This is a genomic window from Xylanibacter rodentium (genome assembly GCF_013166575.1).
GTDB lineage: Bacteria > Bacteroidota > Bacteroidia > Bacteroidales > Bacteroidaceae > Prevotella > Prevotella rodentium.
In genome coordinates, this window is the sequence record NZ_JABKKE010000007.1 from 1 (window position 1) to 167,329 (window position 167,329).

Consider the following 167,329-nt stretch of genomic DNA (forward strand, 5'->3'; position numbering starts at 1 on the left):
CTTTTGCCCTTTCAGGGCGAATATATGCAATTGAATATGAATCCCGGGGTGCCGCTACGCTCTGCCCCGGGCTATGTGCTTGTTGCCCCTGCTGGGCGCGTTCTTCCAGAGCAAGTTCTTCCAAGGTGCGTTCATCCAATGTTCGGACGATTATGTAGTTTAATTCTGTTGACTAACTTATTGAACCTTAGAATGAATTTCATGTTTTAAGAGAAATTGCTTACAATTTGAAAACCACGTTCCGGAAGTGCACCTTTGCATCATCCCGACTGATTCTCCGGAAAGCGGAAACTGTTCTCCGAAACGGAAATTTCGGAATGAAAAACGCGCTTTGAATTCTCCGTTTTGCCGGTTTAACATATGTTAATGGGTACATCGGGACTGCCAATTCTCCGATTTTCCAAGAAGCATGTCGTCTTTTTTCTGCCGACAGCGCCATACCTCATTCTTTTCCGAAGCACAGCACAGATGCATAGCGAAACGCCCTGTTCACGCAATATTCACGGATAATGCGACGTATGCCCGTCATGCGTCTGCCGCAACCTCACACGTAGACAATGTCAATATTATTGGTATAATCTCAAAGACGGAGAATTCGGAGAATTGAAAAACAAGATATATACCATATACGATTCGCATATGGTATATTCCAATCTGTTATATATAATATATATATATATTATATATAACAGATTGGAATATAAAATATTTGATTACAATATATAAGCAACAGCTGTACATCCTGTTTTCGGAGATTCTCCGTTTTCATTTCTCCGGAAACAGGCACTTTTGTAATAAAAAAGCATAACCCATATCCGTCACACTCCATATATTAAACGCATCACGGAGCATACTCTACTTTATTCTGTAAATATATTACGCAGTGTGCAAAACGGAGAAATCGGAGAATTGGCAGTCCCGATGTATGCATTAACATATGTTAAACCAACAAAACGGAGAATTCAGACAGACCTTTTCGTCCCCCCCCCAACATCCTTCAGATAGTCCGTTGCATTGGCTTTCTTGTCCGTTTTTTCCCTCCAATGCCGGCATGGCACGTCGTTCAGAAGTGCCCAAAACATCATCCGCCAATGACATATAACACCCAAAAGCGGCACTTTCATATACCCAAAGTGCCACTTTCACATCCCCAAAGTGGCACTTTCACACACCAAAAGCGGCACTTTCGCATACCAAAAGCGGCACTTTCGCATACCAAAACAATCGATGGAACATTATAATACGGGCACACAGAGCGGGAAAGATGATGGTAAAGTATAAATTCCAAATGATATTACGGCTATATTCGATTAATTTTGAATACCGGTTTAGCTCCATGAACATTGGATGAATTAAAATGGATTTCTACCTTACAGTCATCGACTTCCACAATAAATGACAAAGAATCAGACAATACAAAGACTGTTTTAAAGACATATCAATACTAATAAATATAATGACCAAAATCATATACAAACTCCTTTTTCAGCAAACATCAACTGTTTTTGCAGCCATCAATGCACATAAATCACGTTAAATTAGTAATTTTGCAGACAGATTTGCACAACAGTATTCATACAACATAATACATAATATGAGCAGAAAAAGAAAACCATTACCCATATTAGAAAACGTCACTATCACAGATATTGCCGCCGAAGGCAAGTCGCTGGCAAGAGTAAACGACATGGTGGTGTTCGTACCGTTCACCGTTCCAGGTGATGTGGTAGACTTACAAATCAGGAAGAAAAAACACAGCTATTGCGAAGCCGAAGTGATACGCTTTGTAGAGTACAGCAAGATACGCACCGCACCAATGTGCCAACACTTCGGCACATGCGGCGGATGCAAGTGGCAGAATCTGCCATACGAGGAACAGCTCAAAGCCAAGCAGAAACAAGTATATGACCAACTGAGACGCATAGGCAAAGTCGAGCTTCCTGAATTCCGCCCCATTGCCGGTTCTGTAAAGACAAAGGAATATCGGAACAAACTTGAATTCGGATGTTCCAACAAACGTTGGATGACCAAAGAAGAGATTGCAACACTTCCACCACAGGAAAAACAATCAGATGAAAACGGTGAAACAAAGAACGACACCTCACGCAACGCTATCGGATTTCACATAACGGGAGCCTTCGACAAGATACTGCCTATAGAAAAATGCCACCTGATGGACGACATGCACAACCGTATACGAAACGAAATACGCGACTATGCCACAAACAGCGGCATGACATTCTTCGACCTGAGAGCCCAAAAAGGACTGCTACGCGACATCATCATACGCAATTCAAACACAGGAGAATGGATGGTAATAGTGCAGTTTCATTACGATGAAGAGGGTGATGAAGAACGTGCCAAGGCTTTGTTGCAACATATTGCCGACAAGTTCCCGCAAATCAGTTCGCTCATGTACCTCAACAATCAAAAATGCAACGACACCATTGGCGACCAGGAAATAATCACTTTCCGGGGCAACGACTATATCTATGAGACAATGGAAGATCTGAAATTCAAGGTTGGCCCGAAAAGTTTCTACCAGACCAACACCGAACAAGCATACCACCTCTATTCAATAGCACGCGAGTTTGCCGGACTGACCGGCAACGAACTCGTATACGACCTATATACCGGTACAGGAACAATAGCCAACTTTGTCGCACGTCAAGCACGTCAAGTAATAGGTATAGAATACGTGCCAGAGGCCATCGAAGATGCCAAGATAAATTCTGAAATCAACAGTATTGACAACACGCTGTTCTACGCCGGTGACATGAAAGACATTCTAAACGACGGGTTCATTGCCGAGCACGGACACCCTGACGTGATCATCACCGACCCGCCACGTGCCGGAATGCATGCCGACGTGGTACAGACCATACTGCGAGCCGCACCCAAACGCATAGTCTATGTGAGCTGCAACCCCGCCACACAGGCACGTGATCTGGCTGATCTCGATGCTTATTATAAGGTTGTAAAGGTGCAACCCGTTGACATGTTCCCACATACCCCCCATGTCGAAAACGTTGTTTTGCTCGAAACAAGAGCCTGACTATATATTTGCAGACAATGAAAAGAATATCCACAGCAACTGCATTCGCCGTACTAATCACTCTCTGTACCGACGCACAGGAAACCAAATCCAATAGCATAATGGGCAAACCGAAAATAAGCGGATACTTAATCGGACAGTATCAGACAAGTACACAAGACAACAACAACAGCAATTCATTTAATATCCGCTATGCACGACTGTCGGTCGGAGGACATATTCTCGACGATTTCGAATATAAGTTACAGGGACAGATCAACGGCAACACATCCACGCTGGGCAGCAGTCCACGACTTGTTGACGCATCTGTAGAATGGCAGAAATACGGATTTTTGAAAGTAAAGGCCGGACAGTTCAAACTGCCTTTCACATTTGAGAATCCGATGCACCCCATAGACATGGGATTCATGGGTTACGGACAAGCGGTGTCCAAATTATCCGGAATATCCGACCGCATGGGACAGCACTCGAGCAATGGACGCGACATTGGAATACAGATACAGGGCGATATATTGACAAACACTTCCGGACGCAATCTGCTTCACTATCAGGTGGGAATATTCAACGGACAGGGCATCAACGTAAAGGACGCGGACAATCGCAAAAACATTGTCGGCGGAATGTGGTTCATGCCCACAAAAGGATTGCGTGTAGGTGTATTCGGATGGGCAGGCTCATATGCCCGCAACGGTATATGGACCGATCGTAATGGAAACGAGCAATCAGGCACGAACAGCCTGAGTCAATATCGTTATGCAATAAGTGCAGAATATAGAAACACAGACTGGCAAGTGCGCTCGGAATATGTTCACAGCACCGGCTACGGATTCAGTACGACATATCAGAATTCTGACAATCAGAAAGATGCAAGGGTAAATTGGACACAAGGCAACAAAGCTGACGGTTTTTATGCTCTCTGCATTGCACCTGTAATAAAACAGAAATTGCGTGCCAAAGCCCGCTACGACCTCTATCGCCCTTCTGCCGAATGGAACAACAGCCGCACGCAATATGAAATAGGTATCAACTATATTCTACACAAAAACATAGAGCTACAGGGTGAATACGCTTTTATCAACGACCGCAGCCTCGCCTGTCACAACTACAGTATGGTGGATGTTGAACTATGCGTGAGATTCTGACATAAAACAAAAACATATATTATTACGACTGCATATTCATATTAGAAACCCTATTGAGTTTGCCGCACAAACCATGGGGCTGTGTCAAAATATAAGTTAGTCAACAAAATTAAACTACATTATCGTCCGGATATAGGATGAACGCGCTCTGGATGGATGCGCCCCAACGGGGCAACGAGCACATAGCCCGGGGCAGAGCGTAGCGGCGCCCCGGGAACAACACGATTGTACACACTCGCCCTGCAAGGGCAAAAGCATTAATTATCAAGTATTTACAGTTTATATATTGTATATTTTTTATGCTTTTGCCCTTGCAGGGCGCGGAGTGTCGATGTTTGATTCCCAGGGTGCCGCTACGCTCTGCCCCGAGCTATGTGCTCGTTGCCTTTTCAAGGCGCATCCATCCTATATCCGAGTGATTATGTCGTTTAATTCTGTTGACCAACTTAGATATCGCAAAAGGTAGGGACATATTCTTGTATTTGTCCGTTAGTAACATGTTGATATCCTGCATATACTTAGCGGACAAATACAAGAATATGTCCCTACAAGCAAAATGGACCGGATTTTGGCACAGCCCCATGTCTTGTGCTACATCATTATACAAACCGTATAACGATGTTATTCTATTTCACAACAAACTTCTTTCCGTTTACAATGTATATACCCTTAGGCAATCCAGATATTCCATCGGCAGCCTTACGCACCAACCGACCGTCAACAGAATATACGTCAACTTTGCCAAAGTTTCCTCTGTCTACTACTGTCATATCAACAGATGTAACCACATCTTTGGGTATACTGCCGTAGAAATAAAGACGAAAATCATCAAATATACACCAATATTGCGACGGCATTGACACCGAACTGATACCCACCTTCAACGAATTTCCATCCTTGGCAACTGTCGTTGCCACACTGTTGTCATACAGTCCTTTGGCAAAATATATGCTTGCAGAGTTCATGTCGTTGGGGATATACTTGTTTCCGCCAACAGTAGATTCGCTTCCACCGAGTTTTTTCGTCTGTGCCTCAGAGGCTATATTGGCCACTTTCTCCTTTATACTGCCAGCATACAGATAAGCCGTAACCTTGTTTATACCTTTGCTATAATCGGTGTATACAGTAGATGCGCTGCCCGGGCGCTGAAAAGCCTTGGCACAGAATCGGTATGTCCCTGCAGGCATGTTGTCAAGCATCTGATTCATATCAAATGTTGTCTCGTAAAACTCACCGCACGAATGGTTGACTGTCGGTTTTACCGACCATCCGTCAGCCGACTCCATATTTGGATTCACTATCATATAAGTAATATCGAAAGGCTCTTCAGGGCTAAGCGGTGTGGCGTTACGAAGGAAACTGCCAATGGCCTCCCTCACCTCACTTTCGAGCGGTTCCAATTCCTTAATATCAGTTGCTCCGGCTATCGCTGATTCAATGCGCGCTATTGTCGCATTGGCGCTATCATCTGTACCGTCGACATCTTCCGCATGGGGCACGGCCATCAACTTCTTGAGACAATCAAGTGCATCCATGACCACGGCTTTCATTCCGTCAATGGCTGCCGTCTCTACCATGCCGGCCTCATCGCTGCCAAGTATGAGCCAACGCTGCCTCACAGAACTATTGGCTATGTTGAACGTGGCCGAACTCGTGATACCGTCCTTTCCGGCCTGCAAACATCTCGGCTTCCAGTTGCCTGCTGGGCTTATTATCCAAAAGCCGCGCTGCTCCATAGCCTTGCCACCCATCACAACTTCTGTACGGCCACGCATCAACTGAAAGTTTTCCTTATCGGCCGGCACGACGTCCTTAACCGTCTTTATACCATTGGTGCCGGTGGTCAAATATGATATATAACCGCCTGTGGCTACATTCCGTAACTGATAGTACTGATTCTCAGGAGTAAATGTTACGGTCCACGCCGCACTGTCATTGGATATGGCTGTGGCGGCATTCATCTCACGCCACACAAGATTGCCCTCGGCCGTGGTTACCAAATAAGAACTGTAAAGTCCGTGCTCTTCCGACTCATTCTTTATATAATACTTTTTTCCTTCCTCATGCTCAAAAGCATAGTAAGGCTGTGCGAAACTTGTGCCGGTATGCTGCAAACCATCTTCTCCCAATGCCTGACAAACAAGACCATTGCCAATGTAAAGCAATTCGGTATGGTTATCCTCGTGGGCACCATTAATGCCATATGGCCACATATGCTGATAGTCGCCATTGAGTTGCGCCGTAGGACTATTATCCCAAAACCTCAACAATTGTGTCACTCTATCTCCAAGCCATTGCCCCGTACCATATCCGTCACCATTGACAGAAGCCCTCAGATTATGACGGCTCCACTCCGTATCTGCCCACGGTATCACACCCACTCCATGCAACAGTTCGTGAAGTATTGTTCCGGTGGCCTGATACGACGCATTAGAACCCACACGAATCCATCCGCCGTAAGAGCAGTCGGCCGTAGGTACACCGCTCTCGTAACCTACGCTGGTTGTGAAATTCTTTATCTCTGTAAGATTGTTCCAATATCCTACGGCATCCTCCACTGCGTTTGTGATGCGTGCAACCGTGGCAGCATCGCCCCCTTCACGTATATTATATCTTATGTCTCCCTTAGGAATTGTGTAAAATCTCACAACATCGCCATATCCCACCTTTTGGTCTTTTGTCACGGCATATGCACGCATGTAGTATAATGTAGCAGGCTTTAAGTTATCAAGACGGTAGATACGCCCGTTGTTATCCATATAACGGGTGGTTTTGAAATCGTCGATCGTGGGTTCCGGGGTCTCCGCCCAACAGAAGCCGCGCTCTGCAATTTGCCCCGTACTGCTAACACTCATTCGTCCGAAAGCCATTGTGGCTCCACGAGCATAACGCTTGTCGTTAGTCACCTTTGGAACATCATCCGTCACTTCACTATACTCACGAGCCTCGATTCCTACTGTCCAAAGTCCGGACACGAGCCCCATTATAAGAAAATACTTCCTCTTCATTAGGTAAATCAATTTAAAATTATCACTATGCCTGCAAAGATACATCTTTTTCGTGAAACAGGCATCACTTGATGCAACATAATTTCATGGAATAAAAAACGGTTAGATGACAAGTGTAACGTACAATACAAACGTACTATAATATATGAACCGAATAATAACAATAACGCTAACTTTATCATAATGGAACATTTAAACAGATTAAGAAAAGTCGCTCTGACCATGCTTTATGTCATGACCGGACTTGCGACAATGGCACAGACAGCCAGTCTGAAACTTCACTACACATTCGACAACGTCTCCGGAAAACAGGTACCCGATGTCTCCGGCAACTCGACTGCGGCCGAACTTAAGAACGAAGCAAAGGTATTCAAGATGGGCAAATACCATGCACTTGACCTTGGCAACAATACCGGCTATCTTGATATGGGTAAATCGGCCGGCGAAATAGTCAGTGCGTTGACCGATTTCAGTGTTTCGGCCTATTACTATGTTGACCCCAAGGCCTCATTGGACGGTGCCGGACGTTTCCTTTGGGCATTCTCGGCACTGCAAGCCAACACACAGACTGACGGACCGTACATGGCCTATCGCCTCAACGCGCAGCGATTTGCCACATCGACAGGCGGTTGGGGCAGTGAAGTAGGCATGGAGAAAGGGACCCAGGCCGACAAAGGCAAATGGTCTCACGTACTCTACCGACAAACGGGACAAACGGGAGAACTGTACATAAACGGGAAACTTGTACAACGCATCACAACGATGCCCGTACTCAACAATACGTTCACCTCAGCTCCGGCATACTGCTGGATAGGCCGTGCACCGTTCAGTGCCGACAATTATCTTACCGGAACTCTCGTCACCGACTTCCGAGTTTACGATGCTGCTGTGACAGACGACGAAGTGACCCAACTGGCCTCACTCACAGCCGACTTGGAACACGAATACAAATATGGCGAACCCGGAGATTTCACACTGCTTAAGAAACTCACCCAAGAGTGTGAGAACTTCATTACCGGGGCTGGCGGAAACTATCTGCAAAATGCCATCGACGAACTGCAGGACGAGATTACAATATGCAAGGCACTGATAGCTTCTGCCATCGTATCGCAAACAGTCATCGACGAACATATGGAAATATTGCAAGCTGCACTCGACAATGCAAAAAACACAGAAGGTATTGTGTTGGGCAACGCTACATCGTTTGTGCCGGAAGGCCATGGTTTCGTCCATCCCGGAGGACTGCACACACAGGCCGATTTCGAGCGTGTGAAGAAAATGTTGGCTGATGGCGATCCTACCATAACGGCAGCAATGAAACTGCTACGAACCAACGAGTACTCACAGGCCGGTGTGGCCACATGGCCCGTGGAGACCATCATACGTGGCGGTGGCAGTGGACAGAACTACATCAACGCCTGCCGTGGCGCGGCCATGGCCTATCAGAACGCGCTACGATGGAAGATAGACGGAACGAAAGACAACGCCGACGGTGCCGTACGGATTCTCATGGCATGGGCAAGAGGAAACAAATATGTCAGCGGAGACACCAACATGTCGCTGGCAGCCGGACTGACCGGATATCAGTTTGCCCAGGCTGCCGAGCTTATGCGTGACTACGAAGGATGGAACCGTGATGAGTTTGAGGAATTCAAACGCTACATGCTCAAGACATGGTATCCCGTAGCTTGCGATTTCCTCAGACGTCGCCACGACACATGGGCCAACAGGGCAAACGCGAACAAGGGCGAACGCCCCGGACACTATTGGTCAAACTGGGGTCTGTGCAATGCGCTCTGTCTGATGAACATCGGTATTCTTTGCGATGACGTACATATATACAATCAGGGAATATCCTTCTATAAATACGACCATGTGGGAACATTCGTTTCCGACAGGACAAATCAAGGCGTGATACTGAATGACGGATGCAATGAATTCATAGGAAATCTTGTACCCGTGGTACATGCCGATGAACGCGGACCGTTGGGATATCTCGGACAGATGCAGGAATCGGGACGCGACCAGGGACATGCCTTAATGGCGGCCGGACTTGCCGTTGACATCTGTCAAGTAGCATACAATCAGGGAGACGATCTTTATGCATATATGGACGACCGCATTGCCGCAGGTCTGGAATATACCGCAGCACTCAACTACTGCGGAGTGGCCGGCAACAGTCTGCCCTGGACCAACTACAACTATACAGACTGCCGCGGGTGGATGGGAGCCGGATGGCAGATGGAAGGCCCGAACGAAGGCGGTTTAGGAGGTTGGCGCCCATATTGGGACCGCGTGGTCGGATATTACGAAGGCGTGCGTGGTGTAAAGATGCAATACTCAGGCAAAGCTGCCGAAATTGTAAGGGGCGAGGCCGGAACGGATGCCGGCGGTGGCAACTACGGACAGACATCCGGAGGATTCGACCATTTAGGCTTCACCACACTGATGGATTATCGTCCTGCTATCACATCTGACATGGCTCCGGTTGTATTATCCGGCAAGATGGTATACAACGGAGAGACACTTGAACAGACCAATCTCGGTGGACTGAAATACAACTACGTGGCAGGCAAGACAAAAGCCATACCTGCAGGCGGAACAGTAACATTGATACCTATATTGCCGGAAGGCGTTACAGACAACGGCTCATGGAAATGGGACACAGGCGAAACTACAAAGGAAATTACCATCCAAACCGACCACAGCCACATATACCGTGTACACTACACAGCAGACAACGGCGCTGAATCTACCCAGTCATTCTCCATTGCCGTAGCCGGTGATAGCAATCCGGACGTTCTCTATCCCGAAATCACCGTTGACGGAACTATCTACCAAGATACTGTAATGACCGTTCTATACGGCTCAAGCGTGATTCTATATGCCGGAAACACAACCGGATGGACCGATGATTACCTGTGGAGCAACGGAAAGAAAGGCAACCTTATCGTGATACCCAACATCACATCAGACCGCACGTACACCGTACAGTATACCAATCAGGGCGGAAGCGTGACACTGAAGAACTTCACCATCAAAATCATAAGCGGCGTACAGAGTATCGTAGTTGACGGAAAAACATATAAGAACCAAAACAAAGTGATGGTAAATCAAGGCCAGAACGTGCAACTGTCCATCATTATGCCGGAAATACTGAGTGACGGAGAATGGAAGTGGAGTGACGGTTCTACCGGACCGGCTATAACCCTTGACAACATACAGACATCAGGCACTTATAGCGTGGTATATACCATGAAGACGGGAGAAACCCTGAATTTCGACTACGAAATATTAGTAACAGAAAAAGAGGACCGTATGTTGGAAGTGGCGGATTACTATATAATAGACCGTGCCAGCAACAGATATCTGACAAACGTCGGTGGTTTAGGCACATCACCTGTATTGGCAGAAAAAGATGAGACAGCACCACTGAAACAGATATGGAACATAACCCGCTCCACAACCGCCCGGTATGACATCCTATCAAGACTCGACGGCTCTGGAATAGACAAAAGCGGAGTACTAAGAAACAGAACTTTCAAAGTATACCGACTGCAGGGAGCCGCAGGAACAATGTTCTTTGCCATACACAACTCAGCTACAAGCGGAAATATCTACTGGACAATAGATGACAACGGAAATATTGTGTATGAAGGTGCACCGTCACTTTACGGTTATCCGTTTGAACTGGTAAAAACCACCTACTATGCCGACGGTATAGACGGAGTGAAGGAAGACGGCAAGACATCGGTTGCCGAAGTGACATACTATGACACCAACGGCACACGCATCGCACAGCCACGCAGTGGCATCAGCATCCGCAAACAACGTATGACCGACGGCACTGTCATTACGGAAAAAATCATAACCAAATAGAAAAAATCCTGCGATACAACAAAAACGAAGAATACGACATAAAAGCCGGGGTGCTTCATGATATATGATGAACACCTCGGCTTTTATTTTATGGTGTATGTCTTTACATGCAAATCATAAGAATAAACAGTACGGCATACTTACAGTCTGCAACACTTATTCCGGCAAATGAAACTGATAAGAACGGTCGAAGACCTCTTTTACAGTATTTATTTCCAAGAACGTAGTACTGCCTCCTGCGGCAAAACTACCACTCAGATACGCTATCTTGTCTTCCATTTTAATATATCCTTTCTGACGGAGCATACGCAACGCTGCCATAAACTGTTCCTGACGCCCTACCTGATCATGCTGTGCCACCGAAATGACGCCATAGCTCAAAGCCAACCAACGTTGCACTTTCTCCTTATAACATACTGCCAATACCGGATTCGGACCACGGAAAGCAGCCAGATGACGAGCAGTACGACCTGTCTTGCTGTCAGTAATGATGCCTTTCACACCCAAACGCTCGGTCGCCTCTATGGCATTGTGGGCAAGAAACTCTGTTACATCACAGTTTTCAGACATGGAAATGACCAGGTCATTGTCCTTGGCACGGTCTTTTTCAGCCTGCTCGGCAATCTGGGCCATCGTTTTGACAGCCTCCACCGGATAACGGCCACTGGCCGTCTCACCGCTAAGCATGAGAGCGTCTGTACTATAATATATGGCATTGGCAATGTCAGTGACCTCAGCACGTGTAGGCCGCGGATTACTTATCATCGTGTGAAGCATTTGTGTGGCAACAATAACCGGTTTCTTGGCACGCACACACTTGCGTATGATGTTTCGCTGTATGCCGGGAATACACTCTATCGGTACTTCGATTCCAAGATCGCCACGAGCTATCATTATGCCATAAGAAGCCTCGATTATCTCGTCAATGTTGTCAACTCCCTCCTGATTTTCTATCTTTGATATAATCTTGATGTCACTGCCACGTTCGTCCAGAATATCCTGCACGGCCTTGACGTCTGCGGCACTTCGCACAAAAGAATGGGCAATAAAATCAATATCTTCATCCACGGCAAGATGTATATTGCGCATATCCTTCTCTGTAAGTGACGGTAGCTCGATATGTACCCCTGGCACATTTACACTTTTGTGAGAACCGAGCACACCATCATTCTGCACCTGTGCTATCACTGCAGGACCGTTGACGCCAATAACCTTCATATCCAGCGCACCGTCATCAAAAAGAATATGATTACCCACATGTATATCGTCGGCGAAGTTGACATAGGACAGATTCACTATATCGTGCTCAGTATCCATCTCGGGGCGTCCGAATATCTTCACGACATCGCCGGTCTTGTAGACTATAGGCTCAGCACATCCGGTGGTACGTATCTCCGGGCCTTTGGTATCTATCATGATCCCGATGTGATGAGAGACTGCACGTGTGTTTCTTATAATCTCACGCAGTCCGTCTGCAGAAGCATGCGCAGTGTTCATACGCACCACGTTCATTCCGGCATTAAAAAGTTGTTTGATAAAGTCAACGTCACATCGCCTGTCACTTATGGAGGCCACAATCTTAGTCTGTTTCATTGTATGTTCCCTTGAATTATTATAATAGAAAAGAAGTGTACGGACCGGCATGCAAAATATCGTCCTGAAAAGCATCAAACCGCCCGCAGTCACTTTCGGATGCAAATGTACAATAAAATAGTGAGATTATACACCGACATGATAAAGAAAATGGTTTTTCTTCAAAGGAAAGTTACGAAAAATACGTGTAACAATAATAAAAGAGTGACAATTATTCCAAATTAAATCAACTCCACCCCACCGTCAGCAAAGTCAACGACGCTTTTTTCTAAAGATTTATATTGGAATATCCTCTCATCATCCATCTGTTCCCATATATTGACACATAAAATATGATTGTCACAGTTGCATGCCATTTTTATTTGATAATATATTAATGTACGGAAAGTCAATACGGCTGTATGTTAGCTTTACACTGGCAAATAATACGGGTTTTTATAAAAAAACTCTCAAATAATTTTCATTTAACGCTGAAAATCAGTATATTTGCACTCCGAATTATTAAACAAGAACAAAAATTGTAACAATATATATACACGAAAGAGATGACAAAAGCAGATATTATCAATAAGATCGTAGAGGATACCGGTCTGGCAAAAAAGGATGTAACAGCCACAGTCGAAGCTTTCATGGAAGAGATTAGAAAAAGTCTTGCCACAAACAAAGAAGATGTATTCTTGCGTGGCTTCGGAAGTTTCATAGTAAAGCATCGTGCACAAAAAACCGCACGCAACATTTCAAAAAACACCACAATCGTTATTGATGCTCACGACTATCCCGGATTCAAGCCTGCAAAAAGTTTCATCGCAAAAATGAAATGATTAACATAATATAATAATAACAATCTAATTTAAAATCTTAAGTATGCCAAACGGAAAGAAAAAGAAGGGCCATAAGATGGCTACTCACAAGCGTAAGAAGAGATTGAGAAAGAACAGACATAAGAGCAAGTAAGAAATTACACAGCTCATAAAGATCTGTCTATTCAGAAAAGAAATGAGAGGAGTGTGTCAGATAAGTCCACATGGACTTTGGCACACCCTTTCTATTTAACTGAAAGTACTAATTAAAACGAGAAAACAACAGAACTGTAAGAAATGACAAGCGAAGTTATTATTGATGTCCGGCCGAAAGAGATTTCGATAGCCCTGCTTGAGGATAAAAGCCTTGTTGAATATCAGAGCGAGCAACGCTCCGCATCGTTTTCAGTAGGCAACATCTACATAGCAAAGGTAAGAAAACTCATGCCCGGACTGAATGCATGTTTCGTTGATGTCGGATTCGAGAAAGATGCTTTCTTGCATTATCTGGACTTAGGTTCTCAATTTAACTCTTACGAAAAATATCTCAAACAGGTACAAAGCGACAAAAAGAAACTTTATCCTATATCGAAGGCATCACGTCTGCCAGACTTGAAAAAAGACGGAAGCGTACAAACAACGCTCAAAGTCGGACAAGAAGTGATGGTGCAGATAGTAAAAGAACCGATATCGACAAAGGGACCACGTCTGACATGCGAACTCAGTTTTGCCGGCCGATATCTGGTACTGATACCATTCAATGATAAAGTATCTGTCTCTTCAAAAGTAAAAAAGAGCGAGGAAAGGGCAAGGCTGAAGCAACTCATACAAAGCATCAAACCCAAGAACTTCGGAGTGATTGTGCGCACATCCGCAGAAGGAAAGCGCGTGGCAGAACTGGACACCGAACTGAAAGTATTGCTGAAGCGATGGGAGGACGCCATCACAAAGGTGCAGAAGACCACAGAAAGACCACAAATAATCTTCGAGGAAACGGGCAGGGCTGTAGCATTGCTGCGCGATCTTTTCAACCCAACCTACGACGGTATCTACGTGAACAACGAAGAGATTTTCGAACAGGTGAAGGACTATGTAAAACTTATCGCCCCAGAAAAGGCGGACATAGTGAAGCGATATACGGGACAGGTGCCCATATTCGACAACTTCAATGTCACGAAACAGATAAAGTCAGGCTTCGGAAAAACGGTAAACTACAAGCGTGGTGCTTACCTCATCATCGAACACACCGAAGCTCTTCACGTGGTTGATGTGAACAGCGGAAACCGTACCCGCTCTGAAAACGGACAAGAGGCCAACGCCTTGGAAGTGAATCTTGGAGCAGCCGATGAATTGGCACGTCAGCTCCGACTGCGTGATATGGGAGGAATCATCGTAGTAGATTTCATTGACATGAATTTGGCTGAAGACCGTCAACTGCTTTACGAGCGCATGTGCAAGAACATGCAAAAAGACAGAGCAAGACATAACATCCTACCACTGAGCAAGTTCGGGCTGATGCAGATTACACGCCAACGAGTTCGGCCGGCAATGGATGTGAACGTGGAAGAGACCTGCCCGACATGCTTCGGACGTGGAAAGATAAAGTCAAGCATTCTGTTTACAGATCAACTTGAGAGTAAAATTGACCGCCTGGTAAACAAAATCGGCATCAAGAAATTCTATCTGCATGTCCATCCATATGTGGCTGCATACATCAATCAAGGAATTGTCTCCCTGAAACGAAAGTGGCAGATAAAATATGGATGGGGCGTTAATGTGGTTTCCTCGCAAAAAATGGCTTTCCTGCAATATGAAATATACGACAAGGATGGTCTATTCATAGACATGAAAGAGGAAATTGAAACGAAATAAAAGAATGCGGGAATATTGAAAAATATTTCCGCATTCTTTTGTATATATAAAATATTTTTGTTTATTTTGCACATATATTATATATAATACAGAACTTGATGAGCGTCTGCGAAATAATATTTTGGACATGCATGATTGTCGTATTCTATACTTATATAGGATACGGCATATTATTATATGTTGCAGTATTGATTAAGAGAATTGCCGTTGGCAGGCGCCGTTTGGCGCCTGCCAACGGTAGCATGCTACCGGAGGTGACAATGGTGATATGCGCTTACAATGAACAGGATATGGTGGACATGAAAATGAACAACATCATGCTACTGAAATATCCCAAAGACAAACTGCATGTAATGTGGGTGACAGACGGCAGCAACGACGCCACAACGGACAAACTTTCACGCTATCCGGAAACTACTGTCATCCATCGTTCCGAACGACGCGGCAAAGCGGCAGCCATAAACAGGGCCATGCACAGTGTTACAACAGAAATAGTCATTATGACAGATGCCAACACCATGGTCAACGAAAATGCCGTAACAGAAATTGCAAGGCAGTTCGAAGACCCGAATGTGGGCTGCGTTGCCGGTGAAAAGCGCGTAATGGCACGTAACGAAGGACAAGCTGTCGCTGAAAGCGAAGGCTTGTATTGGAAATACGAAAGCACTCTGAAGCGTCTGGACGACGAGTTGTATTCGACAATGGGAGCAGCAGGAGAGCTTTGCGCTGTACGCCGCAGCCTGTATCATGATATCGCAGAAAACACATTGCTCGACGATTTTATCATATCCATGGATATTGTAAGCCGTGGATATCGTATTGCATATGCCAGCGAGGCATACGCCATGGAATATGGCTCGGCAGATATCCGTGAGGAATCCAAACGCAAACGAAGGATAGCAGCCGGCGGTCTGCAGAGCATTTGGATGTTGAGGAAACTTATGAACCCGCTGAAATATCCCATCGTATCTTTCCAATTCATATCCCATCGTGTATTACGATGGAGTCTGGCACCAATAGCCCTTATGGCGTTAATACCACTAAACGTAGCACTTGTAATGTCAAAGACCGGATGTATATATACAATAATCTGGATATTGCAGATACTATTCTATGGATCAGCTGTAGCCGGATATATCCTTGAACAACTCAACCATAAGAACAAACTCCTCTATGTGCCTTATTATTTTCTATTTATGAATCTCAACGTATTCCGTGGTGTGGGTTATCTATACAGCCACAGGAAATCGGGCGTATGGGAAAAGGTCAGACGTGGATAACAGGCAAAAAACAAAATATTCATAATACCCAAAGAAAATGAAACTGAAAGGCAAATCCAACAGTTTTTTGTCCAGTCAATTAAAACACAGGTACTCAAAAAAATGATTACAAAACATTAAACACACAATATCAACATGGGAAAATTAGCAGTATATAAATATATATCGATGATGTTCATCATCATACAATTCGTTCTTTCCATATTCACACTTGTAGGATTATGGGGCGGTTCCGTTCCACCGGCAGGAAATACAGCCATGGCTATGTTGGTATACATTCTGCCTATGCTCATCATAGCCAATACTGTGATGCTTGCATATTGGCTGGTTCGACGTCATTGGATAATATCGATATTCCCGCTACTTACAATACTATTCTGTATACCGTATATAGGCACAATATATCAACCGGGAAACCAGCCGGCGGACGACGAAACCGGACATGGCATAAAGATTGCCACATACAACGTTGCCTCTTTCGGCCGTGAGACATCAGGATTCATGGCCCAAGACATCCTGTCGGAAATGAAGAAACACCATGTGGACGTGCTCTGCATGCAGGAATATTCGGACATCAGCGGAGATAAGCTCAATTCAAACAGCTACAAGGATTATTTCCCGTATATGGCCACCGGAAACAGGGATATGGTGATATACAGCAAGTATCCCATAGGCAAAAAAAAGAATATACCGTTCGACGAGACAAACAACAGCGCCATGTGGGCCGATATCGACGTCAATGGCAAAACAATAAGGATATTCAATGTGCATTTGGAGACGACAGGGTTCAACAGGACAATGCACCGTGTGGCCAAGTTGGAGAGAAACGGAATACGTGTAGAGAACAACAACATCATCAGTGCCATATACGACAACTATACACTGGGCATGATTATACGCTCCGGGCAGGCGACAACAGTGACAAACGAACGGCAACAGTCACCCGTGCCATCCATTGTCTGCGGTGACTTTAACGATGTTCCATACTCCTACGTATACAATACCATGCTCAGCGGAATGGTGGACGGATTCAAAGAGTGCGGCAACGGTTGGATGCAGACATACAGAGGCAAGAAAGCTGTGCGCATAGACTATATATTCCATGACAAGGCTTTCAAAGGCATAAGTTACTATACAAAAGAACTTACCTATTCCGACCACAAGCCAGTATTTATGCAGATAGAGATATGATGACAAAACTCCGGTGGCGTACTAATAAACAATAAATAAAATAAAAACGGCTGCGGATGTGTTGCACATAACGGCACAAAACATTATCTTTGCAGATGATGAAAAGAATGTTTTCCATAATATGTATATTCAGTGTCTGCGTGCACATATGCGCACAGACATACAACGAAATGCCAACAGACATCATCACCGATACATCAGCCAGTGTATATGAACCAATGGAAAACATTCTGCAAACCGCACCGTCTGACATATCGCCCGACGATTCGCTACATCTGCCGTCACTCAACCGATACGGACAGATGCGCCTATGCTCCTACCCTACAGACATGTTCGGACTGTACGACTGGGAATTGCACAAAGGCCTGAACGTAAATCTCGGATTATCCGTATTCGCAACCTTTGGCAAGCATGCACCAAAAGGTGCCGGATTCGGCCAGAATATATCAGCTATGTATGCCACACCACTGACATCCAAACTGTCGCTTGCAATAGGCGGATACTTCAGCAATATATATTGGACCAGCAATTCATACCGCGATGCAGGACTGAACGCAATACTCGGATATAGGTTCAATGAGCATTGGGAGGCTTATCTATACGGTCAGAAATCAATGACAGACAACCGTATTCCAATGCCTTTGCGCGACATGAACAACATGGGCGACCGCATAGGTGCTGCCGTCCGCTACAATGTAAATCCGAGTTTCAGCATACAGATGTCCGTATCAAGAAGCGAAAACAACAAGCCGTATTTTGCCGACTTCATGCGCGATGTCTTCTTCAGGTGATTCCTCAATCGCGCCCGCAACAACAGTGACATATCATTGGATCACCTTGAAACGTATTCTGAACGATCGTTTTTCCTCGTCCCAGTTTGTTCCGAGCATTTCAAAACGCCCTATCTGTGCCGTTGAACGTACATGCCTGCCTATGCATGGGCACACGTCATAATCGCCTATGCGCACCAGACGGATTGTCTCCGAGGCGTCCTCCGGCAGTTTGTCAAGCGACACACCTTCAAAACATCCACCTTTGCCAGTAGTGTCTTCCGTGAGTTCCGAACGCTTCACAAACTCGAATGTCACCGGCATATCCTCAGCTATAAGCTCGTTCATCCTGTCGGCTATGGCCTTCTCCTCCTTACGGTCGGGCTTATGGTCAAGTGTATAGCTTATCTTGCTTTTCTTTCTCTCTATATGGGCGTTGCGCGAACGTTCACATCCGAACATCCGTATCATTGTCTGATTAAGAAGATGCTCCGCCGTATGACTTGGCGGAAACTCTTCCTTATTATGTCCATTCAATACAGGCTCCTGCTCCATGATATTGTTTTCTATTGATTTTCTGCACCATAAACTGTTTTACACATTCACAATGCGGACTTACATACTTATAAAATAATCTTCCACACCACACCGCCATTAGCCGGAATGCTAACGGATACGGCCGAATCGGATACAATATTGAATACGTCTTTATCTCCTGAAAGCAACTCGACACCCTCATGCACGCTTTCTCCGATGCCAAGGAACTCACAGGCGTGACGGGGAATCACGATACCACAATCAGCGACATTGCCTGAAAAGTTTGCGGCAATGACGAGAAGTTCGTTTCCACTCTTTCGCAGGAACGTGTATACGTTGTCACCGATAGCCTCGTTCCTGTACATCAAGTCGTAGAACAAGCCGTCGGTCACGGCACTCTCCGTAAGTGCTATATTGAGAATTTTTGAATAAACCTGCTCCAACGCCTTTTCTTCCTTTGTCAGTTTGCGGCGATTGAAATACCCGTGGTTTATAGCCAATACAGTCCAATAGTCAAATATGGTTGTTCGCCCGTCACGTCCGCTGAAACCTTCTTCGTCCATACCATGCTCACCGAACTCCTGTCCGGCATAGACCATCACCGGATTCTGTCTCATCAATGCACTGACCATCAAGCCCGGTATACCCTTGCGCCCGTCACCGGCAAAGAAGTCGCTGCCGATGCGCTGTTCATCATGATTCTCAAGAAAATACAGCATATTGCCGCCGATATCATCCGTTGCCTGCCACTGCGACGTGATATCGCCGGCACGACGGCGCCCGCAGATAACGTCACGCACACAATCATACATGCCTACTTTATCATACAGCCAGTCAAAACCGGCATTGATATAGCTGCGATATTGTTCCGGATTGTAGACCTCACCGATGAACTTGATATCCGGATAACGATACTTTACCTTGTCGGTAGCCCATGCCCAAAATGCCACCGGCACCATCTCGGCCATGTCACAACGGAAACCGTCGACCCCCTTTGCCGCCCAAAAGAGAAGGATATCCGTCATCTTGTTCCATGTGTCGGGTATAGGACAGAAGTGTTCCGAGCGCCCGCCGGCATCACAATAGTCTACGCCATAGTTCAGCTTCACCGTCTCGTACCAGTCGTTGCGGCCGGGCCTGTTTCCGAAACAATCGTTTCCTGTGGCACGCGCCGGCACCTCACTATATGCCTCTGCCTCGCCACAATGCAAATCGATGTCTGCCTCAAAAGGCTGTCCCCAGCAATAATAGAAGTTGTTTTCCGTTGAAAAATGCATGTTCCGGTCGTCATCCTCGCCAAGATCACGCACTCCTTCCGGCTTACAGACAGACCGGTATTGACGTGCGACATGGTTGGGAACAAAGTCGATGATAACTTTCATACCGGCTTTATGCGTACGCTTAACGAGAGCCTCAAACTCCGACATCCTCTTGTCTACGTCTACAGCGATATCGGGGTCTATGTCATAATAGTCTGTAATGGCATACGGCGAACCCGCCTTCCCCTTCACCACGGCCGGATGCTGCCGGGGAATGCCATGTACGGAATAGTCTGTCACAGTGGCATGACGTATCACACCCGTATACCATACATGCGTAATGCCGAGAGACTTGATACGTCTGAGCGTGGCGGCATCGAAATCGTTCATCTTGCCGCAACCGTTTTCAGCCAATGTACCACCCTTGCGGCAATCCTCTACACGATTGCCGAAAAGGCGGGTAAATATCTGATAAATAATTACTTTTGCCATAAATAATAAAACGTATATGTTGTCAAATGCCTGCTTCTCAAGCATTATAGGGACGAACCCTTGTCTCCCCGCACCGCCTTATGCCATAGTCTTGAACAGACACAAACGGATGGAAACAAGAATTTGCCCCTACAAACCCATGTTGTGCATCATAATGCGCACACATACTTATAATCAGATACCGTGAGCCGCCACGTTCTTGTCGATGCGGCCTATAGTACCCTGCAGCACCTTACCGGGGCCGCACTCGGTGAAATCGTCGGCTCCGTCGGCTATCATGTTCTGTACGCTCGTTGTCCAACGCACGCTGCTCGTAAGCTGCGCAATAAGATTTGCCTTGATATCGGCAGGCTCTGTATGCGGTTTGCCGTCAACATTCTGATATACAGGACACTTCGGAGCCGAGAACTCTGTCTTCTCGATGGCAGCCTGCAACTCGTCCTTGGCCGGCTGCATCAGCGGAGAATGGAACGCACCGCCCACTTTCAGCGGCAACGCACGCTTGGCACCGGCAGCCTTCAGCTTATCACAAGCCTCGTTGACGGCCTCGATATTTCCGGATATCACGAGCTGTCCCGGGCAATTGTAGTTGGCCGGCACTACCACATGCCCGTCCTTGTTCACCCCGGCACATATCTCCTCGACTTTCTCGTCGGCCAGTCCGACGATGGCAGCCATCGTAGAAGGCTCCATGTCGCAGGCTTTCTGCATGGCCATAGCACGTGCATAAACCAGCTTGAGGCCGTCCTCAAAGCTCAACGCGCCCGCAGCGACAAGAGCGGAGAACTCGCCGAGAGAATGGCCGGCCACCATCGCCGGCTCAAAAGCGTCGCCCATGCAGAGAGCCGAAACAACACTATGCAGGAAAACGGCAGGCTGGGTCACCTTGGTCTGCTTCAGTTCGTCGTCCGTACCGCCGAACATTATGTCAGTAATTCTATAACCAAGAATATCATTTGCTTTCTCAAAAAGCTCTTTTGCCAACGCGTTGTTGTCATACAGGTCTTTTCCCATACCTACAAACTGTGCTCCCTGACCGGGAAAAACGAATGCTTTCATATCTTCTTAAAAAGTTTATAATAAATATATTACGGATGCAAAGGTAACACTTTTTCACTATACCGGCAAGAAAAGCGGTGACAAAAAGCCCTCATCGCCCCTCATAGCAAACCGTATACATCACTCCGCAAGTCAGTCTATATGGCTGGCAAGCATCTTGAAACGGCCTTCCGGCACTATATCGACACGACCCGTCACAGCCGGCAGCAACACCGTTTCACCCTGATGCACATCCACCGTGTTGCCGGCGTCATCGGTGATTGAGGCCCTGCCCTCCATGGCAATAAGCACCACGAAACTGTCAAGTGCCGACAAATCGATAGTATAAGACTCTGTCAGAACATAAAGTGATGTGGTGAAATAAGGACACGAAACGAGTCTGACCTCATGGTTCTCACGTTCTTCATACCGCGTACGATAATCCGGCAGCACGTCATAAGATATGGCATCCTTGGCCAGTTCGGTATGCAGCTGACGAGTGTTTCCGTTTGCATCGCGGCGGTTGAAGTCGTATATACGATAAGTAATGTCCGACGTCTGCTGTATCTCGGCAATGAAAGAACCGGCACCTATGGAATGGATACGGCCGGCAGGAAGGAAGAACACGTCGCCCGGTTTCACACTATAGTCGGACAGAAGGTCGGTGATGGTGTCGTTTTCGACACTCGCCACATATTCGTCGGCAGTGACTTTACGGCTGAAGCCCGAACGGAGATGAGCGCCTTCGTCAGCCGACACGACGTACCACATTTCCGTCTTGCCTTTGGAATTGTGACGCTTCCCGGCAAGGACGTCGTCAGGGTGCACCTGAATAGACAAGTCCTGGCGTGCGTCAATGAACTTGACGAGCAACGGGAACTCAAGTCCGAAACGCTCATAATTGGCCTTGCCGAGCAGACCGGCCCCATCGCGCTCTATAAGTTGTGGCAACGTCATACCGGCAAATTCGCCATTGGCCACAACCGACTCGTTGCTACTGACACCTGAAAGCTCCCAACTCTCACCTACAAGTGCCTGTTGGCTTTCAATCTCTTTATAAGGAATAATCTTTTCACCTCCCCAAATTGTTGATTTCAATATGGGATTAAACTTTAATGGGTACATAATACTGTTATTACACCAAGCTCCTTCCGCTCCCTAAAAACAGGAGAGCCGCCGCAAGAATACTCAGAAAAAACAATGCCTGGCGGTAGGCATATATATTGAATATTATCCTCTTTCCCGTATTGGCTTAAGTCCATGCCGATGCCGGCACCGGTCAAAATACCGTTACATGACTACATTTTCAACGGAACAAGCACACTGAATGTCGAACCTTCGCCAAGCACCGACTCCACCTCCACATCGCCACCGTTCTTTATGGCAAAGTCTTTGCACAACATCAAGCCCAGTCCGCTACCTTCTTCACTGCTTGTGCCATAAGTGGTCTCTCCGCTATGAAAGAGCCGCTCTATACGGTCGGCACTGATACCGACACCGTGGTCACGAACGCCTATCTTCGCAAAGTCACCACAACGCTGCACGGTAATGTCTATCGTACTGTTCTCATTACTGAACTTTATAGCATTGCTGATAAAGTTACGTATCACTGTTTTCAGCATGTCATTGTCGGCATGCACCGTAAGCCGCTCCGTGCCGAGGTTGCAATTCAACCGTATATGCTTCGTCTCGGCTATCATTACAAAGATGTCCACCACTCCTGGAATGACATCGCTCAACTCGAAATCCTGATATACGACATTGAGACGCCCTGTCTGGCTCTTTGTCCATTTCAACAGATTGTCCAACAGATTGTAAGTTTCCTCCGACTCCTTGTTGGCTTTCTCTATCAGACTGAATATCTCCGCACCGATTACATCAGGCGACACGGCATTGACCACAAGATTAAGCACCATACGTATGCTTGCCATCGGAGAACGCAAATCATGGGCTACGACAGAATACATCTTGTCACGATTGCTGATGACGCGTGTCAGCTCTTCATTCTGACGTATTATTATGCGACGTGCACAGACAAGAGAAAGCTGCTGCATAACACGCATTATCAACTCATTCCTGTTGAATGGTTTGGTAATGAAGTCGCTCGCACCGACCTGGAATCCACGTACAAGATGTGAAGGTGTATTGAATGCAGTAATGAAAATAATCGGAATATCTGATGTTTCGGAATCTTTTTTCAATATCGTTGCCGTATCAAATCCGTCAAGTTCAGGCATCATCACGTCAAGAAGAATCAGATCGGGCCGCTCCGATTTTGTCTTCTCAATACACTCATAACCGTTGCTTGCCGTGCATATCTGAAACTTCTCGCTGGCCAACAATGTCTTGAGCAGCAAAACATTACTCACTACATCGTCAACAACAAGTATTTTGTAATCACTCCTATTAATCTTCGATTCTAATATGTCACCGCATTCCATAGCATGATGTTTTATGTTATACTGCAAATATACATAATATATCTGAAAATTGCAATTTTTATACAACATTTTTAATTTAACAAAGCAATAAAGACACCAAAGGCAAAACCAGACTATCAGCAAGCCTTCTATTAGGTAAAGAATACCGGTATCACATTTATTGCATCGGTCATTACTCTTGATAAAATACCGGAATGTATGGATTATTCTGAAAAAAACGCATTTTATTTTTCACGAAATAGAAAAGCCAAAAGGGCCCAACGACCCTTTTGACACACGTCTTTGGCATGATTTACTCGTCATAAGGGCCTCCCGGCACTCCCGTTTGGGCCGTTTCGCATTGCAATATGCCAATAACAAGTAACAATATCAAAAGCAGCGTACCGTCAACCTCATAGCCATATATTGCATCTGGCCTTACAGCTGACGGTACGCTACTTCCGATATTGTTACTTACGCTTATATGTCTGATATATACCCTTAATGCTATTCTATTTATACTCCGACCAGCTCTTTATGGCAATGTCTTCTATGGACATGTTGCAGAAAGCACTGATGAAAGCACTGGCCAGACGGCTGTTTGTGATGAGCGGCACATTCAGGTCTATCGCTGCACGGCGTATCTTGTAACCGTTGCTCAACTCGCCTGCCGACAGGTTCTTCGGGATGTTGACCACCATGTCTATCTCATGATTGTGGAGCATGTCAAGAGCCTGCGGCTGATTGTCTTCCGACGGCCAATATACAGTCGTGTTCCCGACACCGTTTTCCGTGAGGAATTTCGATGTGCCTCCGGTGGCATACAATTTATAACCATGTTGCACAAGAGTGCGTGCGGCATCCAACATCTCAGCCTTCTGCTTGGCCGAACCGGTGGAAAGCAGGATGTTCCTTTCCGGTATACGGTAGCCGACAGAGAGCATACTCTTGAGCAATGCACAGCTGGTGTCCTCGCCGATACATCCTACCTCGCCGGTAGAGGCCATGTCGACACCAAGCACAGGGTCGGCTTTTTGAAGACGATTGAACGAGAACTGGCTGGCCTTGATGCCTACGTAATCAAGGTCGAATAGACTCTTGTGAGGCTTCTCTACAGGCAGGCCAAGCATAACTTTGGTAGCAATCTCTATAAGATTTATCTTCAGCACCTTGCTGACAAACGGGAACGAACGTGAAGCACGCAGATTGCACTCTATCACCAGAATGTCATTGTCACGGGCCATGAACTGAATGTTGAAAGGTCCGCTGATGTGCAACTCCTTCGCTATCTGACGGCTCACGCGCTTTATGCGGCGCACGGTCTCGACATAGAGTTTCTGCGGCGGGAACTGTATAGTGGCGTCTCCGGAGTGCACACCTGCGAACTCGATATGCTCCGATATGGCGTATGCTATGATTTCACCGTTCTTTGCCACCGCATCCATCTCTATCTCCTTTGCATGCTCTATGAAACGGCTTACGACAACAGGATGGTCCTCCGACACGTTGGCGGCCAACTTGAGGAAACGCTCAAGCTCTTCGGCATTTGAACATACGTTCATGGCCGCACCGGAAAGCACGTACGACGGACGGACAAGCACGGGAAAACCGACACGGTCGATAAACTTGTTTATGTCGTCCATCGAAGTCAGTGCGCTCCACTCGGGCTGGTTGATGCCGTTGCGGGTGAGCATTGACGAGAACTTGGCACGGTCTTCGGCATTGTCAATGTCTTTTGCCGATGTTCCAAGTATCGGCACACGCTGCGCGTCAAGACGCATGGCAAGGTTGTTGGGTATCTGACCGCCGGTAGATACGATGACACCATGAGGATTCTCAATGTCGATGATGTCCATTACGCGTTCGAATGTCAGTTCGTCGAAGTAAAGACGGTCGCACATATCGTAATCGGTAGAGACGGTCTCGGGATTGTAGTTGATCATCACCGAGCGGTATCCTTCCTTGCGTATTGTCTGCAAAGCCTGAACACCGCACCAGTCGAATTCAACGGACGAGCCGATACGATAGGCCCCCGAACCGAGCACAATGATGGAACGCTTGTCGCCAAGGAACTTGATATCGTGGGCAACAGCCGAATATGTGAGATACAGATAGTTGGTCTGGGCGGGATATTCGGCAGCCAGCGTGTCTATCTGCTTCACATACGGCAGTATTCCATAGCTCTTGCGCAGATTGCGGACAACAAGTCCGGCCTTGGCCATACTGTGCAGTTCGGTCTCGAGACCTACGGCACGGGCTATCTGGAAATCGGTAAAACCGTATATTTTTGCCTCGCGCAGCAATTCTTTATCGAGATTATTGACACTCTTGAGAGCCTTCATGCGCTCATCAATATCGATAATATGCTTCAGTTTCTGTAGGAACCATTTGTCGATCTTGGTCAGGTCGTGTATCTGATCGATGGTATATCCCTTGTGCATGGCCTTCGATATTATGAAGACACGTTTGTCGGTAGGCTCGCGCAAAGCGGCATCGATATCGTCAATCTCAAGTTCCTTGTTCTCTACAAAACCATGCATGCCCTGCCCTATCATTCGCAGGCCTTTCTGGATGGCCTCTTCAAAGTTACGCCCTATGGCCATCACCTCGCCGACAGACTTCATCGAAGAACCGAGTTCCTTGTCTACGCCACGGAACTTGCTGAGGTCCCAACGCGGAATCTTGCAGACTACATAGTCGAGCGCCGGCTCAAAGAATGCGCTTGTTGTCTTGGTGACGGAGTTCTTCAACTCGAAAAGTCCGTAGCCCATACCAAGTTTTGCTGCCACAAAGGCAAGCGGATAACCGGTTGCCTTGGATGCAAGAGCCGACGAACGGCTCAGACGGGCATTCACTTCAATGACACGATAGTCCTCGCTCTTGGGGTCGAAAGCATATTGAACATTACACTCACCGACAATACCTATATGACGTATAATCTTGATTGACAGTGCACGGAGCTTGTGGTACTCACTGTTGGTAAGTGTCTGCGACGGAGCGATAACGATGCTTTCGCCCGTATGGATGCCGAGCGGGTCGAAGTTTTCCATGTTACACACCGTGATACAGTTGTCGTAACGGTCGCGCACCACCTCATATTCTATCTCTTTCCATCCCTTCAGACTCTTCTCTACAAGCACCTGCGGAGAGAATGAGAATGCTTTTTCGGCCAATTTGTCCAGCTCTTCCTCATTGTCACAGAAGCCGCTGCCGAGACCGCCAAGTGCATAGGCGGCACGCAGAATCACCGGATACCCCAGTTGGGCAGCCGCCTTGCGGGCCTGCTCTATAGTCTCGCAGGCTTCGCTCTTGATTGTTTTCACGTCGATTTCGTTGAGTTTTTCAACGAACAGTTCGCGATCTTCCGTGTCCATGATGGCCTGTACGGGAGTACCGAGCACCTTGACGCTGTATTTTTCCAACACACCGCTCTTATAAAGCTCCACTCCGCAATTAAGCGCCGTCTGACCGCCAAAAGCCAAAAGAATGCCATCAGGACGCTCTTTCTCAATGACACGCTCAACGAAATATGGCTGAACGGGCAGGAAATAAATCTGATCGGCAACCCCTTCGGATGTCTGCACAGTGGCAATATTCGGATTGATGAGCACTGTATAAACGCCTTCCTCGCGTAAAGCCTTCAATGCCTGCGAACCCGAATAGTCGAACTCACCGGCCTCACCTATCTTCAATGCGCCCGAACCGAGCAACAATACTTTCTTTATATTCTCGTCTTTCATCTTTTACTTCAGTTTATCAACAAAACGGTCAAACATAAACTCGGTATCAACAGGACCGGAACAAGCCTCGGGATGGAACTGACTCGTAAACCAAGGATTCTCCACATGGCATACACCTTCGTTGGAACCGTCGTTCATATTGACAAACAGTTCACGCCAATCCTTGCCAAGCGTCTTCGCATCCACGGCATACCCATGATTCTGGCTTGTCACATAGCACTTGTTCGTTCCTACTTCACGCACAGGCTGATTGTGGGAACGATGGCCATACTTCAATTTATATATCGTGGCACCTCCGGCTTTTGCAAGAAGTTGATTGCCCATACATATTCCACATATCGGCTTGCGGGACAAACTCATCTGCTTACGGATTATCTGCACGGCGTCCTCACACATATCGGGATCGCCGGGACCGTTGCCAAGGAAGAGTCCGTCGAAATCCATTGATGTGTAGTCGTAGTTCCAAGGAACACGAACAACCTCTACACCACGATTTGTCAGACAACGTATGATATTGTTCTTTACACCGCAATCCACAAGCACGACCTTCTTGCCGGCTCCCTCGTTATAACGTATTATCTCCTTACAGCTTACAAGGTCTACAAAATTAACTCCCTCATAATCGGCTTGCGGAATATTGTCAGGCTCATCGTCAAAAAGAATCTTGCCCATCATTACTCCGTGCTCACGCAGCACCTTGGTAAGTTGGCGGGTATCTATACCCGTTATACCGGGTACATGTTCCCTCTTCAGCCAGTCTGCCAAACTCTCGACGGCATTCCAATGACTGTATTCTTCACTATAATCGGCCACAATAATGGCTGAGGCATAGATTTTGTCACTCTCCATGAATGTAGCAATACCATCGGGTTCAACCGTGAAAGGAGGAACACCATAGTTGCCGACCAATGGATAAGTAAGTGTCATCAACTGTCCGGCATACGACGGGTCTGTCAGACTTTCAGGATATCCCATCATAGCCGTATTGAAGACAACTTCTCCTGCCACCGGTTGGTCGTATCCAAACGACTTACCATGAAATTTCGTTCCGTCTTCGAGGACTAATGTTACGTTCTTCATTTAATTTATATCAAGAGTTTAAAATTTCTGTTCATACTGATATACATTCTCTACAAAATTGATAAAAGCCTGGTTTACGAGCTTCATACCTCCCGGTGTGGGGAAATCTCCCGTAAAATACCAGTCCCCCTTATGATCAGGAATGGCCTTGTGCAAACCCTCTATACTCTGAAACACCAATTCAATCGGAGTGGCGACTCCTGCAGGGCGCAACATTTCCACCATCTTTGCATTCAACTCGTCTACAGTAAACGGCTTGTAGATATCTTTCACACAGCATCGCATCTCACTCTTAGGCTTGGCTATTTCTTTCCTGCAATTTCTGTATGTCTCGTCTATAACACTATGCATACCGCGCTCCTTAAGCAGTTCTATACATGCACGGAAAGCAATGAATTCCTCCAGACGCGACATGTCTATCCCATAATAATCTGGATAACGTATCTGAGGAGAGGAGCTGACAATGACTATCTTCTTGGGATGAAGACGGTCCAATATCTTGATTATACTCTCACGCAAAGTCGTACCACGCACTATACTGTCGTCGATTACCACGAGATTGTCCACTCCGGCCCTCAACACCTCGTATGTTATGTCATATACATGGGATGCAAGATCGTTACGTGATTTCCCTTCCGTAATGAACGTACGCAACTTGATATCCTTCCATGCCACCTTCTCCGAACGGACATACTGGCTCATTATTCTTACCAATTCATCGTGTGTCGGAGTGTGTTCGAGATTCTCTATAGCCTTTATTTTCGACTCGTTTATGTAGTTCTTGAAACTTCCAAGCATACCATAATAGGCTACTTCCGCCGTATTGGGAATGAAAGAGAACACCGTATGCTCCACATCATTGTCAACGGCCTTGAGTATCGGATTCATGAGCTGTTCTCCAAGTTTACGGCGTTCCTTATATATATCACGGTCAGAACCTCGACTGAAATAGATGCGTTCAAACGAACATGCATTGTCTCCGCGCTGCTCCAGAATCCGTTTTATACGGCACTCACCGTTCTTGTTTACGATAATGGCCTCCCCTGGATTAAGTTCCTTTATGTCTCCACATCCCAAATCAAACGTTGTCTGCAACACAGGACGCTCGCTTGCCACTGCCACCACTTCTTCATCGCGATAATAGAAAGCCGGACGTATTCCCCACGGGTCACGCATTGAGAACATCTCTCCACTGCCGGTGAGTCCGCAGACTACATATCCACCGTCAAAATCAGGCATCGCTGTCTTCAATACATTTCCCAGTTTGACATTATTATCTATATAATCGGTGATATCAACTCCATGCAATCCTAACTTTTGGGCATCCACGAAGTTTCGTTCCACCTCACGGTCAAGACGGTGCCCGAGCCACTCCAACATGATGTAGCTATCGGAAAAAACACGCGGACACTGTCCTTGGGCTGTTATCTTGTCGAATATTTCATCAATATTGGTCATATTGAAGTTTCCGCACAGACAGAGGTTCTTTGCCTTCCAATTGTTACGACGCAGAAACGGATGCACATATTTAAGTCCACTCTTTCCTGTGGTGGAATAGCGCAGATGCCCCATATAGAGTTCACCGGCAAACGGAATCTTTCTTTTTGCAAAATCGGCATCATCCATCTGGGCAGGCGAAAAATCACGAAAACCTTTATGGACACTTGCGAATATCTCAGTTATGGCATTTGCTCCTTCCGCTTTCTCCCTGAACATATATTCGTTTCCGGGCAATGTATCCAACTTTACGCAAGCCATCCCCGATCCTTCCTGACCACGATTGTGCTGCTTTTCCATCATGAGATAGAGCTTGTTCAGCCCATACATCCATGTACCATATTTATTCTGGTAATAGTCAAGCGGCTTCAGAAGCCTTATCATAGCCACTCCACATTCGTGCTTTAACTGCTCCATTCTATTATCCCCAATCTTTTGTTTATGTTATGTGACCGTATTCTATAGTATAAGTGCAATCAGACCGACAATGTTTACCTTACTCCACTGTCACCGATTTTGCCAGATTGCGCGGCTGATCCACATTCTTTCCCTTACATACAGCTATGTGATAGGCCAAAAGCTGCAACGGAATTGTGGCAAGAAGTGGCTCCAGACATTCTATAGTCGTTGGAAGTTCTATAACCTCGTCAGCTATTCTGCTTATATTGTCATCACCTTCAGTGACTATCGCAATGACTTTTCCTTTACGTGCCTTCACCTCCTGGATATTGCTAAGCACTTTCTCGTACATAGCATTATGTGTTGCTATCACCACTACAGGCATGTCTGAATCAATCAGGGCTATCGGGCCATGCTTCATTTCCGCAGCAGGATAACCTTCTGCATGTATATAGCTTATTTCCTTAAGTTTCAATGCACCCTCAAGAGCTACCGGATAGCTGTATCCGCGACCGAGATAAAGGAAGTTATGGGCATAAGTGAATATCCGGCTAAGTTCTGATATACGGTCATTGAGTTCCAAGACTTTCTTCATTTTTTCCGGTATTTCGTGCAGCTCCTTAACTATTTCCAAATAGTCGGAACTGCTTATTGTACCCTTTTCCTTGGCAAGTGCCAACGCCAACATTGTCAACACTGTAACTTGTCCTGTAAAGGCTTTGGTAGAAGCCACACCGATCTCCGGTCCAACATGAATATACGACCCCGTGTTTGTAGCACGGGGAATACTCGACCCTATAGCGTTGCAGATGCCGTAAATAAACGCTCCATTATCCTTTGCCAGTTTCACTGCAGCCAATGTATCGGCAGTTTCACCGCTCTGAGAGATTGCTATCACTACATCATCGGATGTTATGACAGGATTGCGATAACGGAATTCCGATGCGTATTCCACTTCCACCGGTATGCGGCAGAAGTTTTCTATCATCTGCTTGCCTATCTGTCCCGCATGCCACGATGTCCCGCATGCTACGATAATGAAACGTTTGGCATTTATAAGCTGCTTCTTATAATCAATGATAGCACTCAGCACTACATTATCCGTATCTACGTTGACACGTCCACGCATGCAGTTGGTAAGACAATCCGGCTGCTCAAATATCTCTTTCAACATGAAATGCGGATATCCGCCTTTATCCAGTTGTCCAAGATTTATATCCACAGTCTGAATTTCCGGGTTAAGTCTTCTATTGAGAATGTTTACCACCTTCAATTCTTCGCCCTTATGCAATACGGCTATATTGCCATCCTCAAGGTATACGACTTTATCTGTATACTCCACAATAGGACTGGCATCCGAACCTATAAAGAATTCGTCATCGCCAATACCCACCACTAAAGGGCTCTGATTACGTGCGACAATAATCTGATGCGGGGTGCGCTTGTCAAGCAAAGCTATCGCATACGCCCCTATCACTTCATGCAGGGCAACCTGCACAGCTGTGAGCAAGTCCAGATTCTTGTGCTCTTTTATATATTCAATCAACTGTACAAGCACCTCCGTATCTGTCTCCGAACGGAACTTAACGCCGTTTGCCATCAGTTTTTTCTTTATATCGGAATAATTCTCTATTATACCGTTATGTATGATAGCCAGATTTCCGGATTCGGAATAATGCGGATGAGCATTAAGAGCCGACGGCTCACCATGTGTTGCCCAACGGGTATGTGCTATACCTACCGTTCCTGAAACATTCTTGTCACTACAATACTCTACAAGATTGTCGACTTTGCCTTTGGACTTATATACATTCAAAGCAGTGTCTGAATTTACCAATGCCACTCCGGCACTGTCATATCCGCGATACTCCAATCTGCGCAGTCCCTTTATCAATATCGGGAAAGCGTCCTTGTTACCTATATATCCTACTATTCCGCACATATTACTATATTATAAAGAAAGAATGGAAACATGCGATTTCCATTCTTCGATTATTTAATTAATTAAGGATGTTATACAACAACGATGTTATTGAAATTAATATTGACGTCGCGGAGAACCACAACGTTGTCATGCTGCCCACGCTCGAATTTTGTGCCTTCACTTTATTAGGCTCAACACAAATTATATCGTTTTGCTGCAAATAATAATAAGGAGAGTTGAGCAGATTGGCATCATTGAGATTCAAGACATGGATGCTCTTCTGCCCGTCACTGTCCTCACGTATCAGTTTAACATTGTCACGAACGCCATATATCGTAAGATCCCCTGCCAAGGCCAATGCCTCAAAGATGTTTATCTTCTCATTATTGACTGTATACAAGCCCGGACTGTTCACCTCACCTATCACCGAAATCTTGTAGTTCACCATTCGTACTGTGACAATAGCTTTTCCTGCATTGGCAGCCAAATAAGGCCTTATGGCATCTTCTATAAATTTTTCCGCTTCAGACTTTGTCTTTCCACCGAGTTTTATACGCCCTATACGCGGAAAATCCACGCATCCGTCATTGTCAACAAGATAGTTCTGAAGTGTCATCTGAGACGAAAGAGATGTTGTTTTCCCCTGAGACATTGAATTGGGAACAACCAGATTAAAGGGAATGGCAGCATCCTGTTCTTCCGTACTGACAGTGATAGTAAGAATATCCTTGGGCATTATACGCGCATCATAAAGTTCTTTACTATCAAGTTTAACCGTCGCACTGTTTTGAATATAAGGAATGTTCTTTGTACTTGAGCAACTGCCCAAAAGCACAACGACAGCCATCATAACAATAGGTAAAATGAGTCTTCTTGTAATGGTCATTTCGTTAAATAGTTTAAACAGTTTGCAAATTTACACCTATTTTTCCAATTAGACAAGGAAAACAGTAGAAATAAAAACGAAAAAGTGTAGTACGATAATCAAAACCATACCACACTTTATATTTAAGACATTTCCTAATTCAGGAAATATCAATAGAACTTGAAATAGTTGCGTGCATTGTTGTAAGAAATATCCTCTACCATACGGCTCAGAATCTCATGGTCGTTTGGCAGCAATCCTTTCTCTACATCATTGCCGAGAATGTTGCAGAGCAAGCGACGGAAATACTCATGACGAGGATAACTCAGGAACGAACGTGAATCGGTGAGCATACCTACAAAACGGCTCAACAGTCCAAGCACGGAAAGGGCGTTCATCTGACGTGTCATACCGTCGAGCTGATCATTGAACCACCAACCTGAACCAAACTGAATCTTGCCCGGACAGCCTCCCTGGAAGTTACCGAGCATGGTGGCGATAACCTCATTGGCACACGGATTCAATGTATACAAAATAGTACGTGTGAGTTTGCCCTCCATGTTAAGTTCGTTAAGGAATTTGCTCATAGCTTTGGCTGTGGTAAACTCGCCGATAGAGTCAAAACCGGTATCCGGACCAAGCTGATTGTACATAGCGGTATTGTTGTCGCGGATAGCACCATAGTGGAACTGCTGTGTCCAGTCGGCTTCAGCATCCATTACAGCCATCTCTTTAAGGAAACAATGCTTATACTGACGTGTCTCGTACACAGTAAGTTCCTTTCCGCTCATGGCCTTGGCAAAAATATCTTCAATCTGTGCCTCTGTATAAGGTTCGTCATAGAATTCCTCAATGCCATGGTCAGACAAACGACAACCGTTCTCGGTAAAGAAATCATGACGTTTCTTCAGAGCATCAAGCATGTCCTTGAACGTGGTTATGGTCACTCCGGCCACTTCACCAAGCTGGTTCACATAGGCAGGAAACTCCGGCTTCTCAATATTCATGGCCTTGTCAGGGCGCCATGCCGGTATCATCTTAATCTCAAATCCGTCTTCACGTGTCTGCTTGTGATAGCGCAGGTCGTCCACTGGATCGTCTGTAGTGCAGACACACTCTACATTGTAATGACGCATAAGGCCGCGGGCTGAGAATTCCGGCTGTTTCAGTTTTTCGTTACACTCGTCAAAAATCTCACGTGCTGTCTTCGGGCTGAGCTGTTTCTCGATACCGAAAGCCGTCTTCAATTCGAGGTGGGTCCAGTGATAAAGAGGATTGCGGAATGTGTATGGAACAGTCTCTGCCCATTTTTCAAACTTCTCCCAATCGCTTGTATCTTTGCCTGTGCAGAAACGCTCATCCACACCGTTGGTACGCATGGCACGCCACTTATAATGGTCACCACCGAGCCAAAGCTCTGTGATGCTCTTGAACTTATGGTCGTTTGCTACCATCTCGGGAATCAGATGACAGTGATAATCAATAATTGGCATTTTGGCCGCATGGTTGTGGAACAGTTCCTGTGCTACCTCGGTATCAAGCAGGAAGTTCGCATCATTAAATTGTTTCATAATTAGTTTAAGCTATGATTATATAATATTATGTAATAGACAAATCTCCGAGCGCAAAAATAACAAATAAATTCCGTATTTTCAAAAACTTTACGTATTTTTGCACCAAAATTTACGTAAACGATGACGTACGATAATAATGTCCTGCTCATATATACCGGTGGCACAATAGGTATGAACCGTAATCCGCACACAGGTGCACTCGAACCTTTCAACTTCGAGCACCTGTTAAACAATGTGCCCGAACTTGCACAATTCTCCACACACATCGCCACATATCAGTTTGATCCTCCAATAGACAGCAGCGATATGTCGCCCGCTCTTTGGACGGATTTGGCACACATCATAGCCGACAATTACGACAATTATGACGGCTTCGTCATACTCCATGGCACCGATACTATGGCATATACGGCATCGGCATTGAGCTACATGCTCGAGAACCTCACAAAACCAGTCATTCTCACCGGTAGCCAGTTACCAATAGGACAGTTGCGCACCGACGGCAAAGAGAATCTCATAACAAGCATAGAGATTGCCTCAGCCAAACATTCCAACGGAAAAGCCATGGTACCCGAAGTTGGTATATATTTCAATGGCCATCTTCTACGCGGCAACAGGACAACCAAACAGAGTGCTGACGAGTTTGACGCTTTCGAAAGTTTCAACTATCCCCACCTTGTAGAAGCCGGTGTCAATATCAGCTATCACGAAAGCCGCATGCTGTCCCCCGACTTCTCACGCCCCATGATTCCGCACTTCCGTCTCGACAACAACGTTATCGTATTCACCATTTTTCCTGGAATACGCGAAGACCTTGTACGACATATAATAGCCACCCCAAACCTCAGAGCCATAGTCATGCGTACCTACGGAAGTGGCAATGCCCCCCAAAAGCCATGGCTTATCAATGCCTTGAAAGAAGCAGCGTGCCATGGAAAGATAATAATAAACATAAGCCAATGCATGGCAGGAAAAGTTGAAATGGACCGATACGACACCGGCTACCAGTTGAAATCTGCCGGAGTACTGAGCGGCTACGACAGTACTGTTGAAAGCGCCGTCACCAAACTGATGTATCTTCAGGCACGATATACCGATCAGGATACCGTGCGTGAGTATATGAAAAAGAGTATACGTGGAGAAATTTCAATATGATTAACATTATACGGTTCTGACAATCAACAGAATATAAAATATTCAAACAAAGCGGAATACCCCTGTCCTACCGACACGTTATTCCGCTTTTATCATTATCTTTGTCCCGTCAATAAATATTTTATTCACCATTAAATATATGTTAGTTATGAAAGATTTAAAAGGAACAAAGACAGAGAAAAACCTCCTTGAGGCATTTGCAGGCGAGTCAATGGCACGCAACAAGTATACATACTTTGCATCAAAGGCAAAGAAAGACGGCTATGTTCAGATAGCGGCGCTGTTTGAAGAGACAGCTGCCAACGAAAAAGAACATGCCGAACTGTGGTACAAGTTTTTACACGGAGGCGAAATCAACGATACGGAATGGAACCTTCAGGACGCCGCCAACGGTGAAAGCTATGAGTGGCAAGACATGTACAAACGCATGGCAGAGGAAGCACGTGAGGAAGGATTTACCGAAATAGCAAAAAAATTCGAACTCGTAGCCGAAGTGGAAAAAGCCCACGAAGAACGTTATCTCAGACTGCTGAAGAATGTCAAGGATGAAAAAGTATTCTCAAAGGACGGTGAAGTTATATGGCAGTGTTCAAACTGCGGACATCTTGTCATTGGTAAGAAAGCTCCGAAAGAATGTCCCGTATGCGACCATGCACAGTCCTATTTTCAGGTAAAACCGGAGAACTATTGACAATAACATGTCTTTAATACTATAAAACTCAATGAATAGCGGTCTTTTCTTCTCTTCGTAGAAACGGCCGCTATCATTTTTAGGGATGGGTACACAATTCCCTCCCTACCCCTTGATAAAAGCATGACATATGTTTATTATATATCGTTTGGTGGCATGAAATGAACCTTTCAGCAGTATGACATAAAAATATGGTGTGGCATGAAAGTACTTCCAAATAATTCCCCAGCTTCCTGACAGTTCAAAATTGCATTCTTTTTTTCTGAACAGATAGTCTTTGATACCTCGTCCCACAAAATCTTTTAGCAGCCTGCCCTTATCTTTCCTGATAGTGGATTTTGATATCAATCCGCGTTTGACATAGCTGTCCAGTACATCATAATAATTGACAACATGTGGAGTAAAAAAGTGGTATGGTGTTCGCTTGTTGCTTTCCACTTCAATACAACGGTATGACGTAATGTTGACAAGTGTGGTAACCCGTGATGTCTCAGTGAGATACAGAAGCCACATCATCTGGAGTATCATGAACCGTGATCTGTCTTGAAAACTATATAGTGAAGGCAACTGTCGGTGGAAACATCCGAAGTTGGATATCCATGTCATTTTGTTATTCAGTGTACGAACCAACTGGTTTACGTCTGAAACACAAATTTCCGTCATTCCTCTTTTCATATTTTTGATATCTTGGAAAAAGAAAAGACTATGTCCCTCGTCGTGTTCTATACTTCTGATTTTCTCCTTCATCATCCTTAGATCGGCATCAGAAAATGAAGTGTAGTCGTTTAGGAGTTTGAGATAAGTGCCGTGTCCGAGAGACAGAACTTTAAGGAAATTCAAATCTCTGATATTTTCACTATTGCAACTATATATTATACTCTTATCCGGATATTTGGCACAAAGTTCACGTACTATTGACGATGTTGAATCGGTGGAGGCATTGTCAGATACCACCAACTCAACATCGTCATCAAATGAAGGCAATACCAACAACCGCTCCATATTTTCACGCAATATGTTGTCGCGGTTGTATGTCGGTATGCATATTGATATTACAGGATTATTATTCTTCATCGTTCGCCCACCGGATGGTATATGCACTGCTTCTGCAATTCTTCGCCCATAAACGGTGCCATCTTCTCCAATGGAGCTGACGACATCTTTCCGTTTTTGTCCATAAAACTGGCAGATTTAGGGAAGAGCGTCTGCTCGGGATGCATGTGTATCTCACAAATCATGCTCCCGGAACTTTCAAGAACATCACGGATTGTCCGGTCAAGCGTTTCCCCCTCTTCTCTGATATCGATATATTCGATGCCGTATGCCGCCGCTATCTTCCCGAGATTCGGGCATATCACACCGCTGGCGGGATTGGAGCCGGTGAAATGACCTTTGAAAAAACTTTTTTGAGTCGTCTTGATGGCAAGATAACCCTCGTTCTCCAGAACGAATATCTTCAGCGGCATAGCGTATGTAACCAAAGTCTGAAGCTCCTGAATGTTCATCTGCAACGAACCGTCTCCCGTCACAAGTATGGTCCGGCCGTGACCACTATTTGCCGTGACCGCTCCGATTGCAGCCGGAAGGTCATAGCCCATGGCTGCACACCCCTGATTGGCAAACACACGCACACCACGATTCACTTGCATAGCCTGATAAGTGGATGTATAGGCGGTGCCGTTACCTGTTACAACTACATCTCCGTCCCTCAACTGACGGAACAGCCTGTCGGCAAAAACATATGAAGAGATATATCCCGGTTGCGAGGGATTGTCGTCAAATACAGTGGGAAGTTTCTTCTCTATTGTGCGCCCCCATTCTTTCCAATGACAGAAGTCTGGCAAGCAGATCCGACGTGTAGCAGCATCAAGTTTGTCGATAAACTCTGACAGATTGGCATGTATAGACATGTCGATGGACAGCGTGGGCTTCTGCATCTCAGCGAGGTCAGCGTCCACCATGACCTTATATGCCCGTGGAGCCAACAGATCGTATGCATAGCTGATTTGGCGTATACTAAGACGTGTGCCGAGGATTATGAGCAAATCGGAATTCTGTACCATGATGTTGCCGATACGGTCGCCACAGATACCTGGTTTTCCGTAGCAGAGCGGATGGTCATGCCATATTATGTCCGAACCGCTGATGGCCGTGACGACGGGTATGCCGAGTCGTTCGGCCAAAGTGACGAATAAGTCCTCGCGTTTGGCCAGGCGCACTCCGTTGCCCACATATATTACCGGGCTCTTGGCTGTTTTTATTCTGTCTATTAGTTGGTCTATCTGTCTGTCCACAAGGTCGTGGCAGACAGGATCCTCCAACTCGGACAAGTCAAATTCGCGCAGTATTGTCTCATCGACCATAGCTCCCTGAACATCCAAAGGAACATCAATCCACACCGGACCGGGCCGTCCGTCCGTCGCGATTGCAACAGCCTTGTCTATTTCACGCTTGATGTCATATGGGTCCGTAACGGTCACGGCATATTTGGTTATGGAGCTTACCATACTCACAATGTCCGCCTCCTGATCTCCAAGTTGTCGAAGAGGCAGATGAGGATAGCTTCCCTTCATGGTGGAAGTCTTGATTTGCCCTGATATATATAGTCCGGGGATGGAGTCGAGCCATTGCCCTAACACACCCGTTATGGCATTTGTACCGCCAGGACCTGTTGTGACATTTGTCACGCACAGACGTCCGCATGTCCTGTAATAACCCTCAGCCGCTATGGCCGAAGCCTGCTCGTGATGGTTGCAGATATATGTCAGGCCTTTGGTATGGCCGATAGAGTCGTTAAGATGCATGGCTCCGCCGCCAGTGACGAGAAAACAATGGCTGATGCCATGCTTTTCAACAAGATGCTGAAAAATGAAATCAGAGACTTTAATCATAATCAGATATATAATAGTTGGTATTTATATAAATTAGTCTTTTGTTTCCTTTACATCAAAGTTTATCCGTTCCTTTTCTATCACAAGCGGACGGTGTCGTACTTGTGTTATTATCTGCCCTATATATTCACCGATAACACCCAAGAACAGAGCCTGTACTCCAGAAAAGAAGAAAAAACCAATGATAAGCGGAGCAGTGCCAAGTTGGAAATCATCCCAATACATAATCTTATATATAAAATATCCTATGGCCACAAGCATGCTGACGATACAAAAGAATATGCCTATAAAACTGGCAATACGCAATGGGACTTTAGAATGGTTTACAAAACCCAGCATAGCCATGTCATATAGTGAATAAAAACTTTGATGTGTCTTACCATGCAGACGTTTGGGCTGGCTGTAATACACTATACCAAGATCCCCTCCGTATTCGGCAACCAGACCACGCATATATGGATAAGGATCATCGATTTGACGCATCATATCAACAAAAGATCTGTCGTACAGACCAAAACCGGTAAAGTTTTCTATTTGGCGTGTCTCACTTATTGCCTTTATTATCTTATAGAACAGACATCTGACACCGAACATAATTGACGATTCCTGCGATTGGCTTTTTACTCCGATAGTAACGTTATGACCGTTTTCCCACTGTTCAATAAATTTCGGTATCAGCTCCGGCGGATCCTGCAAATCTGCAACCATGAGCATTACTGCATCTCCATTGGCTTGACATACGCCATAAAAAGGTGAACGGATATGGCCGAAATTCATTGCATTGACAATAATTTTAACATTAGGGTCTTTTACTGCCAGTTTTTTGAGTACGGAAACAGTCTTGTCAGTAGATGCATTGTCTATGAATATATGCTCATACTCATATTTTCCTACCATCAAATCAAACTGCTGTTTCACTTGTCGATACAATTCCGCTACATTCTCTTCTTCGTTGTAGCACGGGGTTACTATACTTATTTTTTTCATTTCTTCTTATATACAAAACGTTTTAGCATAAAGAAAGAACATATGGCAACAATAGGTGTCGCTGATATACCGGCCCAGTATTCGTCCAATCCGGATAAAAGCATCAGCTTCACAACGCCGGTGTTTATCACATATATAAATAAATAGCAAAGTGTGAAACGGAATATCAGACTGTTGTCATTGTTCTCAAATACAAATTTGCCTGTAGTCTTGAAATTAAACAGAACTCCCAAAACATTGCTTATCAGTGTGGCTATAAAATAAGGTAAACCGATGAATATCATCAGACAATATACCCCTACTCCAAAAACGGTATTCAGAATGCCGATAAGGATGAAACGCAGGAACTTACTGTTTATGCAATGCAGGGGATTACCCGACAGTGGCAGAGATGTGCCGCCGCATTCTTCGGCATGCCTGTATTGCAATTTACCCGCCTTTTCCAATTTCTTTTTCTCCTTTTCAATGATACTCTCCACTACTTTATCAAAAGGAGTGTATACATAATGTCGGGTAGCATTCTCTGTTTTTGACACATCCGGTTGCAGTGATACAATATTGACGGGGACTATTTTCCCATAGCATATCTTGCTTGAAGTATTTGTCAGTTCCTTCATGCGTTCGACAAAATCTTTGAGAATTCTCGTATCCCTTGAAGCTATATTGTATATTCCATGCAAGAAGCCGTCTTTTCTCATAGCATACTCGCACAACTTCATAATCTGCGTGGCAGCATCTTTGTAATAAAGGAAATTCCAATGCTGCGTACAAGAACTTAACTCGATTTCCTGACCGGTCAGCATCTTGTTGATGCAACTCATTACCAAAGTCCACTCATGGTCTTCTTCTCCGAATATGCTGAAAATACGCAAATGTACATATTTCATTCCCGTAGATTCACTGAATTCAACCCCTTTCTCATTTATTGCAAGTTTGGCTCTGCCGTATTCGGAAAAAGGCCTGCATGGAGTTTCTTCTGTAATGGTTGTCATCACAGTACCGTATTCTGCTTGTGAACCTGCTTCAACAAAAACTTTGCACCCCATCTTATGGGCCGAATGCATGGCGTCAACGGTATATTCGATATTATTTTCTTGTATATCAACCGTATTTCTGCAATCATGTCCAGTTCCAGCCCATGCCAAATTGATGAAAATGTCAGCATGTTTGACTTTTTCGTGAAGTCGGGCATATTCTCTCATGTCGGCCGCCATCACTTCTATACCGGACGGCAGTCTGTCTTTTGCTTTAGAACTATCCCTACATACCGCGATTACAGTATGTCCATTGTTCTGCAACGTCCGACAAATTTCCATGCCAATAAAACTTGTCGCACCCGTGATGAGATATGTGCTCATTCTATGTCGGTTTTTATATTATGCTTATAATCGGAAGGAACCAATATTTCATAGTATCCGTTACTCCACACCCTTTTGTACTTATATTTTTTGATGAATCGTTTTATTGTCTTTGTCTGTGCCGAACTTATATAATTGGTATCGATGCTCTCATCATAATAGTTCCGTTGTATTGACGTCCATTCATTTGAAGAGAAGAAATGTTGCAATACGATAACCGGAAGACGCTCTGATTCTTTCTCAGCCTGAACAAACGCCTTCACATATCTTTCTCCGAAAAATACACAGGGCCATGAAATGCCGGCAAACGGTCTGGTCTCAGTCAGATAATATAAAAGCGGCGAGAAGTCATAGACGAGCATTGTGTCACCAGGCTTGACATATCTGTCCAACTCCCTAAGCAAAGGATTTATTATTCCTGCTTTTTTCTCCATTGTATATATGCCTCTTGCCAATCTACTCTCTATAGGATATATTTTCTCGGTCCTGTCGCCAGGGTCGTAATAGGCTTTATGGTCTATCTTGATGAAAACTATAGCAAGTAATATGACTGTACAACACCAGAAAGATTTGTTCAACTGACATATCGGAAACGAGATATTCTTTACAGAGGATTCTTTTCCTGTGCTTTCTTCTTCGTTTTTCAGAGTAAATGATATCGAAAAACGCTTCTTGCTTAACATCCGGCAGAATTCATAAAGACCGCTAAGCCCCACCGGTAGGGCAAGCCATGTGGAAGCCCACATCGTCCTGAAACCTCCGTCACTGCCCAATGGTCCGATTAAAGACAGAAGAACTGCGGTCAATGCGACATTCCGCCGTTCCGGACAAGCCGCCATATAATAGCATGCACCGGCTATTGATATGCCGTTTATCGTAGCCATTATCGTGTCGCCCAACATGCTGCTGTCCATATATATGGGTCTGTACAATATCTCGAAGCCAAGGAAAAGCAGAGCGCATCTCAACAATATCCATCTTGTCTGAAATGCACTGCAGAATACGACAGCACCGAGAATGAGTATGCCCAGATAAACAATACACATTCTATAATTGGACAGGTATGACATCAGAAGACTATCTGTCGAATGAGTGCTTTTCCCTTGAAGAGTATTGGCTATGGAACTGACAAACTCTGTAACAAGTGTGTCGGCACCGATATGCACCAGCAGCAGCCAAACAGCCACCATCCCTGATGCAAAAGACATTAATATGACCATCGCCTGTGCTGTGCTTTTCTTCCAATGAATACCGGCAAAATCATAGTTCCATAAAAAAGGGATTAATGCAAATGAAACAAACGTAACATTCGGCAATCTCACGAATACATTCATTCCTGCCAACAGACCTCCTAAGACAATCAGTCCCCATTTCACTTTTCGGACACCTTCATTTATACAAACAAGAGATATTACACCGAAAAAGATTGTCATGTTGTTGTATCCAAACGGCTTGGGGTCGCCTGCCAAAAATACAGCCTGAATCAGCAGACCAATCAATACAACCTTTGTAGAGAAATACCTTGACAGATATTTATAAGAGATTATCTCCGTCAATGATACCATGAAAATGCCCCACATCCTCATCATAAGTATTCCACCAGCCGGATAGATACTGTTCAACAGCCATCCTATATAACAAGTAAGCGGATACCCGCTTCCGCATTTGGCGGCAAGCGGATCCGAGCCGAATAACTGATACGCCGACATAAGATGTCCTTCGTCTGTAAGATCAAATCCTTGTATTGCACATAGACATTGATACAATACTGACAATCCTATTATTATGACAGGCAGGTATTTGGCATCTGTTTTATAATTCATCTGCTTTGTTTTATCTGACAACATACTTTCCGATCTCCTCCACACACAGCTCGTATACATCCTCATCCCGATATCTGCGATACCAGTCGGTGGTAAGCCGTATACAACCATCAATGTCCATGCGAGGTTCCCATCCGAGGCGGAATTTCGCCTTAGATATATCAAGCATCAGCAAGTTGGCCTCATGCAGCGCATTGGGATCAGACAGATCGCACAGCTCACCACGGCCATAACACTGCACGAGCTTCTCAGCTACCTCCCATACCGGGGTGATGCTTTCCGAGCGAGGCCCGAAGTTCCACCCCTCGCAGAAAGCAGTGGGCTGATGCCACATCTTCATGGCCAGCAACATATATCCCCCGAGCGGTTCGAGCACATGCTGCCACGGACGCACAGCCTTCGGAGAACGGATGCCTATGGCACGGCCCTCCTCAATGGCACGGATACAGTCCGGAATGATACGGTCTGTGGCCCAGTCGCCACCTCCTACAACGTTTCCCGCACGCACGCTTGCTATCGACTTTCCGTGACTGTCATACTGAGCGGGATTGAAAAAACTGCGCCGCCACGACGATATGGCTATTTCAGCCGCCCCTTTCGACGAAGAATACGGGTCGTAACCTCCCATAGGCTCATTCTCACGGTATCCCCAAATCTGTTCGCGGTTCTCGTAACACTTGTCTGTGGTAATCATCACGCCCACTTTCACACTGTCCGTTACCCGCATGGCTTCCATCACGTTGATGGTGCCCATCACGTTGGTTTCATATGTCTCCACCGGAATGTCATAGCTAAGCCGTACCAACGGCTGTGCCGCGAGATGGAATACAATCTCCGGCCGGTACTCGGCAAAGATATCTTTCATCCGCCCGCCGTCACGTATGTCGGCCCGCAGGTCCGCTTCAATCTTGTTACCTATGCCCGAGAGCACATAGTTGTCACGTTCCGAAAACGGGTCAAGACTCACGCCCGTCACCCGCGCTCCCAATTCGTGGAGCCAGATGCTCAGCCATGAGCCTTTGAAACCGGTATGTCCTGTGACGAGGACACGCTTGCCGGCGAAGAACCCTTCAAATATGTCAGTCAATATATTATCGTCTTATTATATAATGTTATACAGTATCATGTGTGACATGCCTGCCCCTTATTTTCTCGTCTCACAGAATTCTCGGATAGATGCAGTCATCCAGTCAATCATCTCGCTGCTCATGCCGGGATAAACACCTATCCAAAAACCGTTATTCATGATGAAGTCGGTATTGGTAAGTTCTCCCACAACGCGATAGCCCTCGCCTGTGCGTCGCATTTCATCGAATGCGGGATGCTTTATTAGATTGCCCGCAAAGAGGTTACGCGTCTGTATCTTTCTGTTTTCGAGAAATCCGGTCAGCTCGTTGCGCGTAAATCCGACACCGTCCCTGACTGCTATGAGGAACCCGAACCATGACGGATTGGAGTTCTCTTCAGCCACTGGAAGTATCAGTTCCGGAATATCCTTCAAGCCTTCATAAAGTTTTTTGTAGTTGGCCCGACGTGCGGCCACGATGCCATCCGCTTTTTCAAGCTGGGCACATCCTATGGCAGCCTGCATGTCAGTGACCTTAAGATTGAAACCGAAATGGCTGTATACATACTTATGGTCATAGCCGTACGGCAGTTCGCCGAATTGTCCGGTAAACCTGACCTTGCACGTGTTGTCCACGCCGCCCACACACCAACAGTCACGTCCCCAGTCTCGGAACGAGCGTGTAATTTTGTTTAGCAACGGATCGTCGGTGTATACAGCCCCGCCCTCGCCCATCGTTATGTGATGTGGGGGGTAGAACGATGATGTGCCGATATCTCCCCAAGTTCCCGTCTTCCGGGTAACGCCGTCGATTGTGTATTCGGAGCCGAGCGCGTCACAGTTGTCCTCGATGAGCCAAAGTCCATGACGGTCGCAGAACCTTTTCACTGCCTTGATATTGAACGGATTGCCAAGCGAGTGAGCCATCATAACAGCCCTTGTCTTCTCCGACAAAGCCTCTTCAAGAAGGGTCACATCAACATTGAATCCCGGCAGGCATACGTCCACGAATACCGGCACCGCTCCGAACTGTATTATCGGATTGACCGTCGTTGGGAATCCTGCGGCCACCGTGATAACCTCGTCGCCACGACGTATGCGGCGATCGCCCAGCTTAGGCGACGTCAAGGTATAGAATGCCAGCAGATTCGCGCTCGAGCCGCTGTTGGTCAGGACACAGTATTTTACGCCCAGCCACTCTGCCAGCCGTGTCTCGAACTTGTGGGCCCACGGCCCCGCTGTCAGCCAGAAGTCAAGTGACGAGTCGACAAGATTGACTATCTCCTTCTCGTCAAAATAGCGTCCGCCATAGTTGACAAACGACTTACCGGGACAGAATTCCTTCTTCCCGCCGTGTGCCACCTGATAATATCTTCGTGTCAGTTCAAGTATCTGTTCTTTAAGTTCTTCCTTACTTTCCATGTATTTTTTATTGTCTAAAAACCATTTTTCAACCCAATTACCATATCATCCACGGAGCTTTTCCAGCATCCCACATTTCGTTCAGCTCCACATTGTCCCGCATGATGTCCATACACTTCCAGAAACCTCTATACTTATAGGCCTGCACTTTACCGTCCTTTACGAGAGTCTCCAACGGACCCCGTTCGAAAACGACAGTGTCGTCATCCTCGGGAATATAGTCGAACACCTCCGGATTGCAGACGAAATATCCAATGTTAATCCAGTTACCGTCACCGTCAGGCTTCTCTAAAAACGACAATACTTCTCCTGTGGCGTGGTCAATCCGGACCGAGCCGAATTTGCCCTGAGGTTTGTACACTGTCATTGATATGACTTTACCACTGGCCTTATGGGCGGCTATAGTGTCCGCAATGTCCAAATCCGTAACCCCGTCACCATATGTCAGCAGAAAAGGTTCGCCACCGACATATTTCTGCACACGCTTAAGCCGGCTGCCCGTCATCGTATTCAAACCGGTGTCCACCAACGTTACTTTCCATGGCTCGGAGTGATTGTCCAAAATTCGGGTCTCACCATTGGATATGTCCACCGATATGTCACAGTTGTGAAAACGGTAATTGATGAAATATTCTTTTATTATAGACTGCTTGTAGCCGCAGCATATTATAAAATCATTGATACCATAATGTGAGTATGTTTTCATGATGTGCCACAATATAGGCTTTCCACCAATCTCAACCATCGGCTTCGGTATACTGACCGTCGCCTCACTTAATCTTGACCCTAAGCCTCCTGCGAAAATTACAGCTTTCATTTCTTTTCTATTTCAAAACTATTCATATTCACTTCAAATACAGCCAATAAACAAATCATCGGATTTGCAAATATGCAGTACGATGACATTTATTCTCCACAAAGGGTTTTCTCTTGGCAAGCGAAGTCTTATTGGGCACAAATGTACAAAAAATAAAAATAACAGCAAAGTTTTGTTCCATATAAAAGTAAATTAAATGAAATATTGTCATAAATAAAGACGGTGAAGTCTGCATGCCACATAAGAAATTACATTTCTATAACGTCACCAGCCGGACAATCATCTTTATGGATGTCGGGACTTGAACGTAATATGAAGTTTTGCAATACCCCATCATTATATCTAAATAAAAATATAACAAAAACCTTGCTTCATTTAGCTAAAAAATTTCAATATATGGAATATCAGACACACTCTGCACATATGCCATATTACTCACGGCCGCAGGACAACGGTCATGAACCAATCACGCAGGATGCCCTTATAGCGGTTTTGCGAATCACTGACCATTATCAACAGACGGCTGCCATCTGAGAGCGTCGGACCGAGACACATTCCTTCGTAGTTGGCAAGGTTCTGACAGATAAGATTCAACTTTGTATCAAACTCCGCAACAAGTTCCTTGTCAAGCATCTCCCCCGGCAACGATGCCATCGGATTGACCACATACAGACGGCAGAATACTCCGGCATAAGGAATAATAGCAGAAGAAGAATAAAATTCGCGCTCGAGCACAAGCAGACGGCCGTCGTCAAGTGCACACAACTCGCTCACCCCCATAGCATAATGTTGGGAAGGCTTGCGGGCACGGGGCTTGTCCATTTCGTAAATATACTGTTGGGATGGTTGCATATCGTCACCGAAACTTTGCAGACGCAGCCGGTTACACACTCGGTTTGACGGAGATGCAGGTCGCCCGTCAGCAGGCAGAGTGCTCTCGGTGGTAGTCCAAAACCGATGGGTCACGGCATTATACGTAAGCGACTCCAAGCCATATTCCGCTGTGGCTAACGCAAATTCCTCCGGCATATTCAGTTTTCTCCCTGTGCGGCTTCCGTCAGGAGCATATTCATATATCTCGTTATCCTTTTCACCGCTTATGAAAAGCGTACCCGCCACGGGAAACCATGCTATAGCCTCCATATCGCGGTTGGGCAGACCGGCCGACCGATAACCTTCGTTCACAACATTCAGTATCTTTCCCGACAAAGAATCGACATCTATGCGGAATACGTAAAAACCGTCTTCCTCGGCTTTGTCGCTCACAAGGGCATAGCGGTTGGAGCCAAGATATGTTATGCCGCTGTAGTTACCGGGCGGCACCGACTTATGAAAACGCTGCTGTCGATTTGCTCTGAAATATAACCCTCCGGAATTGAAAGAAGAATCACCGGGGATGAAACCGAAGTTGCAAGAAGAATCTGCATTGAATGACAATGAAAAACGACACTGGCACCAACGTACTGCCATGTGCAGTATAGGTGGTGCCAGTGTTTGCATGTGCTGTCGATGTCCATACGGCCATCAGCAACACACTGAGAATATTTCTGTTCATATCATTACATACAAGGGGCATTCAACTTTTCCAAAACAACTTCTTGTATTGAAATTATAATCTTCCCCAATCATAAAAAACTACTTCCTGAACGGCTTTATCACAAACATGAAGTCGCGGTTTCCGTAGTGCACGCGATATTTTTCGAGCGGCCATGCTCCCCAGCTGTTCACACAGGCAAGTCCCTGCTGTTTCTGCTGTATGTGAATTTGGGTAAGATCGCGCTCTACAAGATCGCCACTGTGGCGTCCGTGCTTCTTGTCCTTATTCATTCCGTCGTCGAGATCGGCCACGAGATAGTGGAGCGCGCTGCACTCCATCGGTGCCGTAGAGTAGAACGTAAGTCCCCTGCCCGACTTGCCGTCGTAGACGGTAAAGCGGCGCACATCTGTGTGGTTGCCGCTCTCCTGCGGACGTATATACGGGAAATACTCATCCTTTGCATTGCTCTTGTATATACCGACAAACTCGCTGCTGTTACGGTCGGCATAGTTTTCTATAGGTCCGCGACCGTAATATTCTATGTCAGCATACTTCTTCGGCATCTGAAGCTGCATGCCGTATCGGAACATGTCGGGTACCTTTGCCTCGCTGTCGGCCGTGAGACGCTGCTTTACGATAACCTCACCGGTGGGCAGAAGGATGTAAGTCATTCCAAGAAGCCCTTTCACATCGGGCATGTCAAACAAAGCGATGACCATGGCACAACTGTCACTAACATTATATTCCACGCCCTTGAGCTTCATCTGAGGGTCTTTCCATACGGCAAACTTTCGCTGAAGCTGTGCACCATAGTCGTTGTCGGTGGGGGCACGCCAGAACTCTGGCGTAATTGACTCACGGTCAAGAAGCATCGGTTCACCGTCGACATCGAGATAGTCTATCCATCCCGACCAACGTCCAACGGTCATGGTCGTACCGCCGGCAGTGACAGCAATATGCGATGTTGTCTCTTTCACTCCAAACAACGGGGTTGCCTCTTTAGCTTTCTTGACATTCTTCTTCACAACTTTGGTGTCGTTTCCTCCTTCATTCAAATACTTTGCAATGTCAATGACGGGATACTTGTAAGGCTGCACCACAAACTGCTGACGTGCCACAACCTGGCCTTTTTCCATCAACGGTGCGGCCTCACGTAGGCTGAAATTGAATTCCACGGCAATCTCCTTGTCGGGATACTGCTGCACCATCTTGGCCACATAGTCGCGCAATCCGGCATTATCAATGGTTTTCCGGGCCTGCGGCTGTATATTCCTTATATCTATGGAGAGAGGCCTGGCGTGCGTATTGGCATCCAATACAGCCACCTTGACAACAAGATTCAGATCATCGAGTGACTTGAAGAAGTTTTCGTTATAAATTTCGAAGCGTCCTTCCTTGATGCCCTTGTCCTCCACCCAGACGTTCTGATAGTAGTATTGCACCTCGTAAGCATGCGGATTGAGACGGCGGTCAGGGGCAATGATACCATTGCAGTTAAAGTTGTAGTCGCTGGCAGGATAGCGTCCATAGTCGCCTCCGTAAGTGAATATCTCCTTGCCTGTGACGCGGCTCTTGTCGCGCAGTCCCTGATCGACGAAATCCCAGATGTATCCGCCCTGATATTTGGGGTATTTGCGCACAAGGTCCCAATACTCCTTGAAACTTCCCATAGAGTTGCCCATGGCATGGGCATACTCACACTGGATGAGAGGACGCGGATTGTCGCCCTTGGCATAGTCCTCGCACGGTTTGTAGTCATAGTACATCGGACAGAAAATGTCGGTCTTACCGTTCTGTCCAGCCTGTTCGTACTGAACGGGGCGGGTTGTGTCGATAGCCTTGACACGGTCGTATGCCAGTTCGAAATTCTCGCCGTAGCCGGCCTCGTTGCCAAGGCTCCACACAATGATTGAAGGATGGTTGTGCAACGTAATCACGTTGGCCTCATTGCGCTCGATGTGCGCCAGCTGGAAATCCTTGCGCTTGGCCAGTGTCTCCTTGCCGTAACCCATGCCGTGACTCTCGATGTTGGCCTCGGCCGTGACATAGAGTCCGTATTCGTCGCACAGCTCGTACCAACGCGGGTCGTCGGGATAGTGGCATGTGCGCACGGCATTGATGTTCAGCCGCTTCATTATCTTTATGTCCTCTATCATACGCTCCACACTAACCACATATCCGCCATCTGGATCAAGCTCATGACGGTCGGCTCCCTTGATCAGCACAGGCTGTCCGTTGACAAGCAACTGCCCGCCAGCTATCTCGACATTGCGGAATCCGACCCTCTGCTTCACAACCTCTACAGTCTCGTCACCTTTCTTGAGCGTCACGTACAGTGTATACAGCTCAGATGTCTCCGCTGTCCACGCCTTGACATTCTCCATTACAGCCTTACCCTGCCACGACGGCAGGCCGGTCTTGCGCTCTGTCGGCACCGGTGTACGGCCACCATTGCCTTCAACAGCCACTTCCACACTGACACCCTTGCCGTCCACATCTATATCGACACCGAGCACACCGGTCCTGAAACCGCTTTCTTTGGTCAGATCCGACGTGATGCGTATATCCTTGATATGACTTTTCGGACGTGAATAGAGATATACCTCACGTGCAATACCCGTAAAACGCCAGAAATCCTGGTCCTCGAGATACGAACCGTCGCACCACCGCATCACCTGCATGGCAATGACATTGCTGCCCGGCTTGATATATTTGGTAATGTTGAACTCAGCCGCTATCTTTGAGTCTTCACTGTAACCTACGTATTTTCCATTGACCCACAAGGTGAGGTTGCTCGTTGCCGAACCTACGTGGAAGTAAACATCTGTGCCCTTCCAGTCTGCCGGCAGGGTGAATATACGGCGATAAGAGCCGGTATAGTTGTCTGTCTCACCGATGTAAGGGGGATTGCTCTTGAATGTAGTAGCCCAGGCATAGCCGGTATTCTTATATATACGGTCGCCATATCCGTTGATTTCGAACAGACCAGGAACCGGAAAATCCGTCCATGACGAATCGTCGTAATCGGTCTTGAAGAAATCTTTCGGACGGTCAGGATAGTTCTTTACAAAGTTGAACTTCCACATTCCCTCCATAGACAGATAACGGGACGAAGCCGCCTTGTCGCCTTTTTCTGCCAGTGCACGACTCTCGTATGCAAAATAGTTGGCACGGCGTGGCTCACGGTTCTGCTGATTAACCTCCGGATTCTTCCACACCGGTTCGACCGCACTGACAACACTCGCCGCAGCAACAGCCAAAAATAACATCACTTGCTTTAACATTCTCTTTAAGGTTTTTTATAGTTAAAATAATATTAATTAAATCTTTCATAATACACGAATCACATACAACGCCCCTCCGGTCATTCATAATCGTCGATGACGGAGTTGGTGAAATCAAGCATAGGCTTGCCGGCCTTGAACATCAGTTCTGCTTCGTCAAGCCAAACGTCACCGCAAAAGAAACTTTCTTCCACATGATGCCAACAGCAGTAATCCTTCATGCGAATGTAGTCTATATACTCATAATCACGCGGAAATCCGGATGGACATGTCTTCAGCCTTTCCAATCCGAACCCCTGGCTGTCATTCCATCCGGAAGTGGGAGCTGCTCCGTAATAGCGCAGAAAATCATCATTCTCCACACACCGCAGCCACTCGTCGATATTGCCCATTATCTCATTACGGCAGGCCGTAAGGATGTTGGTGGGAAGCCAATAGTTGCCACAGGCCACAAGACAGTGGTCCGGTTCAAGATGTATGTAGTATCCGCCATGCAGCGACTTCTTGCCGTGGGCGGCGATATATGCTCCAAAATGATTCTTGTAAGGCGACTTGTCGTTGGAAAAGCGCGTGTCGCGGTTGAAACGGTATGTACAGTCTTTCACCGTCAGATGTGCCACCGAGGGGTCAAACGTAGCAATACGGGCGATGGCACCAGCCACTCCTTGCTCGAAACTTTCTCTAACATCCTTATACTCCGATTTATTGGCAAGAAACCACTCTCGGTTATTATTAGACATCAGATCACGCAAAAACTTTAATATTCTGTCTGCATCCATATACTTATATACGTTTATACGATGCAAAAATACTTAAAAGTTACGCATTATCAAATGTTTTTCTCATTTATTTGAACAGGCAAGCAAATATAACCGGATGTTTTTTGTGCTTTGCCGTCTCTGTTTGCTTTCATACATGAGTCAGTCAGCAAAATCAATACTTATAAATCTGTTTTTTTACTTTAAATGTCTTGCGGAATCATTTAAATTGATTTCGTTAACCAACTTACGTAGGGACATAGCCTTGTTCTGTCCACAATATCATGATGAATATCAACATTCAAAGAACATGCAAAACAAGATTATGTCCCTACAAACACGTAAATCACTCTACTTTCCCGCCGTTACGCAAAGCGTCTGCCACACCGTCGGGAATATCAATCCGATGGAACTGCATGTCAAACTCGGCAGACTTGGGACCGCTGAACGACTTCCAGTTGATTTTTATCTTCTTTTCAGAACCGTCATTATCTGGCAACTGATTCAGATTGAACGCCACAAGGGCATCGCCCATATATCCCAGCAAATCACCCCGCGCATCATGGCGCAATTCAAACTCATAAGGATTGTCCGGATTGACACCCTGTAGGAGATTTATATGATGTACCCGGCCATATGCTCCCCATATCGTACGAATACGGAGAGTGAGATAACCGTCTTCTGCAACAGTTACCCAGTCCTTTACTATCTCAATGGCATCGTTGCCATATTTTTCCGTATTGTCATCGCCGGCAGTAGGAACGGGCTGTTTGGTTCGTATGCTGTCCATCCAGTTAACAAACACGTTTTTGATATTGTAACGCGCATCTTCCGACACTTCGTCATAATTTACAAGAGCCCTAACCTCTTTGTTACCGAAAGGAGAAGCCTTCAGATTGGTGGAACGCAGGGTCGTAACATTGTCCAACTGCATCTCAAAACCATCACCGGCAACAGGCCTGACCGTCACCAAAGCTGTGGGATGGAATACTCTTACATCATCGTCGTCATCGTTACACGACTGTAACATGCAACCTGCCGCTATCAGCCCGCAGGCTACAATAATGGTTTTCAACTCTTTCATTGTTCTCTGCTTTTTAAGTTATTATCCGAATACTTAATTACAAAGTTATGGAAATCTTGCATCAAAAACATCATTTTCATATTTTTTTTGATGTAAGATTAACATTAAACAAGAACCCATTCGACATCTTACAGGTATTTTCACCGTCATTTAACACCGTTTTATTCTTTTTTCCCACATATTTATTGTACTTTTGTCACGATATGAACAGAAAAGAAAGATATGGCATAGTGTTGGAACACTTCCGCAAAGAGATGCCGGAAGTGAATACCGAACTGGAATTCGGCAGCATTTTTCAGTTGCTCGTTGCCGTAGTTCTGAGTGCCCAATGCACTGACAAAAGAATAAACCAGGTAACGCCGGAACTGTTCCGACGCTACCCTACCGCCACCGAAATGGCAAAGGCCGAGCAGGAAGACGTATTGGAATATATCAAGAGTGTGTCGTATCCGAACGCCAAATCAAAGCACCTCGTGGAAATGGCACGTGCATTGACAAAGAGACACGGTGGAGAAGTGCCGTCGGATATGAACGACCTGCTTGACCTTCCAGGAGTGGGACGCAAGACGGCAAACGTGATACAGTCGGTGGCTTTTGGCAAGTCTGCAATGGCTGTCGACACCCATGTATTCAGAGTAAGCCACCGTCTGGGCCTCGTTTCCGCAAAAGACGACACACCATATAAAGTGGAACAGACACTGATAAAGAATATTCCGGCAGAAGATATCCCCAAAGCACACCATTGGCTGCTACTGCACGGCCGATATGTATGCACGTCGCGCAAACCGCATTGCGACAGATGTGATTTGGAAAATGTATGCCCGAAAATGATTGAGAACTCCAAACTCTGAAAAAATAAAATATCCGTTTGCAAACGTCATTGATATGCTCTGTTGCAAACGGATATTTTCAAACCGTCATTTCCTATTTCCTCTATGATTTGCCAAAGGCTTCTTGTGAGCGTCGTGGCTCTGGCGCTCCTTGCCTGCCGCCACTCTGCCCCTGTTAAGCATGCGGCGATGAAACTTTTCCTCTGCCTTTATCACATCAAACAACTTGCTTGCCGGGATTATCGAAAGAAACTTCTCATGATACGTCTGCTGTATCTTCTTCAGTTCCAAATCCATCTTGTCACACTTTCTTATCACTTCGCGGCATCCTGCATCATCTGCCGGCTTGCGCTTGGACAGTTTGCGCATGTTGTCGAAAATATTCCGTTTCTTCCTGTTCATCTCATCATATACGGGAAAAAACTTTGATGCTTCTTTTGGAGTAAGACAAGCCTCTTTCGTAATAAACTGCTCTATCTCGGCACGAAACTTCTCCGGTGAAAATCCGTTTTTATTCTTTTCCTGTGCACCCGATGCCAAGACACACAGTAAAAGCAATAACGATGCAAAAAACCTATACATCTTCATACTTAACTTTTTTATTCTCCGGACAGATAGGCATATATATCCGTATTGTCCATCATTACATAATCTGCAAACTCTTCCTCGTAAGTGTATGAACCGGAACCGGTAGAACCTGACGCCACAACATCGTCAGCATTCTCTTCTGACCTTAATCCCGACTCATTGATATAAACCACCGTGCCAAATACAGCAAGCAAGATACACGCAGCCGCATACATAATACCCCTGAATCTTGAAACGAAAGAACGACGCATCGGTATCTCCACGGCCTCACGCTCAGACAACTGTTCCATTATCCGAGACGGGAAACTGTCAAAATAACCATCCGGCACACGGAACGGATTGGCATCGCCCATCTTGTTTCTGATATACCTTTCTTCATTCTTCATAATCATTCTTTATTTATTTGACGCCATGATACATAAAAGGTTTAATCGTTGGATCTGAAATATTCGGATATTTTCTTTACCGCAATATGATAAGATGCTTTCAGAGCCCCTTCGGATGTGTTGAGCACTTTGCTCATCTCGCTATATTTCATATCGTCGAAATACTTCATGTTAAACACCATACGCTGCACTTCAGGCAGTTTTGATATAGCCTGCTGAAGCATTGCGGCCGCCTTGTCTCCGTCAAAATACCTGTCGGCCATCAGCATGTTCGACACAGAAGATTCGTCGGCATCTGCTGTTACAGCAGCCATGCTTTTCTGATGGCGCATGAAATCAAGACTTTCATTGACGGCTATGCGATAAAGCCAGGTAGACAGCTTGGAATCATTACGAAACGTGTCCAACCGGCTCCAAGCCTTTATGAAGACATTCTGCATCACATCATTGGAATCCTCATGGGTAAGCACAATACGTCGGACAAGCCAATACAGCTGCTCACTATACTGGCGCACCACCATTTCGAAAGCCTTACGCTGAGTCTTCGGCTCTGACAACAGTGCTATAACCTTGTGCTCGTCATAATTGTTCACCTTTAATTTGATGGTTTATTTCATAAAAGGTTTAATCGCCGCCCCTATTACATCATCATATCCATAAATATCCGGATAGGTTGAAAGGACACCTTTCTCGTTGGGATAAATAGTATAATAAGTTATGAGAAGAGGTACACGCGGCTGAACTTTAAGCCCGCTGACAAGTTTTGTTTTGTTATCCGGATTCTTGATATATTTAATTCCACGTTCTGTCTCCGGCTTTATATCCATAGATATACGCAATTTGTCAAGCAACCATTCGTCGGGTTCGTCCAAAAGAAAAGCGGCAAGGTCAAAAGGCTTCTGCACCCTTACGCATCCATGGGACACGCTGCGTACCGCACGCGAGAATACCGAACGGCTTGACGTGTCGTGCAGAAAGACGGAGAACTGATTTGGAAAACGAAAAACAATACGCCCCATAGAATTGCCTTCGCCTCCTTCCTGAGCAACACGATATCGGCCGCTTTTCAGCATTTCGACAGTAACTTCTTCCGGGTCGAGCAGATCGCCCGACTCACGCTCGATTATATTATAACGATTACGTTCAAAATAATCGGCATCACCGGCATGATGTGCTACTTCATTCTTTATGATACTGACAGGAATATTCCATATCGGATTGACCTCCATACGCTCTATTTCGCTCGACAGCAAAGGGGTCTTGGTCTTACGTGCTCCGCAACCAACCATCATGTCAAGAGATTCACTGCCACCAAAAGCATACAAATGGAATGCGGGGATGTTCACCACTATATATTTGCCCGTGGTATCCAATCCATTCACTTCACGCCAACGCAGACGCTCCATATTGCAAACAATCTTCATGCGTTCTGCCTCGGTTGCCGTCTTTAGTTTTCGTTTCAATACATAATATAATGTGTCTTCAGGCTGTGACCGTTGCAAGAACTCTCCCACACTATCATTGTAAATATGGCGAAGAGCTGCTGCAAAATATTCCTTTCCTGGACGTAGGATGTCTATATCAAACAGTCGTTTATAAACGACCGGACGCCCCGCGGGGGTATCTGCTATGGTATCAAGCCGGTTGAAAATGTACATGGGATTGACAAAACCGAAGTAATGACCGGTCGAATAGCGCATGAAAGCCACGGTGAGACAATACTCCAGACGGGCCATTACCTTGTTTATATTATTGTCAGTTCCATTAAAATCAAGATTGCGGATTAGTTTCAAGTCACGCTCCATGTCGTCAACAAAAAACATCCCGCGACTGAAACCAATATCATCGACCGTACGAAGAAAGGCAAGAAGAGTGTCTGCACGTTCGTCTACGCCATAACGGTCAATCCAAAGAAATACTCCACCATTCTGATAATAACTCCGTATATACTTGTCTTCAGCGCGCCCGCTGTCATTCGAAACGCACATTGCGACGATATTCTCGCGTATGCGGCGTGAACTTAAATCAAAAGCAGGCGTTTTCAAATCAGAAAACGCCTCCATTGTTATGTCTCTATTAGGATTTTGTTTACCTTGCCTGCAACCGGAAAACAGAAACAGCAGGCACACTAACATCAGTGGATAGATACCTTTCTCACCACCTTGCCTATTTTCAGTATGTAACAACCTTTTGGTATATTAAGTTCGACACGCTGTGCAGGACTCTCAATCTTTACTGTGGCCACCGGTTTGCCGGTAAGGGAAACGACCTCAAGAACAAGTCCCGAAGCACCCGTTACATGCAATGTAGACCGGTTGACTGTGATGTTTATATTGTTGCGTTCATCTACCTGCTCGGCAGCATTTGGCTCCTGTTCGGCGGTGCTTGCAACAGCAGGAACTGTAAACGCACTTACAAAAACGAATGCTAATATCAGTAGATTTCTTATCATGCTATTCTTGTTTTATATTTTTGCAAATATACGATTTTATAACGATACTGCAAAATTTTTATTGTAGAAAATACAATATCACAGTAAATTAAACGTTGAATACTGCCATTTCTTCCGCCAAAAACGTATTGGAGAACTCACAGCGAGCCTCTTCCAGCAATATTTTCTCGTCTTCGTAACGTGCCGAAAAATGACCTATAATGAGCTTTTTCACACCGGCATCGCGAGCTACCCTGGCTGCCTCGGTCGCCGTAGAATGGAAATATTTTACCGCCCGGGCCTGATTGTCATCACCATATGTACTCTCATGATATAGCATTGTGACGCCTCTTAACAACCTATGCAAGCCGGGCATATAGCGCGTATCACTGCAATAGGCATAGCTCCGCACTGGATCGGCCGGCAACGTAAGCCGTGAATTTGGTATAACATCTCCGTCAGGCGTGGTCCAATCCATGCCGCTCTTGATATTGTTTATCTGACTCACCGGAATATCATACACATCCAGCATATCCCGGCGTATGTGCGGCAATGTGGGTTTCTCCCTGAACAGGAACCCGCAACACGGCACCCTGTGCAGCAACGGAATGGTGGATACTGTGAGACTGCGGTCTTCATATATCACCTCGCTACGCGAAGTGTCTACAGGATGGAACATTACATCATACCCAAGATTCTGACAGAACAAATCAATCTGCGAACGGAATACCGGCTCCATCTCTGCAGTGGCGTAAATATGGAGCGGGGCTACGCGCCCGAGCATGCCGAACGTAGACAGCATGCCGAGCAGTCCGAAGCAATGGTCACCGTGCAGATGCGATATGAACACATGGTTTATCTTCGTGAATCTCAGCCGTGAACGGCGCAACTGCATCTGTGTGCCTTCACCACAATCCACCATAAACATCTTCTCACGTATCTCGACAATCTGAGACGATGCATAATGGCGCAATGTCGGCAAAGCACTGCCACATCCCAATATATGTACTCTGAAAGGTTCCACTTAAATCATATTAGATATAAAAACAGCTAAACACAACATTCGAAATACTATACATCATTTCAGTCTACCGTACTCGAAAAGATCTTCCTCATTCTTATATACCAAAGAGTCGGCATCCAACTTTACGATATCGTATACATTGATTTCCTCCTCGTCACCACCGCCCTCACGTACTGACTGTATCTCGATACGACCATTGACGATGCGCCATGTCTTATAGACAATGGTGCTTTGATCGATACTCTCCGCTATACCGCCGTCTTTAAGACTAATTCCTACAAAAGAACTGCCGTCGAGCGGATTGGGCATTACCCAATTACCCAACAGCGTTGTCTCGTTGATGACAAGCTGCGCAACAGTTTTATCATCGTTTAGCAACACCGCCATACGATCACCGCAGGCATACCCGCCCAGCACCTTTCCGTTTTCCTTTGCGTCGGTGATACTCAGAGAAAGGGTATCACCACTGTCTGTTATCATCTGAAGAGTGTTCATTGCCGACCCCTCGCCGCATATTCCGAAAACAGTCTTTTCGGCATTGACATACACTGTCGACGAATCCTCGCCGGCACTGTCAGGAGTTTGTCTGTTCTCACCGCCACATCCTGACAACAACATGACAGCAGCAATAAATGCCATTAATCCGGACTTCTTCATTATCAAATATTCTTTGGTGTTTGTTTTTTCTCAATTTCTTTCGCCTCGTTCCACAGAGCGTCCATTTCTCCGAGCGTCATATCTTTAAGCGGCTTGCCTATTTTTATACTGTGCTCCTCTATATAGTTGAACCGCCGTATAAACTTGGCATTGGTTTTCTCCAAGGCCGTATCAGGATTTATGTGATACAGACGTCCGGCATTGACCACACTGAAAATAAAATCTCCGAACTCCTCCATTGAACATTCTTTGTCTCCACGGACCAGTTCCGTCTCCAGCTCATCCAATTCCTCACGCACCTTGGCCCAAACATCATGCCTGTCTTCCCAATCAAAGCCTACGTTGCGGGCCTTGTCCTGAACACGATAGGCCTTTATCAGAGACGGAAGAGATTCGGGCACTCCCGAAAGCACACTCTTGTTACCGTCCTTTTCCTTCAACTTTATCTGTTCCCAGTTTTCTATCACCTTTTGAGCGGTATCAGCCTTCTGCATGTCGCCGCCATCACCGTTTTCACCATACGGCAAAGGTTTTGGAGCCGCCTGCCCCACCTGCGACGGATGATATACATGCGGATGACGGAATATCAGCTTGTCAGTCAGCTTGCCGCATACGTCAGCAATGTCGAACTTTCCGTTCTCCTCACCTATCTTTGCATAAAAACAAATATGCAGCAACACATCTCCAAGTTCCTTGCATATGTTTGACTCATCACTCTTCATCAGGGCGTCGCATAACTCATACACCTCTTCTATAGTGTTAGGTCTCAGACTTTCATTGGTCTGTTTCCTGTCCCACGGACATTTCTCTCTAAGCGTATCAAGCACGTCGAGGAAACGCCCGAATGCTTCCATTTTTTCTTCTCTTGTATGCATGAATATATTCTTTATCCATTGCAAAAATAAGCAACTTTGTCCATCCGGCCAAATTTATTGGAGTCATTTTACACTGAAACAGAAATGATACAGGCAAAACCATCATCGCAATTTACAGCCGTCCCGGATGCGGTTCAGCCATTCCACAGTATATCCACCACAACATCATAAATACGCCAGTTTACGGGAACGCCATTCCACGGAGACGGAACATCCTGACATCCTCCTCGTCAAGACCAATCCTGTCAATGGCTTCCGGCCGATTGTGATCGTTAAGATAATGCCTTTTCTGCGACACGTAACAATTGTCTGCCACTGACAGACTGTCGTTGCGGCAAACAGTGCTTATACCGCCCATAGACAACATGGTGTGAAACACCACAGAATTGCTCGCCACATTCCGCCTGCAGTTTGCTGCAAGTGCATTTACCGCCTTCGGATAGACCCGGCGATAAGATTCCGATGTCCATATCAAAAACGGTACGTGCATATCGTAGTACGAAGGAACCGGAGATGCATGCAGAAAAAGGTTACGACTATCATCAAAAATATTCTCGCCATGATCGGAAGTATACAGCATTGCAGATATAACACCGCTTCCGCCAATCATAGCCATGATGTCCGAAAGGAGCTTGTCCGTGCAGCGTATAGTGTTGTCATAGGCGTTCAACAGTTCCTGTCTGTTTGCCGCTACAGCCTCGGTAGCGCCGTCCGGACGGAAAACCGCCGAACCACTCGGATAGCGCTCGCGATAGTTGAAGTGCGAACCATATGTGTGGAGCACGACAAACAGTTTTCTGTAGCCTTTTTCCAACACATCCGCCATAAGTTCGACAAGCCGGCTGTCGGAAGGATTGCTTTCGGCCTTTGGTCCGTCTTTTATAAACTTCCACTCATCGGCCTCCATACCGAAGATGTCGATAAAAGAATGATTTGGACGCTGATTCGACAAAAAAACAGTATGAAATCCGGCTTCACGGAAAGCCGTGATGATGCTTTTTTCACGATATATCCGGTCATAATCCTCTGCCGAAGCGGCAGAAAGGAGCATTGGGACACTTTTGTGTGTTGTGTTGGACTGTGTTATAACATCAGTAAACACCGTAAGTCCCGATGCAGCAGAAAGCAGCGGAGTTGTATCACGGTCATAACCATAAATTCCGAAATTCATGGCACGGGCAGTCTCCCCCACCACAAGTACATATATCTCTGCACTGCCAGGATCGTGTACAGACCGTGCCCCGAAAGAGAATCCGGCTGATGTCTTCTCATAATCAGACGTGGCTTTGGCCCGATCCACAGCCAGCACAAGGTTGTAACACACATTCACGGGATACATGTCATTCTCCATTCTGTAATCCTTGTCGACAGAATATGCCACTGCAAGACACACAGCCCCTGCCATCACAGCCACAGCAGCAGCCTTACGTTGACGTCTGATGAAAGCAGTGTCAAGTTCCTCTTTCCTTATGATCGAACATATACCCAGCACAAGTACCGGAATGTAGATGGCAACCACCGTGACAATGGCCGGAACAAGATTGTCCAACAACTCAATAGCCTCATCGGCATTGGTTGTCACAAGATTCAGAAACATATCCACCGATATCACCGAGCGTCCGAATAGATAAAGCAGAACAATCTGGAACGCGGCAAAGAACATGAGAGGAAACATCACCCATGCCATTATCCCCGGACGCCGGCCGAACGTCATAGCCAACCATACTGCCGACACAGGAAAAACCACATTGGCAACTTTTCCCGGCAGTGACATCATCTCTGTAAAGTCAAGGGCCATGTTAGGTATTGTCAGCACGATGACGGTGAGGATGAAAAGACACCTGGGTGATACGCACCAATTGTATATTTTACTAAAAAGCTTCATTTATGTTGAATATAAATCCTGACTGTCCACCCTTGCCCAAACCGTAATCGAGCCTTACATTCACATCCTTCTTGAACTCCCAACGGTAGCCTATACCGAAATTGGGAAGTATCCTGTCTGCACGCAGAGAACCGAACTTTCCGAAAATAGTACCGGCCCCTGCCCATACGGCAATGCCGTTACGCTTCCAGACATGCTGCCTCAGTTCTGCCTGCATCTCTAACTTATGCTTGTCACGGTAACGCCCTTCATAGTATCCACGCATGGAATAGGAATTTCCAAGACGTGCCATCATACTCCATGGCGGATTGCCGAAATTCATCTCTCCGCGAACATCGGTGGCAAGAACAGCGCCGTGCCAAAGCCTGCCGTATACGTCCAAACGGACATTGGTGCTGCTGAAAACATGGCAGTTGCCAAGAACCCGCGGTCTGAAAATCTGTGACAGGTTCATATACATGCCTTTCTTAGGATTGGTCAGCACATCACGCAAATCATATACAAACGACACTCCAATACCTACATTCCATGTGGTTCGGTCCATACCTTCAAACATTTCGGGCCTCTCTATGTCCGCTCCACGCACATAGTCTAAAGCAATAGACGGGCCGAGATACATATTTCCGGCTATGCGGAACATGAAACCGGCTTGTGTCTGAGCCTGCCACCGCTCCATTTTGCTCTCGTTGGCATCGTTATTGCCCTTTTCGTAGCCAATGCCCCAATACTTGCATGGAAAGGAATAGAAATAGGCGGTGTATTCCAGACGGTATCTGTCTTTAGGGAAAATATGCGTGCCGCGGACTCCAAGCATATAGAATCCCACGGTAGACACATCGCCGAACAGACTCACATTGGACGGAGGCAAGAGCGTATCCCGGCGGTCGGCACGGTAAAGTCCGGCAGCGACAAGCCCTAAACCGAACTTTGTGTCGGTGCTGTAATGCGGGCCTCCGATGATACTGAAGTCAAACTTCTTGTACTCCTTGGGTTTGTTGGCCTCATTGAAATAGTCAAGCAGACGGTTTATCAGTCCGCGCTTATTCCACGTACTGTCATTCTGTGCCTTACTCTGTGCCACAACTTTACCATCTGCATAAGCTATATCTTCGGCAACAACTGTAGCTAAAGGCAGAATTGCCAGCAATATGGGCAGAATTTTTCTTATCATCAGTACACCAATTTCACATTATCCACCCACAGCGTGTTACCAGGCGTACCTATATACGCACCTCCATGACTCGACGCAAACTGTAACGCCATGTGTGTGGGACACTCGTCGGCCTTGGCCCATCCCGTCTCAACCACGGATACGCTTTTACCCTTGCTGTTGCGGGCGTAGTCACCGTTGCGCAGTCCCATCAGCTCGGCGTCGTAGCCAATCATCTTGGTTATGTCACCGTAGTGTATCTTGTAGGTGGCGCCGTTCACCCATCCGTCTGTCGTCTTGCCGTATTTCACAACCATAGTACCCACGCGCTTGGCCGTGATATTTCCATTGGCATCCTCCGACCGCTTCTGCAGTACAAACACAGCTACAGCATAGTCTTGCCCCAGCACTGTGCTCTTGCTGCTGAAACCAGTCTGCTTGATGCGGTTCCTATCGCCAGGCACCAGCACTTTATAATCAAACTTCAAGGCCTTTGGGCGACCGGTGAATGGTATGCCCCAGTTAAGATTCTTCGGGCCTTCCTTCGTCCCGGTGACAGGCTCGGCCATGTCGCCCAGATATAGTGAACCGGCGGCCAGCACCTTTATATTCATCAAGCCGAGCACCCTCACACTCTCTATGTGTGTGGTCAACTTGGCGCAATATCCGTTGTCGCGCTTGGCGCGTATCACCGAGCAATTGGTCTTAACCACACCCATCACTTTAGCCATTACGTTCGACGTGCCCCATGGTGAGCCTCCCAAATTGGTGTATGCCTTGTTGCCTTCAATAGTCTTGTCGGGACCTACTTCATAAAGTGTTTTGGTTTTGCCTCCGATTATAGCCGACTCGTGTATATTGCGTATCACCCAATGGTCCATATCGCCATATTTCAGCAACTCTTCCTTAACACCTTGCTGCGCGATTGACGGTATTACCGAAATGAATACTCCGGCAAGCAACATAACTGTAAGAGTTAATATTCTTTTCATGCTACCTGACTTTGAGAATAATTTCAGGCAAAGATACAGCAATTAAAATGAATCAGAAAACTATTTGCAACAAATCGGTTTTCAATCTCTTAAAATTTGTATCTATTAACAATAATACAATGGGAAGCACCATGAATAGCAAATATTTGAACTGGCAACAGCACCGTTATACGACTTGAAACTAAAGTCAATAACATTACTCGGTAAAGTCAATAAGATTAGTGAGTAAAGTTATTGACTTTACCGAGTAATATTATTAACCTTATTTTCAAATGCGGCCAAAGTCATAATTGCAAACGGGAAAAAAGTCATGCAGCGGCGTAGACAAACGGAAGGAGGCGCAACGAGAGTCTTTATTGTATCACGACAAAAAGCCCGCTATACAGTAATATAACAATGTGCAATGCCGCCTTGTATAGCAAACATTATAACGATGTATATAGCGTTGAAACTTGTAAAACAGCGCACTAAAAGCTATCTTTGCACCGTTGAAAGACAACAAACTTAATTAATAATCATTTTAAAAGAACCATAAAAACCATGGCAATAGAAATCAGATTGAAGAAGTACAAGAACAAAACAAAGAGTTCATATGGCAAATGGTATGCCCAAACAGTGACACTGGGCACGGTAGGAACGAAAGAGATAGCGCAACATATATGCCAAAACTCGTCGTTCACCGAGGGCGACGTGCTTGGTGTTCTCCAGCAGTTGACCGGAGAGATGCAGCGCGCATTGCAAAGCGGTATGGCAGTAAGAATGGACGGCATAGGCCGATTCCGTATCGTGGCCGAAAGCGTTGGGGTGAGAAACCAGTCCGACTTCAACATTCAAAAACACATCAAGGGCGTAAGAATAAAGTTTTTGGCCGAGGGACACAGAGACGCCATAACATGGAAAGTTATACGCCCGATGACCGTAAACTCGAACGTATCAAAAAAAATTTGGACTATTCCAATTAAGAATTGATAATTGAGAATTTATAATTGATAATTATGATTAGCACTGTGTGGCGATACGGTAGTAATCATAATTATCAATTATAAATTCTCAATTATCAATTTGAAAGAACTACTCGAACACCTCCTCTATATCTATCATCTCATCGCTAACCTCTGTCATTCCGCCGTCGTCAGCACTTTCATCGTAAGACTCACAAGGATCGTAATCACTCGGCAAGTCAAAGACTGCATTTTCGTTATACCCCAAACGCTTGTCGGCAAAAACACTGCGCATATAATAGGCGAATATAGGCAAGGCCATAGTGGCACCCTGCCCCATCGTCATAGTGTCGAAGTGAATGTCGCGGTCGTCTCCTCCCACCCATACGCCACTGACGAGTGTCGGGGTCACACCCATAAACCATGCATCACTGTTCTTATTTGTTGTACCGGTCTTGCCACCGATATCCCCCTTCAGATTATATTTGAAGCGCAGACGTCCGGCCGTACCGCCGTTTACAACACCTTTCAGCATGTAAAGCATCTTGTGGGCACTCTCCTCGCTAATGACCTCGTTCATACGCGGCTGAAATTGTGTTATCAGATTACCCTCATTGTCCTCTATACGAGTGACGAAAAGCGGGGCGCTGCGTATGCCGTGATTCACAAAAGCCGTGTATGCGCTCACCATCTCTGCCACTGAAATGTCGCAAGGTCCGAGACACAATGACATGGAAGGATGGATTTCGGGATTACGTATGCCATATTCGTGCAACAGATCGACAAATGCCTCAGGTTGCAGTTTGTCCATAAGATATGCCGATATCCAGTTGTTGGACTGGGCCAGTCCCCACTTCAGCGTCACCAGTTCCCCATAGCGGCTGTGACCGGAGTTGCGCGGAGTCCACGGTTTGCCTGCGACAATGTATGTCTGCTGTACGTTGGGGACTTTGTCGCACGGCGAGAATCCGTTTTCCATGGCAAGCGAATACAGGAAAGGCTTGATTGTAGAACCCACCTGACGGCGGCCTTCCATGCACATGTCATAATTGAAATGTATGAAATCAAGACCACCGACATATGCCTTTACCGCTCCATTCTGCGGACTCATACTCATGAACCCGCACCGCAAAAACGACTTGTAATAACGTATGGAGTCCATCGGTGTCATCACAGTGTCTATCTCCCCATGATATGTAAATACCGACATTTCGGTTGGTGTACGGAATGCCTTCTTTATCTCTTCCTCAGAGGCTCCGGCTGACTTCATGGCACGATAACGCTCGCTCTGATTCACCGAACGTGCAAGTATCCTACGCACCTGTTCGGCCGTAAGGGCACCGGTGAATGGAGCGTTTGGCTTCTTTCGGTTTTCACGGTTGAAAGCCGGCTGAAGAAACTTCACCACATGATCGTAAACAGCCTTCTCGGCATATTCCTGCATACGCGAGTCGATGGTCGTATAGAATTTCAGTCCGTCGGTATAGACATTGTACGGCTCTCCGTTCTTCTTGAAATTCTTGTTGCACCAGCCATAAAGCGGGTCTGTCTCCCAATTGATGGAGTCCTGATGATACTTCACATAGTTCCACGACGGATAGTCGCTACGCTCTGGCTTCTTGGCCATTACATAACGACGCAGAAAATCGCGGAAATACGTAGCGATACCATCCTTATGGTCTGAGACGTGAAAATTGAGATTGAGCGGCTCGGCCGAATATTTTTCATACTGTGCATCCGTGATATAACCGGCCTTCTGCATCTGCATCAGCACAACGTTACGACGGTCGCGGCTTCGCTCCGGATGTCGCACTGGATTGTAATATGAAGGATTCTTACAAAGTCCGATAAGCGTAGCCGCCTCGTTGACAGTAAGATCGCGGGGCTCCTTGCCGAAATAAGTATTGGCAGCGGTTTTTATTCCCACGGCATTATGCAGGAAATCAAAATAATTGAGGTAGAGAGCTATAATCTCATCCTTGGTGTATGTACGCTCCAGATTTACGGCGATAACCCACTCTATCGGTTTCTGCATCAGCCTTTCGGTTACACTATGCGCCTTGACGGAATACAACTGCTTGGCCAGCTGCTGCGTTATGGTAGAGCCGCCTCCGGCGCTGACCTGTCCGAAGATGCCACGCTTCACGACAGCGCGGCCAAGAGCAAAGAAGTCAATGCCCGAATGCTCATAAAAGCGTACGTCTTCGGTGGCCACAAGCGCTTCAACAATATGCGGGGAAAACTGTGAATAGTCTACACATACTCGATTCTCCTTATTATAATTCCACGTGCCCATCACTTTACCATCGGCCGAAATCACCTGTGTAGCAAAGCGATTGATAGGATTCTGCAAGTCCTCAATAGGTGGCATATATCCTATCCATCCTTTCGATATTGCATAAAAGGCACCGGCGGCGCCAAGTACGACAACAGCAAGCAGAGACCACAGAAAATGAACAAAAATCTTTCTCATTTCTCAGAATATTCGTCTATCTTTCTTTTTATATCCGTGCAAAAATATATATTTTCGTTCATATATGGAAAAATAAAACAGATTTTCTACCGATTAACCATCTTTAAATCGGAAATAATGTGTAACTTAGCGCTCAAAATCAAAAACAACTTTACAGAAGGAATGGAAAAGCATGATTTTGTGACTATTGCCAACATCAGCAAGGAAAAAATCCTTTATATGATAAAGATGGCACAAGAGTTTGAGAAACATCCCAACAGGGAAATCCTGAAAGGCAAGGTTGTTGCCACACTGTTCTTCGAGCCTTCCACACGCACACGACTGAGTTTTGAGACAGCAGCCAACCGTCTCGGCGCACGCGTCATCGGATTTGCCGACCCGAAGATAACAAGCGGGACGAAAGGCGAGACCCTGAAAGATACCATACTTATGGTGGCCAACTACGCTGACGTAATCGTAATGCGCCATTATATAGAAGGAGCCGCACAGTATGCAAGCGAGGTGTCACCGGTGTCCATCGTCAACGCCGGCGACGGAGCCCACCAGCACCCGTCACAGTGTATGCTCGACCTTTATTCAATATACAAGACACAAGGCACACTCGAAAACCTGAACATATATCTCGTCGGCGACTTGAAATACGGACGAACCGTCCACTCGCTCATAATGGCCATGCGCCACTTCAACCCGACGTTCCATTTCGTAGCACCGACGGAACTTGCCATGCCCAACGAATACAAGATATACTGTCAGGAACATGGCATCAAATACGAGGAACACACAGACTTCAACGAAAAACTCATCTCCGACGCCGACATCCTATATATGACCCGAGTTCAGAAAGAACGTTTCTCGGACCTGATGGAATATGAACGGGTAAAGAACGTGTATATATTGCACAACGACATGCTGGCCGGAGCCAAACCAAACCTTAAAATACTTCATCCGCTGCCACGCGTAAACGAGATAGCATATGATGTGGACGACAATCCACATGCATACTACATACAACAGGCCGGCAACGGACTATTTGCACGTCAGGCCATATTCTGCGACGTACTCGGACTGACACTCGATGACGTAATAAACGATAAAACAATAATCAATCCTTGATTAATTCCTGGGACTGAAGTTAAACATAACGATATGAACAAGAATGAAATGCTTGTGGCCGCAATACAGAACGGCACGGTGATAGACCATATTCCGACGGAAAAGACATATCAGGTGGTCAGCCTGCTCAAACTCGAGGAGTTGACCACACAAGTGACGATAGGCTACAACTACCACTCAAAGAAACTCACCCGAAAGGGAATTATCAAAGTGGAAGACAAGTTCTTCACCGACGAAGAGATATCGCGCCTGTCAGTGGTAGCACCAAACATAGTACTCAACATTATACGCGACTATGAAGTGGTGGAAAAGAAAACGGTGACCACACCGGACGAACTGACCGGAATTGTAAAGTGCAACAACCCCAAGTGCATCACCAACAACGAACCGATGAGAACACTTTTCCATGTCACAGACAAGGAGCACGGCACCCTGAAATGCCATTACTGTGAGAAAGAGCAGGATATAGACAAGGTGGAATTGATATAAATTCCACCTTGTTCCGTTATTCCACCTTGTTTTTATTGCATAGCTAAGAAATAATAACTAATTTTGCAACGGCTGTTTTTATACAGGATAATAATCATCAAATATATAACATTCTGAAACAATGAAAAGAGATCAAGAGATTTTTGACCTTATCGAGAAAGAGCATCAGCGTCAGCTTAAAGGCATTGAACTCATCGCATCAGAAAACTTTGTAAGTGACGAGGTTATGGAAGCCATGGGTTCCTATCTTACCAACAAGTATGCCGAAGGATATCCCGGAAAACGCTACTATGGCGGTTGCGGTGTGGTGGACCAGGTAGAACAGCTCGCCATCGACCGCGTATGCAAACTCTTCGGTGCGGAGTACGCCAACGTGCAGCCCCACTCCGGAGCACAGGCCAACGCCGCCGTACTGCTTGCCGTACTAAATCCCGGTGATACGTTCCTCGGCCTCAACCTTGCCCACGGCGGACATCTTTCACACGGTTCGGCTGTCAACACATCGGGCATTCTGTACAAGGCCGTCGGTTACGACCTCAACCCCGAGACCGGACGCGTGGACTACGACCAGATGGAAAAGCTCGCACTGGAGAACAAGCCGAAACTCATCATTGGCGGAGGTTCGGCATACAGCCGTGAATGGGACTACAAACGCATGCGCGAGATTGCAGACAAGGTCGGAGCTCTACTGATGATAGACATGGCACACCCCGCAGGACTCATAGCTGCCGGACTGCTTGACAACCCCGTGAAATATGCCCACATAGTCACCTCCACAACCCACAAGACCCTGCGCGGCCCGCGTGGCGGTATAATCCTAATGGGCAAGGACTTCGAGAACCCATGGGGCCTCACCACACCAAAAGGACAGGTGAAGATGATGAGCCAGCTGCTCAACTCAGCCGTATTCCCCGGACAGCAAGGCGGCCCGCTCGAACACGTCATCGCAGCCAAAGCCGTAGCTTTCGGAGAAGCGCTGCAACCGGAGTTCAAAGAATGGGCAGCACAGGTACAGAAAAACGCCAAAGTACTGGCCGATGAATTGACCAGGCGTGGCTTCACCATCGTCAGCGGTGGCACCGACAACCACTCCATGCTCGTAGACCTGCGCTCCAAATATCCCGAGCTTACAGGCAAGGTGGCCGAGAACGCCCTCGTAGCTGCCGACATCACCGTAAACAAGAACATGGTGCCATTCGACAGCCGCAGCGCATTCCAGACCAGCGGCATACGCCTCGGCACTCCGGCTATAACCACACGTGGTGCAAAGGAAGACTTGATGGTGCTCATCGCCGAACTCATCGAGGAAGTACTCAACGACCCGGAAAACGAAGAGGTGATAGCAAACGTACGTGCACGTGTCAATGAAACAATGAAGAACTATCCGCTGTTTGCATATTGATAAATACCCAAACAAGGATATCCGACACTAACGACCAAAAAGGGGCTCTGAGATACAATTGAATCTCAGAGCCCCTTTTTGGTCGTTAGTGATTTCTCCTCCAAAAGAATCACAGCATGACAACACGGAATGCATATGGCGGCAGAGTGACCGTCAGCTTGCCATCGGCACTTTTCGTGTACGTGCCACGTTCCACTGAAACACGGGTCTGCCCCGGCTTGCCGCTATATCCTTCGTAACGAACGACATTCGCTATCGGCAGACTTTTCGCATCTACTGTAACGGTCAGCTCGACAGGCAGCACATTGGCTATCTTGAGAAAAGCCTGGCCCGTCCTGCTGTCGCGCACTACACTTGTCGCCACACGATGCCCGGCCACACTGTCGATAGCCATTGTCGAAACGACATACTGATTGCCTGAATATGTAGAGAATAGTCGCTGCGTTTCGTAACTCGGTGTTCTGTCAACGCCCTTGTTGTCGAAATATATCATGTCCGGACTCCAGTTGCTGTGTCCGTTCTTTGAAAGCAACGGAGCATAAGACGTCATGGCTACCACATCGGCATTACGCTCTATATTGCACAAATGCACGGCCTCGGCCAGCGCACAGTCGATATTGCCCTTGCCTTGACGTGCGGCATACTCACCGAGATATACCTTCGGGCCCTTGCGGTCGTAGTTGTCGTAATAAGTCTGATTGTTCAGGAACCATCCCACACTTTCATAATAATGTTCGTCAACCATGTCAAAGACCTCTTTGTTGTCTTTGGCAAACTTCCATCCTTCAACATAATCGGACGAAGGATAATGGAACGGGCCCACTGTGCCACAGACGACAATATCGGGATAGCGCTCTTTGATAGCCTTGCATATCATGAGACAGCGCTCTTCAAACGTTGTCGAAATGATATCCTCGTTGCCAATACCGATATACTTCAGGTTGAACGGAGCCGGATGGCCTGCCTCGGCACGCATCTTTGCCCATTTGCTCGTAGCCGGATCGCCATTTGCCCACTCTATCAGATCGAGCATCTCCTGTATGTAAGCCTGCATTTCATCCATAGGAATTCCACCCTGCTGACCGCCATATCCATCCTCGTCCGGACCGGAATTCTGGCATGGCACACCGGCCGCCAATACGGGCAACGGTTCGGCATTCATATCTTCGCAGAACTGGAAATACTCATAGAATCCAAGTCCGCGTGTCTGATGATAGTTCCAAATGTTGCGGTCGGGCACACGGTCTTCAAGCGGTCCCACGGTGTGATGCCAATGGTAGATATTTCCCAAACCGTCGCCATGGCTCATACATCCTCCGGGAAAACGCACAAACTTCGGGTGCAAATCGGCAATGACTTGTGCCAGATCTTTGCGCAAACCGTTTTTATGTCCGTTGAACGTATCCTGAGGAAACAGGCTTATCATGTCCACAGCCGCCTCATTACCTTTCTCAGGCACAATCATCAGTTCTGCCTTTTCGGCCGATTCGGATGCTTCGAGCACTGCGTCATACCTATGCCACTCTTCACCGGCACCCTTTGTATCTATGCGTGCCGACGCTATCACACGCCCGCCGTCTACAAGTGCCACGGTAAATCGTTTGGCCTGTCCGCCGATATTACGCACACGGAAACTGAAATCATACTTTGCCCCACGTTCTATACGCATACCGTCCCATCCCGAATTATACAGCGTATCGGCTGTAAGAACGGCATAATGGGGATTGTTCTTGCTCAACGGGCCGTCTGTCATAATCCTTATATCACCTCCCGACGAGCGCCACGCCGTAGCGGCTCCCCACTCACGACGATCGGCCGAAGTGTATTCGAAGTCACGATTCTGCACCATTTCAGCATACAGTCCGCCGTCGGCAGCATAGCTTATATCCTCAAAGAAAACACCAACGAGCTTGTCGCTGATGGCTTTCTGACGTTTACCGTCTATAGTCATAGCGGCCTTCACACCCTTTCCGCCCAAAGCCTCGAACAGCCGTCCGTCGTCAGCAAGTTTTTCACCATAGCGTGCGCTCTCCGTGGCAAGTTTGGCAAAATAGTTTACCAACGTATCAGTCCGGTCTTGCCCAACATTCCACATATATCCAGTAAAAGTGTTGTCTCCAATCTTTACCGTGTCCGGCATGACATATGCATCGGCATATTCAGCCGGAGTAGCAGCCACATCAGGTGTGAAATGGCGGAACGCTGCGTCGGTCGATGTCTTGCGCACACCGCCGTCCTTGGTCTTGAAAAGCACGGTATAGCGCCCACCGCCGTCATGACGTATCACCGGAGCGAGACACCCCTTGACAGACATTCGCGGATAGTCCTGCGGGCGCCATGTGACAAGGTCTGCCGACCAAGCCACGGCAAAGCACGGTGAATAGTCGTTCACCTGAAACACAACGGCATAGCCACCACTCTCCAAACGGGTAATAAACGGTGAATACATCCGTTTTTCCGCCCCCCAACGCGAATAATCGGAAGAGAAAAGCTGTCCGATGTGTCTGAATGTGCTGTCGTTGACGGCATACGCCGCATGAAATCCATGCTTTTCACCCGGACTGTACAGGAACAGCCGTGACTCACTGGCTGCCGGTTCAGCTTCTTTACGGTCGGCCTTGCCAGCCGCCACCACCGTCGCCTGACCCATCATGAGCAGTGAAAGCAAGGATAGAGTAAGATGATTCTTCATAATCTGAAAGTTCTATATGTTTTTTTCTTTTATGGTTAGTTCTTAAATTCCAAATATCCCTCACGTATATTTACGTTTTATGCCGCGAAGATACTTATTTATGTCCATAACTACAAATTTATTTCCCTTGACAGAATCTTAAAGATGGTTAAAAGCGTCTTTCGTTTCAATAATTGAAAAAAAATAAGTACCTTGCAACGTTTTTCAGAGCAAGACAGACTATTATACAAGATAACATCAAGATTATGACTGATTTACATATAAAAACAGATAGAATATTGAAAGCAACCGTGACTACGCTTTTCACTACTGCGACTATGCTACTCTTGAATCCTCCAACAATTGAAGCCCAACAATTAAAGGCCTCACTATCGCACTATTCCACTGACGACGGTCTGGCAAGCAATGCTGTTTCGTGCATAAGGCAAGACGACTATGGATATGTATGGATAGCCACATGGAACGGGTTGTCACGTTTTGACGGTTTTTCGTTCTACAACTATGATACGGGTAGCGCAAGCGGTATCTCTATGTTGCATAACCGTATCATAGACATTGCGACAGACCAGCAACAGAACATATGGATGAGAATGTACGACGGACGCATCTTCGTGCTCAACCGTATCACCGATACGATAGAGAATCCGTTACGGAAAATTTCCGGATACCGGAATTTCAAGACGTCGCAGCCCCTAACCATCACATCTGCCGGCGATGTGATGGCCGTAATAGACGGTGTAGGCATATACTGTATGAGACTCGACCGCAACGGTATGAAAACCAAACTGATAGACACCGGCAAACTCACCGTGACATCAATAGCTGAAGGTTATCGCGACGATATATGGGTGGGCACGGACAATGGCATACACCGTCTCAATATGAACAACGATAACATTGAACGTAATGGTTTTTTCCCCGATGAGCACATCAAATGCATGTACTCCAACGGATACAACATTTACGCCGGAACACAATCAGGACACATCCTGTCTTTCGCATACGGACAGGAGCCGAAAACAATAAAAGAGATGGGACAGACCATATCATCGATATTCGTAGACAGCCACGGACTTATGTGGTTCACCACTGACAAGCAGGGAGTATCGCGGATGAACATGGAAACAGGCGACGTGAAAGACTTCACCCAAAAAGTGGCTGTACCCGAATACGACGTGCGCGGGGCAAAGATATCGGAGGTGAACCATACCGTATGGATAAACATGAACCACGGAGGCTTCGGATACTACAACCGCGAGACCGACAATGTAGAGTATTTCCACAATGACCCGACCAATTCATGGAACCTTTCAAACACGGTGGCGACCTATCTGGCACTGCCCGAGGGTGTGGTATGGGAATCAACAATACGCAAAGGACTCGAAAAACTGGAACTGCTCAAACAGACCATACATCGCAGACAACTGTTTTCTGACAACAACGAAGTGAACCTCAACGAGATACGCGCCATTCATTACGACGTACGGAGCCGACAGCTGCTCATGGGCAACAAATACAGCAACCTGATATTCATGACACCCGACGACAGCGTGACTTCCATAATCAGCGATGACGGTAGCGGACACATGCTGGGACGCATCTACGGTATCAATCGTGACAGAGACGGCAACTACTGGATTTGCTCGAAAGGCACTGGAGTAATCAGAATAGCACCCGACAAAGACAACAGTACCGGCAGGTTCACATTCTTCACCAACGACAGAGAAAATCCCGCAAGTCTCAGTTCCAACAACGCCTATCGCTCTGTAGAGGACAAGAACGGGAATATCTGGGTGGCCACATACGGAGGAGGAGTAAACATAATTACCAAAGACGGCAACGGGCGATATGTCGCACTCAACAACCGCAATGTAATGAGGCACTATCCGCGCAACTCATATCATAAAGTGAGAACAATGGCCATCGACAAGGAAGGCAACGTATGGGCCGGAACCACAGACGGGCTTCTTATAATGTCATACTCTGACAACAAGATCAGAATGCTGCGCGTGTCGGAGACAACAAACGGTGAACGCGACCTGAAGAGCAAAGACATCGTAACACTGGCATGCGATGCCGACGGCTCGATGTGGATAGGCACCAACGGCGGCGGCCTGAGCCACACTGTAGGAAAAGACGAAAACGGCAATTGGCTATTTGAGACATTCGACATCAAGAGCGGACTGCCGTCGGAGGAAATCAAAAGCATCACTTTTGATGAAAAAGGCAATGTATGGCTGGCTACCGATCACATGATATGCTCGTTTGACGTGAAAAAGCGCATATTCAGCACATTCTCCATGCTTGACGGTGTGGACGACACCATATTCTCGGAAGGTGCGGCAATAACAATGCCTGACGGCAACATCATCTTCGGCACACTAAACGGATACTACATTGTAGACCGCAAAAAACTGAGCACCCAGACCGGCTCTATGCTAAAACTGAAAATCACAGACTTCTATATGGACGGCATACTGATGAGCCCGAGGCTCAACGGTGATTTCAACGCGTATGTACCCGACTGCAAAGAAGTAAACCTACCCGATGCGGACAGGAATATTTCATTCCGCTTTGCCGCACTAAACTATCAGTTGCAACATCGTGTGCACTACCAATACATGATGGAAGGCATAGACAGCGAATGGAAGAATGCCGACAAGTCGCGCACGGCAACGTACGCCGGACTGAAGCCCGGCAAGCATCGTTTCATGGTGAAGGCTTTCCTTCTCGAATCGCCCGACAACTATGACATACGCACTATCGACGTGATTGTGCCACGAGATTTCATGTTTTCCTCTGATGCAGTCTGGATATATATGGTGATTATATCCGCACTAATCTTAACAGGAATGTATTTGTATCAGGAAAGACTGAAAAAAAGCAGTGAAAAACTTGGCAAGTTGAAATAATCACATTAACTTTGCAAACAGAAAGGTATATTAGCCGCATCGGTTAGATTGGGATACTCATCAAATAAACTGAAAACCGAGAATACTTCTCTTATCAATGGCGGGCCACAATCTTCCATCGGGAAGACAGCAGACAATGCCGGTGGATTACAAAGATGGAGAGCTCTCAAATCTTATCTTAATAGGAGTTTTCATCACATCACCGGTGCGGCTCTTTTTTTGTATCATCACAATTACCGGATAAAACAAACGACAAACATCATGTTTTCAGGAATAATTGAAGAATTTGCCACTGTCGTGGCTATAAGAAAAGACCGTGGGAACATTGATTTCTCACTGAAATGTTCATTCGCCGACGAACTCAAAACAGATCAAAGCGTGGCCCACAACGGAGTATGCCTGACGGTGGTGAGCATAGCCAACGGCACATACACTGTCACGGCAATGAAGGAGACGCTCGAGCGTAGCAATCTCAGTTTGCTGAAAGTGGGCGACAAGGTAAACATAGAGCGTTCGATGCAGATGAACGGACGCCTTGACGGTCATATCGTTCAAGGGCATGTAGACTTAACGGCACGTTGTACAGCCATGGAAGATGCCGATGGAAGCACATACTTCACATTCACATACGAAACCGACAAGGAGATGGCACGACACGGCTACTTTACTGTAGACAAAGGCAGCGTAACTGTCAACGGTGTGTCTCTCACTGTATGCAACCCCACAGCCGACACTTTCCGGGTGGCCATAATACCGTACACGCTTGAACACACCAACTTCTGCGATATCCGTGTCGGCTCGGTGGTCAACATCGAATTCGATATCCTTGGAAAATACATCGCAAGACTGAGCCAATTGTAAACAAACATTAAAAGCGCCAAATCTCATCGAGGATTTGGCGTTATTATTCTACTAACTTCCGACATATATACATTATTTTTTCATAAAGAATATATTCTTCTTAATTTTGCAGCGTAAAAAACAAACGGAAGAATATGAACAAAGGTATTATGCTCATCGGAACCATTCTGCTGACCGCTGTATCTGCCAGCGCAGACAATCCGAAGAAATGGACGTTGGAGGAATGTATAAACTATGCTATGACCAACAACATAACTCTGAAAAAGACACGGTTGGAAAAGCAATCGGCAACCGAAGACCTGAAACAATCGAAAGCCGCATTACTGCCTTCGTTTAATTTATCAACCAATCAGTCGATCGGTTACCGACCGTGGGTAAACGATGGCGTAAGTACGGTAAACAACGGCACCGTATCCACAAGCATAAACAAGACATCTTATAACGGAAGCTACGGGTTGAATACAAGTTGGACCGTATGGAACGGTAACCGTAACCTCAACACCGTCAAACAGAACAGACTGGCAGAACAGCAGGCAGAACTGAACTCTGACATTACTGCCAACAGCATACAGGAACAGATAATCCAATTGTACGTACAGATTCTGTATCTGAAAGAAGCTATCAATGTCTGCCGCAACAACTACGAGACGGCACTCAAGAACGAAGAGCGCGGCAAGGAAATGGTTGAAGCCGGAAATATGTCGAAAGCCGACTTGGCACAACTGACGGCACAGACCGCTACAGACAAATATAACATTACAGAAGCGGAAAGCAATCTGGCCGGATACAGGCTGCAACTTAAACAGTTGCTTGAGATAACCGGCGAGGAGGATTTTGACATATACATACCTGAAATATCCGACAACAAGGCCATGAAAGAGATTCCACCGCTCGAGACTGTATATGAAACGGCCCTGACCACACGCCCCGAAATAGAGAACGGCAGACTGGCAATAGAAAACAGCAAGTTAGGCATATCTATAGCAAAATCCGGCAAGATGCCGACGATAAGCCTTACCGGAGGAGTTGGCACAAACACGACATCAATGAATTCAAGAACATGGGGCACACAGATTAAAACAAACATGGACGCATCCGTTGGAGCGACATTGAGCATACCCCTCTTCGACAACCGCTCAACGCGTACCGCCGTAAACAAGGCCAAACTGCAACAGGAAGAGAGTCTGCTCGACCTTCAGGACCGACAAAAACAACTGTACAGCACAATCGAGGGGTATTGGCTCGACGCCTATACCAACCAACAGAAGTTCAAAGCCGCACAAGCCAGTGTGGAAAGCGAACAAGCCGGATATGATCTTGTGAGCGAGCAATTTCGCCTCGGCATGAAAAACATCATAGAGCTGATGACAGGCAAGAACAATCTGCTCAACGCACAGCAGAACCGACTTCAAAGCAAGTACATGACAATACTCAACATACAGATACTGAACTTTTACAAAGGAGAGCCGGCAAAACTATAACCAAACAATAACATCATTCACAACAATATGAAAAGAATAAGCAAAATATGGATAGGCGTAATTGCCGTGGCAATAATCGCCGTTGCAGTATGGATGCTGTCGGGAATAAAAAAAGAGCGGCAGATTTCGTTCGAGACAGACAAAGTGAAAAAAACCGATATACAAAACAGCATCACCGCCACGGGAACCATCGAACCCGTAACATCGGTCACGGTAGGCACACAGGTATCGGGAATTGTCAGCAAACTGTTCGTTGACTACAACAGTGTGGTGAAAAAAGGACAGATAATAGCCGAACTTGACAAGACGAACCTGACAAGCGAACTAAACACCGCCAAAGCCAACCTGTCAAGCGCGCAAAGCACATTGGCATACGAAACAGCCAACTACAAACGTTACAAGACATTGTTTGACAAGGGGCTGGTGAGTGCCGACGACTATGAGAACGCCGAACTGAGTTATCTGAAAGCCAAAGAGGCCGTAGCCACATCAAGAGAAACGGTACGGAAAGCACAGACCAATCTAGGCTATGCCACAATAACATCGCCAATAGACGGTGTTGTATTGTCGAAATCGGTAGAAGAAGGCCAGACTGTGGCTGCCAGTTTCAGCACTCCCGAACTGTTCAACATAGCCCAAGACCTGACAGACATGCGAGTGGTAGCTGACGTAGATGAAGCGGACATAGGCGACGTGCACGAAGGAGAGCGCGTCACGTTCACTGTGGATGCTTATCCTAACGACACATTCGAAGGAGAGGTTACCCAAGTGCGTCAGGAAGCCACAACAACAAACAATGTCGTAACATATGAAGTTGTAATAAGCGCCCCGAATGCCGACCTGAAACTGAAGCCAGGACTCACAGCCAATGTAACCATATACACATCCGGGAAACAGGGTGTATTGGTTGTCCCCAGCAAAGCACTGAGACTGATGCCAACGGCAGAAACTGTCGGCAACAAATACAAGATTGCCGACAACAACGGAAAGAACAAAGTATGGACATTCGACGGGAAGACCCTTACAGCACATAACGTACAGACCGGAATGACCGACGGGGTGAACACCGAAATAGCCGGCGACATAACCGAAGGAACAGTCATCGTTACCGAGATTAACGAAATCGGTACTGGGGACGCACAGGAGCAAAGCCGTGAACAATCACCATTCGCACCGGGTCCGAGGAAAAATGAAAAGAAAAAATAACCATGCCGAAAGACAATAAAATAGTAATTGAACTGCAGGACGTAAAGCGCAAGTTCGTTGTAGGCAACGAACTTGTACAGGCACTGCGCGGGGTTTCGTTCAAGATATATGAAGGTGAGTTTGTCACGATAATGGGCAAGTCCGGCTCCGGCAAATCGACACTGCTCAACCAACTGGGATGCCTTGACACACCGTCAAGCGGTGAGTATTTTCTTGACGGCGTTGCAGTGAGTTCCATGTCAAAGTCGCAAAGAGCAGTGCTGCGCAACCGCAAGATAGGCTTCATCTTCCAAAACTACAACCTGCTGGCCAAGACTACAAGTGTGGAGAACGTGGAACTGCCACTGATGTACAACAGTGATGTCAGTGCCGAGGAACGCCGACGACGCGCCGTAGAAGCTCTTAAAGCAGTAGGATTGGGCGACCGCCTGTACCACAAGTCGAACCAAATGTCGGGAGGACAGATGCAGCGTGTGGCCATAGCCCGTGCGCTGGTCAACAATCCCGCAGTTATCCTGGCCGACGAGGCTACCGGCAATCTTGACACAAGAACCTCGTTCGAGATACTCGTGCTTTTCCAGAAACTGCACGCCGAAGGACGCACCATCATATTCGTGACACACAATCCCGACATTGCCAACTACTCTAGCCGCAACATTATGTTGCGCGACGGACGGGTAATAAGCGACAAACATAACGAAAGCATAATGTCGGCTGCCGACGGACTCGCGGCATTGCCGCCAAGCACAGACGAATAGCATTATGAACTATACAAATCTATTTAAAATAGCACTCCGGGCCATAGCAGCCAACAAGACACGCTCGTTCCTTACAGCATTGGGAATCATCATCGGTATTGCATCGGTGATAACCATGCTCGCCGTGGGGCAAGGCACCAAACAAAGCATACAAGCCAACATAGCCGAGATGGGATCAAACATGATAATGATACATCCTGGAGCCGACCGCCGTGGCGGTGTTCGTCAAGAAGCATCATCGATGGAGACCCTGAAGATGACCGACTACAAAACCATCAAGGAACAATGCCGGTACATAAAAGGCATAAGCCCTGTGGTAACGAGCAGCGGACAGTTCATCTACGGCAACGAGAACACCCCTTCCTCACTATACGGAGTAAATGAGGACTATCTCGAAATACGCCAGTTGAGCGTGGCCGAAGGCGAGATGTTCACTCCCGCCGACATCAAATCAAGCGCAAAGGTATGCGTACTCGGTCAGACTGTTGTGGACAATCTCTTCCCTGAAGGAAACGACCCTATAGGCAAAGTCGTACGTTTCAACTCCATTCCGTTCCGCGTTGTCGGTGTGTTGAAGAAAAAAGGATACAACTCCATGGGTATGGATCAGGACGATCTGGTGCTTGCTCCATACACATCGGTGATGAAACGAATACTCGCACAGACATATCTCGGAAGCATACAATGTTCAGCCATAACCGAAAGTGTAACGGAAAAGGCCACAGAAGAGATTACGGCAATACTGCGCCACAACCATAAGCTTAAAGACGCCACGGAAGACAGAGAAGCCGACGAGGATGATTTCAACATACGCTCCCAGGAAGAACTGGCTTCCATGATGACCTCTACATCCGATATGCTCACCATCCTGCTCGGGTGTGTGGCAGGCATCTCGCTCATAGTAGGAGGCATAGGCATAATGAACATAATGTATGTCAGCGTGACAGAACGCACCCGCGAAATAGGACTGCGCATGAGCGTGGGCGCCAGAGGGACAGACATACTGAACCAGTTTCTCATCGAAGCCATACTGCTCAGCGTGACAGGAGGTCTGATCGGTGTGATGCTGGGCGTCGGAGCGTCATTCTCCATAAAGACATTTGCCCACTGGCCAATAGCAATACAGGCATGGACCATCGTCATGAGTTTTGCTGTGTGTACATTCACCGGGGTTTTCTTCGGTTGGTATCCCGCCCAAAAAGCCGCCCGACTCGACCCTATTGAAGCAATAAGATATGAATAGCAACAACAGACTCATATATTCCATCCACGCAGCGATATGGACCATCATATTCATGTCACCGCTGATGTTCATGAACCACGGTAACGGAGTTAGCCTAAAGGAATTTGCTTGTGTAAGCATTGGCTCGTTGACATCTGTGATTGTATTCTATGCAAATTACCTTTGGCTCACTCCAAAGTTCTTTGTAAACCACGAACGTAGATACTATTGGATTGTGAATTTAACAATGATTGTTGTCATGGCCGTAATGCAGCACTGGTGGATGCACTTCACTGTACAACATTTTGACCGACCGGAACACGAAAGACCATATGAGAGCCAAATCATGTCCGTATTCTTCATCCTGAGAAACATCTTCAACCTCACCGTCACGGCAGCCATTGCCACAACTATACAAATAGCAATGCGGTGGCAGGCTGCAGAGACAGCACGACATGAAGCAGAAGCAGCACGAAAAGAAGCTGAGTTGAAAAACCTGAGATCACAGCTAAATCCACATTTCCTCCTCAATACACTGAACAACATCTACGCACTCATCGCATTCAACGCTCCCAAAGCCCAAGAAGTAACACACGAACTGAGCAAACTGTTGAGATACGTGCTATATGACAATCAAGAGACATACGTCAATCTGGAAAAAGAGATAAACTTCATCACGCACTACATCAACCTGATGAAAATAAGACAGACAATGAATGTAGACATACAGTTTGAAACAGACATTTCCAAACCTTGCAACATACAAATAGCCCCACTCCTATTCATCTCACTGATTGAAAATGCCTTCAAACATGGAGTCAGCACTACCCAACCGAGCTTCATACACATAAAAATATCGGCCGACAGCAAGGAAATAACCTGCCTGATAGTAAACAGCAACCATCCTAAAAACGAAACCGACCGTAGCGGACACGGCATAGGACTGCAACAAATGGAAAAACGACTGGAACTGCTGTATCACGGACGATATGAATGGAAAAAGGGAACTAATAAAGACAACACGATATACTTATCATCAATCAAGATATATGACACTGAAATGCGCAATCATTGACGACGAGCCATTGGCCGCCGAACTACTGGCAAGCTACGTGAGAAAAATCCCTTTTCTAAATCTTACCGGCACTTATAACAGTGCCTTAAACGGCATGAAAAACCTTCGTGCAACCCCTGTCGACCTGCTGTTTCTTGACATACAGATGCCTGAACTGAGTGGCATGGAATTTGCAAAAATACTTCCCAAACAGACCAGAATAATATTCACTACAGCTTTCAGCCAATATGCAATCGACGGATATAAAGTCAACGCCATCGACTACCTAATGAAGCCCATCAGCTACGAAGAGTTTGTGAAAGCCTCAGCCAAAGCACTCGAATGGTTCGAATTCATGCGGAAACAGGCTGTGTGTAAGAAAGACAAGTTCATATTTGTGAAAAGCGACTATAAACTGCAGAAAGTCAATCTTGACGACATCCTTTATATAGAAGGACTTAAAGATTATATACGCATATATCTTGAAAACGGAGAAAAAATAATGTCGCTTATGAACATGAAAAAACTTGAACAGCATCTTCCCTCTCCCGAATTCATGCGTACCCACCGCTCGTATATCGTTAATATGACGAAAATAAAAGTGATAGACCGTATGCGTATTGTTTTCGGAAACACATACATACCTATTTCTGACAGTTACAAGGATGAGGTTCTGACATATTTCGACAATCACCTCCTTACTTGAAAAAGTTCATTATTCAAGGCAACAGCTGGGACGGAACGGATATAAATTCCGTTGCCCCATGTTTTAAAAGGAAATCCCGATCACGAAATCCCCACAAGACACTCACGCACGGCAAACCGCTGTTACGTGCCGTTGCCACGTCGACGTCACTGTCACCAACGTAGACGGCACCTTCTTTTCCGACACCGAGCAAACGTAATGCCTCAAGCACGGTATCGGGTGCAGGCTTTTTCCTTATATTCTCACGTTCTCCTATAGCCACATCAACATAGGCGCCAAAAAAGTGACGGCACAATTCCTGCGTGGCGGCATAAAACTTGTTGCTCACCACAGCTATATTTTTGTTGCGGCGTTTCAGTTCAACGAGCATATCTATGACACCGTCATAAGGCACTGTATTGTCAAGCGAATGCTCCATATAGTAGTGACGGAAAGCCTCGAACACATCTTCAAACAGCGGATTGCCGGCTCCTCCTGGCACGGCACGTTCCATAAGCACACGCACACCGTTGCCCACAAACCAACGGATATCTTCTACAGGATGTTCCGGCATATCATAAGTACGCAGTGCATGGTTTACACTTGCCGCCAAATCGTCGAGGGTGGAAAGCAACGTTCCGTCAAGGTCAAATATGTATGTATTGTATTCTCTCATCGTCTGCTCCTCGTTATCATCTGTCTCAACTTCTGATTGAACCGTTCTGCTTTCATCAGCTCTTCTATGGTAATGTGCATTCTATATTTCCATCGATGTGAGTTGTCGGCCGGCACATTTATCCTCTCCTCACGCACGGCATCCGAACGCAACTCTCCGTCCATAGCCATCCAGTCCTGGAACGACAACAGACAAAGCATTGACGGGCAATAAAGATGTCTGGCCACTATTTCTTCGGCAAGATGCGCCGGCAGATGCTCAGGTGCACGGCCCTCCTTCTGCATCATCGTGACATAATAGCGTTGCGTACGCTCAGGGCTTTCCTCCCACCACATACGCAGCGACGGCATGTCATGCGTGGAAAACGTAGCAACACTTCTGTATGGATTGGCCGCAAGATGCGCAAACTCCAACCCACTTTGCTTGGGCATTGTCTGAATCTCCAATGTCTGTATACGCAAAGCGTCAAGCACAGAACCCACACAGTCGGGCAACATGCCCAAATCCTCGGCACACACCATCATACGCGTATTGCCCAAAGCCACGGGCAGACGTGTCATTGCCTGTTCTCTCCAATAATCATTATGCCGGTTGTAATAATAGTTGTTGTAAAGCCGCATAAATGCCTCCTTCTCTTCAACAGACAATGCATCGAATACAGGTTCGTTGTAGACTCCTATACGCGGATGGTACATCTCCGGCTGACGTGGGTCCTCCACAAAGAGAACATTGCTTATCAGCCGATACAGTCCGTCGCGTATCCATATACTGTTTTCGTCATGCATCCCTACGAAGTGTCTCTCAACCTTGCGTTGTGTGTCGTAATCTCCCTTCAGGCTATACAGACCGTAGGGGCCGGATATGAGAAATGCATCACGCACATAGCCGGCATGCACGCCGAAGATACGGTCGATAATGCTGTCGTTGATAAAAGGTCGTGTGAACAAGTCCTTGCGGAACGGTAATCCGAAATATTCTATTTCGCCCGAAGTAAGAGGCAAGGCCGGGGAGAAATGCCCCAACAGCCCGTGGACAGAGTCAAGAGGAATCTCCCATATACGAAAGAAGCCAAGCACATGGTCTATACGGAACGCGTCAAAATAATGCTCCATATGTGCAAAACGACTACGCCACCAACTGCAACCGTCGGCTATCATTGCGGGCCAGTTGTATGTTGGAAATTCCCAGTTCTGTCCGTTTTGAGTAAAAGCATCAGGAGGGGCACCTGTCTGAGAATCCAAATTGAAATACTGGGGTTGCATCCAAACATCGACACTGTCGCGACACACACCAATGGGAATATCACCCTTTATCACCACCCCCTTCGAACGTGCATAGTCTCCGGCTTCAAGCAACTGCCGGTGCAATAAATACTGAACGAAATATACATATTGCACATCCTCCTGATTGGCATCGCAATAACGGCGTACAGCCTCCTGGTTGTAAACGGAATGTTCGGGCCATTCCTCAAAATGTGCTGTGCCGCAACGATCGCGCATCGAACAAAAAGCAGCATAAGGCATGAGCCAGCCGGCGTTTTTTTCAACAAAAGTGCGATATTCTTCCGTGCCGGACATCTGCCACCCGCATTCAGCATAAAGTTCGTGCAGATAAGCTGTCTTCACTCTGTCCACAGCCTCATAGTCACTGTACGGAAGTGCATTGAGTTCCTGACGCTGACGGTGGTAAGCTGTCATACGCGACTTGTCGCTCAACACACCTGCAGCTTCAAGGTCTACATAATGCGGATGAAGGGCATATACCGACACTGCATTATATGGATATGAGTCGCTCCAACCGCGTGTTTTCGTCGTGTCGTTTATCGGAAGAATCTGAATCATCTTCATACCGGTCTCAACAACCCAATCGACCATTCGCTTCAAATCACCAAAATCGCCGACACCGTATGAAAATGAACTGCGCAATGAGAATACAGGTATCACCACACCGGCAATCTTCCATACATCTTCACTGACTCTGAGAAAACCGCCGTCAAGTGCAAGCACCTCACCATCGGATATTTCTTTGTCCCCGGTAGTGCGGTTGTCTCCTTCTTCCCATGCCACAAAAGCACTCGTTTCAGCATCGACGACAACATATTTGTATTCGATAGGAAAGAACATGCCCATCACGTTTACCGACAATACCCATTCAGCCTGACCGGCATATTGCATCTTCATATACCGGGACGTGTTCCAACCTCCCAATGCCGGATGACTACCGCATACGGCAAGTTCCTGACCCGGTTTGAGCTGCGGAGCCGACACCCTGAACAATAACGTACGACGATACAGAGATGTTGGCAAAGGCCGCACTTCCTCCCCTCTACTGCCGTACATTGTCACGGCATAGGCACTGGTATACATGTGATATTGAAACGGTATGTCACGCCAACTGTCGGGCATCGTATAATCTTTGGTGGGGTCGAAAGGATATATCCTCGGCACCATATTCCATTCGCGTCTTATTATATCCCCGGCTGCATTTTCCACCTGATAACAGTATCTGAAAGCCGACATCGGATGATGTCGCGAACCAAGTGCAACAGTCTCCAATGTCCATAAACGACCGTCATTGGTATTCATCGGAAGGTTATGACGTCTTACACTGCCGTCGTACCCAAGATATTCTATCTGAACATGGAGACTCTCGCCCCACATCGTACCGTATGTCAAGCTAAACTTCAGTTTCATTCCTTTAAAATTTAAAGATGTCAAATGCCGGCCCAATCCCGCTGCCACCGGTACTTTATATGTAAACAGTGACAACAGTAAAAGCCTTTCAAACAGGCACAAAGGTAATAAAAATCGGACAAAACATTTCGCCAATTTTGGAAAATGGTGTATCTTTGCCGATATTTTTTATATTCATAACATGAAACCTATAGAATCAAAGTATTATTTATACGTATCAGGCGTATGTCTGCTGCTTATTGCCGGCATATTTTATTATTACTTCTTCTCGTCTTTCTCCACCTCCGAAACCATGCAATATGTGTACATCGACGATGACGACACCGTCGACTCTGTATACGCCAAGCTCAATCCCATTGCCGCCGACCATTCCATCAAGGGATTCCGAACATTGGTGAGATACAGCGGATACGACAAGAACATACGCTCCGGACGCTATGCCATAGCACCGGGTGAGAAGGTTTTCACCACTTTCAGGCATATAAAAAACGGCATGCAGACATCATTGAACCTCACCATACCAGAATCAAGAACAATGAACCGTCTGGCCGGAACACTGTCCAAAAGGCTGATGCTCGACAGTGTTACCATTGCACGTGCACTCACCGACTCTGCGTTTTGTGCCAAATACGGATATGATACGGCCACAATAGCATCTGCGTTCATACCAAACACATACGATATATACTGGAATGTGAGCATGGACAAACTGATGGCGCGAATACAACAGGAACACAAAAAGTTTTGGAATACAGAGCGTATGGCAAAGGCAAAAGCCATCGGCATGACTCCGCTGCAAATAAGCACGCTGGCAAGCATTATAGATGAAGAGACGGCCAACACGGCCGAGAAACCCATGATAGCGGGTATGTACATCAACAGACTGAAAACCGACATGCCGCTACAGGCCGACCCTACCATCAAATTTGCATGGCAGGACTTCACTCTGCGCAGAATATATCACAAACTGCTCGAAATCGACAGTCCATACAATACATATAAAAATACGGGGCTGCCTCCTGGTCCGATCAAAATAGCATCTATTGCAGGAATAGACGCAGTGCTCAACTACACCGACCATGACTATCTGTACATGTGTGCAAAAGAAGATTTCTCAGGCACGCACAATTTCGCACGAACATACGGGGAACACTTGAAAAATGCAGCAAAGTATGTAAAGGCTCTAAACGAGCGTAATATAAAATAACATGACGGATAGCATTCCTTTCATCTCATTAAAAGATTTTTATGCCGGTATATTTAATTGACAGCAAAAAACCGCTCACTTCTCAGTGAACGGTTTTTTTATCAATAGGTATTAGCCTCCTTTAAGGTAAAAAGATTGTATTCAGGATAACGCAGGCAAAGTTATCGTTTTTTTTAATTATTCACAAATTCATTTATATGTTATAAAACATATTTATAAAATTCCCCGCCTATATCACCAATAAAAAAGAATTTTAGAACAACGAGAACATGGTATTTAAATGTTTCGGGGTCTGCTGCTAAAATAGCATCAGACCCCGAAGCATTATCTCTGACTTTATTGTCTTATTCCGTCAACGTATTCTGTCGGCAGCACGTACAAGGGCCTCGTCAGCCATAATGGCACGACGGGCCATGACATAAAATATCAACGCCACACAAGGAAAAGCAGCATAGACAGTAGGCTGGAAATCGACAGTGCCTTCACCCACCCCGAACATACGACTGTAAACGGCATATAAAACGTACCATCCAATGAGCAACAATACGTTAAACATGCAAAAACGCGCCTGCACCCTGCGGTTAACGTAAACAAATATTGAATAAATACCGAGGGCAGCAGACGGAACAAGTACTGCAAACATTGGCCATGTGTCGTAACTATGTGCGGCACTATCGTCCGCAAGGAACAGATTGTACTCACGTATTACAGTCAGTCCGTCAGCACAGAACACTCCTATAGGCAAGCATAGACATACCACGGTGAACACTACGGCCAAAGCCATATAAACAGTTTGAATGCGCTGTATCATACACTTACGACACGTTTTTTAGACAAGTCTGTCATCATTGCCCTGATGATTCTCCCGCACAGGGTCACGCCAATAGATCTTATCTTCAACAAACTCTTGGGTTGCCAACAATGTCGGTTTAGGCAACTTCTCATAATAGCGTGAAATCTCTATCTGCTCACGGTTCTCGAATACCTCCTCAAGGCTGTCGTTGTAAGAAGCGAACTCTGCCAATTTCTTGCTGAGATCTTCCTTAATCTGAACTGAAATCTGATTTGAACGTTTCGCAATGATAGCCACACTCTCATATAGCGAATTGGTATCCTTGCAAAGATCCATGATGTTGCGTGTAACGGTATTCACCGGTGCCTTTGATTTCTTGTAATCCATACTATTCTATAAAGTTTTAAATTTCGTTTAAATGCCTGTATATATTCAATCAATTCTTGGTAAAAGCCTTGCACTTGGCTATATACTTTTCCGCTGTTTCCCTTTCCTTACTGTCAGGGTATTCATTAAGGAATCCATAACATTCGTCTTCCGCATCACGGTAACGGTCAAGCCGCTTCTCTTCCACACTTTGCTCGGCCAACTTGAACTTGCTCTTCATTATGAGCGCGGCAAAACTCTCACGCATATTACTGTAAGGATATGCGTTGAGTGCGTTCTGTGAAGTGACGATACATGCCTCATAATTGGAACCTCCGCCCAAGCAGTTAAGAAAATATCCGCCAAGATTGTAGTACAGTTTTGCTGAAAGATACTCTTTCATAACAAGTTTGTCCTGCAACTCAAACAGACGATGTTGTGCGGTAGAACGCAACTTGGAATCGGGATAAAAGTCAAGAAACTGCTGATATGCGTTGATGGCTCCCACTGTGGGCGACTGGTCGAGCCGCGGTTCCGGCGTACTTTCATATAGCGACTGACCGATATAGAAAGAAGCCTGCTCGGCATACAATCCTTTGGGATAAGACGAATAATACTTTCTGAACGTAGCCGACGCACTCTCATAGTCGCGGTCGCAATATTCTGCCATGGCCAACATGTACAGACACTCCTGAGCGTTGTCCGTCCCTTTCTGTATGGTCACGAGCTCCTGTAACAATGATATGGCTTGCGTGAATTTGCCTTCGGCGAAACATTGCTTTGCAAATTCATATTTGTAGTCGTAATCGCCCGACTTATAAACACGGTTAAACTCAGTGGCACAACTGCTCATCAAAGCCAATGCGCACACCAATATGAATAAGTTTTTCTTCATCTGTCGATTTTTGAGGATGCAAAAATAGCTATTTTTCCCCTAATGGCAAAGCATTTAAACTGAATTTTAGCAAAATAAACCTTATTATAACGTTTATTACAACGAAAATAAGTAATTTTGCACAATATGAGTCAATTTAAACTTACTTCCAAATATAAACCTACAGGCGACCAGCCGGAGGCCATACAAAGCCTCACTGAAGGACTGCAAAGAGGCGACAGATCGCAGGTGTTGCTGGGTGTGACCGGATCCGGCAAGACATTCACTGTAGCAAACGTCATTGCCAATGCCGGACGCCCCACCTTGATTCTGAGCCACAACAAAACGCTGGCAGCACAATTGTACGAAGAAATGCGAGGTTTCTTCCCTGATAACGCCGTAGAATATTATGTAAGTTATTATGATTATTACCAACCGGAAGCATATCTTCCGACAACCGACACCTATATCGAAAAAGACCTTGCCATCAACGAAGAAATAGACCGGCTCCGACTGCGGACCGTATCCTCACTGTTGTCAGGTCGTAAGGACGTGATTGTAGTATCATCGGTAAGTTGCATATACGGTATGGGCAGTCCTGTCGCACTGTCGGAAAACGTGATAGAACTGCACCGCGGACAAAAGATAGAGCGCAATGCGCTGTTAAGGAAATTGGTACAAGCACTCTATGTGCGCAATGATATAGAACTGCAACGAGGCTGCTTCCGCGTGAAAGGTGATACGGTTGACATTGCTATGGCATATAGTGAGGTGATACTTCGTGTGACATTCTGGGACGACGAGATAGACGGAATAGAAGAACTCGACTCCGTTACTATGGACCGTCTGGCCTCGTTCGGCGAGTATAAACTTTATCCGGCCAATCTTTTCATGACGACTCAAGAACAGACCGACATCGCCATACGGCAGATACAGGACGATCTTGTCAAACAGGTGGAGTTCTTTACAAACGTAGGAGACGGCATAAAGGCACAGCGAATAAAAGAGCGTGTGGAATACGACATGGAAATGATAAAGGAACTCGGACACTGCTCGGGAATAGAGAATTATTCACGGTATTTCGACGGCCGGCAACCCGGCGAGCGCCCGTATTGCCTGCTCGACTTCTTCCCAAATGACTATCTGATGGTTATCGATGAAAGCCACGTGAGCGTGCCGCAGATAAATGCCATGTACGGCGGCGATCGCGCCAGAAAAACCAACCTTGTAGAATACGGCTTCAGACTGCCTGCCGCCTTCGACAACCGTCCGCTTACATTCGACGAATTCTACGGCATGATAAATCAGATAATCTACGTATCGGCCACACCCGCCGACTATGAGCTAAGCGAATCGGAAGGAGTAGTCGTGGAACAGATTATACGTCCTACCGGACTTCTCGATCCCGAAATAGAAGTACGCCCGAGCGAGAATCAGATAGACGACCTTACCGAAGAGATACACAAGCGCATGGAACATGAAGAACGTGTACTGATAACGACACTGACCAAACGCATGGCCGAGGAACTTACGGAATATCTGCTCAATCATGACATACGGACAGCATATATACACAGCGACGTGGCTACACTCGACCGAATCAAGATACTCGACGACCTGAGGCATGGCGTATACGACGTTCTCGTGGGAGTAAACCTGCTTCGTGAAGGTCTTGATCTGCCGGAAGTGTCGCTCGTTGCCATACTTGACGCCGACAAAGAGGGATTTCTGCGTAGCCACCGCAGTCTCACTCAGACAGCCGGACGTGCGGCACGCAACGTCAACGGAAAAGTAATAATGTATGCCGACAACATCACGGCAAGCATGCAACTCACCATCGACGAGACAATGCGCCGCAGGATGAAACAGATGCACTACAACGAAGAACATGGCATCACTCCCACACAGATACGCAAGACATTGCATCAAAGTGTGCTGCGGGCCGAGGCCGGTGCCGTTGACAAAACCGAAACAACACCAAGCCTGCGCACGGCATATATCGGTCCGGAAGAAGGAGCCTTCGCCGCTGATCCTATAGTAGAGCGCATGACACGCCCACAGCTGGAGAAGAGTATCGCCAACACCACCAGACTGATGAAAGAGGCTGCAAAACGTCTCGACTTCATCCAGGCCGCACAGTACAGAGACGAAATCATAAGGATGCAGAAAGAACTCGAATTGAAATAGGCACAACGCGCACCGCTATCGGCCCGAATGGATTGTTATTGACTTTACTCGGTAATCTTATTGACTTTACCCAGTAATCCTATTGACTTCACTCAGTAATCCTATTGACTTCACTTTGCCGCCACGTAGGCTCCTGCATCAGACCACAGCTCTCCGACAAACGCAGACAGCCGTGAAAGCATTGCAACAACCGCGCCTTGACATATACAGACACCGGCTGCCGAAATGACGCGAAACGCAGGCCTACAGCCTACAGGAACGATGCGGAATAGTTACAAATCCCCAAAAAGTGTGTTAATCTGTTTAATATACATACGTAATAATAAGATATTTTGTAACTTTGCATAATTAAATCAAAAAAGAACGAACGACGATGAAAAAGATTTTGTTTGCAATACTCATGTGCCTGCCCATGACCATGACGGCACAAAACACGTGGGAAATACAAAAGAACGAGAATGGCGTGGCCGCAAACCCCGACGCAAAATATCTGACCGGTGCCGTACCTGTAGCAGACGGCAAAGTTGTGTTTGAGACAACAATAGAAGCGCCAGGAAAAAGTGCGGAACAGATTTACCAGACACTACGCAAGTGTCTCAACGACATGACAAAAGAAGAGAATCAGTTTGAGCAGAGCCGCATTGTCCTGACAGACAGTGTCAGCCACCAGATAGTAGCCTCATACCAGGAATGGCTTGTATTCAAAAGCACGGCACTGGTATTGGACCGTACCCGCCTTTTCTATCATATCATTGCCGACTGTAAGGACGGCAAGGCCGACATCAAGATGACAAAGATTTACTATCTGTATGAGGAAGAGCGCGACCCGCAGACATTGAAAGCCGAGGAGTGGATAACAGACGAATACGGACTGAAGAAAAACAAACGGAAGCTGTCGAGAGTAACAGGTAAGTTCCGCCGCAAGACCATAGACAGAAAAGACTATCTGTTCGACAAGTTTGCCAAATTGCTGAAATAAACACATTCCTCCCATGAATCAATACGAAAAGACCCCATTGGAGGAACGAATGGCCGGACGACGCGAGCATCAGGAAGAACTCCACACAAAAAGAGAAACAATATTATTGAGAATACGAAACGTGCTCAACCTTATATTCATGGTAGGAGCAATTGTGGGAGTTATATATTATGTATCTGCCGACAAACAGACCGGAATATACATAATCCTTGGTGCCATGGTGTTCAAGATCATGGAATCGGCAATCAGAATATTAAGGATTTAAATGAGAAAAAAACTATACGCCCTCCTACTGAGCCTCACCGTCACCACGGCTGAGGCTCAGATATTTGACCAGACAAACAGCGAAGGGCCTACACAGATAGACAACAACCAAAACAGGAATTTCAACAAACACAACAACGACACCACAAGCAACAAGGAAATTCCTACCGGACTGTACGTATGGACCATAGACCGTAAATTCGGTGACGTAACTCCCGCCATACCCGACACAGTTCCGCATCTGTACCCCAACACCACACTCAACACCGGACTGTACGGACAATACAACACCACCGGCAACAACTATACGGCAAGGGAAAACCGCATTGTCATAGACAGGCCGCTCACGGATCAGTTCATATTCACACAGCCATACAGCCACATAATACGGCAACCCGACCAACTGCACTTCACAAACACGTTGTCGCCATTTACCAACATTTCGTATGATAATTGCGGAGACAAGACCAATGGTGAAGATCATATCAACGCCAAATTTGCCGTAAATGCCGGCAAACGCCTCGGCTTTGGTTTCATTCTCGACTATTCTTACGCACGCGGATATTACTCCGACCAAAGTGCATCGCACTTCGGAGCCACCGTTTACGCATCATATCTTGGAGACAAGTATAACATGCACGCCATGTTGTCGTCATATCACCAGAAAGTATCAGAAAACGGAGGCATCACCGACGACAATTACATCACCCACCCCGAAAGTTTCGACGACTCGTATGGAGAGAACGAAATACCCACCATTCTAAGCCACAACTGGAACAGAAACAACAATATACACCTGTTTCTTACCCATAGATACAATCTCGGATTCTACCGCATGGAAAAGATGACCGAAGAAGAGATTAAGGCAAGGAAATTTGCCGCTGAGTCCAAGAAAGAAAACAGCAACAGAAAAGATAAAGACAAGACATCGTCAAGCATAAAAGGACGGCCAGAAAAAGAAAGTACATCCGAAAACAGCACTTCTTCCGGACGACCCGAAGGGGCCGTGATAGCCGGTGACGAACCTACGGAAGAAAACAAGTTCGAAACAGACACAACAAGAATAACTGTAGAATCGAAAGAAAAGATGGACAGTCTGCTGGCAGAAAAAGCACGTCAGGATTCCATCGCTGCCACGATGAAGAGGGTGTTTGTTCCCGTAACGAGCTTCATCCACACACTCGACTTGAACAACCATAAACGTATCTATCAGGCATACGAGACACCACAAAACTACTATGCCGACACCCTTTACAACTATGGCGACCGAAAAGCCTACGGTGGCGACTCTATCTATGACGTCACAACGATGACGTCCATAAAAAATACACTGGCCATAGCAATGCTTGAAGGCTTCAACAAATATGCCAAAGCCGGACTCAAAGTTTTTGCAAGTCACGAACTGAGACGGTTCGAAATGCCGTCGGTGACAGGCATGCCTCATGCTATAGGCGCATATACCGAGACATGGAACGAACATACACTGAGCGTTGGAGGACAGATTACGAAATCGCAAGGCAAGACACTGCACTATAATCTTATGGCTGAAACATGGCTTGCAGGTGAAGATATGGGACAGTTGAAGGCTGACTTCAACACAGACCTCAACTTTCCGCTCTTCGGTGATACCGTGACATTGGCCGCACGGGCATACTTCTATCGCCTCAACCCCACATTCTATCAGCGTCGTTACCATTCCAAACACATCTGGTGGGACCGAGACAATCTGAGTAAAGAGACGAGAACCCGCTTGGAAGGCAGTTTCACTTACCGCAAGACCAAAACGACACTGCGCGTTGCCGTAGAAGAGATACAGAACTATACATACTTCGGCATGAGCTATGATGCCACCACAACGGCCCGCACCAACCTATCGGCAAGTATCAGACAGGCCGGCGGCAACATCAATCTTATGACAGCACAACTGATGCAGAATTTCCGTCTTGGTCCGCTCAATTGGGAGAATGTGGTGACTTATCAGAATTCAAGCAACAGTGACGTGTTGCCGGTACCGTCACTCAACCTGTTCACCAACCTGTATTTGAAATTCAAGATAGCCAAAGTACTCAGCGTAGAATTTGGTGGTGATGCATATTTCTTCACAAAATATTACGCGCCCGATTTCTGTCCTCAGCTCAACCGGTTCGCCATTCAGGAGAACAGTGCAAGCAAGGTGAAACTCGGCGGCTATCCCTTTGTAGATATATATGCCAACATGCACCTCAAGCACGCACGCTTCTTCCTCATGTTCAGCCACGTAAACGCCGGAAACGGAACCAATATGTATTTCCTTGCTCCGCATTATCCGCAGAACACAAGAGTGATGAGACTGGGAGTTTCGTGGAACTTCTTTAATTGACATAAAGACCATTGGTTACTTTGAAATAAAGCATATTATATACATATTTCTTTTTTTACATAAAGAGCTCCTGAATCTTATAATAGTTTTTTTGCTATGAAGAATAATTTTTCACCAACACCAGGACGCATTATTACTATTTTGCTTTTTCTGCCGTTTATGTGTATGGCACAAAGTCAGGATAGTATCCAGACGGAATGGCTACATGAAATGACGGTAAAAGGAAGTCTGTATACAACACGTCCAGATGTTTTTATTTATAATGTCAGTGCGGATTCTTCTTTAGCAGGTAAAAACGGGTTTGAGACGCTGCATAATTTTCCCCTTCTGCATGTGGAGCGTAATGGCACGGTTCGTTCCATTGGCGGCCAGCCGATAGAATACCTTGTGAATGGCACTCATGACCTTTCATTGGCGGGTAACATACAGGATGCTCTGGAAACTTTGGATTCCAAACATCTAAAGCGCATTGAGGCACGTATCATACGAAATGTGAACGGACAGGAAGTATTGCAAATTAACATCGTTACCAAAGGACGTTTATTAGGCTATCGCGGAATTGCCAACACCGCCTTGTACGATGACAAATGGCGTAACGGGGCATATCTGTTCACCAAACGAAACCGTTTAGGCATTTCTTTTTCTTACTACAACACTTGGCTATGGGGCCATGACAATAAACGGAATTTAGAGGAATGGAGATACGAAAATAAATACCTTTACCATACAGAGCGCGAGACAAAAGAATCCGGATACAAGGCCGACTTGAATAATTTTGAGATGAATTTATCTTACGAAATCACTCCTCTTAAACTATTTTCCATTTATGCCCGAGCCTTATTAAAAACTGATCCGCATACAAAAAGTATAACAAACTGCAAAGTGGAAGATTACGCCGCAGTTCAGACCTATCGCTACAAACACGAACAGTATTATAAGGCTGATCGCGATGCGGAATATACGGTGGATGTTAATTATGAACATATGTTCGGAGAAAATGCAGAACGCGGAAAGTTTTTCGCTGAATACGAATTTTATTATCGTCCGGTAAAAACACATACGGATGGAAATTACTCACTTCTGGAATATACAGAACCAACTTATGTGAAAGATTTCTTCAATAATAAAGAGAGAACATCCCGTGATGAGAAATGGCATACTTTAAACATGCTCTACCGGCGTAAAATCAGTTCCCATCAATTATTTATTGAAGAAACCATGCGCTATCGTGACGAAGGAAGCAGAATCCTGCAAGAGCAGTTCTACAGTTTTAATCCAGATATGGAATCTTATCTCAAAACTGACAGAGAGGAATACAAGCATTGGCAATTCGCGAATTCATTTAAAATAGGATATGGTTACATTCACAGAAAGATAAGCGTGAATGCTGGTGCAACTCATATTTTTATGCGGGATTCATCACGGAAGCCATTAAAACAGAACTCGTTTGCCAAAAATCAACAAATGCTTACACCATACACGGATTTTGCTTATGCCATGAACGGCAAGACGAGTTTCCGTTTAGCCTATGCGATGGGTAGGCAAGTTCCGGACATTGAGGCACTGAATCCATACGTCTATACAGATGTACCGGGACGGAAGTCTTATGGCAATCCCGACCTTAAACCTCAGACCACGCAGTCGCTTTCTCTTTCTTCCAATCTACGAATAGGGAAATTCAATCTGTATGCTTCTTCCACGCACTCGTTTGCGAAAGATTTAATCTTGCGACATTCATTCCTGAAGGATGATATACTTCATATAACGATGAACAATATCGGAAAGCGCTACGAAAACAAGACTCAGGCAACGGTATCTTCAAAAATCTTACCTACCACATGGATGCAGATGGACGCAAAGTTCTATTATACCAGCTATGCCGAGAATGACTATTATAAGCACAATCGAGGCTGTTCGTTTTCTGTCAATGCTTCTTTTGAGCAGGAATTGCCTCACAACTTCGATATTTCTGTTAGTGGTGGATATAACACGCCTTATATCTACATGCAAGGAAAAGGTGAAGAGAACTTCTATTATAATATAGGTATATACAAGAGTTTTCCCAAGAGGCGCCTGACAGTCAGTGCAGAGGCAAACAGTTTTTTACCAGTCTATTACAACAATGTCCGCGAGAGTAACAGCACCGGCTATTATAGTGTGACACGCAACCGTAGCTATCATGCCTCGTTCATGCTGAGCTTACGCTGGAGATTCGGAAAACTAAAAACAGAAGAGCGCAAAGTCGATGAACATTATGAACATGAAGATATAAAAAGAAGCTATGACGAATAAATATATAGATCACATCATTGCTTGTGAAGCAAATAGACTGAGAAAAAAGCATCGGATTATGCATTTACGTCAAATGATGAAGTTTCCTCTTCGAATATCCTGTCAAAAATCTTTTTCATTTCCACAGGACGCTCAATACAATCACGCAATTCACGCAGCTTACGCTCATTGTCTGAGCCAGGAATCCACAAGCGAATATATCCGTGAACAGAATACTTGTTGGTGATATGCTCACGAAAACGCTGCCACTGGGCCTCGCGGTCGAGTTCAGGATAATTGGCCAGACCAAACTGCACCGTACGCCGGAATACCGTATCCGGAGTCATATCCCGGTCTGCCTCTGCCACAATCTTCCCGTAGATACTCCGCGGAGCATGCGAAGCCGATGCCCTGTGGTCCTCTATCGCCTCTTTCATTATCTTGATCTGCTCCGGCGAGAACCATTTGCGCAGACGCATGTCACCGGCAAGAATCCGCCCGCCTGTGATATGATGCACAGCCCGTGGCCCCGACATGCCTATATCATGATAAGCGGCTATGACATACACCATATTAATATCCGCTCCAGTAGCGCGCACAAGGTCGAGCGAACGCCTTATCACACTCGTCACATGAGCCATGTTGTGCGCCTTGTCAAACATGGAATACCGGGGAAGTATCGTAGTCTCAATATACTCTACCAAATCAAGGCTTGCCGTATTGCTTATCATTAACGAATAAATAGATTAATATTTTTGCAAATATACGCAATTATGTTTATTTTTGCAAATAGTTAAATCAAAAAGAATGAAAGAGACCGACATACGACAAAATTCCTTTCGTGCATGGCTGCTTGCCGCACGTCCGAAGACACTTACCGGCGCCGCCGTTCCCGTAATGATAGGAATGGCCTTGGCCTACACCGACTCCCAAAGCTATCCCGAGGGAACATTCAGTTGGACAGCCGCCGCATTGTGCTTTCTTTTTGCATTCATAATGCAGATAGACGCCAATTTCATCAACGACTTCTTCGACTGCCTCAAAGGTGCCGACAATGCCGAGACACGCCTCGGTCCGCTGCGTGCATGCTCACAAGGCTGGGTAAGCCTCGATGCCATGAAGCGGGCCATAGCCCTAACAACATGCACTGCCTGCGCTGTCGGTCTGCCGCTGATATACTACGGAGGTCTTGAAATGATACTTGTGGGCGCGGTGTGCGTGCTGTTCTGCTTTCTCTACACCACCCACCTGTCACTGATAGGCCTGGGCGACGTACTCGTAATCGTGTTCTTCGGGATTGTCCCCGTGTGCGTGTCTTACTATGTACAGCTACACACATGCAACTGGCAGGTGTTCATAGCCTCATCGGCATGCGGCTTTGTCATCGACAGCCTGCTCATTGTCAACAATTTCCGCGACCGCGACAACGACCGCAAAAGCGGCAAGAACACCATCGTAGTGCGCTTCGGAGCACGTGCCAGCAGTTATGCCTATATGTATATAGGATTTACGGCATGCCTGATGGGAACTGTGTTTTGGGTCAACGGTCATGCTGCCGCCTTCCTGCTGCCGCTGATATATTTGGCAATGCATATCTTCACATACTTCAAGATGATACGTATCGACCATGGCAAAGCCCTGAACGAATGCCTTGGCGAGACCGCACGCAACATTCTAGTCTACGGAGTTGCAGTATCTGCGGGACTGCTCGTCTGACCGCAGCCTGACCGTCCGTATCCTTATACCCTAAAATACTTATAATACAGGAATGCGAGCACTGCCACCATAGCTATAGTAACCACAGTGCGAAGCAGGCAGCCCGCCATCCGCTTGACAACGACAAAACCGATGATTATCATCAGCAGAAGAGCTATATACTGTACAAAATTACTATCCATAAAACGTAAGTCTGAATATATACCGTATCTGATATGCGGAAAACAACTTGATTCCGCATAAAGAGAAAAATCCCGTCACTTGAACATCATCCTGAAAGCCGTAGGCACGGGCGTCTCGAACTCCATGCGCTCACCTGTCACAGGATGCGTGAAACAGAGCATGTAGGCATGCAGGCAAAGCCGATGCAACGGGTCGTCGCCATTGCCATACTTCACGTCGCCACACACTGGGTGCCCCATGTCGGCCGAGTGCACACGTATCTGATTCTTTCGTCCCGTCTCAAGTTTGAACTCAACGAGCGAATGTGCCGTCGTACGTGCCAGCACATGATAATGGGTCACGGCATACTTGCCGCCATTATCCACCGGAGAGGAATATGTGATATAAGCCTTGTTGTCCTTAAGCCAGTTGGCCACCGTTCCTCCGTCACCGGACATCTCGCCGCTAACTACAGCCACATAACGGCGGTCGTAGACTATATCATGCCAGTTGTGCTCCAATATCTGTTCCGTCTCGATGTCCTTGGCATACACCATCAGTCCGCTCGTGTCCCGGTCGAGCCTGTGCACCACGTGCGCCCTGCAGCGCTGCCGCGACTTATGGAAATAGTCGTCCAGCACCGACTTCACATTGAGCGACGAATGCCCTGCCGCCATCGACAGAATGCCGGTGTTCTTCTCCACCACGATTATCCATCTGTCTTCATACACGATATTGACATACCGGCTTCTGAACCCCTGCTGATTGCGTTTGCTCTTGCTCACAGCCACCTTCATGCCCGGTTGCAGCATGTAGTCAAACTGCGTCACACACTTTCCGTTCACCTTTATGCCGTGCCCCTGCAATGTGGCCTTTATCTTCGTTCGGCTCTCTTTCACGTTGGCAAGCAAAAACTCAAGCAGTCCGACGCTCTCTGTCACCGTCAGATGTTCATAGTCTCCCTCACGGTTGTAACCTGTATTATATTTCATCATTATATTATATATAATTGCGGTGCAAAGGTACAAATAAAAACAATAATCACGGTCTGCCGCCAAAAGATATTTCAAACCAAAGCCGTAATGAAGCTATTCGACTTTGGTACAACGGCCTTGGACTAACAGTACAGCAGCCTTGAACCAACAGTACAGAGGCCTTGAACCGACCCGACAGTTCGCATACCTACATACGGGCAACATCACTTTATTTAACCATTTGACTATAATTTTAATACAATTGCAACATTTATACAAAAATTTTTAGTTAAATTTGCAGCAAAATAGTAAGGGCAGCAAGCTGTTCTTCGGTTTAAATCATTAATTTCAAACTATTTATTTATGTACAAGAGATTGTATTTCCTATTCGCTGCAATGCTGATGATGGTTTCGTCAGCCGTGGCACAGGTAACTACATCCGGAATGTCAGGCAAAATCACGGCCAACGGAGAAGACGTCATCGGCGCCACCATCGAGGCCGTACACACCGCATCCGGAACACGTTACGTGGGAGTTACTAACACCAAAGGTATGTACAACATACTCGGTATGCGCTCAGGCGGCCCCTACGAAGTCAAAATCAGCTATCTCGGCTATGAGACAAAAATCGTCAAAGGCGTCACGCTGCAGTTGGGCGAGACCTACAACCTCAGCACTTCTATGAATGAAGACGCCAAGGTTCTCGGTGAAGTCGTTGTGACGGGAAAGGGCACCAAGCTCAACATCGAGAAGACCGGAGCCTCCACCAACATCACCAACCAGCAGATAATGAATCTGCCCACGGTGACAAGAAGCATCACCGACGTGACACGCCTCTCACCTTATGGCGGCAACGGCATGAGCTTTGCCGGAGCCGACGGCCGCACGGCCAACTTCACAGTCGACGGAGCCAACTTCAACAACAACTTCGGTCTGTCGTCAAAACTTCCCGGTGGAGGAAATCCAATCTCGCTCGACGCCATCGAGGAACTGCAAGTGGTGATATCTCCGTTTGACGTGCGCCAGACCAACTTTATCGGTGGCGGTGTCAATGCAATCACCAAATCGGGAACAAACACATTCAAAGGTACAGCCTACGTATACCACCGCAACGAGAACATGCGCGGCGACGCCATCGAAGGCGAGCAGATACCGGGCGCCCGCGAGAAGGATCGCACCACTACATACGGATTCACCCTCGGCGGCCCCATCATCAAGAACAAGCTCTTCTTCTTCGCCAATGCCGAATACTCCAAGACCCCGTCCGTGGCAGTACGCTGGAGAGCATCCGAGAACGGTGTGGGCAATGCCGACAGCTACCTGTCATACACCACGGTGGCCGACATGGAGCGTGTGCAGGCCCACGCACTCGAGAAGTACGGATACAACACCGGCTCATACAACAGTTTTCCCGCCGATGAGGACAACACCAAGATTCTGGCACGCATAGACTGGAACATCACCAACGACCATCGTCTGGCACTGCGCTACAACTACACCAAAAACACGGCATGGAACGGCCCCAACGCCTCGTCGATGGACGGAGGCACACGTTCGGCCTACGCGCGTACATCGCTGTACTCCATGGTGTTTGCCAACTCGATGTACTCTATGGAAAACAGGGTCCACTCGTTTTCTTTCGACCTAAACAGCCGTTTGAGCGACAATCTCTCAAACCAGTTGCTCGCCACATTCTCCAAACTTGACGACGTGCGCGGCACCAACTCTTCCGAATTCCCCTTCATCGACATACACGACGGAACCAATACCACCACACAGTATATGTCGCTGGGATACGAGCTCTTCACATACAACAACGCCGTACACAACACCATCTTCAACATCAAGGATGACGTGACATACTACTTGGGACAGCATAAGATAACGGCCGGATTGAGCTATGAGTATCAGATGGCCGACAACCAATACATGCGCAACGGTACGGGATACTACCGATACAAGAGCGTAGACGACTTCATCAACGGTGCCGTGCCCGAAGTCGTATGCCTCACATACGGATATGACGGCGAGACATCGCCTGCCGCACGCGTAAAGTTCAACCAGGCAAGCCTATATGCCCAGGACGAATGGAACCCTACCGACAAGCTGAAACTGACTGCCGGCATACGCTTCGACGGTCTCTTCTTCAACAACGGCGACCTGATGACCAACAAAGCCATCTACGACCTTGACTACAACGGACGCCACATCGACACGGGCAAATGGCCGTCGTCAAACATCATGGTGTCTCCGCGAGTAGGATTCACCTACGACGTGTTCGGTGACAAGAGCCTGAAAGTACGCGGAGGTACCGGACTGTTTGCCGGCCGTCTGCCACTGGTATTCTTCACCAACATGCCCACAAACGGCGGTATGGTACAGTATCAGGCACAGCTCGGCCCGTCGACCAACTACAAGCGTCTGCCACAGGCCGTCAAAGACCACTTCGCCACGACTGACGCAAACGGCAACAGAGTGGAAGGGACAATGACCGACATACTGAAGCAATTTGCAGGCGGACTCACCGTCGATGCCAACGGCCGCGCATCCATCGGAGCTCTCAAGGACAAGCTCATCGGCATGGGATTCCCCAACACCATCTCTCCCGAAGACGGAGCGGTGCCTTCAGCCATCTCGGCCGTAGACCCCGACTTCAAGATGCCACAGGTATGGAAGACGTCAATCGCCGTTGACTATGAGGTGCCGGTGTCGTTCCCGTTCACGGTGACGGCCGAAGGTATATTCAACAAGACCATCAACGGCGTTACAATATCCGACTGGAGCATGATGCCCGTAGAAGGTTTTGCACGACCCAACGGTGCTGACAACCGTCCGCTCTTCCCCGAGACATTCCGCACAGGCACAAAGGCATTCGTGCTTGAGAACACGAGCAAGGGCTACGGATGGTCGGCCAATGTTACAATAAACATGCGCCCCATCGAGACACTCAGCCTTATGGCCGCCTACACACACACCGTTTCAAAGGAACTTACCGGCATGCCCGGCTCCAACGCCGAATCGGCATTCACGTATGTCCCCACCGTCAACGGTCCTAACAACATCAACCTGCACAACTCGCAGTATGTCACTCCCGACCGCTTTGTCGTGTCGGCCACTCACAGCGACAAGCACGGCAACCATGTCGGCATCATCTACGAGACGTGGCGCGGCGGATACAACTATTCGTACATGACAGCCAACGACATGAACGGCGATGGATACAACTACGACGCCCTGTATATCCCCACCGACAAGCAGGTGGCCGACGGGCTGTTCCGCTTCAAGACCGAAGACGACCAAAAGCAGTTCATGGACTATGTACACGGCGACAGCTATCTGAAAAACCATCAGGGCGAATATGCCGAGGCTTACAGCGTATACTCTCCGTGGGTGCACCGTATCGACCTGAGCTACAAGCACGACTTCAAGGTCGCATTCGGCAAGACCACACATAAGCTTCAGTTGAGCTGCGACATCAAGAACGTGCTCAACCTTTTCAACTCAAGCTGGGGCGTAAGCAAAATCATGAACTCGAAACTGAACGAGGGACGCATACTCAAATATGAGGGCACCGACGCAGAGGGGTACGCCACATTCTCAACTCCTGCAGCCGTCAGCGGCAGCACAAAGACATGGACTCCTTATCACGCCATCGGTCAGTGCTGGTATGCTTCAGTGGGTGTCAAGTATATATTCAACTAATAAAGAAAGGAATAAAATATGAAACTGAAATATTTATTCACAGCCATCGTCTCGGCACTTCTTCTTACAGGATGCTCCGAAGACAACGAGCCGGCCGGACAGCTGGGCAACATCGGCCTGTCTACCACCTATGCCGTAATCCCGGACGAAGGTGGAGAGGCGACGGTAAACATCACAGCCAACGACAATTGGGAAATCACCAATGTCGCCATTGACGAGGAAACAGGCAAGCAAGTGATTGCCAAGGACGGTGAACCGGTAAGAGACAAGAACGGCAAAGCCACGGAAACATGGTTTACACTGTCCCAACTCTCAGGCACAGCCAACACAAGAGAGAATCCGACAACGGAACTTAAGATAAAGGCTGACCGCATCGACGGAGGACGCGAAATGGAGCTGCAAATCAAGATAGGCAGCAACATGCAGTTCCTCAAGGTGCGCCAAGGTGCCATGGAGGCCGTTTCGGCAAGCTGCGCCGAGGTGATAGCAGGCGCCGACGGCAAGACTTACCGGGTGAAAGGTATATGTACGTCAATAGCCAACACGACTTACGGCAACTGGTATCTCAACGACGGAACGGGAGAAGTATATATATATGGTACTCTCGATGCCAACGGTGGCAAACAGAACTTTCTCAGCCTCAACATCGAGGTGGGCGACGAAGTGGAACTTGAAGGTCCGAAGACCACATACAGCGGAAATGTAGTCGAGTTGGTCGACGTCACCGTAATCAAGATTACCAAGTCGCTTATCAAGGTTGTTTCACCGGAAGCCACTATATCAAAGGATGGCGGCGAGCTTGAAGTGAAAGTGGCATACAAGGGCAAAGGCGCATACGCCGACATTCCTGCCGACGCCCAGGAATGGATTCGCTACAAGACCACGGAATTCATTGCAGGCGTTCCTTCGAAGATTGAGCAGAATCCTGCCGACACCGCAGTGTTCAAGTTTGACATCATGGCCAATGTGGCCGGTGCCCGCGAAGGCAAGATAGCATTCAACTCAGGCAACGGTTCCGGCACGTCCAATGTGGAATACACATTCACACAGGAAGGAGCCATTGAGGAAGTGACAATAGCCGATTTCCTTTCACGCGAGGAAGGTTCCGCACAGTATAAGATTTCGGGTATTGTAACCAAGATCGTCAACACCACCTATGGCAACATATACATCAAGGATGCCACAGGCGAAGCCTATATATACGGACTGCTCACTTCCAAAGGACAGTCGAAGCAGTTTGAAACTATGGGCATTGAGGAGGGCGACGTGGTTACCGTTGTCGGCACAAGAAGTTCGTACAAAGGCAATCCGCAGATGCCCAACGCCGTATACCAAAGCCATATCGACGTTACACCGATAAGCACTGCCAAGTTCCGCAATGTTGAGGACAGCAAGGACAAGTACTACATGCTCACCGGTAAGGTTGAGAAAGTCACCGAAGCCGGTGCCAAGGACGACATCGAGACATACGGCAACTTCAACCTCACCGACGAAAGCGGTTCGGTATACGTTTACGGTGTTACCACCGGATGGAACGGAGAGCGCAAGAAGTTCGGCACGCTCGGTGTTGGCTATGGTGACGAAATCACCATCCTCGCATACAAGGACACTTACAAAGGTCTCGTTGAGGCTGTAGGCATCTATGTGTCACACAAGAAAGCGGAATAACCCCCGTCACGCCTTACTGGCGTAAAAACAACACTCAAAACCGGCGGCATGTCTTTGAAGGCATTGCCGCCGATTTCTTTATATTTGCCATATCCGTTTTCATCAAACCATATATTTACAGGCTTTTAGACACTATTTCGTATGGCTTTGATACAAATCCGAAAGCCTATGCAACAAACATCAAAGATTCTACGGGCTATTTATCGTAATTTTGTGCAATGATTGAGCATACATCTCCTCAGGCGATGAACCATAACAAAGAATTGGACCTTGGAATGAATTTAATGTTATATAATAATTGAGAATTATGAAGATACGACTGTTTAAAATGTTTATGATGTTTGCCGTCTTTACGCTGGCAACGGTAACGGCATCGGCACAGGAACGCCGACCGATAGACGAAAAGCACCCCATGTGGCTGATACATGTGGACATCTGGAATCAAGCCGATCCTCAAAAGATTATCGACCTCATTCCTGATGACATCAAGCCTTTCGTGTGTCTCAACCTGTCGCTATCGTGCAGCTACGATAAGGAGAAAGACGTATATATGCGCCCGCAGAACGGTGTGCGCACGTTCAAGTCGTGGGCCACGGTGTGTCAGGCCAACAATATGTGGTTTACCTGCCAGCCCGCCAGTGGCGGGCACACCCATATAAAGGACGACGACTTGGAGACATTCGAGTATTTTCACAAACGTTACCCCAATTTCCTCGGATGGAATTTTGCCGAACAGTTCTGGGGATTCGACGAACCGAACGACAAGAGTTCAAGCACGCAGCTCGACCGTCTGGCGCTGTTTGCCAAGCTGATACCCATGGCCCACAGATACGGTGGTTTTCTTACCATCAGTTTCTGCGGCAACATATGGTCGCACGGCCTCAACCCCGTAGGAATGATGAAGCGCAACGCAGATCTGCTTCAGGCATGCCGTGATTATCCCGAGGCCATTCTGTGGCTCTATAAGTACACAACATCGTCATGTTTCTATAACAACGAGAGTGTCACTTTCTCTCCGTTCATCTCCGGACTGGCCAAGAACTACGGTGTGCGCTACGACAACTGCGGATGGAACGGAGCACTCGATGCTATCCTCGGCGAGAACCACGGCCGCAAATATCCCAATGCAGCCGGAATAGGCACTGTTATGGAGCAGACCTGTGTCAATGGCGGAGCCGTATGGGACGGCCCCGAGCTTATATGGACCGAAGACTTCCAGAACCTTGCCACATCCAACGTCAACGGATACACACGCCGCAACTGGGGCCGTTTCCCCGGTTTCGACAAGGTGTGGATAGACATGTTCCGCAAGATTACCGACGGCACCATGTACATCCCCACGCGCAAGGAAGTGGTGGACCGCACCAAGATTATAGTTGTAAACGACATGACAAGCGGCAGCGATGAGGACAAATATGCCTCGTGGGGCAGCCTTTATGACGGGCTGTACAAGCAGGACGACCCGTTCAACACCGGCAACGGACAGTGGATGAACAACTACTGGTATCTGAAGAAGACAGGCCGCTACGGTACGATACCAGTGGCCGTCGAGCTGTACGACGACCTTGCCAAGACTATTCCCGTAGTAGTGAAGAAGTCGGAACACAACAAACGCTGGCCCAACGAGAGCAAAAAGGTGGAGGAGTACAACAAGATGTATCCCGAGACAAGCACCGGCGATCTCTTCGTATCGCGCCACAAGAACCAGATTGTAGCCTACACACCCTATACATATCTCAACGAGAAGACCACGGCACAGGGCTCTATGGCACTGCAATACAACACATGCGAAAGCATGGAACTCACTTTCGGACAGCTGTGCAGCGGTATCATACGCGAATATGCCGGCCATATCGACTGTTATCTCAACAACTTCCGCTCCGACGCACCTGCCAAAGTGACCGACATTATCGTGATAAAGGGCGCTACAGCACGCCCGTCGCACGAGCTAAAACGCCGCGCATCGGCCATAGCAAGCAGCAGTGAGACATGGGACGAAACCACCGGCACCTACACTCTTGAGGTGAGCCACAATGGCCCCGTGGACGTGAAGATAACATGTGCAGGTGCTGCCACCGACCGCGCTACCGACATCCTGCCGGCCGAGGCACTCACCGCAGACCTGCCGAAACAGCCGGGTGACTATACCGGCGAACTGATTATCGAGGCCGAGGACATGGACTACAAGTCGATAAAGGACTGCGTGGTACTTCCCTACTACAATCGTCCAAATGTAAGAGGATTTGCCGGGAACGGCTTCATAGAGATGGGAACCAACACTGCCGGCAGCCTACGCCACGCCACCAACAAGCTGAAAGCCGGCACTTATGACATCACCGTGCGCTACAGTTCTGCATCGGCTGCCGGCACACTGAATGCCATGGTCAACGGAAAGACATATACGCTGCAGTGTGAGCAAACAGAGACCAACGAGTGGAAGAAGGTGACATTCACCGCTGACATTAAGACGGGCAACAACACTCTCACACTGACCAACAACAAGGGTATCGACATGATGATAGACCAGGTGACATACGCCCCACAGGGCACACCTGCCGAGGAATTCCTCGTAACCATACGCGACGCAGAGCACGGTAAGGTGACAGCCAGCACAGTAACAGCTGCCGAAGGCACCGTGGTGACACTCAACGTAGATGCCGAAACCGGCTACGCTCTTGCCGGATGGGAAATAGTACACGGCAACGTGACCATCGGCGATGACCTCACCTTCGTCATGCCCGACGACAACGTTACGTTGCGCCCGTTCTTCAAAGACGTCACATCTATGTACAAACTCTCATTCGACAAGGTAGGCACTGGAGCATTGCCCGAGGGATGGCGTACAGTGCAGGGAGGCGACGAGGTACACGAATATCCCAACACCTACGGTCAGGGAGCACGCACATTCTCAGGCTTCAACGGCTATCAGGGGCGCGCACTCTACTGGCGCGAGAAAAATGCCGAATACGGACGTCAGGAAGCCTACCGCCTCGCACTTGAGCCTGGAAACTACCAGCTGAAATACGCTGTGGCCGCATGGAAAGGCCAGCCCAACTACCGTGTTTCCATCCTCGACGAGAGAGGCAACGCCATCGTAACATCACCGGTACACACAGCCTCGCCCAACGCCAACGGCAGTAGTACAGCCGATGTGAGCAAAACCGTGCTCCGCGAGCTTGACGTGAAGATAGCCGTGGCCGGCAACTACATCATCAGTTTCACCGATGCAGGCAACGGTTTCGACGAGTTCCTCCTTCTTGACTGCCAGCTTATCAATGCCGACATCAATGCCATCGAGAGTATAGTGACCGCCGAAGGTGACGAGATAACAGGCATATACAGCATTGACGGAGTCAAGCGCACTGAGATGCAGAAGGGCCTCAATATCATACAGTTCCGCGGCGGAAAGACAAAGAAGGTGATATGCAGATAAGCCAACGTTTTCTCGCCATGGCAGAGTGAAACTTGTTTCAACTCTGCCATGGCGAGAAAACGCGGGATGGAATCCAATAAAAAAATCTGAATCTATATAAAAACCAAAACAAACGACAAATGAAGAAAATCGGTTTCCTTTTATGGGCAGCACTGACAGCAGTTGCAGGCAACGCCCAAAATCCCTATCTGCCGCTTTGGGAGCATCTGCCAGACGGCGAACCGCGAGTATTTGAAGATCCCGACCAGCCCGGCAAATACCGCGCTTACATCATCGGCTCGCACGACATAACCTACTCGGCATATTGCGGCAACGATATCCGTATGTGGTCGGCACCTGTTGAAGACCTCAGCAAGTGGCGCGACGAAGGCCCCATCTTCTCGTGGTTTGTCGACGGACAGTGGGACACGATGTACGCCCCCGACCTCGTTGAGGTGAAAGACCGCAAGACAGGAAAGAAGACCTACTATCTCTACCCGCACTCGCGCGGATGGCGCCGCGTGGCAATGGTGTGCAAAGGCGACCGTCCCGACGGTCCGTTCACACCCGTAAACCTCACTCCAGACGGCCGCCAGTGCCTTCCAGGCTCGCTCATTGACTTCGACCCGTCGGTATTCGTAGAGAACATCACCGACAAGAAGGACAAGGACTACGACCGCGGATTCCGTGCTTATGTGTTCTACGGCTTCCGTCACAGCACCGCCTACGAACTTGACCAGGACAACATGTACGCCGTTCGTCCGGGTACCGAAGTACACGACTATTTCATCCCTGCCAGCGAACGTTACGGAGAAGTGCGCGACCCCAAGGGAACGACATATCCTGCACTGTATAAGGACCAGAATCCCGGCGACTTCAATTTCTTCGAGGCATCGTCCATCCGTCAGGTAGGCAACAAATATGTGATGGTATTCTCGGGCTACAGCGGTCCCGACTACGGTCTCGGCTCAACCAACTCGGCCCTACGCTACGCCTTCGGTGACTCTCCGCTCGGCCCGTGGCGCTCCGGCGGTGTATTGGTAGATTCGCGCGGTGTAGTGCCCAACGAGGACGGCACTCACCTCACCACCACCAACGCAGCCCACAACACCCACGGCTCGCTGCAGGAAATCAACGGCCAGTGGTACGTGTTCTATCACCGTCCGCCCCGCGGCTTCGGCAACGCCCGTCAGGCTATGGTTGCCCCGGTAAAGATAACATGGGACAAGAAGAAGGTAGCCGACGGCGGTATAGTGCGCATCACTGCTTACGACCCGTATGTGAAGAACAACGAGTGGACGGCCAAGGCTTCCGACGGCACCGAGTACACCGGTGCTGAGGTTACCAGTGAGGGTTTCCAGATATTCGGTCTGCCGCCATACAGTTACTACTCTGCCGGTCTGGCATGCTACATGACGGGCAACGAATGGCTTCAGGACAACCACGACGTATGGAACAACGGCATGGATCTTGCCGGCATCAAGAACCGCGGTGTTATCGGATTCAAATACTTCGGTTTCGGCGGACTTGACAAAGACACCAAGGGTGTAAAAGCCTTCACCGGCACAAAGAAGAACGACGGCACAACGCTTTGCCTCGACCTTACTCCCGGCGGCAACGGCGCGTTCAAGATTCATGTGATGCTTGACGGCCCATATGCCAACAGCACATGGAACGGACGTGAAATTGCTGTTGTAGAGGTTCCGGCCAACGCACGCCGCGAGCGCGTCACAATCAATGTGGCAACGCCCGACGTTGAAGGACTGAAGGGCAAACACGCCATCTATCTCGTGGCCGAAGGGCCTGAGGTTAAAGAACCGCATCAGGCTCCCACCCACCAGCAACGTGGCCCACGCCAGCCGCAGCGTCCCGTGGGGCTGTTCGACCTACACGGCATCGGTTTTGCCAAGGACGACGCCCCGTTCACACGCCCCGTCGTTCCCACAGTCGCCATCACTGTCGACGGCCAAAAGCTGAACATTCCCGACACGCCCATCCGCACAACCAATGCCAACGGACTGACCGACGCCATCCGCTATCAGGTTTACGGTCCGCTCAAGCAGGGTTCAAAGATTAGCGTAACGGCTTCCGACCCGTCAGTAAAGAGCGATGTAAGCTCCATCGTAGAGGGCCGCTGCACAGTGAAATGTACATACAACGGTAAGGAGAAGATTTTCCTTATCAACTAAAATCCGGCAACCCATCGGATATATCAACATGACAACATCCCGTCACAGCGGTTTCCCATTCGAAACAAGCCGTGACGGGATGTTTTTTATATCAGTAGTTGACATATTTCAATCACTCCTCCATCCCGTGTTGTTCCAAAAAGAAACGTTTTTGCTGTTCTATCACTCGGGCCAATTCTTCTTCCGTCGGCATATATGCCATATATTTGGCAGCAAAAAGCTGCTCGTTTCCATGCAGTACCGAGTATTTCGCAATCGTATCATCTGTATCGGTACAGAGCAGTACGCCAATGGTCGGGTTGTCTTCTTCCTCTTTCATCAAATCGTCATACATGCGTACATACATATCCAATTGTCCAATGTCCTGATGGGTCAGCTTATGGGTCTTAAGTTCAAAGATGACGAATCGTTTCATCTTAAAATTATAGAACACCAAATCAATATAGAAATCCGTTGTATCGGTAACTATATGCTGTTGCCTTTCCACAAAAGCAAATCCGCGTCCAAGCTCCATAATGAATTTTTCAAGATTATCAATCAAAGCCTGCTCCAACTCAGATTCGGAAAACTTCGTATCCTGTTGGAATCCCATAAACTCAGCAACCATTGGATTCTTTATATATTCCAAAGGGTCGATGTGTTCGGGCTGAGGCATGGGCAAGGTACGGTTTCCCAATTGTTTTGCAAGTCGTCGTTCGTAATATTGGGTTGAAATATTTCTTTCAAGCTCCTTGAAACTCCACATATTTTCCGCTGCGGCTTTCATATACCATTCCCTCGCCTGAATATTACTGACCGATAAAAGACGACGTATATGCGACCACGAAAGATTTTGCACATGCGTGTGCAAAATTTCCAGATTATTGAATTCTAAATAGAATTTACGGTAATATGCAAGATTCCGTTTCCCATATCCCGAACCGTATTCTACAGAGAGTCTATAGGCAAGAGCCGGAATGAGTTTTGACCCGTAGGCGGCTCTGCTTTCTCCCTGCTGCTCTTCTTCTACGATTCGGCGACCAACATTCCAATAAGTCATAATGGCGGCTTGTCCTGCTGCTGCGTATGCTTGTCTCCGACCTTGTTCTATGATGTTCCGAATGTCATCAAAGAGTTTATCGGTTGTTATATTAAGATGTTGTAGTTTATTCTTTTCCATAACCTAAAACTTTGAAAGCATTTACAAGTTCCGTTTTGTTGTAATCCCATCTTTTCTTCAGCGCATCAAATAATTGCAAAAGTACAAAAAAATCCGTGATATATCATTTAACTGTCATGGATTTTATTTTGATTTATAGTTGCATACCTCTGTTTTGTCTTTGTCTTGGTTTTGGTATTCAGTGACATTTCAACCTCTTTTCTCGGTTATTCCAAAGATTTATAGTAATTTTGCCGTTGGATTCCATCCCGCGTTTTCTCGCCATGGCAGAGCAGAAACAAGTTTCGCTCTGCCCATTTGGTTTAACGAAAACGTTCGTAGCGTTACCCATATTCTATACCTAAGAACCATCAACCGTAAACAAAACGATTATGCAAGCAAAAACAATATTAAGAATACTGATGCTGCTGATATGCGTAGGCAGCATGGCTGGCTGCGACGACGACGAGGCACTGAGCCCGATAACGCTCGAATATGAAAATCATAACGTGATATTCGACAACGACGGGCGCACGTACCGGCTCACACCGTTCAGCAACGAGACTACACCTCTCTATATAAAGGGTGGCGACGGGCAATATAAGGTGACCAACAGCAACGAGAACGTGGTACACATAAACTTTGACGGCAGAAAAATCAGTCTGCAGGCAAAGGATTTGGGCGACGCGCTGGTAAGGATAGACGACGCATCGGGCAACTCGTACGCACTGTCGGTTGTGGTAAGGTACAACGAATGGACATACACAATAGCAGACAGAACGACTATAATAAAAGGCAACGAACTGACCGTCGGCGACAAGGCGGAACTGGAGAAAAAGATTGCAGCCGGCAACAACGAAAAGGGATATCTGTTTACATACAAGAACGCCACGAACAGCACCGGCTCAGTACGAATATACGACGAGGACGGCAGAGAACGGGAATACGATTTCAGCAGTGAGCAAGTAAGCCTGCCCGAGGATGGCGCCATCGAAATATCAAACGGATACAAGCTGCGCGAATATTATAAGGTGGCGATAATGCGGGAAAGCATCAACGAGACGATATATGTGACAAAAGATTTCTTCCCTTTGATAGATACACGGTACAATAATTATGCCAGGCCGATGTACTGCTTCGTGAAAGATCTTACAGAGCAATATAAAGCCGATTATCCGAAGGCGGAATCCATATATCTGGTATATGAAACAGTGGCAAAAGCCAACATGACACGAACAACTGGCAGCAGTACGCAAAACGACAACTGATGGAACTTGACATCGACAACAAGGAATGGCAGGACGCCCTGCAAATAATCAACCACACCCGCCACTCGCTCTTCCTTACGGGAAAGGCCGGCACGGGCAAGTCGACATTCCTGCGATACGTATCGGCCAACACAAAGAAGAAGCATGTGGTGCTGGCCCCCACCGGTATAGCCGCCATAAACGCCGGCGGAAGCACACTGCACAGTTTCTTCCGTCTGCCGTTTCACCCGCTGCTGCCCACTGACAGCAAATACACCCCGCGCAATATCCGCAGCACACTGAAATACAGCGGTGAACACTGCAAACTGCTGCGCGAGATAGAGCTGATAATCATAGACGAGATAAGCATGGTAAGGGCCGACATCATCGACTTCATCGACAAGGTGCTGCGCATATACTGCCGCAACATGCGCGAACCTTTCGGAGGAAAACAGATGCTGTTTGTCGGGGACATCTTCCAGCTTGAGCCGGTAGTGAAAGAAGACGACCGCCGTCTGCTCCAGCCATTCTACACGTCGGCCTATTTCTTCGCGGCGCAAGTATTCCGACAGACACAGCCGGTATGTATAGAATTGCGCAAAGTGTACCGACAGACCGACAGTGCATTCATAGGCATGCTCGACCGCATACGCGACAACTCCGCCACTCAGACCGACCTACGGGCACTGAACTCGCGTCTCGGTGCCACTCTCACAACAAACGACAACGACCTCATAATAACTCTCGCATCGCGCCGCAGCACAGTAGACTATATCAACAAACGAGGTCTGGACGGACTGCCGGGCAATGCCGTCACCTTCACGGGAGAGATAAAAGGCGAGTTTCCGGCATCGTCGCTCCCCACCCCCATCGAGCTCCATTTGAAGCCCGGAGCCCAAGTGATATTCATAAAGAACGACAAGGACAAGCGATGGGTCAACGGCACCCTCGGAGTGGTGAGCGGCATTGATGAGGACGAAGGCCTTGTCAGCGTGGTGACGGAAGACGGCAACGAGTACGACGTGGAACGCGGAATATGGGAGAACATGCGCTACACGTTCAACGAAAAGGAACAGAAGGTGGAAGAAGAACAACTCGGAGTATACATACAGTTTCCAATACAGTTGGCATGGGCCATCACCGTGCACAAAAGCCAGGGACTGACATTCCGCAAAGTGAACATCGACTTCACCGGAGGTGCCTTTGCCGGAGGCCAGACATACGTGGCTCTGAGCCGCTGCACATCACTCGAAGGCATCAGTCTGAAAAACACAATCCGCCCGTCGGACATCTTCGTCAAGACCGACGTTGTGAATTTTGCACGCCGGTACAACAACCGCGGAGCCATAGACCGTGCTCTCAGCGGAAGCAAGGCCGACCGCGAATACCACGATGCCGTCTCGGCTTTCGACCGTCAGGACTTCGATTCTTTCATCGACAGTTTCTTCAAGGCCATACACAGCCGATACGACATCGAGACCCCATCGGCCAAACGCCTGATACGTCGCAAGCTGGGAATAATAAACACGCTGAAAGCCGAAAAAGACCGGCTGGAGGAAGAGTTACGAGCCAAAGATGCTTTCCTGAAAGAATTGGCTGCCGAATACACCCTGCTGGGCAAGGAATGCGAACAGGAAAACATGCACGAAGCCGCAATACGCAACTACGACAAAGCCGTGAGGCTGTACCCCGATGCATATGATGCGATAAGACGCATGGAAAAACTGAAAAAAAGAAAAGACTGAAGAATTGCATATGTACAGATTATTCTGAAAAAAACGCATTTTGTTTTCCTCAAAATAGAAAGACAAAAAGGTCCTCTCCGCCTTATTGACACATGTTTTTTACCCCGCCGATCTGCCGCGAGGGCCTCCCGGCACTCCCGTAAAGGCCGTTTCGCACTGCAACGAGGCCCGTTTCGCATTGCAATAAGGGCCTTATTGCAACCCAATATGCCCCTCTCTGCTTTCTTGACAAAACCGCTTCTTCATAAAGCGCTGATTATCAGCGCTTCCCTTTTGGGACAAAAATCGCGATTTTCGGGCCATCGGTCGAAAATCACGATTTGGATATCGCTTAACATACGTTAAAGTAAATATTTTTAAAAGCAAATTCCCCGCGACTTTCCTGACCGATAATGACACATCGTACAACTGCATAACAGCAGCTGACACCCATTCATGATACAATGCCACAAATATAGTATTGCATCCGCGAAATCCCCGCAACAATTCATTATCACGATTTTATTCGTTTATTAGAATGATTTTGAGTAACTTTGCAGCCGCAATAATTATATATAAGGTATAAAGGAATGATAACAGTAACGAATCTTGCTATCCAATTCGGAAAGAAAGTCCTGTACAAGGACGTGAACCTGAAATTCACAGGCGGTAACATCTACGGAATTATCGGTGCCAACGGTGCCGGCAAATCGACACTGCTCCGCGCCATCAGCGGTAGTCTTGAGCCAAACAAAGGTTCGGTGGAAATGGGTCCGGGCGAACGCCTTTCGGTATTGGAGCAGGACCACTTTAAATACGACGAATACAGCGTGCGCGACACCGTGCTCATGGGCCATCAGCCGCTTTGGGAGAATATGAAAGAGCGTGAGGCCCTGTATATGAAGCCTGACTTCAACGAAGAAGACGGCATACGCGTGGCCGAGCTTGAGGACAAGTTCGCGCAGATGGACGGATGGAACGCAGAGAGCGACGCTGACCAGATGCTTACCAATCTCGGCATCAAGGACGACATGCACGACAAGATGATGAACGAGCTGTCGAACAACGAGAAGGTGCGCGTGATGCTGGCCAAAGCACTGTTCGGACATCCCGACAACCTGCTGCTCGACGAGCCCACCAACGACCTCGACCTCGACACTGTGATGTGGCTTGAGGAGTATCTGAGCAATCTGGAACAGACAGTACTCGTAGTGAGTCACGACCGTCACTTCCTCGATGCCGTGAGCACACAGACTGTGGACATCGATTTCGGCAAGGTGACGGTGTTCTCAGGCAACTACTCTTTCTGGTACGAGAGCTCGCAGCTCGCACTGCGTCAGGCACAGAACCAGCGCCAGCGTGCCGAGGAAAAGCGCAAGGAACTGGAGGAGTTTATCCGCCGCTTCTCTGCCAACGTGGCCAAGAGCAAGCAGACCACAAGCCGCAAGAAGATGCTTGAAAAACTTAACGTTGAGGAGATTCGTCCGTCATCGCGCAAGTATCCCGGCATCATCTTCCAGATGGAACGCGAACCAGGAACACAGATTCTCGAAGTTGAAGACCTGAAAGCTGTAGACAAAGACGGAACGGTACTGTTCGACCACGTGAACTTCACTATCGAGAAAGGTCAGAAAACGGTATTCCTGAGCCACAATCCCAAGGCTATGACAGCGCTCTTTGAAATTATCAACGGTAACCGCAAGGCCGACGCCGGAGAATATAAATGGGGTGTGACTATAACTACAGCATATCTGCCTCTTGACAACACCGATTTCTTCAACAGCGACTTGAATCTGGTGGATTGGCTGAGCCAGTTCGGCAAAGGTAACGAGGTGCAGATGAAAAGCTTCCTCGGACGCATGCTCTTCAAGGACGAAGACGTGCAGAAGAAAGTGAACGTACTGAGCGGAGGGGAAAAAATGCGATGCATGATAGCGCGGATGCAGATGAAAAACGCCAACTGTCTCATCCTCGACACCCCGACCAATCACCTCGACCTCGAAAGTATCCAGGCCTTCAACAACAATCTGGTAGGTTTCAAAGGCAACATCCTCTTCGCCAGCCACGACCATGAGTTCATACAGACCGTAGCCGACCGCATAATAGAACTGACCCCCAACGGCACCATCGACAAGCTGATGGAGTACGACCAGTATATCTACGACGAGGCGATAAAGGAACAGAAGGCGAAGATGTACTCGAAACAATGACTCAGTTTAGAGTTCAGAGAAAAGAGTGAAGAGGTATGATTACTCCATGTGACGAATCCTGAAAGTAATCATACCTCTTCGCTCAACACCATGAACTCTTCACTAATTCATTCATTGGCACATTTTTTGCTACATATCTATTCGTAACCCATAAACAACGGAATAATGGAAGAGAAGATAAACATCACTGACGAAGAGGCACTACAAAAAGAAGAGCCCGATACAGAAAACCCCGAAGAGAACACGGCAACCGAAAATACAACAGAGGAAAGTACGGAAAAAGAGCAGGAAGAAGAGAAAGACCCGCTGACTGTGGCCAACGAGCAAATCGACGAACTGAAAGACAAATATCTGCGCACCGTAGCCGAATTTGACAACTATCGCAAACGCACACTTAAAGAGAAGGCAGAACTGATACTCAACGGAGGAGAGAAGACCATCACTGCCATACTGCCGGTGCTCGACGACATGGAACGTGCCATAGCCAACGGTGAAAAGACAGAGGACCCACAGGTGCTGCGTGAAGGCATCCAACTGATATTCGCCAAATTCCAAAAAACACTCGAAGGACTTGGAGTGAGCAAGATAGAAACAGCCGAGGCCGACTTCAACACCGACGTACACGAGGCCATTGCTATGGTTCCCGGCATGGGCGACGACAAAAAAGGCAAAGTGCTCGACTGCGTACAGACAGGGTATAAGCTGAACGACAAAGTAATCCGTCACGCCAAAGTGGCAGTAGGACAATAACAAAATGGCAAAGAGAGACTACTATGAAGTGTTGGGTGTAGACAAAAACGCTTCAGAAGACGAAATAAAGAAGGCATACCGCAAAATCGCCATCAAGTATCACCCCGACCGCAATCCGGGCAACAGGGAAGCCGAAGAGAAGTTTAAGGAAGCAGCCGAGGCTTACGACGTATTGCATGACGCCCAAAAGCGCCAACAATATGATCAGTTCGGATTCAACGGCCCAGCAGGTGCCGGAGGATTCGGAGGTGGTTTTGGCGGCAGCATGAACATGGACGACATTTTCTCCATGTTCGGTGACATCTTCGGCGGACGTGCCGGTGGCTTCGGAGGTTTCGGAGGAGGCCAGCGCCGGCCGCAGCAACACCGAGGCAGCGACCTGAGATTGAAAGTGAAACTGTCGATGAGCGAAATCGCACACGGCGTGACCAAAAAGTTCAAGGTGCGCAAGGACATCACATGCTCGCACTGTCATGGCAGCGGTGCTGAGGCCGGAAGCGGCACGGAGACATGTCCCACATGCCACGGTTCTGGCGTAATAACACACACTACACAAAGCATTTTCGGCATGATGCAGACACAGGGCGTATGTCCCACGTGTGGCGGTGAAGGCTCTGTCATCAAGAACAAGTGTCATGTATGCGGCGGCACGGGTGTGCAGAAAGGCGAAGAAGTGGTTGAGATAAAAATCCCGGCCGGTGTAGCCGAAGGCATGATCGTAAATGTACCGGGCAAAGGCAACGCCGGACAACGCAACGGCATTAACGGTGACATACAGGTGTTTATTGCCGAGGAGGAGAATGACACCTTTGTACGCGATGGCAATGACATCATTTACAATCTGCTGCTCGACTTCCCGACGGCAGCCCTTGGCGGAGAAGTGGAGATTCCGACAATAGAAGGGACAAAGCTGAAAGCCAAGATTGACAGTGGCACACAGCCCGGAAAGACACTGCGTCTGCGCGGTAAGGGACTGCCCGCCGTGCAAGGTTACGGACACGGCACCGGAGACTTGGTAGTGAACATAAGCGTATACGTGCCGAAAACACTGAGCCGTGAAGAGAAAGAAGCATTGGCGAAGTTCCGCGACAGCGACAATTTCAAAGGCGACTCTTCTACAAAACGTTCGATATTCGAGCGGTTCAAGAATTATTTCAACTGAGAAACAAAGGACTGTTTTTTTAATAAGCAAATGACATAGGGCAAACGCAAAGACCCACAGGCGGAAAAGTACAACAACACTTTTACAGCCGTGTGTCTTTGCGTTTATCCATTAAGTAGCATATCTGTTATACAAAAAATGACATACAAGGATACAACGGAATATCTGTTCAACCAAATGCCGATGTTCGAAAGACAGGGAGCATCCGGATATAAAGAAGGACTGAGCAACACTCTCGCTTTGGACGAACATTTCGGCCATCCGCACCAAAACTACCTTACCATTCATATTGCCGGCACCAACGGAAAAGGTTCGTGCGCCCATACGATTGCCGCCATTCTGCAGACATGCGGATATAAAGTAGGACTGTATACATCACCACATCTTGTCGATTTTCGCGAACGGATACGTGTCGACGGCCATGAAATCAGCGAAAAGTATGTTGTTGATTTCGTCGAACGCGAACGCAGATTCTTCGAACCGCTGCATCCGTCATTCTTTGAGGTGACCACTGCCATGGCCTTCAAATATTTCAGCGACATGAAGGTTGATGTGGCCGTAATCGAAGTTGGGCTTGGCGGACGACTTGACTGTACGAACATTATCACCCCCACCCTGTCTGTCATAACGAACATCAGTCTCGACCACACGCAATTCCTCGGCGACACACCGGCAAAAATAGCGGCAGAAAAAGCCGGTATAATAAAGAAAGGTGTACCGACATTAATAGGAGAAGCCACAGACGAAACACGTCCGGTATTTATCCGCAAGGCAGGAGAAATCGGAGCACCTATTGTTTTTGCCGAAGAATATCCGGAGATAAAATCATACAAGTATGCCATAAACGGAGGCATAACATACGAGACAGAACATTGGGGAGAAATCTACGGCGAATTGGGCGGCTCATATCAAGCAAAGAACACCAATACAATAATGCATGCCGTAAGAATACTCATGAAACAAGGTGTCATCAATGGCAACCACGACACTGTATCAAAAGCCATCCACACAGCCTTTGCCGAAGTGACCAGGCTTACTGGATTTGCCGGACGATGGCAGAAAGTGAAAGACAACCCTCTCGTGATATGCGATGCCGGGCATAACGCAGGCGGATGGGAATGGCTTGCCAAACAGCTCGCAGAAATACGATGTCACAAAAAACATATCGTATTCGGCATGGTAAACGACAAAGATATAGACAGTGTTCTAAGCCTTTTACCCAAAGACGCTGTCTACCATTTCACAAGACCGGAAAGCAAACGGGCCATGTCCGAATCAAGACTAACGGAAATGGCCGTCACACACGGACTAAGAGGTACATACCATCATTCCGTAAAAGAAGCATACGAAAGTGCTCTTCAAAACACTTCTGAAGACGATTTTATTTTCGTAGGGGGGAGCTGTTACGTCGTTGCGGACTTCCTAAAAGAATGCGTTTAGGGGTTTTTAACTAAAACGAAGGTGTTTTTTTTCACGTTTCGTTCGCTATTTTCGTTTTTTTTAGGTTACTTTGCAACTACGTAATCAATAACTAAAAACAACGGATTTATGACGAACACAACGGGAAATACAAATTTATGCGGTCTGAACCGAAAAGATTTTCAGACCACTATAAACGGTAAGAAGACCGACCTTTACATACTGAAGAACAGAAAGGGATATGAAATCGCCATAACAAACTATGGTGGAGCAATAGTAGCCATCATGGTACCAGACAGAGATGGCAAAGTGGCAAATGTCATTCAAGGGCACGACAACATCCAAGATGTGATCAACAGTCCCGAACCATTCCTTTCCACGCTCATCGGACGTTACGGAAACAGAATATGCCGCGGACAATTCACACTTAACAAAAAAGAATATCAATTGACTGTAAACAACGGCCCGAATGCCCTGCACGGTGGTCCGACAGGATACCACGCACGAGTTTGGGATGCACGACAGATGGGACCACGCTCACTCGCACTCAACTATGTATCGGCATACGGTGAAGAAGGCTTCACAGGAGAATGCCGAATAACAGTGGAATTCACATTCACGGATGCCAATGAACTCGTAATAGAATATCTCGCCACCACCAACAAGAAAACTATAATAAACCTTACACATCACGGATTTTTCAGTCTTGCCGGAATCGCAAACCCGACACCGACTATTGACAATCTCGTTTGCGAAATCAATGCCGACTATTACCTTCCTATTGACAATACGTCTATCCCAACAGGAGAAATCCGCTTTGTCAAGGACACACCGTTTGACTTCCGTACACCGAAAGAAGTGGGACGTGACATTGATGCCGATGACGAGCAAATCAAGAACGGAGCCGGATACGACCATTGCTTCGTACTCAACAAGAAAGAAGAAGGCGAATTGAGCTACGCAGCCAAGATAACCGAACCGGTAAGCGGACGCACAATGGAAGTATACACCACAGAACCCGGAGTGCAGGTTTATACGGACAATTGGGCTGACGGATATGCCGGACAACATGGAGCCACTTTCCCGCGCCGCTCTGCCATCTGCTTTGAATGTCAACATTTCCCGGACAGTCCCAATCATCCTTACTTCCCGTCAGTAATAATAGAACCGGGCAAGCAGTACAAACAGAAGACTATCTACAAATTCGGAACTAAATAAATACTATCCCAAAATATCCTATGGCCTCTCATCTATGACGGGAGGCCATAGGTGATTGTGTAAAATACGAAACATATCTAATCAACTATCAATTATAAAACAACAACAGTAAAATGTCAGATTTACAAAAAAAACAAGGCAGCAATATGGTTGCCATCATTACTATGTGCTTCATCTTCGCGATGATTTCATTTGTAACCAACATGGGCGCTCCTTTCGGAAACATTTGGGGATTCACATACCCCTGGGCCGGAATGATGGGCAACATGATGAACTTTGCCGCATACTTGTTCATGGGTATTCCTGCCGGGAATATGCTCGTAAAATACGGTTACAAAAAGACGGCCCTTATAGCCCTTGCCGTAGGTGTAATCGGACTTGCCATCCAATACCTTTCAAGCGTCTTCGGTGCCGACATCAAGACTTTCGTGTATGACGGTCAGGTGGTAGCCCTGAACCTTGTCATATATCTTCTCGGTGCGTTCATCTGCGGTTTCTGCGTATGTATGCTCAACACCGTGGTCAACCCGATGCTGAACATTCTTGGCGGAGGCGGTAACCGCGGCAACCAGTTCATACAGATTGGCGGTACGCTCAACTCACTCACAGGAACACTAACCCCGCTTCTCACCGGTGTGCTCATCGGCACAGTAACCAAGAACACCAGTATGAGCGATGTTTCTCCGCTGCTTTTTGTCGGCATGGCCGTATTTGCTATCTCGTTCTTCATCATTGCCAAAGTTCACATCCCCGAGCCACAAGCCGAAATAAAAGAACATGTCAGCATAACAAGTCCGCTCAAGTTCCGTCATTGCGTACTCGGCGTGATTGCCATATTCTTCTATGTCGGTGTTGAGATCGGTATCCCCGCACAGCTTAATTTTTACATTTCAAATATGGACTTTGAAGGTGCAGCCGCTGTCGGCGGAAGTTTTGCCGCTGCATATTGGTTCCTCATGATGTGCGGCCGATTCATCAGTAGTTTCATCAGCGGTGCCATATCCACAAAGGTCCAGATGACCACCGTATCATCTGTTGCTATAATATTGCTCCTGACAGCCATATTCCTGCCTGAGACAAACACGATGAGCGTTCCTTTCATCAATGTGGAATGCTCCATCCCGACAAAATGTGTGCTTATCGCCCTGTGCGGTCTGTGCACGTCAATAATGTGGGGTGGTATTTTCAATCTCGCCGTAGAAGGTCTTGGCAAATACACCGCTCCCGCATCCGGTCTCTTCATGACGATGGTTGTAGGTGGCGGAGTAATGCCCCTCATCCAGGACAGCATAGCCAAGTCGGCAGGTGAGATTGCAAGCTACTGGCTCGTAATCGGCATGATAGCCTACATACTCTTCTACAGTGTAATCGGCAGCAAAAACGTAAACAAGGACATTCCTGTAGACTAAGAAAACAGAAACATTATTTTACTAACCCTATAAAAACGACAAGATTATGGATATAGAATTTGTAAGGAGCCGCTTTGTCAAGCATTTCGATGGCAATGAAGGCAATATCTACGCCTCTCCAGGACGTATAAATCTGATAGGCGAGCACACAGACTATAACGGAGGTTTTGTATTTCCCGGAGCTGTTGACAAGGGGATAATGGCAGAAATGCGGCCCAACGGCACGGAAAGTACCGTACGCGCATACTCAATAGACCTGAAAGACCGTGTTGATTTCGACCTTAACGACCCTAACGGTCCGAAAGCAAGCTGGGCCCGCTATATATACGGCATCAGCCTCGAGATGAAAAAACTCGGCGTACCCGTAAAAGGCTACAATATAGCTTTTGCCGGCGATGTACCCCTCGGGGCCGGTATGTCCTCATCGGCAGCCATGGAGAGCTGCTTTGCCTGCGGTCTCAACGACCTCTTCGGTGATAACAAGGTAAGCAAATGGGACATGGTATTGGCAGGACAGGCTACCGAGCACAACTACTGTGGTGTGAACTGCGGCATCATGGACCAGTTCGCCAGCGTATTCGGCAAAGCCGGATGCCTCATGCGTCTCGACTGTCGCAGCCGTGAGTTCGAGTATTTCCCCTTCAATCCTGTTGGATACAAGCTCGTTCTGCTCGACTCTGTAGTTAAGCACGAGCTGGCCGGTTCGCCATACAACGACCGCCGCAACAGTTGCGAAAACGTGGTTAAGCATATAGCAGCCAAACATCCCGAAGGAAAGTTCGAGACACTTCGCGACTGTACTTGGGAACAACTTGAGGAGGTCAAAGACGAAGTCGGAGCAGAAGATTACAGCCGTGCCAAGTTTGTTTTGGGCGAAAAAGACCGTGTACTTGCTGTCTGCGATGCTCTGAACGCCGGAGATTACGAGACAGTGGGTCAGAAGATGTACGAGACACACTACGGACTGTCCAAGGAGTATGAAGTATCCTGTGAAGAACTTGATTATCTGAACGACATAGCCAAGGAAAACGGTGTTACCGGCAGCCGCATCATGGGCGGCGGATTCGGCGGATGCACCATCAACCTTGTAAAAGAAGAACTCTATGACAAGTTCATTACCGATGCCAAAGCCAAATTTGCAGCCAAATACGGTCACGAGCCTAAAGTTTACGATGTTGTCATCGGTGACGGCTCCCGCAAGATCTGCTAAAGCATTTTTTGAAAATCAATAATTATCAAAATGAGGGCATTATCGTTTCCGATAATGCCCTCATTTCGTTCAACCCTCATACTCTGTGCGACAAAGAGAACACCCTATGCTTTTCGACCAAGATTCTTTCATAATGCATGTGCAATATAACCTTCCTGATATCACACTTTTTGCAAAACTTTCGATGCAAATTTCTTGCGGGCCAATATCTGCAGATCCTCGATCGTATCACACTCGTCTACTATCTCGACACCGAGCATTGTCTCTATCACATCCTCCATTGTGACGATACCCCGCATACAGCCATATTCATCAGTAATTACAGATATATGTTCCTTCTTCTCCAACATCATCTGCCAGATAGCGGAAACTTTCATCGTCTCAGGAAAAAACAATATCGGACGGACAAGTTTCTCCACCGGCATTGAAAACTTGTCTTGCGCAAGCATCTCAAGAACATTCGCACGACGCACATATCCTACAATAAACTCCCGCCGGCTGTCATATATGGGTATGCGTGAGAAAGCCGCCAACGATTCATTTCCATAAAACTCCTCCATTGTTGTCGACTTGTTGACAGACGCCACAACAACAAATGGAGTCATTATCTCTTTGGCGCTTATAGTACAAAGTTTCAGAAAATTTTGGATTATCTTATTTTCAGCCTTTTCAATCACTCCCGCATCCGTACCCACATTAACCATTGCTGCAACTTCCTCACGACTGACAGACAATGATTGCTTTTTAGGCGAAATGCATCGTGTAAGCTGTTCCGACATCCACACCAACGGAAATGTTATAACAATCATCATACGTATTATTTTTGCTGAAGGTATGGCAAGTTTACGCCAAAATGAAGCGCCTATTGTCTTAGGAATAATCTCCGACAGAACAAGAATTAGCAGAGTGAGAACAACGGAGATGATACCGAAGTAAGCCTCACCAAAAACCTTGACAGACTCGGAACCGACACCAGCAGCTCCGACAGTATGTGCAACTGTGTTTAGCGTGAGGATAGACGCGACAGGGCGGTCTACATTTGTCTTATACTTCATCAAAAGATTAGCGGTTTTCACCCCCTGAGCCTCTTTCATCGAAATGAAAGATATGGGAGTTGAAAGCAGAACTGCTTCAAGGACGGAGCACAGAAACGATACTGCAAGTGCTCCGAAAAGATATAAAAATATAAGTGTCATTTGTTTATATATAAGTTTGAACTGACGAAAATGCAATACACTTCCGTTTATAATAAGAATAAAATCACACCCATACCGCTTATTCACGTAACACACAATGAAGAATTCTTGCAGGCGGCATTTTAGCTTCCTCACATACAACGAATTCAATAATAAGTCGGAACATTCCGAAAGACCTTTTGGTTTTCCATCCCACAGTTTCTTCAGCCGATCTTGATTCGGGCCTACTATAACTATAACACAAGGCACAGCATATCATCTCTGTTTCCAATTCATATTCGGATTCTACCTGAACCGGAATCAGAAACAAAACAACCACAAGGCATAATATGAATGAAATGGATCGTGTCATCCATGCAAAGTTAAATATAAAAAATCGGATTGTCAACAGAATGAAGCAATTTTTAACCAGACAACATCACACATAATATTTATTAATAAGTCAGCCAACAAAATCAATACGTATAATCAGTTTTTTGACTTTAAATGCCTTGCGGTTTCTTTGCGGTGATTTTCATTTTCATCATCGGTCGTGTAGCCCGCTACATTCCATCTTCAGACATTATAATACGGACACACATAACGAACAATCTGGGGATAATTAATTTTTAATGCCTACTTATGCAATTCAACATTATAAATCACTTCTCATTATCCAAATAACAGAATGATACCAAACCACCTGTGCGAAATTAAAACATCCAAAACTAAATAATTGGTGTACGAATAACACTTTTTAATTAAAAAAGTCGTTTTTTTTATTGTAATATAAAAATTTAATAGTAATTTAGCACCGAATTAAGATAATCTTCAAAAAACATAACTAAAACTACTGATAATGAAAAACCTAAAGACATCCTTTATGGGATTTGGCATTGCCGCAGCAATGCTATCGGCATGCACGTCCGGACAACAACAACCGGCAACAACCGTATCGGGACTCAACCCGACACAATTCGACTCTGTAATCAACGGCAAGAAGACTGCCTTGTTTACTCTCAAGAACAACAACGGCATGGAAGTATGCATAACCAACTTCGGCGGTCGCGTAGTATCACTATGCGTTCCTGACAAGGATGACAACCCCACCGATGTTGTGCTTGGCTACGACAATATCGCGCAGTATGCAGATATAGAAAACTCGCCAAGCGATTACGGCTCTTCTGTGGGCCGCTATGCCAACCGCATCAACCAAGGAAAGATAACCATCGACGGAAAAGAGTATCAACTGCCGCAGAACAATTTCGGCCACTGCCTTCACGGAGGCCCGACAGGATGGATGTACCAAGTATATGAGGCAGAACAACCCAATGACTCCACGCTACGCCTTACCATCGTCTCACCAGACGGCGATAACGGCTTCCCCGGCACCGTGACAGCAACAACAACATACACAGTACTGAGCAACAATACTCTTGATATCACCTTTGAGGCCACAACAGACAAGGAAACTGTGATAAACATGACCAACCATTCTTATTTCAACCTCAACGGAGATCCGGCAAACGAAGGAATGGACATGATACTATATGTCAATGCAGACAACTATACTCCAGCCGACTCCACTTATATGACCACAGGAGAAATCCTGTCTGTAGAGGGCACACCGATGGATTTCCGCAAAGCTCATGCAATCGGGGAAACCATTAATGACACAACCTTCCAGCAAATCAAGAACGCCACCGGTTACGACCACAACTGGTGTCTGAATACATATAAGGATGGAAAGGGCGACGACACGCAAGTTGCAGCTTCGCTATATTCACCAAAGACCGGCATCATGCTCGAGATGTTCACTAACGAGCCCGGAGTGCAGGTATACACAGGCAACTTCCAAGGCACCGGCATCGCATGTAAGAAAGGCATCAAATATCCCAAACACGTGTCAGTATGCCTTGAGAGCCAAAAATATCCCGACTCTCCCAACAAGAAAGACTGGCCTTCACCTTATGTAAAACCTGGCGAAAAATACTACAGCCACGTTGCATATAAATTTTCCGTAAAATAATACTGGAAAACGAATCACAAAGAAAAATAACTAAAATCAAAAAAAGACTAACCAGCCCCATTGTCTCCGTACCGGGCGTTCTCTTGCATAAGGAATTTTAGGGAGACCACATCAATATTATGGCATTTTTAGACTGGCTTGTCATTGGTGTATTCGCTGCAGCACTCATTGGCATTGTCGTATGGGTAGTGTCCCAAAAGAACAACAATTCAGCAGACTATTTCCTCGGAGGTAAAGATGCGACATGGATAGCCATCGGAGCATCTATATTCGCTTCAAACATCGGTTCTGAACATCTTATAGGCCTTGCCGGAGCAGGAGCATCGAGCGGTATGGCCATGGCCCACTGGGAAATCCAGGGATGGATGATTCTTATTCTCGGATGGGTGTTCGTACCGTTCTACTCACGCTCGATGGTATATACAATGCCTGAGTTCCTTGAGCGCCGCTACAATCCGCAGTCACGAACAATTCTTTCCGTGATATCACTCATAAGCTACGTATTGACCAAAGTTGCCGTTACTGTATATGCCGGCGGCCTGGTGTTCCAACAGGTGTTCGGCATCGAAGAACTATGGGGCATAGACTTCTTTTGGATTGCAGCTATAGGCCTCGTGCTCATCACAGCCCTATACACAATCTTCGGAGGCATGAAATCAGTACTATATACTTCAGTACTTCAGACTCCTATCCTGCTGCTCGGTTCTCTCATCATCCTTGTACTCGGTCTGAAAGAACTTGGAGGATGGGACGAAATGATGCGCATCTGCTCTATCAAGCAGGTCAATGAATATGGCGACACCATGACCAACCTGATACGCAACAACAACGACCCGAACTTCCCGTGGCTCGGTGCCCTCGTCGGCTCAGCCATCATCGGTTTCTGGTATTGGTGTACCGACCAGTTCATCGTACAGCGCGTACTTTCAGGAAAAGACGAGAAAGAAGCACGACGCGGTACTATTTTCGGTGCTTATCTGAAACTCCTGCCCGTGTTCCTGTTCCTCATTCCCGGTATGATCGCATTCGCCCTCCATCAGAAGTACACAGGCGCAGGTGCTGACGGATTCCTGCCAATGCTCAACGGCAATCCCAACGCCGACGCAGCATTCCCTACCCTCGTGGCCAAGCTGTTGCCTGCCGGTGTTAAAGGCCTCGTAGTATGTGGCATTCTCGCTGCCCTCATGAGTTCACTGGCGTCGCTGTTCAACTCATCAGCCATGCTTTTCACCATCGACTTCTACAAACGTTTCAAGCCCGAAACTCCCGAGAAGAAACTCGTAGCCATAGGCCAGGCCGCAACCGTAGTAATCGTAATCCTCGGAATCCTTTGGATACCAATAATGCGGAGTGTGGGCGACGTGCTCTACACTTATCTGCAGGACGTCCAGTCGGTACTCGCTCCTGGAATTGCCGCAGCATTCCTGCTCGGTATCTGCTGGAAACGCACATCGGCCAAAGGCGGTATGTGGGGACTCATTGCCGGTATGGTGATTGGCCTCACACGTCTTGGAGCAAAAGTATACTACAGCAACGCAGGCGATGTGGCCGACAGCACTTTCAAGTATCTGTTCTACGACCTCAACTGGCTCTTCTTCTGCGGATGGATGTTTCTGTTCTGCATTGTTGTCGTTATCGTTGTCAGCCTCATGACCGAAGCACCAAGTGCAAGCAAAATCCAGGGACTGGTATTCGGCACATCTACTCCTGAGCAACGTGCCGAGACACGCGCCAGCTGGAACAAGTGGGATGTGATACACACCGTCATCATCCTCGCCATCACAGCAGCATTTTACATTTACTTCTGGTAATAAATGAGCCTCCGCCCGGTATGAACCCAACCGTGGCGGAGGTCCAATCACGTCATACTTATCAAAGAATATATGAGCTATACAGATTCCTATACAGAAGATTCTGCTACTGAAGAGTTGAAAAAAAACTACTATTACGAACACTCCAAGGTATTAGTATCGGTGGACTGCATAATCTTTGGATTTGACGAAGGCAAACTGCGCGTACTCATCGGCCGCCGCAAACTTAATCCCGGTTACGGCCAACCGTCTCTCTATGGAGGATTCGTAAACAATAATGAAAGCATTGACGATGCAGCCAACCGTGTGTTGTTCGAGCTTACCGGCCTACGAAATCTATACATGCGACAAGTAGGCGCTTTCGGTAACGTAGACCGCGATCCTGGCGAACGAGTGATATCCATAGTATACTATGCCCTCATAAACACGAACGATTACGATGAAACACTTCGCAAGCAACACGATGTGGAATGGATCAACATAGACGAATTGCCCCGAATGTATTCCGACCATAACGAAATGGTTGCCAAGGCACGTCGTATGATGCGAGACAAAATCTCACGCGAACCCATCAGTTTCCGGCTACTGCCGAGCCTCTTCACACTGACACAATTACAGCGTCTTTATGAGGCCGTTTGCGGTGAGGAAGTGGATAAGCGTAATTTCCGCAAGCGCATAAAAGAGATGGATTTCATAGAAAAAACCGAACTGATAGACAAGACCGGATCCAAACGCGGAGCATACCTCTATCGGTTCAACAACAAAGTATACAACGAAGAACAAAATTTCAAATTATAGAATATATTATGTTGGAAGAACTCAAAGAAAAAGTATTCCGCGCCAATCTCGATCTTGTGAAGCACAACCTCGTTATATTCACATGGGGAAACGTGTCGGGAATAGACCGCGAGAAAGGTCTCGTGGTTATCAAGCCGTCCGGCGTAAGCTACGACAACATGAAAGCATCTGACATGGTCGTTGTCGACTTAAACACAGGCAAAGTGGTTGACGGCGACCTGAATCCGTCGTCAGACACACCTACACACCTCGTACTATACAGAGCTTTCCCCGAATTAGGAGGTATAGTACATACACATTCCACATATGCCACCGCATGGGCACAAGCCGGTCGCGACATCCCCAACATCGGTACAACACATGCCGACTACTTCCACGATAGCATACCATGTACCGACGACATGACCGAAGCCGAGGTTAACGGAGAATATGAACTCGAGACAGGAAATGTAATCGTGAAGCGCATCAAAGAAGGAAGCATAAATCCCGTACACACACCGGGCGTATTGGTAAAGAACCACGGTCCGTTCTCATGGGGCAAAGATGCAGACAACGCCGTATACAATGCCGTAGTAATGGAGCAAGTGGCCAAAATGGCATTCGTATCGTTCACGGTCAATCCGGAAACAACGATGAACCCGCTGCTTATCGAAAAGCACTTCAGCCGCAAGCATGGTCCCAATGCCTATTATGGACAGAAAAAGAAATAAAACAATCACTAACTAAAAACAAAAAAACTATCGCTCTTCAACAAAAGACGATAGAATACAAATTAACTATTATGATTAAAGCATTTGAAAACTACGAAGTATGGTTCGTAACCGGCGCACAGTTACTCTATGGAGGTGACGCCGTTGTACAAGTAGACGGACACTCAAAAGAAATGGTAGAAGGACTGAACAACTCCGGCCGTCTGCCAGTAAAAGTTGTATATAAAGGCACAGCCAACAGTTCTAAAGAAGTGGCCGACATCTTCGCACAGGCAAACAACGAAAAGAAATGTATCGGTGTAATCACATGGATGCACACTTTCTCACCGGCCAAAATGTGGATACACGGACTGCAGATTCTGCACAAACCCCTCCTCCACCTCCATACACAGTTCAACGAAGAGATTCCATGGGACACAATGGATATGGACTTTATGAACCTGAACCAAAGTGCTCACGGCGACCGAGAATTCGGACATATCATTTCACGCATGCGCATACGCCGTAAACTTGTTGTCGGATATTGGAAAGACCCCAAAACCCAGGAGCACATCGCTGTATGGGAACGCGTCTGCGCAGCCTGGGCCGACTCTCAGGACATGCTTATCCTCCGCTTCGGCGACCAGATGAACAATGTGGCCGTGACAGACGGAGACAAAGTGGCTGCAGAACAGGTAATGGGCTATCATGTGGATTACTGCCCGTTCAGCGAGGTGATGAAGTACTTCAACGAGGTGAAGGATGAGGATGTTGATGCACTCGTCAATGTTTATTTCAGCGACTACGATCATGATGCCGAACTGGAAGACACAACAACCGAAGGATATAAGAAAGTATGGAATGCAGCCAAGGCCGAACTAACACTGCGCGCAGTGCTTGAAGATAAAGGTGCAAAAGGCTTCACAACAAACTTCGATGACTTGGGTGATGCAAACGTAGAGCAGACCGGTCTCGGATTTGACCAGATTCCCGGACTGGCTTCCCAGCGGATGATGGCCGAAGGATATGGATTCGGTGCCGAAGGCGACTGGAAGTCTGCTGCACTTTACCGTTCTGTATGGGTGATGAATCAGGGACTTCAAGGCGGATGCTCGTTCCTCGAAGATTACACGCTCAACTTCAACGGCGAGCAGAGTGCTATACTCCAATCACACATGCTTGAGGTTTGTCCGCTCATCGCTACCGCACGCCCGCGTCTTGAAGTACACTTCCTCGGCATTGGCATACGCAAAAGTCTCACCGCACGTCTTGTCTTCACGTCAAAAGTAGGCAAAGGCGTAACAGCGACAGTTGTGGACATGGGCAACCGTTTCCGCCTCATAGTAAACGATGTTGACTGCATAGAACCAAAACCGCTGCCCAAACTTCCCGTGGCATCAGCACTGTGGATTCCACAACCTAACTTCGAAGTTGGTGCAGGATGCTGGATATATGCCGGCGGAACACACCATAGCTGTTTCTCATACGATCTGACCGACGAGTATTGGCAGGATTATGCCGAGATAGCCGGCATCGAGTGCCTTATCATCAACAACGATACTACAGTAGACAACTTCCGTCGTGAACTCCGGGTGAACGAGGTTTACTATATGCTCAACAAGGCTCTCTGCTAATAAACGAACAAATATATATCATGAATCACGGAGACACAGAAGCACAGAGAAGACAACATTCCACTTGCCTCAGTGTCTCCGTGGTCTTTATAAACACAGCAAAACCATGAATATAGAAGCAAAGAAAACCATAGAGTCCGGCAAAGCCATACTTGGAATCGAATTCGGCTCGACAAGAATAAAAGCCGTCCTGATAGACGAGAACAACAAACCCATAGCCCAAGGTAGCCATGAATGGGAGAACCAACTCGTTGACGGTCTGTGGACATACAGCATTGAAGCTATATGGAACGGAGTACAGAATTGCTATGCTGACCTGCGTGCCAACGTAAAAAAAGACTATGATACCGACATCGAGATACTGGCAGCCATAGGTATAAGTGCCATGATGCACGGATATATGGCTTTTGACGACAAGCAGCAGATACTCGTGCCTTTCCGCACATGGCGCAACACCAACACCGCCCAGGCCGCCGCAGAGCTATCGGAACTTTTTGTGTACAACATTCCGCTGCGTTGGAGCATCTCCCACCTGTATCAGGCCATACTTAACAACGAAGAACATGTGGACAACATAGACTTCCTTACTACGCTCGCCGGATACATCCACTGGCAAATAACGGGCATGAAAGTGCTCGGAATCGGTGATGCCTCGGGAATGCTGCCAATCGACCCTGATACAAAAAACTATTCAGCCGAAATGGTGGCAAAGTTTGACAAACTCACAGCCCCGAAGAAATTCCGATGGAAGCTGACCGACATTCTTCCCAAGGTATTACAAGCCGGCGAAAATGCCGGATTCCTTACCGAAGAAGGTGCCAAGAAACTCGACATATCCGGCCATCTCAAACCCGGCATCCCCGTTTGTCCGCCTGAAGGCGATGCAGGCACAGGCATGGTAGCCACAAATGCCGTACGTCAGCGCACAGGCAATGTGTCGGCCGGAACATCATCATTCTCCATGATTGTTCTCGAAAAAGACCTGTCACGTCCTTACGAAATGATTGATATGGTGACCACACCCGACGGCAGTCCTGTTGCAATGGTCCACTGTAACAACTGTACATCCGATCTCAACGCATGGGTCGGCCTGTTCCGTGAATATCAGGAACTGTTGGGTATACCGGCAGACATGAACATGATTTACGAGAAACTATACAACAATGCCCTCAACGGCGATGCCGACTGTGGCGGACTCGTTTCCTACAACTATATATCGGGAGAGCCCGTTACAGGTCTTGCCGAAGGACGTCCGATGTTCGTGCGTTCCGCCAATGACAAGTTTAATCTTGCCAACTTCATGCGCGCCAATCTGTACGCGTCTGTCGGTGTGCTGAAAATAGGAAACGACATTCTCTTCAATGATGAGAAGGTGAAGGTGGACCGCATCACCGGACACGGAGGCCTCTTCAAGACCCGGGGTGTAGGTCAGCGCATACTTGCCGCAGCCATCAACTCACCTATCTCCGTTATGGAAACAGCCGGTGAGGGCGGCGCATGGGGTATAGCCCTGCTCGGTTCTTATCTGGTGAACAACGAAAATAACCTTTCGCTCGCCGACTATCTCGACCAAACGATATTCGCCGGAAACACCGGCGTGGAAATCGCACCAACGGACGAGGATGTCGCCGGATTCAACGCATACATCGAAAACTACAAGGCATGCCTGCCCATAGAGGAAGCTGCCGTGAAATACAAGAAATAACATACCGTAACGTCATTATGGCCAGATGACACTGTCACTACGGCCTAATGACATTTTCACACGGTCAAAATGATACCGTCACTCCGCCAAGTGACAACCGGACAACAGTTATTTCGGGAAAATACCTATATATTCGTATTATAATAAAGCATAATGAAAGAAATACAATGAAGAAACTACTCACTACACTTACTGTGATTACGGCATTGTCGACATCGGCAATGGCCGACAACGCCACAGCCACTATCCATGTCAGCCAAGGCAACCAGAAGATATACAAAGAGATTTACGGACAATTTGCCGAACATCTGGGTTCATGCATCTACGGTGGTCTTTGGGTTGGAGAGAACTCACAGATACCCAACATCAACGGCTACCGCAAGGATGTGTTTGACGCCCTGAAAGCATTGCAGATTCCCGTACTGCGCTGGCCCGGCGGATGTTTTGCCGACGAGTATCACTGGATGGACGGTATCGGCCCAAAAGACAAACGCCCCAAGATGCAGAACAACAACTGGGGAGGCACTATAGAAGACAACTCGTTCGGAACTCACGAGTTTCTCAACCTCTGCGAAATGTTAGGATGCGAGCCGTACATCAGCGGCAATGTTGGCAGCGGCTCCGTAGAGGAACTTGCTAAATGGGTGGAGTATATGACGAGTAACGGCGATACCCCAATGGCCAAGCTGCGCCGCCAGAACGGCCGCGACAAGGCATGGAAAATAAAATTCCTCGGAGTAGGCAACGAGAGTTGGGGATGCGGTGGCAACATGCGCCCCGAATACTATGCCGACCTTTACCGCCGCTATTCCGTATACTGCCGCGAATACGACGGAACGAGACTCTACAAGATTGCCAGCGGAGCGAGTGATTATGACTACGACTGGACGAAAGTGCTTATGAACAACGTCGGACACCGCATGAACGGACTGTCACTCCACTACTATACAGTGACAGGATGGAGCGGCTCGAAAGGTTCGGCTCTGAAGTTCAACGATGACGAATACTACTGGACAATGGGCAAATGTCTCGGCATTGAGGATGTTATCAACAAGCATGCCGCCATCATGGACAAGAAAGACCCCAAGAAGCAGATAGGACTGCTCGTGGACGAATGGGGCACATGGTGGGACGAAGAACCAGGCACTGTCTCCGGACATCTCTACCAGCAGAACTCCATGCGCGATGCCTTTGTAGCCGCTCTGTCGCTCAATGTGTTCCACCGCCATACCGACCGTGTGCGCATGGCCAACATAGCCCAAGTGGTCAACGTTCTTCAGTCGATGATACTCACCGACCAGAAAGGAACCGGACACATGGTGCTCACACCTACATATCACGTGTTTGAAATGTATAAGGGCTTTCAGGAAGCCACATACCTCCCGATGGACTTCAAATGTGACAGCATCATGGTACGCGGTGACCAACACGCCAAAAACGGCCGCAAAATAGCCCTTCTCAACACTTCGGCTGCCAAGCAGACCGACGGTTCTGTCATAATATCATTGGCCAACATAAGTCTTGACAAGGCACAGAAAATAGACATCAATCTTGACGGATTCACAGGCAAGACAGTTACCGGACGAATACTTGCATGCAAGAGCATCACCGATTTTAACGACTTTGAACATCCTAAAACAGTAAAACCAGCCGACTTCAAGGGAGCCAAACTTAAGAAGAACGTATTGACAGCTGAGATTCCAGCCAAATCAATCGTCGTTCTCAATATAAAATAGTATTTTTGTGACATATATATTCTGACAAACATAGATTTATTTAAATCTGAAAAATATGAACGATAAGAATCTTATGAAGAAAGCGGCTGACAATATCCGTATTCTCGCCGCTTCAATGGTAGAAAAAGCCAACTCGGGACATCCGGGTGGTGCAATGGGAGGAGCCGACTTTATCAATGTGCTCTTCTCCGAGTTCTTGGTTTACGATCCCGAGAACCCCAATTGGGAAGGACGCGACCGTTTCTTCCTGGATCCGGGTCACATGTCACCGATGCTCTATTCGGCTCTTGCATTGCAGGGCAAGTTTACACTTGATGAGCTGAAAGAGTTCCGTCAGTGGGATTCCCCCACACCGGGACACCCAGAGCGTGATCTCGCACGCGGCATCGAAAACACCAGTGGCCCACTCGGACAGGGCCATACCTTCGGTGCAGGTGCAGCCATAGCCGAGAAATTCCTCGAGGCACGTCTCGGCAAGGAAGCTATGCAGCATAAGATTTACGCTTACATCTCCGACGGTGGCGTTGAAGAGGAGATATCGCAGGGCACAGGCCGCATAGCCGGTATCCTCGGTCTGAACAACCTCATAATGTTCTACGACTCCAATGATATCCAGCTGTCTACTCCTACAAACGTAGTGATGAAAGAAGACACCGAAGCCAAATACAAGGCATGGGGATGGAACGTGATAACATGCAACGGTAACGATGCCGACGAAATCCGCGAGGCCCTTAAGGCTGCACAGAAAGAGGAGAAACGCCCGACACTGATAATCGGCAAAACAATCATGGGCAAGGGCGCGCTGCGTGCCGACGGCACAAGCTATGAGGCTTGCATCAATACTCACGGTGCACCTCTCGGCGGCGACGCTTATGTAAACACTATAAAGAATCTTGGAGGCAATCCGGAAAATCCGTTCGTTATATTCCCCGAGGTAGAAAAACTGTATGCCGACCGTCGCAATGAGTTGAAGAAAATCGTTGCAGAGCGTCATGCTGCCGAGGCTGAATGGGCAAAGTCTAATCCGGAAAAGGCCGCTTTACTGAAAGAGTGGTTCAGCGGCAATGCTCCCAAGGTGGACTGGAGCGCTCTTGTACAGAAAGAGAACTCTGCCACACGTGCAGCCAGTGCAGCCTGCTTGGGAGTGCTGGCCGAGCAGGTACCCAACATGATATGCGCATCTGCCGACCTGTCCAACTCGGACAAGACCGACGGTTTCCTGAAGAAGACAACATCACTTCAGGCAGACGATTTCAATGGTGCATTCTTCCAGGCCGGTGTTGCCGAACTTACCATGGCATGCATGTGCATCGGCATGTATCTGCACGGCGGTGTAATCCCCGCCTGCGGAACGTTCTTCGTATTCTCCGACTACATGAAACCCGCTGTCCGCATGGCTGCTCTGATGGAAGTGCCCATCAAGTTCATCTGGACTCACGACGCATTCCGTGTGGGTGAAGACGGCCCAACCCATGAGCCGGTAGAGCAGGAAGCCCAGATTCGCTTGATGGAGAAACTGAAGAATCACCATGGCAAAGACAGTGTACGCGTATTCCGCCCGGCCGATGCCGACGAGACAACCGTATGCTGGGCCATGGCTATGGAAAATGTGGAGACACCTACAGCTCTCATATTCTCACGTCAGAACATCACAAAACTTCCCGCAGGCAACGACTACGAGCAAGCCCGCAAAGGTGCATATGTAGTTGCCGGATCCGACGATAACTTCGACGTTATTCTGCTTGCCAGCGGCTCTGAGGTTTCCACACTCGTTGCCGGTGCCGAACTGTTGCGCAAAGATGACATCAAGATTCGCATCGTGAGCGTGCCGTCGGAAGGTCTCTTCCGCAACCAGAGCAAGGAGTATCAGGAAAGCATTCTGCCTGCAGGTTCCAAGATATTCGGTATGACGGCCGGTCTGCCCGTGACTCTCGAAGGTCTCGTAGGAGCTAACGGACGCGTTTGGGGTATGCCGAGTTTCGGATTCTCAGCACCCTACAAAGTGCTTGACGAGAAACTTGGTTACACAGGAGACAACGTTTACAAGCAGGTTAAGGCCTTTTTGGCTGAATAATATACCAACCCTTTGAAAACAGACAAGGGCACGAATCATACATACCGCACGGACTCTGAAAACCTTAAGAAAAAGCGACGTCCGTATAATCTGTATGACTTGTGCCCTTGATTTAAGTACTTTCATACATTACCACTATGGAAATAAAAACAGTTGGAATAGCAAGTGACCACGCAGGATATCCACTGAAGAAATTCGTTATCCAGTATCTCGAGGAACATGGATATCCATACAAAGACTACGGTACATACAGCGATCTTAGCTGCGACTACAGCGATTTCGGCCATGCACTGGCCGAAGGCATAGAGAAAGGAGAGGTTTATCCCGGTATCGGTATCTGCGGCAGCGGAGAAGGTATAAACATGACACTCAACAAGCACCAAGGCGTACGTGCCGGACTTGCATGGATTCCGGAGATAGCCCACCTTATCCGCCAGCATAACGATGCCAACGTTCTCGTCATGCCAGGGCGCTTCATTGACAACAAGACGGCCGGGAATATTATGGATGAGTTTTTCAGTGTGCCGTTTGAAGGCGGACGCCACCAACGGCGCGTAGAAAAGATGCCTATACAGAAATAAGTCTTGCGGAAAAGTTGTCAACGCTTATGATATAAGTTGAATGAATCGCTTTAAAACTTTATAATCCCAAAGTGGGTGTTGCAATTCAATTCTGCAACACCCACTTTGGGATTAACATATACAGTCATACTTACAAGCGAGCCGCACCCATACTTTACTGCTTGAAAATCAATGTAGCGAAAGCCCGCAGACGGGTGGCCTTACCAAAATCGGGATTTCCTTTCACACAATAGCTCGATATTGTACCTTCATCCGTAACATAAAAGAATGATAAATCCGGAACAATTGTTTCGGCTCCTGCTCCTTTCAACACTTTGTTTATCTTATCATAACCGGAAACCACAGCCTTTACCTCCTCCAGCGAGGGCAATCGCCATCTTTCTATACCATCAACGGCAAGCTCTGCAATTGCCTGACTGACAGCTGAGGAAACCGAAGTCTGATCACCGGCATCAAATTGCAAACCAAACTTATTCGTGCCCGACATCAATACAACAGTAATGCTGCCATCGCCATTCTTACTGTTCGACAAGACATAGCAGCCTTCATACATTGTTCCCGCAAACGGAGCTTCACCTTCAATGACATTCTCTCCCCCAGGAACAGTTCCCGTGCCGGACGAGCCATCCTCATTGAAACTGAAACTGATAATGCGTTCACCGGCCCACTCCGCTCCTGTCATTGTGCCGGAGAGCAATATCCCTTCCTTAGATATATAGGTGCCTTCTATCCTTATCCTGTAATTGGCTTTCAAGCCGTTGCTGAACGAGTACGAATAGCTCTTTGTACCCTCGGCATCGGTCATACGCACTGTAACCGTTGTATTTCCGGAAGCCTCAAGCAGATAAATTCCATCCGTATTCTTCCACACACCGGTGCCAGACTCGTTTGTCAGTGTCACTGTACGTGATCCGTTTATCCCGCTATACGTACCGTCAAGACATAGATTTTCGTATAGCGGAGCTATCGTAACTGAAACTCCAGTCACAGTCTCCGGAACATTGCTTATCTTCACCTCCTGCATCATCATGACCTTACGCTCAAGTGACAGATCAAGCTTATTTGTCTCACCGGCCAATATCACCACCGAATTTTTCGCATACATCAAGTCCGCATGCTCCTTTCCCTGCTTAAGACTTATCACAGATTCCATTTTAGCATCTTCCAATGAAGGAAGAACATAATCGCTTCCTGCACCAGCTACCGCACAGACATGATACATGCCCTCCATAAGTTTCAATTTCAATACATCACCGGCCTTATCTAAAACAGAAACCGATTTACAAATGCCGGACACATCAAATATATAAACAGTAACCGGATAACTCACCTTCAAATCAGTACCGTCACCAACTTCAGCACGAGTACTAACAATCAAGGTACTGTTAGCTTCAACACTTTCCTCACTCTCCAACATAACATCTTTAGAACAAGATGTCAAACATATTGCCATTATAACAAATGACAATGCAAACGATTCAAAAAACTTACACTTCATCAGGATTTATATATTTTTCGTATTTAATGTTAACTTTGACAAAGGTACGGATAATAATCCGTATAATCAACTTTTAAATAAGAAAAAAAATGATAAAGTTAATTTTTAAAATATGAAATAATATCAAACTTCCTTTTGTTCTTCCACAACTACCTTTATTTTGGATATTCTTCGCTCATCCATATCCAATACTTCAAAAGTGAAGCCCTTATAAGATATGCGCTCGTGAAGAGCAGGAAACTCACCCTTTATCTCCAACAAAAGACCGGCAAGAGTATCGGCATCACAATTCTCATCCATAAAATCATCGGCATCAACCTTCATGATTTTATAGAAATCGCTCAGAAGAATCTTTCCCTCAAAGACAAAAGTATTGCTGTTCACACAAACATAACTCTTTTCATCTTCATCATATTCGTCGTTTATCTCACCGACTATCTCTTCAAGGATATCCTCCAAAGTCACAATTCCGCTCGTACCGCCAAACTCATCGACGACAACAGCTATATGCACCTTGTTTTCCTGAAAGTCACGCAACAAGTCGTCAATCTTTTTCGTTTCGGGAACGAAATAAGGTGGGCGGATAAGCGACTGCCAACGAAAATTAGCAGGTTTGCCAAGATGGGGCAACAAGTCCTTTATATACAATATACCGCGTATGTTATCGATATTATCCTGATATACAGGTATTCTTGAATAGTTATTGTCTACAATACATTTTAATACCTCAGGAAAAGACGATTTAAAATCAAGATCGATTACATCCTGTCTACTCGTCATTATCTCCTTTGCCGTCTCATCGCCAAAACGCACAATGCCCTCAAGCAGTTTCTTCTCTTCTTTTATATCCTCCTTATCGGTAAGTTCGAGAGCCTGCTCAAGATCATCGACACTGAGCACATGATTTTCCTTTTGCATTACCTTCTCGGCCAACATGCCCGAACGAATCAGCACTGTCTCGAAAGGATAGAACAATTTGCGACAGAACAATATGCCGTTGACCGTCATACGACAAAAGCGCAAAGGATTCTGGCTGCAATATATTTTGGGCATAATCTCTCCGAACAGAAGCAGAATAAATGTCAGAAGAACTGTAATACAAATGAATTGCAACCAATAAGCATTACCAAAATCAATCAGATGGGCAAAGAAATAATTACACAACATGATTATGGTCACATTGACAAGATTGTTCGTTATTAGGATTGTTGCCAATGTACGCTCAGAATCATCCCTAAGCTGCATTATCTTGACATCGCCATCAGACTTCTCCTCTGCCAATTCGTCAATATCGTTAGGAGAAAGCGAAAAAATAGCAATCTCCGAACCGGATGCAAATCCGGAAGCCACTAAAAGCACACATGCCAAAAGACCTGAGATGACAACACCAATAGTAGGTGCCATGAAATGCACCTGGCTCAACACCTGTTCAATATCCACCATCTGCCATTATATTCTATTTAACATCAGCAGCCGACTTATTGTCTGCAACCGATTTAGGTGTAAGCATCTCCATGTTCTCTGCCCACACCTCAGTTATGCTATATCGTTTGCCATGCTTGTCGTCATAAGTAGTATAGCGAAGCCTCCCTTCTACATAAAGTTTATCTCCTTTATGCACATACTTCTCAACTATCTCTGCAAGACGCCTCCACATCACTATATTATGCCAATCCGTACGGTCCGGCACCTGAGTGCCATTCTGAAGAGTATACCCTCTCTCCGTGGTAGCAAGAGAAAAACGTGCCACAGCTACCCCATGGTCAACGTATCTGATCTCCGGTTCCTTGCCGACATTACCGATAAGCATCACCTTGTTCATAACATAAATACAGACTTATATATTCCCAATGCCACACATACTACTTGCAAAGCCCAAGGAAACGGAACCTGAAGTTCTTACCCTTTGCCGAAGGAAACTGACTTCGGGAGTCTACACGCTGGCGCAGATGATCGATAATCCTGTTATAGCAATCTATACCGGATGCAGCTTTACACTGAGCCACAAAGTGAGTATCCCGATACTGAAATTTTCCTGTACCCGGCACCTGAAGCACACGCTTGAAATCAACAGCTCCCTCATACCATCCGAATTGGTCCTCATTCAGCCGCGATATTGCCGATGAAAGCATTCTGCTACGTTCGTCAGACGACACCGGAGTATGCAATGCACGTTTCTCCTTGAAATCAAGCATTGTGGCAGCTTCGGTCTTTATTATTATGAAATATATGCGAGGACGAATCTTGTAACGTTTCGGATAATACACATCGCTGGCTACATATTCACGTATGTCAGCCTCAAGCATAGGATTCATACCTATTTCATCAATATTGCATAAGAAAGATATGGCATCATCAACATTGGTAACCAAAATCTCCCTGTCGAAATATCTTAAATATAAATTCATTTGAATTGTTGTTTTCCTAAAATAACCCTAAAAATAGTTTTTCTGAAACATTCAAAAAACGAGCGGAAAACGGGACTCGAACCCGCGACCCCAACCTTGGCAAGGTTGTGCTCTACCAACTGAGCTATTTCCGCAACAATAAAAAGAGTGAAGAGGAGGAGACTCGAACTCCCACGTCGCAATTGACACTACCCCCTCAAAGTAGCGCGTCTACCAATTCCGCCACCTCTCCAACACTTACTCATGTTGAATAAAAAAGAGTGCCCAAGACAGGACTCGAACCTGCACATCTCTCGACACACGCACCTGAAACGTGCGCGTCTACCAATTCCGCCACTTGGGCAAATTTCATTGAAACCAGCTTCCAACACTCTTTTTTGTTCAAAATGTGAGCGGAAAACGGGACTCGAACCCGCGACCCCAACCTTGGCAAGGTTGTGCTCTACCAACTGAGCTATTTCCGCATTCATCCTGACTGTCAGGAGCATCTCTCTCGATTGCGGTTGCAAAGGTAGCTATTTTTTCCGAACCGCCAAAACTTTTCAGCATTTTTTTTGCTAAAAGCGCCTAATCCATCCGTTTTTTATAGTCATCATAGCCGAATCGGCGCAAAATTTCCACTTCACCGTCCAAACGGAGTATTCCGATAGCCGGATGTGTTATACCGTTGAACATATTCGTCTTCACAGTAGTATAATGTATCATATCCTCAAAAACCACACGGTCACCCGGCTTCAGCGGAACATCAAACCGCCACGCCCCCATGAAATCGCCCGAAAGACAACTGTTACCGCCAAGACGATATGTGCAATCCTCTGCAGCAGCCTCCATCGGCCGTTGTTCGGTTCCGCGCACTTCTGGCTGATACGGCATTTCCAAACAATCAGGCATATGACACGTAAAACTGACATCAAGTATTGCCGTCTTTATGCCACGGTCCTCAACAACATCCACCACCTGCGCCACAAGTGGCCCCGTCTGCCATGCAAAAGCACTGCCCGGTTCCAATATTATCTTCAGATCAGGATAACGACGATGCAGTCCCGTCAACAGTTCCACCAACAAATCCACATCATAGTCACACCGGGTCATCAGATGACCGCCTCCAAAGTTCATCCATTTCAATTGCGGCATCCATCGTCCGAACTTTTCCTCTATATGAACAAGCGTACGCTGAAACACATCGGCCCCACTCTCACAGTGGCAATGACAATGAAACCCCTCTACACCGTCTGGCAGCACATCCGGCAGTCTGTCGGCTGTAATTCCGAAACGTGTGCCGGGAGCACACGGATTATACAGCAGCGTGCCCACCTCCGAGTACTCCGGATTTACACGAAGACCACACGACACATTTGGATTCACATCGCGTACACGCCGGCCGAAACGCTCCAGCTGAGCGAGCGAGTTGAACGTGATGTGACTTGAGCAACGTGCAATGTCGTCAATCTCACTATCAGTATATGCAGGAGAATAAGTATGGGCAGGAGCTCCGAACTCCTCTGCCGCCAGACGTGCCTCACACAGCGAACTGGCTGTGGTCGAACCTATATATTCGCGGAATATGTGAAAAGTCTTCCACAGGGCAAACGCCTTGAAAGCCAAAATTATCTCCACATCAGCCCGCCGGGCCACATCGGCTATCAGCTCCAGATTGCGGCGCAAGCGCTCCTCCTCTATTATATATATAGGTGTGTCTATGTTGCCGAATGTATTGTTCATTGCTTTTCAGTGATTATACAACCTGATTGTCTTGATTATCCTGACCATCCTGATTGTCCGTATTCTCCTTTTTCATCCTCGACTTCATCGTGCGCAAGGCACTTAACGTCAGTCCCATTATTGCCAAGATATCTTCTTCCGTCTTCCCCATATCCAGAAGCATGTTATAAAAAAGCATAGATTGTGACAAAGACGACTGGCGGGCAAACTCAGGCTTTATGGTCTTGTAATACTCGATAAACAGGTCACGCTCTTCCTTGGTCCACGCCACCATCTTTCCTCCACTATACAGAATTTTCCATAACTCGTGCCCCTTTGCCACACGCTCAGCCATACACTGCTGCGCCTCTTCAATATTGCGGTCGTGACGCTTCTCCATATTCTTCATGTTGCGACGCAGGTTGTCAGCCGCGCGCTTGTATTCTTGCTCCTTGTCGGCAAGCTTCTCTATCCTACGCGCAGCGACAGCTGCCTCTTTTTCATAATCTGTTATCTTGTCCTGTTGGCTGCTTATCTGTTCCTGCTGGTCATTTATCTGCTCTTGTTGCCCGTCTATAATCAATTTCGCCTTACGACGTTTCCGAACATTATAATACACAACAATACAAGAACCGACCAACAGCACAACAACAATCACTGATGCCGTTATGGATATTTCCGAAATCTTGTCTTTTGAATTTTGAGAATCCTTTTGGGCTTTAAACCTATGTTGGGCTTCCTTTATACTGTCGTTATCCCATTTACGTTGCAGACTGTCACTCATAGCTATCACACGTTTCGACAGCCTTGCAGCCTCGTCTGTCTCCCCTACAAGGTGCTTTAGCTCGCTCATGTCGTTGAGCAGATTTACCTCCATCTGCAAGTCGTCATCACATATCTCCAGGCCGCGTTTCAAGCTCCGTTCTGCCTCATTCATATTTTTCTCCGCTATATATATATCGGACAAAACACGATAAGTACTGGCCAACTCTTTTATCTTCAAAGACTGAAAGGCATAATCTTTGGCTTTCTCTGTTCCAATGATTGCATAGTCATTTGCCATATTTGCCAAAAATACCGCCCTATCTTTCTCCGGTATATATGGAATAAGTGGAGGGCATTTGTCTTTATAATACCGGGCACTGTCATCCATATCTAAACTTTCATAAATGACCATCAAACTTGTGAGACTGTACAACAACCGTTCTTTATCATCTGACAACTCAGCATATTTTACAGCTTGCTTACCATGTACAAGCGCTAAAACAGACTCTCCTCCATATAAGTTCCAATTTGCCAATATATTTTCTATTCTACTTTTCAGTACATAATCATCAATATCTTTTGAATATTCCTCCGCTTCTTTCAGGTATACCACACCTTCTTTCAACAGTCCCCGCTTATAAACTATACGCCCCTTATAATAGTATGAGCGCGTAAGTTTCTCTTTATCGTTCCGGGCCTTGTAATAGTCTATACTATAATTTATAAGAGAGTCGTTTTCCGGAATGTTTCCCAAACGGAATTCTATCTGATAGCTCAACATGTTATAATAGGCCAACACACTCTTGTCGTCCACATCCTCTATACTCAGCCCGCCTATCACAGTTTTAGCCGAATCTATAAGATCCTTCCCTATCAGGGAGTCTATCGTTTCCAGATTTTTGTGGGTAGCATTTTTGCCACATCCCCAAACAACGGACGCGAAGATTAGTAATATAAATAGTTTCTTCATTTTTTATCATTAAAAATTTTGCCGCAAAATTATATATTTTCAATCAAAATGCCAAATATTACGGCCTGCATTTGTTACAATTTCACCCCGTTTTGATGTCGCAATTTTAAATAAAGCATTGATATTCAAGATTTTGCTAAAAGTGTTAATGTAATTTCACATTTCAAAAACATTCGTTTTTTCTTGCCTGTAAAACTCATTAGTTATACTTTTGCACCGAAATCAGAAAAGCATCGATGTCTGAGGAACAATAAAAAAACAAATCTAAAACAAAAAGATTAGAGACAATGAGAAAATCAATTTTTATAATGACAATGGCCGTATTTGCCATATCGCTTAGTGTATTGGCAGGACCTACTATAACAAAAAAAGACAGAACAGTAGATGCCGACAAGAATGTCGTCAAGACCGACTCAACAACTGTTATCGACTTCGACGGTTACAACACTGTTAACATCGAGTTCAACAAGGCATCGGACGATGTTGTAGTGAAAATATACAAGAACGAGGAGCTTGTATATACAGACAGCAACATGGTAAGCAGCGGCACAACCATCAGCTATGACATAACCGACAATCCTATGGAACGCGACTTCGACATCGTAGTAGAAATGGATGGCCGCACCGATGCCACAGAATCTATCAGAATACACTAATCAAACAACAGCAATGAACAAGGATTACAGACTTTCATCATACACCATCGTGACCGAACTCGACCACGAGCCCGACTGTGCGTGCATGATACATGGATATACAGGAGCAATAGACGTGGTAAACAAAGATATTGTGGCTTTTCTCGAAAGCCACAATATCTTCAAGAAGAGTGACATCCCGTGTTCAGAGACGACACAAGAAACACTCGAGAAACGCGGTTACATCACTACAAGAACAGCCAAAGAAGAAACGGAATATGTGGAACAGTTTGCAAAAGCGCTATTCAAAAAAGAAACTATTTTGGGAAGTGGATTTACAGTCGTGATGAGCTATGATTGCAATTTCTGCTGTCCATATTGCTTTGAGAAAGGTATAAGGCGGGACACAACCACATTTACACATGAAATGACCGACAAACTGTATCAGACAATAGAAACAATTGCACCCGACAAAAAACTACGGTCAAATGAAATAACACTTTATGGTGGAGAACCTCTGATGAAAGAGAACAAGGAAGCTGTTACATATTTTATCAAACGCGGCAAGGAGCTCGGATTCACATTCTCCGCCATCACAAACGGATACGATCTCAACCACTACGAAGACTTATTGGAAAACATACGATTTGTGCAAATTACCATTGATGGGGTTCGTGAACGCCACAATGCCCGCCGATTGCATTGCCGCGCCATACCCACATTCGACAAGATTGTGGAAAACATTGGTCTTGCTCTTGAAAAAGGCGTAAAAGTGGCTGTACGTGTAAATACAGACCGTGACAACATTGATGACATAAAGAAACTCAACAGCATGTTTGATGAGTTACACTACAACGGCAATAAACTCTTCAGCATGTATTCTGCGCGCTTGCAGGATTATTCAGAAGGGGAAAAAAGCGAATACAAATATCTGGCACAAACCGAATACGTACAAAAGTTAGACAAATTGGATCTCGGCTATATCTGCCAAGATTATGGCCTGTCGAACAAGATAAGCTCAGCCATAAATAACGGCAAACCACTGCTATTCCGCTCTACTTATTGCAATTCACAAACAAAAGGATTTGTGTTAGACCCGTTAGGATATATATATCCTTGTTGGGAAGTTGTCAACAGAAAAGAACACCGATTGGGATGCTATAAAGGCGACGAGATAATATGGAATAACGAAATCATGGATATGTGGAGAAAATGCATATTGCTCGAAAAAGACTGTATCAAATGTAAATATGCTTTGCTGTGTAGTGGAGGATGCCCTGCCGCCCGATTGAAAAGCAACAGATGCCTGAGAATGGAAGACCTTATCAGAACTTCCGTAAACAAAGCTTTTAAAACACAGAAAAAATGAATATAAACGTAGATATTAATATCTACATATAATTAACAAAACAACAAATTTTTAACAAAAAAACTATGGGAAAGAAAAAAACAGAGTTGCATTCATTGAATGAAGGATTAACTATCCTGTATGCAGAAGAGTTGGAACAAAGAATGGAAACAGACCCTCTGGCCATAAGCGGATTATTGGGCGGCGAACCGGAAAGCCCTAAAGACCTTCAAGGTCTTTGCATAATAAAAGTAACTTGTGGTGAATTATCAATTCAAAAATAGTCTTCAACTTTTAAGCAAAAAGGGGAACATACAATCAAATTGCATTTCCCCTCTTATCCTAAAAAATATCCACTGATAATTATGAAATATATATTCATACATATATTATTCCTAACAGCATCAATAGCCAAAGCCCAAACCATAATCGAAGGCCATGTCACCGACGACAAGAAAAACGACCTGATAAAAGCCACCGTACGATGCTATTCCGGCAATATGTATATCTGCGGAACCACAACAAACAGTAAAGGTGAATTCAAATTGGAAGTGCCTGAGAAGAAAAATGCAGGCAAGATAAATATAAACTATATAGGATATAAAGAAACAGCCATAACCATAAACCCTACCGACGAAAAACACATACGTCTTGGAGACATTGCCATGGGAACCGATGACACACAACTGCAAGAAGTGACCGTGCTGAGCAGCAACAGAATAAGAACAGAAGATAAAACCATGATATTCCCAACAAAGGACGAGATACGCCATGCTTATGACGGATACAGCGCACTCGATGTCGTAAGAATACCGGGACTTAACGTCAATACTTTCAACTCAACTGTTGCTTACCACAATCAGGATGTACTGCTTTGTATTGACGGACGCCAAGTTTCAAAAGACGAAGTTCAGGATTTGAATCCGAAAGACATCAAACGTATAGACCTATATACACAAGGCACTCCAGAATACCCGGATGCATACGCTGTGCTCGACTATATACTGAAAGAACGCGACTATGCCGGAAGCGTGGCTTTCAACGCTCTGCACAACAATCGTCCGAACGGCAACGGCAAAGCCACCGTACAGTATTTTGAAGGTAAATCAGAATTCACGGTATCTGCTTCCGGCTCATACAATCATTTCACAAAACACGATGAGGGTGTAAATACGACAACATATCATTTTCCGGAAGAAACAATAACAAGAACCGACTACAAGCTGCCGTCGCCATCGGACGACAACAGTTTCAACACCTATGCCAACTATCTTTATAAAGACAAGAAACAAAACCTGCACGCATCGCTCAGATTCAACAGAAAGTCAGGCGAAACAGATACATATAACAAACAGACTTACAGTAATATACCTGCAACACTGACAAGGCAGGAACACTCCAATTCGCAATCCATAAGTCCGTCAATGAAGCTGCAATACAGCATCAGCCTGCCTCACAAACAGCGTCTACGCATAGAGGCATACGGAAGCTATGGAAACAATCATTACAACAGATGGTATGAAAGTCGCACGGACGAGACCGTAACTTCAAGCTACGGTAATGGAACCTTGGAAGACAGCTACTACATGAACGCTACGGCAAACTACACGAAGACAATAAACAAGAAATCGTCGTTAAATCTGACAATAAATCACAACCGCACACATACAGAAGATGAAAATATGCGCAACGGCACGACACACAACCTGACACTCAACAAGAACAACACGAAAGTTAACCTGACATACAAATATAGCATAAGAAAGAAATTCAGCATACAGGCAAATCTTGCAGGATATATGACTAATATCACGACCGGAGGCAAAGAGACTGATGACTTTTTCTTCGTTCCATATCTCAGGATGACATGGATGCTGAAAAAACATACGCTCAACCTATCGGCCACATCAAGAAGCCATGAAGCAAGCAATTCAAACCGGACAGGAGACGAATATCGAATAAACGAATATGAGATGTTTGTGGGAAACCCGGAATTGAAAGACTATGTTTCATACAATGCCACTTTAAACCACGACTGGGAAATATCAAAAAGAATCACATGGATAGACTATTTAGTATTAAGGACAAGCCCTAATTCTGACTTTAAAACAATAAGATACGACAACGAACGCGGAACATTTGTCAACAAGACCATCAATATAAAGAAAAACTGGTCGCTGCACTACGAAACCGGATTCGATTATGAAATAATCCCCAATACCATCTATATGCGGGCTTTGTTCCTTGGATATTGGTCAGATCTTAATGACAAGATGCACAATGACATATATGTTGCCGGTAGTCTGCGGTTTCAACACAAAGGATGGAGAGCATGGATAGGATGCATATCACCAACCAAAGGATGGGATTATTTGTCTGGAAAAAGAAGAAAACAATCAGCCCAACTTGATATGAATTTAAGCTACAGCATCAACAACTGGAACATTGGCATAGCATACTCTAACCCGTTCAAAACAACAGCCCGCTCAACACTTGTAAACGGAGAATACGAACAATACACATCGTCACGCATCCCACGCATAACCGACAACTATGGATATATAAGGATAAGCCACCGCTTCACCTTCGGCAAGAAGAAACACAAGTTTGACACAACCGAAGTGGAGGACGTGAACCAGACGACAATATCACAATAACAAACAAAGCACGACAATGAATCTGCAACAGATAACGATACAGGCTTTTTCGACAAGCTCGACAAACGAAACCTACCTATTGGAGACCGAAGGGCGATTCTTCGAGATAGGACATGATGCCGCCGAACTGCTGACATACTTGCGCGAACACGGTGACAGCGACGAAAGCGTCGGGCGATACGTCGACGAACATGGCGGACGACCTACAAAAGAAGAGATAACGGCATTTATGGATTCCATGGACAAAAAGACAGCCGGCAACGGCAATGCCGGCGGCAGCAACAAACGCAAGTCTTTTCTATACAGCAAAGACTTTATTCCGGCTGCCGTTGTCGAACGATACTCCACCATGTTCAGCCGCCTGTTCCATCCATGGGTGATGGCCGTTGCGACGGGTCTGTTCGCAGCATTGGACGCGGCATACTTCCTTTTCTTCAAAGACACGCGCAACCATACCCCCATCGACATATACATAATCATCGGCATGTATCTCTTTCTCGTGACATCATCTCTGACACACGAGTTCGGCCACGCCTCGGCATGCCGCCACTACGGTGCTCCGCACGGCAACATAGGTCTTGGGCTTTATCTCAACCTGCCGGTGTTCTACACCGACGTGTCGCACATATGGAAACTGTCGCGCCGTCAACGGTGTGTGGTCAACTTCGGCGGAGTATACTTTCAGATGCTGTTGCTCATACCGCTTCTTTCAGCTGCAATCGCAACAGGCAGCAATCTGCTGAAATATATGATAGTGCTGATGAACCTGAACTTCCTGATCACGATGAACCCGTTCTTCAAGTTCGACGGCTACTGGATGGTCACCGACATGCTCGGCGTGGCCAACCTGAGGCAGAAAGGCAAGGAATGGACTACCTACGTATGGCAGAAAATGCGCGGCAAAGAGCCACACACACGACCCTATCTGCTGTCGCTGCCGCGGTGGACAGGCTACAGCCTGATGGCATACACGGTGGTGGTGAGCCTGTTTTTCGGCTTCTACTTCCTATATGTGATACCTATGTTCTTCGTGCGTTTCTACGACACTTTCCCAACGCGCTTCCGGGACGTACTCGCCGATCTGTCGTACCACCGCATGCCGGAATGGAACGACATGCAGCAGATATGCCTGCAACTGATGTTCCTCGTATTCTTCACCTATATGATATACCGCATGGTACGACCCTTGTTCAAACACATCATTGCATGGAAAAGACAATAAGCATATCGGGATGTGTGCTCATCCTGACAGTATATATAGCGCGACTGTTCTACATGGCAGACCCGTTCCACATCTTCCCGCTGCTTACGGCCGTGTGGCTCGGAGTATGCTGGTGGCACAGACCACTACGCCCCACACCCATCGACATCTGTCTTGTGGCGCTATGGGCATACGGCATGCTCGCACCGACGGTGAACCCCATCGGCAGCATGGCGGCCACAAGCAGACTGACCGCCTCGGTGCTCATCTACTTCACGGCCCGCACTATCTTTGCCCTATACGGGGCGGCAGGCCGCCGGATGCTGGCTGTGCTCACCGCCGGAATAGTCATGATGACAGCGGCCGCACTGTTTCAGTTCGGCATGTTTGCCGACAAAGTATATGCTGTGGACTTCGAGTCGCTCTACGAGTTCAGGTTTCTCTACACCCCGTTTGGGCAGCCCGTCAACGTGTGGAACGCACTGATGTGGCTGTGGGGCGGCATAGCCGTGGCTACATATGCCGAATGCCGGTCACGACGGGTAAGACTCATGGCGCTTGTTGCCGGCTGTATGGTATGGACAATGATTGTACTGTCATTCTCACGCGGCGGATACATAGCCGCCGCAATATGCCTGCCGGCAATGCTCGTATTGCTGCTAAGGACAACGACGAAGCGCCATGCCGTCATTATCATGTCGTGCTATGCCCTGCTCACCGCCGGGCTGTATCTGAAATATAAAAGTGATATAGATACGGCCATAAGCATGAACAGCACCACATCGCAACAACGGAGCACATCCGGGCGCATCAGTACCATAAAACAGGCACGTGACATCGTGAAAGAAAATCCTTGGGGCACCGGGGCCGGAACCTACACGCTGGCCAAAGACTACTACATGCACGGCAACGGGCGCAGCGACAGTCATACATCGTATGCGCCAAACATTTTCACACAAGTATCGGTAGAAGGCGGATGGCCGGGAATGGTAATCTATATTACATTTATTGTCTGCATAATGATATGGACAGTCAGGTCCGGACGTCACAATATGTGGGCCGTATTCATACCTATGGCAGGATATTTCGTCAAGGAGCAGACGTTCCCTACCTTTTTCGTATCGGACATAACGCGCATATCGGCACTGATACTGCTGGCATATATACAGAAAGATTCCGGACAGGCCAAGCCGGGACCAACGGCACGGATAGCAGCCGGAATACCGGCCGTGGCATGGGCGGGAATAATATACGCCGGAATGGCCTGCAAAAGCAACGGATGCCAGGAGATATCCAAGAGCCGCATGGACAGCCGCACAATATTCGACCGGGCCGTACAATCCGATGACATGCCGGCGCTGCAACGGCTGGCCTCCGACTATCCCGACATACTGGTATACCGATGGACAATATATGAAAGGTACCGCAAAGACGGACAACCGGAAAAGGCCGCACACGAGCTGGCCGCAGCCGTGCTGCGCCATCCACGCATACTCGAAACCGACTATTGGAACAAACTGAAACAAGATGACGACGAGTTCAGCCGGAAGGTGAGCCGCGAAGTGATACACACCATCACATGCACACAACCGGAAGACGCCATAGAATGTGCAAAATACGGACGGGCGGCAATGCTGCTGGGCGAGCCGGGAACGGCATACCGCTATCTGGAACAGGCCGTGACGCGGCTGCCCACATTTTCAAGACCATGGGCTTGGCTGTCTGTAATGCACAGCCATCGGAATGAGGAGAACACGGCCCGGCTCTATCTCAGACGCTACACCCTGCTCGAACACGGCATGTTTGCCGACATTGACAACGGCACACCACCCGAGCCGCAACGCGACATCGAGTCTCTGACCGATGCCGGCTACAAGATAAAGTGCATGGAATGGTATGGGACATTACCTGCAAAGAGAAATCAATAAACACTATCAATAAAACTTAAGAAAGAGCAATATTATGATCAGCGAAAAAACATTAAAGATTGTCTGTGCCATATTGTCGGCAATACTGGTGGCACTCGTATGCCACATCATGTGGCCATACATCGACAGACAAAAGACAAGGCTGCACTACAGGAGCGACGAGCGGAAACTGGCTGCCGCCGAATTTCTGACAGACAACATGGACGAGCACTTCACAATGGTGGGCGACGGATGGATACGCTATGACACCATCTTCAACAGGTTTGAAAAGTATTTCGAGCGCCACGGCTACCATGGCGAGAGCTCTCCCATGACACTACAGCACATATGGGACAGCGTGGAGGTTCATAGCGGTCCGCTCAAATCCGAGGACTTTCTGAGAAGAATGGATACAGACCAGGCCCTGTCGGATGTTCTCATTGAAAACATCGACGCGGCTTTCGAAGCATGGCAAAGTGTGCCGGACTCGCTCGTGACGAAAGACTTCAGGATGTTCTGCGAATATGTGCTGCCCTACCGTATAGGCAACGAAGCTCTTGAACCCACATGCCGCCGTCATCTCTGGGAGGAATACAGGGGCATGAGAGACACTATGTTTACCGACATACAGTCGATAGAAAAAGCCATGAACAAGGTGCTGCGCGAAAAGAAAGGCTACAGCAACAGCGAACTGATGTGGCAGTTTCCATACTCCATACCCGTAAGCAGGATGGAGAAAATGCGCCGCGGCTCGTGCATGCACATCTGCGAATACTACGTGCACGTGCTGAGAGCACTGGGCATTCCGGCCACGATAGACGAGGTGGACGTATGGGGCAACAGAAGCGGAGGCCACTGCTGGGTGACGGTGATGAAAGACAGCACTACAGAGTGTGCGCTCGATGCCCTGACAGGCAAGAACCTGCGTCTGACGTACAGGCCGATAAAGGTGTACAGACGGACATACAAGACTAATCCCGTGGACAAAAAAGCCAAGGAGACTATGCCCTACGACCTTACCAACGAGCACCGTATCGACGTGTCGCACAAGTATTTCAAGACACACACCATACGTATCAAGGCCATACCTGAGGAGGCAGAAAAACACGGGTATCCGGAATATGCCCTGATATGTGCCTACGACAATACGAAAAGGCTGTGGACATCGGTGGACTACGGCAAACATGTGGGCGACGGTGTGTACGAGTTCAAGAACATTATAGGAGGCAATTGTGCCATAATGGCCTTCTACGACAAAAAGAAGAACGAGCACTATGCAGCGTCGCAGCCTTTTACCATCACGGAGTCGGGAAAGGTAGAGATGACCCGACCGATAGGGAACAACAAACGCGACATGAAGCTGACACGCAAATATCCGCGGTTCAAGCGCATGGACTTCCATGCCCGCAAACTGCACCGCACATGGGTGGAAGGCGCCGACAATGCCGGTTTCGATCGTGCCGACCGGCTGATGACAATAGACAGGATTCCGGGAGACATCAACGACACATCCATAATCTGCAAGAAGAAATACAGATACGTGAGATGGACTGTGGACAAGGAGCACAAGAGCTGTCTGGCCGAAATACGTTTCTACGGCAAGCGAACGGCAGACGGCCCGGAGGTACCGCTCATAGGACGGGTGATAGGAGGCCCGAAGCCCACTATAGACACACGACACCCGTATAAACATGCCATAGATGGCGACCCGGCTACATACTTCGACAAAAAAGCCAACGAGGACGGATATGTGGGGCTCGACCTGGGAGAAGGCTACGAGGCTTATATAACAAGGATAAAATTCTACCCTCGCAGCGACACAAACTACATAATCCCCCGCCACATGTACAAGCTGTACTGCTGGGATAACGGATGGAGGCAGATCGGAATCAGGTTTCCAATGGAGCATGAACTGAATTTCACGAATATACCGGAAGGCATGTTATATCTGCTACGCGACATGGACGGTGGCAACGAGGAGCGCCCGTTCACAATGGACGGTGACAAGCAGGTGTGGTGGTAAACATGATAAACCAATATAAGTTATATTACAAAGCAATATAACTTATATTGGTCGGTAATATAACTTATATTGCTTTGCAAAATAACTTATTTTAGAGTGAAATAAAGACTGGATTGAATAGCAAGACAAGCAGAAATCTGCTATAATCATTCAACTTTCATATTGTCAACACTATTAAAAGACAAAACGTCGTTTTCCGCCTCTTTGGACGAAAAACGACGTTTTGCACCGTATAACATAAAAGATATGTAAGAAAAGAAACGACAAGACTGCTGATATCGTTCAAAAGATGTTACCATTGTGTATCCGGAACCAAAACTTTTGGGTAATAAGTTTTGCCGTTTCACCGAAACAGACTATATTTGCACAAATCTTATAATTAACGAAACCATTCTATTCTGAATATGTGCGACAACAAATACATACGTTTCGACTGGGCTGCCAAGCGCATGCTACGCGACAAGGCAAACTTCGGAGTGCTTGAAGGACTTGTCACCGTTCTTCTCAACGAACAGATACACATCACGGAGATACTTGAAAGCGAAGGCAATCAAGAGGACATGTACGACAAGTTCAACCGCGTGGACATCAAGGCGACCAACAGCAAGGGCGAGATAATCATCGTCGAGATACAACTGACACGAGAGTTATATTATCTCGAGCGCATTCTATACGGTGTGGCCAAAGCCATAACGGAACATATATCGTTGGGCGAAAAATACGACAAGGTAAAGAAGGTGTACTCAATAAACATCCTTTATTTCGACCTCGGACAGGGAGCTGACTATCTCTATCACGGCCGGACCACGTTCCGGGGAGTGCATACGGCAGACACTCTCGTGGTGAACAGCAAGGAGCGCGACGCCATACGCATGAAAGCACCGGAAGAAATCTTCCCGGAATATTTCATCATACGTGTGAACGAGTTCAACAAAGTGGCCACAACACCGCTTGAAGAATGGCTCGACTATCTGAAGAACGGCCACATAAAAGAAAACACCACGGCTCCGGGGCTCGGGGAAGCACGCAAACGGCTGCAATATATGTCGATGAACAAAAAAGATCGACTTGCATACGACCGGCATATAGACGCAATCATGGTACAGAACGACGTGCTTGACACAGCAAAACAGGAGGGATTTGCCGAAGGACACGAAAAAGGGCATGAAAAAGGAATGGCTGAAGGAAGAGCAAAAGGAATGGCTGAAGGAAGAGCTGAAGGAAGAGCTGAAGGAATAATGGATACGGCCAAACGCATGAAAGCTCACGGCATGGAACCAACTGTAATAGCCGTGATGACAGGACTCTCAATAGAAGATATCAATGTTTTGTAATATGGTTGTCATGCAACAGCACAGGAAAGTTTTCATGAGAATACGAGACTCAAACGACTTTCCTGTGTTTTTATTGTTGGTATAACAACATTTGCCAACGGATATGTGTCTGTAACTAAGTCTGGCAGATGTTGCTATTGCATCAAAAGATAACGCACGACACAACACTTTTTGGGACAAACAGACTGATAAGTCGAAAAAAATGTGTAAGTTTGCACACCGAAAAGAGACTGTTCGGATGAAACTCATAATCATGACCAAACCCACATTCTTTGTGGAGGAAGACAAAATACTCACATCGCTTTTCGATGAGGGGATGGAGAATCTGCATCTCTGCAAACCGGACGCCACACCAATGTACTCGGAACGCCTGCTCACCCTGCTGTCGGAAGACTTCTACAGCAAAATTTCCGTGCACGACCATTTTTATCTTAAGGAAGAATATCGCCTGAAAGGCATACACATCGAGGACTCTACGACCGAAACACCCCTGAAATACAAAGGACGGCTCAGTCGCACATGCCGCAGGATTGAAGACCTGAAAGAGGCAAAGAGAAAATGCGACTACGTATTTCTGAGGAACATCTTCGACTGCCAGTCCATGCCCGAGGAAAAGGCGTCGTTCACGTATGAGGAACTGCGCGATGCCTCGAAAAAAGGATTGATAGACAAACGGGTGTATGCCCTCGGAGGCATGAACCTTGACAACATACGTGCGGCAAAGGATTTGGGATTCGGCGGTGTTGTGATATGCGGTGACCTTTGGAACAGATTCGACATACACAAGGAGCTGGACTATAAGGAACTGATAGCTCACTTCGAGAAAGTGAGAAAGGCTGTAGGCTGACCTCAAAACGATGATAGAAACGAAGCAGAGACAGAAAAGACAGAAAGAATTTATTGCATAATATACAAACTGACAAACAAAAAGATGAGTGCACAAAACTCTTACATGGTTTTCTCGGGTACTAACACGAGATATTTGGCCGAGAAAATCTGCCAAAGTCTGGGTTGTCCGTTGGGTCAACTGGTAATCACACATTTCTCTGACGGAGAATTTGCAGTATCATACGAGGAATCGATACGCGGACGCGACGTTTTTCTCGTTCAAAGCACATTCCCTAATTCAGACAATCTGATGGAGTTGCTCCTGATGATCGATGCCGCAAAGAGGGCTTCGGCACGTACCGTAAACGCTGTGATTCCATACTTCGGATGGGCACGCCAGGACCGCAAGGACAAGCCGAGAGTGAGCATCGGTGCAAAGTTGATAGCCGACGTGCTGAGCGTAGCCGGCATCGACCGCCTGATAACAATGGACCTGCACGCCGATCAGATCCAAGGATTCTTCAACGTGCCTGTGGACCACTTGTATGCATCGGGCGTTATCCTGCCATACCTGCAGAATCTGAAACTGGAGGAAATGGTGATTGCATCACCCGATGTAGGAGGTTCGAAGCGTGCCAATACATACGCCAAGTATTTCGGATGTCCGCTGGTCTTGTGCAACAAGACACGGGCAAGAGCCAACGTAGTGGACAGCATGCAGATAATCGGAGACGTGAAAGGTAAGAATGTGGTAATAATCGACGACATGGTAGACACGGCCGGCACCATCACCAAAGCTGCCGACATAATGAAAGAGGCCGGTGCAAAGACCGTGCGTGCATGTGCGTCGCACTGTGTTATGAGTGGTCCGGCAAGCGAGCGGGTGCAGAATTCGGCTCTCGAAGAAATTGTATTCACCGACTCCATACCTTACTCCCACCGCTCAGCCAAGGTGAAGCAGATTTCCGTAGCCGACATGTTTGCCGAGGCCATACGCCGCGTAATACACAACGAGAGCATCAGCAATTTGTATTTGGTATAAAAGATTACAATGAACAAATTATCATTTTCAATAATCGGACTGATGACCGCAGGCTCTGTTCTTGCGGCCTGTCAGTCTGACGGGTACAGGATAAAGGGTGAAGCAGCGATGCTGAATGACGGTGACACACTATTCGTCACAGACGATCTGTTCACCGGCACGCCCATAGACACACTGATAGTAAAGGACGGAAAGTTTGAGACCGAAGAAGAAAAAGCCGACTCCACACGGCTATGCATGGTGTACAGCAAAAATCACAAAGGCATTTATGCACCTTTCTTCATCGAGCCTGGAACCATCAGCATCAAACTGTCTGAAAAGCCTGAGGAGACAAAGGTGAATGGAACATCAACAAACAACAAGTGGCAGGAGATGAACGACAGTGTGATGAGAATCGGACGGCAGATTAACAGCATTGCGGCATACGTAAACGGCAACACCCTTAACTATGACCAGCAACAACGAGAAATGAAGAAGGTGGAGACGCTGCACAAACAGTTCAGAGAACTGGTAATGGAATATGCCGAAAAGAATACCGACAATGAATTCGGATATTTCCTGCTTACAGCCTACGACGATATGGCAGGAATGAGCGATACTGACGATCCGACTGAAGCCGACACAAAACTGGAACTGATAAAAAAGTTGCCACGCCACATGCAGGAACGTCAGGCGTTGAAAATGGTTGTGAAAAAACTCAGCCAAATGAAATCGACGGCTGAAGGAAACATCATGCCGGACTTCACTATGAACGACATCAACGGCAAACCTATAAGCGCACTTGCCGAAATAGGAAAGAACAAGATTACCGTAATTGACTTTTGGGCCAGCTGGTGCGGCCCGTGCAGGGTTGAGATGCCCCACATGGTGCGTATGTACAATGGCTACAAAGACAAGGGATTAGGTATATTGGGAATATCACTTGACTCAAAACGCGAAGCATGGGAAGCTGCAAGCAAGGAACTCGGTGTGGCATGGCCTCAGATGTCCGATCTCCGAGGATGGGACAACGCTGCAGCGCGAATGTTCAATGTACAGTCTATTCCGCAGACCATCGTTGTGGACAGCAATGGAAAGATTCTGAAAAAAGGACTGCGAGGCGAAGAACTCGAAACATTCATAAAGTCGTTGATGGAATAGAATTAACTTAAAATTGAGAATAGGGAATTGAAAATGGAGAATTATGATTACCCTCTCATTAACAATGAGTAATCATAATTCTCCATTTTCAATTCCCAATTTTCAATTGATGAAGACTTTGAATTCCAACAATAAAAAATCCCGAAACTCCAATATGGAATTCCGGGATTTTTGTTTGACAATTGTATTCTCTCTACAACCTGAACTACATATTAGGCAAGTCAAGCCATTTAATATAGCAGAAGTCCTGACGATGAGGCAACTTGTCGCACTTGGGATACATACGCACGGCACTCTTGAAGATACCGGCATTGTTGGGTTCGAGTTTACCCTCGAAAGTGAAGTTGTTGCCGTCACGACCTATAACCGTAAGAGGAATGACATTGAAGATACGGTCTTCGCCATTCTTATCGGGACTGATTGTTACAAACTCCAAACCGATGGCATCGTCAAGTCCCTGCTCATTGATGACATACTTCAGCGTATATTCTTTGCCCATCACGGCACCTGTAGAAGGAATGTTCCACTCTGACGAAACCACACTGATGCTATCCCAACGCTCGGCCACAGCCTCTTTCCACTGTGCAATATCCTTGGCCAAACGGTTGTTGTCGGCAGCAAGTGTCTTGAAGCGGGCTGCCTCCTTGCAATAGAACTTGTCATAGTAATCGTCAAGCTGACGCTTCATTGTATAGTGAGGAGCAATCTGGGCAATGGAGTTCTTGATAACCTTTATCCAACCCTCACTATATCCTTTTTCATTCTTGTTGTAGTAAAGCGGGATAATCTCACGCTCGAGCAGATTATAGATTGTTGCTGCATCGAGCTGATCTTGATAACCCTGATTCTGATATGTGCGTTTCTCGGTAAGAGCCCATCCGGCACCCTCGCGATAGCCTTCAAGCCACCATCCGTCAAGCACAGAGAGGTTTACGACACCGTTCATTTCGGCCTTCTCACCTGACGTGCCTGATGCTTCAAGAGGACGTGTCGGGGTGTTCATCCATATATCTACACCCGAAACGAGACGGCGGGCAAGTTGGAAGTCATAGTTCTCAAGGAAGATAATCTTACCGAGGAACTCGGGACGCTGGCTGATTTCGTATATCTTCTTGATAAGTCCCTGACCTGCACCATCGGCAGGATGTGCCTTACCCGCAAAAAGGAACTGAACGGGATGCTCAGGGTCGTTGACAATCTTGGACAGACGGTCAAGGTCTGTGAAGAGCAGATGAGCACGCTTATAAGTAGCAAAGCGACGACAGAAGCCTATCATCAGTGCGTTGGGATTGATCTTGTCAAGCAACGAAACCACACGCGACGGATCGCCTTGATTCTTGAGCCATGTCTCACGGAACTGCATACGTATGTAGTCTACGAGCTTCTGCTTCAGTGCCATACGTGTCTCCCATACTTCGTCGTCGGGCACATTGTATATTGCTTCCCAAATGCTTTGATTGCTTTGGTCTTTCATGAAGTTCTTGTCAAAGTACTTGGCATATACTTTGCGCCACTCGGTAGAAGTCCATGTGGGGAAGTGAACACCGTTGGTTACGTAGCCTACATGGTTCTCTTCGGGATAGTATCCGTTCCAAATGGGAGCAAACATCTTCTGGCTTACCCAACCGTGAAGTTTGCTCACCCCATTGACCTCCTGACATGTATTGCAAGCAAAGACCGACATACAGAACTTCTCGGAATGGTCATTAGGATTGTTGCGTCCCATACCGATGAACTCATCCCATGTTATTCCTAACTTGGCAGGATAACCGCCCATGTACTTACCGAAGAGTCCTTCATCGAAATAGTCATGACCGGCAGGTACGGGAGTATGAACGGTATAGAGGGATGATGCACGTACAAGCTCCATAGCCTGATTGAACGTCAAGCCTGTTGCGATGTAGTCGCACAGACGCTGCAGGTTGCAGAGTGCAGCATGACCTTCGTTACAATGATAAACATCCTTGGTGATACCGAGTTTCTTCAATGTGAGCACACCACCGATACCAAGAAGAATCTCCTGTTTCAGACGATTCTCCCAGTCACCACCGTAAAGCGAATGTGTTATGGGTTTGTCAAACTCTGAGTTCAACTCGTTATCGGTATCAAGAAGATAGAGTTTGATACGGCCTACGTTCACACACCAAACATAAGCATGAACGCTATAGTTATTGTAGGGTACGTCTACTACAAGGGGATTGCCGTTCTCGTCAAGTTGACGCTCAAGAGGCAATGAGTTAAAATTCTGAGCTTCATACTTGGCTATCTGCTGGCCATCCATACTCAACGACTGTGTGAAATATCCGTAACGGTAAAGGAAACCTACGGCACACATGTTTACATTGCTGTCGGATGCTTCTTTAAGATAATCACCGGCAAGCATACCAAGACCGCCTGAATAAATCTTAAGAACATGGTTCAGACCGTACTCCATTGAGAAATAGGCCACAGAAGGACGGGATGCATCCGGCTCCACGTCCATATATTCACGGAACAATGAGTAAACAGCATTGATACGTTCCATCATCACCGCATCCTTGACGATCTTTTCCTTGCGCTCATAGCTGAGACGCTCAAGCAAAAGGACGGGATTGTGTGACACCTCATGATAAAGCTCAGGATCCAAATCGCGGAACAAGTCCCTTGCTTCATAATTCCATGTCCACCACACATTGTGTGCAATCTCATCCAGACACTTCAATTTTTCCGGAAGAGTTGACTTTACAGTAATCTCCTGCCACTGAGGAGCATTAGCATAATCTGCCTTAATCTTCATAACTTTTTAAAATTATTATTATGTCTTTTCTATCTTTCATTGAGCTTCACGACATTTTCGTTCCTCAGCCTTGACCAAAGCAATATCGTAAGCATCATAATAGTATTTTATAAATTCAGTCCATAGAGCCTTCTTTGACAACACATCGGCTTTCTTACGTGCTGCATCGATTTCTTTCTTTGTAAAATTTGAATACCGTGCAATAGTATCCTTTATGGTATCCGCCACCTCCGAATAATTATAATCAGTGCGGTGTATGACCTTAACACCGTCTTGAATATCACTAAACCCGCCTTTCACACTGTTTGCCCACAAGCCGAATCCGGCAAGATCCGTAGTAATACACGGCACCTTGAACGCTATCGACTCAAGCGGAGTATATCCCCACGGTTCATAATAAGACGGATATACACAAAGATCATTGCCAAGAACTATATCATAGTATGTCATATTGAGCACACCGTCATTACCGTCAAGATAACATGGCAGGAATATTACTTTAACCATATCATCCTTACGGTTGTGCATGTCAAAATACTTCATCATACCAAGAGTGTTGTCATGACTCATTTCATGGAGCCAATGCGTAACAAGCGGTACCTCAAGCGGGGTATCAAAACTCTTTCCGCTGTTCAGCCTCTCCACAAGATCATGGCGTGGTTCACCTACCCATCCTGGAACTTCAATAAAGGCCAACACTCTTTTCTTGAGTTCCTTGCTGCGCAACAGCCTGTTAAGTGACTCAATATAAACGTCAATCCCCTTGTTACGGAATTCGTAACGTCCGCTTGTCGATATTATCATAGTGTCATCATCCAGATTATCGCCAAGCAGCGCATTGGCAACCTCTATGAGACGCTTGCGGGCAGCCTTGCGTTTTTTTGCAAATACAGATGCATTCGGAACAAAACTGTTATCAAAACCATTAGGCAAAACAACATCCACAGGCTTGTCTAAAAGCTCCTTACACTCATTAGCCGTGATATCGCTTACTGTTGTGAAACAATCCACATACATAGCAGTCTGCTTCTCTATCGAATGTTTGCTCTGCATGTTTAACTCAACAGACATCTGATCGCCATTGTAAGCAAACAAATAGTCATAAAGAGGTTTCATATTACCGGCAATGCTACGACCTATACTAGTAGCATGAGTGGTAAACAATGTTCCTATCTGAGGCAATTTGTAATTTATATACAACAGTCCCAAACCTGTCATCCATTCATTACCATGGTAAATCACACGTTTTGAACTATCAATATTATTATTATAAAAACTTTCAACTACCAAAGCTGCCGCATAAGAAAACATTGATGCTTCGTCATAGTCGCCATAAGCATGAAGACTATCCACTTGATAATGTTCCCACAGCCAAGAATAGATTTCATTTTTCTTATCAAAAAACGGTTTAAAATCAATGAGTATAGTTACAGGCTCGCCCGGAACAGACCAACGCCCTACCCTTACTGCCAGTCCTTCTTCTGAGGCTTTTTCTTTCCATTCCCTAAATAAATCCTTATCCTCCTGAAAATAAGGACTCTCTTTCTCTTTCCAGAAATCAGGACCGATAAATATCAATTTGTCTTGCAGCTTATCTTTAATAGTCTTCGCTCTTGTCGAAAGAACGGTATAAATACCACCAACTTTATTACAGACTTCCCAACTTGACTCAAAAATATAGTCTGGAATCAACTTCTCTTTTACCATACTTAATCTCAATATATGCGCACAAAAATACATATTTTTTTTAATATTTCAAACAAAATACAACATTAATTTCCAAAAACAGACCATTTAATGACTAAGATTCAGCAACCTTCTTCTAAAGAAAAATCATTTTCTTTATTCTGTCGGTATACAATCTCATGTTTTTATTGTATATTTGCGAACATAAAACAGATAAAATTATGAAGAAATATATTTTCACTTTAGTATTGGCTGCCATATCCGCTAACACAAAGGCCCAAAACAACAACACAACATTCAAAGGCTATTTCTATAATGACGAGTATTCCATATACATGAACATAGACTTTCATTCAATGGAAGTTGAAGTTCCCAATCATTCCCTATTCGGAAAACTTCCAGGATATTTAGGCAAAAAGCTAAATAATTTCTATTGGCTTGTCACTTCTGCAAAAATAAAAGACAAAAACAGTGCCGAACTTAATCTTATAAATGATTATGGCAGTGAAGACTTGAAAGCAATCCTAAAACATGAAAACGACTCAACATATACATTCAAACAAGAAAGTGGAAGTCCGCTTAAAGTAGCAAACAACGGAAAATGGCAAAAACTTCCAAAACAGTTTAAACTAATAAAGAAGAAATAACACAATTCGTCATCACATTAATTGATAATATAGAATTATTGATAATGTATAATCGGGATTTTACATCCCCCATTCCAATTCCACGGCCCCGGCAGGGTCCCCATACCATACATCCACACAAACACACAAAAAAAAAATCTCCCCCGCCCGTTTCACC

At 46.8% G+C, this 167,329-nt stretch carries 121 protein-coding genes and 4 tRNA genes; 65 read left to right on the top strand and 60 right to left on the bottom strand.

The annotated features are described in order from the left end of the window. The 3 genes from HPS55_RS14085 to HPS55_RS05375 form a co-directional block, all read left to right on the top strand. Positions 1-210, top strand: a 210-nt coding sequence (locus tag HPS55_RS14085; RefSeq protein WP_216655533.1) for a hypothetical protein, incomplete at its 5' end; no start/stop codon positions are given. Positions 211-1,594: 1,384 nt separating this feature from the next. Continuing rightward, positions 1,595-3,055 carry a 23S rRNA (uracil(1939)-C(5))-methyltransferase RlmD gene (gene rlmD, locus HPS55_RS05370; protein ID WP_172175425.1) on the top strand — a complete coding sequence of 487 codons (1,461 nt, stop codon included), beginning with the start codon at positions 1,595-1,597 and terminating at the stop codon, positions 3,053-3,055. Positions 3,056-3,072: 17 nt separating this feature from the next. Continuing rightward, on the top strand, positions 3,073-4,197 hold the full coding sequence (locus tag HPS55_RS05375) for a porin (RefSeq protein ID WP_172175423.1): 1,125 nt from the start codon (positions 3,073-3,075) through the stop codon (positions 4,195-4,197). Between the two features lie 626 nt (positions 4,198-4,823). On the opposite strand, the gene HPS55_RS05380 is transcribed toward HPS55_RS05375, so the two are convergent. Further along, the gene (locus tag HPS55_RS05380; protein ID WP_172324742.1) at positions 4,824-7,205 is read right to left on the bottom strand and encodes a T9SS type A sorting domain-containing protein; all 2,382 of its coding nucleotides are present in this window, start codon (positions 7,203-7,205) and stop codon (positions 4,824-4,826) included. Positions 7,206-7,388: 183 nt separating this feature from the next. Between HPS55_RS05380 and HPS55_RS05385 the strand changes: the two genes are divergently transcribed. Beyond that, a complete protein-coding gene (locus tag HPS55_RS05385) occupies positions 7,389-11,084 on the top strand; it encodes a LamG domain-containing protein (protein ID WP_172175419.1) in 3,696 nt (1,231 codons plus the stop codon). A gap of 156 nt (positions 11,085-11,240) precedes the next feature. Here the strand turns inward: HPS55_RS05385 and pyk are convergent, their stop codons facing one another. After that, entirely contained in the window at positions 11,241-12,677 is a 1,437-nt protein-coding gene (gene pyk, locus HPS55_RS05390) for a pyruvate kinase (RefSeq protein ID WP_172175417.1), read from the bottom strand. Positions 12,678-13,222: 545 nt separating this feature from the next. Between pyk and HPS55_RS05395 the strand changes: the two genes are divergently transcribed. The 5 genes from HPS55_RS05395 (at position 13,223) to HPS55_RS05415 (ending at position 18,611) form a co-directional block, all read left to right on the top strand. Further along, positions 13,223-13,498, top strand: a complete 276-nt coding sequence (locus tag HPS55_RS05395) for an HU family DNA-binding protein (protein WP_172175415.1) — start codon at positions 13,223-13,225, stop codon at positions 13,496-13,498. A 276-nt stretch (positions 13,499-13,774) separates the two neighbouring features. Continuing rightward, a complete protein-coding gene (locus HPS55_RS05400; RefSeq protein ID WP_172175413.1) occupies positions 13,775-15,349 on the top strand; it encodes an Rne/Rng family ribonuclease in 1,575 nt (524 codons plus the stop codon). A 98-nt stretch (positions 15,350-15,447) separates the two neighbouring features. Next, positions 15,448-16,629 (top strand): glycosyltransferase family 2 protein, encoded by a 1,182-nt coding sequence (locus HPS55_RS05405; protein ID WP_172175411.1) that lies wholly within the window; start codon positions 15,448-15,450, stop codon positions 16,627-16,629. 135 nt (positions 16,630-16,764) lie between these two features. Beyond that, complete coding sequence (locus HPS55_RS05410; protein WP_172175409.1) at positions 16,765-17,820, top strand: endonuclease/exonuclease/phosphatase family protein; 1,056 nt, start codon at positions 16,765-16,767, stop codon at positions 17,818-17,820. A gap of 95 nt (positions 17,821-17,915) precedes the next feature. Beyond that, on the top strand, positions 17,916-18,611 hold the full coding sequence (locus HPS55_RS05415; protein WP_172175407.1) for a transporter: 696 nt from the start codon (positions 17,916-17,918) through the stop codon (positions 18,609-18,611). Positions 18,612-18,644: 33 nt separating this feature from the next. On the opposite strand, the gene HPS55_RS14365 is transcribed toward HPS55_RS05415, so the two are convergent. The 11 genes from HPS55_RS14365 to uxaC all read right to left on the bottom strand — a co-directional run bounded on the left by HPS55_RS14365 (position 18,645) and on the right by uxaC (position 35,412). Next, positions 18,645-19,145 carry an alanyl-tRNA editing protein gene (locus tag HPS55_RS14365; RefSeq protein ID WP_172175405.1) on the bottom strand — a complete coding sequence of 167 codons (501 nt, stop codon included), beginning with the start codon at positions 19,143-19,145 and terminating at the stop codon, positions 18,645-18,647. A gap of 68 nt (positions 19,146-19,213) precedes the next feature. Then, the gene (locus HPS55_RS05425; RefSeq protein ID WP_172175403.1) at positions 19,214-20,878 is read right to left on the bottom strand and encodes an alpha-amylase family protein; all 1,665 of its coding nucleotides are present in this window, start codon (positions 20,876-20,878) and stop codon (positions 19,214-19,216) included. A gap of 174 nt (positions 20,879-21,052) precedes the next feature. Then, positions 21,053-21,937 carry an ACP S-malonyltransferase gene (gene fabD / locus HPS55_RS05430; protein ID WP_172175401.1) on the bottom strand — a complete coding sequence of 295 codons (885 nt, stop codon included), beginning with the start codon at positions 21,935-21,937 and terminating at the stop codon, positions 21,053-21,055. A gap of 132 nt (positions 21,938-22,069) precedes the next feature. After that, positions 22,070-23,041 carry a type I phosphomannose isomerase catalytic subunit gene (locus tag HPS55_RS05435; protein WP_172175399.1) on the bottom strand — a complete coding sequence of 324 codons (972 nt, stop codon included), beginning with the start codon at positions 23,039-23,041 and terminating at the stop codon, positions 22,070-22,072. A gap of 173 nt (positions 23,042-23,214) precedes the next feature. Further along, on the bottom strand, positions 23,215-24,357 hold the full coding sequence (locus HPS55_RS05440) for a hybrid sensor histidine kinase/response regulator (protein WP_172175397.1): 1,143 nt from the start codon (positions 24,355-24,357) through the stop codon (positions 23,215-23,217). Positions 24,358-24,848: 491 nt separating this feature from the next. Then, on the bottom strand, positions 24,849-28,076 hold the full coding sequence (gene carB / locus HPS55_RS05445) for a carbamoyl-phosphate synthase (glutamine-hydrolyzing) large subunit (RefSeq protein WP_172175396.1): 3,228 nt from the start codon (positions 28,074-28,076) through the stop codon (positions 24,849-24,851). A gap of 3 nt (positions 28,077-28,079) precedes the next feature. Continuing rightward, positions 28,080-29,156, bottom strand: coding sequence for a glutamine-hydrolyzing carbamoyl-phosphate synthase small subunit (gene carA / locus HPS55_RS05450; protein ID WP_172175395.1), 1,077 nt, complete (start codon positions 29,154-29,156; stop codon positions 28,080-28,082). Positions 29,157-29,174: 18 nt separating this feature from the next. Continuing rightward, positions 29,175-31,070, bottom strand: a complete 1,896-nt coding sequence (locus HPS55_RS05455) for an amidophosphoribosyltransferase (protein WP_172175394.1) — start codon at positions 31,068-31,070, stop codon at positions 29,175-29,177. Between the two features lie 79 nt (positions 31,071-31,149). Then, positions 31,150-32,994, bottom strand: a complete 1,845-nt coding sequence (glmS, locus tag HPS55_RS05460) for a glutamine--fructose-6-phosphate transaminase (isomerizing) (protein WP_172175393.1) — start codon at positions 32,992-32,994, stop codon at positions 31,150-31,152. Between the two features lie 58 nt (positions 32,995-33,052). Next, positions 33,053-33,862, bottom strand: coding sequence for a polysaccharide biosynthesis/export family protein (locus tag HPS55_RS05465; protein WP_172175392.1), 810 nt, complete (start codon positions 33,860-33,862; stop codon positions 33,053-33,055). Positions 33,863-34,011: 149 nt separating this feature from the next. Continuing rightward, positions 34,012-35,412 carry a glucuronate isomerase gene (uxaC, locus tag HPS55_RS05470; RefSeq protein WP_172175391.1) on the bottom strand — a complete coding sequence of 467 codons (1,401 nt, stop codon included), beginning with the start codon at positions 35,410-35,412 and terminating at the stop codon, positions 34,012-34,014. Between the two features lie 123 nt (positions 35,413-35,535). Between uxaC and HPS55_RS05475 the strand changes: the two genes are divergently transcribed. Both HPS55_RS05475 and rbr read left to right on the top strand, forming a co-directional pair. Then, entirely contained in the window at positions 35,536-36,570 is a 1,035-nt protein-coding gene (locus HPS55_RS05475) for an asparaginase (protein ID WP_172175389.1), read from the top strand. 148 nt (positions 36,571-36,718) lie between these two features. Beyond that, positions 36,719-37,261 (top strand): rubrerythrin, encoded by a 543-nt coding sequence (rbr, locus tag HPS55_RS05480; protein WP_172175387.1) that lies wholly within the window; start codon positions 36,719-36,721, stop codon positions 37,259-37,261. Between the two features lie 105 nt (positions 37,262-37,366). On the opposite strand, the gene HPS55_RS05485 is transcribed toward rbr, so the two are convergent. The 12 genes from HPS55_RS05485 to HPS55_RS05540 all read right to left on the bottom strand — a co-directional run bounded on the left by HPS55_RS05485 (position 37,367) and on the right by HPS55_RS05540 (position 54,288). Further along, a complete protein-coding gene (locus HPS55_RS05485) occupies positions 37,367-38,335 on the bottom strand; it encodes a glycosyltransferase family 2 protein (RefSeq protein WP_172175385.1) in 969 nt (322 codons plus the stop codon). After that, positions 38,332-40,152 carry a thiamine pyrophosphate-binding protein gene (locus HPS55_RS05490; protein WP_216653110.1) on the bottom strand — a complete coding sequence of 607 codons (1,821 nt, stop codon included), beginning with the start codon at positions 40,150-40,152 and terminating at the stop codon, positions 38,332-38,334. Before HPS55_RS05490 ends, HPS55_RS05485 begins: the two co-directional genes overlap by 4 nt. Positions 40,153-40,185: 33 nt before the next feature. Then, entirely contained in the window at positions 40,186-41,139 is a 954-nt protein-coding gene (locus HPS55_RS05495; RefSeq protein ID WP_172175383.1) for a glycosyltransferase family 2 protein, read from the bottom strand. Continuing rightward, entirely contained in the window at positions 41,136-42,497 is a 1,362-nt protein-coding gene (locus HPS55_RS05500; RefSeq protein ID WP_172175381.1) for an SDR family NAD(P)-dependent oxidoreductase, read from the bottom strand. Before HPS55_RS05500 ends, HPS55_RS05495 begins: the two co-directional genes overlap by 4 nt. Further along, on the bottom strand, positions 42,494-44,320 hold the full coding sequence (locus HPS55_RS05505) for a glycosyltransferase family 39 protein (RefSeq protein WP_172175379.1): 1,827 nt from the start codon (positions 44,318-44,320) through the stop codon (positions 42,494-42,496). The genes HPS55_RS05500 and HPS55_RS05505 overlap by 4 nt, the downstream gene beginning before the upstream one ends. Positions 44,321-44,330: 10 nt before the next feature. Then, positions 44,331-45,407: a CDP-glucose 4,6-dehydratase gene (rfbG, locus tag HPS55_RS05510; RefSeq protein WP_216653109.1), complete on the bottom strand. Its 1,077-nt coding sequence runs from the start codon at positions 45,405-45,407 to the stop codon at positions 44,331-44,333. 57 nt (positions 45,408-45,464) lie between these two features. Then, the gene (gene rfbH / locus HPS55_RS05515; RefSeq protein WP_172175377.1) at positions 45,465-46,808 is read right to left on the bottom strand and encodes a lipopolysaccharide biosynthesis protein RfbH; all 1,344 of its coding nucleotides are present in this window, start codon (positions 46,806-46,808) and stop codon (positions 45,465-45,467) included. Between the two features lie 37 nt (positions 46,809-46,845). Continuing rightward, a complete protein-coding gene (gene rfbF, locus HPS55_RS05520) occupies positions 46,846-47,625 on the bottom strand; it encodes a glucose-1-phosphate cytidylyltransferase (RefSeq protein ID WP_172175375.1) in 780 nt (259 codons plus the stop codon). Positions 47,626-48,060: 435 nt separating this feature from the next. Beyond that, positions 48,061-49,125, bottom strand: coding sequence for an esterase-like activity of phytase family protein (locus tag HPS55_RS05525; RefSeq protein WP_253945794.1), 1,065 nt, complete (start codon positions 49,123-49,125; stop codon positions 48,061-48,063). A 135-nt stretch (positions 49,126-49,260) separates the two neighbouring features. Beyond that, positions 49,261-52,446: a glycoside hydrolase family 2 TIM barrel-domain containing protein gene (locus HPS55_RS05530; protein ID WP_172175373.1), complete on the bottom strand. Its 3,186-nt coding sequence runs from the start codon at positions 52,444-52,446 to the stop codon at positions 49,261-49,263. Between the two features lie 80 nt (positions 52,447-52,526). Continuing rightward, on the bottom strand, positions 52,527-53,225 hold the full coding sequence (locus HPS55_RS05535) for a DUF2461 domain-containing protein (RefSeq protein ID WP_172175371.1): 699 nt from the start codon (positions 53,223-53,225) through the stop codon (positions 52,527-52,529). Positions 53,226-53,550: 325 nt separating this feature from the next. Beyond that, positions 53,551-54,288: a NigD1/NigD2 family lipoprotein gene (locus HPS55_RS05540; RefSeq protein WP_172175369.1), complete on the bottom strand. Its 738-nt coding sequence runs from the start codon at positions 54,286-54,288 to the stop codon at positions 53,551-53,553. A gap of 203 nt (positions 54,289-54,491) precedes the next feature. On the opposite strand from HPS55_RS05540, the gene nth reads away from it, so the two are divergent. Next, on the top strand, positions 54,492-55,139 hold the full coding sequence (gene nth / locus HPS55_RS05545; RefSeq protein WP_172175367.1) for an endonuclease III: 648 nt from the start codon (positions 54,492-54,494) through the stop codon (positions 55,137-55,139). Between the two features lie 66 nt (positions 55,140-55,205). On the opposite strand, the gene HPS55_RS05550 is transcribed toward nth, so the two are convergent. The 11 genes from HPS55_RS05550 to HPS55_RS05600 form a co-directional block, all read right to left on the bottom strand. Then, complete coding sequence (locus tag HPS55_RS05550; protein WP_216655534.1) at positions 55,206-55,706, bottom strand: hypothetical protein; 501 nt, start codon at positions 55,704-55,706, stop codon at positions 55,206-55,208. 11 nt (positions 55,707-55,717) lie between these two features. After that, positions 55,718-56,092, bottom strand: a complete 375-nt coding sequence (locus HPS55_RS05555; RefSeq protein WP_172175365.1) for a hypothetical protein — start codon at positions 56,090-56,092, stop codon at positions 55,718-55,720. Positions 56,093-56,133: 41 nt separating this feature from the next. Continuing rightward, positions 56,134-56,685 (bottom strand): RNA polymerase sigma factor, encoded by a 552-nt coding sequence (locus HPS55_RS05560; protein ID WP_256407780.1) that lies wholly within the window; start codon positions 56,683-56,685, stop codon positions 56,134-56,136. Positions 56,686-56,700: 15 nt separating this feature from the next. Beyond that, complete coding sequence (locus HPS55_RS05565; RefSeq protein ID WP_253945793.1) at positions 56,701-58,155, bottom strand: L,D-transpeptidase scaffold domain-containing protein; 1,455 nt, start codon at positions 58,153-58,155, stop codon at positions 56,701-56,703. Between the two features lie 71 nt (positions 58,156-58,226). Continuing rightward, on the bottom strand, positions 58,227-58,544 hold the full coding sequence (locus HPS55_RS05570; RefSeq protein WP_172175363.1) for a secretion protein: 318 nt from the start codon (positions 58,542-58,544) through the stop codon (positions 58,227-58,229). Positions 58,545-58,632: 88 nt separating this feature from the next. Further along, positions 58,633-59,547 carry a ribonuclease Z gene (locus tag HPS55_RS05575; protein ID WP_172175361.1) on the bottom strand — a complete coding sequence of 305 codons (915 nt, stop codon included), beginning with the start codon at positions 59,545-59,547 and terminating at the stop codon, positions 58,633-58,635. Positions 59,548-59,601: 54 nt separating this feature from the next. Then, positions 59,602-60,204: a lipocalin family protein gene (locus HPS55_RS05580; protein WP_172175359.1), complete on the bottom strand. Its 603-nt coding sequence runs from the start codon at positions 60,202-60,204 to the stop codon at positions 59,602-59,604. 2 nt (positions 60,205-60,206) lie between these two features. Continuing rightward, positions 60,207-61,079: a nucleoside triphosphate pyrophosphohydrolase gene (mazG, locus tag HPS55_RS05585; RefSeq protein WP_172175357.1), complete on the bottom strand. Its 873-nt coding sequence runs from the start codon at positions 61,077-61,079 to the stop codon at positions 60,207-60,209. Between the two features lie 181 nt (positions 61,080-61,260). Then, a complete protein-coding gene (locus HPS55_RS05590; protein WP_172175355.1) occupies positions 61,261-62,964 on the bottom strand; it encodes a phosphoethanolamine transferase in 1,704 nt (567 codons plus the stop codon). Next, positions 62,951-64,135 (bottom strand): BamA/TamA family outer membrane protein, encoded by a 1,185-nt coding sequence (locus tag HPS55_RS05595; protein ID WP_172175353.1) that lies wholly within the window; start codon positions 64,133-64,135, stop codon positions 62,951-62,953. The genes HPS55_RS05590 and HPS55_RS05595 overlap by 14 nt, the downstream gene beginning before the upstream one ends. Then, positions 64,135-65,106: a PCMD domain-containing protein gene (locus HPS55_RS05600; RefSeq protein WP_172175350.1), complete on the bottom strand. Its 972-nt coding sequence runs from the start codon at positions 65,104-65,106 to the stop codon at positions 64,135-64,137. The genes HPS55_RS05595 and HPS55_RS05600 overlap by 1 nt, the downstream gene beginning before the upstream one ends. Before the next feature lie 540 nt (positions 65,107-65,646). Between HPS55_RS05600 and HPS55_RS05605 the strand changes: the two genes are divergently transcribed. Then, positions 65,647-66,075 (top strand): HU family DNA-binding protein, encoded by a 429-nt coding sequence (locus tag HPS55_RS05605; RefSeq protein WP_172175347.1) that lies wholly within the window; start codon positions 65,647-65,649, stop codon positions 66,073-66,075. A 102-nt stretch (positions 66,076-66,177) separates the two neighbouring features. Here the strand turns inward: HPS55_RS05605 and HPS55_RS05610 are convergent, their stop codons facing one another. Further along, positions 66,178-68,520, bottom strand: coding sequence for a transglycosylase domain-containing protein (locus HPS55_RS05610; RefSeq protein ID WP_172175344.1), 2,343 nt, complete (start codon positions 68,518-68,520; stop codon positions 66,178-66,180). Between the two features lie 162 nt (positions 68,521-68,682). Between HPS55_RS05610 and pyrB the strand changes: the two genes are divergently transcribed. From pyrB to glyA, 3 genes are all read left to right on the top strand, one after another. Then, the gene (gene pyrB / locus HPS55_RS05615; RefSeq protein WP_172175341.1) at positions 68,683-69,633 is read left to right on the top strand and encodes an aspartate carbamoyltransferase; all 951 of its coding nucleotides are present in this window, start codon (positions 68,683-68,685) and stop codon (positions 69,631-69,633) included. Between the two features lie 33 nt (positions 69,634-69,666). Beyond that, complete coding sequence (pyrI, locus tag HPS55_RS05620) at positions 69,667-70,122, top strand: aspartate carbamoyltransferase regulatory subunit (RefSeq protein WP_172175338.1); 456 nt, start codon at positions 69,667-69,669, stop codon at positions 70,120-70,122. A gap of 121 nt (positions 70,123-70,243) precedes the next feature. Further along, positions 70,244-71,524, top strand: coding sequence for a serine hydroxymethyltransferase (gene glyA / locus HPS55_RS05625; RefSeq protein ID WP_172175335.1), 1,281 nt, complete (start codon positions 70,244-70,246; stop codon positions 71,522-71,524). 109 nt (positions 71,525-71,633) lie between these two features. Here the strand turns inward: glyA and HPS55_RS05630 are convergent, their stop codons facing one another. Beyond that, positions 71,634-74,216, bottom strand: coding sequence for an alpha-L-arabinofuranosidase C-terminal domain-containing protein (locus tag HPS55_RS05630; RefSeq protein ID WP_172175332.1), 2,583 nt, complete (start codon positions 74,214-74,216; stop codon positions 71,634-71,636). Between the two features lie 245 nt (positions 74,217-74,461). Here HPS55_RS05630 and HPS55_RS05635 point away from each other — a divergent pair, with 245 nt between their 5' ends. The 8 genes from HPS55_RS05635 (at position 74,462) to HPS55_RS05670 (ending at position 84,416) form a co-directional block, all read left to right on the top strand. Beyond that, the gene (locus tag HPS55_RS05635) at positions 74,462-77,128 is read left to right on the top strand and encodes a ligand-binding sensor domain-containing protein (RefSeq protein WP_172175329.1); all 2,667 of its coding nucleotides are present in this window, start codon (positions 74,462-74,464) and stop codon (positions 77,126-77,128) included. Positions 77,129-77,389: 261 nt separating this feature from the next. Next, entirely contained in the window at positions 77,390-77,989 is a 600-nt protein-coding gene (locus HPS55_RS05640) for a riboflavin synthase (RefSeq protein WP_172175326.1), read from the top strand. A gap of 134 nt (positions 77,990-78,123) precedes the next feature. After that, a complete protein-coding gene (locus tag HPS55_RS05645; protein WP_172175323.1) occupies positions 78,124-79,470 on the top strand; it encodes a TolC family protein in 1,347 nt (448 codons plus the stop codon). A 27-nt stretch (positions 79,471-79,497) separates the two neighbouring features. After that, entirely contained in the window at positions 79,498-80,676 is a 1,179-nt protein-coding gene (locus HPS55_RS05650; protein WP_172175320.1) for an efflux RND transporter periplasmic adaptor subunit, read from the top strand. A gap of 2 nt (positions 80,677-80,678) precedes the next feature. Then, the gene (locus HPS55_RS05655) at positions 80,679-81,434 is read left to right on the top strand and encodes an ABC transporter ATP-binding protein (RefSeq protein WP_172175317.1); all 756 of its coding nucleotides are present in this window, start codon (positions 80,679-80,681) and stop codon (positions 81,432-81,434) included. 4 nt (positions 81,435-81,438) lie between these two features. After that, complete coding sequence (locus HPS55_RS05660; RefSeq protein ID WP_172324744.1) at positions 81,439-82,677, top strand: ABC transporter permease; 1,239 nt, start codon at positions 81,439-81,441, stop codon at positions 82,675-82,677. Further along, the gene (locus HPS55_RS05665) at positions 82,670-83,731 is read left to right on the top strand and encodes a sensor histidine kinase (RefSeq protein WP_172175312.1); all 1,062 of its coding nucleotides are present in this window, start codon (positions 82,670-82,672) and stop codon (positions 83,729-83,731) included. The genes HPS55_RS05660 and HPS55_RS05665 overlap by 8 nt, the downstream gene beginning before the upstream one ends. Beyond that, entirely contained in the window at positions 83,706-84,416 is a 711-nt protein-coding gene (locus tag HPS55_RS05670) for a LytR/AlgR family response regulator transcription factor (protein WP_172175310.1), read from the top strand. Before HPS55_RS05665 ends, HPS55_RS05670 begins: the two co-directional genes overlap by 26 nt. A 13-nt stretch (positions 84,417-84,429) precedes the next feature. On the opposite strand, the gene HPS55_RS05675 is transcribed toward HPS55_RS05670, so the two are convergent. Together HPS55_RS05675 and HPS55_RS05680 are read right to left on the bottom strand one after the other, a co-directional pair. Further along, the gene (locus tag HPS55_RS05675; protein WP_172175307.1) at positions 84,430-85,071 is read right to left on the bottom strand and encodes an HAD family hydrolase; all 642 of its coding nucleotides are present in this window, start codon (positions 85,069-85,071) and stop codon (positions 84,430-84,432) included. Continuing rightward, a complete protein-coding gene (locus HPS55_RS05680; RefSeq protein ID WP_172175304.1) occupies positions 85,068-87,764 on the bottom strand; it encodes a 4-alpha-glucanotransferase in 2,697 nt (898 codons plus the stop codon). The genes HPS55_RS05675 and HPS55_RS05680 overlap by 4 nt, the downstream gene beginning before the upstream one ends. A gap of 181 nt (positions 87,765-87,945) precedes the next feature. Between HPS55_RS05680 and mltG the strand changes: the two genes are divergently transcribed. Next, positions 87,946-88,971, top strand: coding sequence for an endolytic transglycosylase MltG (mltG, locus tag HPS55_RS05685; protein WP_172175301.1), 1,026 nt, complete (start codon positions 87,946-87,948; stop codon positions 88,969-88,971). Between the two features lie 352 nt (positions 88,972-89,323). Here mltG and HPS55_RS05690 read toward each other — a convergent pair whose 3' ends face one another. The 3 genes from HPS55_RS05690 to HPS55_RS05700 are packed head-to-tail and all read right to left on the bottom strand — an operon-like array spanning position 89,324 to position 91,025. After that, a complete protein-coding gene (locus HPS55_RS05690) occupies positions 89,324-89,782 on the bottom strand; it encodes a DUF4293 domain-containing protein (protein WP_172175298.1) in 459 nt (152 codons plus the stop codon). Between the two features lie 18 nt (positions 89,783-89,800). Further along, positions 89,801-90,151 (bottom strand): DNA-directed RNA polymerase subunit omega, encoded by a 351-nt coding sequence (locus HPS55_RS05695; RefSeq protein WP_172175295.1) that lies wholly within the window; start codon positions 90,149-90,151, stop codon positions 89,801-89,803. A gap of 49 nt (positions 90,152-90,200) precedes the next feature. Next, positions 90,201-91,025 carry an outer membrane protein assembly factor BamD gene (locus HPS55_RS05700; RefSeq protein ID WP_172175293.1) on the bottom strand — a complete coding sequence of 275 codons (825 nt, stop codon included), beginning with the start codon at positions 91,023-91,025 and terminating at the stop codon, positions 90,201-90,203. A gap of 126 nt (positions 91,026-91,151) precedes the next feature. Here HPS55_RS05700 and uvrB point away from each other — a divergent pair, with 126 nt between their 5' ends. From uvrB to HPS55_RS05725, 5 genes are all read left to right on the top strand, one after another. Further along, positions 91,152-93,191, top strand: coding sequence for an excinuclease ABC subunit UvrB (gene uvrB / locus HPS55_RS05705; RefSeq protein WP_172175290.1), 2,040 nt, complete (start codon positions 91,152-91,154; stop codon positions 93,189-93,191). Between the two features lie 373 nt (positions 93,192-93,564). Then, positions 93,565-94,170: a DUF4468 domain-containing protein gene (locus HPS55_RS05710; RefSeq protein ID WP_172175288.1), complete on the top strand. Its 606-nt coding sequence runs from the start codon at positions 93,565-93,567 to the stop codon at positions 94,168-94,170. A gap of 13 nt (positions 94,171-94,183) precedes the next feature. Continuing rightward, the gene (locus HPS55_RS05715) at positions 94,184-94,435 is read left to right on the top strand and encodes a hypothetical protein (RefSeq protein WP_253945792.1); all 252 of its coding nucleotides are present in this window, start codon (positions 94,184-94,186) and stop codon (positions 94,433-94,435) included. Continuing rightward, positions 94,436-96,793 carry a putative porin gene (locus HPS55_RS05720; protein ID WP_172175285.1) on the top strand — a complete coding sequence of 786 codons (2,358 nt, stop codon included), beginning with the start codon at positions 94,436-94,438 and terminating at the stop codon, positions 96,791-96,793. A 96-nt stretch (positions 96,794-96,889) separates the two neighbouring features. Further along, entirely contained in the window at positions 96,890-99,085 is a 2,196-nt protein-coding gene (locus tag HPS55_RS05725; protein ID WP_172175282.1) for an outer membrane beta-barrel protein, read from the top strand. A gap of 56 nt (positions 99,086-99,141) precedes the next feature. On the opposite strand, the gene HPS55_RS05730 is transcribed toward HPS55_RS05725, so the two are convergent. Next, positions 99,142-99,795 carry an HD domain-containing protein gene (locus tag HPS55_RS05730; RefSeq protein ID WP_172175279.1) on the bottom strand — a complete coding sequence of 218 codons (654 nt, stop codon included), beginning with the start codon at positions 99,793-99,795 and terminating at the stop codon, positions 99,142-99,144. Positions 99,796-99,871: 76 nt separating this feature from the next. On the opposite strand from HPS55_RS05730, the gene menA reads away from it, so the two are divergent. After that, positions 99,872-100,780, top strand: a complete 909-nt coding sequence (gene menA, locus HPS55_RS05735; RefSeq protein ID WP_172175276.1) for a 1,4-dihydroxy-2-naphthoate octaprenyltransferase — start codon at positions 99,872-99,874, stop codon at positions 100,778-100,780. A 23-nt stretch (positions 100,781-100,803) separates the two neighbouring features. On the opposite strand, the gene HPS55_RS05740 is transcribed toward menA, so the two are convergent. Both HPS55_RS05740 and HPS55_RS05745 read right to left on the bottom strand, forming a co-directional pair. After that, on the bottom strand, positions 100,804-100,962 hold the full coding sequence (locus tag HPS55_RS05740) for a hypothetical protein (RefSeq protein WP_172175273.1): 159 nt from the start codon (positions 100,960-100,962) through the stop codon (positions 100,804-100,806). 75 nt (positions 100,963-101,037) lie between these two features. Beyond that, the gene (locus tag HPS55_RS05745) at positions 101,038-101,934 is read right to left on the bottom strand and encodes an RluA family pseudouridine synthase (protein ID WP_410543858.1); all 897 of its coding nucleotides are present in this window, start codon (positions 101,932-101,934) and stop codon (positions 101,038-101,040) included. A 345-nt stretch (positions 101,935-102,279) separates the two neighbouring features. On the opposite strand from HPS55_RS05745, the gene HPS55_RS05750 reads away from it, so the two are divergent. The 4 genes from HPS55_RS05750 (at position 102,280) to HPS55_RS05765 (ending at position 112,887) form a co-directional block, all read left to right on the top strand. Beyond that, positions 102,280-105,618: a TonB-dependent receptor gene (locus tag HPS55_RS05750; protein WP_172175267.1), complete on the top strand. Its 3,339-nt coding sequence runs from the start codon at positions 102,280-102,282 to the stop codon at positions 105,616-105,618. Between the two features lie 18 nt (positions 105,619-105,636). Continuing rightward, a complete protein-coding gene (locus HPS55_RS05755) occupies positions 105,637-107,286 on the top strand; it encodes a BACON domain-containing protein (RefSeq protein ID WP_172175264.1) in 1,650 nt (549 codons plus the stop codon). Between the two features lie 307 nt (positions 107,287-107,593). Next, entirely contained in the window at positions 107,594-110,719 is a 3,126-nt protein-coding gene (locus HPS55_RS05760; protein WP_253945791.1) for a glycoside hydrolase family 98 domain-containing protein, read from the top strand. Positions 110,720-110,838: 119 nt separating this feature from the next. Continuing rightward, the gene (locus HPS55_RS05765) at positions 110,839-112,887 is read left to right on the top strand and encodes a hypothetical protein (protein WP_172175261.1); all 2,049 of its coding nucleotides are present in this window, start codon (positions 110,839-110,841) and stop codon (positions 112,885-112,887) included. A gap of 112 nt (positions 112,888-112,999) precedes the next feature. Here the strand turns inward: HPS55_RS05765 and HPS55_RS05770 are convergent, their stop codons facing one another. Then, positions 113,000-114,046 (bottom strand): PDDEXK nuclease domain-containing protein, encoded by a 1,047-nt coding sequence (locus HPS55_RS05770; RefSeq protein ID WP_172175258.1) that lies wholly within the window; start codon positions 114,044-114,046, stop codon positions 113,000-113,002. Positions 114,047-114,417: 371 nt separating this feature from the next. On the opposite strand from HPS55_RS05770, the gene HPS55_RS05775 reads away from it, so the two are divergent. The 9 genes from HPS55_RS05775 to galK all read left to right on the top strand — a co-directional run bounded on the left by HPS55_RS05775 (position 114,418) and on the right by galK (position 126,374). Continuing rightward, positions 114,418-115,293 carry a hypothetical protein gene (locus HPS55_RS05775; RefSeq protein WP_172175255.1) on the top strand — a complete coding sequence of 292 codons (876 nt, stop codon included), beginning with the start codon at positions 114,418-114,420 and terminating at the stop codon, positions 115,291-115,293. After that, positions 115,293-117,017 (top strand): AAA family ATPase, encoded by a 1,725-nt coding sequence (locus HPS55_RS05780; protein ID WP_172175252.1) that lies wholly within the window; start codon positions 115,293-115,295, stop codon positions 117,015-117,017. The genes HPS55_RS05775 and HPS55_RS05780 overlap by 1 nt, the downstream gene beginning before the upstream one ends. A gap of 569 nt (positions 117,018-117,586) precedes the next feature. Then, positions 117,587-119,206 (top strand): ABC-F family ATP-binding cassette domain-containing protein, encoded by a 1,620-nt coding sequence (locus HPS55_RS05785; protein WP_172175249.1) that lies wholly within the window; start codon positions 117,587-117,589, stop codon positions 119,204-119,206. A gap of 165 nt (positions 119,207-119,371) precedes the next feature. Next, positions 119,372-119,956, top strand: a complete 585-nt coding sequence (locus tag HPS55_RS05790) for a nucleotide exchange factor GrpE (protein ID WP_172175246.1) — start codon at positions 119,372-119,374, stop codon at positions 119,954-119,956. 4 nt (positions 119,957-119,960) lie between these two features. Further along, entirely contained in the window at positions 119,961-121,118 is a 1,158-nt protein-coding gene (gene dnaJ / locus HPS55_RS05795) for a molecular chaperone DnaJ (protein WP_172175243.1), read from the top strand. A 138-nt stretch (positions 121,119-121,256) separates the two neighbouring features. Next, complete coding sequence (locus HPS55_RS05800) at positions 121,257-122,558, top strand: bifunctional folylpolyglutamate synthase/dihydrofolate synthase (RefSeq protein WP_172175240.1); 1,302 nt, start codon at positions 121,257-121,259, stop codon at positions 122,556-122,558. Between the two features lie 108 nt (positions 122,559-122,666). Further along, complete coding sequence (locus tag HPS55_RS05805; protein WP_172324746.1) at positions 122,667-123,755, top strand: aldose epimerase family protein; 1,089 nt, start codon at positions 122,667-122,669, stop codon at positions 123,753-123,755. A gap of 113 nt (positions 123,756-123,868) precedes the next feature. Then, positions 123,869-125,164: an MFS transporter gene (locus HPS55_RS05810; RefSeq protein ID WP_172175234.1), complete on the top strand. Its 1,296-nt coding sequence runs from the start codon at positions 123,869-123,871 to the stop codon at positions 125,162-125,164. Positions 125,165-125,210: 46 nt separating this feature from the next. After that, a complete protein-coding gene (gene galK, locus HPS55_RS05815) occupies positions 125,211-126,374 on the top strand; it encodes a galactokinase (RefSeq protein ID WP_172175232.1) in 1,164 nt (387 codons plus the stop codon). 161 nt (positions 126,375-126,535) lie between these two features. On the opposite strand, the gene HPS55_RS05820 is transcribed toward galK, so the two are convergent. Further along, a complete protein-coding gene (locus tag HPS55_RS05820; protein ID WP_172175230.1) occupies positions 126,536-127,570 on the bottom strand; it encodes a CNNM domain-containing protein in 1,035 nt (344 codons plus the stop codon). Between the two features lie 838 nt (positions 127,571-128,408). Here HPS55_RS05820 and HPS55_RS05825 point away from each other — a divergent pair. The 9 genes from HPS55_RS05825 to HPS55_RS05865 all read left to right on the top strand — a co-directional run bounded on the left by HPS55_RS05825 (position 128,409) and on the right by HPS55_RS05865 (position 140,606). Then, complete coding sequence (locus tag HPS55_RS05825) at positions 128,409-129,578, top strand: aldose epimerase family protein (RefSeq protein ID WP_172175228.1); 1,170 nt, start codon at positions 128,409-128,411, stop codon at positions 129,576-129,578. 119 nt (positions 129,579-129,697) lie between these two features. Beyond that, the gene (locus HPS55_RS05830) at positions 129,698-131,389 is read left to right on the top strand and encodes a sodium:solute symporter (protein ID WP_172175226.1); all 1,692 of its coding nucleotides are present in this window, start codon (positions 129,698-129,700) and stop codon (positions 131,387-131,389) included. 72 nt (positions 131,390-131,461) lie between these two features. After that, complete coding sequence (locus HPS55_RS05835) at positions 131,462-132,187, top strand: NUDIX hydrolase (RefSeq protein ID WP_172175224.1); 726 nt, start codon at positions 131,462-131,464, stop codon at positions 132,185-132,187. A gap of 8 nt (positions 132,188-132,195) precedes the next feature. Further along, entirely contained in the window at positions 132,196-132,897 is a 702-nt protein-coding gene (locus HPS55_RS05840) for an L-ribulose-5-phosphate 4-epimerase (RefSeq protein WP_172175222.1), read from the top strand. Between the two features lie 71 nt (positions 132,898-132,968). Next, positions 132,969-134,510, top strand: coding sequence for an L-arabinose isomerase (araA, locus tag HPS55_RS05845; protein WP_172175220.1), 1,542 nt, complete (start codon positions 132,969-132,971; stop codon positions 134,508-134,510). A gap of 106 nt (positions 134,511-134,616) precedes the next feature. Then, the gene (locus HPS55_RS05850; protein WP_172175218.1) at positions 134,617-136,215 is read left to right on the top strand and encodes a xylulokinase; all 1,599 of its coding nucleotides are present in this window, start codon (positions 134,617-134,619) and stop codon (positions 136,213-136,215) included. 167 nt (positions 136,216-136,382) lie between these two features. Further along, a complete protein-coding gene (locus HPS55_RS05855; RefSeq protein ID WP_172175215.1) occupies positions 136,383-137,951 on the top strand; it encodes an alpha-N-arabinofuranosidase in 1,569 nt (522 codons plus the stop codon). A 55-nt stretch (positions 137,952-138,006) separates the two neighbouring features. Then, a complete protein-coding gene (locus tag HPS55_RS05860; RefSeq protein WP_172175212.1) occupies positions 138,007-140,025 on the top strand; it encodes a transketolase family protein in 2,019 nt (672 codons plus the stop codon). Between the two features lie 137 nt (positions 140,026-140,162). Next, on the top strand, positions 140,163-140,606 hold the full coding sequence (locus HPS55_RS05865; protein ID WP_172175209.1) for an RpiB/LacA/LacB family sugar-phosphate isomerase: 444 nt from the start codon (positions 140,163-140,165) through the stop codon (positions 140,604-140,606). A gap of 154 nt (positions 140,607-140,760) precedes the next feature. Here HPS55_RS05865 and HPS55_RS05870 read toward each other — a convergent pair whose 3' ends face one another. The 10 genes from HPS55_RS05870 to HPS55_RS05915 form a co-directional block, all read right to left on the bottom strand. After that, the gene (locus tag HPS55_RS05870; RefSeq protein ID WP_172175206.1) at positions 140,761-141,852 is read right to left on the bottom strand and encodes a FimB/Mfa2 family fimbrial subunit; all 1,092 of its coding nucleotides are present in this window, start codon (positions 141,850-141,852) and stop codon (positions 140,761-140,763) included. Positions 141,853-142,227: 375 nt separating this feature from the next. Further along, the gene (gene gldE / locus HPS55_RS05875; RefSeq protein WP_172175203.1) at positions 142,228-143,547 is read right to left on the bottom strand and encodes a gliding motility-associated protein GldE; all 1,320 of its coding nucleotides are present in this window, start codon (positions 143,545-143,547) and stop codon (positions 142,228-142,230) included. 13 nt (positions 143,548-143,560) lie between these two features. After that, positions 143,561-143,926: a single-stranded DNA-binding protein gene (locus HPS55_RS05880; protein ID WP_172175200.1), complete on the bottom strand. Its 366-nt coding sequence runs from the start codon at positions 143,924-143,926 to the stop codon at positions 143,561-143,563. 40 nt (positions 143,927-143,966) lie between these two features. Then, positions 143,967-144,512 (bottom strand): hypothetical protein, encoded by a 546-nt coding sequence (locus tag HPS55_RS05885; RefSeq protein ID WP_172175197.1) that lies wholly within the window; start codon positions 144,510-144,512, stop codon positions 143,967-143,969. Positions 144,513-144,573: 61 nt separating this feature from the next. Then, a tRNA-Gly gene (locus HPS55_RS05890) sits at positions 144,574-144,646 on the bottom strand. A 14-nt stretch (positions 144,647-144,660) separates the two neighbouring features. Continuing rightward, positions 144,661-144,744: transfer RNA gene (locus tag HPS55_RS05895), tRNA-Leu, on the bottom strand. Positions 144,745-144,773: 29 nt separating this feature from the next. Continuing rightward, positions 144,774-144,855, bottom strand: a tRNA-Leu gene (locus HPS55_RS05900). A gap of 48 nt (positions 144,856-144,903) precedes the next feature. After that, positions 144,904-144,976: transfer RNA gene (locus HPS55_RS05905), tRNA-Gly, on the bottom strand. Between the two features lie 103 nt (positions 144,977-145,079). After that, positions 145,080-146,234, bottom strand: coding sequence for a carboxynorspermidine decarboxylase (nspC, locus tag HPS55_RS05910; protein WP_172175194.1), 1,155 nt, complete (start codon positions 146,232-146,234; stop codon positions 145,080-145,082). A 13-nt stretch (positions 146,235-146,247) separates the two neighbouring features. Further along, the gene (locus HPS55_RS05915; protein WP_172324748.1) at positions 146,248-147,948 is read right to left on the bottom strand and encodes a coiled-coil domain-containing protein; all 1,701 of its coding nucleotides are present in this window, start codon (positions 147,946-147,948) and stop codon (positions 146,248-146,250) included. A gap of 287 nt (positions 147,949-148,235) precedes the next feature. Here HPS55_RS05915 and HPS55_RS05920 point away from each other — a divergent pair, with 287 nt between their 5' ends. The 11 genes from HPS55_RS05920 to HPS55_RS05970 all read left to right on the top strand — a co-directional run bounded on the left by HPS55_RS05920 (position 148,236) and on the right by HPS55_RS05970 (position 162,063). Beyond that, positions 148,236-148,604 carry a hypothetical protein gene (locus HPS55_RS05920; protein ID WP_172175188.1) on the top strand — a complete coding sequence of 123 codons (369 nt, stop codon included), beginning with the start codon at positions 148,236-148,238 and terminating at the stop codon, positions 148,602-148,604. 13 nt (positions 148,605-148,617) lie between these two features. Beyond that, a complete protein-coding gene (locus tag HPS55_RS05925) occupies positions 148,618-149,952 on the top strand; it encodes a radical SAM/SPASM domain-containing protein (protein WP_172175185.1) in 1,335 nt (444 codons plus the stop codon). Between the two features lie 65 nt (positions 149,953-150,017). Further along, positions 150,018-150,215, top strand: coding sequence for a hypothetical protein (locus HPS55_RS05930; protein ID WP_172175146.1), 198 nt, complete (start codon positions 150,018-150,020; stop codon positions 150,213-150,215). 81 nt (positions 150,216-150,296) lie between these two features. Then, positions 150,297-152,588, top strand: coding sequence for an outer membrane beta-barrel protein (locus HPS55_RS05935; protein WP_172175182.1), 2,292 nt, complete (start codon positions 150,297-150,299; stop codon positions 152,586-152,588). Between the two features lie 16 nt (positions 152,589-152,604). Next, a complete protein-coding gene (locus tag HPS55_RS05940; protein ID WP_172175179.1) occupies positions 152,605-153,810 on the top strand; it encodes a zinc metalloprotease in 1,206 nt (401 codons plus the stop codon). Further along, on the top strand, positions 153,795-155,717 hold the full coding sequence (locus HPS55_RS05945; protein ID WP_172175176.1) for an O-antigen ligase family protein: 1,923 nt from the start codon (positions 153,795-153,797) through the stop codon (positions 155,715-155,717). The genes HPS55_RS05940 and HPS55_RS05945 overlap by 16 nt, the downstream gene beginning before the upstream one ends. A 34-nt stretch (positions 155,718-155,751) precedes the next feature. Further along, positions 155,752-157,719, top strand: coding sequence for a transglutaminase domain-containing protein (locus HPS55_RS05950; protein WP_172323417.1), 1,968 nt, complete (start codon positions 155,752-155,754; stop codon positions 157,717-157,719). A gap of 404 nt (positions 157,720-158,123) precedes the next feature. Beyond that, on the top strand, positions 158,124-159,053 hold the full coding sequence (locus tag HPS55_RS05955; RefSeq protein WP_172175167.1) for an Rpn family recombination-promoting nuclease/putative transposase: 930 nt from the start codon (positions 158,124-158,126) through the stop codon (positions 159,051-159,053). A 238-nt stretch (positions 159,054-159,291) separates the two neighbouring features. Next, positions 159,292-159,900 (top strand): thiamine phosphate synthase, encoded by a 609-nt coding sequence (locus HPS55_RS05960; protein ID WP_172175164.1) that lies wholly within the window; start codon positions 159,292-159,294, stop codon positions 159,898-159,900. A gap of 84 nt (positions 159,901-159,984) precedes the next feature. Next, entirely contained in the window at positions 159,985-160,923 is a 939-nt protein-coding gene (locus HPS55_RS05965; RefSeq protein WP_172175161.1) for a ribose-phosphate pyrophosphokinase, read from the top strand. A 9-nt stretch (positions 160,924-160,932) separates the two neighbouring features. Further along, positions 160,933-162,063, top strand: a complete 1,131-nt coding sequence (locus tag HPS55_RS05970) for a TlpA disulfide reductase family protein (RefSeq protein WP_172175158.1) — start codon at positions 160,933-160,935, stop codon at positions 162,061-162,063. A 205-nt stretch (positions 162,064-162,268) separates the two neighbouring features. Here HPS55_RS05970 and glgP read toward each other — a convergent pair whose 3' ends face one another. Together glgP and HPS55_RS05980 are read right to left on the bottom strand one after the other, a co-directional pair. Further along, complete coding sequence (gene glgP, locus HPS55_RS05975) at positions 162,269-164,839, bottom strand: alpha-glucan family phosphorylase (protein ID WP_172175155.1); 2,571 nt, start codon at positions 164,837-164,839, stop codon at positions 162,269-162,271. A gap of 36 nt (positions 164,840-164,875) precedes the next feature. Further along, entirely contained in the window at positions 164,876-166,546 is a 1,671-nt protein-coding gene (locus tag HPS55_RS05980; RefSeq protein WP_172175152.1) for a glycosyltransferase, read from the bottom strand. A gap of 200 nt (positions 166,547-166,746) precedes the next feature. Between HPS55_RS05980 and HPS55_RS05985 the strand changes: the two genes are divergently transcribed. After that, positions 166,747-167,172 (top strand): hypothetical protein, encoded by a 426-nt coding sequence (locus HPS55_RS05985; RefSeq protein ID WP_172175149.1) that lies wholly within the window; start codon positions 166,747-166,749, stop codon positions 167,170-167,172. Positions 167,173-167,329 lie beyond the last annotated feature (157 nt).

What these genes read in the sequence shown, in the direction of transcription:
- rlmD (WP_172175425.1), top strand. Translation starts at nt 1,595, where the DNA reads ATGAGCAGAAAAAGAAAACCATTACCCATATTAGAAAACGTCACTATC.
- HPS55_RS05375 (WP_172175423.1), top strand. Translation starts at nt 3,073, where the DNA reads ATGAAAAGAATATCCACAGCAACTGCATTCGCCGTACTAATCACTCTC.
- HPS55_RS05380 (WP_172324742.1), bottom strand. Translation starts at nt 7,205, where the DNA reads ATGAAGAGGAAGTATTTTCTTATAATGGGGCTCGTGTCCGGACTTTGG.
- HPS55_RS05385 (WP_172175419.1), top strand. Translation starts at nt 7,389, where the DNA reads ATGGAACATTTAAACAGATTAAGAAAAGTCGCTCTGACCATGCTTTAT.
- pyk (WP_172175417.1), bottom strand. Translation starts at nt 12,677, where the DNA reads ATGAAACAGACTAAGATTGTGGCCTCCATAAGTGACAGGCGATGTGAC.
- HPS55_RS05395 (WP_172175415.1), top strand. Translation starts at nt 13,223, where the DNA reads ATGACAAAAGCAGATATTATCAATAAGATCGTAGAGGATACCGGTCTG.
- HPS55_RS05400 (WP_172175413.1), top strand. Translation starts at nt 13,775, where the DNA reads ATGACAAGCGAAGTTATTATTGATGTCCGGCCGAAAGAGATTTCGATA.
- HPS55_RS05405 (WP_172175411.1), top strand. Translation starts at nt 15,448, where the DNA reads ATGAGCGTCTGCGAAATAATATTTTGGACATGCATGATTGTCGTATTC.
- HPS55_RS05410 (WP_172175409.1), top strand. Translation starts at nt 16,765, where the DNA reads ATGGGAAAATTAGCAGTATATAAATATATATCGATGATGTTCATCATC.
- HPS55_RS05415 (WP_172175407.1), top strand. Translation starts at nt 17,916, where the DNA reads ATGATGAAAAGAATGTTTTCCATAATATGTATATTCAGTGTCTGCGTG.
- HPS55_RS14365 (WP_172175405.1), bottom strand. Translation starts at nt 19,145, where the DNA reads ATGGAGCAGGAGCCTGTATTGAATGGACATAATAAGGAAGAGTTTCCG.
- HPS55_RS05425 (WP_172175403.1), bottom strand. Translation starts at nt 20,878, where the DNA reads ATGGCAAAAGTAATTATTTATCAGATATTTACCCGCCTTTTCGGCAAT.
- fabD (WP_172175401.1), bottom strand. Translation starts at nt 21,937, where the DNA reads ATGAAAGCATTCGTTTTTCCCGGTCAGGGAGCACAGTTTGTAGGTATG.
- HPS55_RS05435 (WP_172175399.1), bottom strand. Translation starts at nt 23,041, where the DNA reads ATGTACCCATTAAAGTTTAATCCCATATTGAAATCAACAATTTGGGGA.
- HPS55_RS05440 (WP_172175397.1), bottom strand. Translation starts at nt 24,357, where the DNA reads ATGGAATGCGGTGACATATTAGAATCGAAGATTAATAGGAGTGATTAC.
- carB (WP_172175396.1), bottom strand. Translation starts at nt 28,076, where the DNA reads ATGAAAGACGAGAATATAAAGAAAGTATTGTTGCTCGGTTCGGGCGCA.
- carA (WP_172175395.1), bottom strand. Translation starts at nt 29,156, where the DNA reads ATGAAGAACGTAACATTAGTCCTCGAAGACGGAACGAAATTTCATGGT.
- HPS55_RS05455 (WP_172175394.1), bottom strand. Translation starts at nt 31,070, where the DNA reads ATGGAGCAGTTAAAGCACGAATGTGGAGTGGCTATGATAAGGCTTCTG.
- glmS (WP_172175393.1), bottom strand. Translation starts at nt 32,994, where the DNA reads ATGTGCGGAATAGTAGGATATATAGGTAACAAGGACGCTTTCCCGATA.
- HPS55_RS05465 (WP_172175392.1), bottom strand. Translation starts at nt 33,862, where the DNA reads ATGACCATTACAAGAAGACTCATTTTACCTATTGTTATGATGGCTGTC.
- uxaC (WP_172175391.1), bottom strand. Translation starts at nt 35,412, where the DNA reads ATGAAACAATTTAATGATGCGAACTTCCTGCTTGATACCGAGGTAGCA.
- HPS55_RS05475 (WP_172175389.1), top strand. Translation starts at nt 35,536, where the DNA reads ATGACGTACGATAATAATGTCCTGCTCATATATACCGGTGGCACAATA.
- rbr (WP_172175387.1), top strand. Translation starts at nt 36,719, where the DNA reads ATGAAAGATTTAAAAGGAACAAAGACAGAGAAAAACCTCCTTGAGGCA.
- HPS55_RS05485 (WP_172175385.1), bottom strand. Translation starts at nt 38,335, where the DNA reads ATGAAGAATAATAATCCTGTAATATCAATATGCATACCGACATACAAC.
- HPS55_RS05490 (WP_216653110.1), bottom strand. Translation starts at nt 40,152, where the DNA reads ATGATTAAAGTCTCTGATTTCATTTTTCAGCATCTTGTTGAAAAGCAT.
- HPS55_RS05495 (WP_172175383.1), bottom strand. Translation starts at nt 41,139, where the DNA reads ATGAAAAAAATAAGTATAGTAACCCCGTGCTACAACGAAGAAGAGAAT.
- HPS55_RS05500 (WP_172175381.1), bottom strand. Translation starts at nt 42,497, where the DNA reads ATGAGCACATATCTCATCACGGGTGCGACAAGTTTTATTGGCATGGAA.
- HPS55_RS05505 (WP_172175379.1), bottom strand. Translation starts at nt 44,320, where the DNA reads ATGAATTATAAAACAGATGCCAAATACCTGCCTGTCATAATAATAGGA.
- rfbH (WP_172175377.1), bottom strand. Translation starts at nt 46,808, where the DNA reads ATGGAAAGTAAGGAAGAACTTAAAGAACAGATACTTGAACTGACACGA.
- rfbF (WP_172175375.1), bottom strand. Translation starts at nt 47,625, where the DNA reads ATGAAAGCTGTAATTTTCGCAGGAGGCTTAGGGTCAAGATTAAGTGAG.
- HPS55_RS05525 (WP_253945794.1), bottom strand. Translation starts at nt 49,125, where the DNA reads ATGCAAACACTGGCACCACCTATACTGCACATGGCAGTACGTTGGTGC.
- HPS55_RS05530 (WP_172175373.1), bottom strand. Translation starts at nt 52,446, where the DNA reads ATGTTAAAGCAAGTGATGTTATTTTTGGCTGTTGCTGCGGCGAGTGTT.
- HPS55_RS05535 (WP_172175371.1), bottom strand. Translation starts at nt 53,225, where the DNA reads ATGGATGCAGACAGAATATTAAAGTTTTTGCGTGATCTGATGTCTAAT.
- HPS55_RS05540 (WP_172175369.1), bottom strand. Translation starts at nt 54,288, where the DNA reads ATGAAAGAGTTGAAAACCATTATTGTAGCCTGCGGGCTGATAGCGGCA.
- nth (WP_172175367.1), top strand. Translation starts at nt 54,492, where the DNA reads ATGAACAGAAAAGAAAGATATGGCATAGTGTTGGAACACTTCCGCAAA.
- HPS55_RS05550 (WP_216655534.1), bottom strand. Translation starts at nt 55,706, where the DNA reads ATGAAGATGTATAGGTTTTTTGCATCGTTATTGCTTTTACTGTGTGTC.
- HPS55_RS05555 (WP_172175365.1), bottom strand. Translation starts at nt 56,092, where the DNA reads ATGAAGAATGAAGAAAGGTATATCAGAAACAAGATGGGCGATGCCAAT.
- HPS55_RS05565 (WP_253945793.1), bottom strand. Translation starts at nt 58,155, where the DNA reads ATGGAGGCGTTTTCTGATTTGAAAACGCCTGCTTTTGATTTAAGTTCA.
- HPS55_RS05570 (WP_172175363.1), bottom strand. Translation starts at nt 58,544, where the DNA reads ATGATAAGAAATCTACTGATATTAGCATTCGTTTTTGTAAGTGCGTTT.
- HPS55_RS05580 (WP_172175359.1), bottom strand. Translation starts at nt 60,204, where the DNA reads ATGAAGAAGTCCGGATTAATGGCATTTATTGCTGCTGTCATGTTGTTG.
- mazG (WP_172175357.1), bottom strand. Translation starts at nt 61,079, where the DNA reads ATGCATACAAGAGAAGAAAAAATGGAAGCATTCGGGCGTTTCCTCGAC.
- HPS55_RS05590 (WP_172175355.1), bottom strand. Translation starts at nt 62,964, where the DNA reads ATGAAGCTTTTTAGTAAAATATACAATTGGTGCGTATCACCCAGGTGT.
- HPS55_RS05595 (WP_172175353.1), bottom strand. Translation starts at nt 64,135, where the DNA reads ATGATAAGAAAAATTCTGCCCATATTGCTGGCAATTCTGCCTTTAGCT.
- HPS55_RS05600 (WP_172175350.1), bottom strand. Translation starts at nt 65,106, where the DNA reads ATGAAAAGAATATTAACTCTTACAGTTATGTTGCTTGCCGGAGTATTC.
- HPS55_RS05605 (WP_172175347.1), top strand. Translation starts at nt 65,647, where the DNA reads ATGGCAATAGAAATCAGATTGAAGAAGTACAAGAACAAAACAAAGAGT.
- HPS55_RS05610 (WP_172175344.1), bottom strand. Translation starts at nt 68,520, where the DNA reads ATGAGAAAGATTTTTGTTCATTTTCTGTGGTCTCTGCTTGCTGTTGTC.
- pyrB (WP_172175341.1), top strand. Translation starts at nt 68,683, where the DNA reads ATGGAAAAGCATGATTTTGTGACTATTGCCAACATCAGCAAGGAAAAA.
- pyrI (WP_172175338.1), top strand. Translation starts at nt 69,667, where the DNA reads ATGAACAAGAATGAAATGCTTGTGGCCGCAATACAGAACGGCACGGTG.
- glyA (WP_172175335.1), top strand. Translation starts at nt 70,244, where the DNA reads ATGAAAAGAGATCAAGAGATTTTTGACCTTATCGAGAAAGAGCATCAG.
- HPS55_RS05630 (WP_172175332.1), bottom strand. Translation starts at nt 74,216, where the DNA reads ATGAAGAATCATCTTACTCTATCCTTGCTTTCACTGCTCATGATGGGT.
- HPS55_RS05635 (WP_172175329.1), top strand. Translation starts at nt 74,462, where the DNA reads ATGACTGATTTACATATAAAAACAGATAGAATATTGAAAGCAACCGTG.
- HPS55_RS05640 (WP_172175326.1), top strand. Translation starts at nt 77,390, where the DNA reads ATGTTTTCAGGAATAATTGAAGAATTTGCCACTGTCGTGGCTATAAGA.
- HPS55_RS05645 (WP_172175323.1), top strand. Translation starts at nt 78,124, where the DNA reads ATGAACAAAGGTATTATGCTCATCGGAACCATTCTGCTGACCGCTGTA.
- HPS55_RS05650 (WP_172175320.1), top strand. Translation starts at nt 79,498, where the DNA reads ATGAAAAGAATAAGCAAAATATGGATAGGCGTAATTGCCGTGGCAATA.
- HPS55_RS05655 (WP_172175317.1), top strand. Translation starts at nt 80,679, where the DNA reads ATGCCGAAAGACAATAAAATAGTAATTGAACTGCAGGACGTAAAGCGC.
- HPS55_RS05660 (WP_172324744.1), top strand. Translation starts at nt 81,439, where the DNA reads ATGAACTATACAAATCTATTTAAAATAGCACTCCGGGCCATAGCAGCC.
- HPS55_RS05665 (WP_172175312.1), top strand. Translation starts at nt 82,670, where the DNA reads ATGAATAGCAACAACAGACTCATATATTCCATCCACGCAGCGATATGG.
- HPS55_RS05670 (WP_172175310.1), top strand. Translation starts at nt 83,706, where the DNA reads ATGACACTGAAATGCGCAATCATTGACGACGAGCCATTGGCCGCCGAA.
- HPS55_RS05675 (WP_172175307.1), bottom strand. Translation starts at nt 85,071, where the DNA reads ATGAGAGAATACAATACATACATATTTGACCTTGACGGAACGTTGCTT.
- HPS55_RS05680 (WP_172175304.1), bottom strand. Translation starts at nt 87,764, where the DNA reads ATGAAACTGAAGTTTAGCTTGACATACGGTACGATGTGGGGCGAGAGT.
- mltG (WP_172175301.1), top strand. Translation starts at nt 87,946, where the DNA reads ATGAAACCTATAGAATCAAAGTATTATTTATACGTATCAGGCGTATGT.
- HPS55_RS05690 (WP_172175298.1), bottom strand. Translation starts at nt 89,782, where the DNA reads ATGATACAGCGCATTCAAACTGTTTATATGGCTTTGGCCGTAGTGTTC.
- HPS55_RS05695 (WP_172175295.1), bottom strand. Translation starts at nt 90,151, where the DNA reads ATGGATTACAAGAAATCAAAGGCACCGGTGAATACCGTTACACGCAAC.
- HPS55_RS05700 (WP_172175293.1), bottom strand. Translation starts at nt 91,025, where the DNA reads ATGAAGAAAAACTTATTCATATTGGTGTGCGCATTGGCTTTGATGAGC.
- uvrB (WP_172175290.1), top strand. Translation starts at nt 91,152, where the DNA reads ATGAGTCAATTTAAACTTACTTCCAAATATAAACCTACAGGCGACCAG.
- HPS55_RS05710 (WP_172175288.1), top strand. Translation starts at nt 93,565, where the DNA reads ATGAAAAAGATTTTGTTTGCAATACTCATGTGCCTGCCCATGACCATG.
- HPS55_RS05715 (WP_253945792.1), top strand. Translation starts at nt 94,184, where the DNA reads ATGAATCAATACGAAAAGACCCCATTGGAGGAACGAATGGCCGGACGA.
- HPS55_RS05720 (WP_172175285.1), top strand. Translation starts at nt 94,436, where the DNA reads ATGAGAAAAAAACTATACGCCCTCCTACTGAGCCTCACCGTCACCACG.
- HPS55_RS05725 (WP_172175282.1), top strand. Translation starts at nt 96,890, where the DNA reads ATGAAGAATAATTTTTCACCAACACCAGGACGCATTATTACTATTTTG.
- HPS55_RS05730 (WP_172175279.1), bottom strand. Translation starts at nt 99,795, where the DNA reads ATGATAAGCAATACGGCAAGCCTTGATTTGGTAGAGTATATTGAGACT.
- menA (WP_172175276.1), top strand. Translation starts at nt 99,872, where the DNA reads ATGAAAGAGACCGACATACGACAAAATTCCTTTCGTGCATGGCTGCTT.
- HPS55_RS05740 (WP_172175273.1), bottom strand. Translation starts at nt 100,962, where the DNA reads ATGGATAGTAATTTTGTACAGTATATAGCTCTTCTGCTGATGATAATC.
- HPS55_RS05745 (WP_410543858.1), bottom strand. Translation starts at nt 101,934, where the DNA reads ATGAAATATAATACAGGTTACAACCGTGAGGGAGACTATGAACATCTG.
- HPS55_RS05750 (WP_172175267.1), top strand. Translation starts at nt 102,280, where the DNA reads ATGTACAAGAGATTGTATTTCCTATTCGCTGCAATGCTGATGATGGTT.
- HPS55_RS05755 (WP_172175264.1), top strand. Translation starts at nt 105,637, where the DNA reads ATGAAACTGAAATATTTATTCACAGCCATCGTCTCGGCACTTCTTCTT.
- HPS55_RS05760 (WP_253945791.1), top strand. Translation starts at nt 107,594, where the DNA reads ATGAAGATACGACTGTTTAAAATGTTTATGATGTTTGCCGTCTTTACG.
- HPS55_RS05765 (WP_172175261.1), top strand. Translation starts at nt 110,839, where the DNA reads ATGAAGAAAATCGGTTTCCTTTTATGGGCAGCACTGACAGCAGTTGCA.
- HPS55_RS05770 (WP_172175258.1), bottom strand. Translation starts at nt 114,046, where the DNA reads ATGGAAAAGAATAAACTACAACATCTTAATATAACAACCGATAAACTC.
- HPS55_RS05775 (WP_172175255.1), top strand. Translation starts at nt 114,418, where the DNA reads ATGCAAGCAAAAACAATATTAAGAATACTGATGCTGCTGATATGCGTA.
- HPS55_RS05780 (WP_172175252.1), top strand. Translation starts at nt 115,293, where the DNA reads ATGGAACTTGACATCGACAACAAGGAATGGCAGGACGCCCTGCAAATA.
- HPS55_RS05785 (WP_172175249.1), top strand. Translation starts at nt 117,587, where the DNA reads ATGATAACAGTAACGAATCTTGCTATCCAATTCGGAAAGAAAGTCCTG.
- HPS55_RS05790 (WP_172175246.1), top strand. Translation starts at nt 119,372, where the DNA reads ATGGAAGAGAAGATAAACATCACTGACGAAGAGGCACTACAAAAAGAA.
- dnaJ (WP_172175243.1), top strand. Translation starts at nt 119,961, where the DNA reads ATGGCAAAGAGAGACTACTATGAAGTGTTGGGTGTAGACAAAAACGCT.
- HPS55_RS05800 (WP_172175240.1), top strand. Translation starts at nt 121,257, where the DNA reads ATGACATACAAGGATACAACGGAATATCTGTTCAACCAAATGCCGATG.
- HPS55_RS05805 (WP_172324746.1), top strand. Translation starts at nt 122,667, where the DNA reads ATGACGAACACAACGGGAAATACAAATTTATGCGGTCTGAACCGAAAA.
- HPS55_RS05810 (WP_172175234.1), top strand. Translation starts at nt 123,869, where the DNA reads ATGTCAGATTTACAAAAAAAACAAGGCAGCAATATGGTTGCCATCATT.
- galK (WP_172175232.1), top strand. Translation starts at nt 125,211, where the DNA reads ATGGATATAGAATTTGTAAGGAGCCGCTTTGTCAAGCATTTCGATGGC.
- HPS55_RS05820 (WP_172175230.1), bottom strand. Translation starts at nt 127,570, where the DNA reads ATGACACTTATATTTTTATATCTTTTCGGAGCACTTGCAGTATCGTTT.
- HPS55_RS05825 (WP_172175228.1), top strand. Translation starts at nt 128,409, where the DNA reads ATGAAAAACCTAAAGACATCCTTTATGGGATTTGGCATTGCCGCAGCA.
- HPS55_RS05830 (WP_172175226.1), top strand. Translation starts at nt 129,698, where the DNA reads ATGGCATTTTTAGACTGGCTTGTCATTGGTGTATTCGCTGCAGCACTC.
- HPS55_RS05835 (WP_172175224.1), top strand. Translation starts at nt 131,462, where the DNA reads ATGAGCTATACAGATTCCTATACAGAAGATTCTGCTACTGAAGAGTTG.
- HPS55_RS05840 (WP_172175222.1), top strand. Translation starts at nt 132,196, where the DNA reads ATGTTGGAAGAACTCAAAGAAAAAGTATTCCGCGCCAATCTCGATCTT.
- araA (WP_172175220.1), top strand. Translation starts at nt 132,969, where the DNA reads ATGATTAAAGCATTTGAAAACTACGAAGTATGGTTCGTAACCGGCGCA.
- HPS55_RS05850 (WP_172175218.1), top strand. Translation starts at nt 134,617, where the DNA reads ATGAATATAGAAGCAAAGAAAACCATAGAGTCCGGCAAAGCCATACTT.
- HPS55_RS05855 (WP_172175215.1), top strand. Translation starts at nt 136,383, where the DNA reads ATGAAGAAACTACTCACTACACTTACTGTGATTACGGCATTGTCGACA.
- HPS55_RS05860 (WP_172175212.1), top strand. Translation starts at nt 138,007, where the DNA reads ATGAACGATAAGAATCTTATGAAGAAAGCGGCTGACAATATCCGTATT.
- HPS55_RS05865 (WP_172175209.1), top strand. Translation starts at nt 140,163, where the DNA reads ATGGAAATAAAAACAGTTGGAATAGCAAGTGACCACGCAGGATATCCA.
- gldE (WP_172175203.1), bottom strand. Translation starts at nt 143,547, where the DNA reads ATGGTGGATATTGAACAGGTGTTGAGCCAGGTGCATTTCATGGCACCT.
- HPS55_RS05880 (WP_172175200.1), bottom strand. Translation starts at nt 143,926, where the DNA reads ATGAACAAGGTGATGCTTATCGGTAATGTCGGCAAGGAACCGGAGATC.
- HPS55_RS05885 (WP_172175197.1), bottom strand. Translation starts at nt 144,512, where the DNA reads ATGAATTTATATTTAAGATATTTCGACAGGGAGATTTTGGTTACCAAT.
- nspC (WP_172175194.1), bottom strand. Translation starts at nt 146,234, where the DNA reads ATGAACAATACATTCGGCAACATAGACACACCTATATATATAATAGAG.
- HPS55_RS05915 (WP_172324748.1), bottom strand. Translation starts at nt 147,948, where the DNA reads ATGAAGAAACTATTTATATTACTAATCTTCGCGTCCGTTGTTTGGGGA.
- HPS55_RS05920 (WP_172175188.1), top strand. Translation starts at nt 148,236, where the DNA reads ATGAGAAAATCAATTTTTATAATGACAATGGCCGTATTTGCCATATCG.
- HPS55_RS05925 (WP_172175185.1), top strand. Translation starts at nt 148,618, where the DNA reads ATGAACAAGGATTACAGACTTTCATCATACACCATCGTGACCGAACTC.
- HPS55_RS05930 (WP_172175146.1), top strand. Translation starts at nt 150,018, where the DNA reads ATGGGAAAGAAAAAAACAGAGTTGCATTCATTGAATGAAGGATTAACT.
- HPS55_RS05935 (WP_172175182.1), top strand. Translation starts at nt 150,297, where the DNA reads ATGAAATATATATTCATACATATATTATTCCTAACAGCATCAATAGCC.
- HPS55_RS05940 (WP_172175179.1), top strand. Translation starts at nt 152,605, where the DNA reads ATGAATCTGCAACAGATAACGATACAGGCTTTTTCGACAAGCTCGACA.
- HPS55_RS05945 (WP_172175176.1), top strand. Translation starts at nt 153,795, where the DNA reads ATGGAAAAGACAATAAGCATATCGGGATGTGTGCTCATCCTGACAGTA.
- HPS55_RS05950 (WP_172323417.1), top strand. Translation starts at nt 155,752, where the DNA reads ATGATCAGCGAAAAAACATTAAAGATTGTCTGTGCCATATTGTCGGCA.
- HPS55_RS05955 (WP_172175167.1), top strand. Translation starts at nt 158,124, where the DNA reads ATGTGCGACAACAAATACATACGTTTCGACTGGGCTGCCAAGCGCATG.
- HPS55_RS05960 (WP_172175164.1), top strand. Translation starts at nt 159,292, where the DNA reads ATGAAACTCATAATCATGACCAAACCCACATTCTTTGTGGAGGAAGAC.
- HPS55_RS05965 (WP_172175161.1), top strand. Translation starts at nt 159,985, where the DNA reads ATGAGTGCACAAAACTCTTACATGGTTTTCTCGGGTACTAACACGAGA.
- HPS55_RS05970 (WP_172175158.1), top strand. Translation starts at nt 160,933, where the DNA reads ATGAACAAATTATCATTTTCAATAATCGGACTGATGACCGCAGGCTCT.
- glgP (WP_172175155.1), bottom strand. Translation starts at nt 164,839, where the DNA reads ATGAAGATTAAGGCAGATTATGCTAATGCTCCTCAGTGGCAGGAGATT.
- HPS55_RS05980 (WP_172175152.1), bottom strand. Translation starts at nt 166,546, where the DNA reads ATGGTAAAAGAGAAGTTGATTCCAGACTATATTTTTGAGTCAAGTTGG.
- HPS55_RS05985 (WP_172175149.1), top strand. Translation starts at nt 166,747, where the DNA reads ATGAAGAAATATATTTTCACTTTAGTATTGGCTGCCATATCCGCTAAC.